The sequence below is a fragment of the Dolichospermum sp. DET69 genome (assembly GCA_017355425.1).
GTDB lineage: Bacteria > Cyanobacteriota > Cyanobacteriia > Cyanobacteriales > Nostocaceae > Dolichospermum.
Map to the genome: position 1 here is coordinate 677,816 of CP070233.1, position 230,686 is coordinate 908,501.

Genomic DNA, 230,686 nt, shown 5'->3' on the forward strand with positions numbered 1-230,686 from the left:
AATTGGTAACGATTCGTAGCGTCATTGTAACGGATTTGGGCATAATGACCTGTAGCGATGCTGGTACATTCTAATTTTTCCCTGGCATATTCCACCATTGGCCCAAATTTCACCGTCTTGTTACATTGAGAACAAGGCAAGGGCGTAATTCCCACGCTATAACCTGTGACTAAAAAATCAACAATTTCCGTTTGAAAGACATCCCGAATATCCACAATTTCATGGGGAATGCTCAATTGTTCACAAATATCAGCCGCGTCGATCATTCCTTCAGAGCAACATTGCCCCTTGCCTTTCATCAGCCAAAGGGTTAAACCAATTACATCATAGCCCTGATTATGTAGAATAGCGGCGGCTACGGAACTATCAACGCCACCAGAAAGACCAACGACAACTTTTTTCATACTTTTAAAAATTCTTGCGGCTGATTTTGACAACAAAGAGGCTTTTTATTTAACCACAAGGTGCGAGACTGTCCGATTGTAGCACACATACCTACAAAGTCTGAAGAGGCAAAAGGAAAGTCTCCACATTGTCCAGATTAGTGAGAAAATAAAAACTTGCAATTATTCTTACCTTGTCTTGCTGACGGCTCAAAGGAATCTGACAAAAATGTGGCAAAGAATTACGTTCATTTTATTATTGGTGTTGAGCTTTAGCTTGAGTAGTCCCAGTTTAGCTAATGCGGCTGCACTTAATAGCTTTGTGGATAGTGCTGACGGGTATCAGTTTTCTTATCCTAATGGTTGGTTACAAGTTAAAGTTGGTGATGGACCTGATGTGGTATTTCATGATTTAATTGAAGTATCAGAAAATGTTTCTGTGGTCATTAGTCCTGTTCCCAGTGGCAAAACTTTGGCGGAATTGGGAACACCAACAGAAGTTGGTTATAAATTAGGAAAAGCGGCTCTTGCTCCTGTAGATTCTGGCCGGACTGCTGAATTAATCAATGCGGCTGAACGGGAAGTAAATGGTAAAATTTACTATTTTCTAGAATATGAAGTTAAATTTCCCAACGGACAAGAAAGACACAATATCTGTAGTGTGGCTGTAAGTCGTGGTAAGCTGTTTACTTTTAATGCTTCCATTCCTGAAAGACGTTGGAAAAAACTCCAACGGATGATTGATGAAGTTGTGAGTTCTTTCACTGTTTATTAATAATTAGCACTGCTGGTAATTGACAATTAACAATTATCAATTACCAAAAATTACTTATACAGAAATCTATGAAAATTCCCCAATTTGTGCTTGCTTCTGCATCTCCTGCTCGGAAAAAATTATTAGCAACTGTGGGAATTAAACCTATTGTTTGTGCTAGTGATTTTGATGAGTCGCAAATTACCATTACTCAACCAGAGGAGTTAGTAAATACTCTGGCTAAATGTAAAGCGGAAACGGTTGTTTCTCGATTTCCATCATCTTTAATTATGGGTTGTGATTCGGTTTTAGCTATTGATGGTAATATCTATGGTAAACCAGCAAATGCTCAAGAAGCGATCGCTCGTTGGCAATTTATGCAAGGTAATTTTGGTGACTTGTATACAGGTCATGTTTTGATTGATACTACCAACCATCGAACTCTGGTGAAATGTCAAGTTACTAGAGTGTACTTTGCAGAAATGAGCGATCGCGCTATTCAAGCCTATGTAGCTACAGGCGAGCCGCTTCAATGTGCTGGGGCGTTTGCTTTAGAAGGGTTTGGGAGTTTATTTGTCGAAAAAATCGCAGGTTGTCACAGTAATGTAATTGGTTTGAGTTTACCCCTATTGCGGCAAATGATCGGGGAATTGGGATATGAAGTTACAGATTTTTGGGGATAATTCATTAGACATCTGGTGAAAATTAAATATGCGTAATCTAAAACTCTTGTAGAGACGTTTCAATTTAGCATAGTAAGTCCCGAAGAGCCATAATTATTTGGAGATATAAAATACAATTTAATCATATAAATCAAAAAAATCAAAAAAATCATAGTTCAGACAATAATTATTTGGAGATATAAAATACAATTTAATCATATAAATCAAAAAAATCAAAAAAATCATAGTTCAGACAATATGATTGTAAAATAGCAAATAGATTGTATTTTCCAAATAATATGTCTTCTACTCCTTCCCTCAGAGAACAACAACATCCCCTGATTCATCAACTGGCTGATTGTATTGAAGCAGTTTGGCATAAACACTTAGATTTGTCACCATACCATTTACCTGCGGAATTGGGATATGTAGAAGGTAAATTAGAAGGGGAAAAACTGATTATAGAAAATCGCTGTTATCAAACTCCCCAGTTCCGCAAAATGCACTTAGAATTGGCCAGAGTAGGGAATATGTTAGATATTCTCCACTGTGTTATGTTTCCGCGTCCAGAATATGATATTCCCATGTTTGGCTGTGATTTAGTGGGAGGTAGAGGTCAAATTAGTGCCGCTATTGCCGATCTTTCTCCTGTAAACTTAGAGCGGATTTTACCAGATGGTTATAATTCTCAACTCAGTAAATTAACCACATCCCACTTTTCGCAACCACGTGAATTACCAGAATGGGGAAATATATTTTCTGATTTTTGTCTTTTTATTCGTCCTGCGTCTCCAGAAGAAGAAACTATTTTTCTTTCCCACGTTCAATCATTTCTAGAAATACATTGTACACAAGCGATTGCATCTAGTCCAGTTGCACCAGAAAAAGTAGCTGCAATTATAGCTGGACAGCATAACTACTGTACCAAACAACAACAAAATGACAAAACCCGTAGAGTTTTAGAAAAGGCGTTTGGTTCAGATTGGGCAGAAAATTATATGACTACAGTTTTATTTGATTTACCAGAATTACCGATGTAATTTCCGGCAAGTTTCTATAAAATTAGACAATGATTATTGTGATTTAGAGGTTGTTTGAAAACTTTTTCGTGTGGTATCTAACACCCGCAGATCCCCCCAACCCCCCTTAAAAAGGGGGACTTTGAGGAATTTAGCCCCCCTTTTTAAGGGGGGTTGGGGGGATCTCGATTAATTCTGATACTTTTCAAACATCCTCTTAGATGATTATCTGAAAAATCACATCAAAGATCATCATCTCAATCACAATAATCAAAAAAATCATAGTTTGCGATTACTCTATTTGTAAGCTGCGTTACGTTTTCTCTCAACTGATAAATGTAGAATTTACATGAAGTAATCACCATAGATACTTCTAGGAGAGAAAACTAACGTTAATCACTCAAATTTCTAGTTATCTAGTTTAGGCTGATAATTTGTAATTTGTAAAATTCTCACCTATTTTTATGTCCTTGTGTAAATTTTAAACCTTGTTAATCTTTCTGAACAAAAGTAGTAAATTAACCGAATGTTTTTTAAGTGATCAGTAATCTCAGAAAAACTCTCAATTCCTCCTCAATTAATCCTGACAATGGGAGTTTGAAACCTTTATTGATCACTCTGATTTATTAAATCTACCAATTGTATACCAGGTTGCTTTGAGACGGGAATTTTCATGTCAAGATAATACACTTGAATAACCACAAAGTGTAGTTTATGTAAAGTTATCACCCCTAACAACAATTATAAAATTGCAAAAATAAAAGCCTAACAAGGTGTAAATCTCCCATGAAATTTGCTGTGAATTTTAATGATTTACTGAAGTTCATAACTAAGTCTTAAATTAAGACCTTGAGGAACTAATTTAATTACAGCTAATTTACTTTTTTAGAGGATGTTTTAAAAGTCCCTTATGGTGTATCAAATATTGTTTTACCCCTCCCTAACCCTCCCCTTAGAAAGGAGATGGGACTTAATTTTCTGTTATCCCCCGGAGGAGGGGGGACTAAGGGGGGTAAGTAATCATACCTGATATCACTTTATGGCTACGCTTTGCTATCAAACAACCTCTTAGTTTCATCACCACAATTCAGATAAATAGGTTAAATATCATGTCAAGGGTGAATGAAAAACCAAAATCTCCAGAAAAGGCACTTGAGCAGCCTAAAATTTGGTTGAGTATTGCCATAGCCCTACCAGTAGCTATAGCTGCCGGGTTTCTCGCTACAGCCAGAATGGAACAATTAAAAAAACTGACTTCTGCTGTATCTGTAGCACCAGTTCCTAATTCTATTAGTGCCATAGGACGCTTAGAACCAAGAGGAGAAGTAATTAAACTTGCTGCTCCGGCCGGTTTATCAGGCAGTTCACGAGTACAGCAACTTTTAGTTAGAGAAGGGCAACGGGTACAGCAAGGGCAGGTTGTAGCTATTTTAGATAGTCGGGATACTAGCATGGCAGTGGTGGAAGAAGCCAAAGCGAAACTGCAAGAATCCCGGGCAAATTTAGCCCAAGTGAGTGCCGGGCCACCAAGAGATGCTCAAGCACAAAGATTCGTTATTTCTCGATTGCAGGCACAATTAGCTGGGGAAAAAGAGTCCCAACAAGCGACAATTAGCCGAATTGCTGCCCAGTTAAGTGGCGAAAAAGTTGCCCAAGAAGCAGGAGTTATGCGACTGGAAGCAGAACTAATGGGACAAAGAAATTCTTTAAAAGCTAACGTTGCGCGGATTAGAGCCGAAAAACGGAATGCTCAAGTAGATTCGGGACGCTATGAATTTTTATACAAACAAGGTGCTATTTCTCAGCAAGAACGCGATCGCCGACGTTTAAGCGCAGCTACGACCAATCAACAATTCATTGAAGGCGAAGCTAGTTTAAAACGGGCAATAGACACAATCCGACAACAAGTTTCTGAAGCTAGAGCTAATCAAATTAAAACTTTAGCGACTTTACAGCAGCAGTTAATTGAAGCTACAGCCAACCGCAATAAAACTGTAGCTACTTTGCAAAGGCAAATAGACGAAGAGAGAGAAAGATTGAGCAGAATTTTAGTAGTTAGTCCCCTAAATGTCCAGGTAGCTCAAGCTCAAGTTACTAATGCAATTGCGATCATGAGAAAAGCCCAAGTAGAACTTCAGCAAAGCTATGTTAAAGCTCCTAGTTCGGGTGAAATATTAAAAATTCACACCAAATCAGGGGAAATGATGAGTGCAAATGGAATTGCGGAAATTGGCCAAACAGATCAGATGTTTGTAGTTGCAGAAGTTCCTGAAGATAGTATTAATAAAGTACGTTTAGGTCAAACTGCTACTATCTCTAGTGACAACGGCGCATTTAGTGGGCAATTAAAAGGCAGAATTACCTCAATTGGTAGAAAAATTGGCAAAAAAGATGTCTTAAATAATGATCCAGCCGCAGATATTGATGCCAGAGTTGTCGAAGTGAAAATTGCCCTATCTCCAGAATCTACCAAGCAAGTTTCTGGTTTAACTAATGCTAAAGTTACGGTCGAAATTAATGAGAATTAACTTCCTGTTCCTGTAAGAAAATATTGATGTTTAACTACTTAATTAGTATCCAGATGAGAAGGTTGAGAAAATGGCCTTAAAAATACCTTTATCTTGGCTACAACTGACAAGAGAAAAAACTCGCCTCGTGGTAGCTTTGTCCGGTATTGCCTTTGCTGATATTTTAATGTTCATGCAGCTAGGATTCCGGGATGCACTCTATTACAGTAACGTGAGAATGCACAGCAGTTTAGCAGGAGATGTGGTTTTAATTAACAGTCAATCTAATGCTGTTTTGTCAATGAAAACCTTTTCCCAACGCCGCTTATATAAGGCATTAGATCTACCACAAGTTCAGTCAGTACATCCTTTATATTTAGACTATACAAGCTGGAGAAATCCCGTTACAGGCCGCCCTCGCAGTATTTTGATTTTCGGCATGAATCCAGAAGTTAATCTTTTTAATTTATCTGGAGTAGATGAAAATTTAAATAAACTCAAACTTCCTGATGTGGTTTTATATGACCGTTCTTCCAGAGTAGAGTATGGTCCCATTGCTGATAGTTTTAATCAAGGAAAAGTTGTCACAGCAGAAGTGCGAAGAAGACAAGTTAAGGTAGGTGGATTATTTACATTAGGGGCATCTTTTGGCGCAGATGGAAATTTAATTACCAGTGATGTTAACTTTTTACGGATTTTTAATAACCGTCAACGGGGATTAATTGATATTGGCATCATTAAATTAAAACCAGGTACAGATTCCACCCAAGTAGCTCAACAATTGCGAAGTTATCTACCTACAGATATCAATGTTTTAACTAAGGAAGAATTTATTGAATTTGAAAGAAATTATTGGGCAGGTAGTACGGCTATTGGCTTTATTTTTACTTTAGGAACAATTATGGGTTTTATTGTGGGAACTGTAATTGTTTATCAAATTCTATATACAGAAGTTACAGATCATTTATCTGAATATGCTACTCTCAAAGCAATAGGTTACACTCAAAACTATTTATTAATGGTGATTCTTCAAGAGGCTTTTTTATTAGCTGTTGTTGGTTATCTACCTGGATTTGCTTGCGCTCTTGTTTTGTACAATGTTGCTAGAGATGCTACACTTCTACCTATATTCATGAGTTATGATCGTGCCATTATGGTCATCATGTTAACTATTTTAATGTGTTTTATTTCGGGGATGATTGCTATGCGTAAATTAAGCTCTGCTGATCCAGCAGATATTTTTTAGATTAGTCATTAGTCATTAGTCATTAGTCATTAGTCATTAGTCATTAGTCATTAGTCATTAGTCATTAGTCATTAGTCATTAGTCATTGGTCATTGGTCATTGGTCATTAGTCATTAGTCATTAGTCATTGGTCATTGGTCATTGGAAAAAACAATATTTATTCTTCCTACTTTCCCCTAAATTCCTTAATTCCTGAACCCCTTAATTATGATCAACAAAGAACCTGTAATATCTATTAAAAATATCAATCACTACTACGGTAAAGGATCTCTGAAAAAACAGATTTTATTTGACATCAATTTGGATATATATGCCGGAGAAATTGTGATTATGACTGGACCTTCTGGTTCGGGAAAAACAACGTTATTAAGTCTGATTGGTGGGTTAAGATCGGTACAAGAAGGAAGTTTAAAATTTTTAGGTGACGAACTATCTGGTACTAGTCAAAGCAAACTAGTACATATTCGGCGGAAGATTGGTTATATTTTCCAAGCTCATAATTTATTGGGTTTCTTAACTGCTAGGCAAAATGTGCAAATGGCTGTGGAATTAAATAATAATATTTCCCAATCAGCAGCTATTTCTCAATCAGAAGAGATGCTTGCATCTGTAGGTTTACAAGAACGGATTAACTACTATCCAGATAATTTATCTGGTGGACAAAAGCAAAGAATAGCGATCGCTCGCGCTCTAGTTAATCGTCCTCCCTTAGTATTAGCAGATGAACCAACAGCCGCATTAGACAAACAATCAGGACGTGATGTAGTAGAAATTATGCAGCATCTGGCTAAAGAACAGGGAACTACGATCTTATTAGTAACTCATGATAACCGAATCTTAGATATTGCTGATCGCATTGTCGAAATGGAAGATGGTCTTCTCACCCGTGATGCTCAAAATACTACTTCTAATCACAACTCCTAATTTGGGTTATCCGTCTTCTTAAATACAAGTTATGTGGAATTAAAAATTAACAATTAAAAATTAAAAAAGTAGACTAAACCAGCTTTTTATGGAATTGTTAATTGTTAGTTGATTTACGTTGTGCTGTACTACTGTTTTCTCGTCATAGGGATTTGACGGCTAGTTCTAAATGTCACATTCACCCCTTCATTTGATTGTTCTAGTACCAGCAACGGTGTAGGTTTAGCCTTTTGATCCCAATGTATATAAACAATCCGACCTTGAATAGTAGGTTGCCAAGTATCCTCTTCTTCTCTGGGACTAAGGTATGTTTCTATACAATTTATAATTTGACTAATAGTAGAAGAAGTAGCTTGAGTTGGTAACTTCATTAACCGAATTTGCGCTCGAAATAGCACCCGCTTAACAATGTTAGGTGCTATACCAGTTTCATGCTCAATATCGAAAGTTTCATCTACCTGCTTACCAGTACTACTAGCAACTCCCACAGATCCTTGGTTAGCTTGACTAGGACGCAGTGCTTCAGAGATTTTATCTTTAACTTTAATTTTAATTTGATTAACTAGAGCAAAATGGAATACTTCCTCTGACATCCGCATTCGCAGATAATCGAGGTTAAAATCCCGTGAGTGAACTAAATCTGGATTAGTTTCCATTTTGCGAATAGTTTCTAAAGCTAACTTCAGCTTTTTCTCTAATTCTCGCGTACGAAATTGTTCAAATTTCAGTTTTTTATCACCTTTTTCCACTAAAATTTTACTATAGACAATGACAGCAACCAAAACTAAAACCAGTCCACTACTAGCAAATAATAGTAATGGTTGTCCTTGGGACTCACCAATAGGTAAGGCTTTATTCGTCTTTGTGATCTTTGATCCAGAAGATTGAGCCAGAAAAATCGTATTAACCATAGTTTATAACCTGAAATTATTAACCCCTGATGTTTATAATGCCCAAATCTTACTTAGTAGCTTGCTATGGTATAAGTATTTTTTACTTATCTTGATAATGTCATATGTACAGACCTATTAGTGACTTGAATAAACATCTTATAAATATACAGCAGTTTTCTGACATAACATCTACGCATTTATATCATACTTGCCTGTTAGCAACAGATATGGATGGGACACTAACTAAGAATGGCAAATTTACGTCTCAATTACTAAATTCTTTGGAGAGTCTATCAGAAGCCAAAATTCCGGTCTTGATTGTGACTGGACGTTCCGCTGGGTGGGTAAGCGCTATCAGTAGTTTAATGCCCATTGTCGGTGCGATAGCCGAAAACGGTGGCTTATTTTATCCAGCAGGTAATTCTGAACCAGTCACACTCACGGATATTCCTGACTTAGATAATCATCGTCAAGATTTAGCTAAAACCTTTGTGAACATACAAACTTATTTTCCGCAAATCCGAGAATCCGCTGATAATTTGTTTCGCGTCACAGACTGGACATTTGACCTTAACTCACTCACGACTGATGAACTAAAGAATATAGGTGATCTTTGTAAACAGATGGGGTGGGGATTTACTTATAGCAATGTTCAGTGTCATATTAAACCTCAAGAACAAAATAAAGCTGTTGGTTTATTAAAAGTCTTGCGTCAATATTTTCCCACATACTTATCTGAACAGGTTATCACTGTTGGTGACAGTCCTAATGATGAAAGTTTATAAGACCTCGCGGTAAGCGTAAAACTCAGCGGCTTTAGCCCTGAGATATAAGCGACACGAGCGGTTTTAACCGCTTTGGTATTTTCTATATTAACCGTGATGCGGGTCTTCAATATATCTCCTCACGGATTCGCTACTAACATTCCCTGCGGTGCTTATAAAATAACTACTTGTCCAAAGAGACGGTAGTTTTTTTAATTGGGGAAATTCTTTTCTCAAGTAGAAGCTAGAACGACCTTTAAATGCCTTGATAACTAAATGTGGGGTATCTGTGGGCTTAACGCTAATAAATAAGTGGATATGGTCTGGAGCTACTTCTAAAGCTAAAATATCCCAACCTTTTTCTATAGCCAGTTCAGCAAAAATCTGTCTCGCTCTTGTTGCTATTTCTCCTACTAAAACTTTTTTCCGTCGTTTAGGTATCCAAACAAAATGGTAATTAACCAGGAATTTAACGTGGTTGTGGGTTTTATAGTCTTCTTGCGTTAACATATTCTCTTGTTGTTTTCTTGATAGCTATTGACAATACTAGCTTAATCAATTATTCTTGAGAAGTCAACTTCTCATCAATCGTAACTTGGTGGCAAAAAATAAAAAAGCAATGGGAGTACAACAGGTTTTGTTGTCTCCCGATAATGAAACAAAGGCAGTATTAGAATATCTCTGTCAGCAGTCAGGGAAGCTGTATAACAGTGGTGTTTATTTCGCTAGACAAACATTTTTTAAAACTGGAAAGTTGTTAACGGGTAAGTTCGACTTGATTTACGAGCCTTCAGTGTCTAAAACTATGGTTGCTCAATCGATGCCATCTATCCCCGCACAACAAACTTTATTATCTGTAACAGAAGCCTTCAAATCTTTTAAAGAATTACGTTCTTTGTTTATCAAAGGACAATTACACTTTAAGCCTAAAGTACCCGGCTATCTAACAGGTTCTAAACTTTTCAAGGTTGCTTATCCTCATAGTGGAGGACAGAAACCAACTCTAGTTAATGGACAACTTAGATTTTCGTTGGGACTAACGGTTAAAAGATGGTTTGGAATTTCTGAATTTTTTCTACCGCTGCCGTCAAATTTAGATATAGCTCATGTTAAGGAGTTTACTATCCTACCTAAAAACGGTGCTTTTTATCTAGAGATGTCTTACGAAGTTGAGAAACAACAGCATGATTTAGACATTAATCAAGCTCTATCTATTGACTTGGGAACGGCTGATAATTTAGCGGCTTGTGTTGATACATTGGGTAATTCCCTATTGATTGATGCCCGGTCAATGAAAGCCATGAATCAGCTTTGGAACAAGAAAATATCAACAAAAAAAGAGGGGAAATCAGAAGCTTATTGGGATGCTTGGTTAGACCGTGTAACCCGTAAACGTAACCATCAAATGCGTGATGGTATTAATAAAGCAGCGAAACTAATTATTGACCATTGCTTAAAATATGGTATTGGTACATTAGTTATCGGCTGGAACGAGGGGTTTAAATCCAACGCTAATATGGGGAGAATTAACAATCAAAAGTTTGTCCAAATGCCATTGGGTAAACTTAAAGATAGATTAAGACAACTCTGTGAATTGCACGGTATTAGATTTCAAGAAACTGAAGAAGCATATACGTCAAAAGCTAGTTTTCTAGATGGAGACTCCCTACCTAAGTATGGCGAAAAGCCAGAAGGGTGGAAAGCATCAGGAAAGCGTGTTAAGCGTGGATTGTATGAGTCGGGCGATGGTTCATTCGTAAATGCAGATTTGAACGGAGCAGCTAATATTTTAAGAAAAGTATCGGGAAGGTTGAGTCTATCACTTGATCAACTCAGTAGACGATCTTTGGCAATCGTAGCGAGAATTAAATTAAATTAATTCTGTCCGCAGAATCTCAGCGGCTTTAGCCCTGAGAGTGTCAATTAACCAGCGTTATTTTCCTATTTCCGTAGGTGTAGCAAATATCCGAGAATACCAGAATCAGTTACAACATCAACCTACTTATGTGACTACAGCAGCAGAAGGAGATGGTTTTTGTGAGTTGTGTAGTTATATTTTGCAAAACTAATAGAGCAGGAGTCAGTAGGGGCGTATAGTAGGGGCGTATAGTAGGGGCGTATAGCAATACGCCCCTACAGAAGTCAGGAGAAGAAAGAAGAAAATTTTTCCCTGTTCCCTGTTCCCTGCTGTAATGTGACTCGGATAACTTTTTTTCTGATCTTCTATCACCTAAAATTAATGTCATCGTTTCCTAATGGTTATACAGTCTAGCTGGAGGATGAGGCTAAGGATGACTGTACAGCTTCAAAACCATGACTTAGGATGTTTATATATAAGATTAGTATATTCAATATCAGGAATCCATAAGCTAAGACTATACCATTTTTATATTTTCTTTGTTATTTTGTATTCAACTGAACAGTTATTCCACACAAAGCCAGTTTAAATAAAAATTAGTTCAACTACTTTACCGTTTCTCAACTTCCGTGCAAATTCCCAAGATAATTTTTTGTGCAAGTTGCTACATTGGCAAAGTTTTATCTATATCATCCACATAGGATTTATAATCATGCTGAAAACCGATACTCAACCGATGATTCTCTCTAGTTTTGTTAATCCCATTGAAGAAAACCTTACAGTTCAAACTAAGTTTGATTTATTGCAAAAATTACGTCAATGGTGCGACGAAATCGAAATTAATGATCCTCGGTTTGCTAGATTGATTGCTAAAATGATTCCGGCTCAATGTCCCTTTGAGCGTGATATCATCGTTTTTGGTCGGAAAATTGCCCATATTCCTCCTATGTGCAAACTAAATCCACTGTATGATCAATTCGTAGGCTTACGTTTTCGCGCATTATGTTATTTAGTAGATAAGTGTGGAGAAGACATTCAATCTTACTGTTAATATACAAATCAATTAAATGGAAATTAAAGTCGAGCATCAACCAAATCTGGCATATCTCAACGAGTTAGATGTATTCAACTGGCCAATATGGGAAAAAGAAATATCTACATTTCCCTGGACTTACGATGATCAAGAAACTTGCTACTTTTTAGCAGGTAATGTTATTGTCACTCCCAATGGAGGACAAGCGGTAAAAATGGGTAAAGGAGATTTAGTAACTTTTCCCGCTGGGATGTCGTGTACATGGGAAATTACCAGGGACGTAAAAAAACATTATTGCTTTGATTAATAATTCTGCAATCCCAATAACTAAGATTAAAATATGCAATCTTCATGTTATTTGTGGATTTACTATACACTTATTGATCCTAAAATATCATTCACAACTAAATTAATTTCGGGGAATGCTTGAATTGATAATTTCTCCCCGCGACTGAATGTTTGAATGTCGCTATAACCATTTTCGCTAGGGTAGCGATAAACAATAATTACTTGTTCATAAATATCAACTAACCAAACTTCAGAAATACCGCTAGTAGCATAGAGAGGAATTTTTACATCTCTATCATATTCCAGACTACTATCTGCAACTTCAATTAATAGGAATATGTCTTGGGGTTGGGGATGTCCAGATTCATAGAAATCTGCGCGATGTTTCAGTAATGCTATGTCTGGTTCAGGTTCAGATAAGTTATTTAAGATAATCGGATTTTGTACGGCAATTATGACTTTATTACCCAGTAATTGCGAAAAAACTGAATTTAAACGATTTACACAAGCTGTGTGTCTTCTACCAATTGGTGACATTTCTATAATTTCTCCATTAATCAGTTCTACTTTATCATTTTCTGAGAAAATACCGGCTTCGCTCATTTGATGGTATTGAGAAACATTGAGACGAAAAGTTTTAAGGCGTGGTTGTGCTAATTGTAAGGTCATAATTAACTTCCTGTATTTACCTTTATTTCTACTATAGCAATCAGATCCCCGACTTCTCAACTTAATTGATTATTTACTGACAAGATAGAAAAAGAAGTCGGGGATCTAGGGTTACAAATAATCAAAAAACACTTCAGGAACTAATCTTAATTCACCAGATTTGAAGCGAGAAATATCTATCCACAATGCACGATGTTGACGTTCTGGTGTTTCCGCAAAAGTTAAACTTTCGATTTGATAAAATTTAGGATCTGCAAAATCACATTCATATAGTTGAATAATTTCATGTCCTTGTCTACCGTCAAAGGTAAAGAGGTTTTCAATACAACTTAGATAGCGAATATTGGTTAATTCGGCTTGAATTTCTTCTTGAAATTCTCTCACTAAAGCTATAGGGCTAGTTTCACCAAATTCCACACCACCACCTAAAGCCCGATAGAATATTGATTCTTTTGCAGGATCATTACCTTCAGAAACAAATATTCTATTACCATCTCGAATGAGTGCTAAGACTATTACCCGAATTTGACCTTCTTTATTCATTATCGTAAATTGAAGTGGGACGACTTTCACTATCTTCTATAGACCAATCTGAATTTTCACCACCAATATATAGTTCTTCAATAGTGACATATTCTTCAGTTAATTGAGTTAGGGCGTTAATAAGAATATCTAAGGCGATCGCATCACTTGTGCCTAAATCAAACCAACAACGCCCCCATTCTCCTTCATATTCAAACTCACCCATATTGTGCATTAAAGCCATGAAGCTTTTATCATAACCTTTTGCATCATAATCCATATAGCTGATATCAAGTCCTGTATCTTGGATTTGCAGATTTTCCGCATTAAATCCCCCCAATTTACCGAGATAAAACCAGGAATTAAAGACTTCTTCTACATATTGTTTTTCCCGTTGGGAAGGAACATTGCTGAACTTCAACCAAATCCAAACATCAAAAGGATTAAACTCGCGAAATTGTATTTGCATTTTTGTAATGGGTAATGGGTAATGGGTAATGGGTAATGGGTAATGGGTAATTGGTAATGGGTAATTGGTAATTGACAACTGACTACTGACTACTGACTACTGACTACTGACTACTGACTTTTAACAGCTTGATTGCGTTCAGATTCGATTTGTTTAACTAAATTAGCAGGAAGTTGGGATTTTTTGGCTAATGCTTTGTCAAAATTAGTTATTGCTTCCTTAATTAAATTCTGGCTTTTTTCCGCTTTCCCCTTTTCATGAAGAATTTGGGCTTTAAGATAATAAATTTCCGGGTTATCGGCAGTTGTTTTTAAAGCGCGGTTGACATAATCTAAAGCCTGGGAGTATTGTTTTAAATCTCGATATGCTAAAGCAATACCTCGATCTACTAAATAACTAGGTGCTGCGTTTTTTTGTAACTTTTCAATAGCATCATCTGGACTAGTAAAAGGTAAATTCACAGCTAACATTAAATCCATATAGCCACGAATTAAGTTTAACTCTGGATCATTGGCAGAAATCTCCTCGGCTCTGTCAAGATATGTATAAACTCTTCGCAATCGAGTCAAAGCCTGTGCTGCACCATTTACAGTCCCTTCTCGACTCAAAATTGTCGCCCCTTCCAAAAAATGACCAACAGCAGTGTATAAATTACCACGTAATGGGTCACTAGCAACGAGATTTTGTCCAGTTTCCAAAGTTTTTGTACTGTATTTTGCTAAACTAGCCAAATCTTGATTTTGATATGCTAAAGAGGCCTGGATAGCATAAATTAAAGGTTCATTGGCTTCGCTAGAGACGGCTTTTTGCAAAGCATCTTTGGCTGCTGGGTAATTTCCTTGTTGAAAAATAGCATTAAAAACGGCTTCGGTCTGATTTCCAATTTTATGAGGTTCTCGAGAGCGAAATGGATCACCCGCAAAAGAGGGATTTACCAAAATATTTAAAAGGATTGAAGTAGTCACAGTCACTTTTAAAAATGCGGGCGATCGCCAGAATATCATAAATTGAGGCCTTAAAAACTGTTTAATCATGGCAACTCTCAGAATAATTACGGTTGAAATTGTTGTATTTGTTACCTAAAATGCCAAAATAGTGAATTATAAGTTACGTCTATTTCCATCTGCCAGCAAAATTTTTCATAGAATCTCGCGGTAAGTGGGAAACTCAGTCACAAAGCGGGCGTAAGAGGAAAACGACATATAGCAAGATCCAGAAGAGTGCAATTTTAACCGCCTAAAAATATTTGGCAAAAACATCATAGTCTCGCTATAATTTTAAACAAAGTAAGCACAATGCTTTAAGCGGAGTGTCTAGTGGTTGTTTGGCTCAACCTTTACGAGTGAAAATCTCTTAAGAATCTCAGTGTCTAAAGACGGTGAGAGTGTCAAAACTTGGTAATCTTAATAAATGCTATATCTTAAAAATCTAACTTATCATCCCACAGCTTGCCCAAAAGCAATTCTCCAAGCTATAAATTTAGAATTACCACCCCAGAAACTAGGTTTAATTATTGGTCCTAGTGGTTCGGGTAAAAGTACCTTATTAGAAATTTTATCTGGATTAGCAGATCCTACCGCTGGTGGGGTTTTTTGGAGAGAGCAGGGACTCATTGCTGAACAACTACAACAATTAGCAGGAATAGTCTTTCAATTTCCTGAACGACACTTTTGCGGGGGGACAATTTTAGAAGAATTGCGCTTAGGACATCCCGAATTAGGAACAGAACAAGTTAAACAAGCCTTAACAGAAGTTGGATTAGATCATTTATCCTTATCTGCATCACCCCACGCTTTAAGCGGGGGACAACAGCGACGTTTAGCTTTAGCGGTACAATTAATTCGTCAGCCCAATGTATTATTATTAGATGAACCTACAGCGGGTTTGGATTGGTCAATGCGCCGCCAACTGGTGAATTTACTAGCCAAACTGAAAAAAGATTGGACATTGTTAGTTGTAACACATGATGCTGGTGATATGTTACCAATAGCTGATTATTGTTGGACATTAGATCATGGTGTTTTAACATCAGGAGTCAGGAGTCAGGAGTCAGGAGTCAGGATTTAACAAGAAAATTAACCAATTACCAATTACCAATAAGAATACAAAAAATTTATTAAATACTCATGGATTTAGAATCTTCACCAATAAATAGTTTGCCAGAAATGGCAGAAATATGGCAAAAAACTTTAAATTGGCAACCAACAAATTCTCAAGAAGATAAATTTCAACAACTTTATCAATTAATCATTGCCGGAAATCGCCAACTTAACTTAACTCGCATTACTGAACCTGAAGAATTTTGGGAAAAACATCTTTGGGATTCTTTGCGGGGAATTGCACCAAAACAACATTTTATCCCCGGTATTGAAAAGAGTAAGCAGATAATTGATATTGGTACGGGTGCGGGTTTTCCAGGTATTCCAATTTCTCTACTTTTTCCTAATTCTCAAGTAACGCTTTTAGATTCTACAGGCAAGAAAATTACTTTTATTGAAGAAATTTTATCTATACTTGCTATTAGTAATGCTAAAACTTTACTAGGGAGAGCGGAAGAAATTGGTCAAGAATATGAACACAGGCAACATTATGATGTTGCCGTAATTCGAGCAGTAAGTAATGTTTCTGTGTGTGCTGAATATACTCTACCTTTAGTTAAAAAAGGTGGTTTGGCGGTAATTTATCGCGGTACTTGGACACAAGAGGAAAATGAGAGTTTAGAAAATGCTGTCATGCAATTGGGTGGAGTAATAGAACTAATTGAAGAATTTTCCACACCTTTGAGTAATAGTATTCGTCATTGTCTTTATTTGCGAAAAGTAACCAACACACCAATTAGTTTTCCCCGTGCTGTTGGTATACCAGTGCAAAAGCCTTTGTAATACTGTTTCCTGTTAAAAGTCATTTCCTGTAATTTTAGAAAATTATTTATCCCCATTAAATAATAGTATTCGTCATTATCTTTATTTGGTATACTTACTCAAAAACCAATTTAACTGTAATAAAATACAATTCAGTATTTTTCTTCCCTCTCCGTCCTCTGCGTCTGGAGCGGTTAGTTAAAAAAGATGTTAAGCAACGGATTTCTCGATTTTAGATTAAATTGGTGATTAGATATCTAAAGCGTGAGAGCCTCAACGCTGATAGCGACAATAAACCTAAAATCCCAGAATCCAAGTGTTAAATTTGTCTCAAAATGGGTGTTCTGTATGGGTTGCTTCTTCAACAGAAGGACTGCTGACACCAACTGCTGTTGCTCTTGGCAAATTTGATGGTGTTCATCTTGGTCATCAAAGAGTAATTCAGCCAGTATTGCAGTCAGCATGGAGTGGAGAAAATTTAGACCACACAGACGGCAAAAATCCCCGCCCATACTCAACCGTTGTTACTTTTGATCCCCATCCCCATGAGTTTTTTACGGGACAACCCCGTGATTTGTTAACACCACTGGATGAAAAAGTTGCCCAATTGCGATCGCTTGGAGTAGAACAATTAGTATTATTACCTTTTGATAGAGAATTATCTGCCCTTTCCCCGGAAGAATTTGTAGACAAAATCCTGGTTCAACAACTGCAATGTCAACAAATTAGCGTTGGCCAAGATTTTTGTTTTGGCAAAAAACGTATGGGTACTGCCCAAGATTTGCAAATACTCGCGGCTAAATATAATATACCTGTTACCATAGTTCCTATAAAAACTGATACAGATAGCTTCCTCACAACAGATGATACTCGTATCAGTACCTCATTAATCCGGGAAAGTTTGGAAGCAGGAGATATTCAAAAAGCAAATCGTCTTTTAGGAAGACCTTACAGCCTCACAGGTGTAGTAGTAGCAGGTCAAAAATTAGGTAGAACTATCGGTTTTCCTACTGCCAATATGCAACTACCAAAAGACAAATTTTTACCTCGTCATGGTGTCTATGCAGTCAAAGTGATCATTTCAGACAACTCTCCTATTCAGCAATTTGGGGTCATGAATATCGGTAATCGTCCCACTGTTAACGGTATAGATACCCGTGTAGAAGTACATTTGTTAGATTGGTCTAGTGATTTATATAGAAAAAATTTGGTAGTACAGCTAGTAAAATTTTTGCGTCCCGAACAGAAATTTCCTTCCTTAGAAGCTTTGAAAAACCAAATTCAACTAGATTCCACAGCAGCTCAAGAAATTTTTAATTCTTAATGCTGGATTGGGAATATTAAGTGGGAATACTGTAGGAAAGGCTAAAGTATTAAATAAGTTTTTAGTAGGGGTTTAGCAATGCTCATGGGTGTCAACTTAAGTAGGGGCGTATTGCAATACGCCCCTACTTATCCCTTGGTTTCCACACCCATCAGGGAATTAATTCCCTGTCTAATAGCTCACGTTAAGTTGACACCAATGAGCATTGCTAAATCCTTAGTTCTAGATTCTCTAATCCTTTTTTATACTTCATCACTTCTTCTACATTTCCCCCCAGGTATTGCATGAGAGAAAAAATTGCCGCTTTAACACAAAATTTGGCTCGTACCATCGTTGGGAAACATGAAGCCATTCGGTTAGTGATAGTAGCCTTACTTGGTGGTGGTCATGCTTTATTAGAAGATGTCCCCGGTGTTGGTAAAACCCTCCTAGCCAAATCTTTAGCTCGTTCTGTAGATGGTAAATTTCAACGCTTACAATGTACCCCTGACTTACTCCCTACAGATATCACTGGTACAAATATTTGGAATCCTAAAAGCGGCGAATTTAGCTTTATGGCTGGTCCCATATTTGCTAACGTGCTATTAGCTGACGAAATTAACCGCGCTACACCCCGTACCCAGTCAGCTTTGCTAGAAGTGATGGAAGAACACCAGGTAACAGTTGATGGTGTTTCTCGTCCAGTTCCGCAGCCGTTCTTTGTGATTGCTACCCAAAACCCCATTGAGTACCAAGGAACGTTTCCCCTCCCAGAAGCACAAATGGACAGATTTATGCTGTCTTTAAGTTTGGGCTATCCTTCGGAATCGGAAGAATTGCAAATGCTGCAAAATCTGCAAGCAGGTTTAAAAGTTGCTGATTTACAACCTTGTATTACGTTAGAAGAAGTCCAGGGATTACGTCAAGCTTGTTCTCAAGTCAAGATAGAAGCGTCTTTGCAACAATATATTTTGGAATTGGTGCGGACTACTAGAAACGATGAAGAAATCACTCTTGGTGTGAGTCCTCGTGGTAGTGTCTCTTTACAAAAAGCTGCCCAAGCCTTGGCTTTTATCTTAGGTAGAGAATACGTTCTTCCTGATGATATCAAGTTTCTTGCACCGCACGTTCTTTGTCATCGTCTCATTCCTAGAGGGGGAAGAAATGCCAAAACTATAGTTGAACGCTTATTGCGATCTGTGCCTATTCCTTAATATGAAATATTACGGGAGGTAGAACCTCCCAAAAGGTATTTCTAGTTTGAAATTATCTATGAACGATGGTTATAGTAAAATTTACTGTAGAATATAAAAAAATAACGTTGTAATTATGCAGAAAATCATTATTAAAAACTTCGGTGCAATTAAATATGCAGAAATTGAAATCAAGAAAACATTAGTCTTGATTGGTGAACAAGCTAGTGGTAAAAGCACTATTGCCAAACTAATTTATTTTTTTAAAACAATAAAAGATGATTTATTTAGTCAAATATACCGAGATAAAAATCATAGTAATCTTGAACCTTATTCTGATATAGTTTATCCCACAAGACAAAAATTTCAAAATTTCTTTGGCTCTACATCTCGATTTTCTGATTTTGAAATCATATTTTATTATAGTATCGAGAAAGATAAATTTCTCAAATTAACTATTGATGAGAATAAAACACTGAGGACTAATTTTAGTCCGAATCTTTTAAATAATGATAATTTTAAAACTTCTGCAAGTAGTATTAAACGACGTATACAGCAACGTTTAAATGAAAATAATATTCGTGGACAATTACAATTATTTGATGAAGAAGAGAAAATTAGATATGCTCAACAACTTTATACATTATTAAATGAATCATTTGAAAGTAATCAGACAAATTCATTATTTATAATTGCGGGAAGAAATGCAACATTAAGTTATTCTGATTTGTTTGAAAAATATTTATTTGCAAGTATTTCAGAGGACGATAGAAATGAAATTTCTGAAAGAAACAAACGTAAAATACAAACAATAGATGAAACATTAATGTTACAATTCATGAAAAATGTTGTTAATACAAAAGACACATTTAAAAAATTTGGAAACTTTGAAGGACTAATTGACGACAACGCAGAAAATAAAGCAAAATTATATCTAATCAAAAATAGAATCAATGAAATACTAAAAGGTGAATATATTATTGATTTTGATGGAAGTGAAAAAATCATGTTGAATACTGAAGCAGAAGAGTATGTTTATCTTGCTAATGCTTCATCAGGACAGCAAGAGTCCATAAGGATTTTACAAGATATTTTCCTTAATATCCTTGATAATGCAAAAGTATTAAGAATATTAGAAGAACCAGAAGCACATTTATTCCCTATTGCTCAAAAGCAACTGATTGAGTTATTATCTTTAATGGTAAATCAAAATGATGATAATCAACTCATTATTACTACCCATAGTCCTTATGTACTTACAGTTTTCAATAATCTCTTATTTGCAAACAGAGTAGTAGAAAAAAATCCCTCAGCAGAATCTGAAGTAACAGAAATAATTCCTCAAGATTGTTGGTTAAGTGCTAAGGATTTTTCAGCTTATTCATTAGGTAATCAATCTGTTGCTGAGAATACAAATTATTGCGAACCCATTTTTAATACCGAAAAAGGTACTATTAAACAAAATTATTTGGATACTGTTTCCGAAATTTTGGGTGGTGATTTTCAGGCTTTGTACAGTATTCACGCTAAAACTTTTGCAAGAAGATGAGCAAATTTGACGATATCAAAGAACATTTATCAAATGCTTTCCCTAAATTCTCTGATGTTCTACAAATTGAATTGAGATCAGAATTTTCAGTAACAGATGATGGAGGACAATCTTTTATTATTCTTAGTATTCAATTTGAGAATAATACATTTACTATTATGATGAATGGTGTTGACACTGTTAAAAACGGATTTGATAGTACGAAACTATTTAATGTCAGCAATTCTGTAATGGTTGGCTTTATTCCTATTGACGGAAAAAAGGGACTTTTAGGATTTGGTGTTTCTCATTGTGATTTCGTATTTTTTGATGAGAATGATTTTTGTTTTGTAGAGTTTAAATTAAATGCAAGTAGCAGAGAAGAAAGGGCTATATCTAAAAATAGAGAAAAAGCTATTGAGCAATTAATTAACACTATTAGTTTGTTTGATTTTAAATTAAATAGAAACTATGCAGAGTTAAATTTAGAAGCTTATGTTTGTACTCCTGAGTTTTATCCAAGATTCAATGCAAGTTGGCAAGAATTGGCAGAAAATTTTCTAGAAGAAAATTGTATTCCACTTTTTGAAAGTAATGATAAAACCTGTAAGTGAATAAATCTCTTTAGCTACTATTTTTTTGTAGCGTGTAGGGTTTAGATTCCTTTTGTTGAGTTTTTCCGCAAGCCCTCCTTACCTTTGTCTATTAGCTAACAGAAATACCCACGATATTTTGTTATAAATAATTTTACTAAGTCGTATTATCAACGCGTAAAGATTCCCAAGGTGTTATCTACCAAAAACACTATCTTGAGGAAATATATGCGCTATCAAATCTATGGCAAAAAACGTAAATTTTCTATAATACCTGCTATTAGATTTGTCAGCGTTACGTTTTTTTTTGGAACTTTAATCTTTTGTGGTTTCTCTACAGGTTCATTCATGATCTCGTATGTTACATCCAGCTTAAACATTATTCAGCCTACATCAATGACTGGTATTAAAGACCAGGAAAAGTGTGAGGAAAAAAATATAGTTTGGCGTGATCATAAATGTTGGGATTATGAACATAACCCCTGATTTTAAATGATTTTAATTGACGCTTTTCCGTGGTGGAGAAGTTACCGCTGCTGGTTTGGCAATTTCTTGCTTGTAAAAACGAACTACCTTCTGCACATAGTCAGCAGTAAAGCCTTGATCGCAGCCCGTATAATTACCAGTCATCCACCAACAAGCGACACCACGGACAGCACTATTTTCATTATTTTTCGTGGCTACAAATTGCTTATTTAACTCTCGGTTCATAATGCAGGAAATAACTTGACGGGCTACTTGAGGATCATTTTCAAACTGAGTTGGTGTTAATTCTTTCTTCAGACAAGTTTTTGTCCAACCTTTGAGAGTTTCTGGTTTAACTTGCCATTCACTATAATATCCATCGTTGCGCTTTTTTGTTTGCGGTGCAGCTAGTCGCAAAGCTTCCACCATTGCGGCAACTTGGGTATCAGAAACAGGCTGTTTTGCTTGTGCCAAGGATGGTAAAATTCCTAAGCTGATAATAATGCCGCTAAATATGAATGCTATAGGGTTTTTCTTCATGATTTTAAAATTATTGGAAATTATTTAAAAAACTTATTTTAGCATACTATATATAACTAATATTTAATTTAAAAAATATACCGGAAGGTGGGCAATGCCCACCCTACATTGCGAAATTATCTTATATTTAAGAACAAACTAAATCTTCGATAGCTCTGGCTTGAGTTGGTAATGCGTCCGTTAAAACCTCACTCCCTGATTCCGTCACCAATATATCATCTTCAATGCGAATTCCCCGCACATCTGCAAATTGTGCTAACCGTTCCCAATTAACTAGATATTGATATTGATTACGAGTTTTGGGATCATTTAAAATTGCTGGAACTTGATAAAATCCCGGTTCAATTGTTACTAACATTCCCGCACGTAAAGGACGATTTAACCGCAAATAACTTAAACCAAAGCGACTACTTCTATTTCTTCCCTCATCATACCCAGCTATATCTCCCAAATCTTCCATATCATGAACATCTAAACCTAAAAGATGTCCAATTCCGTGGGGAAAAAATAAAGCATGAAGATCCATTTTTACCAAATCTTCTGGTTTACCTTGCAAAATTCCTAAATCTACCAAACCTTGGGCAATAATAGTTGCTGCTAACAGATGAATTTCTGCATATTCCACACCAGGAGCTATATTTTGAATACAAGCATCATGGGCAGCTAAAACAATATCATAAATATCTCTTTGAGTAGATGAAAACTTACCAGAAACAGGCCATGTACGAGTAATATCAGCAGCCCAACCTGTTTGGGTTTCTGCACCCACATCAGCTAAAAGTAAATCCCCTGGTTGCAGAGAGTGGTAATAATGATTATTGTGTAAAACTTCGCCATGTACTGTAACAATACTGGTATAAGCAGTAGTCATATTCTGACCCATAATTACTGCTTCCATTGCAGCGCAGACTTCAGATTCTAGTTTAGCTGAAGGTGTTGCAGCCATTCCTCTCTGATGTGCTGTCACACTCACAGCCGTCGCTTTACGTAATTCTATCAATGCTGCTGCGTCGTGAGTAAGACGGAGAGAAACAATGGCTTTTGCTAGTTCTAAATCAATACCTTCTAGGGGATTTTTCGGTGAAATCGATCTATTTAAAAGTTTTGTTTGCTGTGTCCAAGTATTTGCATCTTGTACTGGCAAACTTGCCACATTTTCTAAGTAACTTGCTAATTCTGCCATTGGTTTGGCTGCATCTGCGCCTATTTTAGTGGCGATTTCCGCACGGTTCGGGGTTTCTCCATGCCAGAGGGCGCTACTGGGGTGAGGGTCATCTATAAAGAGTTGTAGCTTGCCACTTTCTAGGCGAATGGCAGCGTTTTCCAAGGGAATGCCCGCGAAATAAAGGAAATGGCTATTGGCACGGTAGGGGAAGGTATTGGCAGGGAAGTTGCGGGGACTGCTACCACCAGACCAAAGAACAGCGGGAAAATTAATGATTTTGGCTAGTTTTTGGCGACGGTTGAGGAGGATTTCTGGGAGGGTTGTGTGCATAGCAGGGCGGAAGTCAAACTGTTTGTAAATTATGTCATTATTTCAAAAGCATGAACTTCTAAAACAGAACCAATCATTGCTGCGGTCATGAGATCTTCGCGGACTTTTCCGGTAATTTTGGCTTTTTGTCCTGATTTTAGTAAGTTTTTATCGGTGCTTTTCGGTATTTCATAAGTAACACCATCTTCTGTGACAAATGCCCAAGCTCCAAGGCCAATATTTCGACGTTCGATAGTACCGGTAACTGTAATATTCATGATAATTAAGTTTTGTAAATTTATTTGCAGTTAAAAATAACCCAGGTAGATCATATTCAAAAATATCATAAAAAAAATAGTTGAAAAAATCAAGCTCTGAAATGGACTTTTTTCGTCGTCTTATTGAGAATTTTCAGCAAATTATTGAGAATTTAGGGTACTAGAACTTTTTTACTAAAATTATATCGAAAAATCTTATTGCTTCTGGCATCTTATATTTAGAAAAATTATCTGTATTTATCTGCGTTTAATTCTGGGAAAATTGTAGAGATAATTCATCAATTACCCCCACACAATAGGTTTTTACTCCTTCTTCAACGCTAAACGGGCAAGTCCGTAACACAGTACAGCATTGCTAAACAGGAAAATTCGCGCTAGGTTACTATTTCCTAAACCCCAAACAGCAGGATCATAAATACCACTAACTGTGAGGAATGCTGTCATTCCTAAAGTTGCACCAATAGCAAACCATTTGCCGGTGGGATGTCCTAAAAATAAGGCTATTAACGCTAGAGGAATTAAGACACTGGCAAAAAGAGGATTTAGTGCGTCTGTTCCTTGTAAAGTGTTGCCTAATTCGGGAATAGAACTACCTAAAACCCGGAACGGCCATTGGGGAAGATCATAGATATAAAATCCTTTGAGGAAAAATAAGCCCGAACTACCGAAAATTAAGCCGCCAGATAATGACCAACTCCAAGCGAAGGGGAAGTAAACCCGTAAAAACCAAGCTAGGAGATATGAACCTACTACCATGAAGATTTTAGGCACTAATGCGATCGCACCGCCATCTATCCAAAAGCCAGGATTCAGATAGCCCTGTTCTCGCAACCACCGGAAAAAGTCGGGAACACTAATTATGCCGTCGCTGGCTAATTTAGCTGCGGCTGCGGCGTTGAGTTGTCCAGCCCCATAATAGTTCAAACCATCATCTTGAATAACTCTGGCTGACTGTTGGAGAACCTGTAAAATTTCTTCGGGTTCTTTGATTCCCAAGGCTTTGATTAATGCCGCTACACCCGCAACGTGGGGAGAAGCCATACTTGTGCCTTGCAGTCCCAGAAATACGCCTTCACCTTGTTCATTGATGGTTTCTTGGAGAATTGTCCCAGTTTCACTACCACCAGGAGCAGAAATATCTACACCTGCACCATAGTTAGAATAGGATGCTCTTTCACCGTCAGGACCAAAGGCAGAAACGCCGATAACATGAGCATAACGAGCCGGATAACTTACACCATTAGTATTTTCATTTCCTGCGGCAGCGATGATAGTTACACCTTTTTTATAGGCATAATTAACGGCATCTTCCATGAGTTGGCTTTCTCCACCACCACCTAAGCTCATGTTGATGATATCTGCGCCATTATCAGCCGCAAATTTGATGGCTTCGGCTATATCGGCTACTGTTCCTGCACCGTCGGCATTTAAGACCTTTAAGGGCATGAGAGTAGCTTCATAAGCGACTCCGGCGACACCATAGGCGTTATTGGTGGCTTGGGCGACTGTACCGGCGACATGAGTTCCATGGCCATTGTCGTCTTTGGCTGCTTCTGTGTCGTTAACAAAATCGTAGCCTTTGACAAATTTGGTTTCATATAAATCACGGACTTTGGTAATACCAGTATCAATCACCGCAACGGTAATTCCACTACCTTTACTGCGTGTCCATGCCGCTTCTATGCCGATTTTATGTAAGTTCCACTGCTTGCTGTAATACTGGTCGTTGGGACCGATTAAGGAAGCAGTTGGTTCTTCGTTTTGAGGTGCTAATAGTTCTCCTAACCAAGTAACTTCCCCTTGGGGTACGGTTTTATAAATGTAATTAGGTTCTATAAATTCGGTAACTTTGGCAAAGGGAGATTTTCTTAACTCTTTCAGCCTTTGGCGATCGCCTTTGATAACATAGACATGATCTACCGCTGAATATTTATTATCCAGTTGGGGTGTAACATGATATTGCCCAGCGATCGCTTGTAAATCTTTCTCAATCACACTTTCGGCAATATCTTCCCGAAAATCTAGCAAAATTGTCTCAAACTCACCTTTTGTTGCTAGTCCCTGAAAATTCAGAAATCCAAATACAGCAGCAGTCAGTCCAATCACAAACAAGCACAATAATATAAGTTTTTTCATCTTGTTTTCCGCGAGATACCCCATCCTCAGCGAAGCAGGGTGGGGAGGGATAGTGCGTTTAATTTAATGGCTCGATGCCGTTAGATTAAACATTCTCCGAGTTGACAACACGATTAAACCCGTGTTTCGCTTAATCAATCGGACTTTTTTAGCTGTACATTGTCCTAATCGTTTCCAGTTGGAATCACTAACTGAAACTTGTTTTTCCGTGTCTCCACTAACCCAACCAAAAAATGTTTTTTGGCCTTGGGTAGCTTCCACAAAATCGCCTTTTCTAAATCCATGCCTCGTAGTAGTTCCACCATATTTACGTCTATTCCCACATGAAGAGAAAACCATTAAATGTAGTTGCCTACGACTAATTGGAGGACGACGCAAAATAGTAAATTGCGACCCAGTAATAGTGACGTTACCTATCCAAGACGCACCATGAGTTTTTGTTCCTTCCCATATTTTGTATTCAACAAACTGTGAACAAGCTAAAGTAACTGCATCAACCGCATGAGTTTCTGGAATTTGTAGAGACTTATCGGATTTTTCTTTGTATAAACCCAAGTATTTACGAAGATTCGATGTTTCCCATCCTTTCCTTAATTCTACTTTTGCTAGTTCAGATAATCGATCAATTTGATATCTTTGACCTACCATTACTGGACTAAAACTCTTGTTTCCTCTTGCCTCAACCTCTTCAATGACAATTGTTTTTACTGGGTAGATTTCACACAATAAAATTATTACTCTATATTCTAGGTCTTTGTTAGCTCGAATGCTTGGAGGAAGTTTAGAACCCCGACGATTATCAAATCTAACTTGACGATGGCTACGTTTACTGAATGATAATTTCCGATTAATTCGTCTACCACGTCTTCCACGTCTCATGATAGCTCTTTGCTCCATTCTGTCTTTGACTGTTTTAAATGGAAGAACTAGGTGCAACATTTGTAGTGTGTATTTTTCTGATTGAACTGCTATACCAGAAAACATTTTTCCTTTCTTCTAATCCAATGACGATTTCTTGAGCTTTTGTGTTAGATGGTTCAGCTATTAACTGGACATAAAAAATACCTAACTTATTAAATTTACCAATTGCAATACCAGTTTTAATCCAACGTCTAGCGCGACTAGGTTTTGTTGGCATTAATGGAACATTATCTACTGAAATTACGGGTACTCGCATAAAGAGAGGTAGAGTCGAGGGCGGGTATTATCCCGCGCCCCTCTCTGTTAAATCTGGGCGTGCAGCTTTCACTGCACCCAGCTTCCGATGTTCTTAGCTTTCGTTTTTGCTCATGTGAATATAATCGTGGCAGCTTTCATGAATTGCTAGAAGGTTGTTTGGTTTCCAATTGTTATGATTGGCATCAACATGATGTAAGTGTACCTTCTCATCATTGAGCATTTTAAGACCACAATGACCACATTTATGGCTTTGCCGTTTGAGGGCTTTAGAGGTATTGTTGTTATAGAGCTTGCTGTTACGTTCGCTCCAATAACTTAAATCTCCGTCATAAGGTGATTTCTCACCTTTGACATTGATGTGTTTGTTTTCGGAGTAAGGGACTGCTGGAAACGCCTTATCTAGTAATTGCTTACTGGTATAGCGATTCTGTTTAGTTTCCTTGTTGAATACCCTAAATGCTCTGTTTTGGATGTGAAATAACGAGTTTCTTGACCCGTCCATCTTGCAGAAGCGGTGGTAATTCCTCCAGCCTCTAACTACAGGGGCTAATTTCTCAGCCTTTGTGGTAGCACCATAATTCGAGTTGTTGACGATGTATTTTACTTTCTTGCGAAAAGATTTAAAATTGTCCACTGATGGAGCGCATCTAAACTTCCCGTTTTTCTGGACTAAAAAGTTCCAGCCGAGGAAATCAAACCCATCTGTCGCGGCGGTTAGCTTTGTCTTTTTCTCGCTGACTTTCATTCCCCGCTCTGCTAAAAACTGACTGATTTTGTCAAGTATTTCTGTGGCATCGTCTTGAGGTCTGAGTATTATCACCATGTCATCCGCGTATCGGATTGTTGGTTCTATTACTTTACTTCCGGCATCTTTATATCTGTGGATGCTTTCAATGCCGTTTAAAGCGATGTTAGCTAGTAGTGGACTTACCACTCCGCCTTGAGGCGTTCCCTGTTCAGGAAATTCTGGGTTGACTCCGGCTTTGAGACATCGGAAAATACCTTGTCTTATGCTCTTGGGAGCTATGAGTCTATCCATGATGGCGGTGTGGTTTATCCTATCAAAGCATTTTTCGATATCGAGTTCTATAACCCTTTTATCTATTCCATTTCGCGCAGAGCATAGGTTTATGAACAGGATTTTCTGTGCGTCATGCGCTGAACGTCCCGTCCTAAACCCGTAGCTCCTAGCATGGAAGGTTGCCTCGTGCGCTGGTTCTAATGCGTATTTGACAAGGCATTGGTAAGCTCTGTCTGCAATAGTAGGGATTTTCAGCATCCTCATCGTACCGTCCTTTTTGGGGATGGGTATTTCTCTTAGTTCCTGGTGTTTCCAGTTGCTAACGGATGCTTTTAGCAGTTCATTAAGCTCAAAGCGTTCCTTAAAGGTAAGGGACTTTTTGCCATCAATTCCTGCGGTCTTTTTACCAGCGTTTAGCTGTGTTACTTGACGGATAGCCATTAATCTCGCTGCGGTTGATTTCAGAATCAGCTTTTGTAGGGACTTAGCTTTGCGCTTGTCTCCAACTTGAACCGCTTTGTACACTCGTTTTTGTAGGCGGAATAAGTTACGGCGGAATTTCTTCCAGGGTAAGGTCTTCCAAGATTCACTAGAGTTGTCTCTGTGTCCAATCATGCTCTGCTCCAGTTTGTGTATTCTGAACACCTCAGACCAATTACGGTCTGTCCTACCCGGATTGAGGGAATTCCGCTGCTCGTCCAGCCTACTTGTAGGGTTCGACCGCCCTTAGACCCTCAATCCGTTTTTATTCGTTCCCTCGGTTGATTATTAGTTCCGTTAGGTGTAGCCATTTCAACCACTGGAATCCCTGGACTCGTACCGCTATGGGACTAAGATGCGGCGGGAATTAACTCCAATGAGGTCGGGTTTTTTGTATTGTGTCCCGCCTCTCGATAAGTTGCTTTTCCAGGCTCTGTTTCACCGTGGGAACTCCCCATTAACGCCAGTGTCACCCCACAACGGATGTCTGATTGCGTCCTGTTCCTAGCTTCGACCTCCCGAAGCCGAGTCGGGTCATCGTAGGCAGATAGGGAGTCATACCTGAGTCTGGCAGATGGGACTTGCACCCATATCAGACCGAGAGTTCAACCTTCTTCTATTGCTAGATTGGGTTGGTTAGCTTATGTACGGGCTGGATACCGTGATTCAGCTAACAACGAATCGCACTAATCCTTGGAGTAAAAGTTTAAGTCCCCTCGCCCAACTAATCCAAAATGTCTTGGCTCAACCCAACGACTAAACAAATAGTCTTGCAGATAATCCAAACTGGGGAAGTATTTGGAAGTGCGTGTCAGGATTAGTCTCAAATGGGCTAGTCAAACACGTAATTTTTGTTAATTACAAGCCCCATCCTTCTTCAAGGTGGGGTTATTGACCACCGCTTCTTGTTAGTTTGCTCACTACCATACCTTATATCAACACTATTGCCAAATTACGAGGGTGAGATGATAATGCTTTAACCATGAACTCCCGTTTTTCACTCTTGCTTGGCAAAAACAATCAGCCTTAAAAATTCCTTAAAGGTTTCCGACAAGGATTTTTTAAATGTATTGACGGGGTAGATAAGGGTTTTAGATTCTAAATTACCTTTTTCTCGAAACGCTTATGTATGCTTATTTTTGCCGTTTTTGCCAAAAATTATCAAGGCTCTTATTTTGGCAACACTATTGTTATGAGAACAGATTTGCTGAACAGCAATAGCGAAGCGCGACCTAGCCATCGCTGTGATTTTAAACCAGAAACTCTTTTCCCTGATAGTATCTGTGTTTGCTGATCATATCTATTGCTCCTATTGGAATCCTTAACGCCTAGTTTAAAGTTCTAGATTGGTAGAGATTAAGATCATGGCTCTATCGCATATCTCTTGACGGTTGACTAGTTTGGCTAACTCATGGGGTTCATAGCGTCCTTCCTCAACCTTTGAGGAGGCGCGATCAACTGCTTCTGTATAAGCTTCGGAAATTGCTAGGCTTAATTCCTCGGTATTGAGGTATGTTCCGCCAGCTTTACGGCGCTGGTTTTTGGTTTGGATACCGCGGATAGAGTTGCGAATTGATAGCTCCCACGATTTCGTAGTGCGATTTTCTGTCTTTTGTTTGATTAGATGTATGAGCAGAATTACTGCATAGCTACGAATGTTGTTGATTTTATCATCTCTGCTCATTTCTTCTAATTCGTCAACAATTGCTAAAGCTCCAGTCATATCACCTTTAAGTAGTAATTCCCTTAATGTCAAAAGTTCTTCCATATCTTTAGTGATGTGAGAATGGGATATATAATAATTATAGTATTAGTTAATATATCCATTAAGAGCCGATCGCGAAGCACGACCTAGGAATCGCTTATTTACAGCAGAAACGTCCGAATTGCCGAACCAAAGAAGTTTTAATCCTGTTAATCCTTAAATCCTGGACATCCTGATTCTGACAATAATATTAATTTAAAACCCCCTAATACCCATTTCCAAACCCTCACATACACCCGTCAAAAAATCTAAATCCAAAGTCGCAATAGTATCACTGGGTTTGTGATAATGAGGGTTTCGCATAAATGCCGTATCTGTCACCATAATTGCTGGATAACCTTCATCCCAAAAAGGTGCATGATCACTCAAGCGAGTTTGGGGAACTAATAAACCGCGATTTGGTGCAGGTAGCCATTGACTATTAATACCAACTTTCTGAATACTGCTACTTAAACTCATTAAATCACCCAAAGTCCGCCAATTGCCAACCAAAGCAATAAAATCACCACGATTTGGGTAAAAGAATTGGAGAGGAAACGGATATTTTTGAGAACCAGGAGTAGAATCTCGATATCCCAACATTTCCAAAGAGATCATCAAACGAAGAGGTTGCTTTTGTTCGCGCAACAAAGCTGCATAATCAGCACTACCCAGCAATCCATATTCCTCCATATCAAAAGCCACCAGCCGCAAAGGATATTTTGCGGGTTTTTCGGCAAAACTGCGGGCAAATTCCAATAAAACCGCCACACCAGTCGCATTATCATCCGCTGCGACTGTCCCCACCACACCATCATAATGAGCGCCAATTAAAACAGGTGATAAATCTGCCTTTTTGTTTTCAACTGAACCAGGTAAATTTAAAATCAGGTTCTTACAACTTTTACCTCTGACTTCAAAGGTGTGGATTTCCACACTTCCCCATTGTCCCAATTGCTGGCGAATGTATTCTTGAACAAAGAAGTGTGCCGCACTATCCATATAGGGATTGCGTTCTTTCGCTACTTCCTGAAGATGGTTTTGTAACCGTTGTTTTAAGTTCAACATGAATAAAGGTAATACTCCCTTCCTTCTTCCTTCTTCCTTCGTGTCCTTCGCGCCTTCGTGGTTCAATTAATCTATATTCTTCTAGTGGGAAGAGAGTAGGCAATAATAAAGATTATTATTTACCTTTTTCACTAGCAAGTGACCAATGACCTAAAATGCTATTCTAGTTTAGCAAGTAGCACTACCGTTGCTAAAATGCCTATAATTCTTGATTTAATGATGACTATTATATTATTAGATTGTTGACCTGATTTAGCACCAAGCTAAAAGCAGTCTTATTCTACCATAATAAATTTATAAAACACGCAACAGGAGACGAGTAACGCATGGGCAAGGTAGTTGGCATCGACTTGGGTACAACCAACTCAGTAGTCGCCGTCATGGAGGGTGGCAAGCCGGTGGTGATTGCCAATGCAGAAGGAATGCGAACAACCCCCTCCGTGGTTGGTTTTAGTAAAGAAGGTGAAAGGGTAGTTGGGCAAATGGCCCGACGGCAAACCGTATTAAATCCCCAAAATACCTTTTTTGCGGTAAAACGCTTTATTGGGCGCAAGTATGGCGAATTAAACTCGGATTCTAAGCGCGTACCTTACACTATCCGTAAAGATGAAATTGGCAATATTAAAGTTGCTTGTCCTCGGCTGAATAAGGAATTTTCCCCAGAGGAAATTTCGGCAATGGTGTTGAAGAAATTAGCTGATGATGCTAGTCGTTATTTAGGTGAACCTGTTACCGGGGCTGTAATTACTGTTCCGGCCTATTTTAATGATTCCCAACGCCAAGCTACCCGTGACGCGGGCAGAATTGCCGGGTTAGATGTGTTACGGATTCTCAATGAACCCACAGCCGCATCTTTAGCTTACGGATTAGATCGAGGTGATATGGAAACTATCCTGGTCTTTGACTTGGGTGGTGGGACTTTTGATGTGTCTATTCTGGAAGTAGGGGACGGCGTATTTGAGGTTAAATCTACTAGTGGAGATACCCAACTCGGTGGTAATGACTTTGACAGAAAAGTAGTTGATTGGTTGGCAGAACAGTTTTTAGAAGCAGAAGGTGTAGACTTAAGACGCGATCGCCAAGCTTTGCAACGGTTAATGGAAGCCGCAGAAAAAGCTAAAATAGAACTTTCTGCCGTCAGCGTTACTGATATTAATTTACCCTTCATCACTGCCACCGAAGATGGTCCCAAACACCTAGAAACTCGCCTGACGCGATCGCAATTTGAAGGTTTATGTGTAGACTTACTGGGTAGAATTAGAACACCAGTTAAACGAGCTTTAAAAGATGCCGGACTTTCTCCTGTAGATATTGAAGAAGTCGTATTAGTTGGTGGTTCTACCAGAATGCCCATGGTGAAACAGCTAGTTCAAGACTTAATTGGCATTGAACCCAGCGAAAACGTTAATCCTGATGAAGTCGTCGCTGTCGGTGCAGCTATTCAGGGCAGCATTCTCGCCGGTGAACTTAAAGATATTCTCCTGTTAGATGTCACACCCCTATCTATGGGCTTAGAAACCATCGGTGGTGTGATGAAAAAACTCATCCCCCGCAATACAACTATTCCTGTTCGTCGTTCTGACATCTTTTCTACTTCTGAAAATAACCAAAACAGCGTAGAAATTAATGTGGTTCAGGGTGAAAGGGACATGGCCACAGATAATAAGTCCTTGGGACGGTTTAAACTATATGGCATTCCTCCCGCACCAAGGGGTATTCCTCAAGTGCAAGTATCTTTTGATATTGATGCTAATGGGATTCTACAAGTAACAGCCCTAGATCGGACAACTGGCAGAGAACAAAGTATCACTATTCAAGGCGCTTCGACTTTGAGTGAGTCAGAAGTTAACCGCATGATTCAGGATGCTCAGAAATACGCCAATGTTGATAGAGAACGGAAAGAACGAGTTGAAAAACGTACCCGGGCGGAAGCGTTGATATTACAAGCAGAACGACAATTGCGAGAAGTAGCATTAGAAATGGGGATGCAATTTGCCCGTAACCGTCGTCAACGCATTGATAATATTTGCCGGAACTTACGGGAAAGTTTACAAGCTGACGAAGATCGCGGTATTGATCAGGCTTATGCTGATTTGCAAGATGCTCTGTATGAACTGAATAGAGAAGTCCGTCAGTATTATGCTGAGGATGAAGATGAAGATTTATTTGGTGCTATCCGTGAGATCTTTGTGGGTGAAAAAGAAAAAGAACCAGAACGGGATGTTTACAGAAATAACTATCGAGAGCGAGATTCATCTAACCGGGGTTCTAGTAGAGATTATGGCAGGGAAAGTCGTTCTCCCAATTATGAAAGTCGTCCCACTCGTAGCAAACGCCCTAGCTACCAGGATAACTGGGATGATGACGATGATTGGTTGTAATTCGATTTTGGATTTTTAATTGCAGGGTCAGTCACAAGTAGAAACACCACTGACCACTGACCACTGACCACTGACCACTGACATTTAAATATATGCAAAATTTGCAAAATTTTCGGGATTATTACGAGATTTTAGGGGTTTCTAAAGATGCCACGAGCGAAGAAATTAAAAAGGTTTATCGGCGTTTAGCTAGGCAATATCACCCTGATCTTAATCCTGGGAATAAGGAAGCAGAGGAAAAATTTAAAACCATTGGTGAGGCTTATGAAATCCTTTCCGATTCTAGCAGGCGATCGCAATATGATCAATTTAGCCGCTATTGGCAACAAAACGGCTTTGCAGGTAATAAACAAACTCCCAAGCCAAAAGGTTGGGATAGCCGTGCTAACCCTCGTTCTAGTCAAGAAGTAGACCCCAGCCAATTTAACGATTTTGAAAGTTTTGTCAATCAAGTAATTGGTGTCAGCAACCGCAAAGAACCCAAAAATAGTCCGGGAAACACCAGCACTAGCGACCCATTCCGCACTCCCAGAACTAAAGTTGCATATACGGTCAATACTCCACCCCGTAGCACTCGCAGGGATATCGAAGCCAGATTAACTTTACCACTAGAAAAAGCTTATCAAGGCGGTAATGAAAGAATACGTTTAGAAGATGGGCGATCTCTCGAAGTGACTATGCCCCCTGCTATGGTGACAGGGCAAACTATCCGCTTACGAAATCAAGGAATTAGTGGTGGTGATTTATACTTGAAAATTACCGTTGATCCTCATCCTTTGTTTAAGTTAGAAGGTGCTAATATCTTATGTCAAGTCCCTGTGACTCCCAGTGAAGCAGTTTTAGGGGGACAAGTCGAAGCACCTACCCTTGATGGTCCAGTGAAAATGACCATTCCCCCTGGTGTTAGGTCTGGGCAAAGATTTCGTCTTGGTAATAAAGGCTACCCCGGCGAAAACGGTCAACGTGGTGATCAATTAGTAGAAGTTCAGATAGTTACACCGAAAACTCTGACAGATGAAGAAAGACAACTTTATGAAAAATTGCGAGAAATAGAAACCTTTAAACCTCGGGCTGATTTGTTGGGTTAAAAATCAAATAATAGGCAAATTTAATGTGGTAATTAATATTTTCAATTTAGAGAACTTCACAAAATAAATTATCCTATCTTGTAGGATGGGATTCTAGCCAAGCCCTGACCGAATCGCCCCCTAACCCCCAGAATTGGGGGGTTTAGGGGGCTAAATAGTTGAGATACTAATATATTAACGGTGGGCATTGCCCAGCCTACGAAGATGGAAAATCAAAATTTCAATACCCAAGAATATATTCAGCAAATGTCGCTTTTATTAAATTTATCAATAAATGAAAAATATAAAGATGGAGTAATTACCAACTTTGAGAAAATCAAAGACATAGCCGAAATTGTCAATAACTTTCCTTTACCAGAATCAATTGAAATTGCACCGATTTTTGAACCATGAAAGATGCTGTATCTATCGCCGAAAATGTGTTATCAGGTAAGGTGAGTGCAAAGGAAATTACCCAGGCTGCATTAACTAGAATTGTTGCTAGAAATGATGAATTAAATTGTTTTACAAAAATTACCACAGAAACAGCTTTACAAGATGCAGAAAATATTGATAGAGAAATTATTGAAGGTAAAAATCCTGGTGTTTTAACTGGAGTACCTTTTGCAGTTAAAAACTTATTTGATATTGCTAGTTTAACAACATTAGCAGGGGCAAAAATCAACGCCGAAAATTCTCCAGCTATCCAAGACGCAACCGCAATTAGGAGATTAAAACAAGCCGGTGCGGTGTTAGTGGGTGCGTTAAATATGGATGAATATGCTTATGGATTTGTCACAGAAAATGCCCATTATGGTGCAACTCATAACCCCCATGATTTAAAACGGGTTGCAGGAGGTTCTTCCGGTGGTTCTGCTGCTGCGGTTGCTGCTGGGTTAGTTCCTTTTACTTTGGGTTCCGATACTAACGGTTCTATTCGTGTTCCTGCGGCTTTGTGTGGTGTTTTTGGTTTTAAACCTACTTATGGCAGGTTGTCTCGTGCTGGAGTAAAATTATTTTCTAGTAGTTTAGATCATATTGGCACTTTTACTAATTCAGTGCGAGATATAGCGACAATTTTTGATGTTCTGCAAGGTGAAGATGAAAAAGATCCGATTTGTACAAAACGTCAAATTGTTAAATGTTTACCACAATTAAATAATGATATATCTAATCTTAAAATTGCGATCGCTGATGATTATTTTACCCAAAATGCCGAACCAGCACCTTTAGCAGCAGTTCAGCAGGTCGCTAAAGCTTTGAATGTTAGTGAATATATTACAATACCAGAAGCAAAAATTGCCAGAGCTGCGGCTTTTATAATTACAGCTTGTGAAGGGGCAAATTTACATTTAGATAAATTAAAAAACCGTCCTCAAGACTTTGACTTTGCGACGCGAGATAGATTTTTAGCAGGTGCTTTAATTCCTAGTAATTGGTATTTACAAGCACAACGATTTAGATGCTGGTATCGAAATCAAGTTAGAGAAGTATTTCAAAATGTAGATATAATTATTGCCCCAACTACACCAATTGCAGCCCCATTAATTGGTCAAAAAACAATGATATTAAATGATCAAGAAATTCTAGTTCGTCCTCATTTGGGTTTATTCACACAACCATTATCTCTTATTGGTTTACCTGTTTTATCAATTCCAATTAAGCAAGAAAATTCTCTACCTTTAGGAGTACAATTGATAGCAGCACCCTATAATGAAGCTTTGATTTTACAGGTTGCAGCGACTTTAGAAAAACAAGATATAATTTCTGTATAAATCCTAAATATCAAAATCATGAAAACTTATGACTGGATTGTTATTGGTGCGGGAATTACTGGTGCTGCACTTGCTTATGAACTGACAAAAATCGGGTTTTCTGTGTTGTTATTAGAACAATACCAAACACCACAAAATGCTACCCGTTATAGTTATGGAGGAATTAGTTTTTGGTCAGCAACAACACCAATGACAAAACAATTATCTGAAGAAGGTATTACCCGTCACCGTATCCTTTCACAAGAATTAACAGCAGATACTCAATTTCGGGAATTAGATTTATTACTACCTATTCCTATAAATATTGATCCAGAAATCATAGCTAAATCTTATCAAGAAGTAGTCATTCCTCCGCGTTTAATTAGTATTCAAGAAGCTTGTGAATTAGAACCCTTATTAAATCCCGAAGTAATTTCTGGGGCATTAACTGTTAAACATGGTCATGTTCACCCAGAAAAAACTACCCAAGCATATATTCAAGCAATGGTAAATTTAGGAGGAGAAATCCAATTTGAAGAATTTTTAGAATTAGTAACTACACCCTCTCAAAAATGTACAGGAGTGAAAACAAATACCACTACTTTTAATAGCGATAATGTTGTGATTTGTACAGGAGGAATTACTCGTAAATTACTTAAATCAATGGATATTGCTGTTAAGATATATTTTTCTCATACAGAAATAATTGAAACCCCACCTCTTGAGATTAAATTAAATAGCTTAGTATCAGTAGTAAACGGGAAAAGAAATGAACTAGAAGCAGAATCTACTCAAATTGATGAATTATGGAATAACCAAGATTATGAAATAGTACCACCTATTTTAGATGCAGGTGTGGTGCAATTTTTAGACGGTAGTTTACGCATAGGTCAAATTAGCCGAGTTTTAACAAATCCGCAAGCGGAAATTGACTCAGCAGCGAGTGAAAAATGGTTAAGAGAAAGTATCACGCAAATATTACCAACTTTAGGCAATATACCAGGAAAATGGCATCATTGTATAGCTGCTTTTACCCATGATAAATTATCCTTAATTGGTGCTATTGGCGAATTTTCAGGATTGCATATATTTTCTGGTTTTAGCAGTCCTTTTATTTTTCTTCCACCTTTAGCAGTCCGTTTTGCCAAGTTTGTATCTGGTCAAGAAGATGAAATAATTAAACAAATGTCTCCTCAACGTTAGTGTTTTTCCAGTATATAGGGGTTTAAAAATCAGACGCAGATAAACGCAGATAAAGATTACTTATCTTCTTCTTCTTTTCTTCCTTCGTGTCCTTCGCTTCTATATCCCTCCGGGACGCTCCGCGAACGTGGTTCATTCAATCCGTATTTTTCTAAATTTGATTTCATTAATTTAGCAGCTTCTTGCAACAGTTCTTTCTGTTCATTATGAATAACTTCTAAACGATGAGAAATTTCTGCTAATCGTTGCTGTTTATGATCATGTAATTGATTGGGAATTTTCCCAATTCCGAAAATACCAACTTTAGTAAATGTTATCCACAGAGATTTTAATAATTTTTGTAGTAAAATAAAGGGGATTTTAAAAATTGACCAACTAGCAGTTTCTATTAATTTAACAATTGCCTTAATAATACTCCAAATTATGGCAATTGTAAATAATAAAATTATCACACCCCTCAAAGGATGATTTATTCCCCATGTGATTGTTTCTAACACTTTGAAAACCCAGGGATATTGTGCTAAAAAATCATGAACAGAATTATTGATAGTTTTTTGGATTGCCCCTGATGTATTATTACTGATTTTCTCAACAACGTGCCAATTATTTTCTAAATAATCTTTAGTATAATCTGTTGTTTGTGTGGCTGTTTGTTGTACAGATTCGGTGAAAGTATTTAGATTTTCATTAATACCATCTTTCACGATTTGCCAACGTTGAATAAATGTGTCTGATAAGTGGAAATTTAGCTGCATAAGCATTTAATTCAGATCCCCAACTTCTTTAAGAAGTCGGGGATCTAATTGTGAACTAATTAAGCGAATAGGTTTAAATCAGTGACCGCACCAACACTACTAGATGATACAAGTTTAGCAAATTTTGCTAGTACACCCTTAGTATATCGCGGTGGAAGTGGTTGCCAATTGGCACGACGACGGGCTAATTCTGCATCAGATACGTTAACTTGTAACAAACGAGCATTAGCATCAATTGTAATGCTATCACCTTCTTCTATCAAAGCGATGTTACCACCTACGGCTGCTTCTGGGGCTACGTGACCGACTACCATACCATAAGTACCACCGGAAAAGCGTCCGTCGGTAATTAGTCCTACGGAGTCACCTAAACCAGCACCGATAATTGCTGAGGTGGGGGCCAGCATTTCCCGCATACCTGGTCCGCCTTTGGGTCCTTCGTTGCGGATGATAATAACATCACCGGCAATGATTTTTTTGGCGAGAATTGCCTCTAAACAGGATTCTTCAGATTCAAATACCCTAGCAGGTCCAGTAATGACGGGCTTTTTAACTCCGGTAATTTTGGCTACTGCCCCTTCTATAGCCAGGTTGCCTTTGAGAATGGCTAGGTGTCCTTGGGCATACATGGGGTTATTCCACGGACGAATTACGTCTTGGTCTGCCCGTGGTTCTGCGGGGATATCTGCCAAGACTTCGGCGACGGTTTGACCGGAAATGGTGAGACAATCACCATGAATTAAGTCATGTGCTAATAGCATTTTCATGACTTGGGGAATGCCTCCAGCTTTGTGTAAGTCTGTGGCCACATATTTACCACTGGGTTTCAAATCACACAATACGGGAACACGACCGCGAATGGTTTCAAAGTCGTCTAAGGTTAGTTCTACACCTGCTGCACGGGCAATGGCGAGAAAATGTAATACTGCATTGGTAGAACCACCTACCGCCATAATTACGGAAATGGCGTTTTCTATGGATTTGCGGGTGATGATTTGTCGAGGTAATATCTGCTTGCGAATGGCTTCGACGAGAACAACGGCTGATTTTTCTGTGCTGTCGGCTTTTTCTCCGTCTTCTGCGGCCATGGTGGAGGAGTAGGGTAAACTCATGCCCATGGCTTCAAATGCTGAAGACATTGTATTAGCGGTGAACATTCCTCCACAAGAACCTGCACCAGGACAAGCAAGACGTTCAACTGCTAAAAGTTCGGCTTCGTCAATTTTGCCGGCACTGTATTGGCCAACGGCTTCAAAGGAACTAACTACGGTCAAATCCTCACCTTTATAGTGTCCGGGTTTGATTGTACCACCGTAAACAAAGATAGCAGGGATATTCATCCGCGCCATGGCTAACATTGCCCCTGGCATATTTTTATCACAACCACCAATGGCCAATACACCGTCCAAACTTTGCCCTGTACAGACAGTTTCAATGGAATCAGCAATAACTTCCCGTGAGACTAGGGAATATTTCATCCCTTCTGTTCCCATGGAAATTCCGTCACTTATGGTGATTGTCCCGAAAGTTTGGGGCATTGCACCAGCAGTTTTCACAGCGGTTTCTGCCCTTTGTGCTAGTTCATTAATCCCCATGTTGCAGGGGGTAATGGTGCTGTAAGCATTGGCAATACCGACTATAGCTTTATCAAAATCTCCATCTTGAAAGCCTACAGCCCGCAACATGGCGCGATTAGGCGATCGCTGCACCCCTTGTGTGATAACTTTACTCTTAAGATTGTCCGACATTTATTTTTTTTCCTTCTATACCATTCATTATTATTCAGTAGTTAGTCACCTATTAGAAAGGCAAAAACTGTAATAAGACTGAACCTATACTATTGACGAAATCAAAAACGCTGGGTTTGCCCGCATTCAATGTTTCTGTGTAAGATGTTTTTAATTCTGTAATAAAAGCTTTTGCTGTTGTCAGTCCTTCCGCATTTTTTTCTTTTTCAAATAGTTCTATTGCCTTCTGGCCATCTTCTAAGGCGTTTTTTCGATCTAAACTTTGATAATTAGCGACACCACGGGCTAAATATGCTCCTGCATAGTCTGGTTTAAGTGCGATCGCTTGGCTAAAATAATCAATAGCTGGTTTAAGATTCCCCTTTTCTGCGGCTGCTACACCCCAGGCATAAAAATCCTCTGATTTAGCAATTTGCGAAGGTATACCCACCGCACCTTGAAAATTTGTGCCGGTAATGTTAGCACCTTTCAATTCAGCATTCATTAAAAAGGTATTTCTTAAATCAGCACCGCTTAAATTTGCACCACTGAGTTTAGCTTCACTTAAATTTACACCAAATAAACTTGCACCACTTAAATTTGCCCCCCGCAAATCCGCACCAGCCAAATTTGCCCGACTCAAATTTGCACCAACAAGGTTAGCACCGCTTAAATTTGCCCCAGATAAGTCAGACATTACTAATCCAGCATTAGTAAGAACACATTTTTGACATTGTTTCGTTGCTAATAACTGTCTAATATCTTCGTAATTTGCAGCTTGGACTGTACTTGATAAGCCAACTGTGAGTAAAAATACAGATGTCGCCAGAATTTTACTGTTCATAATTTATTTTTTTATTAACTCAAGTTTCTGGTTTAGTTGTTAGTCAGTTGTCATTAGTCATTAGTAAAGATTATTTCCCCTGTCCTTCACTCAGCCAAGTTTAAACCAATAATACCGATAATTATAAAACACATAGAAATAATTTTTACGAGCGTCAAAGACTCATGAAACCAAATCACACTAATAGCAGCAATTATAAGAGTACCCAAACCTGCCCAAATAGAATAAACTATACTCACGGGAATTGTTCTGAGGGAAAGAGTTAAAAATGTTAAGCAAAGTCCGTAAAATATAAAAATGAAAATTGAGGGGATAATCTTGGTGAATTCTTCTGACAGTTTCATACAAGTTGTCCCAGAAACCTCAAAAACAATTGCTGCTATCAGATAAAGCCAACTAATTAACATAGCTGTTATAGCACTCCTATTTGATTGGGATATTTACTGAGGAATTTTGTCCAGAATTAAATTCTGAATTTTTTGGGATACAAAGTATCAATATGTAAACTTTAATGGCAAAAATATCTATTAACTAAAGTGATTATTTCAGAAATTTTAAAAAATTGCTGTTTTCTCCGCTACTTGATAAAATCACATTGCTAGTGATATAACTTTGACAAATGTTCAAAATTTTGACTCATTTCCGAAATTTAGCAATTATCAGTTTTGCCTGCCTGATATTAGGCTGGTCACTTCCTGTCCAAGCTGATACTAAACTTAATCCCCAACTAGAACAACAAGTTTTAGAAATTATCCGCAAAAATCCAGAAATCATTATTGAAGCTGTGGAAGCATACCAGCAGAAACAGCAACAAAAATTACAACAATCACGACAAGGATTTATCAATGATTTTCAAGCAAATCCTCAAGCTGTAATTGGTGATTCTCCTACAACTGGTGCAACCAAATCAAAAACTGTATTGATAGAATTCTCGGATTTTGAATGTCCTTATTGTGCCGAATCACAAAAAACAATAAAAGATTTATTGGCAAAATATCCGAATAAATTCACCTTGGTTTATAAACATTTTCCCCTTTATCAAATTCATGACCAAGCATTACCCGCAGCAACGGCAGCTTGGGCAGCATATCAGCAAGGTAAGTTTTGGGAATATCATGATGCTTTATTTACCAATCAAAAACAATTGGGTGAGACTTTATATTTAGATACAGCTAAAAAGCTCAATTTAAATCTCACAAAATTTAATAGTGACCGCAAATTAGCTAATAATCCTATCCAAAAAGATCTATTATTAGCACAAAAGTTAGGACTGGGTGGCACACCTTCTTTTATTATGACCAGTCAGAATTTTGCTGGCCCTGTGAAGCTAACAGAAGTGGAAGCAATATTGCAAGGTAAACAATAGACATCTGGTATAAATTAAATATACGTGACCTAAAACCCTTGTAGAAACGTTCCATGAGTAGGGATTCTCGGCTCTACATTTATTCCTGGAGATGTCTAATAATATTTGATGGCTAGGCAATGCTTTATACCAATTGGATGATTATTGCCAACAAATCTGCATCTTTAGCTAGAGGTGGCACGGACTGATTAAATGTTCTAATTGCAATAAGTGTAAGGAGTAGTCTTATGAGAGGTGATGAGTATAACTTTTCACTTCTCAATTCCTATTTTTATAAATTATCAGTTTATTTACAATAACCCTTTACATTTAATAGCCAGAAATATTACAACAGATAATAGGTAGTTGTCCAAAGAGATCACTACTGCAATAATTCTCCAAAAAACGAGGTCATGAATGCGTTATCTGGGATTTTTGGTATTATTACCTATTACGCTGGCAACTAGTTTTTCTGGTCAATTACCAAAACTTCCAGAATCTACTGTTCCACTTATTGCTAATAAAAATAATCAAACTTCATTAGCACAAAAAAGTTATCTCTCTACCTTGGAAAAACAAGTAATTGTTGAAACTAACAAAGTCAGAACAAATCCTCAATCATATTTGCCCATTTTAGAAAATTACAGAAAGCGGTTTCAGGGGAATCGAGTCAAAATTTCCGATAATACCTATTTAATCACCCAAGAAGGGGCAAAACCTGTTAATGAAGCGATCGCTTTTTTAAAATCCGTCCGTCCCGTCGGTGCATTACGTGCCTCTAAAGGATTGTCTTTAGGTGCGAGAGATCATGTTAAAGACCAAGGACCAAAGGGGGCAACAGGCCATGATGGTAGTGATGGTAGCAGACCTGACACCCGTATCAGTCGTTATGGTAAATGGCAAACTACCGCAGGAGAAAACATCAGTTATGGACCAAATACAGCCCAAGATATTGTCATGCAATTAATTATTGATGATGGTGTCCCCAACCGTGGACATCGGACAAATATCTTTAACCGTTCTTTTCAGGTAACCGGTGTTGCTTACGGTTCTCACAAATCCTACAGAACTATCTGTGTGATTACTTACGCTGGCGGTTATATCGAAAAATAGAACTTACAGGATTAAAATAGAGATTTATGAGCTATCGCATATCTGGATCTGTACCACTTAATTTCTACATCCAAGGTCAAGGATTTCCCATTCTTGGTTTACATGGTCATCCTGGTTCTGGACATAGCCTCTCTATTTTTACCAATCATTTATCAAAATCCTATCAAACCATTGCCCCAGATTTACGCGGATATGGCAAAAGTCGGTTTCAGAGCAAATTTGAGATGCAAGACCATTTAGACGACTTAGAAGCTCTATTAGACCAATTAAAAATAGAGAAATGTTTAGTATTGGGATGGTCGCTAGGAGGCATTTTAGCCATGGAACTGGCAATGCGTCTACCGCAACGAATCACAGGACTGATTCTAGTAGCTACAGCCGCTAGACCTTGGGGTAATCATCCCCGTATTTCTTGGCAAGATAATATTTATACAGGCATTGCTGGTATATTGAACTATATAAAACCCGGTTGGCAATGGAATATTGATACTTTCGGCAAGCGATCGCTCTTTCGGTACTTAATTCAACAACACACAGCCACAGCCTACAGTTACATAGCTAGGGATGCCTTACCGGCCTACTTACAAACATCCTCAGCAGCTACTAACGCTCTCTACAGTGCCATTAGAGCAGGTTATAACCGCACCCCCGACCTTGGGCAAATCCAATGTCCTAGCTTAGTGCTTGCTGGTGAACAAGACCGTCACATTACCGCTGATGCCAGTCAAGAAACAGCCCGACACCTACAAAACTCTCAATGGCAATGTTACCCCAATACTGCCCACCTCTTTCCTTGGGAAATACCCCAACAATTATTAGAAGATATTGACATTTGGTTAGCAACTAACCCTCAAGTAATAAAAGTTTAAATAAGTACAACCATTAAAAATATCTGAAAAGCCTGTAAATTCTAAATTCTTAACTCGTTCCCAGGATTAGCCCAGGAACGATAACAGCCTATGAAATTGCTAAAATTAGATTAAATTTGACCGCTAAAGACAGGCTTTACTTTACGGTCAATCCATTCCCCCAAATCTTCAGCAATTGTTAGAACACTAGGCTTACAGCGTTTGATATTCACTATAATTCCCTGCGCTCCTTCAATTTCCAAATCTTCTATATAGCCATTGCTGGCTTTATTTGCTGCCTCAGAACTTAAAAATGGACCAAAGTAGTATGTACAGCTAGGATTTTGTGTAACAATTTCTACCCACCAAGCCAGGCCAAGTCCATTGAATGTATTAATCAACCTCTCTTGGAAGTTATGCCAAATCGTTTTCATGGTTTTCGCCGATTTATAAACGTGTGACTAAGTGCGTGAGAATAGCTTAATTTCTTGTCTTTTGCACTTGTTTATAGTTACTGATTTCGGGGACAAATAATCCACAAAATCAGTTTTTGTACTATTGTTTTTTCAAAGCACTTGTCTGTAGTTTATCAAGATACAGTGTATTCTGCGATTTTTGACGATAAATTTCGTAAAGTGCCATACCAGTTGCCACAGAAGCATTGAGGCTAGGAGTCTTACCCTGTAAAGGAATAGATACCAAAACATCACAAGAACGTTGTGTCAACATCCCCAGACCTTCGCCTTCACCACCCACTACTAAAACCACAGGTCCGCTAAACTTAACGTTTTGTAAGGGTTCGCTACCTGTAACCGCAGTTCCGTAAATCCAAAAACCTTCTTCTTTTAACTGTTCTAAAGCGCGACCAATATTGACAACTCTAGAGACAGGGAAGGTTTCTAATGCACCTGCTGCCACTTTCACCACTGTGGAAGTAATTCCCGCTGCTCTTCTTTGAGGAATCACCAAACCGTGAGCGCCAATAGCTTCCGCCGTGCGAATAATTGCCCCTAAATTATGGGGATCAGTAATACCATCAGCAACTACAATTACAGGATCAGTAACAGATTTAGCCTGAGTAATTAGATCTTCTAATTCAATATAAGAATAAGGAGCAATTTGAGCCGCTATCCCTTGGTGATTAGCCCGACCAGTAATTTGGTCTAATCGCATGGGTTCAACTTCATCAATCACTGCGCCATTATCTTTGGCTTGCAAAATTAAATGATGAAATCTGGGATCATAACGAAGACGGGTAGTAATCCAAAGACGGTTGATACTCCGTTCATTTTCCAACGCTGTCAAAACTGGATGACGACCGTAGATCAGATCAGTCTCTTCTGTGGATGTAATTTCTGGAAGTTGCAGAGGAGATTGGTAAGAGGGACGGTATCTAGCAGCAGTGAAGGAATTGGAATTATCTTGAGTTGCTAATGTCATGTCTGAGGATTGTTCAGAAGCGTAGCGAGATGAGCGTGGTTTCACAGAAAAAGATTTACCTTCAGTTGCTAATATAATGTCTGAGGATTTCTCAGCAGCGTAGCGAGGTGAGCGTGGTTTCACAGAAAAAGATTTACTTTCTCTATCTACTCTAATTTGTGGGGATTGTTCAGAAGAGTAGCGAGATGACCGGGGTTTAGCAGAATAGGATTTACTTTCTCTGTCTGGTCTAATTTCTGGTGGAGATTGTTCAGAACCGTAGCGAGATGACCGGGGTTTAGCAGAATAGGATTTACTTTCTCTGTCTGGTCTAATTTCTGGTGGAGATTGTTCAGAACCGTAGCGAGATGACCGGGGTTTAGCAGAATAGGATTTACCTTCTCTGTCTGGTCTAATTTCTGGTGGAGATTGTTCAGAACCGTAGCGAGATGACCGGGGTTTAGCAGAATAGGATTTACCTTCTCTGTCTACTCTAATTTGTGGAGATTGTTCAGAAGAGTAGCGAGATGACCGGGGTTTAGCAGAATAGGATTTACCTTCTCTGTCTGCTCTAATTTCTGGATATTGTTCAGAAGATTTACGAGCTGGACGGGGTTTAGCAGAATAGGATTTACCTTCTCTGTCTGCTCTAATTTCTGGATATTGTTCAGAAGATTTACGAGCTGGACGGGGCTTATCTTCGCTTTTGCCTTGATTACGCACAGATTGAGTAACAACGCGCTTACCCTTGATTTTTACGGGTTGACCACGTTTTGGTTCGCCGGCAGAATTACTTTTTTTGGGTTGACTTGCCATAACAGTATTGAGATTTGATTTAAATGAGTGAACAGCCCGATGACATTAATTTAATGAACCATTACAAATCAGTAACAATCGCCAGATGTAGCTTCTTACTATTTCTCTAGAGGAAGTTTTTGTAATAACTCGGTTAAACGGGGGTAATCAGTAAGATATAAGTAGCCAACTAAGGTTTCTAAACTAGTTGCCTGTTGATAAATTTCGGGATTCAGTCGTTTATGACGACTTTTTGCAGAGTTACGACCTCTGCGAACAATTTCTAATTCGTTACTCCTCAAGTAAGGAGTTAACATTCGCAAATGTAGCGCTTGTGTTTCTGCTCTTACCTGATCCACTACGGAACGATGGTAATCGTCCAATCGCTGTTGTGGCCACAGATAGAACATTCTAACATACAATTCATAAATTGCATCCCCCAAATAAGCTAAGGCTGAAGGAGATATCTGTTTTATTTGGGCTGGGGATATTTGCTGAAGCAGTTGCGTCGCATTTACTAACAATGGGTCAATATCTGATGAATGCTGTGTAGCAGTTTCATCGTCTTCCTGTTGGACTGTTTCCTCCTTCGACTTCACAGATTAATCATTCCTTAAAAAAGCATTACATCGGGAGACAATTTTCGTGAACACTACTCTGGTTACAAAAGTAATGTTCGCTTACTTAGTACACAATGACGGAAATCAGCCAATCATCAAAAACATCTAAAAAGTCTGTATAGTCTGCTTTTTTAATTTCGTCCTGCGGCACTAGCCTATTCTAAACTATTGACACTCTCAGTCACTAAAGTGACTGAGATTCTTTAATCAACGAGCCAACTTACAATTGCTGGATTACTCCAACAAAAACAGAGGTCGATTCTCCTAAAGCGTTAATTCCGATATGCCCTACCGGACTCGATTTTCGATTTTTGCATTTCATTTTTGACCAAATTTAGCTTTCCTAAACTGCAATACTGTTAGGTATGACTACGCACTCAACCAAATAAGTTAAGTTTTTACGTCGTTTAGTTATACTTAAATTATATAATCATCTACATCCTATCACATCTACTGTTGCCCAGTTAATGAGTTATGGCTAAATATTTTCGCCCGTGTCGCTTATATCTCAGCACGCTTTGTGACTGAGCTTTACGCTTACCGGGTAATACTGTAATATAACTCAGGTTGACACTCTAACCGTCTAGAGACACTGAGATTCTTAAGAGATTTTCACTCGTAAAGGTTGAGCCAAACAACCACTAGACACTCCGCTTAAAGCATTGTGCTTACTTTTTCTCAAGATAACACAAAGACAAAGACCACGGCGATTAAAATCCCACTCTTCGGGATCTTGCTAGGTGCCGCAACGCTGTCATGTTTAAAGACGCGCTCGTTTCCCACTTACCGCGAGGTCTGATGATGCTGAGTAATATTTTCGGTTGGTATAAGTAGGCTATCATGAACTACCCCATCTTACTTCGTTGAAGATGGGGTTTCTACATCCCCTTAAATTAAAAATTCTCAATTAATATTTGACTTTTAACATAGTACATCAAATGAGGCGTTGTTACTCTATGGCCAAAAGATAGATTTTTACTATAGAACTATTTTTGGATTTTGGTTCTAAAAATTAAGCTATCCAGACATAACATCGGATAGCCTAATTTAGATTTTCCAGTCAAGCAATCAAGGTGCTTTGACGTTTCCTAGAGCTGCATCAACTGAAACTTGTAGGGAGAGAAACTTTTCTAAGCGAACAAGCTTAACAGTTTGTGTGACGCGGGGATTGGAAACAATTTGTAAAGTGCCTTCAGCGGTTTGCGCCTGCTTTGCCAGTTGTACCAGCGCACCCAAGCCAGAACTATCCACAAAGTCTATTTGTGAAAGATCCAAAATAATGTTTTTCGGACCTTCCTCAATTTTGCTGCCGAGGACTTTACGAAATGTTGGCTCAGAAAAAGCGTCTAATAAGCCTGTGAGGCGGAATAGCTGACAGGTATCCCGGACTTCGCGTGTACCTCTCAGGCTCACGGTTAGATTTAGTGGTTCAGCTATGATCTCCTCCTCGTTCTTTTTACTAAAAGTAAACGTTCTAGTGTAGATGATTTTTGAGCAATTTGTCTATGTTGGAGGCGGGCAAAAATTTTTACTAATTACCAATGACCATCACGACCTGGGAATTTTAGATTTTAGATTTTAGATTTTAGATTTTAGATTAAAAAAATCTGGTACAGGTCTGTGTCCTCTACTGACGGAAAAATACTCGCTGCGCTGCGTACGCTTCGCTAACGTCAAAATCCAAAATCGGCAATCCAAAATCCCAAATTTATTGCCGTGCTGCTTGCATTTTGAGGACAAATTGCTCAAACAAGTAATCAGCATCGTGTGGTCCAGGACTTGCCTCTGGGTGATACTGAACAGAAAACACAGGTAGGGACTTGTGACGGACTCCAGCTACTGTCAGATCATTGAGGTTCAAATGGCTGACCTCAACTGTGGCTGTGGGTAAGGAGTTTGGGTCAAGGGCAAAACTGTGATTTTGGCTGGTAATTTCCACTCTTGTTTGTAAGCCAGCAGGTTGATTTAAACCCCGATGTCCAAATTTTAGTTTAAATGTCTCTGCTCCAAGAGCATGACCTAAAATTTGGTGTCCCATGCAAATGCCAAACATGGGTTTTTGGCTGTCCAGCAAGGCTCTGGTGGTGTTGATACCTTCTGTGACTGCGGCTGGGTCTCCTGGTCCGTTGGAGAGGAAAATACCATCTGGATTGTATTTGAGAATTTCTTCTGGTTGTGTATCGGCAGGAACAACTATGACGCGACAACCATAACTGGCTAGACGACGCAAGATATTCCGCTTGATGCCAAAGTCTAAAGCGACGACGGTGAAGGTTTCACTAATCTTGGCTACGGCTTCGGGGTTGAATTCCCAAGGGGTGGTTGTGGGTTCAAGCCATTCATAAACGGTGGGTGTGGTGACTTCTTTAACTAGATTTAATCCGGTCATGTTGGGAGCAGCTTGTACCATTTCTAACAATTCTGTTTCGTCGAGAATTGCTGTGGAAATGCCCCCATTCATCGCCCCAAACGTCCGAATTTTCCGGGTGAGGGCGCGGGTATCTATGCCATAGATACCGGGTATTTGGTGCTGTTGCAGGTAGTTGGGGAGGGATTGGGTAGAACGCCAGTTGCTAGGTTTGTGACAGATGTTACGAGCGATCGCTCCCTGAACATGGGGTTGATTTGATTCTTCATCTTCGGGATTAATGCCAGTGTTACCTAATTCTGGATAGGTAAAAATAACGATTTGACCGCAGTAACTAGGATCTGTTAACACTTCTTGATATCCGGTCATGCCAGTGTTAAACACGATTTCGCCAATTGCGGTTCCTGTAGCACCGAAAGACCAACCACGATAAGTAGAGCCGTCTGCTAAGACAAGTAGAGCGGGTATTGCGTCAGATAGGGGCATAGGTAATTGGGGAATGGGGCAAGAAGAGCGTTTTATCTCTTCTATAATTTAAATTTAGTTCTTTATAAGACTACAAAAGGATATTTTCTCATGGTTTATGAAGGTGGAGACTCTATATCCACAATATTCATTTCTATAATTGCCAGTTGCTCTTTTAAATCCTGATCGCTAGGTCTTTTAGGGTATTCTTCGTGGGTATAAACCCATATAGGATAAACAGAGCAAGAAGCTTGATGAACAACATACATAAATCGGCCCCTACGAGAAGCACCTTGAGGTTCCGGCATCAAAAACCGAATTTTTCTAAATTCAACCTTTATCTATCAACTCTTTTGCTTTATTCAGCAAGCCCTATATATGTATATAAAATTACTAGAGATTACCAATCAAAACTTTAATTTTGAAATGATTCAATAGTCAAGCATTTTTCCTTGGGTGGGAGGAGTACACTTGGGAGGAGCAGCCAGGGCGGTTAAAACATTCACTATGCTTCAGTCTTTTTTGTCCCGAACAGCCCTCATTTTTTGTTCCGTTAGTTTAGCGGTTTTGACTGTTGCTTGTGATCAAGATCAGCATTCAAGAACAACTGGTGAATCTCAACAATCTTTGTCAACTGGAAGTTTGGCAGCAATCCGTTCTCCCGGTCAACGTAAACAACTGTTAGCTAGTCCAAAATCAACGCCAGGAGCATCTTCTCCCACCCAATTAAGTGCTTTGGAAATGGCACTAGATCAAGCTGCTGGTGCTAAAAGTATCAGCCAATCCGCTGTATCTGTAGATGATTGGAATTTGGTGGTCAGTCAGTTGCAAGAGGCGATCGCTCTGATGAAGAAAGTTCGGCGCAATAGTGGTAATTTTTCCTTTGCTCAACGCCAAATCGTTGAATATCGTCGTCAAATTGCCTTAGCTCGCCAAAAATCTCGCCCCAGCAATTTAGCATCTGACCGCACCCAACAGCAACCGGTGATAATTGATGTTCCCAAATCACAGACTACTGTGATAGTTCCCCCCAGTCCAACCGTTAAAGCCCTCAAACCATTGTTATCTAAGCCTAGTTTCCCGTCATCAACCATTCTCACCCGCAATAATGAGGTATTTATTGCCCCAATTAAGCGGCGAATTGGTGGTACACCGATTATTGAAGTTACCTTCAATGGTACACAGCGATTTGAGATGATTGTAGATACAGGTGCTAGTGGGACTGTAATTACCCAAAAGATAGCAGCGGCTTTAGGAGTAGTAACAGTAGGAAAAGCTAAAGCTAATACGGCTAGTGCTAAAGCTGTGGAATTTCCCGTTGGCTATCTTGATTCCATGGAAGCCGGGGGGATGAGAGTCAATAAAGTTCCAGTAGCGATCGCTGGGACAGAATTAGAAACAGGACTTTTAGGACATGACTTTTTTGGTAACTACGATGTAACTATCAAACGTAATGTTGTCGAATTTCGTCCCCAAGCCTACTCAGAGGCTAATCCTTCAAAAATTCAATTAAATGTGCCAACTTTGTCCAGGGACTACCGCTTTGTAAAATTTCTTTAGCTAAAGTCACCCCTTGAGCATGATTTAACCAGGGAATTACACCTGCTACTTGCAATGCTAAAGAAGTATTTAGCGCGACTATATCCTGTTGCGCTTGTGTTCCTTTTCCTTGTAAAACGTTTTGGAGAATAACCGCATTTTCTTGAACATTGCCACCTTTGACAGCGGTAATAGGCGCGGGTGTCACACCTACTTCTTCGGGATTAACAATAGATAAGTATACATTACCATCCTTTAAGATTGCCACATCGGTAATATTGCTTAAACCAGCTTCATCTAATTTTTCTCTACCATGGAGAACAATTGCTGTTTGTGTCCCCAAAAGATTTAATGCTTCTGCCATTGTCTCTATCAGTTTACGATCAAATACACCAATTACCTGACCAGTGGGATTCAGGGGATTTACCAAAGGACCGAGTAAATTAAACACTGTCCGCACTTTGAGATTTCGCCGTAATGGCGCAACAGATTTAAGCGCGGGATGCCAACCAGGGGCAAATAAAAATGTAATTCCTACCTCTTGGACTGCGGCTTGGACTTTTTCACTGGCCGCAGTCAAATTAACTCCCAATGCTTCTAAAACATCAGCGCTTCCCGTGAGACTGGAGGCAGAACGACTACCATGTTTAGCTACAGGTACACCAGCAGCAGCCACCACAAAGGCTACAGCGGTAGAAATATTAAAGGTTGATGCTCCATCACCACCTGTACCACAAGTATCAATTAACCGTAGGGTTTCCCCGCCCTTGTTTATGGGTAGAGAAGACAGAGATTTTAATACTTGTGCCATTCCCGCCAATTCTTCAGCACAAATGCCTTTGAAGTTCAAAGCCATTAAAATTGCCCCTGACAGTTCTGGGGGAATCGTTTCATTGATCCATCCTTGCATCAATTCGGCTGCTTGGATGCGGGTTAATGATTGCTTTTCTAATAATTGTTTGAGTAAGTTAGACCAGGTGGTAGAATCCATTTTTGGGTTTTTGATAACACTGGATTAAAGAATAACATTAAATCAGATCCCCGACTTCTTAAAGAAGTCGGGGATCTAGAAATTACTAATAAATAGTTCTTTTCCTTTTTCGGCTGTTTTTTGTTTATAGTTGTTCATGCCATATTGTAATTCCCAACTAATAATATTTGCCCATTCAAAGTTTTCTCTAATTTCCGGGGAATCATCATAAGTAATTAACCAATTATGGGGACATTGTTTTAATATTTCTGCAAATTTTTGATGATTAAATCCTGTGTGCAAATCTCCTTTTTTACCATATAATTTAGATTTTTCAGCTTTGAAGTATGGAGGATCTAAAAATATAAATACATTTTCTCCTGGTTCATTAATAAGATGGCTGTAATCTAAGTTAGTAATTTTGATATCTTCTGTTAGTATGGTTTCTAATTTTTCCAGTCTATCTATGGATGAAATTGTAAATCTTTTATGAAAAGATTCTAGGGAAAATCCACCTGATTCTATTGTTCCTGAAAATGTAATTCTGTTGAGAACAAAAAAGCGCACTGCTCTTTCTAATTCTGATAAGGTGTTAACATCAATATTAGCTAATTCGGTAAAGAGTAATTTTCCGTCTTGGGAATTTTCTTTAATTTGACGAACTTCGGAAACTAATTTTGATAAATCAGATTGTGCAAAATACCAAAATAGAAATAATTCTGGGTTTAAATCGTTAATAGCAATCTTTAAATCTGGGAATGTTTGTTTCAGGTGAATAAAGACAGAACCACCACCAACAAAGGGTTCTCGGAATTCGGAAAACTTTTTTGGTAGATATTGAGATATTTGCTTTATTGCTCTTGATTTACCACCGGGATAACGGAGAGGACTTTTGATATTCATTTTATTCTTAGAGGTTGTTTGAAAACTTTTTCGTGTGGTATCTAACACCCGCAGATCCCCCTAAATCCCCCTTAAAAAGGGGGACTTTGAGGAATTTAGCCCCCCTTTTTAAGGGGGGTTGGGGGGATCTCGATTAATTCTGATACTTTTCAAACATCCTCTTAGTTACAGAAATGATAATATAAGTTTTATCTTTTAATATCTACAGCAAAATTAGCCCTCTTAAAAACTTAACAAATCAGATTATGACTCGTTCTGCACCTTATCAACCCTTGATATTCCGAATCCTACATGGTGTAACTGGAATTTTAGTAATTGGGGCAATCATTAGCGGATTCTTAGTTTACAATACTTTTGATAAAAGATTTGGATATATCCCAATTCCCAAAATCAATCCCATACAGGATATTCACGGGACATTTGGGGTATTTTTCTTGATTTTACTGCCATTTTTTGCTGTTTATAGTTTTCATGCTGGGAAAAAACGGCTATTACAACCAGACTCTATCCAAAAACTTACTCAATTTGGTAAACCAATTTGGTGGGTAAGTTTGCAACGTTTAGTAAATACTAAAATGTTGTTTGCTGCTGTTTTAGCAGTAATATCTGGCAGAATGATGAAAGAAGAATGGCTACCTACAGGAGAATTTGATCATATTTGGTATTATGTTCACTTGATAGCTTGGCTAATCATGATTTGTTTTTTAGCAATTCATGTTTTAATGTCGGCTAAAGTTGGTGGTGTGCCATTATTACTATCAATATTGTCTTGGAAAGTCCGTGCAGAAGATAATCCTCTTAGCTGGTATAGTCGTTTATGTGGTTGGTTAAGTAATTTTTACGATAATATTCAGGGAGAAATTAATCAATTTATGGCGGGTAGTTTATTGTTGAAAATAATTGAGGTAATTGTATTAGCTGGAATTATTGCTGCATTTATTTTACCTTTATTTCTTTCTGAGAATCAATCATAAATTTAAAAATAAAATAGCTATAGGCTCTATATATATTAGCCCAAAACTTTTAAAACAGCCTCTAAAGCGGCACTAAAAAATTTAACTTTTGAGAAAACAAAAAAATATCTAGCACTTATCTTAATGTCCGAAATATTACCCTTCCTGGATAATTTTGCTGATTAATTTTGGCAAACACTCGCAAACAAGTTAATACTTCTCCGGGATTACCACCACAATCTAATTGCAAGTCATCTTTAGAAAATTCACAAACATCAGCATACAGTCCTGATAACTGTTTAAGTCGGACTTTATTCCCTGCTTTGACAGCTTTGTCAGCAGCTTTTCTCAGCATAATACGAGATTCTTTTTGTAATTTTCCCCACCAAGAATAACGTTCAGCAGGGGGGATAAATACTAGAGAATGGATGGCTTCATCCATGTCAATCCAAGCACATAAGTTAACAATTACATCAGTATTTTCCTCGGATTTTTGAGTTCGGTGAAAGCGATCGCTTAATGCATCAATATATTGATGACGTTGTTCTAATTTGGAATATAAAGAAACAATATCAAAGCTAAAAACACTTTTTAAAGCATGATGTAGATCTGGATCTATTTCCATAAATTTAATATATAAAAGTAAAAAGCCGGCGATTAAATGTAGGTTTTCTGATAAATTATTTTGGGCAATTTCTGAATTTACCAGGGCTTTTTGAGATAAACATAGTCCTTTTGCTTTAACTGTACCACTCAACCCCGGATAAATAATTTCATCCCGCACAAATGGTAATTTATCCAGATTTCTATTATCTACAACTGCGCCTACTTCCTCTGCCAATTTTAAAGCCTTTTGTCGCCAAGATGTAGCTAAATCTTCGGGAACGCGTAATAATTTCCTCTGAATTTCATTCCATATTTCCGCATCAGTTTGACTTTGGATATGAGAATTACCTAAATAACAATTTAATTCAGAATCGCAATTAAAAGCTTCTTTTAATTTTAATAATTTTAATTCATTTGTTAATTTAGGTTGTTTTAGATCCCCGACTTCCTGAAGAAGTCGGGGATCTGGGGATGGTGGTTGTAATATTTGATCAAGTTCTTGTAGAAGTTCTGCACATAAATTAAATCCAGGATCAAATGGGTATTCTTGATTGGCTTTTGTTAAAGTTGCAGCTAATCCATATAAATTAAATCGTAATATTTTAGCTAATTCTGAGTTTTCTATGGTTAGTAATTTATGTAAGTGCTGCATGATTTTGTGAGGATGAAAATAGAAAAAAGTAGGTTGGATTAAGCGACAGCGCAACTCAACACAAGAATTAATAATGTTGGGTTTCCTTCCGTCAACCCAACTTACGGAATTAAAGCTAATGAATACCAGAAAATGGATCACGTTCTTTATCAACTTCATTGGGTTGTAATTCCAATTCTGCTTGATAAACACATCCTTCCTCTTGCAGACATTCTTGATTATTAGATTTCCAATAAGGAACTGCACCAGCGTGCATTCTTAATATTCCTGTATTATCAAGAGTTACATGATATTGACAAGGATAATCTGTGATAATATCCGGTCTGCTGAGTGTACCAATCCGAATCCATTTTTTAGTATTGGTTTCATTATCAGTTTGATAAATATAGAAGGTATGTTGACCACTTTGGGGAAATGGTGGCAATGATTTACTAATTAATCCTGTTCCTGGTTGCTTCACACCATCCTGTAAATAATGAAATGTTTCTATTAATTTACTATCATCATTATTATCAACTGCAAATACTAAATGATAAGCATGAGGTTGATCAACTGTTGCTGACTCTAAAACATTCACAGCAATATCACCATCATTTAAGTTGTGTTGATGGTTTTCTATAGCAATATTCCATTTTAAATTGCCATCAGTAAACAAGGTATTTTCAGCAGATTTAGATACAACTAAATTCACATCAATACCAGTTACATCTATTAAATAATGGGGATTACCTCGACATAGTAAAACACTAAATTGTAAAGCTTGATCAATCTCAAATTGAACCTTAATTTTTTTGAGAAATTCCTGTTCTTCCATGCCCAATTTATCCATCAAGATTTTACCATCAAAACTCCCCCACAGGCGAAAAGTACCGTTTTCGTAATCTTGACGATGGATAATATTAGTTAATTGTATTCCCTGCCAAGGTGTCCGCACTTTAGCCACAGTATCCCAAGGTGCAAGTTGATATAATTCTTGTCCTGCATTAAAAATGGCTAAGGGTTCGTTACTTTGGGTTTTGCGTTTGAAGTTACAAGGAAGATAATAAAACAGGTTTTTGACATCAATTTCTAATTGATTTGCACCTTTGCGTAACAGATTTTTAGATTCTTCCGGATCAAATCGAAAGCGACGCAGTTTTTCAGCATAACAAGCACCTGCGGAAGTAGCAAGTTTGGTAAATTCTAAAACAAAAGTAATTCGTTCTGGATTCCAAACAAAATAGGGTGATTGACTAAATTCTTCGTAAATTTGTTGTTGAACAAGATCAAGACTACAAGTTTTGCCAGAAAGAATTAACCAATCTACTTTTTGATTAGGTTCTGAACTTAGACGGCTTTCCATTAAGCCTTTAGCAATACCAATTGCTTCTTTAATAGAAGACATAGCAGCCCGGTCAAATTGCTCATTATCTAAGGTTATAGAAATAGATTCAGAACTTCTCACTTGAAATTTAACAGAACTTTGGGACAGCAGTTCGCCAATTTGTTGTTCGTTTAAAGTGAAGGTTAATAAAGAACCATCTGTGGGTGGTTTTTGTCCTAATTTGAGTTTAGCGGCTTCAGCATGATCCCACAATGTGTAAAAGGTTTGCAGGCGTTGGGTTGCTTGTTGCCAACGGGTTGGTAATACTTTTTCGGCCGTATCTAGGGCATCTTTAAAGGCAACATCACCTTCGGGATTTTCTTTATCTATACATTTTAACAAACTACCAGTTTTAAATTTCCCATCTTCTAAAAAACGGTCATTTAATTCAGAGTTAATTAAGTCTTCTAACTTGTCGCTTTCGATGTCACCTGTAGTTACTGCGGTGAGGAGAAAATCAGAAATAGCAACTTTCAAAAGGCGGAAAATTCGTAAAGTAATTAATTCTCCACCTAATTGTAAATGTCCAGAAGAACCTAATAGCTTGGGAGTAAGTTTATAGTAACGTCCTCCTAGTCCTCTATCTTCATTGTCTGCAAAGAAAGGAGTCTTATCTTCTAGGGTGAGTTCAATTAAAGCTAAGTCAGTTGTGCCTCCACCAATATCTAAAACAAGGACATTTTGTGACCATTTGTTCCCATTTTGATGACAGCGAGTTTTAAAAGATTCAATACCGATATTGAGATTACCGCCAAATTCTCGCCAAAGGAAAAATATCGCTACAGAAACAGCTTCGTCATAGGCTGTTTGCACATCATCAATTCCTAATTCCTGGACTAATTTCTTAATTTCTTTTCTCACTACAGGAGGGGCAACAGTGGGATAGGTAACAACTGCTGTGAGAAAATCGCCTTCAGAAAATCTGCGTCTACCCCGTTGACGATAATCTTCTGTTAATTCAATTAATTGCGCCCAAGCTGCTTGAATTAGGCTATTAACTTGAATGTTTTCTTCATCTTCTTCTAAGATAATGGGGAAAGAGCGATTTTGTCCAAAATAGCGTTTGGGTGAATGGTGAAATCTGCTAATAATTTCTTTGACAGAAACAGTTGTTCCTTGGGCTATGGCTTTTTTTCTATTATCTCTGGCATCTCTACCCATGCGGAGTTTTAATGGGATTAATTGCGATACTTCCATTTCGCTGGGAATTTCTGTACTGCGTCTGTCAATATCTAAAACTACGGGAATTAAATTTTGTGATTCTAATGTGGGAACGCGAAACACTTCATGATATATAGCATAAAGTTTTTTGCTAACAGCCCGCCGAAATCTATCACTTGTTCCTAAACATAATTCAATTTGCCGAATTGCTTCTAAAAATAATTCTTTGTTATCACTTTCAAAAATTTCACTTAATTGTTCTGATTCTATTTCTAAGTTTTTGCTAATATCAGCCAGAAATTTTTCCCACTCACTACCACTAACATCTGGTAAGGCTAAATCTGGGACTGAATTGAACCATTCAGCCATGCGTTCTCTTAATCTCAATTCTTGTTCTCTGGGTAAAACTTCGGCAATGGGGACTTCAATGGGATCAAAAAGTGTCACTGTAGAGTTAGAAGTACCAAAATCTAAAGCTAACCAACCAGGAAATCTTTTTCTTTGTTTTTCGTTGAGTTTTTCACTGAGTTGTTGACTTAAATTATGCAGATAGGTGTCAAATCGTGAACTTTCCATAGTTGTATGATTTTTTGTAGATGACTTTGATGGTTTTTCTAAATTAGGTATAAACCAAAGATCACATTCAGCACATACATGATTAGATATAGACAAATTTGGCTTTCCCACAGCGTCAGAGTCAAAATATTCGACAATTACTTTTAAAGTACAATCAACTATTGTAATTAAAGGTGAATCTAACTGACAGGGATTTTGTCCTAATTGACAAATAGTAGAAATTTTTTTGGGTGTGGCTGAGTCAAGTTGTCTATAACTGCTTTGAATTTGTGCTGATAATTGATATGGTGTACCTCTAACTATGCAGGTAATCCGAGAAATATGGGGAATGTTGCTGTTAATAGGGACAATTTGAATGGTGGGTAGATGCAACTGTGTGTTTTCTTTCATACCTAATTTAAAGCTAGGTAAAAGCTGAATTTCCACAGGCATTTTTGATGTTCCTTTTTTTGTTGATTAATAATTCATTGATAGTGCATTTCCCTAATATTTATTTATGGAGTTGATTCAAAATTGTTTGATAACTAAATGTTTTCTCTCTTCCTGGAAAAATATGGATTAAATGAACCACGTATCCCTGACGGGACCGGAGGGATATAGGGACGAAGGACACGAAGGAAGAAAGAAGAAGGAAGAAACTACCAATTAAATATGGCTGAATAGTTCGGCTTCATTAATTGTGGCAATATCGGTTAAAATTTCTAACCAAGCAGGAATGGCTAGTTCAGCTTGTGAATCTCTAGCAGCAATATATCTGAGTAGTGTTTCTTTTTTTGCAAGGTTTTGTAAACTGGGAATTATTTGATCTAAAATTCCATTGATTTCTATATTTACTTGCTGATTGCTTTCATTTACATACTGGACAAGGTGAAGACTAGCACTAGCGGTAATTTCATCTCGCAGTCGGAGGACGAAAAGTTGATGATTCACACTTCTAGATGGGTTTTGATTTCTTTCGGGAGACCAATCAAAAATTTGCCCTACACTATGTTTTTCATCTTGTTTAGCTAAGGGAAAAATACCTTCTGGTTTGATACTTTGATCATGGTTATTGATTTCGGCAATTATGGCTTCTTTCCACTGACGAGGATCACATCCTAATAACAGTTTATAAAATAAGTCGGCTTCTTCAAGTCCAAATTTTTCTTCAATTTCTTGTTCCATTTCTGGCTGAAGAATGGCTTGCAGTTTTTCCCGTTCTAAGGTGATTTGATGTGCCATTGAGCTTAATAAGTCTATCACGGCTTGACGAATGCGATCGCTGGCAAAGGTTTCCAATTCTTTGACTGTTTTCTCAAAGGCTGGATAAAAGTCATCACTCTTAGTTGGTAGAGCGGTATTTACCCGATTTCCTCTATCAAATAATTTCCCGGCTGCACCTTTAAATTCTGCTAAGGTAATTGTGCCATTTTGGACTTTATTAAATAGTAATGTCCATTGACTCCAATTCAAAATTCTCAATGTTAGTTCATCTTTAATGACATCACTAACTACAATTCCTCTCCGATCTTTTAGTTGTTCTTTCCCTAAACCTTTTTGGAAGTTTCTGTAGATTTTATCTAAACTTTCTATGGCTAATCTCAATTCCATTAACGCCGGAGTATCAACTGTGGGTATGCCTTGTTCATGAATTTCGGCAATAATCTCGTTGAGATATTCTTGTTGTTGACGAATAACATCAGCAGCCCGACGGCTATCTTCATACAATTGCTTTAAGCCGTGATTAGCAACATGAGTTTGAATCAATTCTCTTAATTTACTAATACCGCCATCTTGAGCAAAATAACCTAATTGTTTTCCTAACTGATTCCGTCCATCTACTGATAATAAACCCTCGCTTAAATCACCCCATTTCTGTTGTAGTTTTTTTGGTCTTTCTAGATAATCAGGATAATCTAAATTGGCGAGAAATTCCTCAGAACCAGCTTTCACTTGACTAGAACGTTTAGCTAATTCAGCTAATCCTAACAGAGGTGATAATAAAACAATTCTGTCTTTTTGAGAAGTGAATGCTTCAGCCCCATCAATAATGGTTTTGAGAACTTTCAATTTTTGGAAAACTATATTTGTTTGTAAAGGTTGAAAATTAGATTGATTATTAATTAATAAATCTAGTTCCCTTTCCCCACCTTCACTTTCTAAAGGTAGTTGATCAAAACGTCCCACACCTACGAGAATTAAATCTTTTAGGTCTTGTCCGGGGCGTTGTTGCTGCATCATTGTGAAAATTTTATTGGCGCGATCGCTCCCTGGCGATTTACCATTAAGTAAGACTAGAATTGTCTGTACCTGTGTCAATTCTCGCAATGATAAAAATGTATCTCTAGTTCCAGAATTAGCCGCACCCAAACCGGGAAAATCTAACAGGACAAATTCTTCTGCACCTGTCACATCCCATATTTCTCTTGATATTTTTACTTCAATATCAACGCGACGAATCAAGAGAAAACTAGTTTGTAATAATTGCGTCCCTAATCTTTGTGGCGCGTTTGGTAAGCGAATAGGTGCTGCTGGTAAATCTTCAAATTTGAGAGATTGAATCGCCATTGGCATTTCTGCCAGTTGTAAACCTTCACGGGCGGTAATAGCATCAATTTGGTAAAAGCGACCGCATAAAGCCTCACCATAAGCCTGATAAGCCCGCAAAAATGACAACAACTCCCGCACCAAATAACGCAACTCTAAATTATTTGAGCTTTTCCAAACTTCCTCACACCAAATACTGATATCTTTACCAGTTTTAATTTTTGCAACTTGTAAAGGTGTCACCCCAGCAGACGTAGCGCGACGGTTTGCTTCTTTCAGCATGAAGTGTAAGCACTCATTCACCCCTTCATGGGATAAATATTCCACCGTATAATTATCTACTTGGGTAGTTGCAAAACCATCTTGGGGTTTAATATGAATAGCTGTGACGTTACCAGTTGTCGGATTTTCACTCACTGGTAAAGCGTCCGCATAACCAATCAGACTTCCTAGCAACAAACTTTTACCGCTGCTAAATTCCCCCATTACGCCGATTTTCACCGGTGAGGTTGCCAGTTTTATCGTGTTTTCAGCCGCTGCTCGTAACCGCAACAAACAATCATCCAGACTAGTGGGAACCCAATCTTCCTCCTGGGAAGGGCGTTGGGGTACTGAGTCAATTTTGCGGAGGATAAATTCACCGTACTCTTTCAATCGCGCCAGCTTATCTGGTTCCATAGAGTAGTCTTTCGTTTGAGTTCATTTTCACAACTGGGTTATAACACAAAACCCAAAACCACCACCATTGTTGCCACAGGAAAGGGGCAATATTGCGAACTGTAGGGGCGTATTGCAATACGCCCCTACTACTGCAATACGTTCCTACAGCAATACGCCCCTACTGGGTCATAACACAAAACCCAAAACCACCACCATTATTGCAACTAAGTAATCAATACCTTCCCAATCACCAATTACCGATTACCAATTTTTAATTCTGCCCCATAGTCAGCTTGACAATGATATTGTGCCAATTCTCTCCAGTTGAGTACGGCTTCTAATAAGTCTTGATAGCCCAGAGTGTTGGGGTGCAGTCCGTCGCTGGTAATGCGTTCACTTCTCCAAGCTTGACTACGTTGCATCCATTGATCAAAAATATCTAAGTAGGGAATTTGTCTTTGTTCACAAGCTTGGCGTGTTGCTTCTTTATAGCGATATTGGTCGGCGTGATTGTAAAATAGACAGTCAAGGAAAGGCATTTTGGTTTCGTCTACGGGAACCATCCCCACAAATAGCACAGGACAAAGTTGTTTGGCTTGATCTAGTAATGTGGCGATTTCTAGTTCAAACTGACTAAAATCTGTGTAATTTTTGCCGTTGGGACTTCTTAATCGAGGTGTATCATTGACACCGACAGATAAAATAATTAAGTCAGGGACACGATTACGGATTTCTCCTCGGTGACGAAATTCTGCTTCTAAACGGTGGGCAACTTGCTGTGTGCGATCGCCCCTAACCCCCAAATTATAAAGCACATGACCCACACTGTCCGGTAACATCCACCACCGTCGCAGTTGTTCTACCCAACCGCCTTTCTCTGGGTCGCCGTATCCATATACTAAGCTATCTCCCAAGGCAACAATTTTTAAAGGTTGACAAAGTTTTGGCGATACAGATAATTGCATTGAGATAGAAGTCTGGAAACTTGGCATTTTCAACAGCAATATAATGGATATTTGGAAAAGATACTCTATATTTTTACACTATTATCTGGTGTATTTATGATCTTTTTACAGAATGATTGGTAACACACTATAGCTACCAAAGATTTTCAAGATTTCTGTATAATTTTGTAATTCCTCTAAAGCAGATTTCATCATCTGTGCATTCACATCTGCTTCTATGTCCAAATAAAATAAATATTCTCCTAAAGAACGTTTTGTGGGACGCGATTCAATTCGACTCAGGTTAATACCCAGACAAGCAAACACTGACAACGCTTTCATTAATGCCCCTGGTATATTAGCTGGTACACTGAAGGCTAGAGATGTATGAGTACAATCAATAGTATTATTTTCCTCCGTGCTAACTACCCAAAACCGAGTGCAGTTTTCTGGATAATCATTAATTTCCCTAGCGAGAATAGGTAAATTATACAGTTGTGCAGCTCTGCTAGATGATATAGCTGCTGTTGTTACTTCCTCTTCTAATCCTTGTAGTGCTTCAGTAGTAGAATTACTCGGAATTAAATTGACATTTGGTAAAAACTGTGATAACCATCCCTGGCATTGAGCTAGGGCCTGAGGATGTGAATATACAGTTTTAATAGAGTCTAAACTAGTTGCAAAGGAAATTAATGTATGTTGAATTGGTAGAACTAAAGCTAATTGAATTTTTAAACTATCTAATTGCCATAAGCTATCTAGTGTCATGTTGACACTGCCTTCAATAGAATTTTCCACAGGAACAACAGCTATTTCTGCTTTTTTGTCTGTTATGGCTTGTAGTGATTGAGCAATTGTCGAATATGGACATAGTTCAAAACTTTTTTGAGAAGTAATGCCCTGGTGGGTGTTTAACCAGTTGAGATAAAAAAAAGCCGCTTGTTCGGCATAAGTTCCCGGTGGACCTAAATGAGCAATTTTCAGATTCATGCGTTTAAATTTGATGAGTTTGATGAATAATAAAATAAGAGTTTGATTTTTGGCAATTTAAATTGTTAAAAAATATTACAATAAAAAAACAAATGGTTTAATTTGCTCATGGCTACTAAGTTTATTGCCTCTCAATCGGTGGAAATTTCCGTTCCTCAGCAATCTATTCCCATTCAACACTACCTACGTCAGCCTCAACGTTTGGTAAATGCCCTAGTTGATAATACAAGAATTCAACAACTTTCTGATGAAGTATTTCGGTTAAAAATGCGTCCTCTGTCTTTTATGTCACTGAGTATTCAACCAACTGTAGACATGAGAGTTTGGGCAGATACTAGTGGGACAATTTATTTGCGATCGCTCGGCTGTGAAATCCTGGGTTTTGAGTATATTAACCAAAGGTTTGCTCTCAATTTAAAAGGCTATTTGTCACCAGTAGAACTCAATAGTGAAACTCACCTCCAAGGAAAAGCTGATTTAGAAGTTTTGGTAGACATACCGCAACCATTTTCCTTTACACCCAAATCAATTTTAGAAACTACAGGTAATGGATTACTCAAAAGTGTGTTGTTAACAATTAAGCAAAGATTGTTACACCACCTTCTAGAAGATTATCGGCATTGGGGTATCCAAGAAGCTAGTAACACGGAGATTGATCATAACATTCCTGATAGCGCAAGCCATATTACAAATCTTGAATTTTGAGTAAGTGGTCATTGGTAATAAAATCCCAACTTTAATCCTGGAAATCCTTAAATCCTGAAAATCCTGATTCTGACAATTTAGTCGAGGAGAGAATTTGGCAAGGACGAAAAGATTGACGATGTAGAAGTGAAGGTCCATATTTTTGGAGAGCCAGTAAATGACGTTGGCTACCATAACCTTTATTGTTTTCCAAATCATACAAAGGATATTTTAAAGCTAACCGCTGCACCAAATCATCACGCCACACCTTGGCCATGATACTAGCTGCGGCAATATTCAGGGATTTCTCATCACCCTTGACAATCGTTTCTTGTGGTATTGGTAAATTCTTCACCAACTGATTACCATCAATCAAACACAGTTCTGGTTTTACCCGCAACTTCAGTACAGCCCGCTTCATTGCTAATAAAGTTGCTTGTAAAATATTCAACTCATCTATTTCCGCCGTTGTCGCATAACCAATTCTCCAGTCTAAAGCCAGAGTATTAATTTTTTCAGCCAGTTTAGTCCTGCGAGAACTAGACAACTTTTTACTATCCTTAATGTCATCTATCATCAGTATTGATAAAGCCTCTACTGGTAATATAACTGCCGCTGCAACTACAGGACCAAATAAAGCACCTCGTCCTACTTCATCTACACCCCCAACTGCACCCTGTATATTTGAGTAAGTAGAAAACTCTAACCAATTTGAATTATCCCAGGGTGTTTTCTTCATTGTCGGAACTATGATTTTGGTGATTTTGGTGATTTTGGTGATTTGGATGATTTGATTTATTCATCATCAACATCACATAAATCAAATCAATCACAGTTCAGATAATTATTCGTCGGAACTATGATTTTGGTGATTTGTTTGATTTGGATGATTTGACTTATTCATCATCAAAATCACATAAATCAAATCAATCACAGTTCAGATAATTATTCGTCGGAACTATGATTTTGGTGATTTGTTTGATTTGGATGATTTGACTTATTCATCATCAAAATCACATAAATCAAATCAATCACAGTTCAGATAATTATTCGTCGGAACTATGATTTTGGTGATTTGTTTGATTTGGATGATTTGACTTATTCATTATCAAAATCACATAAATCAAATCAATCACAGTTCAGATAATTATTTGTCGGAACTATGATTTTTGTGATTTGTTTGATTTGGATGATTTGGTTTATTCATCATTAAAATCACATAAATCAAATCAATCACAGTTCAGATAATTATTCGTCGGAACTATGATTTTGGTGATTTGTTTGATTTGGATGATTTGACTTATTCATCATCAAAATCACATAAATCAAATCAATCACAGTTCAGATAATTATTCGTCGGAACTATGATTTTGGTGATTTGTTTGATTTGGATGATTTGACTTATTCATCATCAAAATCACATAAATCAAATCAATCACAGTTCAGATAATTATTCGTCGGAACTATGATTTTGGTGATTTGGATGATTTGGTTTATTCATCATCAAAATCATATAAATCAAATCAATCACAGTTCAGATAATTATTCGTCGGAACTATGATTTTGGTGATTTGTTTGATTTGGATGATTTGACTTATTCATCATCAAAATCACATAAATCAAATCAATCACAGTTCAGATAATTATTCGTCGGAACTATGATTTTGGTGATTTGTTTGATTTGGATGATTTGACTTATTCATCATCAAAATCACATAAATCAAATCAATCACAGTTCAGATAATTATTCGTCGGAACTATGATTTTTGTGATTTGTTTGATTTGGATGATTTGATTTATTCATCATCAAAATCACATAAATCAAATCAATCACAGTTCAGATAATTATTCGTCGGAACTATGATTTTGGTGATTTGGATGATTTGGTTTATTCATCATCAAAATCATATAAATCAAATCAATCACAGTTCAGATAATTATTCGTCGGAACTATGATTTTGGTGCTTTGTTTGATTTGGATGATTTGACTTATTCATCATCAAAATCACATAAATCAAATCAATCACAGTTCAGATAATTATTCGTCGGAACTATGATTTTGGTGATTTGGATGATTTGGTTTATTCATCATCAAAATCATATAAATCAAATCAATCACAGTTCAGATAATTATTCGTCGGAACTATGATTTTGGTGCTTTGTTTGATTTGGATGATTTGACTTATTCATCATCAAAATCACATAAATCAAATCAATCACAGTTCAGATAATTATTCGTCGGAACTATGATTTTGGTGATTTGTTTGATTTGGATGATTTGATTTATTCATCATCAAAATCACATAAATCAAATCAATCACAGTTCAGATAATTATTCGTCGGAACTATGATTTTGGTGATTTGGATGATTTGGTTTATTCATCATCAAAATCATATAAATCAAATCAATCACAGTTCAGATAATTATTCGTCGGAACTATGATTTTTGTGATTTGTTTGATTTGGATGATTTGACTTATTCATCATTAAAATCACATAAATCAAATCAATCACAGTTCAGATAATTATTCGTCGGAACTATGATTTTGGTGATTTGTTTGATTTGGATGATTTGACTTATTCATCATCAAAATCACATAAATCAAATCAATCACAGTTTAGAAATTATTCGTCGGAATTATGATTTTGGTGATTTGTTTGATTTGTGTAATCTTGATGATCTAAATGATTTGTGTGATTTCTTAATCATAAAAATCATTTAGATCATCAAAATCATAGTCCAAAACCATCTGTATCTAAGGCTGATGAACGACGACGGCGACGACGATTAGGAATAGAGCTATTATTAGTTTCAGTTTCTATTTCAGTTTCTATTTCAGTTTCAGTTTCTATTTCAACTTCTGTTTCAGGTTCTTTTTCCTCTGGAACTATTATCAATTCTGGGACTATTACTAATGGTGGGAAATAAGGTTCTACTTCTGGCTCAAATATTGGTGTCGGTGATTTAATGGAAACAATTTCAGGAATTGTCTTTTCAGTAACAATTAGTTCGGGGATAAATTCAGCTTCCTCAATAGGTGATTGTCCTGGTTGAACAACATTGATAATCACCGATCTTGTACTTTTTCCTTCCCGATCTAACTTAAGTAAAGGAGAAATTCCCATTTCCGCAAATGTATCTTGTTCTTTTGTCGACATTTCGACATTAATAATCTCCGGTGGTTCTACCTTAATTGGTTCTAATTTAACTTTTGCCCGTTCTGGCCTTTCTGTCCAACCTGATTTATTAATAGTCGGTGGGGAGATTTCTGGTAATGATATTTCAGCTTCTTCTAAGTCTAAATCTGCATCATTAACAAAACTGAGAGGATTGTTAGTTAAGCGGGTTTCATCCTTACCATTCGCATCATTCACACCAATACGGCTACGACGGGTACGGGTACGGCGCTTGCTATCATTTAAGTCTTGATAGCTAGGATGATTAATTAGATTTGCGGAGCTAAATTCCGATTCGCTGTCAAATCCATCTCCAAATCCATCATAAGTATCTCGTGGTATGGCTGGTGTAACGCTACCAATATCAGGAATACGGGTAACTGGCCGTGATTCCTTTTGCGGCATCGGTGCAAACCGCTCTTGGATGTCCGCAGCGGGTATAGGTAAGCGGTTTTCCGTTTCTCCTGGTAATCTGACGGTATGTCCTAAACCGCCGCAAGTAGGACAAGTTTCACCAAACAATTCATAAATATTTTGGCCTTGACGCTTACGAGTAAGTTCAACTAAACCTAGTTCAGTTAGTTGGGCAATTTGCGGACGGGCTTTATCAGCTTTGAGAGCTTTGTTAAAGTGTTCTAAAACTTGCATTTGATCGCGTCTGGATTCCATATCAATGAAATCAACCACAATCACGCCGGCAATGTTTCGCAACCGTAACTGACGCGCAATTTCCGCCGCTGCTTCACAGTTTGTCCACAGCACTGTTTCTCTAGCAGTTGCAGAACGGGTGAAAGAACCGGAGTTAACATCTATGACGGTTAATGCTTCTGTGGGTTGAATGATGACATAACCACCTGATGGTAAATCTACTCTCGGTCTTAGGGCTTCGCGGACAGCCGCATTGATGCGGAAGTATTCTAAAATTGGTGAGCGATCGCGGTGATGATCAATCAGCAATCCTTGGGGTGTTTGTCCACCACTCCAGTTTTGTAAATACTGCTTCACCCGTTTTAAGCCAGTGCTGGAATCAACAACAATGCGATTCACATCACCACCATACATATCTCTGAGAACGCGCTGAATAAAGTCGTCATCACGATTAAGCAAGGCTGGCGCACGGGAGGATACAGCTTCTTGCTGAACAAGTTCCCATTGCTTTTGCAGCACTTCTAAATCTTCAATAATTGCTTCTTCTGGTTTACCTTCTGCCTCTGTGCGGACTAGTAAACCCATTCCGGCTGGTTTCACCAAAATTGCTAAAGCCCGCAGACGGTTACGCTCATTCTCACTTTTAATCCGTCTTGATAAATTTACACCCCGTCCGTAGGGCATTAACACTACATAACGTCCGGGTAAGGTGATGTTACCTGTGAGCCGGGGACCTTTTGATCCAGTTGGCTCTTTCATCACCTGCACTAAGGTTTTTTGCTGTGGTATCAACAGTTCTGTAATCGCTGCTGCACTACGTTTCAGCCTCAGTGGACCCAAGTCAGTGACGTGAATAAAACCGTTGCGTTCTGGATCGCCGATATTTACAAAAGCCGCATCTATCCCAGGTAATACATTTTCTACTACACCTAAATAGATATCACCAATTTGGTGATGACCCGTAGCTACAACAAGTTCTTGTATTTGATCTTCCGAAAATACAGCAGCAATTTGATGCTGCTCCGCGATGATAATTTGTTTTGGCATTCAATTTCCTCAAAAATTGGCAGCACCGCTGGGAATTACAAGGAAGTTCTCTATATATCCCGCTTGTCCTTACGGTCGCTGCTACAAGACGCTACTAGTAATAAAAATTGGCAATTTGAGTAGCTCTGCAAAGTTATGAAGAGCTAATGATACTGTGATTGCGTTTACACGCCGGATTATTCCTGAATAGCTGGATATAGTTTAAGCACTTCCATCAACCGACCTTGGCTGATTTCCTATACTATACGCTGCTATTTAAACTTTGGATATCCGTAGATATCTATGTCAAAATTAACGCTTCATTAAGTAAAGTTGACTACAATTAAATAGCACATACTCTGTGATAAACCTCTGCATCTAGACACGGTTTTTTTTGGGTTTACCATCCGCTGACGGAGGGAATTTTAGATTTTAGATTTTAGATTTTAGATTAAAAAAATTTGGTACAAGCCCCGTCATGCTCCGACGGAAAAATTGTCAATCCCAAATCTAAAATTTTCGAGCTTCTACACTTGTTTGGTGGAGTCAATCCAAAATCCAAAATCCAAAATCCAAAATCGAGTGACGCAGCAAAATCTGCCTTTATCACTGGATTCAATATCCGTGTTTTTACTAGAAAGTCTAGCTAGGTGCAGATAACTTACTAGGTCATCTTTACAAGAATTTGGCCAGGCTGATAATCTCTGTCAATACTTAAGTGGTATTTTTTACAATCAAACACACTTGCATTTGTAGCAATTGCATAAAAGCTCGCTATAAAAGCAAGTCTTATTTAAGTGATAGAATGTAGTCAATCAATGGAGAAGTTGACGAAGGCTATTGTTAGTGATTGATTCCCAAGGTAGATATAGAGAGAGTCGTTTGTAGTCAGCAGCAGAGTTTATCTGGGATACAATCTTAGAACTTACACTCTTATATCTTGGCCTTCGTTCCTGTAGATATGACAGGTAATGAATCAAATCATGCAATGCAGCACCAGAAAATTTCTCTCGATTACTATTCTAACGCAACCGTGCTAAAAATCAATTCCTACAATCTACTAATTTTTGGCAACTACTAGCAATTTATTCGATAACTAGACGTTTGCGGTGGATATGTAAGAGGTGAAATTCTACATTAGCCACAATTTCTAGCATAGACAATATTTGCTCAGGACGCAAGATCACACCGTCAGGACGACAACTACCCAAATAACGCAATACTGCTGTTGAGTCTAATTCTCCGTGAGATGCTGATATTAATTCTATCTCCCACAAGCGGTCGCGCAGATTTATTAATTGTTGCTTACCTGATTTGGTTGTATGTGCCGATAAAATCTCCTCTTGATTTCTAATAGTTTCAATCCAATCTTGCCATTGGGCAAGTTGTCCTTCGCTTTGGGCTGTAGACACTGTGAGTAAATACTCGGCTGCTTCCAGAGATTGGGTAGCAGAAGGAGATTTGATATCTATTTCTACCACATCATATACAGGAATGTCAGTAGGTAGTTGCTTAACTAATTGGGCATGAAAAGTTGCTACATCAATTGCTTGGGTCAATTCAAAATCAACGATTTCCCCATTACTGGTAGCACCTAAAGCTAAAGCACTGGCTAGACAAATCCTCGGTCCAGGATGAAAACCACCTGTGAATGTGATAGGCAAACTGGCACGGCGCATAGCTCGATCAAATAGGCGCATCAAATCTAAGTGACTTACTAAAGCCATATCCCCTTGTTTGCCAAAGCATACTCGCAATCGTTGGGCTTTGGTGGTGTTGGGAACAAAATCACCGGCAAAGCTGGGAATGGGTGGTGCAGCCATAACAATATTATGACCGAAATCAGTGCCACAGACTCCACAATGAGAACAACCTTCAAAAGAGCAATCAGGGACAATTGCCGCTTCTAAAGCGCGTTGCAAGTCTTCTTGCAGCCACTTTTTATCAATGCCAGTATCAATATGATCCCAAGGTAAGGGAATATCTAGAGCTGATAGGGTTTCTTGTTCCTTGTTGTCGGTAGCAAATAGATTCCACTCGCCATTTTCGACTTGACGATATTTCCAGTCTAGACCGGCTTCGGTAATGGCTGTTTCCCAAGCTGTAAATGCTGTATCTACATTATCATACCAAGAATCCATGCCTGCACCCAGTTCCCACGCTCGACGTAACACTTTCCCCAAAGTGCGATCGCCTCTGCCAATAAAGTCTTCCATGGCGGAGATGCGAAAATCAGTGAAATTTACTTTCACATTTTTCATCCCCCGAAATTCTTGTCGCAGTAGGTTTTGTTTTCTCGCAAATTCTGTGGTGGAAACTGAATGCCATTGAAAGGGAGTATGGGGTTTGGGAGTAAAGTTAGAAATGGTCAAAGTAAAATTCAGTGATCTTCTGCCCTTTTCCCAACATTCTTGCTTTAACCAGCTTACCGTTTCTACAATCCCGATAACATCCGTATCTGTTTCACCGGGTAAACCAATCATGAAATACAGCTTGATTTTATCCCAGCCTTGTGACCAAGCTGTTTTGATTCCCCTTAACAATTCTTCATTAGTCAAACCCTTATTGACAATATCCCGCATCCGTTGAGTACCTGCTTCCGGAGCAAAGGTTAAGCTACCTTGGCGTGTTCCTCCCAGGATATTGGCAATATTTTTATCAAACCTATCTACTCTTTGACTAGGTAAAGTTAAGGAAATATTATCATTTTTTAAGCGATTTTTAATTTCCATCCCCACCGCTGGTAGGGCTAAATAATCGGAACAACTCAAAGACAAGAGGGAAAACTCATTGTAACCAGTTTCCCGCATTCCCTTTTCTATAGCTTCTACCACTTTTTCCGGTTCGACATCCCGCGCCGGTCTAGTCAACATTCCTGGTTGACAAAAGCGACAGCCACGGGTACAACCGCGACGAATTTCAATAGTTAGACGGTCGTGAACTGTTTCTACATAGGGGACTAAGCCAATAGAATAAGCAGGAATGGGTGTGGCTACCCTTCTCAGAACTCGTTTGGGAACGTCTGGACGCAGGGGATATACAGCCCCTCCTTCACCCATTTCATAAAACTGTGGTACATATACCCCAGGGATTTGCGCCAAGTCGAGTAATAGTTCTTGACGATTCAATCCTGATTTTTTCCCTTCTTCTAAAACCAAGCCAATTTCGGGCAGTAGTTCTTCACCATCTCCCAAAACTATGAAATCGAAAAAATCTGTATAGGGTTCGGGGTTAGATGTTGCTGTTTGTCCACCGGCAAATATCAGCGGGTAATTTCCCTGTAACCGCTCTTCTCTGGTCAGAGGGATTCTCGCTAAATCCAACATTTCTAAAATGTTGGTGCATCCTAATTCGTAACTGAGACTAAAGCCTAAAATATCGAAATCTGTCAACCACCGTTTAGATTCCACTGCAAACAGGGGTGTCTGCGTGGTGCGAAGTTTAGCGGCTAAATCTGCCCCTGGTAAGTATGCGCGATCGCATAACTGGCGAGGTTGGGCATTCAAAATATTGTATAAGATGATATGCCCTAAATTTGATGCTCCAACCTCATAGACTTCTGGATATGTCAGCACCCAGCGGATTGTTGCCGTATCCCAAGGCTTATGGACTGCTAAACGCTCGTTACCCAGGTAACGGGCAGGTTTTAAAATATCCGGTGTGATTAATTGTTCAACTAAAACAGCCACTTTGCTATCTTCTAGCTACCCTAAATTACAGCTAACCCCCCTAGATTAGCATTAATTAGAGATTTTGATCGCAGTTAAATAATTTTAGCTATAAATTTGGTTTCGCTCAGAGGCGCAAATTTAGAGGAATTTTAGGATCAGTTGGATTTGTTAGCATGGCGACATTCTCGGATAAGCTTTTACAAATGTAGGTTTGCGCTTTTTCTGAAGATAAACTTTTTTCTTCTCACTTGGCTATAAGTGTGAAGTCTCTTTACTCAATCTTTATGGCTTGACTAGGTTTATTTAAAGATTGTCATAAGTCCATGATAAAATGTACTTATATATACATTTTTTTTTAGCAAGTTAAAAAACAATCTACTTATGCCTCCTGAATGCAGATTAATTATCTGTAGCTATAGCGGTTACTCTTGCTGAAGCTAGGATTGAAGGTGGTTTCAGTTAAATTTCTCTGTAGTTGTCAACTCTGATTTTTATTCGTGTCGTTGACAAAAACAGAATGGTTGAATAACTGCTCTTGCTTGTTTAGTAGTGATCTAAATCACAAAGGTAGAGAGGCATAAATCACCTTTTATACCCAACATTTTCCTAGATAATGACTAGTAACTGCACTTTGGTTTATTTCTTATGAAAACTCGATATGTCATTCGTCAGTTGGTAGAAAAAGCCTTGTATATCCGCAAATTAACGCCAGAAATAGAAAATGAGATTAACTCAGAATTAACAAAGCTAGGTCATATCTCAGATGTTGACTATGAAGCGTTAGAATTATTAATGGCAGAGATGGACGCTGGCAGGGTGCAGTTAGTTCCTACCTGGGGATAATTCTTGTACTACAAGGCATCAATGCTACTTACTAGCGTTCCATTGTTCTTATTATTACCTATACAACCAAGTTTACTTATGTCTCTTGTCCTCGCTGGTGTGCTTGCCACAGTTGATGAATAAATAAATTAAATTGTTTTTTAGCTAGTAAATCAGGCTCAAATTTGAGTTCTGTGGCAAAAAGTTGCCCTAAAAAAGCAATAACTTCCGTATCTAGAGCTGGTCTAAATAAATCTAGTGGCCATAACAAATCAGACACATTTCGTAAATCAATCACAAGTGGTAATTCCTGGGTGGAGTTCACAAGCAGTAAAGGACGCACCCAGCACAATTGACGGGAAACCACTATTTCAATAACTTCTGCATAAAGATTCTGATTGCTATAGTCCAAGGATACAATTTGTCCTGGTTGAAATTTTGGGCTGATATCCATAACTATCTGGAGTAGTGACTGTGTTGCAGTTTCCTTAATTTTAATAACTCCAGTCCCTAGTGAGGAGATAGAACCCAAAGAAAAATTTTTCTCCCCCCTGAGCAATTAAAAATTTCTTTTGTTTGTGTTATGATGTCCTAGGAAAAAACTTCTAGTCAACGCCAAAAGTATTTTAAACTAAAAATACGGTAATGCTGAAGTGAATAACTGTTAAGCAAATGCTCGACAGGAACTGTATTCTATTGACACTCTCACTGTCTTTAGACACTGAGATTCTTTAATCAATGAGCCGACTTGTTTAAGCAGGATTACTCCAGCAAAAATAGAGGTCGATTCTCCTAAAGCGTTAATTCCGGTATGCCCTACCGTACTCGATATTGACATTTTATCTTTTACCAAATCTAGCTTTCCTAAACTGCAATACCGTTAGGTATGACTACGCACTTAACAAATTTAGTTAAGTTTTTACGCTGTTTAGTTATACTTAAATTATGGAGTTGCTTCCATTATATCACATCTACTGCGACCAGTTAATTTCTTACGTGACTAAAGTCACTCAAGTCGCTTATATCTCAGCCCTAAAGGGACTGAGCTTTACGCTTACCGGATATTCTAGTAAATCAACAATAAAAGAGCAAAGAATCGTGTCAGTCGAAACTATTGAGAAGCGTTCTACATCCCGCAAGCTTGCGCCTCGGTATCGCGTCTTGCTCCATAACGATGATTATAACCCGATGGAGTACGTGGTACAAGTGCTAATGACTACGGTTAATAGCATCACCCAACCACAAGCTGTTAGTATCATGATGGAAGCTCACCAGAATGGGTTAGCTTTAGTTATTACTTGCGCTCAGGAACACGCGGAGTTCTATTCTGAAACCCTCAACAATCATGGTTTAAGCAGTACGATTGAACCTGATGAATAGATATTGGTCATGAGTCATTGGTCATTAGCAGTGTATTGTTGACTGATGATAATTGACTAATTTATGAAAATTAATTTAACTCAACTGACCAAATTTCCTGTCCCGGTGCGGCTGGTTTGTTTTATATTGGCATTATTGTTTTTATGGCTACCTCTAGCTGCACCAATTTATTGGCTGGTCGAAGATACTAATTTAGAAAGTATTTTGACTCTGGTTATATTGTATATAGAGTTTATTTTTTTACTGAATGTTTGGGGTAAAAAGGTTTATCTGCAATCAGGAATATTCAGCCATTATGGGTTGGAATTTACGCGCCTTAATGGTGTAGATTTGTTGCGGGGGTTAGCGATTGGACTAACTACTGTTTTAGTTTTATTTGGTTTAGAAGGTATGTTAGGTTGGTTGGTATGGCAACAACCTCAAGTATTTCTAGTCAAAATAATTTTAGAAGGTTTATTAGTGAGTTTGGGTGTGGGGTTTGCAGAAGAATTACTATTTCGCGGTTGGTTATTGGATGAGTTACAACGAGATTATAAATTAAATACCGCTCTGGGGATAAATGCAATTTTATTTGCTGTATCCCATTTTATTAAGCCCTTGGCGGCAATTATTCATACTTTACCCCAATTTCCAGCTTTAGTGCTGTTGGGGTTAACGCAGGTATGGGGAAAACGTTGGCGACGGGGACGTTTGGGTTTACCTATTGGTTTACATGGTGGGTTAGTTTGGGGTTATTACATTATTAATGTGGGACAATTAACCCAATATTCGGGTCAAGTTCCTGACTGGATAACTGGTGTAAATAATAATCCTTTGCAGGGAGTTATGGGGGTATTATTTATGGGTGGGTTGGCTTGGTGGATAGGGAGTAAACAGCAGGTGACAGGGAAGAGTATAGAATTTGAACATAAAACCTGATTAAGAAAAAACTATGCGGTTCAAAGTAAACGCAGTTTAATTCAAGATCACTAAAATCATCATTAAGACTTGACAAAACTCAAAGCCTATATTATCCTTATGTTATGGGTAGAAAAGTGTGCGCCCATATATATAGGCTTTTCAACCACCAACATAATTATTTTCCTCTTCATTCTGTCAATCCTTAAATCCTGGACATCCTGATTCAGACAATTTAAATTTTATTATGGCTTATTTTACCCCAGGGCAACTACTCAAAAGAGGACAATACGAAATTATAGTTAAGCGGAATTCTTTTTGGATAAATACTGTATGTGGAAACCTTATATATATGGGCGCATACTTTTCTACCTATAACATAAGCATAGTCGAAACTGAGAACTTTGTCAATGTCTGAATCAGGATATCCAGGATTTGAGGATTTTCAGGATGTTGTTGGATGATTGTTTGTGGGGATTTTGGAGATGATTTTGTCTGAATTAGGATATCCAGGATTTGAGGATTTTCAGGATGTTGTTTAATGATTGTTTGTGGGAAGTTGGGATTTTTCAGGATGTTGTTTAATGATTGTTTGTGGGGATTTTGGAGATGATTTTGTCTGAATCAGGATATCCAGGATTTGAGGATTTTCAGGATGTTGCTGGATGATTGTTTGTGGGAAGTTGGGATTTTTCAGGATGTTGTTTAATGATTGTTTGTGGGGATTTTGGAGATGATTTTGTCTGAATCAGGATATCCAGGATTTGAGGATTTTCAGGATGTTGCTGGATGATTGTTTGTGGGAAGTTGGGATTTTTCAGGATGTTGTTTAATGATTGTTTGTGGGGATTTTGGAGATGATTTTGTCTGAATTAGGATATCCAGGATTTGAGGATTTTCAGGATGTTGCTGGATGATTGTTTGTGGGAAGTTGGGATTTTTCAGGATGTTGTTTAATGATTGTTTGTGGGGATTTTGGAGATGATTTTGTCTGAATTAGGATTTTCAGGATTTGAGGATTTTCAGGATGTTGTTTAATGATTGTTTGTGGGAAGTTGGGATTTTTCAGGATGTTGTTTAATGATTGTTTGTGGGGATTTTGGAGATGATTTTGTCTGAATTAGGATTTTCAGGATTTGAGGATTTTCAGGATGTTGTTTAATGATTGTTTGTGGGAAGTTGGGATTTTTCAGGATGTTGTTTAATGATTGTTTGTGGGGATTTTGGAGATGATTTTGTCTGAATCAGGATTTTCAGGATTTGAGGATTTTCAGGATGTTGTTTAATGATTGTTTGTGGGAAGTTGGGATTTTTCAGGATGTTGTTTAATGATTGTTTGTTGGGATTTTGGAAATGATTTTGTCAGAATCAGGATTTAAGAATTTTCAAGATGGGTAATTGGTAATTGCGAAAATGCTGTAAACTAATCATCTAAAGAAGAGCATAAAACAACACCTTTACAGCGGTTTCCGCTCTTATGAGGTACATCTTAGCCCCCTCATCGCTTGCGGGGAGGGGGTTGGGGGTGGGGTTCTTGTACCTCATAACATCGGGAAGTGCTGTAAAATATCCCAACTTCCCAAAATCCCCACTTCCCAAAAACAATATTTCAATCACATCCTGTAAATCCTTAAATCCTGAAAATCCTGATTCAGACAAAAAAATCCCCACTTCCCAAAAACAATATTTCAATCACATCCTGTAAATCCTTAAATCCTGAAAATCCTGATTCAGACAAAAAAATCCCCACTTCCCAAAAACAATATTTCAATCACATCCTGTAAATCCTTAAATCCTGAAAATCCTGATTCAGACAAAAAAAATCACCACTTCCTCAAAAACAATCTTTCCATCACATCCTGTAAATCCTGAAAATCCTGATTCAGACATTCAAGCGACAAAAGGATTAATTGTATTCAGAAATTCTGCTTCTGCTTGTTGAGCATAATATAGATCCCAGCGAACTTGTAAATTCATCCAGAAATCAACAGATATGCCAAAAAACTTGGATAACCGCAGTGCTAAACTGGGTGTGATATGCTGTTTACCTGCGATTAAATCTACAATTTGCTGTTCTGTAACACCAATAGACTCAGCTATTTTTTGGGGTGTTAAACCCTCATGAATCATAAACTCTTCTAATAACATTTCTCCAGGATGGGTAGGAGGACGATGGGTTGGGATTTTCATAAATGTAATACCTCAATGATAATCTACAATTTCCACTGCATCTGCCCCTAATTCTCGCCAAAAAAAGCAAATTCGATATTGATCATTAATACGAATACTATACTGACCTTCTCTATCACCTTTTAATGCTTCTAGACAATTACCTGGGGGAATTGTTAAATCTTCTAGACTTGTAACTGAGTCTAACTGATCTAGTTTACGAATTGTACGCTTCCAAAGGGATGAGGGACAGGTTTTTCGAGCAGCTTTAGAATCTTTACCATCAAAAATATCTTGCGTACCCAAATTTTTGAAAGTATGAATCATTTATGAACGTTGGTTTTACTGTTTTAAATAATTTGATAAATGAAAACCTTATATATGGGCGCACACTTTTCCACTCTTAACATAAGTGTAATTGAAACTGAGAATTTTGTCAAGGGCTGAATCAGGATTTTCAGGATAAATTATTTGTGTGTGGTCTGCACAGTTTCCCAGACACAACAGAAGCATGGTGGAAACTGAGAATTAAGGTAAATACTTTTGCACCACAGTCCAACCGCTGAGAGATACCCAACCAAATCCTAATAATAAGCAGAAATTACAACTAAGATGTAATGGTCTAGCCCAAGGCTTTCCGGTACTAATTTGAGTGGCACCAAATGCAGATACTAAAACTAAAATGACAACTATTAACCCAGCGACTAAATGTGGTGAATGTCCTAATGAACCAAAGTGTCCCAATGTACCAACAATCCCAACGGCTAGGAGTAGTAAAACAAGACTAACCATAGTTATGCCAATTATATAATGGAGCGATCGCATTTGCGAAGGTTGCCAAGGTAGTACAACCCCTAAAGGATTTTCTCCAGTGGTTCTGACCCGTAACATCCAAATACCAGTGATTGCTAAAAATACATAAGCCAGTAAAGATAACCCCATTGACCAGGCGGCTATTTTCCATAACCATAGAAAAGACGGTAGGTGCATAAAACAGTTCAGTCTAGGAAAGTCACTTATTCAGTTTAACATACTTATAGATACCCGACTTCTTGAAGAAGTCGGGTATCTGAAATCCGTGAAATTAACCGAAATGTTTGATGATTGCGTCAGCAAATTCAGAACACTTTAATGGTTCTACTGGTGGTTCCATTAACCGTGCTAAGTCATAGGTAACTTGACCATTGGCGATCGCATCCCCTAATCCTTTTTTAACTAAATCTGCGGCTTCTTGCCAACCCATAAATTCCAGCATCATGACACCGGAAAGAATCACAGAACCGGGGTTAATTTTATCTAACCCCGCGTGTTTTGGTGCTGTACCATGGGTAGCTTCAAAAATCGCGCAGGAGTCGCCAATATTTGCCCCTGGACCCATGCCTAAACCGCCAACGATAGCAGCAGCAGCATCGGATAAATAGTCACCGTTGAGGTTCATTGTTGCCAGGATGGAATACTCATCTGGACGAGTTTGGATTTGTTGAAAGATACTATCAGCAATGCGATCATTGACCATGATTTTCTCTGGCCATTTGCCGTTTCCATGGCTTTCCCAAATTGTATTGAGAACTGTTTCTACTTCTTTGACAATTTGTGCTTTTCTCTCTGGTGTCAGGGAATCAAAACCAGGATCAATTTCATGGGCATTTTGTTCTAGAGTGATCTGGGGATTTTTCTCTTTATTACTCAAAATCCAAGATTCTCTTTCTGTGACAACTTCTTGACGAAATTCCGTGGTGGCTAGTTCATAACCCCAATCCCGGAAAGCGCCTTCTGTGTATTTCATGATATTGCCTTTATGCACCAAGGTGACTTGTTGCTTATCTTTGGGCAATAACAAGGCGTGTTTGATAGCGCGACGCACAAGCCGCTGCGAACCGGTTTTGCTGATGGGTTTGATACCAATTCCCGCATCCAGAGGAATTTGCTTTTTACCGTGTTCTGGGGTAGCGGGTATCAATTCCTCATTTATGAATTTTATCAGGCGATCGCCTATTTCACTACCTTGTTTCCACTCAATCCCCAAATAGATATCTTCCGTATTTTCCCGATAAACAATTACATCCAGTTTTTCAGGAGTTTTATGAGGAGAAGGAGTACCAGCGTAATATCGGCAAGGACGCACGCAGGTATAAAGGTCAAAAATTTGGCGTAATGCCACATTTAAAGACCGAATTCCCCCACCAACTGGAGTAGTCAAAGGTCCTTTAATAGCTATGCCATATTCCTTAATAGCCGTTAATGTATCTTGGGGCAAATACTGATATGTGCCATATAACTCACAAGCTTCATCACCAGCATAGACCCTAAACCAGCTAATTTTCCTTTTACCTTTGTACGCTTTTGCTACTGCTGCATCAAGCACCTTTTCCGTAGCAGGCCAAATATCTATACCCGTACCATCACCGCGAATAAAAGGGATAATCGGATTTTCAGGAACAACCGGTTCACCATTTTTGAAGGTAATTTTTGCGCCGGTAGTGGGAGGAGTAATCTTTTCGTACATAATTCACAAATTCCAAATAGAAGAAATTCACCAGTTCCGTAGGGGCGCAGGGCCTGCGCCCTCAAACATCAAATTATTACTGTAACCCCTGGATTCTGTAACTCCTTACCTGATAAAGTATTGTTGGCTAGGATTGCACTCAAGCCACCATGAGTGATTTTTTTAGATACATACTCAGGGGCTTTCCAACTTTACCCAAGATTCCGTTAACTATTTTTCGCTATTTGTAATTCATTTTGTAGAATAACCGATAGCAATAGATAGTTTATTTACGCTCACGCTAACACGAGTAATGGCATGACAGACCCAATGATTGTATCAGGCACTACAAATGATCTCGACTCCCTTCGCCAAAAGTTAATCGCTGGGTCCGAAAAAGTCCAACAACAAATCATCCCGCAGTTAGCTGACTTGGGTAATGATGGGTTAGATGTGTTGAAGGAATTTTTGCTGAAACGTCGTGATACCCCAGCAACTTGGATTGATGGCAAAGTCTACCAAGTCATCTACAATACTAATGCACTGACAGATCAAGAATTTCTACAAACTAACTTTCCTGAAGGAATTGTACCTCTAAAATCGGACTGTGGGATCAGTTACAATTCTTTGCAAAAGTTACTGGTAAATCAAGATTTTCAAGCAGCGGACCTCTTGACAATTCAGAAGATGTGTGAAGCGGCTGGTTCTCAAGCAGTAAAAAGAAAATGGCTGTACTTTACAGAAGTAGAAAATTTTCCAATTAAAGACTTACGTACCATTAATCAACTCTGGGTAGTTCACTCAGAAGGTAAATTTGGCTTTTCTGTACAGCGCGAAATTTGGTTAGGTTTAAGTAAAAATTGGGTGAATCTCTGGCCAAAAATTGGCTGGAAGGATGGCAATACCTGGACTAGATACCCGAACAGCTTTACCTGGGATTTAAGCGCCCCTAGAGGTCATCTACCTCTCTCTAATCAACTGCGGGGGGTGCGGGTGATGTCTTCTTTACTGTGTCATCCGGCTTGGAATAAGTAGTTAGATCCCCGACTTCTCAAAGAAGTCGGGGATCTGAAATTAAAATTAACCAATTGCAAAACCTGTATATTGCCTCATCAAAGGTTCATGAAAAGCTAAAACAATATCTTCTTTTGGTACACCTAATTTAACTAATTCATCTGCAATACCAATTTCAGTTCCATCATGTTGTATCCAAATCTTGTCGTTTTTAATATCAAGATGTAAAACACAACCATGCTGTCTGCGTCTGTTTTTCCAACCAACATACATTAACTGATAATGATTACCAACAGGATCAAAAATCAGTTGTTGTTCAATCTCGTCCTTAGTTGAACCTATTTGAGCATACTCTCTGATAACTTGTTGAACATAATTTTGATATTGCTTTAGTTTTTCCATTCTACAATTGCCTCCTGAATCGGATCATAAACAATGATTTTAAGTTGAGAACGCTGAACAACTGTTTTGATAAATTGCAATTGAAAGAAAGCACTATAAACTCCTAAAGGAACAGCCAAAAATAAAACTCTTTCTGGTTCTTTCTCTTCTAATGCAAAACGATAATTAAAAAACTGGCCAACTGCTGTATGAAATTGAGAAATATTAGATGTACCGGTGAAACTCTTTATTTCAACTGCTATTTTTTCTCCAGTTCTTTCAGCAGCTAAAATTTCCTCAGCCCCAAGATCAATATACATTTCTACATCACCAACTTCAATCCTCAAAGGATCATCTGTGATTACCCAATTCTCTTTTTCTAATCCTTTCCTAACAGCAACATGAAAAATATCTTTAGCAGGCATTGGTTTAAAATTTAGTCTTCTTTACCTATTATTATAATAATATTCCCTATGCACAAACCTCACCCAAATCCCCGGAATAGCTCAAATGGGTATTTTAAGTTGTAAATTTTACAATTCTTTACAAAAATAGGGTTTGACATCTGAGAGTAAGTCGTTTATCCTAAAAAATAGGACTACTTAACAAATGCAATCTTAAGCGATACCTAACGCATAAGCGTCGGTTATTGTCTCAGCAGCAGAATTCCTTTCTGACAAGTCTTGCTTTATTCTTTCGATTGAATATTTAAAATATAAATATTCAATCGAAGGAATAAGGCAGGATTTATCAGGAAGAATTACATAAATTAATAACCTTTGTGTATTTTCTGAATTCTGTTGCTCAGACTTAAACTGGTTAACACTGAAATTGGTTAACGTAGAGAAGCTAAATGAGATAAAACTAATTTTGTAGTTTTTATTTCATCTAGTTATATTGCTATAGACGTGTGATTTGTTGAAGTTGTTGACAAAAAATCAACGGAAAATAATTTACATGAATAGTCAACAAAAACACAGCAAGAAGCAAAAACTTTCTAATGTATATGGTTCTTATTGTTGGTGGTGTGGTAAGTCAATGTCAATAAATGAATTGACGATTGAACATCTTCGTCCTAAAAGTTGTGGTGGTTCTAATTCTTTAGAAAACTTAAGACTAGCTTGTTTAACTTGTAACCGTTTTCGTGGAAATAGCCTGTTTCCACCAAATGTAAAGATTAAGTAACACCTAAAAATTTCAGATTGTAATCTTGTGGGGTGGGCATCTTGCCCGCCCTTCCATATAATTCACAAATAAGATTAAACATCAAAATGCACAAACTTCTCATATTCCAAAATGAAAAACTCCTCCGTCAAGCATTAACCCACCGTTCTTATGTTAACGAAAAACCAGAAGAAGGGGAACATAACGAGCGCTTAGAATTTTTGGGTGATGCTATTCTCAACTTCCTCAGTGGAGAATACCTTTATCGTCTTCACCCCAAAAAAGGAGAAGATGAATTAACTCGTCGTCGTTCTGCATTAGTAGAAGAAAAACAATTAGCAAAATTTGCCATTGAAATAGGTTTAGATTTTAGAATGAGGTTAGGACAAGGGGCAATTTTAGATGGAGGATATCACAATCCTAATTTACTCAGTAGTACCTTTGAGGCTGTAATTGGTGCTTATTATTTAGATAATAATTGTAATGTTGAACCACTGCGTCCCATAGTTAAAGAATTATTTGATTCTGCCTCAGAACACATTGTGGAAATTCGTTCAAATGTAGATTCTAAAAATCGCTTTCAAGAATGGGTACAGGCGCAAGGTAACACAACTCCTCCTAAATATGTTACAGAACAAGTTGACGGACCCTCTCATGCACCAGTATTTGTATCTGAGGTATTTGAAGTAGTTAATGGAATATCCGAATTGCACGGAACAGGTAAAGGACGCAATAAAAAAGAAGCAGAAAAAGCTGCTGCTGAAGATGCCTTAGCTAAATTGGAAAAACAGGGTTTGTTAAATTGACACTCTCAGGGCTAAAGCCGCTGAGATTCTTGGTTCAACGAGTCCACTTAGCTTAGACCCCTTGCGGTATCCAAGTCAGAGGTGGTTCTCTCCCCAAGCGTTAACTTTCCTCCAGCGGGCGAGGTAGTTGCATTGCTGCAAATTTTGATTGAATTTAAATCCTGTGTCGTCTAGCTCCCATGAAGATTTTACCTATTCGGAGGGCAGTCACTAGAACTATGGAATAGAACCCCATATCAACAAGAGTCAAGGTACAGATTGCCATTAGGCAGCTAGGTTTTTAGACAGGTTGATTACCGTTCCTGTTGTGAACAGTGTAACACCATTAAGTACAAAGGCGATAACTCTTTATGTACTTTAACCAATCTTTACAAAAAGAAAAACTCTATGCGCTTTATTACCGCACGAGTCGCTTATATCTCAGGTCTAAAGACACTGAGTTTTACGCTTACCGGATGCTCTTATAAAATCCAGTAACAAAGTAAATAATATTCATTGTCAATACTGAGGTTATTACTGTACATAAATGTTATCATCTTATCAAACCGATATTTAATTTTTGAATTATCGTAGGGTGGGCATTGCCCACGACTTACTATTTTTCAGAAATATTATTTATAATTGAGTAAGTCAGCTTAATCCAGTTTATTTTCTTTGTAGCCATTCAAGTCTATTTGGAACCATTACAGTTACTCAAAATATTTATTGACTTTAAATTAACTACAAAACTCTCGCATATTCATAATATTATGAACCTATTGTCAGAAAATGTCAATAAATGCCTGAAGATTTGATGTCCTATTCTTTTGTTGAGGTAAAATAAATGATATTACAACTAAATTTAGCTGCCATTGTTGCAGTCGCGGGAACAGCTATTTGGAGAAAAACCAAACCTGTAATTTTTCAAGATACTTTCTTATATCCAGCATTAGGCTGTTTAGGAATTATTTTATTGTGGTGGTTGGTAGCATTAGCTAATCATGAATTAATACCCACACCGCCAGAAGCTTTAATTGCTAATTGGGACTATATTTTACATCCATTCTATGAAAGAGGTCCAGGTGATTTAGGAATTGGTTGGTTGTTATTAGCAAGTTTACGACGGGTAATATTAGGATTTGGTTTAGGTGCATTAGTGGCCATTCCCTTGGGTTTTTTGATCGGAATGTCCAGACCGGCAATGCTGGCTTTTAATCCGATTATTCAGATTTTCAAACCAGTTTCACCCTTAGCTTGGTTGCCGATTTCTTTGTCTTTGTTCAATTTAGCAGATCCTTCGGCAATTTTCGTGATTTTCATTACCTCTCTTTGGCCAACTATTATTAATACAGCTTTAGGAGTTTCTAGTGTTCCCAAAGATTATTTAGATGTAGCACAAGTCTTAGAGATGAACCGTTGGAGACAAATAACCAAAATTATTTTACCTGCTAGTTTGCCCTATATTTTCACAGGTTTAAGAATTAGTTTAGGGATAGCTTGGCTGGTAATTGTGGCAGTGGAAATGCTCACTGGTGGTGTGGGAATAGGATTTTTTGTTTGGGACGAATGGAGTCGTTTAAATCTCAGTTCTGTATTTTTAGCTGTGTTTGTAATTGGGTTAACTGGGTTGATTTTAGATTATGGTGTGGGCAAAATTCAAGAATTAGTTACTCACCGTCCAGGAAGTTTAAAGATTTAAACGCAGATAGAAGATGATGAACGCAGATAAACGCAGATAAATTTGTACTTCTATGAACTAGGAAAGGCTATATCAATTTTCCAATGATAGATACAGCAACTTTTACAAAATCCCAAATAATAAAAAGAGATGAGTGAACATTATTTAACTCGCAGAGATTTTATTACAGGAATAGGTGCGACTACAGCAGGTTTATTTTTATCATCCTGTGCTATTTCTGGAGATAGGTCTGCAAAAGGACTCACAGAAGAAGCTTTAGCTGTGATACCAGTAGTTAGATCCCAAGATTTAGAAAAATCGGACATTACTGTTGGTTATGTTCCTGTAAATGATTGTGCGCCATTTGCGATCGCTTGGAAAAAAGGATTCTTCCGCAAATATGGCTTAAATGTCAATCTCAACCGTGAAGCCAGTTGGGCTACCTCCCGCGACGGATTGATTTTTGGTCGTCTCGATGCTTCCCCCGTCGTCTCTGGTGCAGTCACCAATGCTAGAATCGGTGCAGAAGGTGCGCGTCATGCTCCCCTATGTGCAGCAATGACCATTCACCGACATGGTAACGCCATGACCATGAGTAAGGATATGTGGGACTATGGCATCCGTCCTTGGTTTGAATATCAGCAAAAATACGGTGATGGGGCGTTAGAAGCCTTTGGGCGAGACTTTCGCGGTTATTTTGACAAACAACCCCCAGAAAAGAAAGTTTGGGCTGTAGTCCTCAGTTCTGCCATTTATGAATACTTTGCCCGTTATCTATCTGCGGCTGCTGGTGTTGATCCTCTGAAAGAGTTTCGGGTAATCATTGTTTCTCCACCGCAAATGGTGACAAACATGAAAATTGGCTCAATGCAAGCTTACATGGTTGCCGAACCTTGGAATACTAGAGCAATTACGGGGAATCAAGGTATTGGTTTTACCTTTGCTCAAGGTAAGGAAATTTGGTACGGACACCCAGATAGACTTCTGGGAGTAATGGAATCTTTTATTGTTAATTATCCGAAAACTTACCGTTCTTTGGTAAAAGCAATGATTGAAGCTTGTCAATATTGTAGCAAACCGGAAAATCGTCAAGAAGTAGCCGAATTACTCACCCAAAGATCATTTACGGGGGCAAAACCTAAAAAGCCAGGTGTTCCCATTACTAAGTTTACTGGACCGGGAATTATTGGCAATTATAATTATGGTGGTTTTGATGGTAAAGACCGCACTATTAAAGCAGATGATACGACAATTTTTTACGATCTTCCTAATAATATTCCCCACAAAATTGGCGAACATTCGACGTTTTTATGGCGTTCTCGCAGTATTTGGTTAATGACTCAAGCAGCCCGTTGGGGACAAATTAAAGAAATTCCTCAAAACGCCGAAGAAGTAGCGGCAAAAGGTTGGAGAACGGATTTATATAGAGAGATAGCCGCAGAAATGGGAATTGAATGTCCCAAGGATGATTACAAAGTTGAACCACCAGAGGTATTTATAGATAAGAAAGGATTTGATCCTAGTGATCCTGTAGGATATCTTCATAGTTTTGATATTCGTGCTAACGCTCCCTCTCAGTTTTTTATGTCTTGAAAAATGTCTTTAGTCTACAACTCAATATGATCAAAACTTTGTTGGGTTGCGCTATCGCTTAACCCAACCTACAATTACTACAATTACAATTTTTCTGCACTGAAATCTATTGAATTATTAAAGGTAATTAATCATGGAATATACAACTTCATCAGATCATACTTCTACCGCAACCATACCCCGGAACGGATTTTTGGAAGTTGAAAATTTAGTTAAATCTTATCCAACACAGGATAAGGGAAAATTCACAGTTTTAGATAATGTTAATCTGACCATTAGTGAAGATGAGTATATTTCTGTAATTGGTCATTCTGGCTGTGGTAAATCCACATTATTAAAAATAATTGGTGGTTTTGAAAAAGCTACATCTGGTTCAGTTCGTTTAGACGGAAAAGAGATCCGTAAACCAGGAGCAGATAGAATGATGGTATTTCAAAATTATTCATTATTACCTTGGTTAACTGTGCGGGAAAATATCCGTTTAGCGGTAGATGAAGTCTTTAAAAATGCTAATAGAGCCGAAAAAATTAGCATTGTTAATGAACATTTAGTCATGGTAAACTTAACAGCCGCAGCAGATAAATATCCCGATGAAATTTCTGGAGGAATGAAACAAAGAGTTGGTATTGCTAGGGCTTTAGCAATTCGTCCCAAAATGTTATTAATGGATGAACCTTTTGGGGCTTTAGATGCTTTAACTCGTGGTAAATTACAACGTCAAGTATTAGATATTTGGGAACGTCATCGTCAAGCAGTTATGATGATTACCCATGATGTAGACGAAGCAATTTATATGTCAGATCGAATTATTCTCATGACTAATGGACCATCTGCAAAGATAGGAGAAATTTTAAAAGTTCCTTTTGAACATCCTAGAGATAGAACAGCCATGCGGAACTCCACAGAATATTTTGAACTTCGCAATCATGCTCTTAATTTCCTTGACCAAAATTTTACACCAGAGGAGTAAAATAACAGCAGAATTCAGGTTTATTTATTAGGTACAATCTTTAATCCTCCAGACCTCAAAATTTCAATAATCTTGTTTTTCTCGATTTTTTTCACGATTAAAGTAGAAGCAGAATTACCCTTTTCAGTGATAGGTTGTTCTAAAATGTAAAGATAATCTCCATTTTTCCAACCTGTAACACATTTACCATCTCGACAGGAGATTTTACCACCTGTTAATTTAAGACATTTATTCTTCTTATCACAGCCTTGATAACTCACATTTCCTGTACCATTAACCCCATTCCAAGAGTTAATATTACTCAAAGTAATCGTCCATTTATCATTACTTAATGTTTGGGAATTACTACTTTTGGAATTAGCACTTGGTAATTTCTCTTTTGAATTTTCACTCACAACTTCCATTTTTGTAATAATGGACTCTTTGCGAGTTTTACCACAAGGTTCTGCACTTTGACAATCACTAACTGATTGTATTTCATAAACAGCACTAACCTCTTTATTTACAAACTTTTTGGAAGAAGAGCAAATTTCAAAAGTCGCACCGACATTATATTCAATTCCTTTGTTATCTTTTAATGTGACGTAACACATTAAATCACCATTAACTAATTTTATAACTGTTCCTAGTTTTGGTTGTTCACTTGCTCCTTTTTGAGTATTTTTATCTTCAATTGCTACTACTGGAGAAATTTTCCTTTGACTTTGGATGATACTATTACTCGAATCTTCTTTAAATGTACCTGCTGATGCGCTACCGTAACTTATCAAAGACACACAGCTAAGAAGCATAGTGATTGTGGGAGTTAATTTTTTCATGATCAAATTAGAATAGTTGAGAATCTACTATTTTAATATAACCCTAATCACGGCTATTTTCAAAAATCTGAATTAATTGATAATCTTTAAAACTACCAATAACCCGATAATGTGTTGCTGAACCGACTGAACTTTGTTGATAAATCCAAGCATAACTCAAAATAGGTAACTGAGAAATTGCATCTACAGTTTTTCCATAATGGGGTGTATAAAAATAAATTAATAGCGATTCTTTATCATTAAATCCTTTTCCTTTGACAAAGTTAATAGGATTTTGATGCAAAATTTTATTAATTGATTCTTGTTCGTAAAATATTCTAAATTTTGGGTTAAAATCACCTAACAAACCTAAATTACCCGCTGTAGCTATAGATAGCCAACAGCTAATTAATAACCCACCTAGCCAATAATGAGAAGTCAGAAACTTGCAGTGATAATGAAAATTACCTATCCAGATTAATGGCACAATCAAGCTACTAAAACCAGAATATATCAACAAAATTGCATATTTGTGAATATCCACCTCACCCCAAACTAAAATACCTGTTCCTACTCCGACTAAAATTATTCCTAATATTCCCCAAGCATAGCTAATATTTCTCGGTAAATAAACCATCTGATTAGATGAAAATTGATCAGCAAATCTTTTTTGATAGATTTTTCCTAACCAATCTAAAGCCACCGCAGCTAGAAAAGCAATAAATGGATAAATGCCAAGACTATAATGAGAGAAACGAGTTGAAAATATACTAATTTCAATAAATAAGATCATGGGAAATCCGATTAATATTAATGGATATTTAGAAAGTGAACGCCGAATTACTAAGACTAAACCTAATAAACTAAAAAATAGCCAAGGAAAAGATTTTAAAGCTAGATTCCACACATAAAATAAAATGCCATTATTATGTTGTTCATGACTACCTAATTCTATGACAAATCCTAATAAAGCCCTAATACTATCGCTACCATAACGCAACCAACTAAAATAAAGCCAAATTAAGGTAGGAATTAAACCCACTAAAAACCCTAAATACAACATGGGGTTAGTTAAATGACGATGACGGCGATGATCTATAATTAAATAAGGTAATAATGCCAACATTGGCAAAAGAATCATTAAGCTTCTCATCAAAAAGCCTAAGCCAAAACTTAACCCGGTAATAAAACCATAAAAATGTCGGTTTTGAATATCTATGTCAGATTTTAATAGTGATAAAATTCCTATAAATACTAATAATATAGTTGGTAAATCTGGTGTAGATATCCGAGAATATTGTACCCACAGGAATTCTACGCTTAAAATCATCATTCCCAGAAATGCTAATTCTCGAGATAAGAGAATTTTCCCAACTTGATAAATAACAAATATACTCAAAATCCCAGCAATCATTGTTGGGATTCGCGCAGTTGTATCACTCACGCCAAATAGCTGATAAAAAATAGCAATCAACCAATAAAAACCAGGTGTTTTATGATGAGGATTACCCCAAGGAGATACCCAGTCCCCAGTTTCAAACATTTGTCTGGCTCTCAAAGCATAAAGTGTTTCATCATGAGCCATGAGACTGGTTTCCCCAGAAGTAAATAGTAATAAAGGGAGTAGCCAAACTAACAATTTGCAATATGGTAATTGCCAAAATAGCCGAATTAATTGTAAAATAGCGATAATTAGAGGTGATTTTAAAAACATTTATGAATACTCTAAATCTAGCATTTACTCAAAAAAAAAGAATTTAAGTTAGGATAATAACTTATCAATTAGAATACTAGTCAAAATTATCCAATCGGGTAAAAAAGATATTTATGCTACTGCAACCAAATCAACGCATTAAGTTAGATGACTCGGATGATCAGTTATTCTATAGTTACCCTCGCTTTGTCACTCATGTAGATGAGGGTTTTATTCAACAATTAACTGATTTATATAGTCAGCGATTGCAAGCAAATATACGTATTATTGATCTAATGAGTAGCTGGGTATCGCATCTACCCAAAGATATAGATTTTGCTCATGTAGAAGGACATGGACTCAATGCCGAGGAACTAGCCCGAAATCCGCAGTTAAATCATTACTTTGTCCAAAATATCAACACAAATCCCCAGTTACCTTTCCCAGATCAAGACTTTGATGCTGTTATTAACTGTGTTTCTGTACAATATATCCAATATCCAGAGGCTGTATTTTCAGAAATACACCGCATTCTTAAACCTGGTGGGATAGCAATTATTAGTTTTTCTAACCGGATGTTTTTTCAAAAGGCTATTCAAGCCTGGCGAGACGGTTCAGAAACTTTTAGAGTAGAATTGGTCAAGGGATACTTTACCTCAGTCCCAGGATTTACAACCCCAGAAGTGATTTGCTCAACGTCAACAACACCAAGTTTCTTACAGTGGTTGGGAGTAGCAGGAGGAGATCCTTTGTATGCGGTGATAGCTCAACGTCTTCTGTAGTATTGTACTACAAAAATAGCCAAATACTTTGTGATTATCAATACCTCCAATAATTATTTAGAAGTAAATTTTCTAATTTGTCGGTGACAAAATAGTTGATAATTGCCTCACAAGCTCAAGTATCAAGGAGAAGCCAAAAATGGTGAAAAATAATGGGCGGAGAGTTTTAGCTGCTGTATTACTATCAATTGTATTACTGACGACAGCTTGCTCAACAAAAGCACCTAGTCGTTTCGATCAAGTACAACAGGCAAGTACCAAGCAAAAAAGCGGACAAGCTGTTACTAAAAATGCGACTCAGGGTAGTAAGTTAAATAGCTTTTTCCCCAGTGGTGGAGATGGCTATGATCGTGTCTATACTCAAGAGAAAAAAGGCTTTTCTGAAGCAAACTTGAAAAAGGCTGGCCAAGTAGTTGCTCAACTGGCTATTTCTGATACTAGTAGCATACCGGGAGCAGCCGCTAAATTTGCTAACAGCACCGAGAAAATAGGCGGTTATCCTTCAGTAAAAGTTGGTAACACCCAAACTTCTGTTTTAGTGAACAAGTATCAAGTTAAGGTTATTTCTAAAAGTCCATCATTTACGTCAAGCGATCGCGCAGCATGGATAGAGAAGTTTAATCTTGATGGTTTAGCAAACTTAAAATAGTTAGCTAATGCCTGTTTCTAATTATTTCATGTAGGTTAGTAATGGGAAGAATTCTGATCTTTTCCCTAACAAACAATTGGCGTTAATACAAAACATAAATAAGGAGACTTTTGTGAGTAAAGCAATTTTCGAGTTAGTTGATGAACTTCCTACCAGTGGCTTAACAATTTCTCTATTAAATGCTTTAGATTTTATTGCTCCTGGTGAATGGCAAAATACAGTTGGTTTTGTGAATACCATTAAAACCGTTACTGGTGAAACTGACGAAGACTTAATTCAACAAATTGGTGAAAGAGCCATTTATCTATTTAACGACAAATCCCAAGGATATCAGACCGCTCTCTGGCTTTATCAAACTGTTGATGGTACAGATAAGGCTTTGGGTGCAGCAGCTTTAGCTAATAAAGTCGGTGAAGCAATTCCCCTCTTCGGTTTTTTAAACTCTCTTACTCCCAAACCAGACAAAGCTCAAACTATCGATCTGAGTTTAAAAATAGTTGCTGAATTAATTGCTTTTTGTCAAATAAATGGCATTCCTGGAGATAGTATTGGTGATTTTGTTGCCGCGTTAGGTGAGTATGGTGGAGAGTCACTAATCCGCATGGTGGCGTTAATTTGTGTTGATGGTTTAATTCCCCTTGGACCAAATTTCATTGATAAATCATTATCAATGGTCAGTCAACTGAATCCCCAAGAGTTACAACAAAATGCAGCTTTCCGAACCATCCAAGATACAATTCCTGGTGATGGTGTTGGCGGTAAAATAGACTTTATTGGTAATAGTCTAGATGGAGTTAAGGGTTGGATGAATGGTATTGTTACAGCCAATGCTTTAACAGCCCAATCAGTCTTAGGACATTGCAAAGGTTTTCTCGACTTTGCTGATGATAAGTTGGACTATGTAGCCGCATTCCTAGATGTGTCTACAAATTACTATGAACACACAGGAACGCAAACTTTAGCACGACGTTTAATTGAACGAGCAATAGCTGAAATTTAGCAATTAATTTAGTTTGAAAACAAGTGAGAGGTGAATTAACCCCACCCCTCACTAATATTAAAATCATTGTCTGAATCAGGATGTCCACCGATTAGAGGATTAACAGGATTTTTCATAAATATTTATCTGGGAATATTTCAGGTTTTTAAGATGAGTTTTTTTCTACATCCTGAACATCCTTAAATCGGTGGATATCCTGATTCTGACAGTAGGGATTTTAGGTACAGAGCAGGTAAACTACCAGAAGTGGAATATGTAGAGGGATGTAGTTAAAGATGAGTTTTTTTCTTTCTTCATCCTGAAAATGCTTAATTGTCTGAATCAGGATACCCAGGATTGGAGGATTTACAGGATTTTATATAAATATTGATTTGAGAATATTTCAGATTTTTAAGATGAGTTTTTTTCTACATCCTGAACATCCTTAAATCGGTGGATATCCTGATTCTGACAGTAGGGATTTACGCAACGACCAAAACTATCGCATTGTTTTTGAAACTGATGGTCAGCGTGTAATTAGGTACAGAGCAGGTAAACTACCAGAAGTGGAATATGTTGAAGGATGCAGTTAAGTTTATTTTTAGTAAAATAGACTGGTAAAGTGTAAAAGGAAATTAGATTATGTCATCTCCAGCAATTACTACTGTAATTAAAATGATGGAATCTTTACCTAAAGATTTACAAGATACAATTGCAGAACATCTTAGAGAATATCTGGAAGGTTTGCAAACTAAAAAACAATTTCTGATGATTATAGGTACTCTAGAAGATGACAAAAGCAAGTTTTTGGAAAAACTCGCAAAACCAATGGATAAAAAACCAAGTCTTTCGGAATCTATAGCACAATTTCGGCAGGAATTAATAGACGAAGAAATAGAAATTAACCCTGATGAAGTTTGGGGAAATATCCGTGATTATGTTCCAGGACGTGAGGTAATTTGGTGATTCGCTTTTTATTAGATACTAACATTATATCTGAGCCTGTACGATTACAACCCAACCCAGGAGTTATTAACAAATTAAAAGAACATGAATTTGAAATTGCTATGGCATCTGTAACATGGCATGAGCTATTATTTGGTTGTTATCGTTTACCAGTTTCTAAAAAAAGAAGTAAAATTGAGCAGTATTTAAAAGATACAATTCAACCAAAGATTCCGATTTTATACTATGATGATTTAGCTGCTGAATGGTTTGCCAAAGAAAGATCACGACTGGTAGCATTAGGAAAAACTCCTGGATATCCAGATGGACAAATTGCAGCGATATCGAAGATAAATAATTTAACTTTGGTGACAAATAATATTTCAGATTTCATTGATTTTCAAGATATTCAGGTTGAGAATTGGTTTATTTAGATTACAAAGATTCTTTGTCAGAATCAGGATGCTCAGGATTAAAGGATTTACAGGATTTTGTATAAATATTTATCTGGGAATATTTCAGATTTTAAAGGTTTGTTTTTTTCTACATCCTGAAAATCCTTAATTGTCTGAATCAGGATGTCCAGGATTAGAGGATTTACAGGATTTTATATGAATATTTATCTGGGGATATTTCAGGTTTTTAAGATGAGTTTTTTCTTCATCCTGTACATCCTTAAATCCTGGAAATCCTGATTCAGACAATAGGGTGTGTAAGCATTGCGTAACGCACCAAATTTGATTAAATTTAATCTCATGAATTAATGTGCGTTACGTCCCATTCATAATTTAATGTATATTTCATAATATTTTCGCGCTCCTAACGCACCCTATGAACTTGATTTTTTGAAATATAGTTGTTTTGCTTATCTCTTTTCTTTCCGCCAATTTTCTAAAGCAATTATTAAAAAAGATGCAGATGAATGATTAAGAAATTTTGCCAAATCAGTAGTACCACATTGTCTGATCACATTCATAATTTCCTGCTTTAAGTTGGAATTATTTTCTATATATTCAATACTTTTAGCTGCTATTATCATTATTTCAGTAGTTGTATTAATTGAGTTCAACGTGCTTATCTCTTCTAAGATTTTCTGGATTTTATCAGCGATTTTTGTTATTTTTTGTGTTTTCTCTCGATTTAAAATTTTATATAGTCTTTCAATTTCTTTACCAATTTGCTTTAATTCTGTATAACCTTGATTTCTGAAATTAAACAAACTCAGAATTATATCTGAAGTATATTTACAAATTTCTGATAATTCTGGTGCAGTAATACCTTGCCTGAATCCACTATGAATTATGTCTGAACGTTTCTGATAAAGCTCAGAAATTCTTTTAGACATAGTAATAATTATATGTTCAGTAACTTCAATAACATCATAACTACTAAAAAATGCTCGTGTAATTGAAATTCCTTTACACAAGGTACGAGTAGTATCTATTTTTGTGTAGGAGAAGATAGCCTCAAGAGCAGTCCAATATTTTAAAAATGCAATATCGTGGTCGAATTCATTTTGTGCTTCTCCAGCCCAGTATATGGCAGTTATAATACTTCCTTCTAATTCGCTAACTTGTTCCTTATTTAAAAGACTTTTAAATTCATTTAAAAAAACTTTTTCTTCTAGATCATTAAGCAGCTTTTTATTAATAGTAAGTTCCTGTAAACTTCTTCTTCCTCTACCTCTTGCATAACCTGTTATATTATTGGTAACTTCTTGGTATAGCCAATATTCAGTTTGAGTATAAGCTTCAGAAGAAATATTTATTTTTATCATATTTCTGTAAATATTTTCATGTGTCATAACACATATTACATACCTAAAATAATTTATTAATTCTTTAGACTTAGACCTTGCGATTTCCTCAGCTTTATCTGAATCTCCAAAAGCTGAATATATCATCACTACTTTATTCAAAAAATTATCTTCAATATTTTTTCTCTGATGTTCAGCATATGAAGGATCAATGATACTACTTTTTTGATAAAATTCATCTGTTAGCTCATGATCAAACTTGACTATCTTGATATTTCCAAAAGATATTTGATTTACTTCTTCTAACTCTAATCCGTTTAAAATAAAAAAGAAGTTAATTTCTTTGATTTGGTCGGATATGCGAGAAAAAATTGCTGTAGTTACATCCTTAAAATTTCTCTTTTTGATACTTTTACTAAGGTTACTTATTTCCAACTCAAGTTCTATTTTTATGGCTTTGTAAATAGTATTGTAAGTTGCTATATCTTCTATTTTTTTACTAGAATAAATAGTTTTAAAGTAAAAATAATCAATAAATTTGTGTAGTTCTTTAACTACTTCATCATTGAACATCCATATTTGGGAGTCAACTTTTAAATGGGGAGACTTAAAAGATTTTGCTTGTTCTTCAAGCGTTGAAGCAATACAATAATTTTTTTGTTTAATTAAAGTATTCCACGTTAGATTAATTGTTTTTTCAATTTTTGGGTCTACAAATTTGAATTCCATACTACTACCTAAGCTGTGGGTATTCACACTATCTGTCATCAAATTCTTCAAAGTCAATACTACTCAACAAATATAATTCGCCAGGGCTTCTTAATTATTCATTGAAACAAAGATTCCAAATCTCGATAACCACTAACTACACGCACAATTTCAATTCCACTATTAATAATTCGATAAAGAATAACGTAACCATCCAAAGGAACACCCCGCAAATCAACCCTAATATTTTCATAGCTACGCCCCATATTAGGGAAATTAGCTAAATACTTACACTTGGTTTCAAACTCATCAACAAAACGCTCTCCAGCATCAATATTTCTAGTAACAAAATAATCAATAATTTCTGATAAATCACGACTAGCTTCTGGAGAAATAATATGTATTTTCATGCTTATCACTCTCTCGCTTGACGCAACTTATCCCGCAATTGTGAAATCACAACTTCCCCATTAATACCTTCACCTCTATTTAATTGTTCAATGGCAACATCCACCTTTTCCCGTGTTTCGTCCACCCAATTCTGATAACCCTTATCCCACTCCAAAAGCAATTTTAACGCCTTACTAATTACATCTTCAGGATTTGTATATCTACCTGTTGCAATTTGCGCTTGAATAATTTGTTCTAATTCCGGTTTAATTTGGATATTCATAACTTTACCTTTTTATACTAATTGCTCAAAATCTGGAAGAGAAAAACCTTTCCACTTTAAAAGTGCATAGGCATAAGCTTTTTTCAACATTAAATAATCAGCACTCACTCGCAGAGATTTCAACAATAATCTATCAGATTCACTTAATTGATTATTTTGATTTTTTTCTAACAGTTGAAAATGTAATTCTTGCTGACTTTCTGGAACTTGACTTTGAGCAATAGTTAATAAATCTTCAATCATAAGATCACGCGGTAAGCGGGAAACCAGTCCCTTTAGGGCTGAGAGGGAAGCGACACGAGCGGTTTTAACCGCTGTGGATATTAAAATTGAAACCAGATTTTTGATTGGAACCTGGAAACCAACTCCCATTTCTGAGGTAATGTTAGCAACGACTGCGTTATAGGAAGCTCTTTAGACTTGCAACACTGTTTCAGTGACCTTAAAACTGTTTAATTGCAAATGACAGAGCAGGGAACTAGCTTCGCATTCCGGGGTGTCGTGACTCAAATAACGGCTACCCTTCGACTACGCTCAGGGTGGTCTGGTCAGTACGGCTTGCTTGATTACTCTTGCAAGTCCAGTCCGTTTAGGGCTGGGTTACTGACACATTTTTATAGTAATTTGTTTTTATTATAACTTATTATTTATTTTTGATAACCGAAATGCCACCGATAACACCTCAAAAACAGCCTTACTTCGTGTTACCCATAAGTATTAAGTTGACAGGAAATCCTATCAGGATTTCCAGTTTTAATCACTATGATTAAAAATCTATCTCTTGAAGCGAGAACGTTGTTGACGGCGTTGCTTGTGTCTAGCGATCGCTTTACGTTTTTCTTTTTCTAAAGGTGTCTCAAAGTGACGCTTTTTCCGCATATCTTGGAAAATTCCCGCTTTAGAAACTTCCCGCTTAAATCTTCGTAATGCTGACTCAATACCTTCATTTTCGCCTAATACCACTTGTGTCATTCCTATTCCTCCCTATTTTGAATTAATATTTGATTGAGAACCTAGAGTGAAAATAAAATATTCCAGCAGTAATTAGTCTGAGACTATATCTGCTAGATACTCTACATTTTAATTTTTTTAAACAGACTTAATAGCGACGATTACCGCTACCGCTGCGATCGCAATCTCCCAAACCAGAGAGTGTAGAGAGTTAGATTCGGAGAGACGTATTTAAAAAATCTTAAAACGACTTATTCAACCGAAAATAATCTTTGATATCCCCAACTATAGCACTACACGAAGACATTGACCCATAATGGGCAAAAATTTCCCAAAAGGATTTCCAGCATCGCTAGGGAACCTTCTCTGAATCAATGCTGTTTTAGTGGGAGACAAACCGTGTGAGAATGCTTTGTGCTTCTTGACACAGTAACTCATGATTTTGATCATTGCTCGCCAGTAATTCCCCCCATTGATGAATGTCGCCGGTGTTATATGTTAAGGGCGTGCAGTCAAAATGGGTAAATTTGCCACCTGCTTCCGTCAGAATTAGTTCGGGAGCGGCCATATCCCAGTCTTTAGGTGCGGATTTACCAGAAAGGGAAATGTAAACATCTGCTTGCTGTTCAACTATCGCGGCAATTTTGCAACCGACGCTACCAATTGCTTTTTGATTTTGACAGGGCAAGTGCTGCAATAAATATTCTAACCGATCATTGCGGTGTGAGCGACTAACAACCAAAATTAGATCTTGGATCTTTTTGTTTGAGTCAACTCGCACAGGTACAGAACCAGTTGCAGTTTCGATAAAAGTCCCACTGCCTCTAGTGGCATAATACAACTTTTGTGCCTCTGGAACTGCCACCACGGCTAACATTGTCTGTGTTCCTTGCACTAAGGCAATATGAATTGCATATTCCCCAGTTTTGCTGATAAAGTCTCTTGTCCCATCTAAGGGATCAATAATCCATACCCACTCAGCGGGATTTTTTCCCTGTTCTGATTTATGGGTTTCTTCGCTGATATATCCAAAGTCTTCATTGCCTAAAGCTGCTTGTAGCTGTGACAAGATATATTCACTAACAGCTAAATCAGCAACGGTGACGGGTTCATTGTCTTTGTACTTGATATCTAAATTTGGTGCAGCGGCAGTACCGTGATAATAAGAACTGAGTAAACTGGCTGCACCCCAACCTACTTCCCGCGCAATTGTTAATATTTCTGATAAGTCTTTCATAAATTCATCTGATGAGAAATTTAGGTGGATTTGAATTGCTGCCAATGACGTGTACCAAAATGTTGACAAGCTTCCGCAGCAGTATTCCCCGCTAATGCTAATGCTTCTCTAAAATTTGTCTCAAGGATATAGTGACAAAAAGCACCGTGAAAAATATCTCCTGCTCCTAGTGTATCAACTGGCTGTATTTTTGGCACATTTACCACACCAAACTGACCGCAAGTTAAGTATTGTATGGGGTTTTCTCCGTGAGTAATGGCAATGTGAGGAATGTGAAAATTTTGCAAATAGGCAAAAACATCTTGCTGATTTTGGCAGTTGGGGGGATAAAAATTAGCAGAACAAATAGCATAATTTACAAAGGGTAAGATCTCCTCAAATCCTGGTTTCCAACTTCCACCATCAATGACAACGGGAATATTCTGGGTTTTAGCAGTTTGGACAATAATTTTACTCACTGCCATTTGATGTCCATCAATTAAGACAATATCAATATTTTCTAAAATATTTGCGGGGATAGAGGTAATATTTGCCTGAGTTTTGATGGCATTAAGAGAAATTACTGCTCTTTCACCTGTAGTTTGAGTAACAATAATTGAAGAAACAGGAGGTGGTGTATCCCGATGAGAGTCTAAGTCAATAATAGCAACTTGGTAATTCTCTAAATCGCTACAAATTAGCTGTGTCATGGGGTGAGAACCTAATACACCTAAGATTGTAGCTTGGTTGCCTAAATGGCTGAAGGTGACAGCGGCGTTTGTAGCTGGTCCTCCTGCTGCTACAGTATAGTTAGTGGCAACGAGTTTTTGATTATTTTGGGGGGGAGAGTCAGCTAGATAAATTAGATCTAAGGTAATTAAACCGACAAATAAGGCAGAATTGATCATTGGTCTGTAGTGAACTTGAGTAAAATTATTCAGTAAATTATCGAAAATTTTATGAATCTAAATAGATATGATCATGATTTTTATGCTTGGACACAGGAACAAGCGCAACTGTTGAGAACGGGAAAATTTAACCAAATTGATTTTGATCATATTGCTGAAGAAATTGAAGACATGGGACGCTCTGAAAAACGGGAATTAGAAAGCAGATTAGAGGTATTACTTATGCACTTACTTAAATGGCAATTTCAGCCTAACTTACGTTCCCGCAGTTGGCAATTAACTATCAAGGAGCAACGGCTACGTTTAGAAAAACTTCTTGCAGAAAATCCCAGTCTTAAATCGTTTTTAGCTGATTCTTTAGAAAAAATTTATCAACTTGCAACTATTAGTGCTGAACGAGAAACCGGATTATCTTATTTTCCTCAAATATGTCCTTATAGTTTAACAGAAATTTTTACTCCTGAGTTTTTGCCGACTGAAGAAGCTGGAAATTTCAATAAATAATGTTAAGTAAATTCATGTTTTCTCTGTTCGTTAAATTCTTTAATCCGTGTTCAAATTAATATGCAAACTGAACCAAAACCAGGCACACTTTATATTGTCGCTACACCCATTGGCAACCTAGAAGATATGACTTTTAGGGCAGTGCGAATTTTGCAAGCAGTGGATATGATTGCAGCCGAAGATACACGTCATACAGGCAGATTACTTCAACATTTTCAAGTGAAGACTCCCCAAATTAGTTACCATGAACATAATAGTCATAGTCGCGTTCCTGAGTTATTAGAGCATTTACAATATGGTAAAGCGATCGCGTTGGTAAGTGATGCGGGAATGCCAGGAATTTCTGACCCAGGATATGAGTTAATTAAGGCTTGTATTGATGACGGTATAACTGTTGTGCCTATTCCCGGTGCAAGTGCTGTAATTACGGCTTTGAGTGCGGCTGGATTACCCACAGATAGGTTTATTTTCGATGGTTTTTTACCAGTGAAAAGCCAACAACGCAAGCAATATTTAGAATCTTTACAAGGGGAATCTCGAACTTTAGTTTTTTATGAATCACCCCACAGATTACGAGATACTTTAGCAGATTTGGGGGAAGTTTTAGGAAGCGATCGCCAATTAGTTATAGCCCGAGAACTAACTAAATTGTATGAGGAATTTTGGAGAGGAACAGTGGGGGATGCGATCGCTGATTATACCCAAAGAGAACCACAGGGAGAATATACGCTTTTAGTAGCAGGAAATCCACCCAGCCAAATCCAACTCACAGAAACGGAACTAAAAACTGAGTTATTACAAATAATGCAGCAGGGGATTTCCCGTTCCCAAGCTAGTCGTCAGTTAGCAAAAGATACTTCTTTATCTCGTCGCTATCTGTATCAACTAGCTTTGGCAATTGAAATTAATCCTGAATCTGGAATGATTACACAATCTGAGTAAAGTTCAGTTTTACGATGATGTCGTTATCATCGAAATCACCGCCATTTGGTAGATCTGCAAAACCCAAAGGATTATTTCCCAATAAACGAATGTGATCAACACCATCACTATTTAGGGTTTGCTGAAAAAGTCTTCTCGTAAGGACTAGGAGTCAGGAGTCAGGAAGAAGAAGGAAGAAGAAGAAAGAAGGAAGAAGAAGAAAGAAGGAAGAAGAAGAAAGAAGGAAGAAGAAGAAAGAAGGAAGAAGAAGAAAGAAGGAAGAAGAAGAAAGAAGGAAGAAGAAGAAAGAAGGAAGAAGAAGAAAGAAGGAAGAAGAAGAAAGAAGGAAGAAGGAAGAGAAGGTTGGACAATTAGTCCTCAAATTTACGCGATTATTTTTGATGAAAATGCAAGGGTTTTAAACATCTATTGTCAATAATCTTGCACTTGTTTGGTTATAAAACCCTGCAAACCTTTATCTATCAACCCTTTTGCTTTCTTTTATGCAAACCCTATTTACACCCAAATATGGGAAATAAACTTGAGGATCATTATTAACATTTGTACGGTATTTTACAATGCGGAATCCAAGTTTAATGATATATACTGTATAAAAATCGTCCTTAAAATTACCATGCAAGTCTGGACACGTAACACCCAACTACAAAACGGACAGTATATTATTCAAAAAGTCATCGGTGGTGGTTTCTCTTAGGTTTAGGAGGTTTGGGCGGTGGACAGGGTTGGGTAGAAGTCTTCTGTCGCCTCCATGCTTGTACATTGTCAGAGAATTAAGGAAAATTTTCCCATGCTTGAGCAACCAACTGACTTAACCAGCGTCTTTGTTGTCTATCTAACATTGGGTCATCCGCTAACACCTGGGTAGTTAATTGATCTAGAGACTGACCCTGAGCGCGCACAACTTTAACTACACCAGCAATTACCGCAGCCACTAATTCTTCATCAACTGGCTGTTTTCTTAGTGCAGATATTTCTTGGGGACTGTCTGGGATAGGATAATTCATGGCATGGGTTTATGAAATTTACAACATGAACAATAAACTTGATAAATCATTAAAATTCTTTATGGAATCTTTATGAAGCTAATTAGCGCAGAGTTTAACCCAATTTCTGCTTTTTTTTAATCTGTCTGAGTGAGTAGATTCATTATGAGATATCAGAACAATATGCAAGAACTTCTTTATTTAGAAATTCCTACATCCGATACAGTGTCCGTCCGCAAATGGCTACAAACAGATTTTGTTGTTGAAAATGGGCAAAAATTAATCACCCCAGATGGTTTTCGGTTGAGAAGCGCGGTTAAAAATACGAGTTCTGGTGGTGGAGAACTTTCTGTATTTGTGTGGTCGGTGCAGCGGACAACTTACCTAAAAGTATTCCGTTGGGGAGATCAATCTTTTCCGCAGGAGGGACGCATTCTCCAATATCTGAAGCAGGAAATTAGAAGTCGCTTTCCCAATTGCTACCCAGAACTACCTGTGATTGATGCCCAAAAATCAATTTTCGCAGAGCTAGAACCATATTACCCTCTAACTGTCAAGTATTTTCAGAAAATGCCTAATGGGGAATATGACCTGAAGCGGGCTTACTGGTGGGAGCAAAGGTGGCGAGAAGGGGTGAGAAATCCGCAAAAGCCGCGTCAAGTGGTATTTTATCAAGGGAATAGTCAGGAAACATCTCCTTTCCTCTCCCCTACTGCTAGTCCTCAGTATGACCTCATCTATATTGGTGGTGCTTTGGGGTCAATTCATGCCGCAGTCATGGCTAAATTGGGCTATAAGGTGCTGTTGGTGGAAAGATTGCCTTTTGGTAAAATGAACCGAGAATGGAATATTTCTCGTGATGAAATCCAAAGTTTAATCAATTTGGGTTTGTTGACAAATGCTGAATTAGCAGAAATTATTGCCAGGGAGTATAAGGACGGTTTCAATAAGTTTTTTGATGGTAATAATCCGTCTAAGTTAAAATCGTCTGTTCTTCATACTCCCACTGTCCTGAATATAGCTTTAGATTCGGAAAAGTTATTGGCATTATGTGGGCAAAAACTTAAAGCTGCTGGTGGTGATATTTGGGATGAAACGGAATTTTCTCAAGTGAATATTAGTGATACACAAGTGAGGATTAATGTTAAACATTTACCTACGGGTAATGAACAGGAAGTTAGTGGACGCTTATTAATAGATGCAATGGGAACGGCTTCACCGATTGCTTGGCAATTAAATGGTGGTAGGGCTTTTGATAGTGTTTGTCCAACGGTGGGAGCAGTGATTGAAAAGGGATTTGAGCCTGGGGTTTGGGATTCTGAATATGGGGATGTTCTCTACAGTCATGGGGATATTTCCAGAGGCAGACAGTTGATTTGGGAGTTGTTTCCTGGTGCGGGGGAAGAATTAACTATTTATCTATTTCACTATCATGAGGTAAATGAGAAAAATCCTGGTTCTTTATTGGAGATGTATGAGGACTTTTTCACGATTTTACCGGAGTATCGGCGTTGTGATCTAGATAAATTAGTGTGGAAAAAACCCACTTTTGGCTATATACCAGGACATTTTAGCGCGGATAGTAGCGATCGCACAATTGCGGTTGATAGATTAATTTCCATTGGTGATGCTGCTTCTCTACAATCTCCTCTAGTTTTTACTGGTTTTGGGTCTTTAGTCCGCAATTTAGACAGATTAACCACTTTGTTAAATACTGCTCTGAAACATGATTTATTGAGTCAACAGCACTTAAATAAAATTCGTGCTTACCAAAGTAATGTGGCTGTAATGTGGTTATTTTCTAAGGGAATGATGGTTCCCACTGGTAAATTTATTGCCCCACAACTAGTAAATTCAATGCTGAATACTTTCTTTGGGTTATTAACAGATGAAACCCCGGAAGTTACCGATAATTTCATTAAGGATCGTTGTGATTGGTTTACTTTTAACCGTCTAGCTTTGAAAGCAGCTATTAAAAATCCGGCTTTATTATTGTGGATTTGGCAATTAGCTGGTTGGCGAGATTTATTGCGTTGGGTTGGTAATTATGTTAGCTTTGCTCGTCATGCTTTAGTTAGTGTGATTTTGGGGGCATGGTTTCCACAGTTCTTGAAATGGAATCAATCTTGGTTAGAAAATCGCTTTCCTGGATTATGGTTGCAATTGTTAGTAATTAACTATGCAATTACTACAGGTAGACCACGATTACCGCCAGCATTGCGTTAGTTTCATCTATTATTAAATAATTGGGGATTTTGGAGTTATAAAACTTCTAAAATCCTTAATTTCACATTCAATTACTGAAGATATTCTCCATAGGAACGCAGCCTTTCTGCTTGTTCATTCCAAACAGTAACTAAAGTTGGTAACTCGGCACTTGCTAAATTTCCCCAATTTGATTTTACAGCGGTTTGCGCTCTTATGAGGTACATCTTAGCCCCCTCCCCGCAAGCGGGGAGGGGGTTGGGGGTGGGGTTCATGTACCTCATAACATCGGGAAGTGCTGTATCTATCTTAAAAACTACTTCCTCCGACTCCAATAAAATGGTTTACGCTGATGATGCCCTACTGCTAAAATGCGAATTTCTTCCCCTTCCAAAACACGATACAAAAGAGAATATGGAAACTTTGGTAAAATTAACCGCCGAATAGAACCGCGAATTTTTGCCCCAATTTCTGGGTAATATATCAAACAATTTACAGCCTGTTCTACCGCTTCTAAATATTCCAAACCAAGACCTGTTTTTTGCTCCTCATAATAAGTTGCAGCCTCAGTTAATTCTTGTTCGGCTAGTGGATTAAATATAACAATCTTCATTGTAAAGATGCACGCAATTTATTAAATACTTCTTGAGATGAAATACCAGCAACTTTACCATTACTCATATCCTCATCCCGTAATTCTGCTTCTTGTATCCATTCCTCTGCAACTTGTTGATCAATTTCTCCAACTTGTCCTAAATGTTCAATCAGACGAGCTACTAATAATGCCAGAGAATCATTTGGTAAAGCCAGGACTTGAGCTTCTAATTGTTCAATAGTCATAAATTATCCCATCTCCCTATAGTAAACTAATCATACATTAAGGCTTATTTTAACTATAGCAACTTAGAGGATGTTTTAAAAGTCCTTGGTTATGTATCCAAAATCCTGAGATCCCCCTAAATCCCCCTTAAAAAGGGGGACTTTGACTCTAGTTCCCCCCTTATTCAAGCTACGGTGTACACACATCTCTAGACAGGATGCTAAACGTGATCCGATCCCCCTAAATCCCCCTTAAAAAGCTATCCATTACCGGGATCTTTCTTAACATTCGATAAGAGCGATCGCTCTCAAACCCCAAACCTTAATCCTCCGTTGATGATTCTCAATAAAATAAGGGTTTTATCAAGAAGAATAAGGTACATTTTGTCAAGAGTAGGGAAATTTTCAAGCGTTGAAACCGTTGCCACATAAATGTTTCAAGATTGTTAAGAAAGATGTGGGTAATGGATAGCTTAAAAAGGGGGACTTTGAAGAATTTAGCCCCCCTTTTTAAGGGGGGTTGGGGGGATCTAAACGTTGTGGGGCAACTCTAGAAGACTTGTGTGTACACCGTAGCCTTATTCAAGGGGGGTTAGGGGGGATCTTGATACAACTTGATACTTTACAAACATCCTCTTAGAAATTAACCTAACTGCTGTTTTGTGTTGAGCTTCATCTTGATGGAGAAAACAGAGCAACCTTGATGTATCAAGTAACACAATTATATAATTATAGCTTTTTTCTACTTGAGAACCTAGAAAAATAAAGCATAATTAACCTTTATAACCATTAACCAACACAGAAAAATCACTATGAACACACAACCTATCCGCGTCGGAGTCTTAGGTTTTGGTGGACTCGGACAAGCAGCAGCAAAACTCCTCTCCAGCAAACGAGAAATGATCCTGGTTGCAGCCGCAGACCAAAAAGGCTACGCATACTCCACTGAAGGCTTAAACACCCAAGCTTGTATTACCACCTACCAAACACAAGGTACAGTCGGTTATTTAGAATCAGTTGGCACATTAAGCAATAACAGCATTCAAGACTTAATTCAAGCCACAGGTGACGCTGTAGATGGTTATTTCCTAGCTTTACCCAACCTTCCTAACGACTTTATCCCTACCGTTGCTAAAGAATTCATCAAAGCTGGTTGGAAAGGTGTCCTGGTAGATGCTATAAAACGCACCAGTGCAGTTGAACAACTATTAGCAATGAAAGACGAACTGCAATCAGCGGGAATTACTTATATGACAGGCTGTGGTGCTACCCCTGGACTATTAACCGCTGCCGCTGCATTAGCCGCGCAGAGTTACGCCGAAATTCACAATGTAGTTATTACCTTTGGTGTGGGTATTGCTAACTGGGAAGCTTACCGCGCCACCGTTCGGGAAGATATTGGCCATATGCCAGGTTATAGTGTGGAAGCTGCTAGAGCCATGACTGACGCAGAGGTAGAAGCATTACTAGATAAAACCAACGGCGTGTTAACTTTAGAAAACATGGAACACGCTGATGATGTGATGTTAGAAATTGCCGGAATATGTTCACGGGATAGAGTCACAGTAGGTGGTGTAGTTGATACCCGTAATCCCAAAAAGCCCCTGAGTACCAATGTGAAAATTACTGGACGCACCTTTGAGGGGAAAATCTCCACTCATACCTTTACATTAGGCGATGAAACCAGCATGGCGGCTAATGTCTGTGGTCCCGCCTTTGGTTATCTTAAAGCCGCTCAAGAATTGCATCAACGGGGCATTTCTGGCTTATTCACGGCTGCGGAAATTATGCCTAAATTTGTCAAATAGGTAATTGGTGATAGGTAATTGGTAATTGGAACAACTCTTATCTATTACCTATCATCTATTCTAAGGAAGAATAAGATTCTTGATATTCTTCTTCTTCCATCGTTACAGGTGTTTCCATCACAAAAGGTAATTCTGCACCAATTAAACCCCTTTGAATCCGTTCTGATGTTTGATTAAAAACTATAAACAGAGGATAAATGGTATTAGCACCTTCACTTAAAATATGACTGTGACGAGGGTGCATAATCCATTCATATTCTTTATCTAACCAAACTTGGCTTTGTCTCCATCTTCTCAATAAATCAGAAAAGTCTTCATGGGGACGATGAATAAAAATTAAAATCTCTATACCTGTTTTAATTTTCCATTCCGGGTCACATAAGATAATAGCAACATCACAAGGTAAACTTGTCGTTTGTGAAGTCCTAGTTTCCAGATCACGGATACGGACAATGGGGAGAGGGATAGTAATGACACTTTCCCCAGGACGACGGAGACTAGGAATCATCTCCCAATAGGGACGATGTTGTTTGAGGAGAGCGATCGCTGATATATGATTAGTATACTCAGCTAAACTAGTTTCATAAAGAGATTTATGTACAGTCATAATTTTGTAAAATATAAAAGTGTAAAATATGAAGAATAAAGGATTAAACTTGTTTTCTTAATCTTCATTCTTCATCTTTCAACCTTTCCTTAACCCATCTTTTCAAATACTTTGAACATTGGCAAATACATAGCCAGCAAAATTGTCCCTACCATTCCCCCCAGTACCACAATCATTAAGGGTTCTAAAACGCTAGTTAGTGATTTAACTGCCTGTTCTACTTCATCTTCATAGAAATCAGCAACTTTCATTAACATTCCATCTAGTTGACCCGTTTCCTCACCGATACTCATCATCTGAATTGCCATACTGGGAAAAACGTCTGCTTTAAGTAAAGCCACACTAATCATCCCCCCCTGTTGCACCTCTTCACGAGCAGCATCAATAGCATTAGCAATAACTTGGTTTCCTGATGTATCCCGAACAATTTCTAAACAGGTTAAAATCGGGACTCCAGAGCGAGTCAATGAACCAAAAGTTCGACTAAATCGGGCAATAGAAGATTTTTGAATCAAATCACCAAACAAAGGCACCTTCAGAGAAATACTATCGATCTGTAACCTACCAACAGGGGTTTTGTAATACTGCTTGTAGAGAAACGATAATACAATGACAATCCCAATAATCAACAAAGACCAATAACTTCGTAATATTTTACTACAGGTCATTAAGAATAGTGTCAGTGGTGGTAATTCTATGCCGATAGATGCAAAAATGTCTGCAAAAATTGGAATCAAAAAAACTGTCATCCCGACAAAGATAGCCGTCGCTAGAAAACCCACAACCACTGGATAAGACATAGCTGATTTAATTTGGTTCTGTAATCGGGCCATGTCTTCCAATAATTTAGCCAGACGATTTAAAACCTCATCTAGCACACCCCCAATTTCTCCAGCTTGTACCATACTCACATACAAACCATCAAAACAATCAGGATGTTTACGCATAGAATCCGAGAGGTTAACTCCAGTCTGAACATCGCTACAAATTTCTACTAAAGCAGCTTTAAGTTTAGGATTACTACACTGTTCAGAGAGGACACCCAAGCCTCTGACTATGGCCACACCTGCATTTACTAAAGCAGCAAATTGACGAGAAAAAATGGCTTTATCTCTGACAGAAACCTTAACAAAGGAATTCTGTATTTTTTTTAGATCAAATCGAGAAGCCAAGCTTTGAGATTCTTTTAATTCCTGAATAGCAAAACCTTGATCTCTGAGTTTAGTCCGAGCATCAGTCAAGGAATTAGAAGTAAATTTTTCTGTTCTGGATTTTCCTTGAGAGTCACGAATTTTAGCAACATAAGTAGGCATAATATTAATTGGTAATTGGTAATTGGTAATTGGTAATTAGTAAAATTTTCCCCTTGCTCCCTTCTTTTTATCAGTTTTCTATTTCCTTTAACGTAGTTTAGCTCCTGCTGGGGCTGTCGCTCCAATTAGACGCTGTACTTCATCTGGTTTAGAAGTTTTAGATATTGCTGCTTCAAAAGAAATAGTTCCAGCTTTGTATAAATCAGCTAAGACTTTTTCTAGAGTTTGCATTCCCAATTTACCACCAGTCTGAATAGCCGAGTAAATTTGTGCTGTTTTCCCCTCTCGAATCAAGTTAGAAATAGCGGGGGTAATAATCATAATTTCTTGAGCCATTACCCGACCATATTCAGTTGGTTTGGGATTTTTCTTAGCTACTAAAGTTTGACTAAAAACTGCTACTAACGAGTTAGATAACTGCACCCGCACCTGAGTTTGTCTTTCTGAGGGAAAAACGTCAATAATTCGGTCAACGGTTTGTGCAGCAGAACTTGTATGTAGTGTACCAAATACCAAGTGACCTGTTTCTGCGGCGGAAATTGCCAAAGCAATTGTTTCTAAATCCCGCATTTCCCCTACCAAAATAATATCAGGATCTTCCCGTAAAGCTGCTTTTAAAGCATTAGCAAAACTTTTCGTATCTTCCCCTAATTGGCGTTGGTGAACTAAACTTTTTATTGGTTCATAAACAAATTCAACAGGATCTTCAACTGTTAAAATATGTTCTGCCCTAGTGCGGTTAATTAAGTCAATCATTGCCGCTAAGGTAGTAGTTTTCCCAGAACCTGTAGGCCCTGTGACGAGAATTAATCCTCTAGGTTTTTCCGTCATTTCCCGAACTATATCTGGCAAACCTAATTTTTCAAAATTAGGAATTTTAGAACTTAATGCTCGTAAACAAGCAGCATAAGCACCACGTTCTTTATAGACATTCACCCGGAAACGAGCTAATCCTTTCACACCATAAGAACAATCTAATTCCCATGTTTGCTCCAAGGTTTTGCGTTGAGTGTTATTGAGCATACTGAAAATTAGCCTTTGACACTCATCAGCAGTCAATATGTTTTCACCAATAGGTGTTAGATGTCCACTAATCCGGAAATAGGGAGGCAACCCAGCGGATAGGTGCAAGTCCGAACCACCCATATTGATCAGTTGCTCCATCAAGTCTTCAATCATCATTTCCATAGTCTCTTTTCGCTCCAATTAATTAACAATAAAAAAACTTAAACATTTCAATTGAAAATCTACGGCTAATCTGTAAAGCGAGGTGTCATACAGTAAGGACAATCTAACCATTCTGGTTGTAATTCTCCACTGCAACTTAGACAAGTCAGACCACTTTTGCGTTTAGCTTTTAATTCAGCCTCTAAACCGTTGTCTGTAAATGTTACCCGTTCTACTTCCTCTAGAGTAGTTGCACCTTGGCGAACTAGGTCTAAACTGTATGCCAGCAAGGTTTTCATCCCCTCTTCAACAGCTACCTCTTTAATCCTTTCTGTAGGTGCTTCCTTATTGATCAGGGTTTGCAGATCTTCAGTAATTCGCATTACTTCATAAACACCACAACGCCCCTTGTAGCCAATACCACCACATTTTTGACAGAGATTTTTCTGGGAGGCTATTTCTTCCGGTGGGATAATATTGGCTTTGTAGAAAGTCACCTGAGCCTCTTGGGAAGCTATTAGACCATAGCGAGCTAGTTCTTCAATGGTGGGAGTATAGGCAATCCGACATTCAGAACACACACGACGAACTAGACGTTGTGCTAAAACCCCAATTAAAGAACTGGAAATCATGAAAGGTTCAATACCCATTTCTCCTAAGCGAGCGATCGCTCCAGGCGCATCATTAGTGTGTAAGGTAGTCAATACCAAGTGACCTGTTAATGCGGCTTCAATCGCCGTTTTAGCTGTTTCCTTATCCCGTGTTTCCCCCACCAACAACACATCTGGATCTTGACGTAAAAAAGCTCGCAATGCCGTTGAAAAATCTAACCCTTTTTCCCGAATTACCTGTACTTGGGTAATCCCCGGTAAACTGTACTCAATCGGATCTTCTACCGTACTGATATTAATCCCCGGATCATTCTTTTCTGATAGAGCCGAATACAAGGAAGTCGTTTTCCCCGAACCAGTTGGTCCTGTCACGAGAATTAACCCGAATGGCTTGCTAACCATATCCTTGACAATATTCAAGGTTTCTGGGTCAGTAATTAACTTATCCAAACCCAATTGAGTAGAAGAGTTATCTAAAATCCGCAGAACAACCTTTTCTCCATAGCGACTAGGTAAAGTATTTACCCGGAAATCTACCTTGCGTCCTGCGAATAAACGGCGAATCCGGCCATCTTGAGGTAAACGTCTCTCAGCAATGTCCAGGTTAGAAATAATTTTAAATCGGGCTGTTACCGCTGGGATAATTTTTTTCGGCATATTTTCAAATGCCTCACGTAATACCCCATCTTTACGGAAACGAATCCGGAGATACTCTTCCTGGGGTTCAATATGAATATCCGAAACACCTTCAGTTAAAGCTTTCAATAAAATCCGGTTGACAAGTTTAATGATTGGTGCATCATCAGCGCCCTTCATGGCCTGATCTAAATCAACATCATTATCACTACTTTCCTCTATGTCCAGATTATCTAAATTGTGTAAATCTCCCTTCACATCATAATTTTTTTCCTGATCTAATATCTTTTGGCGGGCAGCTTCTTCATTTAAGTATTGATTAATGATGTTCTGGTAATCCTTCTGAGTAATTACCCTACGCTGCAAAGACAAATTTTTAGGACGCAAAATCCGGTTGAGATCATCAGAAGCGTCTAAATTATCTGGATCAACCATTGCCACCACAACATAAGTTGGGTTTTCGTTATTATCCGTTGACAATGGTAATAACTGATGCCGACGACAGATTTCAATAGGAATAAACTGTTTGATTAACAGCCCTACACTTGTGGTATCAATTTCCTTGATTTCAGGATCAAGATACTCAACACCATATAAAATTTTGAGTTCAAATAAATGTTGTTTTTTGTATGCTGTTACCAACTCAGGTGATAATTGTCGCCCAGTAATTGACTCTAATACCTCTGTCAGTGGTTTGCCTGACTTGCGGCTGTCAATCACAGCTTGTCTCATCTGTTCATTATTGACATAACCAGATGTTACTAACTTATTACCGAAAGGCGAAAACTCAGTTCTTGTAGTTAGCGCAGTGCTGCGTCCTTGTGATGACGAGTAATTCATAAGCAATTGGGTTAGGGTAGGGAAACCTCTTCTTTAAGTATTCCCATACTGTGGTAGATAATTCTCATTGATACTGTATTAAATTCAAGTTAACAACCTTTCTATGTAATAATTTTTATAATGAGGCAACAGTCTAGAATTTTCTGGGATTTTTCATCGCAGAAGGGAATAGGGAGCAGGGAACAGTTTTTCTGATTTTCTGTTCCCTGTTCCCTCTTTAATAATTGGTCACAATACTTATTCCATCATTGGTCACAATAGAATCTCAGTGGTAACATTTCCTGCCCAAATATCGGCAATTAAATTTCTGCTGTTAAAAGCATTGGGGATGAGTGGATAATAGTAAACGAAATTGACACTCTCACTGGCTTTAGCCGCTGAGATTCTTGGTTCAACGAGTCCACTTAACTTAGAACCCTTGCGGTATCTAAGCCAGAGGTGGTTCTCTCCCCAAGCGTTAACTTTCCCTCTGCCCGAAGGTAGTTGCATTACTGCAAATTTTGCTTGAGTTTAAATTCTGTGTTGTCTAGCTCCCATGAAGATTTTACCTATTCGGAGGGTAGTCACTAAAACTATGGAATAGAACCCTATATCCTCAATTGTCAAGGACCAGAAAAGCCGTTAGGCAGTTAGGTTTTTATACAGGTTGATTACCATTCCTGTTGTGAATAGTATAACATCATCAAATACAAAGGCGATAAACCTTTGCTAATTTTTCTTAACTTATGTTATAGTATGCGAATGGCATACATACCACTCAGAAAAGCGGTCGAATTTCTGGGATTGCACCCCAATACGTTGAGGAGATATGCAGATGAAGGGAAAATCAAAAGCATCAAAAACCCCGCAGGACAAAGACTGTATGATGTCGAATCATACGTCAACGGTAGCTCAGAACAAGCTACCATTATTTGTTACTGCCGAGTTAGCTCCTCAAAACAGCGAGATGACCTTGACAGACAAATCGCTTATATGCAATCCCTCTACCCAGAAGCTGAAATCATCAAAGACATCGGCTCAGGAATCAACTTCAAAAGAAAAGGATTGCAATCCTTACTGGACAAGCTTCTGCGGGGAGATAAGTTCACACTTGTTGTTGCCTGTCGTGACAGACTCGCAAGATTTGGGTTTGAACTTATACAGTACATGGTCGAACAAAACGGTGGACAAATCGTGGTTCTCGACGCAACTGTACACTGCCCAAATACTGAACTCACCCAGGATTTACTCTCAATCCTTCACGTCTTTTCATGCAGAATGCACGGACTCAGAAAATACTCTAAAAAAATCAAGGAAGATTTATCTAAGTCTGACACCTGCACAGAAAGCGATAATTAAGCAATGGTTTGGTGTTTCTAGATTTGTTTACAATAAAACTATCAAGTTATTGCAAGATGGAGAAATCAAGGCTAATTGGCAAGCTATAAAGACAGGTATTCTTAATGATTTACCTGACTGGTGCAAAAGTGTTCCTTATCAAATTAAATCAATAGCAATTAAGGATGCTTGCAAAGCAGTTAGCAATGCCAAAAAGAAATACAAAAATGGCGGAGGAATAAGTCGATGTAGATTTAGATCCAGAAAATATCCAGTTCAATCCTGTTATATTCCCAAATCGGCAGTGCTGGAAAAAGGAATTTTTTACACCATATTAGGCGAAACATCCTATAAGGAATCTTTGCCCAAAGGATGTGGAGACTGCCGATTAGTTCTCTCTCATGGTGATTACTACTTAACAGTTCCCGAAGAAAAACCGCGACTCGATGCCGAAAACCAAGGACGAGTCGTGGCTTTAGATCCAGGTATCAGAACATTTTTAACATTCTTCTCCGAGGATTCTTTTGGTTGGTTGGGAGATACTGCTAACATCAAAATTCAAAAACTTTGCTTTAAACTAGATAAGTTAGTTAGCAAAATATCTCAAGCTAAATGCAAACAAAAAAGAAGACTTAAATTAGCCGCAACTAAATTGAGAGGAAAGATCAAGAATCTTGGATCTGAATTACACAAAAAGACTACCAAGTTCTTAGTTGATAATTTCGATGTAATTCTTTTACCAACTTTTGAAACATCTCAGATGTCAAAGAAAGGAAAAAGAAGGATTAGATCCAAATCAGTCCGGCAAATGCTAACGCTATCGCACTATCAATTCAAACAATTTATTAAACACAAAGCATTTGAATACAGAAAAATAGTGCTGGACGTGAATGAAGCCTATACTTCAAAGACTGTTAGTTGGACTGGCGAAATAGTTAAGAATCTTGGTGGTTCTAAAACCATAAAATCTCCATCCACAAATAATGTCATGGATAGAGATTTGAATGGTGCGCGGGGAATTTTTCTCCGTGCATTGGTTGATACGCCTTGGTTGAGAGAAAACCTCAACTTATGTATTTGTTAACTTTTGTTAGCAAAAAAGTATCGGTATATAGGACTAATATTTGATTTTTGATAGCTTGCGTGGCATAGCCATACTGTCCGTAGGGGGCGTTAGTGTCAGCGTAACGCACCGTTGATTGAGCATAAGGTGCGTTACGGCTATGCCTAACACACCCTACGAATACTTAGAGTTTTCAAAATTCGACTACTATTGCTATAGCCAGCAGTCGCTGAAGTCTCCGTCAAACAAACCATCCCTCTCAGCACTAAAGTGACTGAGTTTCCCACTTACCACATATTCTTATGAAAAGTGACTCCCCGTCCGAAATGAACTCCAACGAATCTAGCAGCGAGGTAAATGAGCAAGTAGCAAACCAAACAAACGAACAGGGAGATAGTATACTCACTGAAGAAAATGGTAACGCTACAGCAAATCCTATCGAACTAGATATCTCTGTCTTATCAGAGTTAAGTCAACAAATTGAAACTCTCAAAAGTCAATTAGAAGACCGCAGCACTCAATATATGCGAATTGCCGCAGATTTTGAGAATTACCGCAAACGAACTGCCAAGGAAAAAGAAGAAATTGACTTACAGGTGAAGCGAAACACAATTACAGAATTGCTGCCTATAGTTGATAATTTTGAAAGAGCGCGAGCGCACCTCAAACCCCAAGGTGAGGGCGAAATGACAATTCATAAGAGTTATCAAGGGGTTTATAAACAATTGGTGGATTGTCTAAAAAGGTTAGGTGTAGCACCCATGCGTCCTGAAGGTCAAGAATTTGACCCGAATTTGCATGAAGCAGTCATGCGAGAACCCACAGATGAATATCCTGAAGGAACAGTTTTAGAAGAGTTAGTGCGCGGCTATTATTTTGGCGAGCGTGTACTCCGCCATGCCATGGTGAAAGTAGCTGCTCCCAGAGAAGATATATCTTTGGACTCAGAAGATTTGTCTAGTCAAGATAACAGTTAAGCTACACAGCATAGGGCTGTTGATACTTGCTTCAAGTTTCACAGCCTTACGCTCATATCATCCGGCTAGGATCATAAACAATGAATGACGATTTAACACTAATGTGGTGTAAAATCGCTTACAATGTGTTTCACACAAATTTTACTATAAATTTATATTTATAGCCCCTAGCCAAAACACAACTGTTAAAAATACTTTAAGTATGGGAAAAGTTATCGGAATCGACTTAGGTACTACAAATAGTTGTGTAGCTGTTTTGGAAGCTGGGCAACCAAAAGTAATTGCTAACTCCGAAGGTGGACGCACTACTCCTAGTATTGTCGCCTTTGGTAAAACTAATGATCGCCTAATCGGACAACTGGCAAAGCGACAAAGTGTAACTAATGCCGAAAATACAGTCTATAGTATTAAAAGATTTATAGGTCGTCGGTGGGAAGATACAGAATTAGAGCGCGGTCGTGTCTCCTATAATTGCATCAAAGGTAAAGATGATACCGTTGATGTGCAAATTCGTGGGCAGAACTACACACCTCAAGAAATTTCGGCTATGGTCTTGCAAAAACTTAAGCAAGATGCGGAAAATTATCTAGGTGCTACGGTAACGAAAGCCGTAATTACCGTACCAGCATATTTTACAGATGCTCAAAGACAAGCCACAAAAGATGCGGGGACTATTGCTGGCTTAGAAGTATTAAGAATTATCAACGAACCCACCGCCGCCGCTCTAGCTTTTGGTTTAGACAAACAAGATCAAGAGCAGTTAATCTTAGTATTTGACTTGGGTGGAGGCACATTTGATGTCTCTATTCTTCAACTTGGAGATGGAGTTTTTGAAGTTAAAGCCACCTGTGGTAATAATCATCTAGGCGGAGACGACTTTGATAATGCCATTGTTTACTGGATGGTAGAACAATTTCAGGTAACAGAGAAAATAGATATTACCCAAGACAAAATGGCGCTGCAACGTCTGCGGGAAGCAGCGGAAAAAGCCAAGGTTGAACTATCTAGCATGATTATTACCTCCATTAACCTACCATTTATCACTGCTGATGCCACAGGCCCCAAGCATCTAGAAATGGAACTCAGTCGTTCTCAATTTGAAGAACTGACAGAGAGTTTAATTGAGGGAACTATTGCACCCATGATGCAAGCTCTCAAAGATGCAGAAATCAAACCGCAAAATATAGATCGGATTATTTTAGTAGGTGGTTCTACCCGCATTCCCGCTGTTCAAAACGCCCTAATCAAATTTTTCAATGGCAAAACTCCAGATCATTCCGTTAACCCTGATGAAGCTGTAGCATTAGGTGCAGCTATCCAAGCGGGGGTTTTGGCTGGGGAATTAGATACCTTATTACTATTAGATGTCACACCTTTATCTTTAGGAATTGAAACACTAGGAGAAGTATTCACCAAAATTATTGACCGGAATACGACCATTCCCACTAGCAAAGCTCAAATATTTTCTACAGCCGTTGATGGTCAAACCTCCGTGGAAATTCATGTCCTCCAAGGAGAACGAGCTATGTCCAAAGATAACAAAAGTCTGGGCAAGTTTCTCCTAAGTGGTTTGCTTCCTGCACCTCGCGGTGTTCCCCAAATTGAAGTGGCTTTTGAAATTGATGTAAATGGCATTCTCAAAGTTGCCGCTCAAGACAAAGGTACAGCTAGAGAACAAAGCATCCGGATTACAAGTACAGGTGGTTTGAGCAACACCGAAATTGAAAGAATGCGAAAACAAGCTGAGGTCTTCTCCGAAGAAGATCAAAGACGTAAAGAACTGGTAGAACTTAAAAACCAAGCTAATAATCTCTTGTTTACTTATGCTGCGACATTACGGGATTATCCCAATTTGCTTAGTGAGCAATTGACAGTCTCGGCTAATCAGGAAGTTGAACAACTGCAAATGGCAATCGGCAATCCGAATATGTCCCCAGCAAAGTTCAAAACACTTTTAGAGGATTTCCAACAAACTATCTTTGCTCTTGGTGCAGATGTTTACAAACAGGCTAATGATGACAATGTAAAATCGGAAGATTTAACGGAAATAAATGTTACCGAAGAATATGATCATCCTGTAAATGCCACACAAGTACCACAATTTAACATTGACTTGGATGAAGAAAATAACTCACAAGCTGATTATGAGACGATAGAGTGACATACTCCTACACTGATGCAAGCATACAGTGTAGGCTTCTCAGTGACTCTTCTATGAAGACATTAACTGAGCTTTGTTTTAAGTCCACGAGAAGCCCCTCCGCAGACTATGCAATTTCTTACCTTGTACCCTACAAATTTTACTGTCCTGGATGAGATGCTGGCTTATTCGCGCTATAGGACAAACCCGGAGGTTATTTGTATTAATCAAGATGTGCCTACTTGCTTCTATGCTGTGCAAGGTCGTCGCTTACCAATAATCGCAATGCTATTGGACAGAGGCTTATCAGACACCAATAGGGGTGAAGTCAACCAAATCTATTATACCAAATTTAAAATATTTTGCTCATTTCCTCCATGTCTTCCTTCCTCTCTACGAGACGCTACCGCGAACGCCTACGGCATTGGTCGGAAAACTGTCGTCAACTCACAAGCCTACGGCACGCTACACAATTCATCTCAACACCTCCCGATAGGGAGGTGTGAGGCTTCTTGCTGTTTCAGCTAACGAACTGTACACAGTCCCCTACCTTTGGGGTAAGATACTTCTACTGATTAACTAAATTTCTGTATTCTTGTTAAAGTGTTACCTTAAATCTATTAGTTACTATTTTCGGTACTTCTGCTTCCTTCTAACTCTTAACATTGCTATATGGCCCGAGACTATTATGAAACCCTGGGTGTCTCTCGTGACGCCGACAAAGAAGAGATTAAACAGGCTTATCGCCGCCTAGCCCGCAAGTATCACCCAGATGTGAATAAAGAATCTGGGGCAGAGGAGCGATTTAAGGAAATTAACCGCGCCTATGAAGTGCTATCAGAGCCAGAGGTTCGCGCTCGTTATGACCGCTTTGGTGAAGCTGGTGTCTCCGGGGCTGCGGCTGCTGGCGCTGGTGCTGGTTTCCAAGATATGAGTGACATGAGTGGTTTTGCCGATATCTTTGAAAGCATTTTTAGCGGCTTTGCCGGTGCTCCAGGTGGACAACCTCAACAAAGACGGCGGGCTGGACCAGTGCGGGGCGATGATCTCCGGCTAGACCTGAAATTAGATTTTCGGGAAGCGGTATTTGGTGGAGAAAAGGAAATTCGCATTTCCCATTTAGAAACCTGTGAAGTTTGTACTGGTTCTGGTGCTAAATCAGGAACTCGTCCCCGGACTTGTAGCACTTGTAGCGGTTCAGGTCAAGTCAGACGGGTAACAAGAACTCCATTTGGTAGCTTTACCCAAGTTTCTACTTGTCCCACCTGTGATGGCACAGGAACGGTTGTAGAAGATAAATGTGACGCTTGTGATGGGAAGGGCGCAAATCAGGTGACAAAGAAACTGAAAATTAATGTTCCCGCTGGTGTAGACAATGGCACCAGGTTACGGATTTCCCAAGAAGGAGATGCGGGTCAACGGAATGGTCCTCCAGGCGATTTATATGTCTACTTGTTTGTTAATGAAGATGAAGAATTTCATCGAGAGGGAATTAATGTTAACTCGGAAATTAAAATTAGCTACCTACAAGCCATTTTAGGTTGCCGTTTAGAAGTAAATACGGTAGATGGTCCAGTGGAGTTAATTATTCCCTCAGGAACTCAACCGCATACGGTGATGAAATTGGAAAATCGTGGTGTTCCTCGTCTGGGCAATCCTGTGAGTCGTGGTGATCATATGTTGACGGTGTTAATTGATATTCCTACCAAAATCATCCCAGAGGAGCGAGAATTGCTAGAAAAACTAGCTAAGATCAAGGGAGACAGAACAGGTAAAGGTGGTTTAGAAGGATTTTTAGGAGGCTTGTTTAAGTCATGAGTGGGTCTTCTGTGTTAACCCCTGATGCTCAACTCGATTTACGTGGTACTCCTTGCCCAATTAATTTTGTGCGGACAAAATTGTATTTGGAAAAAATGCCACCTGGAGGTTTGTTGGAAGTCTGGTTAGATCCAGGTGAACCGATAGAACAAGTTCCAGATAGTCTCACAATGACTGGTTATCAAGTCGAACAAATTACAGATTGTTCTGGCTACTTTTCCCTGGTTATTCGCCGTCCGGTTACTGCACAATGACAGGGAAAAGTGTCTCTACTAAACAATTATTGGGTACGGTGTTAGCTGTACAAGCGAATTTTTATCGAGTCCAGATGGATGAGGTGGAAAGGAGTCAGGAGGTAGGGGCGCAGGGCCTGCGCCCATTCAGGAGTCAGGAGTCGGAAGAAATAATAGAAACTTCTTCTTCATCTTCTTTACTGTCATCTGCTACCTGTAACCTGTCACCTATCCTCCTGTGTACTCGAAGGACACGCCTAAAAAAGATTGGTCAACAGGTGATGGTAGGCGATCGCGTGATCATTGAAGAGCCGGATTGGGCTGATGGACGGGGGGCTGTTAGTGAAGTTTTACCGCGTCATAGTCAATTAAATCGCCCAGCGATCGCTAATGTCAATCAGATTCTCCTAGTTTTTGCCGTTGCAGACCCTCCTTTAGAGCCTATTCAATTGAGTAGATTTTTAATTAAGGCTGAGTCTACAGGAGTTGATGTGCTGTTATGTTTGAATAAATGTGATTTAGTTTCTTCAGACGAAAAACAGCAAATAAGCGATCGCCTCCTGGCTTGGGGCTATCAACCTTTATTTATTAGCGTGCAAAATAACATTAATATTGACCAAATAGCCACATATTTGCGGGATAAAATTACTGTAATTGCTGGTCCTTCTGGTGTGGGGAAATCAAGCTTGATTAATAGTTTGATTCCCGATATTAACCTGCGAGTGGGGGAAGTTTCCGGTAAATTAGCCCGTGGTCGTCATACCACCCGTCATGTAGAATTATTTGAAATGTCTGAAGGTGGTTTATTAGCAGATACTCCCGGTTTTAATCAACCGGATTTGGATTGTAGTCCCGAAGAGTTAATTCACTATTTCCCAGAAGCAAGAGAACGCCTAGCAGCGGCTCATTGTCGCTTTAGTGATTGTATCCATAAAGATGAGCCAGACTGTGCTGTTAGTGGTGACTGGGAACGATATCAGCATTATTTAGAATTTTTGGCTGATGCGATCGCTCAACAAACCCATCTTAACCAACAAGCTGACCCGGAATCAAGTATGAAATTAATATCTAAAGGTAAAGGTCAGAGTCAATACGAACCTAAACTAGAAAGTAAAAAATATCGCCGAATTTCTCGAAAAACCCAATTACAAGATTTACAGGAGTTATATCGAGAAAGTGAGGATTGATACTAGATAAATTTCAGATCCCCGACTTCTTGAAGAAGTCGGGGATCTTGGGATCTTGAATGAACCGAATTTCCTAACATTCAAAATCCCACCCCTTCTTCCATCCTGTAAATCCTTAAATCCTGGAAATCCTGATTCAGACAAAATAAAAAATCTGTGCTACACTGAATCCAGACATCAAAACCAGCTTTTTGTAGAAAAATACTTTTCCGCCTAACGGCGATGGGTTAAGAAGGGAAAAGAAAAAAAGAGAAGAGGGCAAAAGAGCAAGAGTGTAAAGGGCTACTAAGTCCTCGCCGCACCACTACATACAACCCGAAAACCAATATCGCGGGCGTAGGCGAGGTTGAAGGAGTAGCGAAAAGCAGAACGGCAATAGCCAGGAATGTAGTTCCACGAACCACCGCGCAGTATTTTACGCCTCACACCTAGGCTTGTCAAAGCACTGCCATCTGTAGGCGCGTTTATATAATCATTTCTATAGTCATCTTGACACCATTCCCAGACATTACCGTGCATATCGTACAAACCAAAAGAGTTAGGGGGAAAAGTTCCTACATCTGTGGTCTGCTGACGATTCTGCCCTTTCGGTACAGAAGCGTAAGTATAATTACCATTATAATTTACCAAATCTGGAGTAATACTTTCACCAAAATAAAATGGTGTGGTAGTTCCGGCTCTACAAGCATACTCCCATTCAGCCTCGCTGGGTAATCTGTAGTTTTTTCCTGTTTTTTGACTTAATTTTTCACAGAAAGCAACTGCATCATTCCAACTAACTCTTTGAACTGGGCGGTTATCGCCTTTGAAGTTGGAAGGGTTAGTTCCTATGATAGCTTGATACTGTGCCTGTGTCAATTCATATTTTCCCATGTAGAAACTGGGAACTGTAACTTGGTGTTGGGGACTTTCACTTGAGGATCTATTTTCTTCGCTTGTCGGTGAACCCATGATAAATGTTCCCCCTGGTATTTCCACCATGTCCAACGTCACACCATTTCCTAAGTCTTCTGTAAAGTATTTCGCGCTTTCCTTGCGTTGGTTGGTGATATTTCCCCGTGCGTCTGTGGTGACAACTTCAAAACTAAAGGTTTTAAGGTTATTGGAAGGTATTGGTGGTTGGGGTTTTGGTGGTTGAGGTTTTGGTGATTGTAAAGCTTTTTCTATTGCTGCTATTCTTTGCAAAATCACCTGAGTATTTTGAGGACGATCTTTATATAAACGCTGCATCATATCATCTAATAAATCTGCCAACATAGATGATATTTGTGGTGCATGATTCCGCCAATTTAATGTTTCATTATAGGAATCATACATGATTGGGTCAAGTGGTTCTTTACCCGTGAGTAAATAAACAAATGTCCGTCCTAAAGCAAAAAAATCAGATTGAGGTACAGCATTATGATTAATTTGTTCCGAGGGTGTGTAACCTGCGGAAATTATTCCTGTGACACCACCTTGTTGTTTAAATACTGTAGATGTTACCTTCCTCACAGTACCAAAATCAATTAATACCAATTCGGCACTTTCAGACCGCAACATAATATTAGATGGTTTAATATCTCGATGAAAAAGGTCTTTATTATGTACTTGTTCTAAAATAATGATTAAATCTTTTAGCCATTCTATAGCTGTAGTTTGGTTAATCGGACGCAAACCACGTTTTCGCATATATTTTTCTAAATCTTCTCCCACAACTTTTTCCATTACCAAACAATGAATTGGATTTTGGCTATTGTAGGGATAATATTCAAAATAAGCGTCTGATTCTACTTGAGGAATACCGGAATGATGGAGTTGACTTAAAACATCAGCTTCTTGTTTAAATAATTCTACGGCTTTAGGGTTGTTATTAATCAAGACTTTGAGAACTTTAGCCTGATTGGTTCTGACTTCGTTAATCTCATAAGTCACACCAAAGCCACCCCGTCCTAACTGACATTGTACCCGATAACGTTGTTGTAGCAAGACTTCTGAGCCACAGGCTTGACAAAAAAGGATATTATCGGGATTTTGTGGCTTTGGGCAGTTAGAATTGATGCACAGGCTCATAATCTTGGTAGTTAGCACGTTTATTTGATATTTTACCTTAATTTACTGAAAATCAGTATTTTAGGACTTATGCACTGTAGAAATTAATCATTTTATGTATTGAGGAAAAAAGGCTATTTCAGACTTTGATTGATGATTATATTGATCATGAACAGACAAATATGGGAAGCTTGCAAATACGCCAGGGAATGAATTCCCTGTCTCATAGCTCAAGTCCGTTAAAACGGACTAAGAAATTTCACAAGTAAGTAATGAGACAAAATTAATTACACAAATATCTGGGCTGAAATCCTTAACTGGCAAAGGATTGGTAAATAAATAATATGTAATTAATTCTGTCTAGGTACTTATTTAGTCATCTTGAGATGACTTTAGCTATGAGCAAGGAACTTGAGTTCCTTGCGGGATAGGGTTTTTGCCTAATCGAAACATCAATCAAGGATTTGAGGTTTTGCCTGTGTAGACGCGGTTTCTAACCGCCCGTTTAACTTCCGCGAAGCGGTGCTAGACCAAAATATTTTTCTATTAAGTATTAGCCGAGGATTCATGACCAATGATCCATATAGTCTTAAAATATTCTTAATTTCCCCACACAGACTTTTTTGTCTGTAACCTCCAAATACCACACAGAAAAATATTATGGCTCTAGGCTACGTCGCGCTTGTACTTCACGCACACCTGCCCTTCGTTCGTCACCCTGGAAGTGACTATGTGCTGGAAGAAGAATGGCTGTATGAAGCAATTACAGAAACTTACATTCCTTTATTAAAAGTATTTGAAGGCTTAAAGCGAGACGGCATTGATTTTAAACTAACAATGAGTATGACTCCGCCTTTGGTGTCCATGCTCCGCGACCCGCTGCTGCAAGAACGCTATGATGCTCATCTATCACAGTTAGAAGAGCTTATAGAACTAGAAGCCAACCGAAATGTCCATAATGGTCATGTTCGTTATTTAGCAGAACACTATGCAACTGAGTTTAATGAAGCGCGGGAATTATGGGAACGTTATCAGGGTGATTTAGTTACAGCATTTAAACAATTCCAAGATAGTAATAACTTAGAAATTATTACCTGTGGTGCTACTCACGGCTACCTACCATTAATGAAAATGTATCCCCAAGCTGTGTGGGCGCAAATTCAGGTAGCTTGTGAACATTACGAAGAAACCTTTGGTCAAGCCCCCAGAGGAATTTGGTTGCCAGAATGTGCTTATTATGAAGGTGTGGAGCGAATGCTGGCGGATGCTGGTCTACGTTATTTCCTCACCGATGGACATGGTATTTTATACGCCCGTCCTCGTCCTCGCTTCGGTAGCTATGCCCCGATTTTTACAGAACCCGGTGTAGCAGCTTTTGGTCGAGATCATGAATCTTCCCAGCAAGTATGGTCTTCTGAGGTAGGTTATCCTGGTGCAGCAGAATATCGGGAATTTTATAAAGATTTGGGTTGGGAAGCTGAATATGAATATATTAAGCCCTATATTATGCCTAATGGGCAGCGAAAAAATACAGGTATTAAGTATCATAAAATTACTGGGCGGGGCTTAGGTCTTGCTGATAAAGCCCTGTATGATCCTTATTGGGCAAGGGAAAAAGCCGCAGAACACGCTGCTAACTTCATGTATAATCGGGAGCAACAAGCTGGGCATTTACACAATATCATGGGTCGTCCACCAATTATTGTTTCCCCTTATGATGCAGAATTATTTGGTCATTGGTGGTATGAGGGTCCTTGGTTCATTGATTATCTGTTCCGTAAATCATGGTATGACCAAAAAACTTATGAAATGACCCATTTAGCTGATTATTTACGGGATAATCCTAGTCAGCAAGTATGTCGTCCGGCTCAGTCGAGTTGGGGCTTTAAGGGTTTCCATGAATATTGGTTGAATGATACTAATGCTTGGGTTTACCCACATTTGCACAAAGCTGCGGAACGAATGATTGAAATTTCTCAAATCGAAGCTGAAGATGAATTACAGGAAAAAGCACTCAACCAAGCTGCGAGAGAATTGTTATTAGCACAATCTTCTGACTGGGCGTTTATTATGCGGACAGGAACAATGGTTCCCTATGCGGTAAGAAGAACCAGATCCCACTTAATGCGGTTTAATAAACTGTATGAAGATGTCAAAGTTGGTAAAGTTGATAGTGGTTGGTTGGAAAAAGTCGAATCAATGGATAATATTTTCCCCAATATTAACTATCGTGTTTATCGTCCAGCATTTTAAATAGGGAACAGAGTTAAAAATCTAGAAAAAGCAAAACCCCCAGGATTGTGACTGGGGGTTATTTCTATGCACATCTTGTCAAATTGCCACTGAATACTATCTGGATATATTACGGCTATTGTAAGCATCTACGGCGTAAGCGGGTATGCGTTGAGCATAGTCCATATCTACGCCAGTAATAGATTTAGCTAAAGTTTCAAAGTTCTCAGAAGCCCAGTTGCGTTCGTGAATGGGCTTACTTTGTTCACCCATGAAGTAAGCTAGAGAACCGATAACGGCAACTGCTACCCAACCAACAACTAATAGAGAAATTAAAATAGTCATTTGAGAACCTCGTTTTTTACTTTTTGTAACCTTATGTAAATAAATATAACAGATTGTTAACAAAACTTGCAAATTATTTTTTGGTGTGTATGTACTCAAATAGGTGAGGTATTCCCGACAGTAACAATTTTGTAACAAAACGCACTAATACAAGAAATGGTGAGAAAATACTATACCTAACCTATTTTTTTGCCAGTCTTAAATATGCGGATGAAAACACTTTTAATTGCATCTTCTTTATTAGTAACTAGTCTAGTTGTATCTGATAGTGCAATTGCTCAAACTCGCGGAACTCCAGGTAAATTTGATTTTTACGTTCTTACCCTTTCCTGGTCTCCTGACTATTGCGCGAAAAATGGTCAGCGTGACCAACAGCAATGTAATTCAGGTAAAAAACTGGGTTTTGTTTTACATGGTTTATGGCCACAATATCAAAAAGGCTATCCTGCTAGTTGTTCAACGGAGAAATTAACTCCAGCAGTAAAGCAGAAATTTCCAGGTTTGTATCCCAGTGATAAGCTTTATAATCATGAATGGCAAAAACATGGAACTTGTGCGGGAACAACTCCTCAAGGATATCTAGCATTAAGTAAAAATCTAAAAGATTCTGTTGCTATTCCCCCGGCTTATAATCGTCCTCCCAAACCCTTTCGGACTACAATTCAAGGGTTAAAAAGTACATTTATCAGTGCTAATAGTGAATTTACTGCTAATGGCATAGCACCTTATTGTTCTGATTCTGGTAAATTCTTAAAAGAAGTATTTTTTTGCTATGCTAAGGATGGGAAAGCTGGTACTTGTAGCGAAGAGATTTTGAAACGTTCTCGCAAAAGTTGTGGACAAGCAGATTTTTTAGTGAGAAATGTTCGGTAGGGGCGGGGTTTCCCAGCCCTCTCAATCGCCCTCAATTGTATTGCATCCGAACGATAACCGCTATAATCATTGAGTCATTTCATTTAAAGCAGTATTAATGAGTTCTTCACTAACTCCATGACGTTTTAAATTTTCAATAAAAGTAGAAATTCCTTGATTACGACTTTCTAAATAATATAAAATTGCTGCAATGGGGGATGGAGGATCAATAGGATAATTTTTTTGTTCATAAACTTCTACTAAAGTTGTTAAAACATCTAATTTTTCATATTCTAGTGTATTTGGTTCGGCATCAAAAATTTGTTCTATTTCTTTTAGTGCCTGTTGATAATCTCTTTCAGTTTTGATTGGTTTCAAATTCATAAAATCAAACCTCCTTAAACAATTTTAGCATCTATTTTGTCATATTCTTGATGAGTCCCAATAAAGCGAATAAAAACAATACCAATCTCATAACGAATATGGATAATTAAACGATAATTATTTCCTTTAATATTAAAAACTACACGATTATTGGCAATAATACTAGCGTTAGCATAAACTTCTTTAATATCTGATGGACTTTGCCAATTCGCACGGGAAGCATCATCAAACCAAGCTTTTAAAGGCTGTTCTGTATCAGGATATTTTTGCCAATATTCTCTTAGGGTACTCCGAGCAATAATTCTCATTGTAATAATTTTTATCTAAAGGATATTTTTTGAAAAAATAGAAACTATTATAGGGTTTGCTGATAGCGTAGCGTGGCGTAGCGTGGCGTAAGCCATAAAAGTTGTCCGTGAGGGTAGGGAACAGGGAACGGGGAACAGGGAACAGAAAAGAGGTTTTGGGAAACTTTACTTTTCGTTACATATTTCGGTTTTTTCCGTTCACCTACTTAATTCAGATTCAACAATCAGCTAAAGCTCGTCTACTTAGTTTCCATCCAATTATCCCCCGCATGAATATCAACTACTAAAGGCACAGATAAAGAAACAGCATTTTCCATTACAGATTTAATTTGTGGTTGCAATTCTTCCCACTCTTGAGGAGGAATTTCAAATACTAATTCATCATGCACTTGCAACAATAACCGCGCTTCATATTTCTTTAAAACTTCATGCAATTGTACCATTGCTATCTTAATGATATCTGCACTAGAACCTTGAATTGGTGCATTAGCAGCAGAACGTAGTAACCCGGCATCATAAGCGCCTAAATTCTTTAATTTCTGCAAATTAATATCTTCTATATTACTACCTTTTAACTGACGTAAACTATTACTCGTAAACTCAAAATAGCGTCGTCTACCCAAAATTGTTTCTACATAACCTTGAGAAATAGCTTGTTTTTTCACATCCTCCAAATATTTAAATAATTGGGGATATCGTTGATTAAATCGCTTAATAAACTCATTGGCATTAGCTTTATCTATACCTGTTGAATGTGCAAACTTGAGAGAACCCATTCCATAAATTACTCCAAAGTTAATCGTCTTGGCAAAACGTCGTTCTTCTGACGTTACTTCTGTTTTTTCAAAGACTAATTTTGCTGTGACAGTGTGAATATCTTCATTTTGCTGGTATGCTTTTATTAAAATTGGTTCTTGACTCAAATGCGCTAAAATCCTTAACTCAATTTGTGAGTAATCAGCAGCTACCATTAACCAACCTGATTCCGGTAAAAACGCTTTTCTAATTTGTCGGCTAAAAGCAGTCCGAATGGGAATATTTTGTAAATTTGGGTGAGAAGAAGACAACCTACCAGTAGAAGTTGCAGCTTGATTAAAATCAGTATGTAATCTTTGACTTTTAGGATGTACCAAAGCTGGTAAAGCATCTACATAGGTAGATTTTAATTTTGATAAAGTCCGATTTTCAATAATCGCTGCCACAAATCCAGTATTATCAACTTCTTGAAGTTTTTCTAAAGTTGCTGCGTCTGTAGAATAACCAGTTTGAATCTTGCGAGAATATTTCGTACTTAAACCTAATTTATCAAAGAGAATCTGACTTAATTGTTTAGGAGAACCTAAATTAAATTTTTCTCCAGCAATTTCTGTAGCTGTTATTTCTAACTTCGCTAATTCTGTTCCTAACTGTTGTGAAAGTTCTTTGAGATAAGCTGAATTAATCCGAACTCCTGTATATTCAAGTTCTGCTAAAACTTCTTCTAATGGTTGTTCTACTTCATTCAATAGTTTATATAAAATTGGAGTTTCTGCTAACTTTTCCTTTAGTTTTCCTACTAATGCAAATGTGCCATAAACATCCATTCCGCAATAATCAGCAACAGCAAGAATACTAACATCAGCGATAGTTTTACCTTTGGGAACTAAATCTCCATAACTTTTTGCAGTTAATCCCAAATATCGCAAAGATAAATCAGTTAAATTATGACTACTATCTGGATTAATCAAATAACTGGCTAACATGGTATCAAATACCACTCCAGCTAAATTAATGCCTTGACACCGCAGAATTAACCGATCAAATTTAGCATTTTGTAAGGATTTAGGATAATCAGCACTTTCCAAAATTGGCCGCAGTGCTTCTAATACTAAATCTCGATTTAAATTATTGCCGTTTGTATGTCCAATGGGAATATAAGCAAGTTCGTCTGGTTCTGTTCCCCAACAGCAACCAATTCCTACTAAATTTGCATCTCTGGGTTCTAATGCAGTAGTTTCTGTATCCCAACTAACGGGATTTTCTGAATTTGTGAATTGTTTTAAAAGTTCTACTAATTCTGTTAATTTAGCTTCTGTATTAATAATGCGTGGTTGAATCGGTAAAGCATTTTGTTTTATTTCTTGTGCTGTGTCTTCTGCACTAAAAAACCATAAATCATCATTTGCTTCTTCGATGATTTCCGATACTTGAGGTGGGACAACTTCTCCACCAAATTTTTGCTGAATTTCGTTAATTTTATCTAAAAATCTTTTAAATTCTAATTTCTCTAAAATCGGAATCAACAGGTTATTATCAAAACCTTTTAATTGACAATCTTCTAAATCAATTTCTAGGGGAACATCACAAACTATCTTAGCTAAATAGCGAGATTTTTCCGCGTCTTCTTTACCAGTAATTAGTTTTTGCTGGGTTGCACCTTTAATATTATCTAAATCCGCATAAATTTCATCCAGAGAATTATAAGTATTTAATAGTTGTGCTGCTGTTTTTTCACCAATTCCTTTGACTCCGGGAATATTATCTGATTTGTCACCACAAAGGGCTTTAAAATCAACAACTTGTGTGGGTAATACTCCTAATTTTTCTTTTACCTGTTCTGCTTGAAATTCAGCAATACTATTTGTAGAACGTTTTAATGCTTCTGGAGTAAAATTTAAAACTGTAATTTCTTTATCAGCATCAATTAGTTGAAATAAGTCTCTATCCCCGGAAAGAATCTTTACTTGATACCCAGATGCTGCGGCTTTTTGTGCTAATGTTCCCAATATATCATCTGCTTCATAACCAGGTGCAGTGAGTATGGGCAAATTCAAGCTCTGCAATAACTCATAGAGATTTTCTATGTCGGGAATAAAGTCTTCTGGTGTTTCTGCACGTCCCGCTTTGTAAGTATCATCAGCTTCATGACGGAAAGTGGGTGAAGCTAAATCAAAAGCTACTGCTACTGCTTGTGGCTGTTCTGAAGCTATTACTTCTAACAAACATTTAATAAAACCAAAACAAACACTGGTAGGAATACCAGCTTTTGTCCGAAGTCCACCATCTCTACCTTTAGCAAAAGCGAAGTAGGAACGGAAAGCTAAAGAATGTCCATCAACAAGGATGAATATAGGCTTGTTTATAACTGAAGAATTAAAAGTCAACTGCTTAACCGAATCATAGAACTATTCTATTTTAATTTTTTTTATAGCATTATGCACCAAGATTAAAGTCAGTAACCCAGCCCTAAAGGGACTGAGCTTCCCGCATACCGCGAGGTCTTGTGAAATTAATCACAGAAAAGGTGGTCGAGGTTTTTACTTCTTGACACCAATGGTCATAATTGAGAACTGCTAACCCGTGAATAATACTACTTTGATACAGCGATCGCTAACTTAGAAGCTAAGTATCGCTGTTTGTTGGTGATAATATATTATTGGTGTAGCTTTTGTCTAGGAGACGCTCTGGAAACGTAGCGAAAAAAGGATAAACGCGGATAAACACAGATGAAGATGGGTCAATTTTTTAACTATATTTAATTTAATCACAATGACGGAAATTACAGCTAACTATGATGAAACCTGGAAAGAAGCAATAGGAGATTATTTTGACTCATTTCTTGCCTTCTTTTATCCACAAGTCTATCAACAAATAGATTGGACTAAAACCCCTATTTCTTTGGATAAAGAATTAGAACAGATTACCGCATATGCGGAGAGCAAAACACGCCACGCTGATAAATTGTTTCAAGTGTGGTTATTAGATAATCAAGAGATTTGGATATTAATTCATGTAGAAGTACAAAGTCAATATGATAAAGAATTTTCCCAAAGAATGTTTATCTACAACTATCGAGCTTTTGATTTATATCAAAAACCAGTTATTAGTTTAGCCATACTGGGAGATGAAACTAAAAGTTGGCGACCTAATTCTTATCAGTATGGTTTCGGAAGTAGTCAGTTAATCTTTAATTTTTCTATCGTCAAGCTTCTAGATTATCAATGGGAGGAGTTAGAGCAAAGTAATAATATTTTTGCTATAGTGGTAATGGCACATTTAAAGACTAAAGCCACTAACAGCAATTTGTCAGCTAGGGAACAGTGGAAATGGAATTTAACTAGATTGTTTTACGAAAAAGGTTATAATCGTAAACAAATTACTGATTTGTATAAAGTCATTGATGCAATGATGGCTTTATCTGAGGAACTACAATTAAGTTTTGAAGAAAAATTAGCTACTTATCAGGAGAAACGAAAAATGCCATTGTTAACTAACATTGAAAGACGCACCATAGAAAGAACTGAGAAAAAAAATATTATCAAACTTTTACAGGTGCGGTTTGATGATATTCCTGAAAATTTGATTGCCAGCATTAATCAAATTGATGATACATCTTTTTTAGAACAAATATTTGTATCAGCAATTAATGTTAGTTCGTTAGAAGAATTTGCACAACTTGTTCACTCTAATTTACCAGAATCAGATTAATAAATGTAGGTTGGGTTAAGCGACAGCGCAACCCAACAACAGTATTGATTTGTATAAGGTCATTGATTTAATGATGGCTTTATCTGAAGACCTGCAATTAAGTTTTGATCAAAAATTCGCTAACTATCAGGAGGAACGAAAAATGCCACTTGTAACTAACATTGAAAGACGCGCTATAGAAAAAACCACCAAACAAACTCGGAAACAAGATATTTCTGATTTACTGGTTAGTCGTTTTGGTAATTTACCCGAAAATCTGACAGAAAATATCGAAAAAATTGAGGATATAAATATTTTAAAGCAACTTCTTGTATCAACAATTAACGTTAGTTCTTTAGAAGAATTTGCACAACTTGTTCACTCTAATTTACCAGAATAAGATTAATAAATGTAGGTTGGGTTAAGCGACAGCGCAACCCAACAACAGTATAGTGTTAAAATCAAATTATCCAGGTGGGGGAATATTAAAAAATGCAAACTCTAATTCAATTAAATATATGGTGAATAATTTATCAATTCCCGAAGATTATCATCATTTTTTTGAGGAACTTAAAGAACGCATCCGCAATGCACAAGTCCGGGCTGCAATGGCTATTAACCGCGAATTAATATTACTTTATTGGCAAATTGGAGCGGATATTTTAAATCGTCAACAGCAGCAAAGATGGGGTGCTAAAGTTATAGATAATTTAGCATCTGATTTGCGAAAAGCGTTTCCGGAAATGAAAGGTTTCTCCTCTCGTAATCTTAAATATATGCGGAGTTTTGCGGAAACTTACCCTGATTTTGAATTTGTGCAAGAGGTGCTTGCACAAATTACTTGGTATCACAATATTACCTTAATAGAAAAGGTAAAATCACCACAGGAACGTCTGTGGTATGCAAGACAAACTATTGAGCAAGGATGGAGTCGCAATGTATTAGTCCATCAGATAGAAAGTGGACTATATAAAAGGCAAGGTAAGGCTGATACTAATTTTTCTCGCATGTTGCCAAATCCCCAATCTGAACTAGCACAACAGTTATTTAAAGACCCTTATAATTTTGATTTTATTAATTTAGGAAAGGAGGCACAGGAACGAGATTTAGAGAGGGCTTTAATAGAACGTATCCGCGATTTTTTATTGGAATTGGGGGTAGGTTTTGCGTTTGTGGGTAGTCAGTATCATTTGGAGGTGGAAGGGGAAGATTTTTATTTAGATTTATTATTTTATCATTTACGGTTGCGGTGTTTTGTGGTGATTGATTTAAAGGTGGAAGCTTTTAAGCCGGAGTTTTCAGGGAAGATGAGTTTTTATGTTTCTGCTGTGGATGAGTTGCTAAAACACCGGGATGATATGCCGACTATTGGGATTATTTTATGTAAGTATAAAAAGCAGAAGATTGTTGAATATTCTTTGCGAGATATGAATAAGCCTATTGGGGTTTCTAGTTATCAAATAAGGGAGGGTTTACCAAAGAGATTGCAGGAGAGTTTACCGACTATTGAACAGTTGGAAGCTGAGTTGGAAGCGGTAAATGTGGAAGTTGAGGAGGAGTTATGAGAGAAATTATGGCAGGATTTAGTTACAGCACTTCCCGGTGTTATGAGATACAAGAACCCCACCCCCAACCCCCTCCCCGCAAGCGAGGAGGGGGCTAAGATGTACCTCATAAGAGCGGAAACCGCTGTAAGCGACAGTGCAACCCAATAACAGTATAGTGTTAAAATCAAATTATCCACGTTTGGGAATATCAAAAGATGCAAACTCTAATTAGATTGAATATTGAAAAATTTATTGAGGAAGGAAAGGAGTATTTTGTGGCTACCAGTGATGATTTACAGGGGTTAGTTGCTGAGGGTAAAACTGTACAAGAAGCTATAGAAATCGCGGCAGATGTGGCTAAGGTTTTATTAGATTTAGAAAAAGAAAAAAATCATTCTTTTCATTTTCAAGGTTTACCTAATCAGTTTGAATATCCGCTTACTTTGGAGGTTTAATGGGAAAATTAGGAGGTTTTTCTTATCGAGAAGTTACGAGAAAGTTAGGAAAACTTGGAAGAGTGGGAAATTAAAGGAAATTAAAGAAGGGGATTATTTTATTTTACAAAATATCCACAATTTCCAAATAGATAATATTTGAATAATGTAGTTAAGTGAACCATGCCAGAAATTAGCCGTTTTTTAGAGGGTGTTTTAAAAGTTTTCAAGGTATAAATTAACCCCTCTTGTAAACCTCTCCCCGAAGCGGGGAGAGGCTTTGAAACCCCCCTTCCCTCCTAGGGAAGGGGGGCAGGGGGGTTAGGTTTTTGGAGATTATCGGTTTCATCTAATACTTTTCAAACACCCTCTTAGGTATCATCATCACCATGTATTATAACGACCATCCGCCCCCACACTTTCATGTCCGCTATAATCAACAAAAAGCCATAATTGATATTGAAACCCTCTCAATACTAGAAGGTAAAATTTCCCCTTGCATCTTAGGATTAGTAATAGAATGGGCAGCCATTCACAAAACAGAACTCATGTAAAACTGGGAACTTGCCAGACTACAAGTACCCCTAGAACCAATTACACCTTTGGAGTAAAAAATGCTCAAAGATATAATATCAGTCAACCCCTTAGAAGGTTATCAACTACATATCCAATTTGAAGACGAAACACAAGGAATTATTGATATTAGCCAACTAATAGAATTTACAGGAATCTTCACTTCTTTACAAGATTTGAATTATTTTCAGCAAGTCAAAGTTCATCCTGAATGGGGGACAATTTACTGGGAAAACGGAGCAGATTTAGACCCAGATGTTTTGTATTCTATTATCACAAATCAATCAATAGGAACATATCAAAAAGTTGCCATAAAATAAAATTAGGTGATTTAGTAAATGAAAACAACCAGTTTATTTTACAAAATCTCCACAAATTCCAAATTGATAATATTTGAATAATCCTGTAGGGGGTTTAGCACTGCTAAACCCTCTCTATAAAATCAAATAATAGAAAATATGTCAGAAAAATTCACCGAATCAATTATTGAACAAGCCACCCTTGACTGGCTATCAGAACTCGGCTACACCACTTTAAATGGTACAGAAATCGCCCCTGACACCCCCCAAACAGAACGCCAAGAATATAACGAAGTTATCCTTATAAACCGCTTACAAAATGCCTGACAAACCATAAACCCCCATATTCCCTTTCACGCTATCCAAGACGCAATCAGAAAAATCACCCGCACAGAAACACCAATACTTTATGAAAACAATCACCGCTTTCATCAATACTTAACAGATGGAATAGATGTGGAATACCAACAACATGGACAGACTCAATAGTTAGACAAATTGTTTCTAAAGCGATCGCTAGTAACCAAGTAATAGACATCTTTGCATCTGCTGGATTAAAGAAATCAAATATCGCTATTCTTGACGATGAATTTTTGGAAGAAGTGCGAGGTTTACCCTATCGAAATGTAGCTTTAGAAACCTTACAAAAATTAATTAATGAGCAAATTAAAATCAGTTCTCGCAAGAATTTAATTCAAGCTCGTTCCTTTCGAGAAATGTTAGAAAATACCATCAAAAAATATCAAAGTCGTGCCATTGAAACAGCCCAAGTTATCAATGAATTGATTGAACTAGCCAAAGCTATGCGGGAGGCACAAAAACGGGGTGAAAACTTGGGACTAACTGAAGATGAAACCGCTTTTTATGATGCCCTGGAGGTGAATGATAGTGCAGTTATTAGCTTAGGAGATGATATACTTAAAGCGATCGCCCGTGATTTAGTCAAAGCGATTCGTGTTAACTTAACCATTGATTGGACAGTTAAGGAAAATGTGCGAGCTGAATTAAGAGTGACCATTAAACGATTACTCAAAAAGTATGGTTATCCCCCAGATAAACAGGAAAAAGCAACTTCCACAGTGTTAGAACAAGCAGAGTTACTATTTGACACTCTCACTGTCTTTAGACGCGCTCGATTCTTTAATCAATGAGCCAACTTACAATTGCTGGATTACTCCAACAAAAACAGAGGTTGATTCTCCTAAAGCGTTAATGACCGTATCCCTACCGTACTCGTTTTTTGCATTTCATTTTTCACCAAATTTAGCTTTCCTAAACAGCAATACCGTTAGGTATGACTACGCACTCAACCAAATAAGTTAAGTTTTTACGTCGTTTAGTTATACTTAAATTCTAGAATTGTTTAGATTGTATCACATCTACTGTTATCAGTCAATGAGTTAGGCTAAATATTTTCGCCCGTGTCGCTTATATCTCAGCACGCTTTGTGACTGAGCTTTACGCTTACCGGATGCTCTTGTGAAAATCTTCCATATACTGGGTCTTAACTACCAATTCCTCATCATCTGAAAATTTAGGCTCATCAATTTTCAAAGCAGCCTCCTTAATTAAAGCTGCTTTTGCACGACTTTCTAGTATTCCTTGATAATATTCTTCAGGTGTTAACCCATAATCTCTTTTAACATAGGCAATTTTATCTTTAATACAGTCCTCAATCATTAACCTAAGATCAGCGAAATAGTAATCTTCATTGAATGATTTAATATGTATCTTATGAGTTATTGAAGGAACAGCAAGTTTTTTTAGACCTCTTGCTTCTTTTAATACCCGACTACCTATTAGACTGTCATTAACATCATAAAAACTAAAAATTGTTTTGCCTTTTGTATTTCTTTTTAAAGCTGGTTTAAATCCTATAAAAATATCAACTGATGGGAATACACTGGTCAAAAACAAAAAATTATCCATTGTTATTTCCTATTGGGTTCTTTAAGAGATTATTGTTAGTGGTTGGTTGATTTAGATCGGCTAACTTAATTTTTTGAAAAAAGCCTAAATAATTAATAAATTAAATCCCTAGGGGAAACGCATCTAAATCTTATTAACAAAATACCATTTTAATGTGTTTACGGATAAATCTGAATTTATTGTCTCAATAAGTAGGCAAAAATTGTCATATTTATACCTGTACAATTTCAAAGAATACTAAAAACTGGAGATTTTATGGATACAAGGGCTAAAAATTATTTAACATCAAATCAGAGTCAAAATGAAAAAGATATTAAACTGTTGGTTTTAGATATAGACGGGACAATTGCTGGACATTCCAATACTCTCAGTCAGACTGTCAAGGAAGTTATTGCTGCGGTACAAGCAAAAGGAATTAAAGTCGCTATAGCTACGGGAAGGATGTATTGTTCAGCTTTGCGATTTCATCAGGAAATTGGCTCTACGCTGCCTTTAGTAGCTTATCAGGGGGCTTGGATTCAAGATCCCAAGGATAACAAAATTCACCGTCATTTATCTGTATCTACGGAAATTGCCCACCAACTACTAGAATACTTTGAAGAGTCGCAATGGCGATCGCTTCTCTCAGTTCATTTTTACATCAATGACCAACTTTATGTGCGGGAAATCACGAAAGAAACGGAAAATTATCAACAACGCTGTGGTGTGAAAGCTATTCCCGTCGGTGATTTACGTCAATTATTAGAGAATCATCAGCCTACAAAAGTTTTAGCATTATGTGATGACGCAGATTTAATTCAACAACTTTTGGCTAATTTACGCTGTATATATCAACCAACAGAGTTATATATGACAACATCCGTCGCTACTTTCTTAGAAGTAGCTAATACTCATGTTAATAAAGGTAATGCTGTCCGTTATCTAGCTGAAGAAATGCTAGGTTTAGAAAGTCATAATGTAATGACTATTGGTGATAATTTCAATGATGTGGAAATGCTGGACTATGCTGGTATTAGTGTTGCAATGGGTGATGCCCCAGCAGAAGTGCAAGCGATCGCTGATTGGGTAGCACCTAGTGTAGAGTTAGATGGTGCAGCCATAGCAATAGAAAAATTCTTGCTTAATTAAAAAATCTACACATAAGAAAAGACACCGACGACTGGCCGTGTTTCGTCTCGGTGTCTTCTCTAATTTTGCTCCTCACACAATGGCAATCATATTCATAGATATTTATTTTGTCAAGAGACTTGCTAAGGGAACACCAAAAAATAAATTACCCAATTTTGTGGGATGGGCATCCTGCCCGTCCTTGATGATTAGGGGACTTTTCGGCCCGCACTACAAGAAATTTTTGGGTATTTTTTTAATTGGAAGTCCCTAAGAGGATGAATGAACAAGTTTTGGGCGAATATAATTCGCTACTACACAAGCCAAGTCCACCTGCGTGGACTAACGAAAAATCAAGATTTTTTAACCCACGAAGGTGGGTTTTGTCTGTGTGGTTCCGCGACTTCTAGTCGCCAGGTGGGTTATAAATTAGACTTAAAGTTCTAAAGGTGCAACAACTCCCAATTTGTCTTCTAACACAGACCTTAAAACCAACTGAGTCGCTATCAGCAATCCCAATCTAGCTTGAGCTAATGCCGGTGAATTGATTTTCACTTCCCCCCAAATCCGACAATTACACCAGAACTTCTCAAAAGCTTGACTCAAGTTTTCACCTGCTTTTTCCCAGTTAATAGAACTACTATCCGCACAAACTAAATCATCCACCACTTTGACTAATTGATGAATGAGAAAAGTTTCATCAGGATGATTAAGACGAAGTTTTTGATCATCATTCAGCCAGGGTATAGAGTTGACGGATATAAAACTTTGAATATCTGTCCTATCAAGTTCAATTAATCCTTCCTGGTGTCCTAGCCGTATCAAAGAGTGGCATCTTGCATGAGCGTATTGAATTGTAAAAATTTTTAGTGAATTTAATGAAGTTGGTGATTGGTCATGAAGAAAACTATTTACCAAGTATCTAGTTTTTGTGGCAACTGTGAGACTGTGTAACCAAGCCGCTAACGTAGAGTCAATGAGTTCTATATAAATCTCACCTGGGGGAGTCACTTTGACTCTAAATAAACTAGCACTATTTTGAGCTAAATACCCTGCGATTGCTCCAGCAACTTCCATAACTGGTGAATTCTGAGATTTTGATATTCTCATAGCCACACCAGAGATATATAAAATTTTTTGATTATATCCTCCTTGGTAGAGAGGAACTTTTATCCCTTTTATGCTTGTAATTTCCTCATTACTGGTAAAAATACCGAAGGAAGACACTAAATATCTGTTTATTAACTGTTTAATTGCCTTGTCACGTTCAAATTGTAGTCTATAAGACACGTATCTTCTTGTAAAAAATTTATGGTGTGCATCATTTTATCCTGTTCCATCTACCTTAAGATAGAAGTTTACTGATGTCAGGAAAAATGAGAGTAGGATGAAATTTGATGAATAATGTATAAAAAATGGGTAATCTTTACTACCTTTGTTGTACAGTAGGAAGTATAAGAAAAAAAATAGAAAGCAGTTTAGCTTTTTATCCCATTGGAGGGCTGGCGCTGTTAGGCGTTATGCCTACCCCGTTAACACAAAGACACTCCTTGCACTTTTCTTATCACGTCTTTGTTTTGCTGCCAAACGCTCTTTGTTACTTATGCAATCTCAATCTTCCTTTTCCGAAGCTTCACGTCCTTTCTTAACTTGGCAACGTATTCTTGACTGGGCCCAAGAACACTACCGCTGCCGCACCTTCAGTAAAGATGAGCGCATTCCAGCTAGACCTGGCTTGCTCTATTTAGTCCAAAGAGGTGCTATCCGCATGGTAGGAACAGCCCAAGTTAGTGCTACTGCTAGTCAGTTAACATCTAGACGCATTAACAGAACTCCAGAAGAAGCTTTCTTGGGTTTTGTGGGAGCAGGACAACCCTTTGAAATTGTTGCTCAATCTCCATTCACACTCCAGTCCTACGCCCACGTTGACCAAACAGCGGTTCTGTGGATGTACTGGCATGACCTAGACAACTGGCCTCACTTCCGCCGCGAAGTTATGGATGCTTTTAGATATCAGCATCAACGCAAGTTACTCTGGTTGAGTGCTTTGGGACAACGCCGCACAATTGACCGTCTCTTAGGATTTCTTACCTTACTGATTGAGGAATATGGAGAGCCTTCCATGAGTGACACCGATCCTGATGTCATTCGTGGTTATTGCTTACCCTTCCCCCTTACCCATGCCCAAATTGGCAGCGCCATTGGTTCAACCCGTGTTACTGTCACTCGTTTAATGGGTAAATTACGTCAACGTGGTTTAATCCTTACCCAAGGAGATAATTTGATTTGCCTACCTGCTGAATCTATCAATAGAACCAGCTAGGAAGTAGTTCAAATCTCTAATGAGCAGCAGATTGATAGATGTTGACTGAGAGTTTGCCACTCTCGGACACACCAATGGCAGGTATCAGCGGATTCTAACTAGTCCAAATTGGGTAATTAGTTCGGTGAGCCTGCTCCTCATTTTCAGTAGTCTGTTTGACCACCACAAACAGATTTTGGGTAATCGGGTATGAAATAAGATGTCTTGGATAAAAAGTTCTCTAGTGCCTTCATCATGAATATGGCACTAATCAAGCTGGATCGGCAAATTGGGGCCACCCACCTGGTTCCAATTATTGATCTTGCCTCTACAAATCATTTTAAATAGTTATATTTTCAATAACCGGGTAAATTTGAGGACTCATTGACGACCCCTTCTTCTTTCTTCCTCCTGACTCTACAAGAGGGGCAACCACGGGGGGTTTGCCCCTACCCTGACTCTACAAGAGGGGCAACCACGGGGGGTTTGCCCCTACCCTGACTCTACAAGAGGGGCAACCACGGGGGGTTTGCCCCTACCCTGACTCTACAAGAGGGGCAACCACGGGGGGTTTGCCCCTACCCTGACTCTACAAGAGGGGCAACCACGGGGGGTTTGCCCCTACCCTGACTCTACAAGAGGGGCAACCACGGGGGGTTTGCTCCTACCCTGACTCTACAAGAGGGGCAACCACGGGGGGTTTGCCCCTACCCTGACTCTACAAGAGGGGCAACCACGGGGGGTTTGCCCCTACCCTGACTCTACAAGAGGGGCAACCACGGGGGGTTTGCCCCTACCCTGACTCTACAAGAGGGGCAACCACGGGGGGTTTGCCCCTACCCTGACTCTACAAGAGGGGCAACCACGGGGGGTTTGCCCCTACCCTGACTCTACAAGAGGGGCAACCACGGGGGGTTTGCCCCTACTATTTTTTCAAAATCGGCTCAAAGTCATACCCAACACGAGAGCGATTACCGGGAACTATTTTTACAAGTTGGACTGGGGCGTTTCTATCTCCAGACGGTAAAAAGCGAATTGCACCAGAAGCACCAGTAGCGGAAAACTCTGATGAAAGCAGTGTTTGTTGAATTCCAGAACGGGTAGGATTAGTTGCTAATGCAGCAATAAAGGCTTTTGTAGCATCATAAGCGAGGGCAGTCCGCCAACTGACATCACCACCCCATAACTGCCGGGATTTTTTGGGGAAATCTGACTGAGAATCAGCTTCAATATGCCAGGGAACTGCTATTACCATTCCCATTGCTTGTTCTCTGCCAACTTCTAAAGTTTTGAGGCTATAAACGTCATCACCTCCAAGTAAAGTTAAGCGTTTCTGATTCGCTTGGACTACTTGCATACCTTTATCTAAAGTTTCGTTATTAGTTGCTAACATCAACACCTCTGTCCCTCCAGCAATTGCCTGTTCTAAACTTTTTGCGGCACTAAAATCTGGTTTAGATAAATCAAATTCGTTGACTACTTGTCCACCTTCTAAAGTTACAGAAGAAACGAATTCAGCTTTAAGGGATTGACTATAGTTACTTTGGGAATTAAAGAAAACCGCTGCTTTTTTTTTCTGCAAGGTTTTAATCATGTAATTAGCTAAGGTTCTCGCAGCCATAAAATCACTGGGAACTGTACGAAAAACATAGCGGCTAAAGTTAGAAAGTTTTACGGAAGTGCTGGTAGGAGAAATAGCTACAAGTTCTCCAGAGGTATAAACAGCACCGGCAGCTAAGGTGACATCACTTGCAGTTGGACCGACTATACCCAATACTTCTGGATTTTTGACTAGGTTAGCAGCAATTTCTTGAGCTATTTTTGGATTATCATCATCGTTAGCTATGCCTACTTTTAAGCTAACTCCGTTAATTTCCCCAGCAGTGTTAATTTCATTTTGAGCTTGTGCAATACCCCGGAGAATTTCTAACGCAGCATTGGGGTCTGTTCCTAATGGAACTGATGCAACAATGGTATAACTTTTGCCATATTCAATCCTGGCATTATTCAGATATATCAGTGCTTCTGGATCATTTGGTTTGAGTTTTAGTGATGCTGTAAAATTAGCGATCGCTTGATCATAATTTTTATTAGCTAAAGCCTGAATACCATTTTTTTTAGCTGGAGATATTTCTCCAGGGGTTAAGGATTTTTCACCAAAACTAATGCGTTCGGTAATTGATTGATTCTTGTTATTAAGTCCATTATCTTCTGAGGGTTTTACACCAGTAATTTCAGGAAGATGAGGCATAAATAACCATAAACCAATACCAATTAATCCACTTGTCACTAATAGAGATAAAAGTAATACCTTGACTTCTTTTTGCAACATAAATAAAATGGCTAGTTTGACAACAATAGTTTCTAAAGTATTGAAAATATTAATTTATAAATCAGACGAAATAAGGTTGTAACTGAAATGGCAATTAATGCAGCCGTAATTCCTAAAATAATTATTTGTTGAATGCCAATACCTCCTCGTAAAAAGGGCATAAAAAATATAATTGCCAAACTAATAGTGGGGATAATTAATAAGTCATTTTTTTCTAGCCACCGTTTAGTTTGAGCAAAAATTAAACCAGTTAAAATCACAACAGAAATAGCCAAAGTGATAATTGGGTTCTTAACTAAACTAAAAAGGGCGATCGCTATTAATGCCCCTTCAAATCCGCTAAAAGCCGCCCCAGCTAATAATTCCCATGTAGTAAAAGCTGGTTGCCATAGGATTGGTTGAGGGATTAGTTGAGGAATTGGTTGTTGTGGTGCTGTGGGGCTAACTATAGGAACAGGAGGAAAAAGGGCTTCTAAGACTTCTGTACCTGACTGAAATCGCTCACTAGCAGCCGGTAACAGCATTTTATCTAAAATATTAGCTAATCTGTCGTTAATAGTGGTTTTTGTGCGCCATTTCCACTCATTCGTAAATGAATCAAATAGTTTACTAGCTTCTTCACCTGTTAATAGAGTCAGAAGAGTAACAGCTAAAGCATATAAATCTGTAGATGGAAATTCCCGCAGCTAGTACAGTATTTTTGCTGTACTGTCTTTAGTGTTTGATTATCATCTAAATCAGTAAATTGATTTTTTGGCCGCTGACAGTGGGGACGAGTACAGTAGACTTCCATATTATTCTTTAGTCAGTAGTCATGAGTCAGTGGTCACTCGATTTTGGATTGACGATTTTGGATTTTGGATTGACAATTTTTCCGTCTTGAAGGACGGGGCTTGTACCAAATTTTTTTCATCTAAAATCTAAAATCTAAAATCTAAAATCTAAAATCTAAAATTCCCTGTCATTAGCCATTTAGGATTAACTAATGACTTTTAATGAGTGACAAGGTGTTTATCTGACATCAGCAGAGTTAGGTGTTGCTATGTCTAATGTATTATTTACCACTAGATTCATTTGTGATAATTTCAACATCTCCTGAGTCCAGCCAGGGTTAGCAAACTGAGGTAAGATTTCTTTACTAAAGGCTTCTGCGGCTTTGGATCTATAACGGTTGGGATTAAATATTAACCAGAGTGTGCGCTTCACCACGACTCCTTCGATGGGGGTACGATGAAGAACACCCATTTGTAATTCTTTAGCGATCGCTGAAGTAGACACAAATGCAGCACCCAAACCTGATTGAACAGCGTTTTTAATAGCTTCTATGGAATTTAGTTCCATTTCAAACTTAAACCGTCTGGTGTCAATATCACAGCGGGTTAAAACCTGATCAATGACTTTGCGGATAGTTGATTGGGAGTCGAGAGCAATGAATTGTAGTTTATATAGGTCTTCTTTTTGGATTGTATCTAATTTGGCAAAGGGATGGGACGTAGGTAAGATAAGTGCCAATTCATCTTCAGCGTAGGGAACAATTTCTAAAGATTCACCTAATTCAGTGGGAATTTCCCCACCAATAATCGCCAGATCAACCTGTCCATTAGATACACTCCAAGCCGTGCGACGGGTGGAATGGACGTGTAATTGCACGGCTACTTCTGGATATTTTTGGCGAAATAAGCCAATCATTTTTGGCAGCAGATAAGTACCGGTAGTTTGGGACGCACCAACAATTAATGTCCCTCCTTGAAGATTTTGTAAATCCTCAATAGCCCGGCAGGTTTCCTGACATAAACTGAGGATTTTGTCTCCATAGTTGAGCAGGAGATGTCCAGCTTCAGTTAATTGAGCGCGACGGCCTCCCCTATCAAAGAGGGGAACATCCAGTTGTCGTTCCAGGTTTTGAACTTGCAAACTGACAGCGGGTTGGGAGACATAAAGGCTATCAGCAGCCCGTTTAAAACTCCCTTCTTGGGCGATCGCTTTGAGAATCCGTAACTGATCTAAAGTAAAAGGAAGGTCAGACATAGGGCAAAACCGGTCAAACTGGGACAGGAGTAACTTTAAAAATAAATCAAGATGAATCGCTTTGTAGCTAGAGATGATTTAGGCAAGAATTAACATTTGCAGAACTAACTAAAATAAATACCACAACATCTTGACAAAAATACTCTTGTGTATAATCTGTTAAAGGTCAAGATATTGATCACTAGTAATTTCTTTGCCGTTGAATTTTGAATTGAGTTTGTATTTTATGATGTCCAATCCTGCGTTTACCTCCAGTCATTTTGTCATAATAGGGTTACAAATAATTTTTGCGATCGCTCATAGCGGAGGGGCTGCTGTACGTCCTTGGGCAGAAAAATATATTGGACCAAGGCTTTATCGCATTATCTTTGCATTAATCAGCCTGCCTTTGGCTGTGATATTAATTGTTTACTTTTTTAATCACCGTTATGACGGTTGGCAACTTTGGCAGGTACAAGGCACACCAGGGCTAGGAACATTAGTTTGGGTAATGTCAGCTATATCTTTTTTATTTTTATATCCTGCCACCTTCAATCTACTAGAAATTGCGGCTATTCAAAAGCCCCAAGTTCATCTTTATGAAACAGGGATTATCCGTATTACCCGTCATCCCCAAATGGTGGGACAAGTTATTTGGTGTGTGGCACATACCCTGTGGTTAGGGACTAGCTTCACCCTTGTTACCTCAATAGGTTTGATACTACATCATCTCTTTGGAGTATGGCATGGCGATCGTCGTTTAAGTCAACGCTATGGAGAAGCTTTTGAACTTGTCAAACAGCGAACTTCCATTATGCCCTTTCAAGCGATTATTGATGGTCGTCAATCTTTGAACTGGCAAGAATTTCTCCGTCCTGCTTATTTAGGGGTTGCCATTTTCACAGGTCTATTATGGTGGTCACATCCCTGGTTATTAGTGGCAACAAGTAGGATAATGTGGTAGTTTAGTCTGATCCCCAAGATCAACAAAAAATATAAATTTAATAAAACTTTATCCAGATCACTTGCTACCAAAACAATGTACGATAAACTCAAAATATCATTAGAGTTTTATCAGTGGTAGGATTAGGAAAAGAGTTTATCTGCCAAGCTCAAGTGGGCTTAATGCCCGTAGGCAAGCAGTAACCATCTACCTTGCTGGAAACGGGAAATAAATAACAATGTATAGATTGTGCTAGTCTGCAATCTCAGCATTGTCAAATTTTTCAGCAACAGTATTCAGAGGGAACAGGAAAAACTCATGTTTAAAAACATGAGATTGAAATAATGACACTGTTTTTTTCGGGCTACGCATCTTGTAAAAACATCTTTTTTTGATTGAAGCTCTAAACTGGTGCAAATGAGTGTTTCTTATCTGTTCCCAGTTAAGAGTTCCCTGTTCCCTTCTTTTGTCATCAATAGCAATCAGGATTTGAAATGTCAAACAGCCACCGTGAATGTCGCGCTGGCTTTTTTGTCAGCAGGAAAACATAAAAATCCTCAAACTAAAATTTAAAATCCAAAATGGTATAACTTGCCAATTTGCTCCTGCTGACAGCTAATTTTAAGATAAAAACCTTATAATTCCGAGAGGCATCATGGTGTTGTCGGTTAATGAACGGACATTTATTCAAGAAGTTTTAGAATCCCCAGTTCCCGTTTTGGTGAATTTTGAAGCGCCCTGGTGTGGACTATGCCGCATTATTCACCCGCTGTTATTACAATTTCAAACCCAATGTGGTGATGAACTTAAACTCGTAGGAGTTAACGCTGATCAAAATTTCAAGTTGTCTAATACCTATAGACTCAAATCATTACCAACGTTACTTTTGATAGAAAAAGGTATAGTTAAACAAAGGCTGGAAGGTTTTCGCAGTAAAGATGATTTACGTCTAGCTTTAGAAGAAATTAAACTCACCTACACAAGTTACGAAAGAATTGATACAGCAGAAGTCAGGAGTCACCGAGTCAGGAGTCAGGAGGTAAGAGACAGGAGGTAAGAGACAAGGAGCAGGGGAAAAATATTTGCCACTGACAACTGACAACTGACAACTGACAACTGACAACTGACAACTGACAACTGACAACTGACAACTGACAACTGACAACTGACAACTGACAACTGACAACTGACAACTGACAACTGACAACTGACAACTGACAACTGACAACTGACAACTGACAACTGACAACTGACAACTGACCAAATCTAAAGCCATGCTTAACACCTCACCGAAAGAGTATCGGGTGGGGTATTTTATCCTCAAGGGTGTGTGTCACAATTATTAGCAGTTCTGAAATTATTCAGTTAACTGAAGGTTGGTGTGAGAAAATTCAAGCTAACTTGAAGGTAATGGACTATCAGAACTAGACAAGGTTAGTAAATAATTCCTGCTTCCTAGTATCTAATTTCCTAAACAGAAAACCTCATCCAAGAAGAAGGCAAGAGGCAAGAGGCAAAAGGCAAGAGGTCTAATAAATATATCTGTATTACCTACTACCTATGACCTATTACTTATTACCTTTTTCTAGCTGAATTTTCGTTTTTCACATTCCCGTTTGTTTGTACAGAATTCTAAAAGTAGGCGTTAGTGATGGAAGTAATCTATCAGTATGCCTGGCTGATTCCAGTATTACCTCTCTTGGGAGCAATGCTAGTCGGTCTAGGGCTAATCTCGATAAATCAGGTGACAAACCGCCTGCGACAGTTGAATGCTGTGGTCATTATCTCCCTCATGGGAGCAGCTATGGGGCTGTCATTTGCCTTGCTGTGGAGTCAAATTCAAGGCCATGCGCCTTATCTGTGGACTGTAGAATGGGCATCAGCAGGCAATTTTCACCTGACCATGGGCTACACCATTGACCACCTGACATCTCTAATGCTGGTGATTGTAACGACGGTAGCTGTTTTGGTGATGATTTACACCGATGGTTACATGGCACATGACCCAAGTTACGTGCGGTTTTACGCCTATCTCAGCTTGTTTGGCTCTTCAATGTTAGGTTTGGTGGTCAGCCCCAACCTAGTACAAGTTTACATTTTCTGGGAACTGGTGGGGATGTGTTCCTACCTCCTAGTTGGCTTTTGGTATGATCGCAAAGCCGCAGCGGATGCTTGTCAAAAGGCATTTGTCACAAATCGGGTCGGTGACTTCGGGTTACTATTGGGCATTTTGGGGCTGTTCTGGGCAACAGGCAGCTTTGATTTCATGATTATGGGCGATCGCCTATCCACCCTAGTAGAAACCGGTTCTATTAGCAATTTCCTCGCCATTGTCTTGGCGATTTTAGTCTTCCTGGGACCCGTTGCTAAATCTGCCCAATTTCCCCTCCATGTCTGGCTACCAGATGCAATGGAAGGGCCTACCCCCATTTCTGCCTTGATCCATGCGGCAACAATGGTGGCAGCGGGTGTATTCCTAATTGCCCGGATGTACCCAGTATTTGAAAATGTTCCCGCAGCAATGAACGTAATTGCTTATACTGGGGCATTTACAGCGTTTTTGGGGGCAACTATTGCCATTACCCAAAATGACATCAAAAAAGGTCTGGCTTATTCCACCATTTCCCAACTTGGTTACATGATCATGGCTATGGGCGTGGGTGCTTATAGTGCCGGATTATTCCATCTAATGACCCACGCATATTTCAAAGCGATGTTATTCTTGGGTTCTGGTTCGGTAATTCATGGCATGGAAGAAGTTGTGGGTCATGACCCTGTATTAGCGCAAGATATGCGTTTAATGGGCGGACTGCGGAAATATATGCCCGTGACCAGTTTCACATTTTTGATTGGTTGCTTGGCAATTGCGGGAATTCCCCCCTTTGCTGGTTTCTGGTCAAAAGATGAAATTCTCGGTGCTGCTTTTGCTGCTAACCCCTTCCTGTGGTTTATTGGTTGGGTAACAGCGGGGATTACAGCTTTTTATATGTTTAGAATGTATTTCTCAACATTTGAAGGTAAATTCCGGGGTAATGACGAAAAAATCAAAACCCAACTCAAAAATGCTGCTGTGGCTTTAGCTGAAAAATCAGGGACAGCAGAATTAGCTCCTAATTTTGGTCCTGGGGCCATGAAAAAGGGAGAATTAGAGGCGCATGACTCCCACGGACATAGCCATTCTCCCCATGAGTCTCCTTGGACGATGAGTTTTCCCTTAGTGGTGTTGGCTATTCCTTCAATGTTGATTGGTTTGGTGGGGACTCCCTACGCCAATTATTTTGAGCAGTTTATCTTTCCTCCTAGTGAAACTTTAGCTGAAGTTATGGAAAAGGCTGCGGAATTTGACCCCCATGAGTTTTACATCATGGCTGGTAGTTCTGTAGCGGTTTCTGTAATTGGGATTACTTTGGCGGTACTGATGTATTTAGCCCGGAAAATTGATCCCAGTGCGATCGCTAAAAGCATTCAACCGCTATATGATCTATCCTTGAACAAATGGTACTTTGATGATATTTATCATCGTGTCTTTGTCCTCGGTTTACGTCGTGTTGCTAGACAAGTTATGGAAGTTGATTTCCGCGTTGTTGACGGCGCTGTCAATCTCACGGGTTTCTTTACTCTTGTCAGTGGTGAAGGTTTGAAATACCTAGAAAGTGGTCGAGTTCAATTCTATGCCTTAATCGTTTTTGGGGCTGTTTTGGGCTTGGTGGTTGTTTTCGGTGTCACCTGATTTTAATGGGGGTGGGCGGCTTGTCCGCCCCTGGATTATGAGGGTTTCGCGCACAGTCGCTAAGGAGCAAAGGCGTGAAGTTAATGAACCACGTATCCCTGACGAGACCGGAGGGATATAGGAGCGAAGGACACGAAGGAAGAAGGGTAAGGTATAATAATATTTATTTTCTATCTACCAAGTGGACACCCAATCACGCTTCCCTAACACACCTTATTGTCTGAATCAGGATATCCAGGATTAGAGGATGTACAGGATTAGGAGAAAAGATAATATTTCAAATCAATGTGATACTTTACAGAGTTAACAAATCCATTAATTTATCCTTTATTATCTGTGTTTACCTGCCTTCAATTATTATTGATATATAGCAATTCTAAATGATTTCTGATAGCTTGCGTGGCGTAGCCATACAATATTTAAGTGTTGTAGGGTGGGCATTGCCCACCAAAACTCCAATATTCTGGGCATTGCTCACCAATAGTATATGTTCAAAAATCAAATAGTAATCCTATATTATTTATATGTAATCAATAAAAAAATCCTGTAAATCCTCTAATCCTGGACATCCTGATTCTGACAATAAAATTAATAATAGGCTATGAATATTCTATAATTCGCTTATAACATATTTATACAAATTCATGATATCATAAAGAGGATTTATTCAGGAGTAGATTATGATCCATCAATCTATTGCTAAAACTATTAATCTTTATGCGGAAGATTATAATTTGTGGTTAGAGAACACTGCTTATTTATTAAGAAGTAAAAAATTTTCAGAATTAGAATTAGAAAATCTAATTGAAGAAGTTGAAAGTATGGGAAGAAGCGAGAAAAATGCTTTAAGAAGTAATTTGAGAGTGTTAATTATGCACCTTCTTAAATACAAATTTCAACCTCAAAACAGATCAAATAGCTGGTTATATACAATCTATGAACATCGTCAAAGATTACAAGAAACGTTTTTAGATAGTCCTAGTTTAAAAAGTTATTATCTAGAAGTTTTGGATAATTGTTATCAACACGCTCGTAAAGAAGCATCTATCGAAACTGGACTCCCTTTGTCTATTTTTCCTCAAGAGAGTCCTTTTTCATCTGCTGAAATTTTAGATGCTGATTTCTTTTCTGTTTAATTACAATTTCTATTGTCAAGCGATAGTGAATCGCTGACTTGTGAGTTCTCATACCACAACCTAGTAATTGCATCCCTCAAATATCGCACTTTCAAAATTTTTAACAGCAGTGTTTTAATTTATTTGTTTATTGGCAAATTGTACAAAATCATAGTATGATTATAGAGTAAGTTGAAGAAGGAGTCAGGAGTCAGTAGCCAAATTTTAGAAGCAGAAATAATTGCTGCACTACAAGAAGATGCACAAGATTTAGAATATCAAACAGAGATTTCTGCTTGGGATAGTGTGCTTGGAGATGGTATTAATGCCAACCAAAGTTACAGGTTTTGATAAACTTCACCATCATTGCGTTTACCAACTCGAAAAACATCAACTAATTTATTATCATCATCAATAGTATACAAAATTCTGTACTCACCTTGATCAATACGATAACCTCCTTGATAACCTTTTAAAGCTGCATAGTCTTGAGGACGAGGATTACCCTGAAGTGAGAGAATTTTTGATACAATCTGTTTATATTGTTTTGCTTGCAAGTCTAATAGGTCTTTTTCCGCAGTTTTAGCAATCCTCAATGTATAACGTTCACTCATTGGGGCGTTTTGCTATTATTTCTTCTATGGTGGTAAATCCTTCGTTTTCTTCAATTGCACGTCGCAGTTTAGCAGAATCTATTGCATCTTCTATTGCTTCTAGTAGCTTTAAATCTTCAATACTAATTATCGCTACCGTAGGTTTACCATGACGCTGAATTAAAATTCTTTCTCCACGATATTCTGCACGGTTCATAATATCGGGAAAATTAGCACGCGCTTCACTTGCACTGATGACAGACATAGTGACTTATAAAATTTATAGGGTTAAACATGATTATAGATTGTTTGTCTATTTTTTGCAAATTGTACAAAATTTATCTTTTGAGCGATCGCCTACAATAACCTACACTATCGCACCCCTTCAACTTCCTAAACAGCGATTCCTAGGTCGCGCTTCGCTATCGCATCCCTTCAACTACCAAACAGCGATAGCGAAGCACTCCGCAGTAATCATTTAGATCACCGTAGTTATCCATTTTATAAATTTCAGACATTGCTTATTCTGATCCGATATACTGGTAATATGTAAAAATAATCAAATCTAGAATTTTATGATTAATAATCACCAATCCATTACAGCTAAATCATCAGCAAAACCCCGCAATGATTTATTACTAGAAATTGAACATACTCCAGAAGAATACATACCCGAATTACTACAAATTGTCCGGTTATTTCGTCAAAGTGTGACGATGAAACAGACATCCTTAAAGAACTGGGAAAATGCTATTAATGAAATTAATGAAAGTGATGCAATTAAGAAAGAACACAGAAAAACTAATATTAAAAGATTGTTCGAGTCATGGAATGAATCAGATGGTCAACAAGATCAACAAGAAACTTTAGAAATTATTGAATCTATGAATGGTATTTCAATTTAAAATAAAATGAGTAAGGTTATTGTTTTAGATTCTGCACCTGTGGGATTGGTTACTAATCCTAAAGGAAATCCTCTAGCTGTGCAATGTCAAGAATGGTTTTATAGTCTTTTTGAAAGAGGTTATGAAGTCATTTTACCAGAAATTATAGATTATGAAATTAGACGAGAATTATTAAGAGCAAATAAGTTATCGGGAGTTAGAAAACTGAATCAACTTAAATCAGAAATTATTTATCTTCCTATTACCACAGAAGTAATGTTAAAAGCAGCAGAATTATGGGCTGAAGTGAGAAATCAAGGTAAATCTACAGCAGATAATAAAGCTTTGGATGGTGATGTTATTTTAGCTGCTCAATCTATTTTAGTTGCTAATTATGGAAATGAGGTGATGATTGCCACGAGTAATAAAAAGCATCTTTCTCTTTTTATTGATGCTAGAGAATGGGGAGAAATTTAAACGGTGAGAGCAATAGCGAAGCGCTTCGCTATCGCATCCCCCCAACTTCCCAAACAGCGATTATTCATCTTTATTAAACTGGTACATCTGACTGCCCCTGCGGTAAAATATCCTTAGTTCAAGGAATTGGTTATGAAAATAAAAGCAATTATCTGGGAAGAAGACGGTGTATGGTGTGGTTCTGTACCAGCTTTACCAGGATGTCATACCTGGGGTGAAAGTTATGAACATTTATTAGAAATGTTGAAAGATGCTGTTCAAGGTTGGTTAGAAGTTGCTAGTCAGCAAGAAGAAGTTGAACCACAAAAACAGTTGATTGAGTTATCTTTATGAAATCCGTTTCTGGTAAGTCTCTGTGTAAGATTGTGGAACGCTATGGATGGAATCAAGAGTTTTCTTAGTCCTTCTCCCATGAGAGATTTTGAACTGGCTTTAGGGCAATATATTTTATATCGTAATTTAATTAACCTCACAGAACCAGACTATACGATTTATTTGGCTATTAAAGAAAGTACATACGAAAACTTTTTTACCAAAGATTCAATTAAAGAAATTGTTCAATTAAATCAAATTTTGATGATTGTAGTTAATGTCGAAAAAGAGGAGATATTACAATGGATAAACTAAAACAATATCAAATAGCAATTAAACAAGTTCTCACAGAATATCATAATTGGGTTTCTGGTGCAGCGAATTTAACTGATGAAAGTTGTTTGATTTTTGATGATAATAATTATCACTATATTTGGTGTTTTTTGGGTTGGGATGGCAAAAAAAGAACCAATAATATCCAAGTTAATATCAGAATTAAAAATGATAAAATTTGGATTGAAGAAGATTGGACTGAAGAGGGAATAGCTAATGAGTTAATGAAGTTAGGTATTTCTAATCTTGATATTGTTTTAGCATTTCATCCTCCTGAAGAAAGGAAATATACTGCATTTGCTATTGCTTGAATAAATATTTTGCTGTGATCGCACTCCCTCAACTTCCCAAAAGCGATCTCAACCCCTCAAAATCTCTTTTTACCTCACGCAATGTCAAAAAAGTGGTATGATTGATTGGTAAGATGAATAAGTCATACATAATGATGAAAGTCACAATTACTTTAGAAGAAGACATTCTCAGATTTATTGATCAACAAGCAAAAGGTAATCGTAGTGCCTATATCAATGCACTATTAGCAGAACAAAGACGCAAAATTTTAGAAGCAGAAATAATTGCTGCACTCCAAGAAGATGCGAAAAATTTAGAATATCAAAATGAGATTTCTGCTTGGGATAATGTAGCTGGAGATGGTATTAATGCCAGAGGGTAATTTAACTTATAAACGGGGTGAAATTCGCTGGGTAAATCTTGATCCAACGGTGGGAGCAGAAGCACAAAAAATCCGTGCTTGTTTGATAGTTCAAAATGATATTATGAATCAATATGGATTATTAACAATTGTGATGCCATTTCGACCAGGAAGTAAGCAAAGTCCCTATATTGTCAATGTCAAAGCAACAGCAACTAATGGATTAGATAAAGATCGTTTTATTGATGTTTCTCAAATTCGTTCTGTTGATTATCGTCGGGTTTTAGGGTTGGTGGGGATTTTAGAAGTTGAATATTGGGAAGAAATTCGTACTGCTTTGGATGTGGTTTTGGGATTTGGGGTTTAAGTTGAGCGAACTGACAAGTCAGCGTTTGCGCTATCTATCGCACCCCTCCAACTTCCCAAACAGCGATTCCTAGGTCGCGCTTCGCTATCGCACTCCCTTAACTTTCCAAAAAGCATATAATGACTTATAATAAATTAATATGGCAACAAAATTTGTAGGGTTAGAGTAATGCAATTAGAAGGTTATTTTGACTTTATCTCAGAGAGAGATATTCGACTGAAAGGACACCGTATTGGTATTGATAATGTACTTGATTATTATTTAGAAGGATATACACCAGAAGAAATCGGTGCTAATTTTCCTGATTTGAGTTTAGAGCAAATTTACGCGACCATTACTTATTATTTACATAATCGTCCTCAAGTTGATTCTTATCTTTCTAATTTGGCAAAATATCGAGAAAAACGTTATCAAGAATCAATTACTCATCCTTCACCTTTGTTACAAAGATTGAGAAAGTTGAAAAGTGCAAAATTTCAACAGCAGGTAACTGTATTGTGAAAGTGCGTTTTTTACTTGATGAAAATTTGCCACCCCGTCTAAAATTAGCTATTTTAAGGTTAAATTCCGAAATAGATATTTTGCGTGTGGGTGAAGATAATGCACCACCAACAGGTACTTTAGATCCTGAGATTTTGCGTTATTTACAATTATCTCAAAGAGTTTTAGTAACAGATAATCGTGCTAGTATGCCAGGACATTTGGAAGTACATTGGGGAGAAGGTGGTCATATTTGGGGTTTATTTTGGTTGCGTCCCCGAATACCAATAGCAAAAATAGCACAGGATCTTGTGTTTGTTTGGGAAGCTACAGAAGCGGAAGAATGGATTGATAAGTTGGAATGGATTCCATTTTAAGGTAAAAGCGATTCCTAGGTCGCGCTAGTTCCCTCTGGGACGCTCCGCGAACGCTATCGCACCCCCTCAATCTCCCAAATAGGGATACTTTGGGTAAGTTACACTTGCTAATTCTGATTTGATATACTGATAATATGTAAAAATAATCAAATCTAGTATTTTATGATTAATAATCACCAACTAATCACAGAAACATCCTCAACTACACCCTGGAACGATTTATTATTAGAAATTGCCCAAACTCCAGAAGAATATATACCAGAAATATTGGAAATTGTCCGTTTATTTCGTCAAAATTTGATCAATAAACCAACAACTTTCATAAACACAGAAAAACACAAATTAAACTGGCAAGAATTTATTAATCAAACAGCAGGAAGTTGTGCTGATGATCCAATTATTCTAAATGATTTAGGAATTGATGATAGCTTAGATGACAGTTTAGAAGAAATGATTAATTGTTAGGAATACAAACTGATGAAATATTTATTAGATAGTAATGTTTGTATTCAATATCTTAATCAAAGATCAGAAAAGATCATTCAGCGTCTTCAAGATTTATCCGATATAGATATAGTAGTTTGTTCAATAGTGAAAGCTGAACTATTTTATGGTGCAATTTTATGGTGCAATGAGAACTCATAATCCTGCGAAAACTCTGCAAAAGCAGCGGGAATTTTTAGATCGTTTTGTTTCTTTGAAGTTTGATGATGAATGTGCTGTAATTTATGGTGAAATTCGTAGTAAATTGGCTACTAAAGGTACTCCTATAGGAAATAATGATTTACATATTGCTTCTATTGCTATAGCTAATAATTTAACTTTAATTACTCACAATACTAGAGAATTTAGTAGAATTGATAATTTAAAATTGGAAGATTGGGAGATTTAATAAATACAGATAAATAGCGATTCCTAGGTCGCGCTTCGCTATCGCACCCCCTCAACCCTCCCAAACAGCGAACTGACAAGTCAGCGCGTGCGCTATCGCATCCCCTCAACTTCCCAAACATCTCTTTTTTAACAAGCCACGAAGAGAGCGATCTTTGGAAGTTTCGGATATAGCATACTTATAGGTGAGTAACTACTGCTTTTTTAACAAAGGCATGGACAAAAATACCACTATTGCTTATATTAATAACCTGTACTGTTTATGAGAATAAGGAAATAATTTTGACCACGTTTGCTAGTTACAAAGCAACAGCATCTAATTGGATTACTATATTTGATTCACCTTTCTATCCAGATTCCTTAGATGAAGCTAAAATTATTTATGAGAATGTGTTATTGCGTTTTACAGAAGTTGTAGAACAAGCTAAAAATTCTGCAAATTTACTTGAAATTATCACTAAAGAGCCTGATCCTTTGCGAATTCAATTACTCAGAGTATTTCGTAGATATGTCTCTCCAGATACATCAGTTGAAATGACCAAAAAGAAAAGCAAAATACCTGATATCATTAAGGACTTTGGCTATAGATTTCGTCCAATAGAGCAAGTAAAACAAAATTTGCAAAGTCGTCCTATACCTGATGAAACTCTCATGGCAATACTTTTAGAGCAAAGTACGCGAGGACAAAAAGGTTATGACTTAACAGAAAGTTTTTTCTTATGGTTTAACAAAGTATTTAATAAGGATTATTTAATTCGTGGACCTGTTCGTGCTGGAAGAGATGTAATGCTAAATGAAGTATTAGATAACTGGCAATATAAAACTCCAGCGGATATGTTGATATCCCGCTTAGATGGTACTCCATTGGTAGTTGGATTTGCTCGTTATGACTCCGATAGAGGAGGTTCTCAGGAAGATGATAGAACAGGTGGCAATCGAGATAAAATAACAGAAATTTTGGGTTATGCTAAAACATACAATTTGCCATTAAAAGTATTGATGCTGAATGATGGTCCTGGATTACTTCTAGGTTCTATGTGGAATGATTACGCTAATTTAGAACAATATGGACAAGGTAGAGTGATGGTTTGTACTTTGAAAATGTTAGAGGAGAGATTTACACAAAGCTGGTTAGATAGTTAAGTTTACTATTCCAATTTTTGATGATTTGATCAGAAATTAACGCTAAACTTTCTGATTCTTCACTATACAAGTCTAAACCTGTTTTTAAAATTCTATTAAAGTCAATTAAGTTTATTTGTTTATATTTACAACTACCATTTTTGCCATTGACAAAATCACCCATTGCTTCACTACCATTAACTAAACGTTTAATTATAGTATCAATAGATAATGGAGAATTATCAATACCTATCCATTTTCTACCTAATTCTTCAGATACAGTTAGAGTAGTTCCACTTCCTGCAAAAGCATCTAAAACAATATCTCCTGGATTTGATGAAGCCATAATTATCCGTTTCATCATTTCTGAATTTTTCTCCGTTGGATAACCAGTAATTTTAATATTTTGATTGTGAGCGTCTTTAAAATCAAGCCAAATATCTTGAATTGAAATACCCTGACTATTATCTAAATATACTTTTCTTCTGGGATTACCTGTTGAAGACCAATATATTTCTCCCCTTGTGTCCATTTCATCCAAAGTTTCTGGTATGTATTGCCAATGTTTACCGGGAGGTGGTGACATACCCCTCCAAGGTTGACCAGTTGCTCCTTTTCTTACTCCTGGAGCATGAATAGGAACTTTTTTATATAGTCTTCCTGTTCCTTCTTCCACATATTGATATTCTTTTTTAATCGAGTCTTCTGTCCAAGCATCAAAAGGTTGATTCCATACATAATTATCTGTTTTTGTATAAAAAAGAATAAAATCGGCAACATTACCATATTGTTTGCGTGTATAGTTTTTAGGATTACATTTTTTTCTAGTAATCCAATTACGAAAATTTTTAACTCCAAAAATTTCATCCATGATAATTTTGACAGTACAAGCCATTTTTTCATCTAAATGTACATAAATAGAACCTTCTTCTGATAGAATTTCTCTAATTAAAATAAGACGTTGACGCAAATATTCTAAATATTCTGCACCTTCCATGAGATCATCATAAGCATGATTGCTATTACGAGACTCAAAACTGCTACCTGTGGAGTATGGAGGATCAATATATACTAAGTTCACTTTTCCGGCAACATTCTCATTATTTAATAATGTGCGAAGGACGTTTAAATTATCTCCATATACTAGTTGATTTCTAGGATATCCTTCAACGCTAATTATATGATTTAACTTAGCTGGCTGAATTTTCAATATATCTTCTATAGGCATTTTTCCTTCATATTCAATTCGGAAAGATGTTGTATTTTGTTTATGATTACGCCCATTTTTACTAGGTATTCCTGTTGCCATATTGTTTAAAATTTTGACTTTTTTATAATTATACTATAGCGATCGCACCCCTCAACCCCCCAAACAGCGATTCCTAGGTCGCGCTTCGCTATCGCTATCCAGAGAAAAAAGAAAAATGATACATTACGGAACGACTTGAAAAATACCAAATTGACGAAAATGATAATCAAATGAAAATGCTTGGATAATATCTAACTTTTCCATGATAACTTTACTACTACAATCTGTGAAACTCCATTCTTTGTCAGAATAATCACGAAAAATCCGCCAAGTTAGGCGAGTATCTTCTTCTGTTAAATAATATATAGTTGCTAACTTACCTGAGAAGAAAGCTTCACCTAAAATAATTGCTCTTTTGGTTTCTCCTCTTGCTCTTAATAAAGTTAATGTTTCATCAATTACATAATCAGTTGTTACTAAAGAATCTGTATTATTAGTTAACCATAAAATAGCGTTTTTATGGTTGGAATCTGAAGGAACAACACTAGCAAACCAAGCACCCGTATCTACAAAAATCATAACCTATTGACAATATAAAACTTGATCATGATCTTTGCCATCAAAAGGATCTGTTTTACCCTCTAAAGGAAGTTCAGCAATCTCTTGTAAAATTTCTAATGTTTTTTTCTGTTGATAATTAGATTCTAGAGGAATGATAATTACTTGTACTTTACTTCCTTCTGCTAGTTTTATCGGTTGTGATAATCTCAATGTTCCTTGTTCATAAATGGCTTCTACTGGCATAGAATTTATCCTGGAATTGATTATTTAAATTATAGCACTATCTCCTAAATCCCCATCATCCTCAAACAGCGATTCCTATGTCGCGCTTCGCTATCGCACCCTCTCAACTTCCAAAACAGCGATTCCTACGGAGCGCTTCGCTATCGCACCCCCTTAAATCCCCAACATCCTTTTTTAACGAACCACAGAGACACAGAGGACACAGAGAAAGAGCGATCGCACTCCCTCAACCTCCCAAAAGCGATTCCTACGGAGCGCTTCGCTATCGCATCCCTCCAACTCCCCAAACAGCGATTCCTACGGAGCGCTTCGCTATCGCACCCCCTCAACTTCCCAAATGATTATTCAGCGTCTTTAAATATATAGATTTTCGTAAATTTATGATACAATCAAAAATATTGCAAATAAGTAATTCTATGTTAAATTTAGAAAGGATTACATTTGATCCGCAAATCATGGCAGGACAAGCTTGTATTCGGGGGATGCGAATACCTGTTTCTTTAGTGGTAAATTTAGTAGCTAATGGAAAACCACTAGAGGAGATTTTAGAAGAATATCCTGATTTAGAAGCTGATGATATTCGTCAATCTTTGCTTTATGCAGCGTGGTTGACTCAAGAAAGGGTTTATTCTTTTAAAACTGCGTAATATTAAAATTAAAATGAAGTTTTTAGCTGATATGGGAATTTCACTACGGACTGTAGTTTGGTTGCGTAGTGCTGGTTATGATGTGGTGCATTTGCGAGAACAGGGTTTGCAAAAACTACCAGATTATGAAATTTTAATTAAAGCTTGTGCCGAAGAGCGAATTATATTAACTATAGATTTAGACTTTGCTCAACTTTTAGCTGTGAGTGGAGATAGTTTACCCAGTGTAATTTTATTTCGGTTAGGTAATGAAAATTATCATGTAATTAATGAATGTTTAACAACAATTTTGAGCCAATGTCAGGAAGATTTGGAAGTGGGATCAATTATTTCTGTAAATAATGAAACTTTTCGTGTTAAGAGATTACCCATATAGAAGAGCGATTCCTACGGAGCGCTTCGCTATCGCATTCCCTCAAATCCCCAAACAGCGATCGCACCCCCTCAACCTCCCAATACCCTTTTTTAACGAACCACAGAGAACACAGAGTAAGAGCGATCGCACCCCCTCAACTCCCCAAAAGCGATCGCACTCCCTCACTCCCCAAACAGCGATTCCTACGGAGCGCTTCGCTATCGCACTCCTTCAAATCCCCAAACAGATATCGCATCCCTTCAACTTCCTAAACAGCGATCGCTATTCCACTTTACAAGAAAGAAAAGACAAGAAAGAAAAGTATTATATTACACCTGCTATTAGTTTCCAGCAAGGAGCTTCTCCTTCCCAATCATTGTGCTTCCAAGGCATACCCAAACTAACTGTTACTAGATAATAATCATCATCTGTGATTTCATATCCCGCTTCCAATTTTTCAACAAATATAGGATCGGTGATTTTAGCATTTGTCAACTTTTGACCATAAGCAGTTTCTAGTGTACCTTTCCAGTTATTTGCTCCGTTACACTGTACAGAAAAATTAACAACATGAATCAGTTGCAATGTACTTCTTTGTTCAAAAGGTAGAGAGTTTAGATAAGATGGTTCTACATATTTAATTGAGTTATGAAGAATATAAGAATTGTTACTACAATATTGAAACAAATCTTCTGGTTTTGCTTTACCTACGAGTTGCCATTTTTCCGGTAAGATAGTGAGGTTTTCACTTTCAAACCCAAAGTTTTCACCTGTGTCTGCTAGTGGAATCTCTAGAATGTCTAATAATTCTGGTTCTCTTCCCTCCACGAGTCTAATATCTCTTGGGACTCGACCATCATTATATTGATCACTTACAGGACGAATCCAATTACCAGTATCCAAATCAATCCCAGCAATGCAACGTTCTTGATTTTTCCAAGAATTAGCAAGACAGACAATTTTCTTCACAGATGACATATTTTGACATTTCCCCACTTGGTACTTAAATATTCTGCCACTAATCGGCGATGACAGTAATGGGGTTTGGCCTCGCTACACAAAAGACATCCACCATCTAATAGTTCTGGTCTAACTTTTTTTTCAATTTCTCTTTCTGTCATTAGATGAAGAAATTTCTGCTCATAAACTGACCACTCACCTTTATTTTTCTTATATTCATCTAAAATATCTTTTGTAGGTGCTAGTTCAAGAATATGGACGTATTCAATATTACCAAGCTTTTTCAGAAAATATTCTAAGTCTGTTTTCTTGGCAAATCCTGCTAATTGAGAGACATTATTCAATCGTGTATCAATAACGCGCTTAACGCCAGATTTAACAAGAGTATCAAAGAATTTCTGGGCAGTTTTTTGGGTAAAGCCGATTGTGAATAAGTCAACGGAATTACTCATATTCATTTCCTTTTTTTTCTACATAAGCAACTTCATCACTTTGCAACCTGTAAGCCTCTTTTATAGACTCTTCCCTTGAAAGTGGATTGGAAGGTTGACGATTTTGTGAATTATCAGAAAAGAGAGATAATTGCACTGGTGCTGCTACAAGAGCTAATGGCTTTAAACCATGTCTAGCTAATAATCTGTCTTCAAGTTTATAATGTGATTCTAAGTCACCATTACTTTTAATATGATTGATTTCTAAATTACGCTCATTTCGTAAATGTTGACAAACTAAAATCGCGCGATGGCAAACAATGGGATCTTTTTCCGCGCACATGAGAGCAATACTATAATTTTTCAACCCATCAATTACACGTTGAATTCCTTTTTTAAATAATTCAGTAGCGGCAATTTTTTCATATACAGCTTTACCATCAACATAACATTCTGGGTTTTTTGGTCTAGCACCTAGTTCTTGTCCTAAAAATACATATTTTATCTTTGCGCTTTTAAGTGACTCTTTAATTAGTATGCTGTTAAAATGAGGTAAATATCGGCTATAAGGATGCGATCGCACGTCTGCCAATGCTGTAACATTATGCTCTAGCAAAAGCTCAATAAAAGTTTCTATACTATGATTTGAATGACCAATAGTAAACAGTTTCATATAGTTATAGGATCATCTTTTTTGTGGAGTCCTCTAAGAGATATCGTAAGAAACAAAACTCTCTGCTCCTCTGCGTGGGTAAGGGCATAGCAATGATATACCCTTAACTCCTAACTATAACCTAAAGTTGCTTCACCTCACTAACCAACTTAGCCACCATATCCTTAGCGCTACCAAACAACATCGTCGTTTTAGCCTTATAAAACAACTCATTATCAACACCAGCAAAACCAGCACTCATACCGCGCTTAATCACAATAGTTTGCTTTGCGCGATCAACCTCCAAAATCGGCATCCCATAGATAGGACTATTCACATCACTACGCGCCGCCGGATTGACCACATCATTAGCACCAATCACCAACGCCACATCAGCCTGTTCAAACTGGGGATTAATATCCTCCATATCATACAACTGCGTATAGGCCACATTAGCTTCTGCCAATAATACATTCATGTGTCCCGGCATTCTCCCCGCCACCGGATGTATCGCATATTTCACATCCACACCCATGCGTTCAAGTTGATCTGCCAACTCCCGGACGCTATGCTGTGCCTGAGCAACCGCCATACCGTAACCTGGGACAATCACCACAGAACGCGCATAACCCAACATCATCGCCCCTTCTTCGGGATCTATACTGCGAACAGTTTGATTACTTGCACCAGCCGCAGCCCCACCAGTAGCAGTAGAAACTGAACCAAAAGCACTAAATAGGACACTGAATAAAGACCGATTCATGGCCTTACACATAATCTCAGTCAAAATCAGACCGGAAGCGCCCACCAAAGCCCCAGCGATGATTAACATATTATTCATCACTACAAAACCCGCCGCCGCCGCCGCCACACCTGATAGAGAGTTTAACAACGAAATTACAACGGGCATATCACCGCCACCAATAGGCAGTACAAACATCACCCCTAACACCAAAGAAACAGCCACCACCGCTAAAAAGATGGGTAAACTATCCGGTGACATGATTAAATAGGCACTTCCCGCTAAATAAGCACCTAACAGTAACAGGTTAACAGGTTGTTGCAAAGGAAAAGTAATGGGAGTACCACGGACTAAACCTTGCAATTTGGCAAAAGCCAGAAAACTACCGGTTAATGTCACACCACCGATTAACACATCCAATAACATGGAAATGTTGACATCGAGGGGGATAGGTTGAGAACTTCCTAACAACCGCCAAAATTCCGCCACAGCGATAAGTGCAGAAGACGCACCACCCAACCCGTTGAGTAAGCCCACCATTTGGGGCATTTGGGTCATTTCTACCTTATAAGCGATAACAGCGCCAATAATAGAACCAATAGCCAAACCTACCAAAATCATCTCGTAATTTAATACTTTTTGATCTAGCATTGTGGCAACAATAGCTAATAACATTCCCACCGCAGCGACAAGATTACCGTTTCTGGCTGTAGCTGGAGAACCGAGCTTTTTCAAACCGAGAATAAATAATGATGCAGCGACTAAGTAGGTTAGCTGAATCCCAGTTGGTAAAAAGTCGCTCATGCTTTAATTTCCTTTTTTTTAAACATTTGCAACATTCTGTCAGTGACTAAAAAACCACCGACTACGTTAACCATTGCCAATATCACCGCAATTAAACCGAGAATTACGGATAAATTGGTGTTTCTTTCCCCAGCAGCGAGAATTGCACCAATTACCGAAATCCCGGAAATGGCATTGGAACCCGACATTAAAGGAGTGTGTAATGTGGGGGGAATTTTGTTAATAACTTCAAAGCCGATAAAAGAGGCTAAGACAAGTACAAATAAAGCTGGAACTAATGCTTCTGTCATTTCGATTTTGGATTTTTAAGTGAATACCAACAGATAAACTATCTATTGTGGGATGGGCTTCTAGCCCGTCCAAGGGCAGGCAAGATGCCTACCCCACAAAAAAACTCTCTCAAACTCGCATTCCTCTGCGAACTCTGCGCCTCTGTGGTTCGTTATTCCATGAATTTTATTCATGGAAACTAAACCGCTACCGTCTGCAAAGCGTCCTTTACTCGTTGGTTTCTAATTTCTCCACCATGAGTAACACAAGCAGCATCAACAATGTCATCACTAAAGTTGATTTGTAATACTTTATCTTTAATCAACAGTTGCATTAATGAGGTAACATTCTTTGCATAAAGTTGACTAGCGTGTACTGGCATAGATGAGGGTAAATTAATTGGTCCAATAATGGTTACACCGTTCCAAATAATATCTTTACCTGCTTCTGTACAAGCGCAGTTTCCACCTTGGTCAGCAGCTAAATCCACAATTACTGAACCTGGTTTCATCTGCGCTACCATTTCCTCTGTGACGAGAATGGGCGCTTTTCTGCCTGGTACTTGGGCTGTGGTAATGACGATATCGGCGTTTTTGACGTGGTGGGCGACTACTTCCTGGGTACGCTTTTTACTAGCTTCGGATATTTCTTTGGCGTAACCACCGGCTGCAACGGTTTCTTCTTCCAGTTTGACTTCGACGAATTTCGCTCCTAAGCTTTGCACTTCTTCTTTGACGGCTGGGCGGATGTCAAAGGCTTCTACTACTGCTCCTAGTCTTCTAGCTGTAGCGATCGCTTGCAATCCGGCTACACCAGCACCCATAATAAATACTTTAGCTGGGGGAATAGTCCCCGCCGCAGTGGTCAGCATGGGGAAATATTTCGGTAATGCCGCCGCCGCAATCAATACGGCTTTATAACCCGCTAGTGAGGCTTGGGAGGACAAAGCATCCATGCTTTGCGCTCTGGTGGTACGGGGGATTAATTCCATACTCAAAGCTGTAATTTGCCGATTTGCCAATTGTTGGGCAATTACGGGATTTCCCAGGGGATTGAGGAAGCTAATTAATACAGAACCAGATTTGAGTAACTCAATTTCTGATCTTCCATCTTCTCTGGTTTGGGGTGGGCTAACCTTGAGTAAAATATCTGCTTCACTCCATAATTGGGCAGAATCATCACTAATCCTTGCCCCTGCGGCTTCATAATCAGCATCACTGAAAAATGCTTTTTCTCCCGCTCCTGCTTCTACCCAAACTTCTAAACCTTGTTTGACTAATTTAGCTACGGTATCGGGAATTAAAGCTACACGCCGTTCACAAACTTCTATTTCTTTAGCAACTGCTATTTTCATGCAATCTCCTAGATGTAAATACTTAACATTACCCGTTAACTCTGAATACTTTTTAAATCAAATTAGTATCATTTAGTTGATGAGATGATTAACCATGAATTACCTTTGTAGATAGAACTTGCCAATTTTTGTTTTTGCTATCTTTGTTGTTTATTCACAAACTCAACCTAATAATATGCAGATATCATCCTTACAAAATGGCTATAGTAAAATTAGTTATCGCACATCCTATGCCAATATCTACATTTTGGATATTGTTCTTCAGATTATTTTATATTTGGGAAAAAACTCACTCTGGAATTCTTAATCATTTAATATATACTTGGATATTGATAATTAGTCATAAAAATTATCTTCTAGATAACAAAATTAACTCTAAATAACAGTAATCTTACTTTGTGGAGAGAATTTTTGACTAAAATGGCACTTTCATTTCTAACTAACGTCTATTGTAGTAAAGTTTAGTTACAAATACTAACGCTTAGTTACAAACGCTCAAGGGAAACCTAATTTATGAAACGCCTACTTTCTGCCTTAACCGTCACTGGCTGTTTATTAACAGGCTTGACAACTCCGATTTTAGCGCAAAGTTTACCTGGATTAACACTTTTTAGCGGTGTCAAAAGAGAAAATCAACTGCCCTACCGCTTAGATTTTGGCGGACAAACCAATAGCACTGATCGTTATATATTAAAAGTTCCCGCCCAAAAAATGAAATTGGCAGTGGCTCAATTTGCCATTAGCTATCCTGATTATTACAAGGGAACTTTTGATCCCAAAAATATTGAAGTCCTAGTTAAAGGTAAAAAAGTCGCCCTATCTGAAGTCAAATGGGATAAAGAAGGAGGGGTGATTAAAATATTTCCCGAAGAACCAATTCCCGCCGGTCGCAAAGTAGAGTTAGTCTTATCCAACGTTGAAAATCCAGCCTTTGGAGGGGTGTTTTATTTCAGATGTCAAGTTCTTTCCCCAGGTGATGTACCATTACTGCGTGATCTCGGTACATGGATTATCAGTATTACCTAAGAAGGGAACAGGTCATATATCATTACTAATGACTAATGACCAATGACTAATGACTAATGACTAATGACCAATGACTAATGACTAATGACCAATAACTCCATCCAGAATTATGTTTTATTGCCTGTAAAGTGGTAAAATATCGGATTGTGACTTTTTATGAAAATCGCCTAATAGGAGAACAGTATGCAAAGCACACTAGGCGGCACTTGCCGTAAAAGAAAAAGAACATCAGGATTTCGGGCCAGAATGCGGACACCAGACGGCAGAAACGTGATTAGTGCTAGAAGAAGAAAAGGACGGCATCGTTTGAGTGTTTAGGGTAAAATTCGACAATTAAGAACTGTTGTGGCTTTGCCCAAAGCATATCGTCTCAAATCCCGTCAGGATTTTCAGGCAGTTTTCCGGGAAGGAATTCGGCGACATAGTTCTCATTTCACATTGAGAGCCTTAAAACCTCCTCTTTCCACAGAACCTTCTTTGGATACTGCCCCCCCTGTTACAAAAATTGGTATTGCCATTAGTACAAAAGTAAGTAAACGCGCCGTTGTTCGCAACAAAATAAAAAGACAAATGACAGCAGCATTACATCAATTGTTGCCAGAATTAGTCCCAGGATGGCGGCTAGTATTAATTGTGAAAACAACAACAGCAAAATCTGAGTGCGAAACTCATAAATTTCTGCAAGAATTAAAGCAGTTGTTGGCACAAACTGAGGTATTAAATGGGAATTCGTGAAGAAGTTTATTATGAGGGTGGTCCCCACATTGGGGATTTGATTATCAACCTGCTGATTGGACTAACGGTGGTGGGTATCCCCCTAGCTGTTGGGGCAATAGTCAGGGCTGTGTGGCTACGTTTCCGCATCACAGACCGACGGGTATGTGTGACGGGAGGTTGGATGGGACGCGATCGCTATGATGTAATTTATTCAGAAGTGATGAAAGTTGTCAAAGTTCCCCGTGGCATCGGTCTATGGGGAGATATGGCAATTACCCTCAAAAATGGTACCCTCATAGAAATGCGGGCTATTCCTAACTTTCGGGAAGTCTATGACTACATTAATGAAAGAGTTGCTGCGAAAAATCCCCAATATAGCAGTTCTAAATAAGTCATTTGTCCAGAGCGTTAACATTCACATTTTTAGCTAATGTGCTGCTATCCTTAGCTTGCGTAGCTTGTGGATAGTCACAGCAATGCTTAACAAAAACCTCTACAATATAGAGCAAAAGCTTAGGAGAGAATCGCCTCTAGCATAGAAGGGCAACTAACTATAGTCAGAGGATAGGCTCAATTAAGCATCTCACTCCTAAACGGGGTGAGAATGTCAAAGTACCGCAGGTTGAATTCACAAATAATGGATTTTGGTATTGGGTTTCTCTCGAACAACGTGATGTTGCCAATCATAGACCTTTTCTATGGTTTTGTCCCTAGCTATGGGTTGGCGATAGTAGCATTAACATTGATTATCCGCTTTGCACTCTATCCTCTGAGTGCTGGCTCTATCCGCAGTATGCGGCGGATGCGAGTCGTGCAGCCTCTCATGCAAAAGCGCATGGCAGAAATCAAAGAACGTTATAAAGACGATCAGCAAAAGCAACAAGAGGAAATGCTCAAGGTCCAAAATGAATTTGGTAATCCCTTAGCAGGATGTCTGCCTCTCCTCTTGCAAATGCCAGTATTATTAGCACTATTTGCCACTTTGCGGGGTTCACCTTTTTCCGGAGTCAACTACTCCGTTAACTTGCAAATCTTCCCTGAAGAACAAATCGAGCGCATTCAACCCCAAGCCTTTGCTACTTCCCCACAAAATATTTACATTGCTGATGGGGAACACTCTCCCATCTCTGCCATCTTACCGGGTGGTAATAAGTTAACAGTGGGAGAAAAAACTAAGATTCAATATCAAACCGTAGAAGGTAAATCATTTGATTCCCTCTTAGTAGAACACCCAGAAGCTAAGTTAACTCCTGAATGGAAAATCATGAAAGGGGAAGAACGGGTCAAAATTGATGCCGAAGGTAATATAGAAGCCTTAGAACCCGGAGACGTGACCATTCAAGGCACAATTCCCGGATTAGCAGCAGACAAAGGATTTCTCTTTATAGATGCTTTGGGCAGAGTCGGTGCTATTGATCCTGATAACACAGTTCATTGGGATATTGTGGGAATGATTGTCTTCTTTGGCATCAGCCTTTATGTCAGCCAAATGCTGTCTGGGCAAAATTCCAGCGGTGGCAACCCTCAACAAGATACAGTCAACAAAATTACCCCTGTTCTCTTTTCTGGGATGTTTTTATTCTTTCCCCTCCCGGCTGGGGTACTTATGTATATGGTAATTGGTAATGTTTTCCAAACCGTCCAAACCTATATCCTCTCCCGTGAACCTCTACCAGAAGAAATTCAAAAAATCGTAGACTTACAGGAAAAAGAAGCACAAACCATCGACGTAAAAGCGTTGCCATTTGAACCGAAAAGTTCTAAGAAAAAGGCTACTGGTTGATTATGAGCGACATTTCTATGCAAAGTAGTGAACAATGGTTACAGAATTTGCTACTTCTAATTGGTGTATCTACTCAAGTACGGGCTAATTTAGAAACTACCCCATCTTCTGAGCAAGATGTACCAGCGGGAGAAAGCTACTGGTTGACAATAGAGCAAACTAATTTAACATCAGAACAAATTAGGATTTTAATTGGTGCTGGTGGTTCGGTGATAGATGGAATTCAGTATCTAGCAAATTCCGTTCTCAACTTGAATCAACCAGAAGAAAATCAGATAGCCTACACAATTGAATTGAGTGGTTATCGTGCCAGACGAGAATCTGAAATCCGGACTCTAGCAGAAAATGCTGCCGCAGAAGTCCGTTTTTCTGGCAGAGAGGTAGAACTTCAATCTCTGAGTTCTTTAGAACGCCGACAAATCCACACATTATTGCAGGAGTTTTCTGATTTAGAAACCTTCAGTCGTGGTAAAGAACCCTATCGTCATTTAGTTGTTCGTCAAGCTGTTACACCGTAATTAGGGAATAGGGAATAGGTGATGATTTTATCAATCACCATTTACCCATTACCCATGATTAATTTTTTTGTAAGGGTATTTCACAAATCCTATGGACGCTATTTTTATTCCGCAGCTAACCAAAGCCCCGGAGCGGACAGAGGAAATTCAAGTTCAAGAGTTTCTGCCTGGATTAGAAACATTGACACCAGTTCGCGGAGTTATCCAAGTTAAACATCAGGGTAATTACTTGGAAGTTTCATCTCAGGCAGAAGCAATTGTTACTTGTACCTGCAATCGCTGTTTGCAGCAGTATAACCATCGTCTGGTTCTCAATGCTCAGGAAGTGATTTGGTTAGATGAAACCGCTAATCAAACGGAAGATTTGCCTTTAGAAATGGAAGTGGCTGTAGAAGATTTACTGGAAACTTTAGCACCTGATGGTAATTTTGATCCCGGTGAATGGCTCTATCAGCAGATGTGTTTAGCATTGCCACAGCGTCAATTATGTAATATCAATTGTCCAGGTATTTTGGATGCTTCTGTGTCTGAAAAACCTACTGATAGCCGTTGGGCTTTATTAGATGCTTTGAAAAAACAACTTCCAGATAATTAGTAAATTTACTATTGGGTGCGTTATGGCGTAATTATTTATGGCTTATTGATACTCTCAGGGAACCAATCCACTGAGAGTATTTAATCTAAGTAGGTTAGCATTAAAAATTGTCGTTATGGCAAGGCAAGAGGCAAGAGGCAAAAGGCAAGATTGAAGAGGGTTTGGGCGATTTTACTTTTCTTTACACAGATTGGTTTTATTCTGTTCACCTACTTAAGACATGACTTCCTCCACAAAAAAGATAAACTGCTTGCAGCAGCACTAGTTCCCTCCGGGACGCTCCACTTTAGCGGAAACTTTCGCTTTAGCGATACACTATGCAATTCTGTGGGATGGGCATCTGGTCCCTCCTGATATGATTAGCAGCCAAGATGCCTGCACCACAAGAAATTTTGGGATATTTTTTTATTTGGAAGTCTCCAAACATTCTTGCAGAAATCTTTGGGGAATTTCTTGACTTCCTCCCCAGTGTTGATGAATATAAGAAGCATGAACATTAGGTAAACACCAACCTTCAAAACCTGTATTTTCATCACAATCATAGCGATAGGTATTAAATAAAGGTTTTTGAGAATTAGTGATTAAATGAGAACGATGAAATTCATGTCCAAAAATATTTTTATTGACATCAAATAAAAAATTATTTTCTAAAACCACTGCGCGACGATATCCTAAAGTTAATCTTTTATCCATTTGTGCAGAAGTGGGTAATATTCCCACCATTGGCCAAGAGTTACCATCAAAATCAATAATTTGCTCACATAAATACATCAATCCCCCACATTCAGCAATTGTGGGTGTTCCTGCTAAAATTGAGTTTTTGACTTCTTGAATCAGGCTAATATTTGCAGCTAATTGTGGTGCAAAGACTTCAGGAAAACCACCACCAAAATACATTCCTTGGATATCTTTTGGTAATTGGGAATCATTTAATGGACTCCAGAATACTAATTCTGCTCCTAATTCTGCTAGTAAATCCAAGTTATCTTGATAATAAAAATTAAAGGCTTGATCTCTGGCAACAGCAATTCTAACAGAAGAATTTTGACTTTTGACCTTTGATTTTTGACTTTTGAAAGGTGCTGATTTTAAAAGTGGTAGGAGTTTATCCCAATCAAAATAAACATCACCTAAATCTGCTAGACTATTAATTATTTGATCTAATTCTGCTAATTCTGCTGTGGGAATTAAACCCAGATGACGGTCAGGAATGGTAATATTATCCTGTCGTCGTAAGACACCGAGTATGGGTAATTGTAGCGGGGCAAGGGAAGATTTTAATAATGATAAATGTCGCTCACTGCCAACGCGATTCAATACCAAACCGGCAATTTTAATTCTACTATCTAAAGAACAATAACCGTGAGCAATTGCGGCTACTGAACCCGATAAACGACTACAATCAATTACTAATATTATCGGTATATCTAATAATCTGGCCACGTGCGCTGTACTAGCAAAGTCTGTTTTCCCGTTGGTATTTGCTAACTGGCCAATACCATCAAACAAACCCATTACACCCTCAACTAAAGTATATTCAGACCGGGGAGAATAATGGTTAAAACATTGCTGAACATAACTTTCTGAAGTTAGCACAGTATCCAAATTTCGACAGGGCAGACCAGTAACATATTGATGAAACATAGGATCAATATAATCGGGTCCCACCTTAAAAGATTGCACCTGGACATCACGACGACGTAAAGACGCTAAAAGAGTAAGTGTAACTGTTGTTTTTCCGACTCCGCTCCGTTCTCCAGCAATAATTATAGACATAGATTTAGAATTTAGAATTTAGAATTTAGGATTTAGAACTTCCTACATTATTTTTAACTATGAATTACGAATTATTTTCAATCTGTCCTATTTTCCCTTGTCTTTCTTCAATGCCCGCAGGAGAAACCATACTAGTGATTTTTTCAACATCTGTCATCATCATGATAATGCCTTGTACTGTTTCATTCATTAGGGGAGTAAAGGCAATATAACATTGAATTTGTTTACCGCGACGACTAGTGGCAGGAACGAGTGTTTCCTGAAATTTCTTCTGACCAGATATGATATCACGAATGGGAGTTCGTAATTGTTCTATAGGTAAACCGATATCTAAACTAAACCAAGATTTATGAATTACTTCATCACTACGTAAACCCCACAAATTTTCAACTGTATCATTCCAAATTAAAATATTAAAATTACTATCCAGGACTACTATTCCCATTTGTAAAGAACCTAAAATAGAAGCAAGAAAAATATTAGTTTGGTCAAGTTCATTGGTGCGATCATTTAATTCATTATTTATTGTTTGTAACTCCTCATTGGCAGATTGAAGTTCTTCATTCATGGTCTCCATTTCTTGATTTGTTGATTGCAATTCTTCATTGGTTGTTTCTAATTCTTCATTAGTTGATTGCAATTCTTCATTGGTTGTTTCTAATTCTTCATTAGTTGATTGCAATTCTTCATTGGTTGTTTCTAATTCCTGTCGAGATCGTTGTAATGCTGTCTGGAGTTTTAGATAACGACTAACATCATTAAATGAAATTGTTACACCGATAATAGTTTGATCTAAATCTTGTAAAGGAATAATTTTCATATATAAATTTTGAATTTCTGAATTAGCTTGAAAACGTTCAACATTTGTGAGTGTAATCGGATGTCTTTCACTATATACCTGTTCAATGAGTGAGCGTAATTCTACAGGTCTATAAGATAATTCTAAATCCTGAAAAGGGCGGTTTAAATCTCTAATTGTCAGACCAAATAAATTCCGAGCTTGTTCATTAATCATGATTAATGTACCTTGATTATCAATGACAACTTGAGCGCTATTTGCCGTATCAAAAGCCAATTCCCTAATCCGTACCGCTAAGGAATACAAATTATTAACTAATTCTTTATCGTGTGAATTTGCCATAATTAGTTGACGATTGCGGATGTTTCCCAAAGATACTTTTGCAAATATCCGATTTTTTAAATCTATAGGTATAAATAAATTAGAGTGCATTACTAACATCTCTGCTTTTCCTAAAAACAGATAGCTATTATCATTAAGAGCAAAATGAAAGCGATTAATAATTTTTCCTTGTATTTCCGAATTAAAATACATTAATGTATTCCGACAAACCAATAAATCTAAACGAGAAATTGGTGCATCTTGAAGTAAATCATGACGACCAAAAATTACACAACGACGCAAATCTTGGCGAAAAACATAATTTTTATTTACTAAATCAAAATATTTATCGCGCAGTTCTAATGGGACTTCATGAATATTTCTGGCTGGATAAATAGCTTGACGAGCTTCGATGAGAGCTTCTTCATCTATATCTGTTGCGTAAATTTTTACCCGCTTACGAAACTCTTCTATTCCTAATATTTCTGCTATCACCATTGATAAAGTATAGGCTTCCTGCCCAGAAGCACAACCAGCACTCCAGATCCGAATCAGTTCATCTTCTTGTTTATTTTTGATGATGCTAGGTATAACTTCTGTGGCTAAATATTCCCAAGCTAAAGTATCTCTAAAAAAAGCAGTAACGTTAATTAAAATAGTATTAAATAAATCTTTAAACTCATCTGGATGAACTTCTAAATAATCTTGATAATTCGCAAAAGTATCTATATTTAAAGTCTCCATCTCTTTGATAACACGCCGCATTAAGGTTGAGCGTTTGTAACCTGTGAAATCAAACCCTCTGTTAGTTTTCAAATATTGCAAGAGACTTTCAAAATCAAGGTCTTTTTGTGGAGGATTCATAAGCTCAATACCGATTTTTCTATAAATATTGTTAGTTGTTAAGTAGATTGGCTGAAATAAATATCAAAATAATATTGTCGATTGGGGCAGGCTAGAAGCCCACCCTGTAAAGGCAAGACCAGGAAGAGAAAGAGGGATAGTAGGCAAGGAGGATTTTATCCACAAAATACTCAATTTATGGGTAGTTTTATGACCAATCATCCCTTTCTTGTCTGCCTTGTCACCTTGTCTGCCTTGTCTTGTCCTCATGTGGGCATCCTGCCTGCCCATATTATATTTAATTGTGCCTACCGACTTAAATGATTTTAGATCAAGTTTAAACCTGTATAGACTCGTTTAATCAATAGCATACTTGAGTATGTAACTAAAACCTTAATTTGGCAACACTATTTTTTATAGCTAGTATTTGATAATAACCTAAATTGCCGATAGATTAGGAATGAGCATGAGGCATTACCAAAGTCATCAGGGCTGAAGAAATTTCTGCCAAAGGTAAGACAAAATCTACATCTCCAGTCTTAATTGCTGCGGACGGCATTCCTGCAAATTCAGCACTTTTGTCATCTTGGACAATTACCGTACCACCCATTTTTTTAATTGCTTCTATCCCCATTGCTCCATCATTACCAGTTCCCGTTAGCACAACTGCGATCGCTCTTTCTTTATAACTTGCAGCTACAGATTCAAACAATAAATCTGCCGAAGGACGGAGAAAATGTACCATTTCCGACTGAGATAAAGAAGCTTTCCCCTCACTACTAACCAAAAGGTGATTATTAGGGGGAGCAATATAAACAGTCCCTGGAGTTAATTCATCTCCTTCATTTGCTTGTACTACTGTCAATGGAGTGCGACGACTGAGAATTTCTGCCATTAGCGATGGATGACGAGGATCTAAATGTTGAACAATAACAATAGCTGATTTGAAATTTGCGGGTAAATTTGCCAGCACCTCAATTAGTGCCGTTAACCCCCCGGCAGAAGCTGCTAAAGCGACAATATCAAAGTCAGGAAGATTTGCCATATTTGTCCTTGAAGATCATAGTTTCTCCAATCCTAGGTATATCAAAATTTCTAATTCATGCCATGCACCTATGGATATAGAGAAGGATTTAGTAGGGGCGCAGGGCCTGCGCCCATTCAACTCTTGCTAATTTTCTGCTTCCAGATTTTTTTTCGCTGCCGATAATTGCTGTTTATATTCCTCACTAAGTTGCGGATATTGCAAATTTAATTCCTGTAATTTTGTGCAAATAATATCTGCGACTACCAACCTTGTAAACCATTTACGATCAGCAGGAATAATATACCAAGGAGCAGATTCTGTACTTGTATGGTTGAAAACTTGCTCATAAGCATTCATGTAATCATCCCAAAAAGCTCGTTCTTTCACATCACTAGCCGAAAATTTCCAATGTTTTTCCGGTGAATCAATCCTTGCTAAAAAACGCTTTCTTTGCATTGCTTTTGAGACATTCAGGAAAAACTTTAAAACAATAACTCCATTATTTACCAAGTAGTTTTCAAAATTGTTAATTTCCTCAAATCGCTGTTTCCATATCTGATCACCTTTAGGAAAATTAGGTAATTGTTGTTTTTTGAGAATTTCTGGATGTACCCGCACTATCAGTAATTCTTCATAATATGAACGGTTAAAGATGCCAATTCTTCCCCTTTCTGGTAAAGACTTCATCGAACGCCATAAATAATCATGATCTAATTCTTCTTCACTAGGTGATTTAAAACTAAATACCTGACATCCTTGGGGATTCACGCCAGACATAACGTGTTTAATGGTACTATCCTTACCAGCAGCATCCATAGCTTGAAAAATAATTAGTAAAGAATAACTATTTTGAGCATAGAGAACATCTTGATATTTGGCTAATTGTAAAATACCTGCATTTAATTTTTTAACCGCATCACCTTTTTGGTGAAACTCACATTTATAACCTGGGTTATAGTCTTTTACTAAAGAAATCTGAGAACCTGGTTTAACAATATAAGGATCATGATTCATTTTAAAAAACTAGCACTCCTATGGAATTTTTTAACTTAATAACTTAATATAGCAATCCTAACTAATTTGTGAAAAATAGTAAGTAGTGTAGGGTGAGCATTGCCTACAAAAACCAGCTTACGGTGGGCAATGCCCACCCTACGTATAGTTTAAAAATCAAATAGGAATACTATAGTTAGGTAAATAAATATTTGTAGAGACGTTCCATGGAACGTCTCTACTCTATTGTATTCTGATATTTCTAAGAAACAGAAGATTGCAATTTCGTTAACTTGGCTAAAACCTCTGTACTGTGAATACTGGGATTAACTTTTACAAAAGTTTCTCGGATAATACCTTGAGGATCAATAATAAAACTATGGCGCATAGAGACAACACCTATCCAAGAGCCATAAGCTTTACTAACTTCACCTTTAGTATCAGCTAACAAAGGAAATTTTAGCCCTTCTGAGTCACAAAATTCGGCATGAGAATCAATATCATCAGCACTGATACCAATAATTTCCGTATTTTTATCAGTGTATTTGGGTAAATCTTGTTGAAAACGTCTGGCTTCAATAGTACAGCCAGAGGTAAAGTCTTTCGGGTAGAAATAGAGAACTACCCACTTACCCCGAAAATCAGCCAGAGAAACTTTACCATTACCTGTATTCGTCGGTAAGGTAAACTCAGGTGCTGGTTGATTAATTGTCGGTAATTTACCACCTATAGCTTGAGCATGGGGGGTAAAATTAAACCAACTGATAACAGCTAAACAAGTAGCAAATAAAATGCTAATAAAAGAGCGACGGGAAATCATTTTTTTTTCTTAACTAGAAACATAACTTAATATAAGTTAACATTCTTCCTGTCCGCTATTTTGAATCTGACTCAGGTTCAGGTAGTTTTTCCATGCTTTCAATGTATTGGCTATCTATAAGAAAAGCACCTCTAGTAAAACGTACACCCCAATAACCACCGGGGCGACGGTCAAGAACTATACCTTCTTCACCAATATGAATTACATCAGCAGGACGTAACATAGGCATTGGTTCAGCAGTTTTTACATAAGGTGGTAATGCTATCACACGGACTTTACTACCAATTGGGAATTCTGACGACATTTTGCAACAGTTTGTAATTTTGAATAAAGGCAAATAGCAAGTTTATTTTACTCCTAAAACCTGAATTATGCTTTAATTATAGTAGCTTTTTTATAATCAAATTAAGAACTATGAAAACTAGATTTTTAAATTCTTCTCTTGCGGTATTAATATTATGTAGTGGATATACAATTAATCAAACTGTATCAGCTAACCAACCTGTAAAAATAGCGAAATCTGTCTGGAAGTTATTTTATGCTCCCGACCGTAGTTTTCAGGTTTTAATGCCAGGTATTCCCAAAGAAGTTAAACAAATAGTAAAGGCAAAATCTGGAACCATCAAATTAAATATGTTTACAGTTGAACGTCAAAAAGAGGAAGTTAAATATGTGGTGGGTTATGTTGATTATTCATCTGAATATATTGAATTATTAAATCGCCGTAATCTTGTAGAAAAGGCTTTAGACAGTGGACAAAATAATGTGCTAAAAAAAGCTAAAGGAACTTTAATTAAGAAACAAAAAATTACTTTAGGTAGTTATTCTGGTAGAGAAGTTAGCTATGGCACACCTGGGGGGAAAATTGTTAACCAACGAATATACTTGATTGATAAAAGATTATATCAAGTGAGTGTAGAAACTACTAAAAAAAGACAGAAGTTTTTAACTAAGAGTATAGAAGGATTTTTAAATTCATTTAATGTATTCTCGAAATAATAATTCAAAAGTTAAAAATAGCTTACAGCGGTTTGCGCTCTTATGAGGTACATCTTAGCCCCCTCCCCGCTTGCGGGGAGGGGGTTGGGGGCTCACAAGGGTAGGTTTTTTACATTGTCGTGAGGGCAAGACTTGGAAGACAAGGCAGACAAGGTGGCAAGGGAGGAAAAGCGGACAAAATAAACCATAAACTGAGTATTTTGTGGATAAAATCCACCTTGTCTACTATCCTTCCTTGTCCTCCTGGTCTTGCCTTTACAGAAAATATTAAAAACCTACACCTGTCAGGGGTTGGGGGTGGGGTTCATGTACCTCATAACATCGGGAAGTGCTGTATCTGTGGGCTTCCACACCCGTCAGGGAATAAATCCCCTGTCTAATAGCTCAAGTCTACTGAAGTAGACTGAGGAATTTTTCAATTATTTAGTCATCAAAAGACAACTTTGGCTATTAGCAAGGAACTTGAGTTTCTTGCGGGATGTAGGTTTTATGTGAAGTTGACACTACTTCCTTAAATATTGATGCTGTTGGGAATACGAGAAGGTAAAAGATAGGGATATTCAACACCACTATCTGTAAACCGCTGTTGGTTACGTCCTTTGATTGTAGTCGGATTTCAATTCAATAACTATCCTGAAATGCTAACTGCTGAATTATTTCAGCCATAAATTTACATCTAATCTCAATTCTATCTAAAGCTGCACAGAATTCTCAAATCCATTAATTGATATATCTTTATCTGCGTTTATCTGCGTACATCCGCGTTTAATTATTCTTGATATTCTATTCTGTGCAGCTTCATATTAATTTGATATAATATCAATTTTATGTTAAATGACTTTAAAAATCGGACTGAATTAGTCAGATATCTACAGGAACAATTTCCCCAAGCCGCAGCCGCAGATGATGATATTAGCGATATGACCGGGGGACGAAAAGCAGCCCAGCAAGCACTAGAGAAAATTGATCCTATAGCTTATGCAAAAACTCGCAACTTTATCACAGGTGACATTACCAAATTATCACCTTATCTTCGTCATGGTGTCTTGAGTTTGCACGAAGTTCGAGAATATATCCTGGGACGGATTGAAAATCCCCATGATGCTAATAAACTAATTAATGAATTAGGTTGGCGCGACTATTGGCAAAGATTATATGTCAAACTAGGAAATGGGATTTGGCAAAATCAGGAAGAATATAAAACCGGTTACAAACCCACAGACTACGCAGCCCAACTACCCGAAGATATTACAACCGGAACTACAGGATTAGTTTGCATTGACAGCTTTAGTCAGGAATTGCGAACCACAGGCTACCTCCACAACCATATCAGAATGTGGTTAGCAGCCTATATTATTCATTGGCGACGCATTCAATGGCAAGCCGGCGCAAAATGGTTTCTACAACATTTACTCGACGGTGATCCAGCAAGTAACAATATGTCATGGCAATGGGTAGCGAGTACCTTTAGTCATAAACCCTATTTTTTCAACCGCGAGAACTTAGAACGTTACACCAACGGCGTTTATTGTCGTCAATGTCCCCACTTCGGAAAATGCGACTTTGAAGGAAGTTATGAACAAATAGAACAGCGACTTTTTCCTCAAGCTGAATTTAGCAAACAGCCTAATAGTCAAAGTTGGCAAAAAGGATAAAAATGCAAATAAGCACTTTCCTCTGCTTTACCCTATTTGTTAATAAATGTAAAGAACAGATTCCATTTTCAAAATCAAATGATATATTAAATCCATAGGACACCAAACACATAAGAAACCAACTAGAAGGGCAAATGATCTAGTGTCCCCTGTCATCAGCCCCACAAGTACAGCATTATTAAGAATGAAGTGGCAAATAGCCTCCTCTAGATGAGATGGCGAAGCCAAATCCCAGAGCGGAAAGACGTAGAGATGCTGTATTTGCGTTTTAGGAAGTCAACCCTTAGTAACTTAAAATCACTTACTTAGTTTAATCATTTGAAACCTGCAAATTCACTAGAACCCGGTCAACCTTGATCGGGTTTTTAGGTGTTTATTCTTATTTTGATCGAAAAATGTTAAGATTAAGACTTAGACATTTAATTTTTATCCCGAACCCTTTACCATAGGTCAAAGGTAAATATCCGTATAGTAATTGTCTAAAATATATTCAAATCACATAACTTAATTTAGCATTTACTTAATGGATGAACAGGGGAAAGTTCAACTCACACCTGGTGGACTGAAAAAACTTGGCAATCTTGTTAATATTAAAGATAACTTCATTGCTGATGCTATTCGTGAACGTGGTGGAGGACAAGGACAGGTTAGTCAATTACGCAGTGATTATCAGAATATTAGGGTGGGAGAGTTAGCTAATTTAGCTGCTAAGGGGGATACAGACGCGGAAACTGCTATTAAAATTCTTAAACAAGCAAGGAAAAAGCGTGATAAATATGGTAATCAATGAATTTCCTATTGGACAAACTCTACTAGGAGTATCAACACAGGAAGATCAAGAATTTGATGGTGATGAACTTTGTCTTGATCAAGTTAAACTTTATTTTGAAGATACAGAACATAAGATTACATGGATAACTCTATCTCCTATTGTTGATACTGATGAAATTAACGTAAAAATAGAAAAAAATCCCAAAAAACCTACTAAAAAAAATCCCCATCCCCCTTTTCATGCTGATGGTAATATTGGTAATAATCAATTGTTGTCTTCACTTGTTTTGGGTACAAAATTAATGGCAGTCTGGATATGTGAGAATGATCAGGGCTATAAAGATCAGGTAATTTTGGCTTTTGAATCTTTACATCCTCGGATGGCATTTGTAGCGGAAGGTTCTGTGATTAAAGCATTTCTTAATCAGCAAATATTGAAGGACAAAAAACGAAAAGAAACAGAAAGAGAAATCCACTTCCAAATCATAACAGAAGGATTTTTAGGCAAGATCAAACATGATCCTAAATTCATCAACTTTTTAACTCCTGCATTCATCGAATCTTGTACAGGTATTCCCGAAGATAAAATACCACCAGAACTAATTTCAAGGATTAAAGATAATCCTGAATTAATTAGGTCTTTAAGTCCTGAAACAATCAAATCTTTTACAGGTATACCCAAAGATGAAAATAGTTTTGAAGGTGCGAAAGTTGAACCAGTTATCCAAAATCAGAAATGATCTCAAATTATGACTAAAACTATTAGCAATGCAATTATCTCAGTTGAAAGCTACCAAACATTAGTAAATCAAGTCAAACAATTAGAAGAGAGAATTTTAAATCAAGAATCAAAAATTCTAAGAATAGAAGCTGTTACATCTAAAATGAATTTTTCAGATAATGGATTTCAGGAGTGGAACGACCCAGAAGAAGATATTTATAATGATGAAGCCTAAACCTTTATAAATCTGGTTAGTTCGTTTTCCTTTTAGTGATTTAACGGCTACAAAATTAAGACCAGCTTTTATTTTATCAGTGCATCAAGAAAGAAGAATTTATTATATTAGGTATTTTCTCCAAAATCCCCACTGATGATTTGAGTGAAAATTGGGTATTAATGTCAGATACACATACTGACTTTATAAAAACAGGACTGAAAAAAACATCATTGATTAGGGCTGATAAAATTGCTACTGTCCATAATTCAGTTTTTCACAAAAGGACGGGAATTTTACCATCTGATCTATTTAATCAGGTAGAAGTAGCATTAAAAAAATTTCTTAACATTACTTAAAAAATAAAATAAAAGTTAATAACCACCTTTTTGCAAAGCACACGGCACAATAAGGATAAGTATCATTGATTTATTTATGAGTTATTGCCTTAATCCCCATTGTTCTCACCCAGAAAACACTAATGATGTTAAGTTTTGTCAAACCTGTGGGACAAAATTATTCCTAAAAGAACGCTACCGCGCTATTAAACCTATTGGACAAGGTGGTTTTGGCAGAACCTTTCTGGCTGTAGATGAGGATAAACCCTCAAAACCTCCCTGTGTAATTAAGCAATTTTTCCCCCAAGCTCAAGGGACAAATAGGGTACAAAAGGCAATAGAGTTATTTAATCAAGAGGCTGTTCAGTTGGATGAATTGGGACAACATTCCCAAATTCCGGCACTTTTGGCTTATTGTAACCAAGATGACAGACAGTATTTAGTGCAGGAATTTATTGATGGACTGAATTTATCCCAAGAGTTAGAACAAAATGGTGCTTTCAATGAAACACAGATTCGGCAATTATTGAATGATTTATTACTAGTGCTGCAATTTTGTCATAGTAAACAAGTCATACACCGAGATATTAAACCAGAAAATATTATTCGTCGCCATAGCGATCGCAAATTAGTCATAGTTGATTTTGGGGCAGCCAAATCCGCCACAGGAACAGCCCTAAACCGCACGGGAACAAGTATAGGTAGTCCCGAATATGTCGCCCCCGAACAAATGCGAGGCAAGGCACTTTTTGCCAGTGATATCTATAGTTTAGGGGTAACTTGCATTAATCTCTTAACAGAGCGATCGCCTTTCGACTCCTACGATACCCATAATGCAGCTTGGATATGGGGACAATATCTGAAAACTCCTGTTAGTAAAGAATTGAGTCAAGTAATTGACAAAATGATAGAAAGTATCCCCAGTCATCGCTACCAAACTGTTAATGAAGTTCTGCAAGATTTAAATTTTCAACAATCATCTGTACCCCCCAAACAAATAACTCCACCCACTTCTCAACCTCCGACTGTAGTTAAAACTTCTAGTCAAATGGAAAAAGAATTGCAAGAAATGAAAACTCAATTTACAGGTAGTAAAGTTCAAGCGCAAAATCTTACTCCTCAATCACAATCTACTAGTAATGATGCCATAGATAAAGACTTAGAAGAAATGAAAGCTAAGTTTCTTGGTAATGGGTGAAGAGGGAATTAGTATTGGGTAATACAGAAAATGCAGGAAATAAAATTTCTACCTTAGTGGAGATAATCATCTATATGTTCTATAACTAAAGATTGATATCAGTTATCTAGCTTAAGATTCATGAAATTACATAAATTAAAATATAGTATATTAATAATAAATTGATTATAGATTTTTTTCGAGACATAAGATTATGCAGCTAACAAAATTTAAGACTTCCAAAACAGAAAAAAATTCTACTTTAGTTGGTTTTGATCAAAATTGGTTATCTGAATTAAGTTCTGAAGAAGCTTCTAGTATTACTGGAGGTTTTACAGTTGCAAACGATTCGGGAGGTACGAGGCGTTTTTATAATTTAGGGGCAAACGTACCAGCAGAATTACAGACTTTACAACCTACGCAAAAAGGTAATTATGATGGAGAATATGTTTTATATAACAAATCAAAGACCGGATTTGAACCAACATTAGTAAAAGTGGAGCCAACAAAAACAGCAAGTTTTCGTCAGGAAGGAGATGGCATAACTCTTGTTGTTGATAGTCTAAGTCTTTTTATTCTTAACTCTCCTGGCTGATGTTAAGTCTATTTCTGTACCTTGGAAGATAATCCAATTTTTAATATGTTCTGAGGGCAATTTTTTCCAATTAGGTAACATGACATCATCTACTTTTTACATTTGGGTCAAAAAATCAATTTTAAAAGCACTTAGATTAGTTTCTGAGTGCTTTTGTTTAGAAAATTGATTTAATTTTTCTTGATTGTATTAGTGTTTTGAGCAGCTTGTTTACCTAATAATTCCACAGCTTTAGCAAATTGAGGATCTTCAAGAGTCGCTAGTTTATCCCGTCCACCTAACCATAACTTTTGCCGTTGGGCATCAGTCAATTCTACCTTCACATCTGGATCAATACCATGTTTATTAATATCCTTACCACTGGGAGTATGATATTTAGCGATAGTTACAGCCAAACCAGAACCAGATTTCAAAGGCTGCACTGATTGGACTAAACCCTTACCAAAAGTTTGATTTCCTACCAAAGTAGCCCGTTTATTATCTTGCAATGCCCCAGAAAGAATTTCACTAGCACTAGCTGAACCTTTATCCACTAAGATCATCAACGGTTTATTAGTCAAAGCCGAGCCATTGGCTACTTGTTTATCTTGCGTACCTTGGCGGTCAATAGTAAAAACAATTGTGCCTTTATTCATCCACATTTGAGCAATTTCTATACTCGCGTATAGCAGCCCACCAGGATTACCACGCAGATCTAAAACATATCCAGAAACTTTTTTAGTTTCTAATTTCTGAATAGCATCTTTCATTTCCTTAGCAGCATTGGCACTGAATTGATTCAAACGAATATAACCAAGATTACCCGCTGGAGTTTTCTTTTCCGAAAAGCGCACAGGATGAATTTCAATTCGCGCCCGTTGAATATTGAATTGTTTTTTCTGACCATTCCGCAGAATTGTCAGCTTCACCTTGCTACCTGATTCTCCGCGAATTAGGGATACTGCATCATTAGTGTCCATACCTTTGGTGCTTTTGCCATCAATCTCAAGAATGATATCTTTAGCTAAAATACCTGCCTTAAATGCCGGTGTATCCTCAATGGGAGCAATAACAACTAGTTGCTTAGTTTTTTCATCTTGACTGATAGTGATACCAATACCTGTAAGTTCACCAGAGGTATCAACTTGCATATTTTTGAATTCCTCTGGGTCCATAAATCGGGTGTAAGGATCTTCCAGCTTTTTCAGCATTTCCCGAATGGACTTATAAGCGGCTTTGTCATCAGTATAGGACTTGCTTAAATATTCCTTGCGAACAGCTTGCCAATCTACTTGATTGAAAGTGCCATCTACATATCGGTAGTTAATAATCTGCCAAACTTCATCTACTAAATCCTTATGACTGTCTTTAAATGAAGCCTTACCAATTGAATGAATACCCAAAGCAGTAACAGCGATTGTAGAAAGCGTTACTACCGTAGCACTCAAAACCAGTTTACTTTTTGTAATTAACATAATGGCGGCTGTGTCAAAGGAAAAAAATATATCAAGTATGCCCAATCTAACATAGGGATTGGTAATTGGTAATTGATAATTGGAGATTAAACGTTATTTGCCTATATAAATGCATTAACAAACAATTATAAGCACTAAGAATAGGAAAAGACAGACTCACAATGCACAACCCAGTACCATTTTTGCAAATATGCTATTTTAACTACAGCAAATATTAAACCTAAATATTAACAAATTATGAATAATCAACAACCAGGAGAATTTGATGCTGTCCTTGGTGGTAATAATCCATCAAAGGTTATGATTAATATAGGAAATTAAAATTTAGGATAGTGAAAAATGTATCAAATAGATCCGCCACTTTCTCCTAAAGAAACATTACCCACAATGTATGATCTTCCTAGCGAAGACCCGGAGGAACCTGGTTTGCCAGATCAATTTCATGTATTTCAACCACAATTATTAACAGACACATTTTGTCCACCTAACCATCCTTGGCAAGAAATATTTACAGGAACAGACATCAATCTCTATTATGATTTACGTCATCCGTCATGGTACAAAAGACCAGATTGGTTTGCAGTTTTAGGAGTACCATACCTGTATGAAAATAGAGATTTAAGATTAAGTTATGTAGTGTGGCAAGAAGCAGTAAACCCTTATATTGTCGTTGAATTACTATCACCAGGAACAGAAAAAGAAGATTTAGGACAAGCCTTACGAGATGTAGAAAAACCCCCAGGAAAATGGCAAGTATATGAACAAATACTCAGAGTACCTTACTACGCAATATTTGACAGATATGAGTCAAAATTTAGAATGTTCAAGTTAAATGGCGGAATTTTTACAGAAGTAGAATTAGTAGATGATCGTTTTTGGATTCCTGGACTAGAATTAGGCTTGGGGGTATGGATAGGTAATTATCAAGGTGTAGAAATGCCTTGGTTACGTTGGTATGATCAAGAGGGCAATTGGATATTAACCAGTGTAGAAAAAGAACGCCAAAATACTGAATTAGAAAGGCAAAAGGCTGAATTGGAAAGGCAAAAGGCTGAACAGGAACGCCAAAAGGCTGAATTGGAAAAACGAAAAACAGAGAGATTAATAGCTCAATTAAGATCATTGGGTATAGAACCTGATCTAGAGTAATATTAACTTCAGAGGGAACAGGGAAAGGGCAACTTTCTAACAGGAAAAACTCATGTTTAAAAACATGAGATTGAAATAATGACACTGTTTTTTTTCGGGCTACGCATCTTAAAAAACATCTTTTTTTGACTGAGCTTTAAACTCACCAACTTTTGTTTCTTATCTGTTCCCTGTTCCCTGTTCCCTGTTCCCTGTTCCCTGTTCCCTGTTCCCTGTTCCCTGTTCCCTGTTCCCTGTTCCCTGTTCCCTGTTCCCTGTTCCCTGTTCCCTGTTCCCTGTTCCCTGTTCCCTGTTCCCTGTTCCCTGTTCCCTGTTCCCTGTTCCCTGTTCCCTGTTCCCTGTTCCCTGTTCCCTGTTCCCTGTTCCCTGTTCCCTGTTCCCTGTTCCCTGTTCCCTGTTCCCTGTTCCCTGTTCCCTGTTCCCTGTTCCCTGTTCCCTGTTCCCTGTTCCCTGTTCCCTGTTCCCTGTTCCCTGTTCCCTGTTCCCTGTTCCCTGTTCCCTGTTCCCTGTTCCCTGTTCCCTGTTCCCTGTTCCCTGTTCCCTTCTTTTGTAAGTTGCTGTTAGGCACATTGTCAGAATCAGGATTTACAGGATTTAAGAAATTTCACCGATTATGAATAGATAAGAATCCCTGTTTTCATCCTTTAATCGGTGGATATCCTGATTCTGACCAAAAATTAAAAAAATTAAGTAATCCCACAGAGGGATAGAAACAACAGTTTTACATTAAGGTTCTACCCAGCGTCCGTCGGCCTTAATCAGGTTGATTAATTCTTCTACTCCTTGTGTTTCTGGGACTTTTTTAATTTCTTCCCTGCCACGATATAAAGAAATGTAACCGGGGGTTTTGCCAACATAACCATAGTCAGCATCAGCCATTTCTCCGGGTCCATTGACAATACAACCCATGACTGCAATATCTAACCCAGTCAAGTGTTTAGTGGCTTCCCGGACTACGTGCAGCACTTCCTCTAGATTAAATAAAGTCCGTCCACAAGAAGGACAAGCGACATATTCAACCATTGTTTTCCGCAAACCTAAAGCTTGCAGAATGCTGTAACAAACAGGAATTTCCTTTTCTGGTGCTTCTGTCAAAGACACGCGGATTGTATCACCAATCCCGTCAGCCAGCAATGTGGCAATGCCAGCAGTAGATTTAATTCTGCCATATTCACCATCACCTGCTTCTGTCACGCCCAGATGTAGAGGATAATCCATGCCTAAATCATCCATGCGTTTGGCCATGAGACGATATGCAGCAATCATCACAGGAACTCGTGAGGCTTTCATAGAAATTACGACATTGTGAAAATCCAAAGATTCACAAATACGGATGAATTCTATGGCAGATTCCACCATACCTTCGGGGGTGTCGCCATAGGTGAATAACATTCTTTCGGCTAAAGAACCATGATTTACGCCAATTCGCATGGCTTTACCTTGATCACGCAAGGAAATTACCAGTGGTGCTAAGGTTTCGCGGATTTTTTCGCCAATTTCGTCAAATTCAGCTTTTGTATATTCGGTGCGGTTGGTGTTTGGCTTTTCAAATACATACAAACCTGGATTAATTCGCACTTTTTCGATATGTTTGGCGACTTCCAAGGCGATTTTCATGCCATTGTGATGGACATCTGCCACAATTGGCACATCACGGTAAGTTTTAATTAATTTTTGTTTAATTTCCGCCAAAGCTTTAGCGTGTCCCAGGCTAGGAACAGTGACGCGGACAATTTCGCAGCCTATTTCATGGAGACGACGAATACCCGCCACAGAACCATCAATATCCAGGGTATCTTCATTAATCATTGACTGTACCGTCACTGGGTATCCACCCCCAATGGTGACATCTCCCACTTGTACAGCGCGGGTTTTGCGGCGTTTGATGGTGGTATCAAAGGCAGGTTGACTAGATGTAGTGTTGGTAATTTCCAGAGTCGGCAGAGTTTGCATAATCTAAACAGGTAGATTTTCTGTAGCTAAAATATCAGATTGCCAGAAGTTGTACTTCTCAGATTGCCACAATTGAGGATATTTTAGGTGATAAATTGGAAAAGAACTAAGGAATAGGGAATAGGGAACAGGGAACAGGCAAGAGTTTTACAACTGACAACTAACAACTAACCACTGACTAATGACCAATAACCAATGACTAATGACCAATGACCAATGACCAATGACAACTAACTAATGACTAATGACTAATTTAAATTGACTAAATTGATGCGTAAAACGATATGATATAAGACATCACTTCAGTCATCAAATAATGAACGCTCTATGAAAACAGAAACCGTTCGCACGACGTTAACCATTCCCAGGGAACTCCTAGAAGCTACAGATAAAGCGGTTCTGGAAGGAAAGGCAAAAAATCGGAATGATTTTGTCGCTCAGGCTTTGCGAAGAGAACTGGCAATGCAAAAGCGATCCGAAATTGATGCCGCATTGGCAGAAATGGCTAATGATCCAGATTATCACGCAGAAGTCTTAAAACTGGAGTTGGAATTTGCTACAGCACAGTGGGAGGCTTTGCAGTTAGGGGAATCTCCAAGATGAAAAGGGGTGAGGTATATGATGCGCGTCTAGAAATGACTGAAGGTTCGGAGCAAGGAGGAACTCGCCCAGTGATTATTGTTAGTCGTGATGTGATTAATCTATCCAGCCCAGTGGTTTTGGCAGTACCCTGTACCACCTATCAAGACGGGAAGCGAGTTTACCCCACTCAAGTTTTAATTTTATCACCAGATGGCGGACTCAAGAAGGACTCAATCGCAATGGCAGATCAGGTGCGGGTCTTATCTAAAACCCGCTTTTTGCGTTTAAGAGGAATACTTTCTGAAGTTGTAATGGCACATTTGGAGCAAGCATTGTTAATTGCATTAGATTTACCAGGGTGTTAAGTAGTTTAACAACACTAAATTCATTCGTGGAGTTAGGGAACAGGGAATAGGGAAATTAAGACGGTAGATTAAGTAGGTCGTTTTGTAAGCGCAAAGCACAGGCACCGCTAACAAAAATTACATAAGAATCCTATATAATTTCCTTAATTAACCTAAGTTGGTATTAGGAAAACCTTAAAAAACTAAAACTTATCCTCTCAATATGTCTAAATCAGTAAAAATATCAACTCATTTAACACAACAGTCTCAAGAAAAAGAGAAGGAGGTGCAACTAATAAATGAAGTTAGCATCTTATTAAAAACTTTGATTTATCAGGAAGAAATTACAATTAAAGAAATCATAGATTGTCTTTATGATGTTGGTTCAATTAATTTGATAAATCAAAAGTTCAATTTTGGAACTTTCAATAAAACTCTAAAATTTATGACTAAAATGTCTAAGCCTGCAGTTAAAATGCTTGCTTGGCAATGGGCTAAGAAAAATTCCCCTGATTTGATTACTAACTGGCTGCAAAGTAAAGTTACATTTATCAGAGTAGAAGAAACGCGGGTAGAGGTGATGGCAGAAGATGAAAATCTAAGTTTAGCTTCTATTCCCCAACTTCCAGAGGAGAATCAAATTGAACTGCCTGCAGCAGCGCTTCGCTATCAGGTAAAACGTCTTCATTTACAGGTGAAATTGTTAACAGGTATTTTAGTTGCTACGGTAACTTTATTCGGTGGTAGTTTGATTTGGCTAACTAATTCATTACACTTATCGCATTTGCAAAGTTTAGAAAAACTACAAAATCAAATTAAAACTTTAGAATCTAGTACCGCAGGGCGGAATTTAGAATGAAGAATTTAGAATGAAGAATTTAGAATGAAGAATTAAAGTCTATAGCGGTATGCAGTTGAATGAGATACAAAATTTTCACGAAAAACGATACAGAGAAAGACTTTTAACTCTGTTCCCCGTTCCCTGTTCCCTGCTATATATGATTTCGGTGTCAGCTTTTCAGGGAATTTAGTATGTTGCGGATTTTAATTCTCGGTGGAATTGGTGATGCGGTAGAATTGGCTGCTAAGGTAGCAAATATTCCTGGTATTGAGGCGATCGCTTCTTTAGCCGGTCGTACCCGTGAACCTGCTAATCTGGTTGGTAATGTCCGAATTGGGGGTTTTGGTGGTGTAGTCGGATTGGTTAGTTATCTGCGAGAAATGCAAATTGATCTATTAATTGATGCTACTCATCCTTTCGCTAATCAGATTTCGGAGAATGCAGCCGCAGCCACACAGGAAGTAGGTATTCCTCGCTTAATGGTAATTCGTCCACCTTGGGAAAAACTAAAGGATGATTGCTGGTTAGAGGTAGAAAATAATATTGCTGCGGCTGCTGTTTTAGCGAATCAAGCTCAACGAGTATTTTTAACAATTGGTAGACAAGAAATTGCAACTTTTGCACATTTGCAGGAAATTTGGTTTTTAATGCGGATGATTGATCCACCAAATACTGATGTTCTCCTACCACCAGGATTAATTTTATGCGATCGCGGTCCTTTTACTTTAGAAAATGAACAGGAAATTCTACTCAAATACAATATAGATACCATTGTCAGCAAAAATAGTGGTGGTAATGCTACATATCCCAAAATTATCGCCGCCCGAAAACTAGGAATCAAGGTTGTGATGGTAAATCGTCCACGCATACCCCCAGGAGAACAAGTTCCAGACGTGGAAGGTGCTTTGCAATGGCTAAACAATAAACAAACAATGTAGGGGTTGAAAAGAAATAACTGTTAGTCCAAAATGAAGGGAGTTTTTGAAGCTCTACAAACTCTCGTCTTAAATATGTTGCAGATCTATCAAGGCAAGAACTGTAGATATAACCTATCTTCCGCACCCTCAACTGTCACAATCGGTTTTTACTGTTTTTTATGATGAAATGAGGATGTATTATATACCGAATCTCAATGAATTAACGGATACATGATGCCGACAAGGCATAATTTATATCCAAAAATCAAGAGAAAATCAAGTGATAATACTATGTGACACCCCAGGGTGCGGAATGTGGGATATAAGGTAATGCCTGAAAAGCAGTAGAGGCGTATTATAGTAGGGACGCATTGTATTAGGGACGCATTGTATTAGGGGCGTATTGCAATACGCCCCTACATGAGGATATTCAGATGGCTGAAACTGTTCCCTGTTCCCTGTTCCCTGTTCTCTATTAATAACCGAGACAATCCTTAGAAATAGCAAAGGTTTCGCTAACAATTTCTGATGCTAATTGATTCATAAAGAGCGCTTCGCTATCAAATTTAAGTAAAGGATAGTCCTGATTACTATGATGTTTATGCCCATTGGAGAATGACTGAGATTGTAAAGAAAGTCCCATTGCTAAACTAGGCATATAAATAATATTGTAATTTGCCACATCTTCAGAAGATATGCTCGCAAAGGACAGATTAAATACGCTGTGTAAAGGTAACTTATATAGGTCGCGGTGGGGAATTAAAATTATTGTATCTACCCCTTCCAATTCTTGAATAATTGTGGAAATATTCAAGATATTTTGCAAGTGTAATAGTTTTGATACTGTTGCCGACTCTTGCCAATCTGCTAACCAATGTTCAAATTCAATTAATCGTCTTACCTCTTCTGGAATTGCATCTATATCTTGGATGGGTGTAAACAATAAAATGGGTGATGGTGATTGATCTTTGATAATGAATGTGTGTAAAGCTGCTGGGCTAAGATGCCAATAAACTATGGCTGTGGAGGGATTAAGCAATTGTTGAATAGAGCTATAATTTCCAGTATGGAGTTGGTAATTTAAATCAGGAATCAACCACTTTAAACAATTATTTTTCCCCTGTTCGGCCATTTCCCAAGCTTCTACTAAGTCTCCGGTATTTACAGCCAAATCAACTGCTAGTTGTCCCAAACCTGCAAACTTTAGTACCAGTTGTTTTTTGTTTTCATCAGCACGAGTGGGCTGTGTGAGTAATTGTTGTAATAATTCAATCCCCCATTTTTGTAATTCCTGTGCCGCTACTGTTTCTCCTAAACAGACAAGCACTTTCGTCAGCAATTGCAAAATTTCTAAATGCAATTCTGGAAAATCTTCTGGTGTCAGCGTAGATATTGCCAATTGGTATTCTGACATGGCATGATGCCAATAATCACGAGGTGCGGTTTCTTTTTTGCCTTGCTCGTAGTAAGTATTACCAATAGCTATATGTAATCTTCCCCAACCTTCTGGATGGGTATCTGGGCGAAGATGTTTCAAACCCTCTTGATAACTTGCTAATTTACCCTCATAGCCGCCTAAGTTCAGGGCAGAATTAGATGCAGAAATGCTACTAAATACAATTAGTGATGATTGCTGGGGGGTAAGATGACCAGCAGCCGCACCCCTACCCAGCCAAGCTTCCCAGTAGTCTAATTTAATTTCTAAGGCACTGTCATAGCAGGATATAGCTGGGGCGAAACGGTCTAGGTAAAATAGGGCTACGGCTTGGTTATACCATGCGGGGTGGAAATCGGGTTTGATGGCGATCGCTTGTTGATAGCAGGCGATCGCATCTTCACGACGACCTAAGTTTTCAAAGGACACACCTCGGTTATACCAAGCTAGATAAAATTCAGGTTGAATGGCCAGGGCTTGATCCCAAGACTCAATTGCTTGGGACCATTGTTTTAAACTAAATAGCACCACACCCCGGTCAATCCACACCTCATGATAGTTTGGTTGGAGATCGAGAGCTTGATCATAACTAGCGATCGCCTCTGCATATTGTTCAACCACAGCTAAAGCTATACCCCGGTAGTACCAAGTTTCTGGATCTTGGGATTCCAGATTGAGAGCTTGATCATAACTAGAAATGGCTTCCCCGATTAAACCTAACTTGAGTAATGCTAAACCCCTGCTAGACCAAGCTTCTTGGTAAGTAGGTTTAATGGCGATCGCTTGATCAAAAGAAGCAATAGCCGTGTCAAAATCTCCCAACTCTCCCAGAATACAACCCCGGATATACCACACCCTGTACAAATCGGGTTTGAGTGCCAGTGTTTGGTCATAAGCTGCGATCGCCTCGCTCAACCGTTGCAAGTAAAACAGTGTCAAACCCTGATTAAACCAATATTCATAAGCTTGAGGTTGTATTTGACTGGCCTGTTCATACAAAGCCAAGGCCGCTAACAAATCTCCAGCTTTAGCTTGCTGTAAACCTTCATAAAATAAACTTTCCGCTGGATTGGTAACAACTATTTGTGATGTTGATTGCTGAACAATTTGACTATCACGAATTACCAATTCTGCCGCTAATTGCTGGACAAGTTGGTTACTTTGCTCCAACCGCACTGTCAACTCATCTAAAGTAGATGCTAAATGCGGTTCTAAATTCACCAAAGAATAGTTCTGGGTTTTCTGCTTTGGAGATTCTGGCTCTGGAATTACTTCCTCAATATTCTGGGAAAATTCCTGAATTCTATACTCATAACTCTGATAGTCATTTTCTGTCTTAGTCTTAGCTCCATTCTCAACAATATCTTCAGCTAAAGACTCATGACTTAACTCTAGAGACTCACCAGTAAACAAATTCTCCACCATTGGGGATGGTAACTGATTAGTCACACTTGACCCATCTTCATATTCCCAAAGTTGTTCCCCAAATTGGCGGAGCAATTCTTGTCCAGGAGTATCTAACTCCTGGGCTGTCGGTATGGAAATTTCCCACTCCTGTGACTCTTGCTTGCTCTCATATTCCTGATTTAGGTTCCGTCGTAATAGCTGCATCCCAATATCATAGGACAGGTTACTAACCTCACCAATCCCTAACTCACCCAGTTTTACCATGCGCTTGCCTAACTGAAGATTCGGTGCGGGGGAAGCCAGTAATTTGTCACCAAATATCAACAGCCAATCTATCCAACGATCCACAGTAATTCGCGGTTCCATCCGCTGCAAATACTTCAACGCCCACTGTTGTCCTCGCGCTTGATGTACGCCTTCTAGTAGTTCGTTAAATAACAACTCTAGATCCGCGTTTGTGAGTTCTGGTGGTTGATCTGCCACCAGATTGCCTTGACTAGCCTGGGGATCACTAATCCTCAGACTACCAAAGGGGTACTGTAAAAATTTGTTAAGCCACTGCAAGAGCCACCTGAACATCTGCCATTTTATGGGATTTTCTTTCTTATACATTGTAGCTATCGTTGTGCCAAAAAAATTATTAATTACGGAATGGACTAGAAAACCTAATAGACCTACGTAAAAATATTGATAGCTACTTTGAACAAATCAGACTTATACTTATTGACATACCTCCTCATTCTAAAAGAGCGAGGATTCCTTAACACTTCAATGAGATGTGCCACCTAAGTAGTCTTATCTTCTCTCCATGTTCGTTTAGAGTCTCCTAATGCCATAAGGCTACTTTCTTTTATTGTACCAGAATCTTTAATAGAAGCCGTTCTAGAAGGACGGGGCTTTGATCCCATTATTTCCGGTCATGAAGAAATTTTATTAAAAGTTATTCTCAGTTCCCCAGTCCCAATTATACAGAAGATTCATTCGATTCATACTGACTAACTAATACTTCAATAATCTCTTCTGCGTTATTTGTTTCAATCCCTAGTTGTTGGGAGATTTGCTCGCACAGGTTCCCATCCTGCTGCAACATAATCAACAACTCATCTAGAGTAACAGTTTTGTATTCCCCCTCTGGTGAATTTTCTTCCGTATCGGTAGGTATTAGGGGATTATTCTCTACTGCATCGGGACCGTCATATTCCCAAACTGGTTCTCCTGGATTGCGTGTTAATACTTTCATGCCTATATCGTAGGACAGATTGCCAATTTCCCCAACCCCTAATTCACCAAGTTGGACTAATCTGGTTGCTAATTCATTATGGGGTTTAGAAGATGCTAATAATCTTTCACCAAAACGATTTAACCATTCTAACCATTGTTCTGTACTAACACGATGTTCAATGTTTTGTAACCATTTTTGCGCCCAAGCTTGTCCTTTGACTTGATGAACTCCTGCCAATAGTTCTGTGAACAGAAGTTCTAAATCTGTATCAGTTAGGAGTGGTAATAAGGGTTTGGGAATATCTTCTCGACCTGAACTGAGATTTTGTTTACCAGCAAACAAGCGCCGGAAAAATTTTTTAAGCCATTGAATTAGCCGCTTGAGCATCTGATACACCATTAATATTGCTTATTAAAATTTTAGCGGTGTCCGTGACTAGCTGCTATGTCTGATGAGAAATTGCCTTGAGTTGTTAGAATGATAAAACCCTAAATTTATCTGGGATATACGGATTTAAACCTGTCTCCATGTCTTACGAACCCCTGCACCATAAGTATCGGCCAAAGAGTTTTGCTGAACTGGTGGGTCAAGAGGCGATCGCTACTACCCTAACTAACGCCATTCTTTCAGCGAAAATCGCCCCTGCCTATTTGTTCACTGGCCCCAGAGGTACAGGAAAAACTTCTAGTGCGAGAATTCTCGCTAAATCTCTTAATTGTCTCCAAGGTAACCAACCAACTCCTTCACCCTGCGGCGTTTGTGAAATCTGTCAGGGCATTACTAAAGGCTATTCTACTGATGTAATTGAAATTGACGCTGCTAGTAATACAGGTGTTGATAATATCCGTGAACTGATTGAAAGGGCGCAGTTTGCCCCCATGCAGTGTCGTTATAAAGTTTATGTGATAGATGAATGTCTGACAGGAGATTCTTTGATTCTCACCGATGCTGGACTTATTCCCATTGATAACCCAAATATTCAAGGTCAGAGAGTTCTTAGTTACAATGAATCCTCTGAAAAATGGGAATTTAAGAAAGTTGTCCGTTGGTTAGACCAAGGAGAAAAGCAGACTTTAGTTATCAAAACTACTCACAGAGAAATTAAGTGTACAAGTAATCATTTAATCAGGACTGATGAGGGATGGATAGCAGCAAAAAACGTCAAAGAAGGAATGAAGATACTATCCCCTGTGAATGTGGATGTGGCACTCTCATCTACAAATTTGGGGTTGATGGACGCAGCCGAAGATTTGTTAGCAGACACCAATTTAAAGGTAATACCTACGGACAAAAATTCTACGACGGGGAATCTATTCTTAGACAAGGGGAATTACTTCGGCCACTATGTGCTTGCGGATGTACAGAAAAGCTCGATATCCCAGACTTTTTGCAAAAAAAAGGTAGAGGAATCAAAAGTATCCAATCTTATTGGGCAAAACATCCATATCAAAAAGGACACGGAAATTGGGAACTTAGAACACAAAAATTCCTTACTAATGCGGCTTTTATACAGCCAGATACATTGGGACTCATCTACGGAACATTATTGGGAGATGGCTCAATCACTTACCCCAATAAATACAGTAGATTCCCTCTCAGTGGACAAGGAAGCCCACAGATTCAAATACATACAGAAGGATTCTCGCCTACAGAAAATCAACTTATTGCCAACTGGCTTACAGAAATGGGATATCCAGCAACAGCAAAGTTCTACACCAAAAGCATCACAAATAAGCAGTACAACTACATCTGGATGGGAGCAACCGCCAGTAGAAAATGGGTGGCAGATTTCAAACAATATTCCATACCCGCAATGGATTACAAATTTGGAGAAGGTCGAATCTGTTCACCTCGCTGGAGTTGAGCGAGTTTATGATTTAGAGGTTGAGGATAATCATAATTTTGTAGCTAATGGATTATTAGTACATAACTGCCATATGCTTAGTACAGCGGCATTTAATGCGTTACTTAAAACCCTGGAAGAACCACCTAAGCACGTTGTTTTTGTCCTCGCCACAACAGATGCACAAAGAGTATTACCAACTATTATTTCTCGTTGTCAAAGATTTGATTTTAGACGAATTCAGTTAGAGGCAATGGTCAAGCATTTAACCCATATTGCCGCCACCGAAAGTATTAATATTTCTCATGATTCTCTGACTCTTGTGGGACAAATAGCCCAAGGAGGATTAAGAGATGCAGAAAGTTTATTGGATCAATTAGCTTTAGTAACTGGGGAAGTGACACCGGATAAAGTTTGGGATTTGGTGGGTTCAGTCAGTGAAAAAGATTTATTTGGGCTATTAGAAGCGATCTCTCAAGATCATGCGGAAATAGTCCTCGACTCTACTCGTAAAATTCTAGATAGAGGCAGAGAACCCCTGATCATTCTCCAAAATCTCGCCGCTTTTTACCGAGATTTCCTCATAGCTAAAACTGCCCCTAATCGTCAAGATTTAGTTGCTTGTACTCAGTCAACCTGGACATCATTAGTAGAATTTGCCCAAAAATTTGACATTAGTACCATCTTGCTAGGACAACAACACCTAAGAACAGCAGAATTACAATTAAAAAATACCACTCAACCCCGTTTGTGGTTAGAAGTCACATTATTAGGATTATTACCCAGCGCGACTGTTCAAATCCAAACCGCAAATATTCCCCAGCGAGTTAATCCCAATCCTCCACCCCCTGCTTATTCTCCCGCTGCTGCACCCCCATCAGCATATCCGCCCACAAATAACTACCCAGCTACTAATTTCGCCCCACCACCCGCGCCAGAACCTATATCTGCACCACCAGCACAGCCAGTGGGGGAAGGTTCACAACATGACTTAACACAACTTTGGCAACAAGTTCGGGGACATATTCAGCAGCTACCTACACAAGCATTGTTAGGACAAATGTGTCATTTAATGGAGTTCAATGATTCTATTGCCCGTGTAGGTGTAAAAGCGGTTTGGTATGACAAAGTAAAATCTTATCTACCTATCATTACCACAGCCTTTAGACAAACTTTCCAGCAAGAAATTCAAGTCACTTTAGAAAAAGCTACCACTGCAAACGCCACATCAACCAGAAGAAATCCACCACCACAAAATTCTCCTCCGGTTCAACAACCACCCCAACCTACAGCCAATCAGCAAACCCCAGCCCCGCCACCCACACCACAGCCAGTATCTACAGTATCAACACCACCATCAGTAGCAATCCAGCCTGAGCCTGTTGTTACCCATGCAGCACCAGTACAAACTATTTCTCCGCCACCAGTACAACCATCTCCATCAAATTGGGATCATGATGGCGTAATTAAAGCTGCGGAAAGTTTAGCGAAATTCTTTTCTGGAGAAATTATCCGTGTGACAGATGATAGCTTCCAACTATCGGATTCTGTTACTTCTACTGAAACACCTGAAATATATGAATCCTATGTTGATGATGAATATAATTAATTTTCGTACAACTGCATAACTTGGTTCAGTGAGAGCCGGGAATGGACTCCTAATGTGAGTGGTGATGTTCTGCCAAGGGATAGGTGTTCTACGGCTGCACAGCCAATCATGGCGGCGTTATCAGTGCAAAATTTCAAGGGAGGGAATAGAACTCGTAGGTTGTGTTTGCTGGCTGCTGCTTGCAAATGCTTTCTTAGTCCGCTATTGGCTGCCACACCACCACCTACAGTAATGGTATCTAGATGATAGTTTCGAGCGCAAGCGATCGCTCTTTTGGTTAGCGATCGCGCTACAGTATCTTGAAAACTAGCCACAACATCCGCTATTGGTACTTCTTTACCTTCTTTCTCGAATTGCTGCACTAAACGCAATACCGCTGTCTTTAATCCGCTGAAACTACAATCATAGGGATGATAACCCCCACCTGGTAAAGAAATTTTTCCTTCCGGTAATGGAAAAGCCTGGGGATTACCTGTTTGTGCCAACTTATCAATTATTGGTCCACCGGGATAACCCAGTTTTAACAACCGCGCCACCTTATCAAAAGCCTCACCCGCCGCATCATCACGGGTTTCTCCCAAGGTTTCGTACATACCATAATCTTTCACATAAATCAAGCTTGTATGACCGCCGGAAACAAGTAAGCTAAGAAAAGGGGGTTTTAAACTTGGCTCACTCAAATAAGTCGCGTAAATATGGCCCTCTAGGTGATGCACTCCCAAAAAAGGCAAATTATGGACAATTGCTAGGGTTTTGGCAGCCGTTAACCCTACCAGCAACGCCCCCACAAGTCCAGGCGCACAAGTGGCAGCTATCCCATCAATCTGATTCCAGTCTAGATTGCTAGACTCCATAGCTTGCTCTATTTCATAATTCAGCGTTTCTAAATGCTGACGTGATGCCACCTCGGGCACTACCCCACCATATTGCTGATGAACAGAAATTTGTGAAGCAACTATACTGCTACACACTTCACGATTCTTAATAATTGCCACAGCAGTTTCATCACAACTGGTTTCAATGGCTAAAACGGTTGTCATTAGGGTAAATCGGTAAAAGGCAAGAGGCAATATATTCTCCCATATCTTTACTGTTCCCTGTAAAGAGTTCCCTGTTTCCTAACTTTTGATTGAGAAGCTTTAACTTTTATTGACTTAAACTTTACTCCATTGCCAGCCAAGAGTATGATGACTTCCTAGTTATCTAAAATAAAGACTGTACAAGCCGCTTCGTTTTGTACAAGAAACTTCTCGTTTTGTAATAAAAGGAAACAACTCCATGAGACGATTGTTTGCTTTGCTTTTGGTGGTTACTCTTTGGTTCAATTTTGCCCCTGAAGCGAAAGCACTAGGCGCAAATCTTGTCCCTTGCAAAGACTCTCCCGCCTTTCAAGAGCTAGCACGAAATGCCCGTAACACCACCCCTGACCCCGAATCAGGTAAAAAGCGGTTTGAACGTTATTCTCAGGCACTCTGTGGACCTGAAGGTTATCCCCACTTGATTGTAGATGGCCGTCTTGATCATGCTGGTGATTTTTTGATCCCTAGTATTCTCTTCCTCTACATTGCTGGTTGGATTGGCTGGGTAGGCCGTGCTTATCTCCAAGCAATCCAAAAAGGATCAAATCCCGAACAAAAAGAAATCCAAATTGATTTAGGTATTGCTTTACCTATCATCACTTCCGGTTTTGCTTGGCCAGCAGCAGCAATCAAGGAATTGCTCTCTGGGGAGTTAACAGCTAAGGATTCAGAAATTACCGTTTCACCACGTTAATTCATTTGTTTGCACTCACTCATTCTGGAGAATAAATTCATGGCTGAAAAAGGCGACGAAACCAACTACCTGATTACATTCATCTCCACTGCTCCTGTAGCCGCTACAATCTGGCTAACAATCACAGCCGGGATTTTGATTGAATTTAATCGCTTCTTCCCCGACCTCCTTTTCCACCCACTATAGGTTGAAAATGCGGTTCAAAAAAGCTAATTTACTTGGCTTTTGCTGCTAGATTGTCTAATTGAGTGATCAAACCTAACTAGGTGAAAATATCACTCAAATCAGCAATCTTAACGAATTTATGAAACTCGTCATGTTGTCCATTATTTGCGAGTTTCATACTTTTCTAAATTAGAAAGATGGCAAAATTAATTTTCATTAAAAATGCCATCTTTACTAATTCAAAACCGAGCAAATAACATGACTTAAGCAGTAAGCTCATCAAAAACTTACCTAGTGATCCAAGGAATCGAAAATAATTATGGCAGTAGCAGCAGGACGTGACTCCCAAAAGGGCGACCTAGAGACCCCCATCAATTCCGCTCCTTTGGTGAAGTGGTTTATTAACAATTTGCCAGCTTATCGCCCCGGTCTAAATCCTTTTAGACGCGGTTTGGAAGTTGGTATGGCTCATGGTTATTTACTATTTGGACCTTTCCATAGATTAGGTCCTTTACGCAATGCCCCCAACGCTACCTTGGCTGGTTTATTGGGCAGTATTGGCTTGGTTGTAATTTTGACAGCTTGCCTATCTTTATATGCTAATAGCAATCCTGATAAGGCTCTTGCTAGTGTTGCTGTACCCAACCCCCCCGTTGATGCTTTTAATTCTAAGGAAAGCTGGAACAATTTTGCCAGTGCTTTCTTGATTGGTGGTATTGGTGGCGCAGTAGTTGCTTTCTTTTTAACCGTTAACTCTGGATTAATCCAAGGTTTATTAGGTTAATTTGATTCTTAGTAATGGGTAATAGTTAATAATTTGGACTATTACCCATTGCCAAGTTAAGTAAAAAACTAAGTATAGAATTGACATCCTCCCCACCTTACTTCGTTGAAGGTGGGGATTCCAAAGATCACTCTTTGGGCTTCCTCTTTCCACGAGTTGATTTGCATAAAGAAAAAACCTCCTTCTTTCTTCTTTCTCAACTCCTGACTCGGTGACTTCTATTCAAAGATCGCTTTTTCAATTTCAGTTAAAGCTTTCTCAAAATCATCATTGATAATTTTTATATCAAATTCATTAGCAGCAGCAATTTCTTCTTCAGCCCGCTGTAAACGACGAGCGATCGCTTCTTCAGAGTCTTGTCCGCGTCCACGAATCCGGTTTTCTAATTCCGAAAACGAAGGTGGCAAAATAAAAATGCTGCGGGCGCTAGGGAAGGAAGTACGGACTTGTCTTGCTCCTTCTAGTTCAATTTCTAGCACTACCAACTTACCAGACTGAACATGATTAAGCACAGCTTCACGGGGCGTACCATAGCAGTTACCAGCGAATTCTGCCCATTCTAAAAATTCGCCTTGAGTAACTAACTGTTCAAATTTATTCCGGGCGATAAAGTAATAGTTTTTACCATCAATTTCTCCAGAACGGGGAGAACGAGTCGTTGCAGATACTGAATAATGCAATTCTGGATAACGCTTCAGAATTTCATTCATTAAAGTACCTTTGCCGACTCCACTAGGACCGGTTAAAACAATTAGCTTGCCCAGAGGTGGGCATTCTTTCGTATTTGCACCATTATGGATAGGTAAAACTTGCATTATCCGTGAAAAAGAGTGAATTAATCAATATAAATTATTCGTTAGTCTTGTTCTAGCCGCTAAAACAACTAATACCATTTTGAATTTTGAATTTTAGATTGTAACCTACCTACGGTATAACCTCTGTAGGTTACCATCTCTCATCCTTACTATTTAAATTGGTATCAAGACTAAAGAATTTGTAGCACTGGTGACAGAAAACCAGTCTAATTCACATAGTACGGCCGATATGGTACAAATAGAGTTGATAATTTCTATGTTTGATTATCTACAACATGATGATCACGGGAAATCACAAACCTATTGGCTACTGTTTCTGGCTGAATTGCAGAGAGAATCACATGACTAGAATCAGTGATAATCACCGCCCTAGTCCTTCTTCCATAGGTAGCATCAACCAGTTGACCTCTATCCCTAGCATCGGTGATAATCCGTTTAATGGGAGCAGATTCTGGACTAACTATCGCAACGACTCTGTTGGCAGAGACGATATTACCAAACCCGATATTGATTAATTGAATTTCCATAAGAAAAATTTCAGCTAAACGAAAAATGAAAAGCTTGTAGTAAACTTATTTCCATGTTATCGCTAAAGAATGGGAGTTACAACGACTTAAACCACGTTAAGTTGAGTTTTTTCATAACAAATGCTTTTTTTAGCTGTATTATCAACGAAATCTACTAAAAATATTCCCTCTGATATATGCAAAATTATATCCATATAAACTAGTAACGCAGGGCGGAATTTAGAATTTAGAATGAATACAGCATAAGCTTTTCACAGATTCGGAATGGTTCATTAACTTACGCCGTACTGTACTAGTAAGCCTTTTTCGGAATTTAAAATAAATGTAAGTGGCATGAGCTTTTGGAGACTGGTAAGAGGCAATTTTATAGTACTGCAGTACTGTATTTGGCATGAAAAGAGCAGCTTGCATCACACCTCTATCTATTATACTAGACTCAAAGACATCTTATTTGCCAGATTTAGGGGCAATTCATAAATGCCCCAAATTATCAAGAAACGCGATTTCTCTTAACTTTCTTCAAGACTTGCCATCTTTGTTGTAACTGCTGCCAGTTGGGAGTATGTCCACCATAACGCCAACTCACATAAGCATGACAAATTTCATCTATAACCTCAGCTATTTCTGGGGAATGGTGTTGGGATGAAAACTGGGCATACTCTAGAGGTGTTTGACTGGGATGCTTCCCTAAACCCTTGTTAGCAGTCCATTGCAGCATTTGTTGATAAAGTCTTTCCATTGGGGGTAATTTCTTTAAGCAACGGAGGTTAAGCCACTTACGCCATTGTCCCCAACCGAGCCAACCGAAGAAAGCGGCAATTGTCCCCACGATTAAACCAGTTAATATCCCTAACCAACCTTTAGTAAATAAAGCCAAAAACCAGGCTATTCCTTGGAATAGCCAGCTAAATATCGTCCCAAACACAGTATTTAAAATAGCTGTAATTGGTGAAGGTAGCCAACCAGCTACCCAATTCCAAAATTGACGGAGGACACTAAAAGTTTGATCTTCTTCTATAGAAGGAGGAATCAAGGGATGTCCAGGAATGGGATCAAAGGTAAACCAGCCATACTTAGGAAAATAAACTTCCGTCATCGCGTAGGCATCAGTATTACGGACAACATACATCCCTGTAAACGGATTAAACTCCCCTGGAGCAAACCCCGCAACTAATCGGGCTGGAATGCCAACAGAACGCAGCATCACTGTTAATACAGTGGAAAAATGGTCTGGATAGCCACCTTTATTTTTGAATAAAAAGGTTTCTACTAAATCATCCTTCTCATCTAAATAAGGTAAGTCTAAGGGATTTGTGGGGAGGGTGTAATTTTGTTTAACATACTGAGCTAAGTAAAGAGCTTTTTCGTAAGCTGAATCTAAGTTTTTAGTCCCTGGAGAACGGGAAACCCGCTGTTGATCATAACTAGCCAGGATTTCTTCAGTTCGTTTTCGGACTTTATCGGCAATTTCTGGGGGGATCGGTAGGTAATACTTTTTAATATTGCCTGGATATTTAGTTGAGGCTTTACTTAACAAAGAGCGATCGCGGTAGGGAACATCTGAAACTACAGTATATGTTAGACCCTCTGACAATTGCACTGGCGCACGTAAACCATCTTCCTGATCAACTGCTATTGCGGGTGTGGGAAAATACAAACCTTTGGGATAGGACATCGCTGGAATCAGGTTAGGCATCTCTGACACCAAATTATAAGTTTGGACTACCTCTTTTGTTAGAGTAATGAAGGGTGGAGAATCAATAGAAATGCGGGAAGTCCAAGGTGATTGTCTGAGAGTAGTAACTTGATCATTCCGGGAAATCTTCCAACCTTTACCTGTATAACTGTCAAAAGCCAAAACTCGCCAAAAACCTGCTGCTTGCGATCGCACACGCATTACCACCTTGGGTTTCATTTCCCCCCGCAGGTTTTGGTTCATCTCGCTATTAAAACCGTAATAAAAATTATCATCTAATTTTCCTGGTTCACCAGCTTTTCTTGATCCATCAGCACCATTACCTTGACCACCACCCTTACCTTCACGGACATAACCAGGGTTAATAATATTCCGTCCTGTAAAATTTTCTGGAGCTTTAATCGGCGCACTGACAGGAAAAGACCGGAGTTGATAACCAGGAACCCGGGGTAAAATTGCAAAAATCCCCAGTCCTAAAGCTACAATCACCAAAAAATTTAAAATTAGAAACTTAAAATTGAAACTAGAATTATTTTTTTGAGGAGATTTCTCCGCAGTAAATTGCTTAAAACCTAAGCGAGAACGGTAATCCAGCACTAAAGTTGGGAGAGCGATCGCCAAAAATAATAGCAACACAGGTGCAAAAGCCATAGTTTGGCTTAATGTCGCCGCTACACCCACCAATATCAACCCAATCACAATCGAATAGCCCAAATCTTTGCGCCGGGGCGTATCAAAACTGTGCAGCACTTGCAATTGAATCAATAATTCTGCCAAACTCAGCCGGGTATCATTCCAATTACCGATAAAACGCCCAAAAAAAGCACCCAAAGCCAATAACATTCCAATCGCAATACAAAACTGGATGGGAATATTAGAACTACGGCGACGGTAATAACTCCACCATGTACCCACCATAGTCAGTGGTACTGTCCACCAACTAAATTGAGTTTCACCAGCAATATCCGTGGCCACAATCCCCAAAATTACCAATACCATCACTAGCACTCGTAAAGGAATTGAATCTTCCACTGCTTTTAATGGCGATTTTCCTCTAGTTTGTTGCCACTGATTACCTACCGGCAAACGCCAAAACCGATTCATCCTGGATAAATTAACCATGTTCAAACAAGCAAAGCTATGATGTAGACGCTGCGGACACAATGCTAGGCTTCAACTTTTCTCCCTATCCTAGCCTTAGACTCACTAGGAGTAAAAGTATCGCGCTCATAGCTAAGTGAATTAGATACGCCCTTAATATTGATATTGTTGTTTGCAAAGAGAATTAAGTTTTAAACCCAGGAAATTAATCAAGATTAATATACATCTGTTGCTATTACTCCCATCTAATTCCTAGATATGGAAATTTTGAACTAGATTTTCACCTGAATAGCCAACAATAAAGGCTGTTGATCTAATTCGGGAAACTCAACGGACAAAGTATAAGTTGGCTGATTTCTATCAATTTGTAACTCGATAATTGGTATTTCCGAAATCTCAGATTTCACCAATTCTTGAGTATTATTACCCTGGAGTTGTAAAATTCCTGGTGTAGGTAATTCACCTCGAACCGTCAATTTCGTAAATTCATCTAAATTATGTAATTCTACTCGAATACTCAGATTCCCCACAGTAGTGAGCCATTGTCTATCTACTAATGGTTGACTAAATGAAATCGGCAGAGTTAAATTTTCCAACAGTTGTTTGGCTGCCATTAAAGACAAAGCCATTTGTTGCCGTGGTAGCAAATCAAAATAATCGCTCTCAATATCAGGTGTAGCTGTCAGAGTATCAGCCGAACGATAAGAGCTTCTCAGGACTAACCCGGCCAAATCATTGATGGCCTGAGCATCCGTGGGGAACATACTTTCTACCACGCAAACTAATTTAGCTCCCAGGGGTAAGGAAGATGTTAATAACACCTGACATTTTTCTAACAATTGCCAAAAAACTTTTTCGGGCAAAGGAATTGGTAAATTTAACTTAGATTGGTGGACAGTCCACCCCCAAACAGGAACTAATCCCAATGATTGTTCTTCTACACAGTCAGGATACTCTACCGATTGTGTTTCCCAGGGGAACAACGGCGGATTTTTTTCTACTTGGTCTTGTAAACGACGCTTAAGAATAGCTTGAAAACGTTCTTGCACAGTAGGAATTTCTCCCAATTGAAAGGTTTGGGGCTTTTCTTGTCAAGCTCAGTTCACCAATGATTTGGCTAACATCTTGATCTGAATGTTTACCCCGTCAATTTCCTCACATTATAACAAGCTATACCCGTAGGTGTTGAATTTATAAATTTTCAATACCCAAGCAAGTTGATAATTTTATGAGGATCACAAGTCACCATTCATGGGTAGATGCACTAGATCCGGACACTAAAGAATTCCGAATTTCCCAAGCTTGTTCTAAAATCTTAAACCAACGTTTCTGTAATTGTGCCATTGACAAGCCAACAATCTTGGATATTTGCTCGTCAGGTTTTCCTTGTTGCTTCAAATCTAAGATAGACTTTTGTTTCTCATCTAGCTGTGCTATGTAAGTTTCCCATTGAATCGGAGTTAAACCCAAATTAGTGGGTAAGGAAACTTCTAACCACTCATGAACCAATTCCCAGCGATGTAAAAGAGCAAACCGAATTAAATGATATTTAAACCGTTGCTGTAAATAATCACGCTGCCGAGATGTTAAACCTAAAATTGACTCAATTTCTGGTGCTGATAAATCTTGAAGACGAAGCGCAAAGTAATCAGCACAGTCAGATTGTTCTTTTTCTTCTAAATAGTCTATTAATTCCGTAATCACAACCGAGCGCAGGGTATTTTCTTCTGGTTCGGGTTGCATTGCCATAGCCGAGCGTAATTTGTGGATAGCTGGCTCTTCCCAAGAACCGTCAGACTCACCACTACCACCTTCAGATGCCAGTTCTATATCTACACTTGTTTCTAGAGGCTGCTGTTTGGAAAAAGTTTGCGCTCGCAGAATAATTAGCTGTTGCTGTCTACCGGGGAGGGGAATCCGACGTTTACCGTATCTTTCGGTAAATGCCATGTATTCTCCCAATTCTAATAGAGTCTGGGGGCGATAGGTAGGACCTAATTGGTTCTCCCTTCTAAAAGCATTTAAAGACTCCAGATAAAAACTCTGGAGAAAATCTTCAATGATAGTCAAGCGCCCTTGATAGCTTAATTGCTTATGAGGGGGATTAATATAACGATAAACAATAGCACTCAGTGTGCTGTGTAATTCTACCCTTCCACGACTTGAGCCTAACTGATAGTAGCGGATACACTGTTGTAACCGATGTTTAGCTAGGCTCATGGCTGAACTTTCTACAGACCCGGAAGTTTGAATGCGTTTACTTTCATTGCAAATCCGCAGAACTTCGTTAGTAATTCTCACGGACACATCGTGACAATTCTGCTCCGAAGCCTTAGTTGACTGTTGAAGTTCCCTAAATAGGAATTGAAAGATGACCTCCACGCTGATAGAAATTTTCCCTTGAGTAGTTGCGATTGCTGTTAAATTCATAGTCCCAGTTCTCAAAAAGACCCTAACATACTTTGGACACGACTTGTTAGACTTTGGATAATAGCTGCATGGTTTTTGTGTACAAGTCAAACGCAAACCAATTTACATTGAGGATGTGGCTGATAAAGAATATTGAACTTGTGAATCCCAATTTTGTGGGCTATTCTCTCGCTTATGTTTTAGCCATTATCCAAAAGTCATTTACAACTCATGATGGATTTAGAAGCACAAATTCAATTGCTGATAGACAATGCACCCCAGGATGGCGTGACACCACAAATTATGGTATCAATCGCTCCTGTATTAACCGCTATTGCCGAAAAGTTAAACTACTACCAATACTTTATTCTCCAAAATTCTGAGAAGGATTGGGTTTTAACTACATTAAGCAACCGCGCAAATCCAGGAATAGAAAAGCAAGTTATTTACGCTTTCCCTACCATACAAGATGTTTCCCAAATCTCAGATGCTGGGCGTGACCCTCACTTGCTGCCAACCCTCATGGATGTTACCCAAATTTTATTTCAATTAGTAGCTCTGAAACCAGTACACAGCATAGTTTTCATAGAAACACCTGGAAATATAACCAATACGGTGGAAGTGCGGCGTTCTGAGATGGAAAGGCTGATTCAGCAACGATTACAAGAATTTAAAGGTAAAAAAATAGTTCCTCCCAATATTGCCTAAATTTGGGATTCAGGAGTCACCGTAGGGGCAATCCCCCTGTGGTTGCCCCTCTTGTGGAGTCACCGTAGGGGCAATCTCCCTGTGGTTGCCCCTCTTGTGGAGTCACCGTAGGGGGCAATCCCTGACAGGTGTAGGTTTTTAATATTCTCTGTAAAGGCAAGACCAGGAAGACAAGGAGGGATAGTAGACAAGGAAGATTTTATCCATAAAATACCCAATTTATGGTTTGTTTTATGACCAATCATCCATTTCTTGTCCGGTTTTCCTCCCTTGTCACCTTGTCTGCCTTGTCTTCCAAGTCCTGTCCTCACCCAATTGTAAAAAACCTACACCTGTCAGAGGGGCAATCCCCCTGTGGTTGCCCCTCTTGTGGAGTCACCGAGTCAGGAAGAAGGAAAAAGGAGTAAAAACATTTGCTCCCTATTCCCTATTCCCTCCTGTATTAATTGCTGTCCTACCACCGCGTTGCTATAAATTTCCTCAATCCCAAATCTTAAATCGCCCTAATTTTTTTTTAATAGAGCCGACTTAGGACATATTCAGTCAAATTTATGAGTGCTTCGCGCGATTTTGATGGGGGTAAAATACCGATATGCTCGCTGGCTAATTTAGCATGGTGAGCAGCTAATTCTCTAGCTTGCTGGATACCTCGACTATCATGAATTAGTGCCAATGCTTGCTCTAAATCCCCTGACTGGGCAAACTCTCGTTTAATCAGGACTTCTAAGTAGGGTTTTTCTGCCAAAGCAAATAAAGCTGGTGCTGTCAGGTTGCCACTTTTGAGATCAGAACCTGCTGGTTTACCCAGGGTGTCTGTTGAACTGGTGAAATCAAGAATATCATCTACTATCTGGAAAGAAAGACCGAGATGGCGACCATAGCCGAACAAGTGTTCGGCAGTTTCTAGGGATGTTTCACTAATTAATCCAGCAGCTTTAGCACTGTTGGCAATTAATGACGCTGTTTTGTAATAGCTCTTTTGCAGATAGGTTTCTATAGAGAGATTAGCATCAAAGCGATTTAGCCCTTGCTGAATTTCTCCAGCCGCTAAGTCCATGATTACTTCGGATAGGAGTTTGACAACATCCAAATTATTGAGATTTGCTAAATACCAAGACGATTGAGCAAAGAGGAAATCCCCTGCAAGCACAGCAATGCGATTACCAAATAAACTATGTACAGTCGGTACACCACGCCGGACATCTGATTCATCTACTACATCATCATGTACCAAGCTGGCTGTGTGGATCATTTCTGTAATTTCTGCCAGTCGTCGGTGACGCGCTGTAATATCTTCTTCTAACATGGTCGCCCGCGATATAAGTAGCACTATCGCAGGTCTGATTCGCTTCCCTCCAGCACCGAATAAGTGTTCGGCTGCGGCATAGAGAATGGGATGGCGATTTCCAACTAGCTGTTTAAGGTTATCTGCTAGTATTTGCAGGTCTGCTTCCACAGGGGTAAACAGGGAGGTGGCTGGGGTCATGGATGGGCGGACTCTGACTTAGGTTACGAAAGTTTACATATTCTTTAATTTTAAGATAACCCAGTGTCAGCGCAAAGTTTTCCTTCGGGAATCTAATTTTTAATATCTATTAAGATATTCATACATTAGATGATAAATATGTTAAAATGATTATTGTTTTAAGTTTAGTTAATTTTTGTCAAGTTTATCAATCACTAATTGCGTAATAATTAAAGTTTTAGTGTTAATAAAATAACTCACGTTACTAGTAATCTAAAGTTGGCTGTCAGCAACAAAAATTTTGCAAATTTAGTCTAGAAATTTGCTTCAAATTCAAGCTGGCTGTGCTAGGCTAGTACCTAGAGATATTAAATTTTTCAGATTATTCACTTCCGAAGTAAAACCATCTTATGGTGATTTTACACAATAGTGTTGTGGGTCTAAAATAACTCGTCGCCAAGGAGAAAATGGGAATTATTCCTAAATTCTGGGCGACAATCATACCTTTTAAATTGAATTATGCTTTTCCAGTTATGGAACTAACTCAACGTGTTTAGCGCGCGTTAAGTATCAGCGTATGTCTGTTTAACTTGGTGTGAGGTCAATAGAACAGGCTAGGTAAATTGCTGATGAACGCAGTGTAAGTTTGCTATTTAGCAATTTTACTGTTGTCAGATGTATGGCCTGGGAAAGTTGATATTAAAGAGAATAAATTAATTGACCAGAGAAAATTAGTTTTCTACTGGAAAGCTTTGTATAGCTAACTACATTTATCAAGGGTGTGCTTGATTAACTGAAGTTTTGCCAGTTTTGTATGCAATTTTATATTCCTTAGTAAGTAAAGATGGTGGAACAATGATTTACAGAAATATGCCTATGATGATATTCATTTTAGCTGCTGGCTACTTATTTAGTGTGTATTTATTATTAGCATTAGCAAAGCGAGCGGGCAAAAAAAATGTGCCGCAAAGTGATTCTAATGCTGTCCAAAATAAGTATAAGCAGCAGAGAGGATTAACGGCAAATGTAACGGAAGCCGTCAATAGTCAATAAAGGGGTTACTATATCAACGCAATGATCCGACATTATATAATTAATTGTGTTTAAATACTTGTTCAATGATGAGTCAGTATTTGTGTAAAAATTTGGCGATTTTTTGCAAAGTTTGCAAGTTGGAGTGATTTATCCAAATCCTTGCAAAAGACTATCTAGGGTTTGCAAAAAAGAAAGCAAAAGGGTTGATAGATAAAGGTTTGCAGGGTTTTATAACCAAACAAGTGCAAGATTATTGACAATAGATGTTTAAAACCCTGGCATTTTCATCAAAAATAATCGCGTAAATTTGAGGACTAATTGTCCAACCTTCTCTTCCTTCTTCTTCCTCCTCTTTATTCCTCCTGACTCGGTGACTCGGTGACTCCTAGCCTTCACGAGAAGACTTTTTCAGCAAACTCTATCTACCTGCCTAAAATTCTTACTATTAGACTGCTTTAAGTGGACAAGGTTTTCAAACTCGTTGTGGTGAACTACCTACACCGCCTGAGTACAGGTCGGTGTAGGCTTCTGGTACATTCTTAATGTTGCCAGAACTTCCTTAGAGGTACTATTAGTAGTAGAGTTACTTACTACCGGATTCCCTTTACGGCGTTTTATCGTTGGGAACAGTCCAGCAATTCTCATATTAAGGTTTCATGACATTTAAACCCTTACAGTACAAGGAGTTTACAATTCTTAACAAATCTGGAGATTACTGGAATGATGCAAACTCGTTTCAAAATGAGAATTGCTGCACCATGAAGGACTTTTAAAACATCCTCTAAGATACAACAGCATCTGCAAAACATACCTGTTCTACCATTGGGGTATAACCCAACCACTGCAAACCAGATTGAGTAAATTGCTCAGGACAACCGCTGACAGCGAAGCGGGTAGGCATTGGTGGATGAGTATTTTTAATCCCCAGTATATCTAATTCTTGAGAGCAAGCAGCGACGACATGAACTGCTGGGTCAATTAGTTTGACGTGGGAGGGGAGGAGCGATCGCAAAACAGGTGAAAGATGGGGATAATGGGTACAACCATAAACTAAAGTATCAATTTCTTTCTCAAGCAAAGGCTCTAAATAAGTTATTGCTATTTGAGTAGTATAAGGATCATGAATACGATTTTGTTCAATGAGAGGCACAAATTCAGGACAACTGACCTGCCAAACTTGGACATTGGGTTGAATTTCTAAAATAGCTTGACGATAGGCATTGCTTTGAGCCGTAGCGGGAGTAGCAATCACACCAATCCGCTGTCCTTGTTGGACTGCTGCCTTTGCCCCTGGTAGAATCACGCCCAAAATCGGGAAATCAAATTCTTGTCGGACAATATCTAATGCCAGAGCAGAACTGGTGTTACAAGCCATAATAGCCATTTTCACCCGTTGCTGCTGCATCCAATGGAGGATTTCTCGAACAAATTGTAAAATTTCTGTTTGGGAACGAATTCCATAAGGAAGACGGGCTGTATCCCCCACATAAATAATTGATTCATGAGGAAGTTGTTGATAAATCTGTCGTAGCACAGTTAGCCCACCGACACCACTGTCAAATACGCCAATAGGAGCGCGTTGAGGTTCTTGAGGGGAAAAAGTATCAAAAATAGAAGATGAATACACAGCAAATATTAATTTAGATTGTTGTCAGTTGTCAGTTGTCAGTGGTAATCCTTTCCCAGGATAAGATAATCTATCTTCTTCTTTCTTCTTTCCTTCTGCCCTTCTTCCTTCGTGTTCTTCGCTCCTATCCCTAACGGGACGCTGCGCGAACGTGGTTCATTTAATCTATATTCTTCTAGTGGGAAAGAACTAATAACCCATAACTGACGATGATTATCTTTGTTTTAAATAATTCAGAATACCAGTAGCTATCCCCTCAGCCATACGACCTTGGTACTCTGATGATCCTAAACGGGGATTATCTTCTCGACCAGTCATATAACCTGTTTCTACTAAAATAGCCGGCATAGAATTTTTTCTAAGGACATAAAATCTAGCTTTGCGAGTTCCTCGATTATTCAGGGTACTGATATTTTGGAGAATCGTCTGCCGGACAGTTTCGGCTAAACCATAACCACTGTCATAATAATAGACTTCTAACCCATTGACATCAGACCGATTATCCACAGAATTAGCGTGAATACTGACGAATAAAGTAGCATTAACCCGCTTGGCTATATCCACACGTCCTTGGAGTTCTACAAAAAAGTCAGCATCTCGCGTCAGAACTACTTGTATACCATTTTGCTCCAAAATTCTGGCCAATTTTGTACTAATAGGCAGAACTACATCTTTTTCTAGCAAACCACCCAGTCCAGGAGCGCCAGAATCTTTACCGCCATGTCCAGGATCAATAACTACCAAAATTTTGCCATTAGGAACTGGTAGCCGGGGCTGGGGTCTTGTTTGTGGAGGCTCTGTGTTAAAACTTGGAGGATCTAGTCGTGGTATAGGAGGTGTAATCAGAGGACGTTGAGCGCGAAGATTAGTTTGCAATTGTAGCGCTAACAATTGAGAGGTAATTTGATTAAGTCCCCCAAAGTTAACACCAGATGCAGGTTGAACAAGAACAACTACAGTATTGGGGGATTGGGGTTGGAGACGGACTTTAAGAATAGGGCTATTGCTATTAAAAGTGGGGCCTTTGACCTGATTGGCTAACCTAGCATTGGGAATGGTGATGCGAAATAGACCAGAACTTCTATCCCAGCCAGTGGTAGCAGATATGGCTTGGTCGGCTCTAATTAGTAATTGTGTGCCATTTCCACCTATTTCTACAGATTGAATCAGCGCGGGGGAGTCACTAACTGATGGTGTAGAGGATTGATTATTATCAGATAATTTGGCTACACGATCTGGTATGACAACAAAACCGCTGTCACCACTAGGTAATGCCTGCCAATTGCCACCAGGGCTATCTAACAGCAGAGTCATGCGAACAGCAGAGGGACTACTTGATAATTGGCTAAATTGGATGCGACGGACTCCATAGCGATTAATCAATAGATCCCGTTGTCCCATATTTACTGATAGGGCTGCACCAATGATATCAACGTTGACAGAGCGATTATCTTGACTAGGATTAATTTGCAGTTGAGGATTACCACCACTGGTACTAATGAAAAATCCATCACCTGTAACTCGCAATTTATCAATTTGAACTACCCCTGGAGGTGTTTCTCGATTAGATCGGGTGATCTGATTTGTTGTGACTACGTTGTAAATATTTCTGGAGGAAGGTGTTGTTTCCGATGATTGATCTGATACTGGGGGTAGTGATGGTTCTCCAGTTTCCCCAGAAGCAACTTCTGGCTGTGGTAATTCTACTATCCAACGTTTGCCATTAGCGGGAATAAATTTTACTTGCTTAGGGTTGAAGGTGTAACCAGGAGCTAGTTCTAGGACTAGGCGTGTTGTTTGTTCGTCAAACTGGCCGATGCGAATGGTGCGAATTTTGCCACCAATTTGCTGGGTTAACGACGGACGGCCAAATTCGGTTCCTGGTAAATCAATTACTAAGCGAGTGGGGTTAAAAATAAGTTGAGCTTGGGGTTGGACAGCACTAGATGTGTTTATTTCCAGACGATTTTGATTAGTATCAAACCGCCAAGATTCTAATTTCGCGGCAAATGCTGGCGAAGATAGCATGAAAACTGTTCCAAAAGTGCTAGGTATTAACCAATGTAGTTTCACGTAAAGCTCCTGATTCGCATTCATGGGATCTGTCAATATCTCAACTTATGGGCTAATCTTCACATCATCACTGCCTTAAGAGGATGTTTGAAAAGTAATACGTCGTGATTTTTACCCCCCTTAATCCCCTGATAAAGGGGGGAAATCGGAAAATGAAGTTCCCTCCCCTTGGAAAGGTGAGGGTTAGGGTGGGGTAAAAAAATATTTGATACATCAATCATGACTTTTCAAACAACCTCTAAGAGAACTCCACAAAAAAATGAACTGCCTGCAGCAACGCTAGTTCCCTCCGGGACGCTCTCGCGTTCGCTATCCAATCTTGTGGGATGGGCATCCTGCCCGTCTTTGTATTATTAGCAGGCAAGATGCCTGCACCACAAGAGAATTTGGGATATTTTTTTATTTGGAAGTCTCTAAATTTAACTTTGCTCAAGGACAAAATTATGGTGTTGGTAGTAAGACAGGGCTAATGGCGTAGAATCCTAGCATATAAATATATTTAGTGTCGCTATTTTGTGAGCAAATTTATTTTTCTCCCATTGGTGGTTAGACAATAAGTAATAAAAATTACTGTTTATCTGGATCTTAAATATTGAAGAATGCCTTGGGCGATCGCATCTGCCATCTGATTTTGATAAGCTGTAGTTCTTAACTTAGCAACATCGTTCCTGCCGGTTAAATAACCCGTTTCCACTAAAATTGCCGGCATAGAGTTTTTCCGGAGAACATAAAACCGCGCTTTTCGCACACTCCTATCTCTAATATTGAGACTTTGGAGAATTTTACTGTGAACAATCCGAGCTAATGTTAAACCAGTATTGTAATGATATGTCTCTAAACCGTTAACTTCTGGACGATTTTCACCGGCTGAATTAGCGTGGATACTGACAAACGCATCAGCATTAGCCCTTTGGGCAATGGTTACTCGTCCTGGTAGACTGACAAAAAAATCAGAATCTCTAGTCATAATTACTTGAATACCATTTCTCTCCAAAATTTCGGCAATCCTTTTCCCAATTGGTAAAATAATATCTTTTTCCTGGACTCCACCTATACCAAGTGCCCCAGAATCTTTACCACCATGTCCGGGGTCAATTATAACTACTAATTTTCCTTTTTGAACTGAGCGCCGGGGCTTAATTTGTGGTTGTCTGGGATTTAGGTCAGGTAGTTGTTGCTTGGGTGGCAATAAGGGAGGTAAATTTATGGGTGGTCTAATCTGACGATATCGTTGCAGGTTTAGAGCCAGAAGTTTGTCTCCTACTTGTTTGGGTACACCCAGTGTAACACCTGATGCAGGTTGAATCAAGATAACTACAGTATTTGGCGGTTGAGGTTGCAGACGGAGTTTGAGAATGGGACTATTAGCATCAAAAGTCGGTCCTTGTACCTGATTGGCTAATTTAGCATTAGGAATGGTGATTCGGAATAAACCAGAACTTCTATCCCAGCCTGTGGTAGCGGATATAACTTGGTCGGCTCTAATGAGTAATTGCGTGCCATTATCAGCAAGTTCTATAGATTGAATTGTGGCGGTTGAGCCACTATTAGTTCTAGTTGGTGGTAAATTCTCATTTTCAGGTAAGCTGACAATTCCCCTAGTAGGAAGGATGACTAAACCGCTATTACTGGAAGTTAATCGCCAGTTAGGACTATTTGCGGCGATTTTTAACGTCATGCGGACAGATGTTGGTGTTGTTTGCAATTGAGTAAATCCAATGCTGTCCACACCATGTTTATTAATGGCTAAATTTCCTTGGGTTAAATTTGGCGATAAAGTTGCACCAAAAATATCAATAAATACCGTAGTTTTATCACGGCTGCTCATGATTTTGGTTTGAGGATTACCGCCATTAGTGCGAAGAAAAAAGCCATCACCAGTAATTTGTAAACTCTCCAGTTGAGTTGTACCTCTGTTGCTGTTAGCAATGGGTGAAAATTCAGGTTTAAGCTGGGAGTCTATGCTGGCTAGATTGTAATTATTATTATTAGTGGCAGATGAACCTGATTCAGTTTCTAGTTTTGGCAATTGTACTGTCCAGCGATTAGCACTTTTACCCACAAATTTAATTTGTTTAGGATCTAAGATATAACCGGGACTCAGTTCTAAAACTATCCGTGTTGTTTGTTCATCAAACTGGCCAATGCGAATTTCCCGAATTCCACCACCTATTTGTTGAGTTAGCTGGGAACGTCCGAATTTAACACCCGGTAAATCAATTACTAAGCGAGTGGGGTTAAATACTAATTGTGCTTGAGGTTTTACAGCACCATTGGTATTGATTTCTAGTAAGTTTTGATTGCGGTCAAATCGCCAAGATTCTAATTTTGCAGCTAATGTGGGCGATGATAGCAAAAGTACACTGCCAAAAGTAGCGGGTAATAACCAATGTAATTTCACAATTTTTACTCCTAGCTAAGTTAATAATTAATAATGGCAGATGCAACTATATAGATACATACGAAAAACACCCACCACTGTCAATGAATGACATAAACTGGCGGGTTATCCTTCTGAATAAAAAAAGTTTTCAACCTATAAAAACTGTCCTGAAAAAAAATAGGAATACAAAACATTATCAAGGCTACTAGAATGGGAAACAAAAAAATTTATAACACCAAAGGTAAATTTAATTAAAAAAAAGTGAGATCATGGAAAGTATTGCTATATTAATGAGGTTCTGGAGCATTTAAAGCCAGGAATAATCACCATTTTTACAATTAGAGGGTGTCAATAGCACAGAAGACGGAGATTGGATTCCAGAAGTTTCTGCCAATCTCCTTATATAGTAAATGTAAAAACCCACAGCAGATAATTTTTTTAACTATCTTCTGTGAAGTTTACTGAGAATTTGGGGTGACATTCCAACTACTAATCATCTTTTGTGGTGATAAGAGATTTTGGTGTTTCTACTGCTAATGATTTTCCAGAGTTACTGTCTAAATTTGCGGCGGTATTTGATTCTGGAAATACGAATCTCAAGAGCGGAGGGGCGATAAATGTGGTAATAATAACCATCATAATAATTGCTGCTCCTAATGGTTTTGAGAGAACACCACTAGCTGCACCGACACCAGCAAATACTAAGCCGACTTCACCTCTGGGAATCATCCCCACACCAATAGCCAAGCGGTTAATTCCCGGTTGACCAAATACTGTCAAGCCTGTCACTACTTTACCGATGATGGCGACTGTAATCAGGAAAGTTGCCATGATTAAGGCTTCCCGATTGGTGGGAATGGCTGGATTTAAAACTCCGAAATCCGTTTTTGCACCGACTGTGACGAAGAAAACGGGAACTAGCATATCGGCAATGGGGATAACTTGTTTTTGTAGTTCTTTGCGTTTGTCGGTTTCTTCGAGAACTAACCCGGCGGCAAAAGCCCCCAGAATTGCTTCTAAATGGATGACAGAGGCTAGGTAAGCCATGATAATGGCAAAAATGAAGGCGGGGATGACTAATTCGCCTCTGGTTTGGAGTTGATCGGCGATCGCTACAAATGATTTATTAAAGACATTCCCTAAAACCACCGCCCCAATCAGAAAGGCACTGGCACTAATGATCAGATAAATGACATTACCCACATCCACTACACCATCTTTGGCTAAACTGGCAACTACCGCGAGAACGATAATTCCCAATACGTCATCAATGACGGCTGCACCGAGAATAATTTGTCCTTCTTTGGAGTTCAACCGTCCTAATTCGGAAAGAACTTTGGAGGTAATACCAATACTAGTGGCTGTCAAAGCCGCACCGGCGAAAATTGCAGGTATGGGACTAATACCAAATATGGTCATTAATCCGATTGTTCCGGCTGCAAAGGGGACTACAACACCGACGGTGGCCACAACCAGGGCTTGAATACCAACGGACATCAGGTCTTTTAAGTTGGACTCTAAGCCAATTTCAAACAGCAGGATAATCACACCCAATTCTGATAAAACCGAAATCACCTCAGACTGGGCTGCAAATACCTGTGGTGTGGCTTCTGGGGTTAACCCAGCGGTGAGTTGCAGGAAAGACATGATTAAAGAATTGGAAGCATCTGTACCACCTTCTGGAAATATTAGCAGATGGAGGACGGAAACACCGATGACTACACCACCGACAAGTTCACCTAAAACTGCTGGTAAGCTGACTCTGTTGGCTAATTCTCCACCCAGTTTGCTGGCAAAGTAAATTACCACTAAGCTTAATAGCACTGCGGCTAATACCATGGAACTGTCTGCGGTTTCTGTGGCTGTTGCTAATAAGGGAACTGTAAAATTGATTGCACTGATAAGCTGCATTGGTTATGTGAAGATTATTTTCTTTAGTTTTACCCTTTTATTGAACGAGAACAAGATCCCCTATTTCTTTAAGAAATCGGGGATCTGAATATGCGGATCTAAATATGTTAAAAACCTTGATTTTTCGTTAGTCCACTGCTTTACTCAAAAAACGAACGCAGATAGAGCAACAAATTGAGTTCTCTCATGTCACTGTCTTCTCAATTTGAGACTCCGGAAAATTTTCTGCACCACTAAGTTTTAGAAGATAGAGTTATTCTTAATTACTAATTGTAAATATTCCCCCTGACTCATCCAAAAATAGCACTGCTTTTACTTGGCACTAGACTATAGACATAGTACTAACTAGTCAAAAGGAAGAGGAAAGCTAACTAGTATTTATAAAGAAATTTAAACAATTGGAATACTTTCCAAATATTCAATTAATCTTCAGAGTAGGGACATTTTTATTTTCATTTCATGTTGCAAAAAAAATAAGAATTGAATAAAAAACATATTTTGCATTTGTACTGTCTCTCTTTCGATGTCCTGACCTTCCAAGGGCTAACAAAAATCATTATGCTCAGGTTTGCATAGTAAACCAGAACCAAAACCTTTTAATAAGCAAGTGTTAATGCAATTAAAGTCAAGGTTATTGAGATTGAAGATATTTTATTGACAACTACAGGATTAAAAGGGACTTTGGATGTGCTGCAATTGGTAAAAAACTAGATTTTAGCTGACAAAAATTAAGCAAAAAACTGCAAGCATGGCTAAATTTTATAGATAGTCTACTGCCTGACTAATACTGTTCAACAGAAAGGACATATCTTATGATATTGAAACAGCAATCAGAGGATTATTATCAAGAACTTCTACATGACTCGCACTATCAGCAGAAATTGGCAAAGATTGCTCGTAAATACACTAAAAACACAAACTTATCTTGGGAAGATGGTGTTCAAGCTGCTCATCTGAAAGTTTTCCAAGCTGTTCAATCTGCAAGGTTCCAGCAAGGGGGAATCGAACAGTTTTATCACTGGGCAACTACAGTAGCTAAATGCGAGATGATTGATTTTGTTCGTAAAGAAAGATTGCGAAACTGTCAAAGTTTAGATTGCAACATCCCCCAGACAGATATCCCTCTGTTAGATACGATTCCTGATGAATATAATATTTTAGACGCAGCAGAGCGTGCAGATTTGATTATTAAAGCCATAGAGACTATTCATCAGCTTGATCAAAGTTATCCTCATCAAAAGTATCTGCAACTCTGGCAAAGCAAGATTGATGAGAAAACCCAAACTCAATTTGCTGCTGAATTGGGAATTAGCCAGAGTGAAGTTTGCAAGCGGTGGCAGGAACTTGTAGAGCGTATTGCTGAGGCATTAGGATTACTAGAATTTCCAGGTGTTAAGCACAAACATCAAGTAACTTGCAAGCAGAAAACAATCCGTGAACGCTCAACTAAGCAGTGGTAAGTCAACATTCACAAGTTTACTAATGCCAAAATTTGTAAAGATTAGAATAATTTAGTTATATCTGTAGATACTTATCCGTTAACTAATATATGGATATGGTCTGGGCAAAATTTTCAGTTTTAAGTCGTCCTTGTCAGTAACCCAGCCCTAAAGGGACTGAGCTTGCAAGAGAAATCAAACAAGCTGTACTGACCAGACCACCTAGAAATAGGTAGCCGTTATTTGAGTCACGACACCCCGGAATGCGAAGCTAGTTCCCTGCTCTGTCGCTTGTGATTAAACAGTTCTAAGGTCCCTGGAACAGTGTTGCAAGCAAAACAAGCTCTTATAACTGGTCGAAGCTAACATTACCCCAGAAATGGGAGTTGGTTTTTCAGGTTTCCAATCAAAAAACCTGACTAAAATTTAAGATTCAATGCCTTTATTACCGCCCGTGTCGCTTCCCTCTCAGCCCTAAAGGGACTGAGTTTCCCGCATACCGCGAGGTCTTATGAAGGATTACAAATTTATGCGTGTCAACTTGAGTAACAGACAAGGCTCTAATATGCCAATCCCACAGCCTGGAGAAATCTGGAAGGTGAGTCGTTTGGTGCAAAGTCCTATACAATTCTCAAGTGCAGAACAACAGACTTTGTATTCTTCCTTTGGGCAAAATTTTTTGGCAGGAAATTCTCCGCCACGTTATGTGATGATTGTTAAAGAACCAGAAACTCTAAGAGGGACACAAGAGCAGTGGTTAGTTGTTTCTGTGATGTTGTTATCTGCAAAAACAGAGTCTATAAGTGATGTAGATTTGCTTGTACCCGCAGAGTTGTCTGGAGTAGAGCAAGATTTGCTTGCTGAAACTTGGCATATGGTTTCTGCATTAACTTGTAACTTGCTACAACCAGTAGGGAAAAGGCTCTCCCATGAGATTTATAACCATCTGTTGATGATAGGTGATTATTATCATGGGTTAGTTGAGGAACTACCAGCAGTATCGGAAACTCATCGCTTAGGATTAGTAAGTGGAAGCTTGTATGCTGCAAAAGATTCAACAATTCAAGCTTTTCATGAACAAGAGGAAGCTTGGAGTGATGTGTTAACAGTTCCAGTAGCAGCTTATTACTCTTATTTGAAGAGGATAAAATTTACGAATGCAGTATTAAATGAAGCTTTAGATTTAGAACAAAAATAAACTATATATCGCAGACTTTCACGTAATTAAAGTGTAATGTAGGCTCTGTAATCACCTCAAACCCTTCTGACTTTTGACGGGAAGTCCTCAAGCCCCAAAAAAGCGTGACTTTTTTACAGTAAAGTTACCAATTATAACACAAAGACCACGGCAATTAAAATCGCCCGTGCCGCTTCCCTCTCAGGTCTAAAGACGCTGAGTTTCCCAATTACCGTGAGGTCTTATGAAAATAGCTAATGGAAAAATCAAGGCTTGGGAAAAGCTCATTTTGAGGATTTCCACATCCCGTGAAAAGTCAGGTGCGTAGCAAGGAGATAAAAGATTTATCCTACAAAGCGAAATTTTTTTTGCAAGTTTTGGAATATTTTATGTTTGATCTTCGTTATTAGTTATAGAAACTGCTAATCATTAAGTTCACAGATAGCTTAGTTAGACTTATAAAAAAGTTGCAGCTAGGTAGTTAGCAGCTAAAAAACACATAAATTTACCTGTTTTTGTGGGGTTTAATATGAAAGTTGTAAGCGCTCTTCTTTCTAGTTTGACATTGCTGAGTTTAAATGTTGTGGGTTTATCTGGGGTACAAGCTCAACCACAGGGATTTCAGTTTAAAAAGTTTCCAGTTACTCTTAATGGACCTGGCTGTCCATCGGGATCAGCTGTGGGAATTCTGAATGGAGATACTCTGTCAGTATCATTCTCTAAGTTTGGGGTTCTAGCCTCACCTCCTAAGGTTGTATCGACATCTTGCAATTTGAGGATCGGGCTTGATATACCTTCTGGATTGAATGTTCAACCTATTGACGTTACATATCGTGGCTTTGCCGATGTGCCTACGGGAGGCAGTGCTGACGTGAACGTTAAAATGATTTTTCAAGGCAAAACTGTTCCTACTACTACTGATCCAAACGCAACCTTTAGTCCTGGTTTCTCAGGTGTTTGGGAAAAAAATGTAGGTATTACATTAGGCACAATAAACGCGTGTGCTAACCCAGTGTCATCAGTTTTTGGTATCAATACAAATCTAACTGCACGAGCAAAAGATGTGGCTGAAAAGCAAGAAACCCAAATCCGAGTTGATACGATTGACACGGCAATTGGTCCTGTAATCTACCAAATAAAATTTGCCTTTAATCCTTGTTAGTTTGTCTAATCTGGATAGGTAAGTCTTGCATTTGATCTGTGAGAAAGTCTGAGTCTCCAAAAGCTACTTTAGCAATTTACAGATAAAGAAAGATTTTTTCAAATTGCTCAGAAGAAATCTTTCTTTATTTTCAGAGAATTGAAAGTGCATTACAAAAGCACACTCCCGTTGAGCAACCCCAAGGCAGTAATGGTATCAGAAGATTGACGGCGGTTAAAACTGCCCGTGTCGCTTCCCTCTCAGCACGCTTTGTGACTGAGTTTCCCGCATACCACGAGGTTTTATGAAAATTCTAAGCACTCTTATTTCTAGTTTGACGCTGCTGAGTTTAAATGTTGTGGGTTTATCTGAGGTACAAGCTCAACCACAGGGATTTCAGTTTAAAAATGTTCCAGTTACTTTTTTCGGAAATGGCTGTCCATCGGGATCATCGGAGGGAATTCTGAATGGAGATACTCTCTCAGTAACATTCCCTAAGTTTGGGGTTCTAGCTTTACCTCCTAAGGTTGTATCGAAATCTTGCAATTTGAGGATCGGGCTTGATGTGCCTTCTGGTTACAAAGTTAAGCCCATTAACGTCAAGTATATTGGGTTTGCAGATGTGCCTAAAGGTGGTACGGCTGACCTGAAAGTTAGAATAATATTTCAAGGCAAAAATGTTCCAACTGGTAATGATCCAAACGCAACCTTTAGTCCTGGTTTCTCAGGTGTTTGGGAAAAAAATGTAGCTATTACACCAGACGCAATAAATGCGTGTGCTAAACCAGTGAGTTCGGTTTTCGGTATCAACACGAATTTGATCGCGCGTGCTAGAAATGTAGCTGTCGGGCAGCAAACCCTAATTAGAATCGATAAGGGCTACAAAATTAAGTTTACTTTTAGTCCTTGCTAGTAGCTTCAACCAAAACAAAAGTTTTAAAGTGTTGATTTGTCAGATGCAGTTAAAAATAGCACTAACAGAACCATCCAAAATATTAATTTTATGAAAATTCTAAGCACTCTTATTTCTAGTTTGACGCTGCTGAGTTTAAATGTTGTGGGTTTATCTGAGGTACAAGCTCAACCACAGGGATTTCAGTTTCAAAATGTTCCAGTTACTCTTTTCGGAAATGGCTGTCCATCGGAATCATTTGTGGGAATTCTGAATGGAGATACTCTGTCAGTAAAATTCTCTAAGTTTGAGGCTCTAGCTTCACCTCCTAAGGTTGTATCGAAATCTTGCAATTTGAGGATCGGGCTTGATATACCTTCTGGATTGAATGTTCAACCTATTAACGTTACATATCGTGGCTTTGCTGATGTGCCTAAGGGAGGTAGTGCTGACTTGAACGTTAGAATAATATTTCAAGGCCAAAATGTTCCAACTACTACTGATCCAAACGCAACCTTTAGTCCTGGTTTCTCAGGTGTTTGGGAAAAAAATGTAGGTATTACATTAGGCACAATAAACGCGTGTGCTAACCCAGTGTCATCAGTTTTTGGTATCAATACAAATCTAACTGCACGAGCAAGAGATGTGGCTGAAAATCAAGAAACCCAAACCCTAATTAGAATTGATGAGGGCTACGAAATTAAGTTTACTTTTAGTCCTTGCTAGTAGCTTCAACAAAAACAAAAGTTTTAAAGTGTTGATTTGTCAGATGCAGTTGAAAATAGCACTAACAGAATCGCTTCAGGTAGATTATGTGTGCAAATAAGCTGATTAGTTTGCTCTGGCTGAGTCAAATATCAATAAAACATTGGAGTAAAACATGACTAGACAATACACACTGTTTCTGAAAACTTTTAATAAAGTAGCTGTCTTAGTAATACCGACTATTTCAATAGTTGCTTTAACCGTTCAAGAGACTTTAGCTATCCCTCTTAAACCAATTTTAGATCAAATGGGCAATCGTGCAATCAAAGAGTTGGTTGGGATTGACCCTTGTACTCAAGCAGTACCGCAAGTAAATCAATTATCAATCAATAGAGAACAAGGAACAACTAATTCTTCTCTACCCTCTGCTACTTATTCTGAACCAAACATACAACAGGTAACTAATTCTCCTGCAGTATCTGCTGACCATGCCTCATTAATCAATACATCTAATTACGCACAAGCTTATCCAGGATATACACCGAACTATCCACCAAATAATCCACAAGGGTATCCAGGATATCAACCAAATTCTCCACCTCCTCCAACTGTCTATTTCACACCGAACTATCCACCAAATAATCCACAAGGGTATCCAGGATATCAACCAAATTCTCCACCTCCTCCAACTGGCTATTTCACACCGAACTATCCACCAAATAATCCACAAGGGTATCCAGGATATCAACCAAGTTCTCCACCTCCTCCAACTGGCTATTTCACACCGAACTATCTACCTAATAATCCACAAGGGTATCCAGGATATCAACCAAGTTCTCCACCTCCTCCAACTGGCTATTTCACACCGAACTATCTACCTAATAATCCACAAGGGTATCCAGGATATCAACCAAGTTCTCCACCTCCTCCAACTGGCTATTTCACACCGAACTATCTACCTAATAATCCACAGCCTTATCCAAGATATTAACCAAGTTCTCTGCCCCACTAAGCACTTCTACTTGGTTATTGTGGAATATCGGCGTTTTTTTGCCCTAATTCCATAAAAATCAATGCTCCAGACCGTTCTGGCAGTTGTTCCAGCGTAATTTTATAAAATAATTCCGGTTTAAAAGAGGATTTGGGGGTTGACATTTGATTTTAAATTTGTTATGATGGAATTGATAAGGAAGAACTATCATAAAATAATGTAGGTTGGGTTGACACAAGGAAACCCAACATATTCAGGGTAATTTTTGCCGTTACAAAAAATGTAACCAACTCCGCCATAAATTAAAGCAGTGTGAAACTATAAATATACAAATTGCATCAAGTAATTGTATTCTCGGTGTAAGAATATTTTGGTAGCTGTTGATGATTAACAGTTCATCAATAATGAATAAATTTTTGGAGGAGTGCCAGCATAATGTCTATTACTATTTTATCCAATTCTCAGTTTCCAGCCCAGAAAATGGGGAAATTTGGGCAAATATTAGCTTTGAGTATAGTAATGTGTGCGATTTTTATATTACCTGCATCAGCGCAAGAAAAAGAAAAATTATGGCGGACTTTAACCGTGAGTGGAAGAGGAGTAGAAAGGATTTCTACAACTTTAGCTGAAGTTAGTTTAGGAGTAGAAATTCAAGGAAAAACGGCTGAAGATGTGCAAAAAGAAGCCGCTCGCAGATCATCGGCTGTGGTAGCCTTGCTCAAAAAACGCAATGTAGAAAAATTGACAACTACAGGAATTCGCCTCAGCCCAATTTATAGCTACACTAACAATGTCCAGCGTATTACTGGCTATGCTGCTAGTAATACAGTGAGTTTCCGTATTGCTACAGATAAAGCTGGAACATTATTAGATGAAGCCGTGAAAGTTGGCGCGACACAAATCAACGGTGTAAGTTTTATTGCTAGTGATGACGCAATAGCGATCGCCCAAAAACAAGCTTTGAAGAAAGCTACCCAAGATGCACAAGAGCAAGCAGAAGCCGTTCTCAGCAGCTTGGGATTACAACAAAAAGAAATTGTCAGTATTCAAATTAATGGTGCAACTCCACCTCCACCACCCATGCTTTACCGATCTGAAGCTGCTAAGGTAAACCTAGCCGATGCTTCTACTCCCATAGTCGCTGGTGAACAGGAAGTACAAGCATCAGTAACATTGCAAATTAGTTATTAAAAATGTCATTTTCACCAAAAATACCTGTGTAAATTTGAGGACTCATTGACGAACCCTTCTCTTCTTCCTTCTTCCTTCGTGTCCTTCGCTCCTTCGTGGTTCATTAACTCCTGACTCGGTGACTCCTACTTAGTAATTTTCCCCATATAATTCCCCCAAAGTTGGGCTGCTTGGGCGCTGCTACCAGACGTAGGGGAATTATTATCGTTTCCCAGCCAAATGCCAGTTACAAGTTGACGACTAGGAATAAAACCAATAAACCAGAGGTCAACATTATTATTTGTTGTTCCAGTTTTCCCTGCTTCTCCTAAACCAATGGCTGCACTGCGACCTGTACCACTAGTAATGACTCCGCGCATTAAAGTCGTCATTTGATTCGCAACTGCTTTTTTGATCACTTGTTTATTAGCATCTAAATTTTGATCAAAAGAGTAAATAACACGACAGGTTTGTAGATCTTTTAGATCCTTACAATCACTACTGTCGAGAATTCTACTAATAGCATGAGGAGGATTCCACACCCCACGATTACCAATCGCCCCAAAAGCGCCAGTCATTTCTAAAACATTAACGACACTCTGACCTAATATCAAGCCTGGTACTGCCTCAAGCTCAGATTTAATCCCTAAACGCTGCGCCATATCTACGACTTTATTCAAACCAATTTCCTTAGCCACCCGTAAAGCAATGGGGTTTTCTGAAAGTGCCAAACCAGTTGCTATATCTAAACTACCACCAGCACCACTCCGACAGGGTTTATAGGTAAAACCTTGCCAAGTTAAAGGACTGCAAGAATAACTTTTATATGAGGAAATACCTTTTTCAATGGCCGCAGTATAAGCAAAAATTTTAAAGGTAGAACCCGGTTGTCGTTGGGCTTGAACGGTGCGATTGAACTGGCTTTTTCTATAATCAGCACCCCCCACCATGGCCACAATACTCCCAGTTTTCGAGTCAAGAGTCACCATCCCCCCTTGGGAAAAACCAAAGTTTGAGCCATTTTTAGAAATGGAATTTTTTAACTCTGTTTCGGCTTTAGCTTGGATAGCTGGATCTAGTTTGGTTTCAATAATATAGTTGCCTTCTCTGGCAGCGGCTGGCCCTAGTCTTGATGTCAGTTCCTGAAAGACATAATCATAAAAATAGGGAGCAATGGTTTTAGCTTGCCTTTCGCAGACTTTAGGGCTGACTTGGACCGTAGAACGACGGGCGCGGTTAGCTTCCTCTTGGGTGATTTTGCCCATGTCTAGCAGTCGTTTAATGACTCTATTTCGATAATTGGCTGCTCCCAGTTTCCGAGGTCCACTACCACAAAAATCAAAGGCATTGGGAGCAGGTAAAATTGCTACTAAGGTTGCAGCTTCAGCTAGAGTTAATTCTTTGGCTGATTTGTTGAAATAATATTTAGCCGCATCTTCAAAACCAGAAGTATCTGCACCTAAAAATACCCGATTTAAATAAGTTAGTAAAATATCATCTTTGCTGTAAAAAGTTTCTAACTTCAGGGAGACGACAGCTTCTTTTACTTTTCGTCCTAAAGAGTCTTGACTACCTACATATTCACGGAATAAACTCCGAGCTACTTGTTGGGTAACTGTACTTGCCCCCTGTTGGATATCGCCACTACGATTATTAATGAGGACGGCTCGCAATACGCCCAAAGGATCTACACCAAAGTGCCAATAATAACGACTATCCTCAGATGCAACTACAGCAGATGCCAAATAGGGTCCAAAGTCTGATAACTTTTTCAGGTCTGTGTGGGCGATATTGCGAGGTTCACGGAGTGGGGTTGCGCCATCGCCGGCATAAACAACTATAGGGGCTTTAGTGGCTGTAGGTAAGGGTCTGACGGAAAATTTCATCCACTCTACACCTATGGCTAAGGCAACAAGAGCGGTGATACCACCAACACCATAAGCTGTCCAAGTGGCGGCTTTTACATACCAAGCTGGTGGATCAATATATTCCAGACGCACGGAAGCGGCTAGTTCCGGGGGACCTAAGGTAATAACATCACCATGACGCAGTTCTAAAGCATTTATTCGCCTTTTACCCAGATAAATCCCGTTGGTGGAATTTTCATCTTTGATGGTGAAAACGGAGGTGTTTTGGGTGGAATCCCGGGAGAGTGAGAGGTGGATTTGGCTGACAACTTGGTTACGGACGACGATATCACAGGATTTTGAACTCCGTCCAAGAATATAGCGATCGCCTAATAGCGGATATTCTTCTGATTGATTTGTCCCTGCATCATGCACTAATAACTCTGGTACTTTGGCATTGGGTTTAAGCGCCAGCTTGGAAAAATCAACTCTAGCTTGAATAGTATTTAGTGCTTGAGTCACTTGACCAAGTAAGGTTTGTGGCTTTTGAGGAGGTTGGGGAGAACTCATAAACAATTAACAATTAAAAATTCATAAGGAAGTAGGGGATTAACAAATGCAAAAATTAATAATTTAAAAGGCAGACTCTTCTTTTTTATTTTTTAATTTTGCATTTTTAATTACTTGGTGTGTTTTGCCATGAGGCAATTAACAGGCAAACAATGCCAATACTAATAAAAGAATCAGCCATATTAAATACGGCAAAATTAATTAACCGCAAATCAAGGAAGTCAACAACATACCCTAATGCAAATCTATCAATACCATTACCCATTGCTCCACCTAAAATCAAACCATAACCCAATTGCTCCCAAAAACTTAACAATGGTCCCAATAATGCAATGGTTATCAATACTAAACTTACACCCAAAGATAGCCACCGTAACCATTCTACCTTGCCACTTAACAAACTAAAAGCTGCACCTGTATTAGTAACATAAGTAAAATGAAATATCCCCCGTAGTAATGGCAGTGTTTGTCCTAGTCTAAAAGTATGCACTACCCAGTATTTTGTTACTTGGTCTAATAAAAATGCTATCAAAGCAGCAATCCAGAAAAAGCGGTTTTTTATACCCATGATAAATTTGTCAGTTGTTAGTTGTCAGTTGTTAGTTGTCAGTTGTCAGTTGTTCGTTATTTTTCTTTGCCACTAACCAATGACTAATGACCAATGACTAATAAAACATTATATGTCGTAACACATAAGCTATTATGGTGACAGCACAAACTACTACTAGTTGCCCTGGTAGTGCAAAGCAGGAGTATTTGAGGATAGCTTGAATCAGAGATAAATTTTCTGTTCCTTTCCAGGGCAAAATATAACTGATAATTAAATAAGCAATACCGCAGATGTGAACAGTGAACAAACCACAAATACAACTAAAAGCGAGAGTTTCTAGTCTAGGTCTCGCTTTAAAGGCTAAATAACCACAAATCCAAGCTCCGGGAATAAAACCCAACAAATAGCCAAATTGAGATAGTTTAACATAACCGATACCCCCTCCTTCGGCAAATACAGGTAATAAAGTTAATCCCATGACTAAATAGGCAATTTGCGAGAGCGCACCAGCATTTTGACCTCCTAAACAGCCTACTAGTAGAACTGCACCAATTTGATAGCTGACACCTAATGAAAGGGTTTGAATTCCATGCTGACTCCAATTCCAAGGGGAGGTAATACCATAAGCTTCTAGGAAAGTACCACCCATTGTGAGTAGCAAACCTATCATAGACCATAGCAGTTGATTTGATGCAGCAAACATTTATTAGGCGTAAGGAAAAAAGCAATAGAAATAATAGCAATAAGTATAAGCGGACAAATTTACATCCCAATTTATAACCTTAAATATACAAGAGGCAAGGGGCAAAAGGCAATAGAGACTAACTGAACTCGTTCTTAAGCAAAATAAAAATATTTTTGATTAGGAGTAAAAAACAAATATGGATTTTTCGATTTCTCTGCCTATTGTCTAATTATAAAAGAATCTTTTTAGAGGTATGTTAGAGATGTTTATCTACAATTTAAAAAAAATTAACACTTATGCTATTACGTCTAAGTGCAATCAAAAATAATCGCCTTACAGCTTTAGTAACCGTATTAGCACTGATAATTGGTTTATCTGCCTGTGGGAACACTAACTCCAAGAATCCAACTACTAGCGAATCTCCTGGTAAAAGTACAAATACCTCTACAAAACTAGCTGGTAATGTTGAGTTAGTAGGTGCGGGGGCTTCTTTTCCGGCACCACTTTATCAAACCTGGTTTACAGAGTTAAATAAAAAATATCCCAATTTGAAAGTTAATTATCAGTCTGTGGGTAGTGGCGCTGGAGTTGAGCAGTTTACCAAAGGAACGGTAGATTTTGGTGCTAGTGATGTAGCGATGAAAGATGAAGAAATTCAGAAGGTACCCGCAGATAAAGGGGTGTTATTATTGCCTGTAACGGCTGGTAGTATTGTCCTAGCTTATAATTTGCCAGATGTTCCTGAACTTAAGCTCCCAC

The 230,686-nt window shown here is 38.3% G+C and carries 217 protein-coding genes and 9 pseudogenes (2 of these 226 cut by a window edge); 118 read left to right on the forward strand and 108 right to left on the reverse strand.

What is annotated here, in order from left to right; genetic code table 11:
* Nucleotides 1-404, reverse strand: partial view of a tRNA 2-thiouridine(34) synthase MnmA gene (mnmA, locus tag EZY12_03300; GenBank protein ID QSX68736.1) — the 5' portion only. Its footprint begins 652 nt before the window's first position; 404 of the gene's 1,056 nt are visible here — the first part of the coding sequence; it begins with the start codon at nt 402-404; its stop codon lies off the left edge, out of view.
* A gap of 208 nt (nt 405-612) precedes the next feature.
* Here mnmA and EZY12_03305 point away from each other — a divergent pair, with 208 nt between their 5' ends.
* From EZY12_03305 to EZY12_03330, 6 genes are all read left to right on the forward strand, one after another.
* Nucleotides 613-1,158: a photosystem II reaction center PsbP family protein gene (locus EZY12_03305; protein ID QSX68737.1), complete on the forward strand. Its 546-nt coding sequence runs from the start codon at nt 613-615 to the stop codon at nt 1,156-1,158.
* Between the two features lie 68 nt (nt 1,159-1,226).
* A complete protein-coding gene (gene maf / locus EZY12_03310; GenBank protein QSX68738.1) occupies nt 1,227-1,820 on the forward strand; it encodes a septum formation inhibitor Maf in 594 nt (197 codons plus the stop codon).
* A gap of 278 nt (nt 1,821-2,098) precedes the next feature.
* Entirely contained in the window at nt 2,099-2,839 is a 741-nt protein-coding gene (locus EZY12_03315; GenBank protein QSX68739.1) for a phycocyanobilin:ferredoxin oxidoreductase, read from the forward strand.
* A 1,088-nt stretch (nt 2,840-3,927) separates the two neighbouring features.
* A complete protein-coding gene (locus EZY12_03320; GenBank protein QSX68740.1) occupies nt 3,928-5,346 on the forward strand; it encodes an HlyD family efflux transporter periplasmic adaptor subunit in 1,419 nt (472 codons plus the stop codon).
* Nucleotides 5,347-5,416: 70 nt separating this feature from the next.
* Nucleotides 5,417-6,571: an FtsX-like permease family protein gene (locus EZY12_03325; protein QSX68741.1), complete on the forward strand. Its 1,155-nt coding sequence runs from the start codon at nt 5,417-5,419 to the stop codon at nt 6,569-6,571.
* 207 nt (nt 6,572-6,778) lie between these two features.
* Nucleotides 6,779-7,495: a DevA family ABC transporter ATP-binding protein gene (locus EZY12_03330; protein ID QSX68742.1), complete on the forward strand. Its 717-nt coding sequence runs from the start codon at nt 6,779-6,781 to the stop codon at nt 7,493-7,495.
* A gap of 128 nt (nt 7,496-7,623) precedes the next feature.
* Here EZY12_03330 and EZY12_03335 read toward each other — a convergent pair whose 3' ends face one another.
* A complete protein-coding gene (locus EZY12_03335; GenBank protein QSX68743.1) occupies nt 7,624-8,406 on the reverse strand; it encodes a hypothetical protein in 783 nt (260 codons plus the stop codon).
* A gap of 104 nt (nt 8,407-8,510) precedes the next feature.
* On the opposite strand from EZY12_03335, the gene EZY12_03340 reads away from it, so the two are divergent.
* Complete coding sequence (locus EZY12_03340) at nt 8,511-9,173, forward strand: HAD family phosphatase (GenBank protein ID QSX68744.1); 663 nt, start codon at nt 8,511-8,513, stop codon at nt 9,171-9,173.
* A gap of 87 nt (nt 9,174-9,260) precedes the next feature.
* Here the strand turns inward: EZY12_03340 and tnpA are convergent, their stop codons facing one another.
* Entirely contained in the window at nt 9,261-9,662 is a 402-nt protein-coding gene (gene tnpA, locus EZY12_03345; GenBank protein ID QSX68745.1) for an IS200/IS605 family transposase, read from the reverse strand.
* A 109-nt stretch (nt 9,663-9,771) separates the two neighbouring features.
* Here tnpA and EZY12_03350 point away from each other — a divergent pair, with 109 nt between their 5' ends.
* From EZY12_03350 to EZY12_03365, 4 genes and pseudogenes are all read left to right on the forward strand, one after another.
* A complete protein-coding gene (locus EZY12_03350) occupies nt 9,772-11,031 on the forward strand; it encodes a transposase (protein QSX70493.1) in 1,260 nt (419 codons plus the stop codon).
* A gap of 46 nt (nt 11,032-11,077) precedes the next feature.
* Nucleotides 11,078-11,221: pseudogene (locus EZY12_03355) on the forward strand (HAD family hydrolase).
* 501 nt (nt 11,222-11,722) lie between these two features.
* Nucleotides 11,723-12,061: a Mo-dependent nitrogenase C-terminal domain-containing protein gene (locus EZY12_03360; GenBank protein QSX68746.1), complete on the forward strand. Its 339-nt coding sequence runs from the start codon at nt 11,723-11,725 to the stop codon at nt 12,059-12,061.
* A gap of 16 nt (nt 12,062-12,077) precedes the next feature.
* Nucleotides 12,078-12,350, forward strand: coding sequence for a cupin domain-containing protein (locus EZY12_03365; GenBank protein ID QSX68747.1), 273 nt, complete (start codon nt 12,078-12,080; stop codon nt 12,348-12,350).
* Between the two features lie 62 nt (nt 12,351-12,412).
* Here EZY12_03365 and EZY12_03370 read toward each other — a convergent pair whose 3' ends face one another.
* The 4 genes from EZY12_03370 to EZY12_03385 all read right to left on the reverse strand — a co-directional run bounded on the left by EZY12_03370 (nt 12,413) and on the right by EZY12_03385 (nt 15,025).
* Nucleotides 12,413-13,000, reverse strand: coding sequence for a Uma2 family endonuclease (locus tag EZY12_03370; GenBank protein ID QSX68748.1), 588 nt, complete (start codon nt 12,998-13,000; stop codon nt 12,413-12,415).
* 111 nt (nt 13,001-13,111) lie between these two features.
* Nucleotides 13,112-13,543 (reverse strand): NUDIX domain-containing protein, encoded by a 432-nt coding sequence (locus EZY12_03375; GenBank protein QSX68749.1) that lies wholly within the window; start codon nt 13,541-13,543, stop codon nt 13,112-13,114.
* Nucleotides 13,536-13,991, reverse strand: a complete 456-nt coding sequence (locus EZY12_03380) for a DUF3531 family protein (protein QSX70494.1) — start codon at nt 13,989-13,991, stop codon at nt 13,536-13,538. Before EZY12_03380 ends, EZY12_03375 begins: the two co-directional genes overlap by 8 nt.
* 110 nt (nt 13,992-14,101) lie before the next feature.
* Entirely contained in the window at nt 14,102-15,025 is a 924-nt protein-coding gene (locus EZY12_03385; protein ID QSX68750.1) for a tetratricopeptide repeat protein, read from the reverse strand.
* Nucleotides 15,026-15,401: 376 nt separating this feature from the next.
* Here EZY12_03385 and EZY12_03390 point away from each other — a divergent pair, with 376 nt between their 5' ends.
* The 6 genes from EZY12_03390 to EZY12_03415 all read left to right on the forward strand — a co-directional run bounded on the left by EZY12_03390 (nt 15,402) and on the right by EZY12_03415 (nt 21,490).
* Nucleotides 15,402-16,058 carry an energy-coupling factor ABC transporter ATP-binding protein gene (locus tag EZY12_03390; GenBank protein ID QSX68751.1) on the forward strand — a complete coding sequence of 219 codons (657 nt, stop codon included), beginning with the start codon at nt 15,402-15,404 and terminating at the stop codon, nt 16,056-16,058.
* Between the two features lie 59 nt (nt 16,059-16,117).
* Nucleotides 16,118-16,873 carry a 16S rRNA (guanine(527)-N(7))-methyltransferase RsmG gene (gene rsmG / locus EZY12_03395; protein QSX68752.1) on the forward strand — a complete coding sequence of 252 codons (756 nt, stop codon included), beginning with the start codon at nt 16,118-16,120 and terminating at the stop codon, nt 16,871-16,873.
* A gap of 295 nt (nt 16,874-17,168) precedes the next feature.
* Nucleotides 17,169-18,176 (forward strand): bifunctional riboflavin kinase/FAD synthetase, encoded by a 1,008-nt coding sequence (locus EZY12_03400; GenBank protein QSX68753.1) that lies wholly within the window; start codon nt 17,169-17,171, stop codon nt 18,174-18,176.
* 284 nt (nt 18,177-18,460) lie between these two features.
* Nucleotides 18,461-19,369 carry a MoxR family ATPase gene (locus EZY12_03405; GenBank protein QSX68754.1) on the forward strand — a complete coding sequence of 303 codons (909 nt, stop codon included), beginning with the start codon at nt 18,461-18,463 and terminating at the stop codon, nt 19,367-19,369.
* A 115-nt stretch (nt 19,370-19,484) separates the two neighbouring features.
* Nucleotides 19,485-20,897 carry an ATP-binding protein gene (locus EZY12_03410; GenBank protein ID QSX68755.1) on the forward strand — a complete coding sequence of 471 codons (1,413 nt, stop codon included), beginning with the start codon at nt 19,485-19,487 and terminating at the stop codon, nt 20,895-20,897.
* Complete coding sequence (locus EZY12_03415; protein QSX68756.1) at nt 20,894-21,490, forward strand: hypothetical protein; 597 nt, start codon at nt 20,894-20,896, stop codon at nt 21,488-21,490. Before EZY12_03410 ends, EZY12_03415 begins: the two co-directional genes overlap by 4 nt.
* Nucleotides 21,491-21,967: 477 nt before the next feature.
* Here EZY12_03415 and EZY12_03420 read toward each other — a convergent pair whose 3' ends face one another.
* From EZY12_03420 to EZY12_03455, 8 genes and pseudogenes are all read right to left on the reverse strand, one after another.
* Nucleotides 21,968-22,474, reverse strand: a complete 507-nt coding sequence (locus tag EZY12_03420) for a hypothetical protein (protein ID QSX68757.1) — start codon at nt 22,472-22,474, stop codon at nt 21,968-21,970.
* Nucleotides 22,475-22,601: 127 nt separating this feature from the next.
* On the reverse strand, nt 22,602-23,969 hold the full coding sequence (locus EZY12_03425; GenBank protein ID QSX68758.1) for an aminopeptidase P family protein: 1,368 nt from the start codon (nt 23,967-23,969) through the stop codon (nt 22,602-22,604).
* Nucleotides 23,970-23,998: 29 nt separating this feature from the next.
* The gene (locus EZY12_03430) at nt 23,999-24,226 is read right to left on the reverse strand and encodes a hypothetical protein (protein ID QSX68759.1); all 228 of its coding nucleotides are present in this window, start codon (nt 24,224-24,226) and stop codon (nt 23,999-24,001) included.
* Between the two features lie 303 nt (nt 24,227-24,529).
* Nucleotides 24,530-26,362, reverse strand: coding sequence for a peptidase S8 (locus EZY12_03435; GenBank protein ID QSX68760.1), 1,833 nt, complete (start codon nt 26,360-26,362; stop codon nt 24,530-24,532).
* Nucleotides 26,363-26,425: 63 nt separating this feature from the next.
* Nucleotides 26,426-27,539 (reverse strand): annotated as a pseudogene (locus tag EZY12_03440) (RRXRR domain-containing protein).
* A gap of 93 nt (nt 27,540-27,632) precedes the next feature.
* Entirely contained in the window at nt 27,633-29,177 is a 1,545-nt protein-coding gene (locus EZY12_03445; protein QSX68761.1) for a reverse transcriptase N-terminal domain-containing protein, read from the reverse strand.
* A gap of 1,198 nt (nt 29,178-30,375) precedes the next feature.
* Nucleotides 30,376-30,810 carry a DUF29 family protein gene (locus tag EZY12_03450; protein QSX68762.1) on the reverse strand — a complete coding sequence of 145 codons (435 nt, stop codon included), beginning with the start codon at nt 30,808-30,810 and terminating at the stop codon, nt 30,376-30,378.
* Between the two features lie 192 nt (nt 30,811-31,002).
* Nucleotides 31,003-31,851, reverse strand: coding sequence for a M28 family peptidase (locus EZY12_03455; GenBank protein QSX70495.1), 849 nt, complete (start codon nt 31,849-31,851; stop codon nt 31,003-31,005).
* A 329-nt stretch (nt 31,852-32,180) separates the two neighbouring features.
* Here EZY12_03455 and dnaK (EZY12_03460) point away from each other — a divergent pair, with 329 nt between their 5' ends.
* From dnaK (EZY12_03460) to EZY12_03480, 5 genes are all read left to right on the forward strand, one after another.
* The gene (gene dnaK, locus EZY12_03460) at nt 32,181-34,235 is read left to right on the forward strand and encodes a molecular chaperone DnaK (protein ID QSX68763.1); all 2,055 of its coding nucleotides are present in this window, start codon (nt 32,181-32,183) and stop codon (nt 34,233-34,235) included.
* Between the two features lie 92 nt (nt 34,236-34,327).
* Complete coding sequence (locus EZY12_03465; protein QSX68764.1) at nt 34,328-35,323, forward strand: J domain-containing protein; 996 nt, start codon at nt 34,328-34,330, stop codon at nt 35,321-35,323.
* Between the two features lie 204 nt (nt 35,324-35,527).
* Nucleotides 35,528-35,716: a DUF4089 domain-containing protein gene (locus EZY12_03470; GenBank protein ID QSX70496.1), complete on the forward strand. Its 189-nt coding sequence runs from the start codon at nt 35,528-35,530 to the stop codon at nt 35,714-35,716.
* Nucleotides 35,713-37,077: an AtzE family amidohydrolase gene (locus EZY12_03475; protein ID QSX68765.1), complete on the forward strand. Its 1,365-nt coding sequence runs from the start codon at nt 35,713-35,715 to the stop codon at nt 37,075-37,077. Before EZY12_03470 ends, EZY12_03475 begins: the two co-directional genes overlap by 4 nt.
* Before the next feature lie 18 nt (nt 37,078-37,095).
* Nucleotides 37,096-38,259, forward strand: coding sequence for an FAD-binding oxidoreductase (locus EZY12_03480; GenBank protein QSX68766.1), 1,164 nt, complete (start codon nt 37,096-37,098; stop codon nt 38,257-38,259).
* A gap of 56 nt (nt 38,260-38,315) precedes the next feature.
* Here EZY12_03480 and EZY12_03485 read toward each other — a convergent pair whose 3' ends face one another.
* The 4 genes from EZY12_03485 to EZY12_03500 all read right to left on the reverse strand — a co-directional run bounded on the left by EZY12_03485 (nt 38,316) and on the right by EZY12_03500 (nt 41,992).
* Nucleotides 38,316-39,014, reverse strand: a complete 699-nt coding sequence (locus tag EZY12_03485) for a hypothetical protein (protein QSX68767.1) — start codon at nt 39,012-39,014, stop codon at nt 38,316-38,318.
* Between the two features lie 59 nt (nt 39,015-39,073).
* Nucleotides 39,074-40,762: a dihydroxy-acid dehydratase gene (gene ilvD / locus EZY12_03490; protein QSX68768.1), complete on the reverse strand. Its 1,689-nt coding sequence runs from the start codon at nt 40,760-40,762 to the stop codon at nt 39,074-39,076.
* 52 nt (nt 40,763-40,814) lie between these two features.
* Nucleotides 40,815-41,585, reverse strand: a complete 771-nt coding sequence (locus EZY12_03495) for a pentapeptide repeat-containing protein (GenBank protein QSX68769.1) — start codon at nt 41,583-41,585, stop codon at nt 40,815-40,817.
* Nucleotides 41,586-41,671: 86 nt separating this feature from the next.
* Entirely contained in the window at nt 41,672-41,992 is a 321-nt protein-coding gene (locus EZY12_03500) for a multidrug efflux SMR transporter (GenBank protein QSX68770.1), read from the reverse strand.
* Between the two features lie 212 nt (nt 41,993-42,204).
* Here EZY12_03500 and EZY12_03505 point away from each other — a divergent pair, with 212 nt between their 5' ends.
* The 3 genes from EZY12_03505 to EZY12_03515 all read left to right on the forward strand — a co-directional run bounded on the left by EZY12_03505 (nt 42,205) and on the right by EZY12_03515 (nt 44,912).
* Complete coding sequence (locus EZY12_03505; GenBank protein ID QSX68771.1) at nt 42,205-42,951, forward strand: DsbA family protein; 747 nt, start codon at nt 42,205-42,207, stop codon at nt 42,949-42,951.
* A 396-nt stretch (nt 42,952-43,347) separates the two neighbouring features.
* Nucleotides 43,348-44,043 (forward strand): CAP domain-containing protein, encoded by a 696-nt coding sequence (locus EZY12_03510; GenBank protein QSX68772.1) that lies wholly within the window; start codon nt 43,348-43,350, stop codon nt 44,041-44,043.
* Between the two features lie 26 nt (nt 44,044-44,069).
* A complete protein-coding gene (locus EZY12_03515; GenBank protein QSX68773.1) occupies nt 44,070-44,912 on the forward strand; it encodes an alpha/beta hydrolase in 843 nt (280 codons plus the stop codon).
* A 110-nt stretch (nt 44,913-45,022) separates the two neighbouring features.
* Here EZY12_03515 and EZY12_03520 read toward each other — a convergent pair whose 3' ends face one another.
* The 6 genes and pseudogenes from EZY12_03520 to EZY12_03545 all read right to left on the reverse strand — a co-directional run bounded on the left by EZY12_03520 (nt 45,023) and on the right by EZY12_03545 (nt 50,890).
* The gene (locus tag EZY12_03520; protein ID QSX68774.1) at nt 45,023-45,325 is read right to left on the reverse strand and encodes a DUF1816 domain-containing protein; all 303 of its coding nucleotides are present in this window, start codon (nt 45,323-45,325) and stop codon (nt 45,023-45,025) included.
* A gap of 121 nt (nt 45,326-45,446) precedes the next feature.
* Nucleotides 45,447-46,331 carry a 23S rRNA (guanosine(2251)-2'-O)-methyltransferase RlmB gene (rlmB, locus tag EZY12_03525; protein ID QSX70497.1) on the reverse strand — a complete coding sequence of 295 codons (885 nt, stop codon included), beginning with the start codon at nt 46,329-46,331 and terminating at the stop codon, nt 45,447-45,449.
* Between the two features lie 893 nt (nt 46,332-47,224).
* Nucleotides 47,225-47,704 (reverse strand): ribonuclease III, encoded by a 480-nt coding sequence (locus EZY12_03530; GenBank protein QSX68775.1) that lies wholly within the window; start codon nt 47,702-47,704, stop codon nt 47,225-47,227.
* A gap of 1,089 nt (nt 47,705-48,793) precedes the next feature.
* Nucleotides 48,794-49,165 (reverse strand): STAS domain-containing protein, encoded by a 372-nt coding sequence (locus tag EZY12_03535; protein ID QSX70498.1) that lies wholly within the window; start codon nt 49,163-49,165, stop codon nt 48,794-48,796.
* Between the two features lie 268 nt (nt 49,166-49,433).
* Nucleotides 49,434-50,579 carry a glutamine-hydrolyzing carbamoyl-phosphate synthase small subunit gene (gene carA, locus EZY12_03540; GenBank protein QSX68776.1) on the reverse strand — a complete coding sequence of 382 codons (1,146 nt, stop codon included), beginning with the start codon at nt 50,577-50,579 and terminating at the stop codon, nt 49,434-49,436.
* A gap of 95 nt (nt 50,580-50,674) precedes the next feature.
* Nucleotides 50,675-50,890, reverse strand: a pseudogene (locus EZY12_03545) (hypothetical protein).
* 175 nt (nt 50,891-51,065) lie between these two features.
* Between EZY12_03545 and EZY12_03550 the strand changes: the two are divergent.
* Nucleotides 51,066-52,118, forward strand: a complete 1,053-nt coding sequence (locus EZY12_03550; protein ID QSX68777.1) for a retroviral-like aspartic protease family protein — start codon at nt 51,066-51,068, stop codon at nt 52,116-52,118.
* On the opposite strand, the gene trpD is transcribed toward EZY12_03550, so the two are convergent.
* Nucleotides 52,048-53,088 (reverse strand): anthranilate phosphoribosyltransferase, encoded by a 1,041-nt coding sequence (trpD, locus tag EZY12_03555; GenBank protein QSX68778.1) that lies wholly within the window; start codon nt 53,086-53,088, stop codon nt 52,048-52,050. The genes EZY12_03550 and trpD overlap by 71 nt on opposite strands.
* A 75-nt stretch (nt 53,089-53,163) precedes the next feature.
* Complete coding sequence (locus tag EZY12_03560; GenBank protein QSX68779.1) at nt 53,164-53,970, reverse strand: DNA adenine methylase; 807 nt, start codon at nt 53,968-53,970, stop codon at nt 53,164-53,166.
* A 245-nt stretch (nt 53,971-54,215) separates the two neighbouring features.
* Here EZY12_03560 and EZY12_03565 point away from each other — a divergent pair, with 245 nt between their 5' ends.
* Complete coding sequence (locus EZY12_03565; protein QSX68780.1) at nt 54,216-54,944, forward strand: cytochrome b/b6 domain-containing protein; 729 nt, start codon at nt 54,216-54,218, stop codon at nt 54,942-54,944.
* Nucleotides 54,945-55,059: 115 nt separating this feature from the next.
* Here EZY12_03565 and EZY12_03570 read toward each other — a convergent pair whose 3' ends face one another.
* From EZY12_03570 to pheA, 5 genes are all read right to left on the reverse strand, one after another.
* Nucleotides 55,060-56,181 (reverse strand): hypothetical protein, encoded by a 1,122-nt coding sequence (locus EZY12_03570; GenBank protein QSX68781.1) that lies wholly within the window; start codon nt 56,179-56,181, stop codon nt 55,060-55,062.
* A gap of 115 nt (nt 56,182-56,296) precedes the next feature.
* Nucleotides 56,297-59,713: a virulence factor SrfB gene (locus EZY12_03575; protein ID QSX68782.1), complete on the reverse strand. Its 3,417-nt coding sequence runs from the start codon at nt 59,711-59,713 to the stop codon at nt 56,297-56,299.
* 213 nt (nt 59,714-59,926) lie between these two features.
* Nucleotides 59,927-62,485: a dynamin family protein gene (locus tag EZY12_03580; GenBank protein QSX68783.1), complete on the reverse strand. Its 2,559-nt coding sequence runs from the start codon at nt 62,483-62,485 to the stop codon at nt 59,927-59,929.
* 236 nt (nt 62,486-62,721) lie between these two features.
* On the reverse strand, nt 62,722-63,459 hold the full coding sequence (locus tag EZY12_03585) for a G-D-S-L family lipolytic protein (protein ID QSX68784.1): 738 nt from the start codon (nt 63,457-63,459) through the stop codon (nt 62,722-62,724).
* A 78-nt stretch (nt 63,460-63,537) separates the two neighbouring features.
* Entirely contained in the window at nt 63,538-64,401 is an 864-nt protein-coding gene (pheA, locus tag EZY12_03590; GenBank protein QSX68785.1) for a prephenate dehydratase, read from the reverse strand.
* A 108-nt stretch (nt 64,402-64,509) separates the two neighbouring features.
* On the opposite strand from pheA, the gene EZY12_03595 reads away from it, so the two are divergent.
* Nucleotides 64,510-65,106 (forward strand): DUF1997 domain-containing protein, encoded by a 597-nt coding sequence (locus tag EZY12_03595; protein QSX68786.1) that lies wholly within the window; start codon nt 64,510-64,512, stop codon nt 65,104-65,106.
* Between the two features lie 31 nt (nt 65,107-65,137).
* On the opposite strand, the gene EZY12_03600 is transcribed toward EZY12_03595, so the two are convergent.
* From EZY12_03600 to EZY12_03610, 3 genes are all read right to left on the reverse strand, one after another.
* Complete coding sequence (locus EZY12_03600; protein ID QSX68787.1) at nt 65,138-65,824, reverse strand: ribonuclease HII; 687 nt, start codon at nt 65,822-65,824, stop codon at nt 65,138-65,140.
* Nucleotides 65,825-67,818: 1,994 nt separating this feature from the next.
* Nucleotides 67,819-69,957 (reverse strand): Rne/Rng family ribonuclease, encoded by a 2,139-nt coding sequence (locus tag EZY12_03605; GenBank protein QSX68788.1) that lies wholly within the window; start codon nt 69,955-69,957, stop codon nt 67,819-67,821.
* A 1,064-nt stretch (nt 69,958-71,021) separates the two neighbouring features.
* Nucleotides 71,022-73,625, reverse strand: coding sequence for a TIGR03960 family B12-binding radical SAM protein (locus EZY12_03610; GenBank protein QSX68789.1), 2,604 nt, complete (start codon nt 73,623-73,625; stop codon nt 71,022-71,024).
* 627 nt (nt 73,626-74,252) lie between these two features.
* On the opposite strand from EZY12_03610, the gene EZY12_03615 reads away from it, so the two are divergent.
* Entirely contained in the window at nt 74,253-74,450 is a 198-nt protein-coding gene (locus EZY12_03615) for a hypothetical protein (protein QSX68790.1), read from the forward strand.
* A gap of 76 nt (nt 74,451-74,526) precedes the next feature.
* Here the strand turns inward: EZY12_03615 and EZY12_03620 are convergent, their stop codons facing one another.
* A complete protein-coding gene (locus EZY12_03620; GenBank protein ID QSX68791.1) occupies nt 74,527-74,883 on the reverse strand; it encodes a hypothetical protein in 357 nt (118 codons plus the stop codon).
* Between the two features lie 644 nt (nt 74,884-75,527).
* Between EZY12_03620 and clpS the strand changes: the two genes are divergently transcribed.
* Both clpS and EZY12_03630 read left to right on the forward strand, forming a co-directional pair.
* Nucleotides 75,528-75,809 (forward strand): ATP-dependent Clp protease adapter ClpS, encoded by a 282-nt coding sequence (gene clpS, locus EZY12_03625; GenBank protein QSX68792.1) that lies wholly within the window; start codon nt 75,528-75,530, stop codon nt 75,807-75,809.
* Nucleotides 75,810-75,872: 63 nt separating this feature from the next.
* Complete coding sequence (locus tag EZY12_03630) at nt 75,873-76,727, forward strand: CPBP family intramembrane metalloprotease (protein ID QSX68793.1); 855 nt, start codon at nt 75,873-75,875, stop codon at nt 76,725-76,727.
* A gap of 1,410 nt (nt 76,728-78,137) precedes the next feature.
* Here EZY12_03630 and EZY12_03635 read toward each other — a convergent pair.
* The 5 genes from EZY12_03635 to EZY12_03655 form a co-directional block, all read right to left on the reverse strand.
* Entirely contained in the window at nt 78,138-78,365 is a 228-nt protein-coding gene (locus tag EZY12_03635) for a hypothetical protein (GenBank protein QSX68794.1), read from the reverse strand.
* 231 nt (nt 78,366-78,596) lie between these two features.
* The gene (locus EZY12_03640; protein QSX68795.1) at nt 78,597-78,896 is read right to left on the reverse strand and encodes a HigA family addiction module antidote protein; all 300 of its coding nucleotides are present in this window, start codon (nt 78,894-78,896) and stop codon (nt 78,597-78,599) included.
* Between the two features lie 12 nt (nt 78,897-78,908).
* Nucleotides 78,909-79,202 (reverse strand): type II toxin-antitoxin system RelE/ParE family toxin, encoded by a 294-nt coding sequence (locus tag EZY12_03645; GenBank protein ID QSX68796.1) that lies wholly within the window; start codon nt 79,200-79,202, stop codon nt 78,909-78,911.
* A gap of 201 nt (nt 79,203-79,403) precedes the next feature.
* On the reverse strand, nt 79,404-79,865 hold the full coding sequence (locus EZY12_03650) for a DUF4079 domain-containing protein (protein QSX68797.1): 462 nt from the start codon (nt 79,863-79,865) through the stop codon (nt 79,404-79,406).
* Nucleotides 79,866-79,959: 94 nt separating this feature from the next.
* Nucleotides 79,960-81,381 carry an NADP-dependent isocitrate dehydrogenase gene (locus EZY12_03655; GenBank protein QSX68798.1) on the reverse strand — a complete coding sequence of 474 codons (1,422 nt, stop codon included), beginning with the start codon at nt 81,379-81,381 and terminating at the stop codon, nt 79,960-79,962.
* 297 nt (nt 81,382-81,678) lie between these two features.
* On the opposite strand from EZY12_03655, the gene EZY12_03660 reads away from it, so the two are divergent.
* Complete coding sequence (locus tag EZY12_03660) at nt 81,679-82,395, forward strand: GUN4 domain-containing protein (GenBank protein QSX68799.1); 717 nt, start codon at nt 81,679-81,681, stop codon at nt 82,393-82,395.
* Nucleotides 82,396-82,440: 45 nt separating this feature from the next.
* Here EZY12_03660 and EZY12_03665 read toward each other — a convergent pair whose 3' ends face one another.
* On the reverse strand, nt 82,441-82,776 hold the full coding sequence (locus tag EZY12_03665) for a XisI protein (protein QSX68800.1): 336 nt from the start codon (nt 82,774-82,776) through the stop codon (nt 82,441-82,443).
* Entirely contained in the window at nt 82,764-83,180 is a 417-nt protein-coding gene (locus EZY12_03670) for a XisH family protein (GenBank protein ID QSX68801.1), read from the reverse strand. Before EZY12_03670 ends, EZY12_03665 begins: the two co-directional genes overlap by 13 nt.
* 532 nt (nt 83,181-83,712) lie before the next feature.
* On the opposite strand from EZY12_03670, the gene EZY12_03675 reads away from it, so the two are divergent.
* From EZY12_03675 to EZY12_03695, 5 genes are all read left to right on the forward strand, one after another.
* Nucleotides 83,713-83,940 carry an HNH endonuclease gene (locus EZY12_03675; protein QSX70499.1) on the forward strand — a complete coding sequence of 76 codons (228 nt, stop codon included), beginning with the start codon at nt 83,713-83,715 and terminating at the stop codon, nt 83,938-83,940.
* Nucleotides 83,941-84,026: 86 nt separating this feature from the next.
* Nucleotides 84,027-84,725 (forward strand): ribonuclease III, encoded by a 699-nt coding sequence (gene rnc / locus EZY12_03680; protein ID QSX68802.1) that lies wholly within the window; start codon nt 84,027-84,029, stop codon nt 84,723-84,725.
* 823 nt (nt 84,726-85,548) lie between these two features.
* Nucleotides 85,549-86,403 (forward strand): nitrate ABC transporter permease, encoded by an 855-nt coding sequence (gene ntrB, locus EZY12_03685; protein QSX68803.1) that lies wholly within the window; start codon nt 85,549-85,551, stop codon nt 86,401-86,403.
* Nucleotides 86,404-86,532: 129 nt separating this feature from the next.
* Nucleotides 86,533-87,975, forward strand: coding sequence for an ABC transporter substrate-binding protein (locus EZY12_03690; protein ID QSX68804.1), 1,443 nt, complete (start codon nt 86,533-86,535; stop codon nt 87,973-87,975).
* Between the two features lie 133 nt (nt 87,976-88,108).
* The gene (locus EZY12_03695; GenBank protein ID QSX68805.1) at nt 88,109-88,945 is read left to right on the forward strand and encodes an ABC transporter ATP-binding protein; all 837 of its coding nucleotides are present in this window, start codon (nt 88,109-88,111) and stop codon (nt 88,943-88,945) included.
* Between the two features lie 20 nt (nt 88,946-88,965).
* Here the strand turns inward: EZY12_03695 and EZY12_03700 are convergent, their stop codons facing one another.
* A complete protein-coding gene (locus EZY12_03700) occupies nt 88,966-89,763 on the reverse strand; it encodes a hypothetical protein (protein QSX68806.1) in 798 nt (265 codons plus the stop codon).
* 43 nt (nt 89,764-89,806) lie between these two features.
* Complete coding sequence (locus EZY12_03705; protein QSX68807.1) at nt 89,807-91,456, reverse strand: glycosyltransferase family 39 protein; 1,650 nt, start codon at nt 91,454-91,456, stop codon at nt 89,807-89,809.
* 113 nt (nt 91,457-91,569) lie between these two features.
* Between EZY12_03705 and EZY12_03710 the strand changes: the two genes are divergently transcribed.
* The 5 genes from EZY12_03710 to EZY12_03730 all read left to right on the forward strand — a co-directional run bounded on the left by EZY12_03710 (nt 91,570) and on the right by EZY12_03730 (nt 95,224).
* Nucleotides 91,570-92,217 carry a class I SAM-dependent methyltransferase gene (locus tag EZY12_03710; GenBank protein QSX68808.1) on the forward strand — a complete coding sequence of 216 codons (648 nt, stop codon included), beginning with the start codon at nt 91,570-91,572 and terminating at the stop codon, nt 92,215-92,217.
* 139 nt (nt 92,218-92,356) lie between these two features.
* Nucleotides 92,357-92,866: a hypothetical protein gene (locus EZY12_03715; protein QSX68809.1), complete on the forward strand. Its 510-nt coding sequence runs from the start codon at nt 92,357-92,359 to the stop codon at nt 92,864-92,866.
* Nucleotides 92,867-92,978: 112 nt separating this feature from the next.
* On the forward strand, nt 92,979-93,866 hold the full coding sequence (locus tag EZY12_03720) for a hypothetical protein (protein ID QSX68810.1): 888 nt from the start codon (nt 92,979-92,981) through the stop codon (nt 93,864-93,866).
* A 621-nt stretch (nt 93,867-94,487) separates the two neighbouring features.
* On the forward strand, nt 94,488-94,811 hold the full coding sequence (locus EZY12_03725) for a hypothetical protein (GenBank protein ID QSX70866.1): 324 nt from the start codon (nt 94,488-94,490) through the stop codon (nt 94,809-94,811).
* Nucleotides 94,805-95,224 carry a type II toxin-antitoxin system VapC family toxin gene (locus tag EZY12_03730; GenBank protein QSX68811.1) on the forward strand — a complete coding sequence of 140 codons (420 nt, stop codon included), beginning with the start codon at nt 94,805-94,807 and terminating at the stop codon, nt 95,222-95,224. Before EZY12_03725 ends, EZY12_03730 begins: the two co-directional genes overlap by 7 nt.
* A gap of 431 nt (nt 95,225-95,655) precedes the next feature.
* Here EZY12_03730 and EZY12_03735 read toward each other — a convergent pair whose 3' ends face one another.
* The 7 genes and pseudogenes from EZY12_03735 to EZY12_03765 all read right to left on the reverse strand — a co-directional run bounded on the left by EZY12_03735 (nt 95,656) and on the right by EZY12_03765 (nt 101,002).
* Nucleotides 95,656-97,314 carry a hypothetical protein gene (locus tag EZY12_03735; protein ID QSX68812.1) on the reverse strand — a complete coding sequence of 553 codons (1,659 nt, stop codon included), beginning with the start codon at nt 97,312-97,314 and terminating at the stop codon, nt 95,656-95,658.
* A 59-nt stretch (nt 97,315-97,373) separates the two neighbouring features.
* A complete protein-coding gene (locus EZY12_03740) occupies nt 97,374-97,664 on the reverse strand; it encodes a type II toxin-antitoxin system RelE/ParE family toxin (GenBank protein ID QSX68813.1) in 291 nt (96 codons plus the stop codon).
* Nucleotides 97,665-97,669: 5 nt separating this feature from the next.
* Nucleotides 97,670-97,927, reverse strand: a complete 258-nt coding sequence (locus tag EZY12_03745) for a type II toxin-antitoxin system ParD family antitoxin (protein QSX68814.1) — start codon at nt 97,925-97,927, stop codon at nt 97,670-97,672.
* A gap of 12 nt (nt 97,928-97,939) precedes the next feature.
* A pseudogene (locus EZY12_03750) lies at nt 97,940-98,173 on the reverse strand (hypothetical protein).
* A 528-nt stretch (nt 98,174-98,701) separates the two neighbouring features.
* A complete protein-coding gene (locus tag EZY12_03755; protein ID QSX68815.1) occupies nt 98,702-98,899 on the reverse strand; it encodes a 30S ribosomal protein S21 in 198 nt (65 codons plus the stop codon).
* Between the two features lie 361 nt (nt 98,900-99,260).
* On the reverse strand, nt 99,261-100,115 hold the full coding sequence (locus EZY12_03760; protein QSX68816.1) for a 3'(2'),5'-bisphosphate nucleotidase CysQ: 855 nt from the start codon (nt 100,113-100,115) through the stop codon (nt 99,261-99,263).
* A gap of 20 nt (nt 100,116-100,135) precedes the next feature.
* The gene (locus EZY12_03765; protein ID QSX68817.1) at nt 100,136-101,002 is read right to left on the reverse strand and encodes a sugar kinase; all 867 of its coding nucleotides are present in this window, start codon (nt 101,000-101,002) and stop codon (nt 100,136-100,138) included.
* 51 nt (nt 101,003-101,053) lie between these two features.
* Here EZY12_03765 and EZY12_03770 point away from each other — a divergent pair, with 51 nt between their 5' ends.
* Nucleotides 101,054-101,506: a DUF29 domain-containing protein gene (locus tag EZY12_03770; GenBank protein ID QSX68818.1), complete on the forward strand. Its 453-nt coding sequence runs from the start codon at nt 101,054-101,056 to the stop codon at nt 101,504-101,506.
* Nucleotides 101,507-101,566: 60 nt separating this feature from the next.
* A complete protein-coding gene (gene rsmI / locus EZY12_03775) occupies nt 101,567-102,448 on the forward strand; it encodes a 16S rRNA (cytidine(1402)-2'-O)-methyltransferase (GenBank protein ID QSX68819.1) in 882 nt (293 codons plus the stop codon).
* Nucleotides 102,449-103,218: 770 nt separating this feature from the next.
* Here the strand turns inward: rsmI and EZY12_03780 are convergent.
* Nucleotides 103,219-103,452, reverse strand: a complete 234-nt coding sequence (locus EZY12_03780; protein QSX68820.1) for a hypothetical protein — start codon at nt 103,450-103,452, stop codon at nt 103,219-103,221.
* A gap of 162 nt (nt 103,453-103,614) precedes the next feature.
* On the opposite strand from EZY12_03780, the gene EZY12_03785 reads away from it, so the two are divergent.
* Nucleotides 103,615-105,657 carry a flavin-dependent dehydrogenase gene (locus EZY12_03785; protein ID QSX70500.1) on the forward strand — a complete coding sequence of 681 codons (2,043 nt, stop codon included), beginning with the start codon at nt 103,615-103,617 and terminating at the stop codon, nt 105,655-105,657.
* A gap of 295 nt (nt 105,658-105,952) precedes the next feature.
* On the opposite strand, the gene EZY12_03790 is transcribed toward EZY12_03785, so the two are convergent.
* Nucleotides 105,953-106,249: a type II toxin-antitoxin system RelE/ParE family toxin gene (locus EZY12_03790; protein QSX68821.1), complete on the reverse strand. Its 297-nt coding sequence runs from the start codon at nt 106,247-106,249 to the stop codon at nt 105,953-105,955.
* Nucleotides 106,246-106,476, reverse strand: coding sequence for an addiction module protein (locus tag EZY12_03795; protein QSX68822.1), 231 nt, complete (start codon nt 106,474-106,476; stop codon nt 106,246-106,248). The genes EZY12_03790 and EZY12_03795 overlap by 4 nt, the downstream gene beginning before the upstream one ends.
* A gap of 791 nt (nt 106,477-107,267) precedes the next feature.
* Here EZY12_03795 and EZY12_03800 point away from each other — a divergent pair.
* A complete protein-coding gene (locus EZY12_03800) occupies nt 107,268-108,263 on the forward strand; it encodes a saccharopine dehydrogenase-like oxidoreductase (GenBank protein ID QSX68823.1) in 996 nt (331 codons plus the stop codon).
* Between the two features lie 55 nt (nt 108,264-108,318).
* Here EZY12_03800 and EZY12_03805 read toward each other — a convergent pair whose 3' ends face one another.
* From EZY12_03805 to EZY12_03825, 5 genes are all read right to left on the reverse strand, one after another.
* The gene (locus EZY12_03805; protein QSX68824.1) at nt 108,319-108,870 is read right to left on the reverse strand and encodes a hypothetical protein; all 552 of its coding nucleotides are present in this window, start codon (nt 108,868-108,870) and stop codon (nt 108,319-108,321) included.
* 89 nt (nt 108,871-108,959) lie between these two features.
* A complete protein-coding gene (locus EZY12_03810; GenBank protein ID QSX68825.1) occupies nt 108,960-110,183 on the reverse strand; it encodes a type II secretion system F family protein in 1,224 nt (407 codons plus the stop codon).
* A gap of 87 nt (nt 110,184-110,270) precedes the next feature.
* Complete coding sequence (locus tag EZY12_03815) at nt 110,271-111,371, reverse strand: type IV pilus twitching motility protein PilT (GenBank protein QSX68826.1); 1,101 nt, start codon at nt 111,369-111,371, stop codon at nt 110,271-110,273.
* A gap of 65 nt (nt 111,372-111,436) precedes the next feature.
* On the reverse strand, nt 111,437-113,437 hold the full coding sequence (locus EZY12_03820) for a type II/IV secretion system protein (protein ID QSX68827.1): 2,001 nt from the start codon (nt 113,435-113,437) through the stop codon (nt 111,437-111,439).
* Between the two features lie 252 nt (nt 113,438-113,689).
* A complete protein-coding gene (locus EZY12_03825) occupies nt 113,690-113,926 on the reverse strand; it encodes a hypothetical protein (GenBank protein QSX68828.1) in 237 nt (78 codons plus the stop codon).
* Nucleotides 113,927-114,178: 252 nt separating this feature from the next.
* On the opposite strand from EZY12_03825, the gene EZY12_03830 reads away from it, so the two are divergent.
* The 7 genes from EZY12_03830 (at nt 114,179) to rsgA (ending at nt 122,172) form a co-directional block, all read left to right on the forward strand.
* Nucleotides 114,179-114,775, forward strand: a complete 597-nt coding sequence (locus EZY12_03830; GenBank protein QSX68829.1) for an IS607 family transposase — start codon at nt 114,179-114,181, stop codon at nt 114,773-114,775.
* On the forward strand, nt 114,747-115,838 hold the full coding sequence (locus EZY12_03835) for a transposase (protein QSX70501.1): 1,092 nt from the start codon (nt 114,747-114,749) through the stop codon (nt 115,836-115,838). Before EZY12_03830 ends, EZY12_03835 begins: the two co-directional genes overlap by 29 nt.
* A 281-nt stretch (nt 115,839-116,119) precedes the next feature.
* Nucleotides 116,120-116,794 carry a nucleotide exchange factor GrpE gene (grpE, locus tag EZY12_03840; protein ID QSX68830.1) on the forward strand — a complete coding sequence of 225 codons (675 nt, stop codon included), beginning with the start codon at nt 116,120-116,122 and terminating at the stop codon, nt 116,792-116,794.
* 202 nt (nt 116,795-116,996) lie between these two features.
* Entirely contained in the window at nt 116,997-118,955 is a 1,959-nt protein-coding gene (gene dnaK, locus EZY12_03845; protein ID QSX68831.1) for a molecular chaperone DnaK, read from the forward strand.
* 651 nt (nt 118,956-119,606) lie between these two features.
* A complete protein-coding gene (gene dnaJ / locus EZY12_03850) occupies nt 119,607-120,752 on the forward strand; it encodes a molecular chaperone DnaJ (protein QSX68832.1) in 1,146 nt (381 codons plus the stop codon).
* Nucleotides 120,749-121,006 (forward strand): sulfurtransferase TusA family protein, encoded by a 258-nt coding sequence (locus tag EZY12_03855; protein QSX68833.1) that lies wholly within the window; start codon nt 120,749-120,751, stop codon nt 121,004-121,006. Before dnaJ ends, EZY12_03855 begins: the two co-directional genes overlap by 4 nt.
* Nucleotides 121,003-122,172: a small ribosomal subunit biogenesis GTPase RsgA gene (gene rsgA / locus EZY12_03860; GenBank protein QSX68834.1), complete on the forward strand. Its 1,170-nt coding sequence runs from the start codon at nt 121,003-121,005 to the stop codon at nt 122,170-122,172. The genes EZY12_03855 and rsgA overlap by 4 nt, the downstream gene beginning before the upstream one ends.
* Nucleotides 122,173-122,457: 285 nt before the next feature.
* On the opposite strand, the gene EZY12_03865 is transcribed toward rsgA, so the two are convergent.
* A complete protein-coding gene (locus tag EZY12_03865; GenBank protein ID QSX68835.1) occupies nt 122,458-124,224 on the reverse strand; it encodes an SUMF1/EgtB/PvdO family nonheme iron enzyme in 1,767 nt (588 codons plus the stop codon).
* A 639-nt stretch (nt 124,225-124,863) separates the two neighbouring features.
* On the opposite strand from EZY12_03865, the gene EZY12_03870 reads away from it, so the two are divergent.
* Nucleotides 124,864-126,456: a glycoside hydrolase family 57 protein gene (locus EZY12_03870; protein ID QSX68836.1), complete on the forward strand. Its 1,593-nt coding sequence runs from the start codon at nt 124,864-124,866 to the stop codon at nt 126,454-126,456.
* Between the two features lie 96 nt (nt 126,457-126,552).
* On the opposite strand, the gene EZY12_03875 is transcribed toward EZY12_03870, so the two are convergent.
* Nucleotides 126,553-126,780, reverse strand: coding sequence for a hypothetical protein (locus tag EZY12_03875; GenBank protein QSX68837.1), 228 nt, complete (start codon nt 126,778-126,780; stop codon nt 126,553-126,555).
* A gap of 204 nt (nt 126,781-126,984) precedes the next feature.
* Between EZY12_03875 and EZY12_03880 the strand changes: the two genes are divergently transcribed.
* Nucleotides 126,985-127,653, forward strand: coding sequence for a ribonuclease (locus EZY12_03880; GenBank protein QSX70502.1), 669 nt, complete (start codon nt 126,985-126,987; stop codon nt 127,651-127,653).
* Between the two features lie 66 nt (nt 127,654-127,719).
* Here the strand turns inward: EZY12_03880 and EZY12_03885 are convergent, their stop codons facing one another.
* The 3 genes from EZY12_03885 to polA form a co-directional block, all read right to left on the reverse strand.
* A complete protein-coding gene (locus EZY12_03885) occupies nt 127,720-128,016 on the reverse strand; it encodes a transcriptional regulator (protein QSX68838.1) in 297 nt (98 codons plus the stop codon).
* A 14-nt stretch (nt 128,017-128,030) separates the two neighbouring features.
* Nucleotides 128,031-128,324, reverse strand: a complete 294-nt coding sequence (locus EZY12_03890) for a type II toxin-antitoxin system HigB family toxin (GenBank protein QSX68839.1) — start codon at nt 128,322-128,324, stop codon at nt 128,031-128,033.
* Between the two features lie 239 nt (nt 128,325-128,563).
* Complete coding sequence (gene polA / locus EZY12_03895; protein ID QSX68840.1) at nt 128,564-131,467, reverse strand: DNA polymerase I; 2,904 nt, start codon at nt 131,465-131,467, stop codon at nt 128,564-128,566.
* 385 nt (nt 131,468-131,852) lie between these two features.
* Here polA and EZY12_03900 point away from each other — a divergent pair, with 385 nt between their 5' ends.
* From EZY12_03900 to EZY12_03930, 7 genes are all read left to right on the forward strand, one after another.
* Nucleotides 131,853-132,791, forward strand: coding sequence for a hypothetical protein (locus EZY12_03900; GenBank protein QSX68841.1), 939 nt, complete (start codon nt 131,853-131,855; stop codon nt 132,789-132,791).
* A 70-nt stretch (nt 132,792-132,861) separates the two neighbouring features.
* Nucleotides 132,862-133,170 carry a hypothetical protein gene (locus tag EZY12_03905; GenBank protein QSX68842.1) on the forward strand — a complete coding sequence of 103 codons (309 nt, stop codon included), beginning with the start codon at nt 132,862-132,864 and terminating at the stop codon, nt 133,168-133,170.
* 118 nt (nt 133,171-133,288) lie between these two features.
* Nucleotides 133,289-134,335 (forward strand): DUF1016 family protein, encoded by a 1,047-nt coding sequence (locus tag EZY12_03910; protein QSX68843.1) that lies wholly within the window; start codon nt 133,289-133,291, stop codon nt 134,333-134,335.
* A gap of 197 nt (nt 134,336-134,532) precedes the next feature.
* Complete coding sequence (locus tag EZY12_03915; protein QSX68844.1) at nt 134,533-134,772, forward strand: DUF1902 domain-containing protein; 240 nt, start codon at nt 134,533-134,535, stop codon at nt 134,770-134,772.
* Between the two features lie 368 nt (nt 134,773-135,140).
* Nucleotides 135,141-135,305, forward strand: coding sequence for a DUF4160 domain-containing protein (locus tag EZY12_03920; GenBank protein QSX68845.1), 165 nt, complete (start codon nt 135,141-135,143; stop codon nt 135,303-135,305).
* A gap of 60 nt (nt 135,306-135,365) precedes the next feature.
* Nucleotides 135,366-135,644, forward strand: coding sequence for a DUF2442 domain-containing protein (locus EZY12_03925; protein ID QSX68846.1), 279 nt, complete (start codon nt 135,366-135,368; stop codon nt 135,642-135,644).
* 138 nt (nt 135,645-135,782) lie between these two features.
* The gene (locus EZY12_03930; GenBank protein QSX68847.1) at nt 135,783-135,950 is read left to right on the forward strand and encodes a hypothetical protein; all 168 of its coding nucleotides are present in this window, start codon (nt 135,783-135,785) and stop codon (nt 135,948-135,950) included.
* A 55-nt stretch (nt 135,951-136,005) separates the two neighbouring features.
* On the opposite strand, the gene EZY12_03935 is transcribed toward EZY12_03930, so the two are convergent.
* Complete coding sequence (locus tag EZY12_03935; GenBank protein QSX68848.1) at nt 136,006-136,161, reverse strand: hypothetical protein; 156 nt, start codon at nt 136,159-136,161, stop codon at nt 136,006-136,008.
* Between EZY12_03935 and EZY12_03940 the strand changes: the two are divergent.
* Nucleotides 136,103-136,774, forward strand: a pseudogene (locus EZY12_03940) (DUF3387 domain-containing protein). The gene EZY12_03935 and the pseudogene EZY12_03940 sit on opposite strands and share 59 nt — an antisense overlap.
* Before the next feature lie 313 nt (nt 136,775-137,087).
* On the opposite strand, the gene EZY12_03945 reads toward EZY12_03940, so the two are convergent.
* Nucleotides 137,088-137,552: a hypothetical protein gene (locus EZY12_03945; protein ID QSX68849.1), complete on the reverse strand. Its 465-nt coding sequence runs from the start codon at nt 137,550-137,552 to the stop codon at nt 137,088-137,090.
* Nucleotides 137,553-137,807: 255 nt separating this feature from the next.
* Here EZY12_03945 and EZY12_03950 point away from each other — a divergent pair, with 255 nt between their 5' ends.
* Nucleotides 137,808-138,680, forward strand: a complete 873-nt coding sequence (locus tag EZY12_03950; protein ID QSX68850.1) for an HAD family phosphatase — start codon at nt 137,808-137,810, stop codon at nt 138,678-138,680.
* Between the two features lie 414 nt (nt 138,681-139,094).
* On the opposite strand, the gene EZY12_03955 is transcribed toward EZY12_03950, so the two are convergent.
* Nucleotides 139,095-139,949, reverse strand: a complete 855-nt coding sequence (locus EZY12_03955) for an anticodon-binding protein (GenBank protein QSX68851.1) — start codon at nt 139,947-139,949, stop codon at nt 139,095-139,097.
* 313 nt (nt 139,950-140,262) lie between these two features.
* On the opposite strand from EZY12_03955, the gene EZY12_03960 reads away from it, so the two are divergent.
* Nucleotides 140,263-140,982, forward strand: coding sequence for a Crp/Fnr family transcriptional regulator (locus EZY12_03960; protein ID QSX68852.1), 720 nt, complete (start codon nt 140,263-140,265; stop codon nt 140,980-140,982).
* Between the two features lie 904 nt (nt 140,983-141,886).
* Here the strand turns inward: EZY12_03960 and EZY12_03965 are convergent.
* The 3 genes and pseudogenes from EZY12_03965 to EZY12_03975 all read right to left on the reverse strand — a co-directional run bounded on the left by EZY12_03965 (nt 141,887) and on the right by EZY12_03975 (nt 145,321).
* Nucleotides 141,887-143,293, reverse strand: coding sequence for an amino acid ABC transporter substrate-binding protein (locus EZY12_03965; GenBank protein QSX68853.1), 1,407 nt, complete (start codon nt 143,291-143,293; stop codon nt 141,887-141,889).
* Between the two features lie 32 nt (nt 143,294-143,325).
* A pseudogene (locus EZY12_03970) lies at nt 143,326-143,970 on the reverse strand (serine/threonine protein kinase).
* Between the two features lie 334 nt (nt 143,971-144,304).
* Nucleotides 144,305-145,321 carry a LysR family transcriptional regulator gene (locus EZY12_03975; protein QSX68854.1) on the reverse strand — a complete coding sequence of 339 codons (1,017 nt, stop codon included), beginning with the start codon at nt 145,319-145,321 and terminating at the stop codon, nt 144,305-144,307.
* Nucleotides 145,322-145,547: 226 nt separating this feature from the next.
* On the opposite strand from EZY12_03975, the gene EZY12_03980 reads away from it, so the two are divergent.
* Nucleotides 145,548-146,264, forward strand: a complete 717-nt coding sequence (locus tag EZY12_03980; protein ID QSX68855.1) for a hypothetical protein — start codon at nt 145,548-145,550, stop codon at nt 146,262-146,264.
* Between the two features lie 634 nt (nt 146,265-146,898).
* Nucleotides 146,899-147,300 carry a thioredoxin gene (locus EZY12_03985; protein ID QSX68856.1) on the forward strand — a complete coding sequence of 134 codons (402 nt, stop codon included), beginning with the start codon at nt 146,899-146,901 and terminating at the stop codon, nt 147,298-147,300.
* Here the strand turns inward: EZY12_03985 and EZY12_03990 are convergent.
* On the reverse strand, nt 147,269-147,499 hold the full coding sequence (locus tag EZY12_03990) for a hypothetical protein (protein QSX68857.1): 231 nt from the start codon (nt 147,497-147,499) through the stop codon (nt 147,269-147,271). The two genes, EZY12_03985 and EZY12_03990, sit on opposite strands and share 32 nt — an antisense overlap.
* 395 nt (nt 147,500-147,894) lie before the next feature.
* Here EZY12_03990 and EZY12_03995 point away from each other — a divergent pair, with 395 nt between their 5' ends.
* From EZY12_03995 to EZY12_04005, 3 genes and pseudogenes are all read left to right on the forward strand, one after another.
* Entirely contained in the window at nt 147,895-149,973 is a 2,079-nt protein-coding gene (locus tag EZY12_03995) for an NAD(P)H-quinone oxidoreductase subunit 5 (protein ID QSX68858.1), read from the forward strand.
* A gap of 680 nt (nt 149,974-150,653) precedes the next feature.
* On the forward strand, nt 150,654-151,109 hold the full coding sequence (locus EZY12_04000) for a DUF29 domain-containing protein (GenBank protein ID QSX68859.1): 456 nt from the start codon (nt 150,654-150,656) through the stop codon (nt 151,107-151,109).
* A 198-nt stretch (nt 151,110-151,307) separates the two neighbouring features.
* Nucleotides 151,308-151,439, forward strand: a pseudogene (locus EZY12_04005) (CopG family transcriptional regulator).
* Here EZY12_04005 and EZY12_04010 read toward each other — a convergent pair.
* Together EZY12_04010 and EZY12_04015 are read right to left on the reverse strand one after the other, a co-directional pair.
* Complete coding sequence (locus EZY12_04010; protein QSX68860.1) at nt 151,427-151,702, reverse strand: type II toxin-antitoxin system RelE/ParE family toxin; 276 nt, start codon at nt 151,700-151,702, stop codon at nt 151,427-151,429. The pseudogene EZY12_04005 and the gene EZY12_04010 overlap by 13 nt on opposite strands.
* On the reverse strand, nt 151,695-151,946 hold the full coding sequence (locus tag EZY12_04015; protein QSX68861.1) for a type II toxin-antitoxin system Phd/YefM family antitoxin: 252 nt from the start codon (nt 151,944-151,946) through the stop codon (nt 151,695-151,697). The genes EZY12_04010 and EZY12_04015 overlap by 8 nt, the downstream gene beginning before the upstream one ends.
* A gap of 310 nt (nt 151,947-152,256) precedes the next feature.
* Between EZY12_04015 and EZY12_04020 the strand changes: the two genes are divergently transcribed.
* From EZY12_04020 to EZY12_04075, 12 genes and pseudogenes are all read left to right on the forward strand, one after another.
* On the forward strand, nt 152,257-152,586 hold the full coding sequence (locus EZY12_04020) for a hypothetical protein (GenBank protein QSX68862.1): 330 nt from the start codon (nt 152,257-152,259) through the stop codon (nt 152,584-152,586).
* A gap of 6 nt (nt 152,587-152,592) precedes the next feature.
* Nucleotides 152,593-153,042 carry a nucleic acid-binding protein gene (locus tag EZY12_04025; protein ID QSX68863.1) on the forward strand — a complete coding sequence of 150 codons (450 nt, stop codon included), beginning with the start codon at nt 152,593-152,595 and terminating at the stop codon, nt 153,040-153,042.
* Between the two features lie 132 nt (nt 153,043-153,174).
* Nucleotides 153,175-153,375, forward strand: a complete 201-nt coding sequence (locus EZY12_04030) for a type II toxin-antitoxin system HicB family antitoxin (protein QSX68864.1) — start codon at nt 153,175-153,177, stop codon at nt 153,373-153,375.
* Between the two features lie 51 nt (nt 153,376-153,426).
* Nucleotides 153,427-153,669 (forward strand): annotated as a pseudogene (locus EZY12_04035) (XisH protein).
* Entirely contained in the window at nt 153,657-153,998 is a 342-nt protein-coding gene (locus EZY12_04040; protein QSX68865.1) for a XisI protein, read from the forward strand. The pseudogene EZY12_04035 and the gene EZY12_04040 overlap by 13 nt, the downstream one beginning before the upstream one ends.
* A gap of 131 nt (nt 153,999-154,129) precedes the next feature.
* Entirely contained in the window at nt 154,130-154,360 is a 231-nt protein-coding gene (locus tag EZY12_04045) for a CopG family transcriptional regulator (protein QSX68866.1), read from the forward strand.
* Nucleotides 154,347-154,706: a type II toxin-antitoxin system PemK/MazF family toxin gene (locus EZY12_04050; GenBank protein ID QSX68867.1), complete on the forward strand. Its 360-nt coding sequence runs from the start codon at nt 154,347-154,349 to the stop codon at nt 154,704-154,706. The genes EZY12_04045 and EZY12_04050 overlap by 14 nt, the downstream gene beginning before the upstream one ends.
* A gap of 168 nt (nt 154,707-154,874) precedes the next feature.
* On the forward strand, nt 154,875-155,207 hold the full coding sequence (locus EZY12_04055) for a DUF433 domain-containing protein (GenBank protein ID QSX68868.1): 333 nt from the start codon (nt 154,875-154,877) through the stop codon (nt 155,205-155,207).
* A complete protein-coding gene (locus EZY12_04060) occupies nt 155,204-155,563 on the forward strand; it encodes a DUF5615 family PIN-like protein (GenBank protein ID QSX68869.1) in 360 nt (119 codons plus the stop codon). Before EZY12_04055 ends, EZY12_04060 begins: the two co-directional genes overlap by 4 nt.
* Nucleotides 155,564-155,725: 162 nt before the next feature.
* Nucleotides 155,726-156,028, forward strand: coding sequence for a hypothetical protein (locus EZY12_04065; protein QSX68870.1), 303 nt, complete (start codon nt 155,726-155,728; stop codon nt 156,026-156,028).
* A 12-nt stretch (nt 156,029-156,040) separates the two neighbouring features.
* A pseudogene (locus tag EZY12_04070) lies at nt 156,041-156,455 on the forward strand (type II toxin-antitoxin system VapC family toxin).
* A 278-nt stretch (nt 156,456-156,733) separates the two neighbouring features.
* On the forward strand, nt 156,734-157,597 hold the full coding sequence (locus tag EZY12_04075; GenBank protein QSX70503.1) for a hypothetical protein: 864 nt from the start codon (nt 156,734-156,736) through the stop codon (nt 157,595-157,597).
* Here the strand turns inward: EZY12_04075 and EZY12_04080 are convergent.
* The 3 genes from EZY12_04080 to EZY12_04090 form a co-directional block, all read right to left on the reverse strand.
* Nucleotides 157,572-158,885, reverse strand: coding sequence for a site-specific DNA-methyltransferase (locus EZY12_04080; protein ID QSX68871.1), 1,314 nt, complete (start codon nt 158,883-158,885; stop codon nt 157,572-157,574). The two genes, EZY12_04075 and EZY12_04080, sit on opposite strands and share 26 nt — an antisense overlap.
* 123 nt (nt 158,886-159,008) lie before the next feature.
* On the reverse strand, nt 159,009-159,404 hold the full coding sequence (locus EZY12_04085) for a type II toxin-antitoxin system VapC family toxin (protein ID QSX68872.1): 396 nt from the start codon (nt 159,402-159,404) through the stop codon (nt 159,009-159,011).
* Between the two features lie 3 nt (nt 159,405-159,407).
* The gene (locus EZY12_04090; protein ID QSX68873.1) at nt 159,408-159,629 is read right to left on the reverse strand and encodes an antitoxin family protein; all 222 of its coding nucleotides are present in this window, start codon (nt 159,627-159,629) and stop codon (nt 159,408-159,410) included.
* Nucleotides 159,630-160,045: 416 nt separating this feature from the next.
* On the opposite strand from EZY12_04090, the gene EZY12_04095 reads away from it, so the two are divergent.
* Both EZY12_04095 and EZY12_04100 read left to right on the forward strand, forming a co-directional pair.
* Nucleotides 160,046-160,276 (forward strand): DUF433 domain-containing protein, encoded by a 231-nt coding sequence (locus EZY12_04095; protein QSX70504.1) that lies wholly within the window; start codon nt 160,046-160,048, stop codon nt 160,274-160,276.
* Between the two features lie 13 nt (nt 160,277-160,289).
* Entirely contained in the window at nt 160,290-160,652 is a 363-nt protein-coding gene (locus EZY12_04100; GenBank protein QSX68874.1) for a DUF5615 family PIN-like protein, read from the forward strand.
* A gap of 303 nt (nt 160,653-160,955) precedes the next feature.
* On the opposite strand, the gene EZY12_04105 is transcribed toward EZY12_04100, so the two are convergent.
* The 6 genes from EZY12_04105 to EZY12_04130 form a co-directional block, all read right to left on the reverse strand.
* Nucleotides 160,956-161,609, reverse strand: a complete 654-nt coding sequence (locus EZY12_04105; protein ID QSX68875.1) for a hypothetical protein — start codon at nt 161,607-161,609, stop codon at nt 160,956-160,958.
* Nucleotides 161,597-162,043: a DUF488 domain-containing protein gene (locus EZY12_04110; protein QSX68876.1), complete on the reverse strand. Its 447-nt coding sequence runs from the start codon at nt 162,041-162,043 to the stop codon at nt 161,597-161,599. Before EZY12_04110 ends, EZY12_04105 begins: the two co-directional genes overlap by 13 nt.
* Nucleotides 162,036-162,695 carry a DUF488 domain-containing protein gene (locus EZY12_04115; GenBank protein QSX68877.1) on the reverse strand — a complete coding sequence of 220 codons (660 nt, stop codon included), beginning with the start codon at nt 162,693-162,695 and terminating at the stop codon, nt 162,036-162,038. The genes EZY12_04110 and EZY12_04115 overlap by 8 nt, the downstream gene beginning before the upstream one ends.
* A 121-nt stretch (nt 162,696-162,816) precedes the next feature.
* Nucleotides 162,817-164,220 (reverse strand): NAD(P)(+) transhydrogenase (Re/Si-specific) subunit beta, encoded by a 1,404-nt coding sequence (locus EZY12_04120; GenBank protein QSX68878.1) that lies wholly within the window; start codon nt 164,218-164,220, stop codon nt 162,817-162,819.
* Nucleotides 164,217-164,510: an NAD(P) transhydrogenase subunit alpha gene (locus tag EZY12_04125; protein QSX68879.1), complete on the reverse strand. Its 294-nt coding sequence runs from the start codon at nt 164,508-164,510 to the stop codon at nt 164,217-164,219. Before EZY12_04125 ends, EZY12_04120 begins: the two co-directional genes overlap by 4 nt.
* A gap of 179 nt (nt 164,511-164,689) precedes the next feature.
* Complete coding sequence (locus EZY12_04130) at nt 164,690-165,844, reverse strand: Re/Si-specific NAD(P)(+) transhydrogenase subunit alpha (protein QSX68880.1); 1,155 nt, start codon at nt 165,842-165,844, stop codon at nt 164,690-164,692.
* A 513-nt stretch (nt 165,845-166,357) separates the two neighbouring features.
* Between EZY12_04130 and EZY12_04135 the strand changes: the two genes are divergently transcribed.
* The 7 genes from EZY12_04135 to EZY12_04165 all read left to right on the forward strand — a co-directional run bounded on the left by EZY12_04135 (nt 166,358) and on the right by EZY12_04165 (nt 170,483).
* Nucleotides 166,358-166,870: a DUF2808 domain-containing protein gene (locus EZY12_04135; GenBank protein ID QSX68881.1), complete on the forward strand. Its 513-nt coding sequence runs from the start codon at nt 166,358-166,360 to the stop codon at nt 166,868-166,870.
* A 183-nt stretch (nt 166,871-167,053) separates the two neighbouring features.
* Nucleotides 167,054-167,188 (forward strand): 50S ribosomal protein L34, encoded by a 135-nt coding sequence (gene rpmH / locus EZY12_04140; GenBank protein QSX68882.1) that lies wholly within the window; start codon nt 167,054-167,056, stop codon nt 167,186-167,188.
* Between the two features lie 27 nt (nt 167,189-167,215).
* Nucleotides 167,216-167,605 (forward strand): ribonuclease P protein component, encoded by a 390-nt coding sequence (locus EZY12_04145; GenBank protein QSX68883.1) that lies wholly within the window; start codon nt 167,216-167,218, stop codon nt 167,603-167,605.
* Nucleotides 167,592-167,978: a PH domain-containing protein gene (locus EZY12_04150; GenBank protein ID QSX68884.1), complete on the forward strand. Its 387-nt coding sequence runs from the start codon at nt 167,592-167,594 to the stop codon at nt 167,976-167,978. The genes EZY12_04145 and EZY12_04150 overlap by 14 nt, the downstream gene beginning before the upstream one ends.
* A gap of 246 nt (nt 167,979-168,224) precedes the next feature.
* Entirely contained in the window at nt 168,225-169,370 is a 1,146-nt protein-coding gene (gene yidC / locus EZY12_04155; protein ID QSX68885.1) for a membrane protein insertase YidC, read from the forward strand.
* A 2-nt stretch (nt 169,371-169,372) separates the two neighbouring features.
* Entirely contained in the window at nt 169,373-169,888 is a 516-nt protein-coding gene (locus EZY12_04160) for an RNA-binding protein (protein QSX68886.1), read from the forward strand.
* A gap of 91 nt (nt 169,889-169,979) precedes the next feature.
* A complete protein-coding gene (locus EZY12_04165) occupies nt 169,980-170,483 on the forward strand; it encodes a DUF177 domain-containing protein (protein ID QSX68887.1) in 504 nt (167 codons plus the stop codon).
* A gap of 405 nt (nt 170,484-170,888) precedes the next feature.
* On the opposite strand, the gene EZY12_04170 is transcribed toward EZY12_04165, so the two are convergent.
* The 6 genes from EZY12_04170 to EZY12_04195 form a co-directional block, all read right to left on the reverse strand.
* On the reverse strand, nt 170,889-172,259 hold the full coding sequence (locus EZY12_04170; GenBank protein ID QSX68888.1) for a cobyrinate a,c-diamide synthase: 1,371 nt from the start codon (nt 172,257-172,259) through the stop codon (nt 170,889-170,891).
* Nucleotides 172,260-172,323: 64 nt separating this feature from the next.
* Nucleotides 172,324-174,243, reverse strand: coding sequence for a PAS domain S-box protein (locus EZY12_04175; GenBank protein QSX68889.1), 1,920 nt, complete (start codon nt 174,241-174,243; stop codon nt 172,324-172,326).
* A gap of 433 nt (nt 174,244-174,676) precedes the next feature.
* On the reverse strand, nt 174,677-175,267 hold the full coding sequence (locus EZY12_04180) for a chemotaxis protein CheB (GenBank protein QSX68890.1): 591 nt from the start codon (nt 175,265-175,267) through the stop codon (nt 174,677-174,679).
* Between the two features lie 126 nt (nt 175,268-175,393).
* The gene (locus EZY12_04185; GenBank protein ID QSX68891.1) at nt 175,394-176,263 is read right to left on the reverse strand and encodes a polyphosphate kinase 2 family protein; all 870 of its coding nucleotides are present in this window, start codon (nt 176,261-176,263) and stop codon (nt 175,394-175,396) included.
* 241 nt (nt 176,264-176,504) lie between these two features.
* The gene (locus EZY12_04190; GenBank protein ID QSX68892.1) at nt 176,505-177,062 is read right to left on the reverse strand and encodes a peroxiredoxin; all 558 of its coding nucleotides are present in this window, start codon (nt 177,060-177,062) and stop codon (nt 176,505-176,507) included.
* Nucleotides 177,063-177,117: 55 nt separating this feature from the next.
* Nucleotides 177,118-177,366 (reverse strand): DUF3148 domain-containing protein, encoded by a 249-nt coding sequence (locus tag EZY12_04195; GenBank protein QSX68893.1) that lies wholly within the window; start codon nt 177,364-177,366, stop codon nt 177,118-177,120.
* 110 nt (nt 177,367-177,476) lie between these two features.
* Between EZY12_04195 and EZY12_04200 the strand changes: the two genes are divergently transcribed.
* From EZY12_04200 to EZY12_04235, 8 genes are all read left to right on the forward strand, one after another.
* Nucleotides 177,477-178,061, forward strand: coding sequence for a hypothetical protein (locus EZY12_04200; protein ID QSX68894.1), 585 nt, complete (start codon nt 177,477-177,479; stop codon nt 178,059-178,061).
* An 827-nt stretch (nt 178,062-178,888) separates the two neighbouring features.
* The gene (locus tag EZY12_04205; GenBank protein ID QSX68895.1) at nt 178,889-179,716 is read left to right on the forward strand and encodes a deoxyribodipyrimidine photo-lyase; all 828 of its coding nucleotides are present in this window, start codon (nt 178,889-178,891) and stop codon (nt 179,714-179,716) included.
* A 523-nt stretch (nt 179,717-180,239) separates the two neighbouring features.
* On the forward strand, nt 180,240-180,506 hold the full coding sequence (locus EZY12_04210) for a hypothetical protein (protein QSX68896.1): 267 nt from the start codon (nt 180,240-180,242) through the stop codon (nt 180,504-180,506).
* Nucleotides 180,493-181,227, forward strand: coding sequence for a hypothetical protein (locus EZY12_04215; protein ID QSX68897.1), 735 nt, complete (start codon nt 180,493-180,495; stop codon nt 181,225-181,227). The genes EZY12_04210 and EZY12_04215 overlap by 14 nt, the downstream gene beginning before the upstream one ends.
* Nucleotides 181,228-181,236: 9 nt before the next feature.
* On the forward strand, nt 181,237-181,443 hold the full coding sequence (locus tag EZY12_04220; GenBank protein ID QSX68898.1) for a hypothetical protein: 207 nt from the start codon (nt 181,237-181,239) through the stop codon (nt 181,441-181,443).
* Between the two features lie 140 nt (nt 181,444-181,583).
* Entirely contained in the window at nt 181,584-181,781 is a 198-nt protein-coding gene (locus tag EZY12_04225; GenBank protein ID QSX68899.1) for a type II toxin-antitoxin system PemK/MazF family toxin, read from the forward strand.
* A gap of 76 nt (nt 181,782-181,857) precedes the next feature.
* Nucleotides 181,858-182,958 carry a protein kinase gene (locus tag EZY12_04230; GenBank protein ID QSX68900.1) on the forward strand — a complete coding sequence of 367 codons (1,101 nt, stop codon included), beginning with the start codon at nt 181,858-181,860 and terminating at the stop codon, nt 182,956-182,958.
* Between the two features lie 193 nt (nt 182,959-183,151).
* A complete protein-coding gene (locus tag EZY12_04235; GenBank protein ID QSX68901.1) occupies nt 183,152-183,532 on the forward strand; it encodes a hypothetical protein in 381 nt (126 codons plus the stop codon).
* Nucleotides 183,533-183,702: 170 nt separating this feature from the next.
* On the opposite strand, the gene EZY12_04240 is transcribed toward EZY12_04235, so the two are convergent.
* The gene (locus EZY12_04240; protein QSX68902.1) at nt 183,703-184,986 is read right to left on the reverse strand and encodes a S41 family peptidase; all 1,284 of its coding nucleotides are present in this window, start codon (nt 184,984-184,986) and stop codon (nt 183,703-183,705) included.
* A 339-nt stretch (nt 184,987-185,325) separates the two neighbouring features.
* On the opposite strand from EZY12_04240, the gene EZY12_04245 reads away from it, so the two are divergent.
* Nucleotides 185,326-186,135: a Uma2 family endonuclease gene (locus EZY12_04245; GenBank protein ID QSX68903.1), complete on the forward strand. Its 810-nt coding sequence runs from the start codon at nt 185,326-185,328 to the stop codon at nt 186,133-186,135.
* A gap of 159 nt (nt 186,136-186,294) precedes the next feature.
* Here the strand turns inward: EZY12_04245 and EZY12_04250 are convergent, their stop codons facing one another.
* Both EZY12_04250 and ispG read right to left on the reverse strand, forming a co-directional pair.
* Entirely contained in the window at nt 186,295-186,705 is a 411-nt protein-coding gene (locus tag EZY12_04250; protein ID QSX70867.1) for a hypothetical protein, read from the reverse strand.
* 156 nt (nt 186,706-186,861) lie between these two features.
* On the reverse strand, nt 186,862-188,088 hold the full coding sequence (gene ispG / locus EZY12_04255; protein ID QSX68904.1) for a (E)-4-hydroxy-3-methylbut-2-enyl-diphosphate synthase: 1,227 nt from the start codon (nt 188,086-188,088) through the stop codon (nt 186,862-186,864).
* A 327-nt stretch (nt 188,089-188,415) separates the two neighbouring features.
* On the opposite strand from ispG, the gene EZY12_04260 reads away from it, so the two are divergent.
* The 4 genes from EZY12_04260 to EZY12_04275 all read left to right on the forward strand — a co-directional run bounded on the left by EZY12_04260 (nt 188,416) and on the right by EZY12_04275 (nt 190,793).
* Nucleotides 188,416-188,691, forward strand: coding sequence for a CopG family transcriptional regulator (locus EZY12_04260; protein ID QSX68905.1), 276 nt, complete (start codon nt 188,416-188,418; stop codon nt 188,689-188,691).
* On the forward strand, nt 188,688-189,035 hold the full coding sequence (locus tag EZY12_04265) for a type II toxin-antitoxin system PemK/MazF family toxin (protein ID QSX68906.1): 348 nt from the start codon (nt 188,688-188,690) through the stop codon (nt 189,033-189,035). Before EZY12_04260 ends, EZY12_04265 begins: the two co-directional genes overlap by 4 nt.
* A 202-nt stretch (nt 189,036-189,237) precedes the next feature.
* Nucleotides 189,238-189,873: a hypothetical protein gene (locus EZY12_04270; protein ID QSX68907.1), complete on the forward strand. Its 636-nt coding sequence runs from the start codon at nt 189,238-189,240 to the stop codon at nt 189,871-189,873.
* Nucleotides 189,874-190,046: 173 nt separating this feature from the next.
* Nucleotides 190,047-190,793 (forward strand): cobalt-precorrin-6A reductase, encoded by a 747-nt coding sequence (locus tag EZY12_04275; protein QSX68908.1) that lies wholly within the window; start codon nt 190,047-190,049, stop codon nt 190,791-190,793.
* Between the two features lie 454 nt (nt 190,794-191,247).
* On the opposite strand, the gene EZY12_04280 is transcribed toward EZY12_04275, so the two are convergent.
* Both EZY12_04280 and EZY12_04285 read right to left on the reverse strand, forming a co-directional pair.
* Complete coding sequence (locus EZY12_04280; GenBank protein QSX70505.1) at nt 191,248-194,193, reverse strand: tetratricopeptide repeat protein; 2,946 nt, start codon at nt 194,191-194,193, stop codon at nt 191,248-191,250.
* Nucleotides 194,194-194,578: 385 nt separating this feature from the next.
* Complete coding sequence (locus EZY12_04285) at nt 194,579-195,235, reverse strand: hypothetical protein (GenBank protein ID QSX68909.1); 657 nt, start codon at nt 195,233-195,235, stop codon at nt 194,579-194,581.
* Between the two features lie 128 nt (nt 195,236-195,363).
* On the opposite strand from EZY12_04285, the gene dnaX reads away from it, so the two are divergent.
* Nucleotides 195,364-198,288 (forward strand): DNA polymerase III subunit gamma/tau, encoded by a 2,925-nt coding sequence (dnaX, locus tag EZY12_04290; protein QSX68910.1) that lies wholly within the window; start codon nt 195,364-195,366, stop codon nt 198,286-198,288.
* Here dnaX and tsaD read toward each other — a convergent pair.
* Nucleotides 198,285-199,328, reverse strand: a complete 1,044-nt coding sequence (tsaD, locus tag EZY12_04295; GenBank protein QSX68911.1) for a tRNA (adenosine(37)-N6)-threonylcarbamoyltransferase complex transferase subunit TsaD — start codon at nt 199,326-199,328, stop codon at nt 198,285-198,287. The two genes, dnaX and tsaD, sit on opposite strands and share 4 nt — an antisense overlap.
* 238 nt (nt 199,329-199,566) lie before the next feature.
* Between tsaD and EZY12_04300 the strand changes: the two genes are divergently transcribed.
* The 3 genes from EZY12_04300 (at nt 199,567) to EZY12_04310 (ending at nt 201,010) form a co-directional block, all read left to right on the forward strand.
* Nucleotides 199,567-200,061 carry a Photosystem I reaction center subunit III gene (locus tag EZY12_04300; GenBank protein ID QSX68912.1) on the forward strand — a complete coding sequence of 165 codons (495 nt, stop codon included), beginning with the start codon at nt 199,567-199,569 and terminating at the stop codon, nt 200,059-200,061.
* A gap of 39 nt (nt 200,062-200,100) precedes the next feature.
* Nucleotides 200,101-200,247 carry a photosystem I reaction center subunit IX gene (gene psaJ / locus EZY12_04305; protein ID QSX68913.1) on the forward strand — a complete coding sequence of 49 codons (147 nt, stop codon included), beginning with the start codon at nt 200,101-200,103 and terminating at the stop codon, nt 200,245-200,247.
* 298 nt (nt 200,248-200,545) lie between these two features.
* Entirely contained in the window at nt 200,546-201,010 is a 465-nt protein-coding gene (locus tag EZY12_04310; protein QSX68914.1) for a photosystem I reaction center protein subunit XI, read from the forward strand.
* A gap of 218 nt (nt 201,011-201,228) precedes the next feature.
* On the opposite strand, the gene gmk is transcribed toward EZY12_04310, so the two are convergent.
* From gmk to hetZ, 5 genes are all read right to left on the reverse strand, one after another.
* Nucleotides 201,229-201,825 carry a guanylate kinase gene (gene gmk / locus EZY12_04315; protein QSX68915.1) on the reverse strand — a complete coding sequence of 199 codons (597 nt, stop codon included), beginning with the start codon at nt 201,823-201,825 and terminating at the stop codon, nt 201,229-201,231.
* Nucleotides 201,826-202,079: 254 nt separating this feature from the next.
* Complete coding sequence (locus EZY12_04320) at nt 202,080-202,352, reverse strand: DUF370 domain-containing protein (protein QSX68916.1); 273 nt, start codon at nt 202,350-202,352, stop codon at nt 202,080-202,082.
* Nucleotides 202,353-202,842: 490 nt separating this feature from the next.
* Nucleotides 202,843-205,152, reverse strand: a complete 2,310-nt coding sequence (locus tag EZY12_04325; protein ID QSX70506.1) for a DUF3488 domain-containing protein — start codon at nt 205,150-205,152, stop codon at nt 202,843-202,845.
* 269 nt (nt 205,153-205,421) lie between these two features.
* The gene (locus EZY12_04330; protein QSX68917.1) at nt 205,422-206,216 is read right to left on the reverse strand and encodes a PatU; all 795 of its coding nucleotides are present in this window, start codon (nt 206,214-206,216) and stop codon (nt 205,422-205,424) included.
* Between the two features lie 175 nt (nt 206,217-206,391).
* Nucleotides 206,392-207,579 (reverse strand): heterocyst differentiation protein HetZ, encoded by a 1,188-nt coding sequence (gene hetZ / locus EZY12_04335; protein QSX68918.1) that lies wholly within the window; start codon nt 207,577-207,579, stop codon nt 206,392-206,394.
* A 213-nt stretch (nt 207,580-207,792) separates the two neighbouring features.
* Here hetZ and EZY12_04340 point away from each other — a divergent pair, with 213 nt between their 5' ends.
* On the forward strand, nt 207,793-208,266 hold the full coding sequence (locus EZY12_04340) for a hypothetical protein (GenBank protein ID QSX70507.1): 474 nt from the start codon (nt 207,793-207,795) through the stop codon (nt 208,264-208,266).
* A 514-nt stretch (nt 208,267-208,780) separates the two neighbouring features.
* On the opposite strand, the gene sds is transcribed toward EZY12_04340, so the two are convergent.
* On the reverse strand, nt 208,781-209,752 hold the full coding sequence (gene sds / locus EZY12_04345) for a solanesyl diphosphate synthase (GenBank protein ID QSX68919.1): 972 nt from the start codon (nt 209,750-209,752) through the stop codon (nt 208,781-208,783).
* Between the two features lie 834 nt (nt 209,753-210,586).
* Between sds and EZY12_04350 the strand changes: the two genes are divergently transcribed.
* Nucleotides 210,587-210,784, forward strand: coding sequence for a hypothetical protein (locus EZY12_04350; protein ID QSX70508.1), 198 nt, complete (start codon nt 210,587-210,589; stop codon nt 210,782-210,784).
* Nucleotides 210,785-211,547: 763 nt separating this feature from the next.
* Here the strand turns inward: EZY12_04350 and EZY12_04355 are convergent.
* The 4 genes from EZY12_04355 to EZY12_04370 form a co-directional block, all read right to left on the reverse strand.
* Nucleotides 211,548-212,393 (reverse strand): glutamate racemase, encoded by an 846-nt coding sequence (locus EZY12_04355; GenBank protein ID QSX68920.1) that lies wholly within the window; start codon nt 212,391-212,393, stop codon nt 211,548-211,550.
* Between the two features lie 213 nt (nt 212,394-212,606).
* Entirely contained in the window at nt 212,607-214,466 is a 1,860-nt protein-coding gene (locus EZY12_04360) for an N-acetylmuramoyl-L-alanine amidase (GenBank protein QSX68921.1), read from the reverse strand.
* Nucleotides 214,467-215,040: 574 nt separating this feature from the next.
* Nucleotides 215,041-216,867, reverse strand: coding sequence for an N-acetylmuramoyl-L-alanine amidase (locus EZY12_04365; GenBank protein ID QSX68922.1), 1,827 nt, complete (start codon nt 216,865-216,867; stop codon nt 215,041-215,043).
* 471 nt (nt 216,868-217,338) lie between these two features.
* Entirely contained in the window at nt 217,339-218,760 is a 1,422-nt protein-coding gene (locus tag EZY12_04370) for a cation:proton antiporter (GenBank protein ID QSX68923.1), read from the reverse strand.
* An 812-nt stretch (nt 218,761-219,572) separates the two neighbouring features.
* Between EZY12_04370 and EZY12_04375 the strand changes: the two genes are divergently transcribed.
* The 7 genes from EZY12_04375 (at nt 219,573) to EZY12_04405 (ending at nt 226,296) form a co-directional block, all read left to right on the forward strand.
* Nucleotides 219,573-220,220: a sigma-70 family RNA polymerase sigma factor gene (locus tag EZY12_04375; protein QSX68924.1), complete on the forward strand. Its 648-nt coding sequence runs from the start codon at nt 219,573-219,575 to the stop codon at nt 220,218-220,220.
* A 544-nt stretch (nt 220,221-220,764) separates the two neighbouring features.
* The gene (locus EZY12_04380; protein QSX70509.1) at nt 220,765-221,397 is read left to right on the forward strand and encodes a hypothetical protein; all 633 of its coding nucleotides are present in this window, start codon (nt 220,765-220,767) and stop codon (nt 221,395-221,397) included.
* Between the two features lie 508 nt (nt 221,398-221,905).
* A complete protein-coding gene (locus EZY12_04385) occupies nt 221,906-222,538 on the forward strand; it encodes a DUF4360 domain-containing protein (GenBank protein QSX68925.1) in 633 nt (210 codons plus the stop codon).
* 283 nt (nt 222,539-222,821) lie between these two features.
* Nucleotides 222,822-223,430 (forward strand): DUF4360 domain-containing protein, encoded by a 609-nt coding sequence (locus tag EZY12_04390; protein ID QSX68926.1) that lies wholly within the window; start codon nt 222,822-222,824, stop codon nt 223,428-223,430.
* A 36-nt stretch (nt 223,431-223,466) separates the two neighbouring features.
* On the forward strand, nt 223,467-224,135 hold the full coding sequence (locus EZY12_04395) for a DUF4360 domain-containing protein (GenBank protein ID QSX68927.1): 669 nt from the start codon (nt 223,467-223,469) through the stop codon (nt 224,133-224,135).
* A gap of 154 nt (nt 224,136-224,289) precedes the next feature.
* Complete coding sequence (locus EZY12_04400) at nt 224,290-225,105, forward strand: hypothetical protein (protein ID QSX68928.1); 816 nt, start codon at nt 224,290-224,292, stop codon at nt 225,103-225,105.
* Between the two features lie 435 nt (nt 225,106-225,540).
* Nucleotides 225,541-226,296, forward strand: a complete 756-nt coding sequence (locus EZY12_04405; GenBank protein QSX68929.1) for an SIMPL domain-containing protein — start codon at nt 225,541-225,543, stop codon at nt 226,294-226,296.
* A 125-nt stretch (nt 226,297-226,421) separates the two neighbouring features.
* Here the strand turns inward: EZY12_04405 and EZY12_04410 are convergent, their stop codons facing one another.
* The 3 genes from EZY12_04410 to EZY12_04420 all read right to left on the reverse strand — a co-directional run bounded on the left by EZY12_04410 (nt 226,422) and on the right by EZY12_04420 (nt 229,945).
* The gene (locus EZY12_04410; GenBank protein QSX68930.1) at nt 226,422-228,692 is read right to left on the reverse strand and encodes a transglycosylase domain-containing protein; all 2,271 of its coding nucleotides are present in this window, start codon (nt 228,690-228,692) and stop codon (nt 226,422-226,424) included.
* 106 nt (nt 228,693-228,798) lie between these two features.
* A complete protein-coding gene (locus EZY12_04415; GenBank protein QSX68931.1) occupies nt 228,799-229,260 on the reverse strand; it encodes a lipoprotein signal peptidase in 462 nt (153 codons plus the stop codon).
* A gap of 97 nt (nt 229,261-229,357) precedes the next feature.
* Nucleotides 229,358-229,945 carry a biotin transporter BioY gene (locus EZY12_04420; GenBank protein QSX68932.1) on the reverse strand — a complete coding sequence of 196 codons (588 nt, stop codon included), beginning with the start codon at nt 229,943-229,945 and terminating at the stop codon, nt 229,358-229,360.
* A 278-nt stretch (nt 229,946-230,223) separates the two neighbouring features.
* Between EZY12_04420 and pstS the strand changes: the two genes are divergently transcribed.
* Nucleotides 230,224-230,686 carry the 5' end (the start) of a phosphate ABC transporter substrate-binding protein PstS gene (gene pstS / locus EZY12_04425; GenBank protein ID QSX68933.1) on the forward strand. The gene runs 695 nt beyond the window's last position, so the window shows 463 of its 1,158 coding nt (coding positions 1-463); its start codon is at nt 230,224-230,226; the stop codon falls past the right edge of the window.

Bases quoted from the DNA above. Each gene is read 5' to 3' on its own strand.
- EZY12_03695 (QSX68805.1), top strand. From the start codon at position 88,109: ATGGAATATACAACTTCATCAGATCATACTTCTACCGCAACCATACCC.
- EZY12_03790 (QSX68821.1), bottom strand. From the start codon at position 106,249: ATGAAGATTGTTATATTTAATCCACTAGCCGAACAAGAATTAACTGAG.
- EZY12_04090 (QSX68873.1), bottom strand. From the start codon at position 159,629: ATGCCAGTAGAAGCCATTTATGAACAAGGAACATTGAGATTATCACAA.
- EZY12_04160 (QSX68886.1), top strand. From the start codon at position 169,373: ATGAGCGACATTTCTATGCAAAGTAGTGAACAATGGTTACAGAATTTG.
- EZY12_03980 (QSX68855.1), top strand. From the start codon at position 145,548: ATGATGTCCAATCCTGCGTTTACCTCCAGTCATTTTGTCATAATAGGG.
- EZY12_03560 (QSX68779.1), bottom strand. From the start codon at position 53,970: ATGAATATCAAAAGTCCTCTCCGTTATCCCGGTGGTAAATCAAGAGCA.
- EZY12_04245 (QSX68903.1), top strand. From the start codon at position 185,326: ATGTATCAAATAGATCCGCCACTTTCTCCTAAAGAAACATTACCCACA.
- EZY12_03740 (QSX68813.1), bottom strand. From the start codon at position 97,664: ATGAAAATACATATTATTTCTCCAGAAGCTAGTCGTGATTTATCAGAA.
- EZY12_03335 (QSX68743.1), bottom strand. From the start codon at position 8,406: ATGGTTAATACGATTTTTCTGGCTCAATCTTCTGGATCAAAGATCACA.
- EZY12_04040 (QSX68865.1), top strand. From the start codon at position 153,657: ATGGATAAACTAAAACAATATCAAATAGCAATTAAACAAGTTCTCACA.
- EZY12_03900 (QSX68841.1), top strand. From the start codon at position 131,853: ATGACGGAAATTACAGCTAACTATGATGAAACCTGGAAAGAAGCAATA.
- EZY12_04150 (QSX68884.1), top strand. From the start codon at position 167,592: ATGGGAATTCGTGAAGAAGTTTATTATGAGGGTGGTCCCCACATTGGG.
- EZY12_03470 (QSX70496.1), top strand. From the start codon at position 35,528: ATGGAAAATCAAAATTTCAATACCCAAGAATATATTCAGCAAATGTCG.
- psaJ (QSX68913.1), top strand. From the start codon at position 200,101: ATGGCTGAAAAAGGCGACGAAACCAACTACCTGATTACATTCATCTCC.
- sds (QSX68919.1), bottom strand. From the start codon at position 209,752: ATGACCCCAGCCACCTCCCTGTTTACCCCTGTGGAAGCAGACCTGCAA.
- EZY12_03715 (QSX68809.1), top strand. From the start codon at position 92,357: ATGGTGAAAAATAATGGGCGGAGAGTTTTAGCTGCTGTATTACTATCA.
- EZY12_03890 (QSX68839.1), bottom strand. From the start codon at position 128,324: ATGAGAATTATTGCTCGGAGTACCCTAAGAGAATATTGGCAAAAATAT.
- EZY12_04200 (QSX68894.1), top strand. From the start codon at position 177,477: ATGAAAACTAGATTTTTAAATTCTTCTCTTGCGGTATTAATATTATGT.
- EZY12_03975 (QSX68854.1), bottom strand. From the start codon at position 145,321: ATGTCTGACCTTCCTTTTACTTTAGATCAGTTACGGATTCTCAAAGCG.
- EZY12_04265 (QSX68906.1), top strand. From the start codon at position 188,688: ATGAAAAGGGGTGAGGTATATGATGCGCGTCTAGAAATGACTGAAGGT.
- rsgA (QSX68834.1), top strand. From the start codon at position 121,003: ATGACAGGGAAAAGTGTCTCTACTAAACAATTATTGGGTACGGTGTTA.
- EZY12_03495 (QSX68769.1), bottom strand. From the start codon at position 41,585: ATGAACAGTAAAATTCTGGCGACATCTGTATTTTTACTCACAGTTGGC.
- EZY12_03670 (QSX68801.1), bottom strand. From the start codon at position 83,180: ATGCCTGCTAAAGATATTTTTCATGTTGCTGTTAGGAAAGGATTAGAA.
- EZY12_03800 (QSX68823.1), top strand. From the start codon at position 107,268: ATGAACACACAACCTATCCGCGTCGGAGTCTTAGGTTTTGGTGGACTC.
- EZY12_03960 (QSX68852.1), top strand. From the start codon at position 140,263: ATGCAATCTCAATCTTCCTTTTCCGAAGCTTCACGTCCTTTCTTAACT.
- EZY12_04270 (QSX68907.1), top strand. From the start codon at position 189,238: ATGTCTAAATCAGTAAAAATATCAACTCATTTAACACAACAGTCTCAA.
- rlmB (QSX70497.1), bottom strand. From the start codon at position 46,331: ATGACATTAGCAACTCAAGATAATTCCAATTCCTTCACTGCTGCTAGA.
- EZY12_04000 (QSX68859.1), top strand. From the start codon at position 150,654: ATGATCCATCAATCTATTGCTAAAACTATTAATCTTTATGCGGAAGAT.
- EZY12_03360 (QSX68746.1), top strand. From the start codon at position 11,723: ATGCTGAAAACCGATACTCAACCGATGATTCTCTCTAGTTTTGTTAAT.
- EZY12_04120 (QSX68878.1), bottom strand. From the start codon at position 164,220: ATGAGCGACTTTTTACCAACTGGGATTCAGCTAACCTACTTAGTCGCT.
- EZY12_03690 (QSX68804.1), top strand. From the start codon at position 86,533: ATGAGTGAACATTATTTAACTCGCAGAGATTTTATTACAGGAATAGGT.
- EZY12_03920 (QSX68845.1), top strand. From the start codon at position 135,141: ATGTATTATAACGACCATCCGCCCCCACACTTTCATGTCCGCTATAAT.
- EZY12_04230 (QSX68900.1), top strand. From the start codon at position 181,858: ATGAGTTATTGCCTTAATCCCCATTGTTCTCACCCAGAAAACACTAAT.
- EZY12_04170 (QSX68888.1), bottom strand. From the start codon at position 172,259: ATGTCTATAATTATTGCTGGAGAACGGAGCGGAGTCGGAAAAACAACA.
- EZY12_04285 (QSX68909.1), bottom strand. From the start codon at position 195,235: ATGGTGTATCAGATGCTCAAGCGGCTAATTCAATGGCTTAAAAAATTT.
- pheA (QSX68785.1), bottom strand. From the start codon at position 64,401: ATGAATCTGAAAATTGCTCATTTAGGTCCACCGGGAACTTATGCCGAA.
- EZY12_03700 (QSX68806.1), bottom strand. From the start codon at position 89,763: ATGAAAAAATTAACTCCCACAATCACTATGCTTCTTAGCTGTGTGTCT.
- gmk (QSX68915.1), bottom strand. From the start codon at position 201,825: ATGCAAGTTTTACCTATCCATAATGGTGCAAATACGAAAGAATGCCCA.
- EZY12_03915 (QSX68844.1), top strand. From the start codon at position 134,533: ATGCAAACTCTAATTAGATTGAATATTGAAAAATTTATTGAGGAAGGA.
- EZY12_03435 (QSX68760.1), bottom strand. From the start codon at position 26,362: ATGAAAAAACTTATATTATTGTGCTTGTTTGTGATTGGACTGACTGCT.
- EZY12_03365 (QSX68747.1), top strand. From the start codon at position 12,078: ATGGAAATTAAAGTCGAGCATCAACCAAATCTGGCATATCTCAACGAG.
- trpD (QSX68778.1), bottom strand. From the start codon at position 53,088: ATGGATTCTACCACCTGGTCTAACTTACTCAAACAATTATTAGAAAAG.
- EZY12_03760 (QSX68816.1), bottom strand. From the start codon at position 100,115: ATGAAAGACTTATCAGAAATATTAACAATTGCGCGGGAAGTAGGTTGG.
- EZY12_04175 (QSX68889.1), bottom strand. From the start codon at position 174,243: ATGAATCCTCCACAAAAAGACCTTGATTTTGAAAGTCTCTTGCAATAT.
- EZY12_04405 (QSX68929.1), top strand. From the start codon at position 225,541: ATGTCTATTACTATTTTATCCAATTCTCAGTTTCCAGCCCAGAAAATG.
- EZY12_03520 (QSX68774.1), bottom strand. From the start codon at position 45,325: ATGAAAACGATTTGGCATAACTTCCAAGAGAGGTTGATTAATACATTC.
- EZY12_03595 (QSX68786.1), top strand. From the start codon at position 64,510: ATGGCTACTAAGTTTATTGCCTCTCAATCGGTGGAAATTTCCGTTCCT.
- maf (QSX68738.1), top strand. From the start codon at position 1,227: ATGAAAATTCCCCAATTTGTGCTTGCTTCTGCATCTCCTGCTCGGAAA.
- EZY12_03375 (QSX68749.1), bottom strand. From the start codon at position 13,543: ATGAATAAAGAAGGTCAAATTCGGGTAATAGTCTTAGCACTCATTCGA.
- rsmG (QSX68752.1), top strand. From the start codon at position 16,118: ATGGATTTAGAATCTTCACCAATAAATAGTTTGCCAGAAATGGCAGAA.
- EZY12_04015 (QSX68861.1), bottom strand. From the start codon at position 151,946: ATGTCTGTCATCAGTGCAAGTGAAGCGCGTGCTAATTTTCCCGATATT.
- EZY12_04105 (QSX68875.1), bottom strand. From the start codon at position 161,609: ATGTCATCTGTGAAGAAAATTGTCTGTCTTGCTAATTCTTGGAAAAAT.
- EZY12_04095 (QSX70504.1), top strand. From the start codon at position 160,046: ATGTTAAATTTAGAAAGGATTACATTTGATCCGCAAATCATGGCAGGA.
- EZY12_04280 (QSX70505.1), bottom strand. From the start codon at position 194,193: ATGTTCAGGTGGCTCTTGCAGTGGCTTAACAAATTTTTACAGTACCCC.
- yidC (QSX68885.1), top strand. From the start codon at position 168,225: ATGGATTTTGGTATTGGGTTTCTCTCGAACAACGTGATGTTGCCAATC.
- EZY12_03385 (QSX68750.1), bottom strand. From the start codon at position 15,025: ATGATTAAACAGTTTTTAAGGCCTCAATTTATGATATTCTGGCGATCG.
- EZY12_03885 (QSX68838.1), bottom strand. From the start codon at position 128,016: ATGAATTTGAAACCAATCAAAACTGAAAGAGATTATCAACAGGCACTA.
- EZY12_03820 (QSX68827.1), bottom strand. From the start codon at position 113,437: ATGAATTACTCGTCATCACAAGGACGCAGCACTGCGCTAACTACAAGA.
- EZY12_03315 (QSX68739.1), top strand. From the start codon at position 2,099: ATGTCTTCTACTCCTTCCCTCAGAGAACAACAACATCCCCTGATTCAT.
- EZY12_03910 (QSX68843.1), top strand. From the start codon at position 133,289: ATGGTGAATAATTTATCAATTCCCGAAGATTATCATCATTTTTTTGAG.
- EZY12_03565 (QSX68780.1), top strand. From the start codon at position 54,216: ATGACTCGTTCTGCACCTTATCAACCCTTGATATTCCGAATCCTACAT.
- EZY12_03500 (QSX68770.1), bottom strand. From the start codon at position 41,992: ATGTTAATTAGTTGGCTTTATCTGATAGCAGCAATTGTTTTTGAGGTT.
- EZY12_03305 (QSX68737.1), top strand. From the start codon at position 613: ATGTGGCAAAGAATTACGTTCATTTTATTATTGGTGTTGAGCTTTAGC.
- EZY12_03450 (QSX68762.1), bottom strand. From the start codon at position 30,810: ATGGAAGAACTTTTGACATTAAGGGAATTACTACTTAAAGGTGATATG.
- EZY12_04165 (QSX68887.1), top strand. From the start codon at position 169,980: ATGGACGCTATTTTTATTCCGCAGCTAACCAAAGCCCCGGAGCGGACA.
- EZY12_03645 (QSX68796.1), bottom strand. From the start codon at position 79,202: ATGATTCATACTTTCAAAAATTTGGGTACGCAAGATATTTTTGATGGT.
- EZY12_03370 (QSX68748.1), bottom strand. From the start codon at position 13,000: ATGACCTTACAATTAGCACAACCACGCCTTAAAACTTTTCGTCTCAAT.
- ilvD (QSX68768.1), bottom strand. From the start codon at position 40,762: ATGTCGGACAATCTTAAGAGTAAAGTTATCACACAAGGGGTGCAGCGA.
- EZY12_03465 (QSX68764.1), top strand. From the start codon at position 34,328: ATGCAAAATTTGCAAAATTTTCGGGATTATTACGAGATTTTAGGGGTT.
- EZY12_04125 (QSX68879.1), bottom strand. From the start codon at position 164,510: ATGACAGAAGCATTAGTTCCAGCTTTATTTGTACTTGTCTTAGCCTCT.
- EZY12_04135 (QSX68881.1), top strand. From the start codon at position 166,358: ATGAAACGCCTACTTTCTGCCTTAACCGTCACTGGCTGTTTATTAACA.
- EZY12_04210 (QSX68896.1), top strand. From the start codon at position 180,240: ATGGATGAACAGGGGAAAGTTCAACTCACACCTGGTGGACTGAAAAAA.
- EZY12_03905 (QSX68842.1), top strand. From the start codon at position 132,862: ATGATGGCTTTATCTGAAGACCTGCAATTAAGTTTTGATCAAAAATTC.
- EZY12_03320 (QSX68740.1), top strand. From the start codon at position 3,928: ATGTCAAGGGTGAATGAAAAACCAAAATCTCCAGAAAAGGCACTTGAG.
- EZY12_04180 (QSX68890.1), bottom strand. From the start codon at position 175,267: ATGGCAAATCTTCCTGACTTTGATATTGTCGCTTTAGCAGCTTCTGCC.
- EZY12_03935 (QSX68848.1), bottom strand. From the start codon at position 136,161: ATGTCTATTACTTGGTTACTAGCGATCGCTTTAGAAACAATTTGTCTA.
- EZY12_04065 (QSX68870.1), top strand. From the start codon at position 155,726: ATGATTAATAATCACCAACTAATCACAGAAACATCCTCAACTACACCC.
- EZY12_03995 (QSX68858.1), top strand. From the start codon at position 147,895: ATGGAAGTAATCTATCAGTATGCCTGGCTGATTCCAGTATTACCTCTC.
- EZY12_04390 (QSX68926.1), top strand. From the start codon at position 222,822: ATGAAAATTCTAAGCACTCTTATTTCTAGTTTGACGCTGCTGAGTTTA.
- EZY12_04010 (QSX68860.1), bottom strand. From the start codon at position 151,702: ATGAGTGAACGTTATACATTGAGGATTGCTAAAACTGCGGAAAAAGAC.
- dnaK (QSX68763.1), top strand. From the start codon at position 32,181: ATGGGCAAGGTAGTTGGCATCGACTTGGGTACAACCAACTCAGTAGTC.
- EZY12_03325 (QSX68741.1), top strand. From the start codon at position 5,417: ATGGCCTTAAAAATACCTTTATCTTGGCTACAACTGACAAGAGAAAAA.
- EZY12_03705 (QSX68807.1), bottom strand. From the start codon at position 91,456: ATGTTTTTAAAATCACCTCTAATTATCGCTATTTTACAATTAATTCGG.
- rnc (QSX68802.1), top strand. From the start codon at position 84,027: ATGCACAAACTTCTCATATTCCAAAATGAAAAACTCCTCCGTCAAGCA.
- EZY12_03570 (QSX68781.1), bottom strand. From the start codon at position 56,181: ATGCAGCACTTACATAAATTACTAACCATAGAAAACTCAGAATTAGCT.
- EZY12_04100 (QSX68874.1), top strand. From the start codon at position 160,290: ATGAAGTTTTTAGCTGATATGGGAATTTCACTACGGACTGTAGTTTGG.
- tnpA (QSX68745.1), bottom strand. From the start codon at position 9,662: ATGTTAACGCAAGAAGACTATAAAACCCACAACCACGTTAAATTCCTG.
- EZY12_04220 (QSX68898.1), top strand. From the start codon at position 181,237: ATGACTAAAACTATTAGCAATGCAATTATCTCAGTTGAAAGCTACCAA.
- EZY12_04310 (QSX68914.1), top strand. From the start codon at position 200,546: ATGGCAGTAGCAGCAGGACGTGACTCCCAAAAGGGCGACCTAGAGACC.
- EZY12_03805 (QSX68824.1), bottom strand. From the start codon at position 108,870: ATGACTGTACATAAATCTCTTTATGAAACTAGTTTAGCTGAGTATACT.
- EZY12_03515 (QSX68773.1), top strand. From the start codon at position 44,070: ATGAGCTATCGCATATCTGGATCTGTACCACTTAATTTCTACATCCAA.
- EZY12_04400 (QSX68928.1), top strand. From the start codon at position 224,290: ATGACTAGACAATACACACTGTTTCTGAAAACTTTTAATAAAGTAGCT.
- EZY12_03430 (QSX68759.1), bottom strand. From the start codon at position 24,226: ATGAATATTACAGTTACCGGTACTATCGAACGTCGAAATATTGGCCTT.
- EZY12_04025 (QSX68863.1), top strand. From the start codon at position 152,593: ATGAGTAAGGTTATTGTTTTAGATTCTGCACCTGTGGGATTGGTTACT.
- EZY12_03675 (QSX70499.1), top strand. From the start codon at position 83,713: ATGAATAGTCAACAAAAACACAGCAAGAAGCAAAAACTTTCTAATGTA.
- EZY12_03580 (QSX68783.1), bottom strand. From the start codon at position 62,485: ATGGAACCAGATAAGCTGGCGCGATTGAAAGAGTACGGTGAATTTATC.
- EZY12_04085 (QSX68872.1), bottom strand. From the start codon at position 159,404: ATGATTTTTGTAGATACGGGTGCTTGGTTTGCTAGTGTTGTTCCTTCA.
- EZY12_03585 (QSX68784.1), bottom strand. From the start codon at position 63,459: ATGCCAAGTTTCCAGACTTCTATCTCAATGCAATTATCTGTATCGCCA.
- ispG (QSX68904.1), bottom strand. From the start codon at position 188,088: ATGCAAACTCTGCCGACTCTGGAAATTACCAACACTACATCTAGTCAA.
- EZY12_04260 (QSX68905.1), top strand. From the start codon at position 188,416: ATGAAAACAGAAACCGTTCGCACGACGTTAACCATTCCCAGGGAACTC.
- EZY12_04195 (QSX68893.1), bottom strand. From the start codon at position 177,366: ATGTCGTCAGAATTCCCAATTGGTAGTAAAGTCCGTGTGATAGCATTA.
- EZY12_03350 (QSX70493.1), top strand. From the start codon at position 9,772: ATGGGAGTACAACAGGTTTTGTTGTCTCCCGATAATGAAACAAAGGCA.
- EZY12_04415 (QSX68931.1), bottom strand. From the start codon at position 229,260: ATGGGTATAAAAAACCGCTTTTTCTGGATTGCTGCTTTGATAGCATTT.
- EZY12_03480 (QSX68766.1), top strand. From the start codon at position 37,096: ATGAAAACTTATGACTGGATTGTTATTGGTGCGGGAATTACTGGTGCT.
- EZY12_03810 (QSX68825.1), bottom strand. From the start codon at position 110,183: ATGCCTACTTATGTTGCTAAAATTCGTGACTCTCAAGGAAAATCCAGA.
- EZY12_04080 (QSX68871.1), bottom strand. From the start codon at position 158,885: ATGGCAACAGGAATACCTAGTAAAAATGGGCGTAATCATAAACAAAAT.
- EZY12_04055 (QSX68868.1), top strand. From the start codon at position 154,875: ATGCAATTAGAAGGTTATTTTGACTTTATCTCAGAGAGAGATATTCGA.
- EZY12_03390 (QSX68751.1), top strand. From the start codon at position 15,402: ATGCTATATCTTAAAAATCTAACTTATCATCCCACAGCTTGCCCAAAA.
- EZY12_03735 (QSX68812.1), bottom strand. From the start codon at position 97,314: ATGACAGATAGTGTGAATACCCACAGCTTAGGTAGTAGTATGGAATTC.
- EZY12_03620 (QSX68791.1), bottom strand. From the start codon at position 74,883: ATGGATATCAGCCCAAAATTTCAACCAGGACAAATTGTATCCTTGGAC.
- EZY12_03445 (QSX68761.1), bottom strand. From the start codon at position 29,177: ATGATTGGACACAGAGACAACTCTAGTGAATCTTGGAAGACCTTACCC.
- dnaX (QSX68910.1), top strand. From the start codon at position 195,364: ATGTCTTACGAACCCCTGCACCATAAGTATCGGCCAAAGAGTTTTGCT.
- rsmI (QSX68819.1), top strand. From the start codon at position 101,567: ATGCAAACTGAACCAAAACCAGGCACACTTTATATTGTCGCTACACCC.
- EZY12_03965 (QSX68853.1), bottom strand. From the start codon at position 143,293: ATGTTGCAAAAAGAAGTCAAGGTATTACTTTTATCTCTATTAGTGACA.
- EZY12_03770 (QSX68818.1), top strand. From the start codon at position 101,054: ATGAATCTAAATAGATATGATCATGATTTTTATGCTTGGACACAGGAA.
- EZY12_03875 (QSX68837.1), bottom strand. From the start codon at position 126,780: ATGACTATTTTAATTTCTCTATTAGTTGTTGGTTGGGTAGCAGTTGCC.
- grpE (QSX68830.1), top strand. From the start codon at position 116,120: ATGAAAAGTGACTCCCCGTCCGAAATGAACTCCAACGAATCTAGCAGC.
- EZY12_03605 (QSX68788.1), bottom strand. From the start codon at position 69,957: ATGCCAAAACAAATTATCATCGCGGAGCAGCATCAAATTGCTGCTGTA.
- EZY12_04190 (QSX68892.1), bottom strand. From the start codon at position 177,062: ATGATTTCCCGTCGCTCTTTTATTAGCATTTTATTTGCTACTTGTTTA.
- EZY12_03420 (QSX68757.1), bottom strand. From the start codon at position 22,474: ATGAAGAAAAACCCTATAGCATTCATATTTAGCGGCATTATTATCAGC.
- EZY12_03575 (QSX68782.1), bottom strand. From the start codon at position 59,713: ATGCCTGTGGAAATTCAGCTTTTACCTAGCTTTAAATTAGGTATGAAA.
- dnaJ (QSX68832.1), top strand. From the start codon at position 119,607: ATGGCCCGAGACTATTATGAAACCCTGGGTGTCTCTCGTGACGCCGAC.
- EZY12_03930 (QSX68847.1), top strand. From the start codon at position 135,783: ATGTCAGAAAAATTCACCGAATCAATTATTGAACAAGCCACCCTTGAC.
- EZY12_04410 (QSX68930.1), bottom strand. From the start codon at position 228,692: ATGAGTTCTCCCCAACCTCCTCAAAAGCCACAAACCTTACTTGGTCAA.
- EZY12_03475 (QSX68765.1), top strand. From the start codon at position 35,713: ATGAAAGATGCTGTATCTATCGCCGAAAATGTGTTATCAGGTAAGGTG.
- EZY12_03765 (QSX68817.1), bottom strand. From the start codon at position 101,002: ATGATCAATTCTGCCTTATTTGTCGGTTTAATTACCTTAGATCTAATT.
- EZY12_03755 (QSX68815.1), bottom strand. From the start codon at position 98,899: ATGACACAAGTGGTATTAGGCGAAAATGAAGGTATTGAGTCAGCATTA.
- EZY12_04130 (QSX68880.1), bottom strand. From the start codon at position 165,844: ATGAAAATAGCAGTTGCTAAAGAAATAGAAGTTTGTGAACGGCGTGTA.
- EZY12_03510 (QSX68772.1), top strand. From the start codon at position 43,348: ATGCGTTATCTGGGATTTTTGGTATTATTACCTATTACGCTGGCAACT.
- EZY12_03630 (QSX68793.1), top strand. From the start codon at position 75,873: ATGAAAATTAATTTAACTCAACTGACCAAATTTCCTGTCCCGGTGCGG.
- EZY12_03640 (QSX68795.1), bottom strand. From the start codon at position 78,896: ATGAAAATCCCAACCCATCGTCCTCCTACCCATCCTGGAGAAATGTTA.
- EZY12_04385 (QSX68925.1), top strand. From the start codon at position 221,906: ATGAAAGTTGTAAGCGCTCTTCTTTCTAGTTTGACATTGCTGAGTTTA.
- EZY12_04045 (QSX68866.1), top strand. From the start codon at position 154,130: ATGATGAAAGTCACAATTACTTTAGAAGAAGACATTCTCAGATTTATT.
- EZY12_03600 (QSX68787.1), bottom strand. From the start codon at position 65,824: ATGAAGAAAACACCCTGGGATAATTCAAATTGGTTAGAGTTTTCTACT.
- EZY12_03825 (QSX68828.1), bottom strand. From the start codon at position 113,926: ATGCAACTACCTTCGGGCAGAGGGAAAGTTAACGCTTGGGGAGAGAAC.
- EZY12_03665 (QSX68800.1), bottom strand. From the start codon at position 82,776: ATGGAAAAACTAAAGCAATATCAAAATTATGTTCAACAAGTTATCAGA.
- EZY12_03485 (QSX68767.1), bottom strand. From the start codon at position 39,014: ATGCAGCTAAATTTCCACTTATCAGACACATTTATTCAACGTTGGCAA.
- EZY12_03795 (QSX68822.1), bottom strand. From the start codon at position 106,476: ATGACTATTGAACAATTAGAAGCTCAAGTCCTGGCTTTACCAAATGAT.
- tsaD (QSX68911.1), bottom strand. From the start codon at position 199,328: ATGACAACCGTTTTAGCCATTGAAACCAGTTGTGATGAAACTGCTGTG.
- EZY12_03650 (QSX68797.1), bottom strand. From the start codon at position 79,865: ATGCACCTACCGTCTTTTCTATGGTTATGGAAAATAGCCGCCTGGTCA.
- EZY12_04030 (QSX68864.1), top strand. From the start codon at position 153,175: ATGAAAATAAAAGCAATTATCTGGGAAGAAGACGGTGTATGGTGTGGT.
- EZY12_04205 (QSX68895.1), top strand. From the start codon at position 178,889: ATGTTAAATGACTTTAAAAATCGGACTGAATTAGTCAGATATCTACAG.
- EZY12_04320 (QSX68916.1), bottom strand. From the start codon at position 202,352: ATGGAAATTCAATTAATCAATATCGGGTTTGGTAATATCGTCTCTGCC.
- EZY12_03870 (QSX68836.1), top strand. From the start codon at position 124,864: ATGGCTCTAGGCTACGTCGCGCTTGTACTTCACGCACACCTGCCCTTC.
- EZY12_04235 (QSX68901.1), top strand. From the start codon at position 183,152: ATGCAGCTAACAAAATTTAAGACTTCCAAAACAGAAAAAAATTCTACT.
- EZY12_03950 (QSX68850.1), top strand. From the start codon at position 137,808: ATGGATACAAGGGCTAAAAATTATTTAACATCAAATCAGAGTCAAAAT.
- EZY12_03660 (QSX68799.1), top strand. From the start codon at position 81,679: ATGACAGACCCAATGATTGTATCAGGCACTACAAATGATCTCGACTCC.
- EZY12_03415 (QSX68756.1), top strand. From the start codon at position 20,894: ATGAGCAAATTTGACGATATCAAAGAACATTTATCAAATGCTTTCCCT.
- EZY12_03655 (QSX68798.1), bottom strand. From the start codon at position 81,381: ATGTACGAAAAGATTACTCCTCCCACTACCGGCGCAAAAATTACCTTC.
- EZY12_03745 (QSX68814.1), bottom strand. From the start codon at position 97,927: ATGAATATCCAAATTAAACCGGAATTAGAACAAATTATTCAAGCGCAA.
- ntrB (QSX68803.1), top strand. From the start codon at position 85,549: ATGATATTACAACTAAATTTAGCTGCCATTGTTGCAGTCGCGGGAACA.
- EZY12_04020 (QSX68862.1), top strand. From the start codon at position 152,257: ATGATTAATAATCACCAATCCATTACAGCTAAATCATCAGCAAAACCC.
- EZY12_04420 (QSX68932.1), bottom strand. From the start codon at position 229,945: ATGTTTGCTGCATCAAATCAACTGCTATGGTCTATGATAGGTTTGCTA.
- EZY12_03710 (QSX68808.1), top strand. From the start codon at position 91,570: ATGCTACTGCAACCAAATCAACGCATTAAGTTAGATGACTCGGATGAT.
- EZY12_03780 (QSX68820.1), bottom strand. From the start codon at position 103,452: ATGAATTATCCTATCCCAGACAGTCCCCAAGAAATATCTGCACTAAGA.
- EZY12_04250 (QSX70867.1), bottom strand. From the start codon at position 186,705: ATGTGCCTAACAGCAACTTACAAAAGAAGGGAACAGGGAACAGGGAAC.
- EZY12_03505 (QSX68771.1), top strand. From the start codon at position 42,205: ATGTTCAAAATTTTGACTCATTTCCGAAATTTAGCAATTATCAGTTTT.
- EZY12_03815 (QSX68826.1), bottom strand. From the start codon at position 111,371: ATGGAAATGATGATTGAAGACTTGATGGAGCAACTGATCAATATGGGT.
- dnaK (QSX68831.1), top strand. From the start codon at position 116,997: ATGGGAAAAGTTATCGGAATCGACTTAGGTACTACAAATAGTTGTGTA.
- EZY12_03880 (QSX70502.1), top strand. From the start codon at position 126,985: ATGCGGATGAAAACACTTTTAATTGCATCTTCTTTATTAGTAACTAGT.
- EZY12_04380 (QSX70509.1), top strand. From the start codon at position 220,765: ATGCCAATCCCACAGCCTGGAGAAATCTGGAAGGTGAGTCGTTTGGTG.
- hetZ (QSX68918.1), bottom strand. From the start codon at position 207,579: ATGAATTTAACAGCAATCGCAACTACTCAAGGGAAAATTTCTATCAGC.
- EZY12_03380 (QSX70494.1), bottom strand. From the start codon at position 13,991: ATGCAAATACAATTTCGCGAGTTTAATCCTTTTGATGTTTGGATTTGG.
- EZY12_03340 (QSX68744.1), top strand. From the start codon at position 8,511: ATGTACAGACCTATTAGTGACTTGAATAAACATCTTATAAATATACAG.
- EZY12_03855 (QSX68833.1), top strand. From the start codon at position 120,749: ATGAGTGGGTCTTCTGTGTTAACCCCTGATGCTCAACTCGATTTACGT.
- EZY12_03785 (QSX70500.1), top strand. From the start codon at position 103,615: ATGCAAGAACTTCTTTATTTAGAAATTCCTACATCCGATACAGTGTCC.
- EZY12_03945 (QSX68849.1), bottom strand. From the start codon at position 137,552: ATGGATAATTTTTTGTTTTTGACCAGTGTATTCCCATCAGTTGATATT.
- EZY12_03410 (QSX68755.1), top strand. From the start codon at position 19,485: ATGCAGAAAATCATTATTAAAAACTTCGGTGCAATTAAATATGCAGAA.
- carA (QSX68776.1), bottom strand. From the start codon at position 50,579: ATGCCCCTATCTGACGCAATACCCGCTCTACTTGTCTTAGCAGACGGC.
- EZY12_03925 (QSX68846.1), top strand. From the start codon at position 135,366: ATGCTCAAAGATATAATATCAGTCAACCCCTTAGAAGGTTATCAACTA.
- EZY12_04110 (QSX68876.1), bottom strand. From the start codon at position 162,043: ATGAGTAATTCCGTTGACTTATTCACAATCGGCTTTACCCAAAAAACT.
- EZY12_03615 (QSX68790.1), top strand. From the start codon at position 74,253: ATGAAAACTCGATATGTCATTCGTCAGTTGGTAGAAAAAGCCTTGTAT.
- EZY12_03985 (QSX68856.1), top strand. From the start codon at position 146,899: ATGGTGTTGTCGGTTAATGAACGGACATTTATTCAAGAAGTTTTAGAA.
- EZY12_04350 (QSX70508.1), top strand. From the start codon at position 210,587: ATGATTTACAGAAATATGCCTATGATGATATTCATTTTAGCTGCTGGC.
- EZY12_04215 (QSX68897.1), top strand. From the start codon at position 180,493: ATGGTAATCAATGAATTTCCTATTGGACAAACTCTACTAGGAGTATCA.
- EZY12_04115 (QSX68877.1), bottom strand. From the start codon at position 162,695: ATGAAACTGTTTACTATTGGTCATTCAAATCATAGTATAGAAACTTTT.
- EZY12_03550 (QSX68777.1), top strand. From the start codon at position 51,066: ATGCTTCAGTCTTTTTTGTCCCGAACAGCCCTCATTTTTTGTTCCGTT.
- EZY12_03330 (QSX68742.1), top strand. From the start codon at position 6,779: ATGATCAACAAAGAACCTGTAATATCTATTAAAAATATCAATCACTAC.
- EZY12_04300 (QSX68912.1), top strand. From the start codon at position 199,567: ATGAGACGATTGTTTGCTTTGCTTTTGGTGGTTACTCTTTGGTTCAAT.
- EZY12_04340 (QSX70507.1), top strand. From the start codon at position 207,793: ATGGATTTAGAAGCACAAATTCAATTGCTGATAGACAATGCACCCCAG.
- EZY12_04185 (QSX68891.1), bottom strand. From the start codon at position 176,263: ATGAATCATGATCCTTATATTGTTAAACCAGGTTCTCAGATTTCTTTA.
- EZY12_04275 (QSX68908.1), top strand. From the start codon at position 190,047: ATGTTGCGGATTTTAATTCTCGGTGGAATTGGTGATGCGGTAGAATTG.
- EZY12_03830 (QSX68829.1), top strand. From the start codon at position 114,179: ATGGCATACATACCACTCAGAAAAGCGGTCGAATTTCTGGGATTGCAC.
- EZY12_04240 (QSX68902.1), bottom strand. From the start codon at position 184,986: ATGTTAATTACAAAAAGTAAACTGGTTTTGAGTGCTACGGTAGTAACG.
- EZY12_04370 (QSX68923.1), bottom strand. From the start codon at position 218,760: ATGCAGCTTATCAGTGCAATCAATTTTACAGTTCCCTTATTAGCAACA.
- EZY12_03865 (QSX68835.1), bottom strand. From the start codon at position 124,224: ATGAGCCTGTGCATCAATTCTAACTGCCCAAAGCCACAAAATCCCGAT.
- EZY12_03425 (QSX68758.1), bottom strand. From the start codon at position 23,969: ATGCACACAACCCTCCCAGAAATCCTCCTCAACCGTCGCCAAAAACTA.
- EZY12_04325 (QSX70506.1), bottom strand. From the start codon at position 205,152: ATGAATCGGTTTTGGCGTTTGCCGGTAGGTAATCAGTGGCAACAAACT.
- EZY12_04375 (QSX68924.1), top strand. From the start codon at position 219,573: ATGATATTGAAACAGCAATCAGAGGATTATTATCAAGAACTTCTACAT.
- rpmH (QSX68882.1), top strand. From the start codon at position 167,054: ATGCAAAGCACACTAGGCGGCACTTGCCGTAAAAGAAAAAGAACATCA.
- EZY12_03725 (QSX70866.1), top strand. From the start codon at position 94,488: ATGTCATCTCCAGCAATTACTACTGTAATTAAAATGATGGAATCTTTA.
- EZY12_03405 (QSX68754.1), top strand. From the start codon at position 18,461: ATGAGAGAAAAAATTGCCGCTTTAACACAAAATTTGGCTCGTACCATC.
- EZY12_04050 (QSX68867.1), top strand. From the start codon at position 154,347: ATGCCAGAGGGTAATTTAACTTATAAACGGGGTGAAATTCGCTGGGTA.